At 48.5% G+C, this 183,294-nt stretch carries 166 protein-coding genes, 1 tRNA gene, 1 pseudogene and 1 riboswitch; of the genes and pseudogenes, 113 read left to right on the top strand and 55 right to left on the bottom strand.

The window, feature by feature from the left end; translation table 11 throughout:
* Positions 1-227 precede the first annotated feature (227 nt).
* Both NE619_RS08255 and NE619_RS08250 read right to left on the bottom strand, forming a co-directional pair.
* Positions 228-830, bottom strand: coding sequence for a helix-turn-helix transcriptional regulator (locus NE619_RS08255; RefSeq protein ID WP_256131936.1), 603 nt, complete (start codon positions 828-830; stop codon positions 228-230).
* 132 nt (positions 831-962) lie between these two features.
* The gene (locus tag NE619_RS08250; protein WP_256131935.1) at positions 963-1,766 is read right to left on the bottom strand and encodes an arylamine N-acetyltransferase family protein; all 804 of its coding nucleotides are present in this window, start codon (positions 1,764-1,766) and stop codon (positions 963-965) included.
* Positions 1,767-2,005: 239 nt separating this feature from the next.
* Here NE619_RS08250 and prfA point away from each other — a divergent pair, with 239 nt between their 5' ends.
* The 6 genes from prfA (at position 2,006) to NE619_RS08220 (ending at position 7,175) form a co-directional block, all read left to right on the top strand.
* Positions 2,006-3,067, top strand: a complete 1,062-nt coding sequence (gene prfA / locus NE619_RS08245; protein ID WP_256131934.1) for a peptide chain release factor 1 — start codon at positions 2,006-2,008, stop codon at positions 3,065-3,067.
* On the top strand, positions 3,067-4,071 hold the full coding sequence (locus tag NE619_RS08240) for an L-threonylcarbamoyladenylate synthase (RefSeq protein ID WP_256131933.1): 1,005 nt from the start codon (positions 3,067-3,069) through the stop codon (positions 4,069-4,071). Before prfA ends, NE619_RS08240 begins: the two co-directional genes overlap by 1 nt.
* 18 nt (positions 4,072-4,089) lie before the next feature.
* Positions 4,090-4,521, top strand: coding sequence for a ribose 5-phosphate isomerase B (gene rpiB, locus NE619_RS08235; RefSeq protein WP_256131932.1), 432 nt, complete (start codon positions 4,090-4,092; stop codon positions 4,519-4,521).
* Between the two features lie 140 nt (positions 4,522-4,661).
* Entirely contained in the window at positions 4,662-5,291 is a 630-nt protein-coding gene (upp, locus tag NE619_RS08230) for a uracil phosphoribosyltransferase (protein WP_256131931.1), read from the top strand.
* Between the two features lie 13 nt (positions 5,292-5,304).
* Positions 5,305-6,627, top strand: coding sequence for a tyrosine--tRNA ligase (tyrS, locus tag NE619_RS08225; protein WP_256131930.1), 1,323 nt, complete (start codon positions 5,305-5,307; stop codon positions 6,625-6,627).
* A 77-nt stretch (positions 6,628-6,704) separates the two neighbouring features.
* Entirely contained in the window at positions 6,705-7,175 is a 471-nt protein-coding gene (locus tag NE619_RS08220; protein ID WP_256131929.1) for a DUF523 domain-containing protein, read from the top strand.
* A gap of 104 nt (positions 7,176-7,279) precedes the next feature.
* On the opposite strand, the gene NE619_RS08215 is transcribed toward NE619_RS08220, so the two are convergent.
* The 4 genes from NE619_RS08215 to NE619_RS08200 form a co-directional block, all read right to left on the bottom strand.
* Positions 7,280-8,551 carry a cysteine desulfurase-like protein gene (locus NE619_RS08215; RefSeq protein WP_256131928.1) on the bottom strand — a complete coding sequence of 424 codons (1,272 nt, stop codon included), beginning with the start codon at positions 8,549-8,551 and terminating at the stop codon, positions 7,280-7,282.
* A gap of 10 nt (positions 8,552-8,561) precedes the next feature.
* The gene (locus tag NE619_RS08210) at positions 8,562-9,749 is read right to left on the bottom strand and encodes a PucR family transcriptional regulator (RefSeq protein ID WP_256131927.1); all 1,188 of its coding nucleotides are present in this window, start codon (positions 9,747-9,749) and stop codon (positions 8,562-8,564) included.
* Positions 9,750-9,764: 15 nt separating this feature from the next.
* Positions 9,765-11,237 (bottom strand): Na+/H+ antiporter NhaC family protein, encoded by a 1,473-nt coding sequence (locus NE619_RS08205; RefSeq protein ID WP_256131926.1) that lies wholly within the window; start codon positions 11,235-11,237, stop codon positions 9,765-9,767.
* A 164-nt stretch (positions 11,238-11,401) separates the two neighbouring features.
* Positions 11,402-12,511 (bottom strand): alanine/ornithine racemase family PLP-dependent enzyme, encoded by a 1,110-nt coding sequence (locus NE619_RS08200; protein ID WP_256131925.1) that lies wholly within the window; start codon positions 12,509-12,511, stop codon positions 11,402-11,404.
* Positions 12,512-13,025: 514 nt separating this feature from the next.
* Between NE619_RS08200 and rplM the strand changes: the two genes are divergently transcribed.
* Positions 13,026-13,454, top strand: coding sequence for a 50S ribosomal protein L13 (rplM, locus tag NE619_RS08195; protein ID WP_256131924.1), 429 nt, complete (start codon positions 13,026-13,028; stop codon positions 13,452-13,454).
* A 19-nt stretch (positions 13,455-13,473) separates the two neighbouring features.
* Positions 13,474-13,869 carry a 30S ribosomal protein S9 gene (gene rpsI, locus NE619_RS08190; RefSeq protein ID WP_256131923.1) on the top strand — a complete coding sequence of 132 codons (396 nt, stop codon included), beginning with the start codon at positions 13,474-13,476 and terminating at the stop codon, positions 13,867-13,869.
* A gap of 515 nt (positions 13,870-14,384) precedes the next feature.
* Here the strand turns inward: rpsI and NE619_RS08185 are convergent.
* Complete coding sequence (locus NE619_RS08185; RefSeq protein ID WP_256131922.1) at positions 14,385-15,350, bottom strand: AraC family transcriptional regulator; 966 nt, start codon at positions 15,348-15,350, stop codon at positions 14,385-14,387.
* A gap of 172 nt (positions 15,351-15,522) precedes the next feature.
* On the opposite strand from NE619_RS08185, the gene NE619_RS08180 reads away from it, so the two are divergent.
* The 6 genes from NE619_RS08180 (at position 15,523) to NE619_RS08155 (ending at position 25,782) form a co-directional block, all read left to right on the top strand.
* On the top strand, positions 15,523-16,791 hold the full coding sequence (locus NE619_RS08180; protein ID WP_256131921.1) for an MFS transporter: 1,269 nt from the start codon (positions 15,523-15,525) through the stop codon (positions 16,789-16,791).
* Between the two features lie 38 nt (positions 16,792-16,829).
* Positions 16,830-18,497: an amidohydrolase gene (locus NE619_RS08175; protein ID WP_256131920.1), complete on the top strand. Its 1,668-nt coding sequence runs from the start codon at positions 16,830-16,832 to the stop codon at positions 18,495-18,497.
* A 1-nt stretch (position 18,498) separates the two neighbouring features.
* Entirely contained in the window at positions 18,499-18,969 is a 471-nt protein-coding gene (locus NE619_RS08170; protein WP_256131919.1) for a DUF3237 domain-containing protein, read from the top strand.
* An 11-nt stretch (positions 18,970-18,980) separates the two neighbouring features.
* Complete coding sequence (locus tag NE619_RS08165; RefSeq protein WP_256131918.1) at positions 18,981-20,687, top strand: amidohydrolase; 1,707 nt, start codon at positions 18,981-18,983, stop codon at positions 20,685-20,687.
* A 469-nt stretch (positions 20,688-21,156) separates the two neighbouring features.
* The gene (locus NE619_RS08160; RefSeq protein WP_256131917.1) at positions 21,157-24,144 is read left to right on the top strand and encodes an Eco57I restriction-modification methylase domain-containing protein; all 2,988 of its coding nucleotides are present in this window, start codon (positions 21,157-21,159) and stop codon (positions 24,142-24,144) included.
* Positions 24,145-24,153: 9 nt separating this feature from the next.
* Entirely contained in the window at positions 24,154-25,782 is a 1,629-nt protein-coding gene (locus NE619_RS08155; RefSeq protein ID WP_256131916.1) for a class I SAM-dependent methyltransferase, read from the top strand.
* 82 nt (positions 25,783-25,864) lie between these two features.
* Here NE619_RS08155 and NE619_RS08150 read toward each other — a convergent pair whose 3' ends face one another.
* Entirely contained in the window at positions 25,865-26,140 is a 276-nt protein-coding gene (locus tag NE619_RS08150; protein ID WP_256131915.1) for a hypothetical protein, read from the bottom strand.
* Positions 26,141-26,405: 265 nt separating this feature from the next.
* Here NE619_RS08150 and NE619_RS08145 point away from each other — a divergent pair, with 265 nt between their 5' ends.
* Both NE619_RS08145 and NE619_RS08140 read left to right on the top strand, forming a co-directional pair.
* Positions 26,406-26,780, top strand: coding sequence for a BlaI/MecI/CopY family transcriptional regulator (locus tag NE619_RS08145; RefSeq protein ID WP_256131914.1), 375 nt, complete (start codon positions 26,406-26,408; stop codon positions 26,778-26,780).
* Positions 26,777-28,240 (top strand): M56 family metallopeptidase, encoded by a 1,464-nt coding sequence (locus NE619_RS08140; protein WP_256131913.1) that lies wholly within the window; start codon positions 26,777-26,779, stop codon positions 28,238-28,240. The genes NE619_RS08145 and NE619_RS08140 overlap by 4 nt, the downstream gene beginning before the upstream one ends.
* A gap of 8 nt (positions 28,241-28,248) precedes the next feature.
* Here the strand turns inward: NE619_RS08140 and NE619_RS08135 are convergent, their stop codons facing one another.
* Positions 28,249-28,662 carry a DUF3830 family protein gene (locus tag NE619_RS08135; protein WP_256131912.1) on the bottom strand — a complete coding sequence of 138 codons (414 nt, stop codon included), beginning with the start codon at positions 28,660-28,662 and terminating at the stop codon, positions 28,249-28,251.
* Between the two features lie 208 nt (positions 28,663-28,870).
* Here NE619_RS08135 and NE619_RS08130 point away from each other — a divergent pair, with 208 nt between their 5' ends.
* From NE619_RS08130 to NE619_RS08070, 13 genes are all read left to right on the top strand, one after another.
* Positions 28,871-29,383 carry a pyridoxamine 5'-phosphate oxidase family protein gene (locus tag NE619_RS08130; RefSeq protein WP_256131911.1) on the top strand — a complete coding sequence of 171 codons (513 nt, stop codon included), beginning with the start codon at positions 28,871-28,873 and terminating at the stop codon, positions 29,381-29,383.
* A 110-nt stretch (positions 29,384-29,493) separates the two neighbouring features.
* Positions 29,494-30,162: a manganese catalase family protein gene (locus NE619_RS08125; protein WP_256131910.1), complete on the top strand. Its 669-nt coding sequence runs from the start codon at positions 29,494-29,496 to the stop codon at positions 30,160-30,162.
* 692 nt (positions 30,163-30,854) lie between these two features.
* Positions 30,855-31,385 (top strand): RNA polymerase sigma factor, encoded by a 531-nt coding sequence (locus NE619_RS08120; protein WP_256131909.1) that lies wholly within the window; start codon positions 30,855-30,857, stop codon positions 31,383-31,385.
* Positions 31,372-32,139: a hypothetical protein gene (locus NE619_RS08115; RefSeq protein ID WP_256131908.1), complete on the top strand. Its 768-nt coding sequence runs from the start codon at positions 31,372-31,374 to the stop codon at positions 32,137-32,139. The genes NE619_RS08120 and NE619_RS08115 overlap by 14 nt, the downstream gene beginning before the upstream one ends.
* Positions 32,140-32,156: 17 nt before the next feature.
* The gene (locus tag NE619_RS08110) at positions 32,157-33,032 is read left to right on the top strand and encodes an ABC transporter ATP-binding protein (protein WP_256131907.1); all 876 of its coding nucleotides are present in this window, start codon (positions 32,157-32,159) and stop codon (positions 33,030-33,032) included.
* Positions 33,029-34,255, top strand: coding sequence for an ABC transporter permease subunit (locus tag NE619_RS08105; protein WP_256131906.1), 1,227 nt, complete (start codon positions 33,029-33,031; stop codon positions 34,253-34,255). Before NE619_RS08110 ends, NE619_RS08105 begins: the two co-directional genes overlap by 4 nt.
* A 141-nt stretch (positions 34,256-34,396) precedes the next feature.
* Positions 34,397-35,359 (top strand): helix-turn-helix domain-containing protein, encoded by a 963-nt coding sequence (locus NE619_RS08100; RefSeq protein WP_256131905.1) that lies wholly within the window; start codon positions 34,397-34,399, stop codon positions 35,357-35,359.
* Between the two features lie 144 nt (positions 35,360-35,503).
* Positions 35,504-37,180 (top strand): APC family permease, encoded by a 1,677-nt coding sequence (locus NE619_RS08095; protein WP_256131904.1) that lies wholly within the window; start codon positions 35,504-35,506, stop codon positions 37,178-37,180.
* 5 nt (positions 37,181-37,185) lie between these two features.
* On the top strand, positions 37,186-38,406 hold the full coding sequence (locus tag NE619_RS08090; protein ID WP_256131903.1) for a saccharopine dehydrogenase family protein: 1,221 nt from the start codon (positions 37,186-37,188) through the stop codon (positions 38,404-38,406).
* A 139-nt stretch (positions 38,407-38,545) separates the two neighbouring features.
* Positions 38,546-39,457, top strand: a complete 912-nt coding sequence (locus NE619_RS08085; protein ID WP_256131902.1) for a LytTR family transcriptional regulator DNA-binding domain-containing protein — start codon at positions 38,546-38,548, stop codon at positions 39,455-39,457.
* A gap of 126 nt (positions 39,458-39,583) precedes the next feature.
* A complete protein-coding gene (locus NE619_RS08080; RefSeq protein WP_256131901.1) occupies positions 39,584-40,426 on the top strand; it encodes an ABC transporter ATP-binding protein in 843 nt (280 codons plus the stop codon).
* Positions 40,426-41,145 carry an ABC transporter permease gene (locus NE619_RS08075; RefSeq protein ID WP_256131900.1) on the top strand — a complete coding sequence of 240 codons (720 nt, stop codon included), beginning with the start codon at positions 40,426-40,428 and terminating at the stop codon, positions 41,143-41,145. Before NE619_RS08080 ends, NE619_RS08075 begins: the two co-directional genes overlap by 1 nt.
* A gap of 56 nt (positions 41,146-41,201) precedes the next feature.
* Positions 41,202-41,978: an EFR1 family ferrodoxin gene (locus tag NE619_RS08070; protein ID WP_256131899.1), complete on the top strand. Its 777-nt coding sequence runs from the start codon at positions 41,202-41,204 to the stop codon at positions 41,976-41,978.
* A gap of 679 nt (positions 41,979-42,657) precedes the next feature.
* Here the strand turns inward: NE619_RS08070 and NE619_RS08065 are convergent.
* Positions 42,658-44,061 carry a PLP-dependent aminotransferase family protein gene (locus tag NE619_RS08065; RefSeq protein ID WP_256131898.1) on the bottom strand — a complete coding sequence of 468 codons (1,404 nt, stop codon included), beginning with the start codon at positions 44,059-44,061 and terminating at the stop codon, positions 42,658-42,660.
* Positions 44,062-44,175: 114 nt separating this feature from the next.
* Here NE619_RS08065 and NE619_RS08060 point away from each other — a divergent pair, with 114 nt between their 5' ends.
* From NE619_RS08060 to NE619_RS08030, 7 genes are all read left to right on the top strand, one after another.
* Complete coding sequence (locus NE619_RS08060) at positions 44,176-44,646, top strand: pyridoxamine 5'-phosphate oxidase family protein (RefSeq protein WP_256131897.1); 471 nt, start codon at positions 44,176-44,178, stop codon at positions 44,644-44,646.
* A 135-nt stretch (positions 44,647-44,781) separates the two neighbouring features.
* The gene (locus NE619_RS08055) at positions 44,782-47,898 is read left to right on the top strand and encodes a UvrD-helicase domain-containing protein (RefSeq protein ID WP_256131896.1); all 3,117 of its coding nucleotides are present in this window, start codon (positions 44,782-44,784) and stop codon (positions 47,896-47,898) included.
* A gap of 76 nt (positions 47,899-47,974) precedes the next feature.
* The gene (locus NE619_RS08050) at positions 47,975-49,354 is read left to right on the top strand and encodes an MFS transporter (RefSeq protein ID WP_256131895.1); all 1,380 of its coding nucleotides are present in this window, start codon (positions 47,975-47,977) and stop codon (positions 49,352-49,354) included.
* Positions 49,355-49,525: 171 nt separating this feature from the next.
* Positions 49,526-49,966: a LytTR family DNA-binding domain-containing protein gene (locus tag NE619_RS08045; RefSeq protein ID WP_256131894.1), complete on the top strand. Its 441-nt coding sequence runs from the start codon at positions 49,526-49,528 to the stop codon at positions 49,964-49,966.
* 12 nt (positions 49,967-49,978) lie between these two features.
* Complete coding sequence (locus NE619_RS08040; RefSeq protein WP_256131893.1) at positions 49,979-50,425, top strand: hypothetical protein; 447 nt, start codon at positions 49,979-49,981, stop codon at positions 50,423-50,425.
* A 149-nt stretch (positions 50,426-50,574) separates the two neighbouring features.
* Positions 50,575-51,444, top strand: coding sequence for an anthrax toxin lethal factor-related metalloendopeptidase (locus tag NE619_RS08035; RefSeq protein WP_256131892.1), 870 nt, complete (start codon positions 50,575-50,577; stop codon positions 51,442-51,444).
* Between the two features lie 119 nt (positions 51,445-51,563).
* Positions 51,564-52,319: an exodeoxyribonuclease III gene (locus NE619_RS08030; RefSeq protein ID WP_256131891.1), complete on the top strand. Its 756-nt coding sequence runs from the start codon at positions 51,564-51,566 to the stop codon at positions 52,317-52,319.
* A gap of 72 nt (positions 52,320-52,391) precedes the next feature.
* On the opposite strand, the gene NE619_RS08025 is transcribed toward NE619_RS08030, so the two are convergent.
* Together NE619_RS08025 and NE619_RS08020 are read right to left on the bottom strand one after the other, a co-directional pair.
* Positions 52,392-53,063, bottom strand: coding sequence for an NAD(P)H-hydrate epimerase (locus NE619_RS08025; RefSeq protein WP_256131890.1), 672 nt, complete (start codon positions 53,061-53,063; stop codon positions 52,392-52,394).
* A 15-nt stretch (positions 53,064-53,078) separates the two neighbouring features.
* Entirely contained in the window at positions 53,079-54,635 is a 1,557-nt protein-coding gene (locus NE619_RS08020) for a phosphomannomutase/phosphoglucomutase (protein WP_256131889.1), read from the bottom strand.
* Positions 54,636-54,824: 189 nt separating this feature from the next.
* Between NE619_RS08020 and NE619_RS08015 the strand changes: the two genes are divergently transcribed.
* The gene (locus NE619_RS08015; RefSeq protein WP_256131888.1) at positions 54,825-56,225 is read left to right on the top strand and encodes an alanine/glycine:cation symporter family protein; all 1,401 of its coding nucleotides are present in this window, start codon (positions 54,825-54,827) and stop codon (positions 56,223-56,225) included.
* Here NE619_RS08015 and NE619_RS08010 read toward each other — a convergent pair.
* Complete coding sequence (locus NE619_RS08010; protein WP_256131887.1) at positions 56,179-56,559, bottom strand: putative ABC transporter permease; 381 nt, start codon at positions 56,557-56,559, stop codon at positions 56,179-56,181. The genes NE619_RS08015 and NE619_RS08010 overlap by 47 nt on opposite strands.
* Positions 56,560-56,742: 183 nt before the next feature.
* Between NE619_RS08010 and NE619_RS08005 the strand changes: the two genes are divergently transcribed.
* The 11 genes from NE619_RS08005 to NE619_RS07955 all read left to right on the top strand — a co-directional run bounded on the left by NE619_RS08005 (position 56,743) and on the right by NE619_RS07955 (position 64,480).
* Entirely contained in the window at positions 56,743-57,798 is a 1,056-nt protein-coding gene (locus NE619_RS08005) for a VanZ family protein (protein ID WP_256131886.1), read from the top strand.
* Between the two features lie 1,037 nt (positions 57,799-58,835).
* Entirely contained in the window at positions 58,836-59,441 is a 606-nt protein-coding gene (locus NE619_RS08000) for a hypothetical protein (protein WP_256131885.1), read from the top strand.
* 637 nt (positions 59,442-60,078) lie between these two features.
* Positions 60,079-60,318 (top strand): hypothetical protein, encoded by a 240-nt coding sequence (locus NE619_RS07995; protein WP_256131884.1) that lies wholly within the window; start codon positions 60,079-60,081, stop codon positions 60,316-60,318.
* Positions 60,266-60,574 carry a hypothetical protein gene (locus NE619_RS07990; protein WP_256131883.1) on the top strand — a complete coding sequence of 103 codons (309 nt, stop codon included), beginning with the start codon at positions 60,266-60,268 and terminating at the stop codon, positions 60,572-60,574. The genes NE619_RS07995 and NE619_RS07990 overlap by 53 nt, the downstream gene beginning before the upstream one ends.
* Before the next feature lie 288 nt (positions 60,575-60,862).
* Positions 60,863-61,369, top strand: a complete 507-nt coding sequence (locus NE619_RS07985) for a hypothetical protein (RefSeq protein ID WP_256131882.1) — start codon at positions 60,863-60,865, stop codon at positions 61,367-61,369.
* Between the two features lie 100 nt (positions 61,370-61,469).
* Positions 61,470-62,258 carry a hypothetical protein gene (locus NE619_RS07980; RefSeq protein WP_256131881.1) on the top strand — a complete coding sequence of 263 codons (789 nt, stop codon included), beginning with the start codon at positions 61,470-61,472 and terminating at the stop codon, positions 62,256-62,258.
* A gap of 23 nt (positions 62,259-62,281) precedes the next feature.
* Positions 62,282-62,431, top strand: a complete 150-nt coding sequence (locus tag NE619_RS07975; RefSeq protein WP_256131880.1) for a hypothetical protein — start codon at positions 62,282-62,284, stop codon at positions 62,429-62,431.
* A 461-nt stretch (positions 62,432-62,892) separates the two neighbouring features.
* The gene (locus NE619_RS07970; RefSeq protein WP_256131879.1) at positions 62,893-63,357 is read left to right on the top strand and encodes a hypothetical protein; all 465 of its coding nucleotides are present in this window, start codon (positions 62,893-62,895) and stop codon (positions 63,355-63,357) included.
* 20 nt (positions 63,358-63,377) lie between these two features.
* A complete protein-coding gene (locus tag NE619_RS07965) occupies positions 63,378-63,620 on the top strand; it encodes a hypothetical protein (protein WP_256131878.1) in 243 nt (80 codons plus the stop codon).
* A gap of 38 nt (positions 63,621-63,658) precedes the next feature.
* Positions 63,659-63,922, top strand: a complete 264-nt coding sequence (locus NE619_RS07960) for a hypothetical protein (RefSeq protein WP_256131877.1) — start codon at positions 63,659-63,661, stop codon at positions 63,920-63,922.
* A 189-nt stretch (positions 63,923-64,111) separates the two neighbouring features.
* Entirely contained in the window at positions 64,112-64,480 is a 369-nt protein-coding gene (locus NE619_RS07955; protein ID WP_256131876.1) for a VOC family protein, read from the top strand.
* Between the two features lie 117 nt (positions 64,481-64,597).
* Here NE619_RS07955 and NE619_RS07950 read toward each other — a convergent pair whose 3' ends face one another.
* The 4 genes from NE619_RS07950 to NE619_RS07935 are packed head-to-tail and all read right to left on the bottom strand — an operon-like array spanning position 64,598 to position 67,300.
* Positions 64,598-64,975: a MazG family protein gene (locus NE619_RS07950; protein ID WP_256131875.1), complete on the bottom strand. Its 378-nt coding sequence runs from the start codon at positions 64,973-64,975 to the stop codon at positions 64,598-64,600.
* 12 nt (positions 64,976-64,987) lie between these two features.
* Positions 64,988-65,800, bottom strand: a complete 813-nt coding sequence (gene larE, locus NE619_RS07945; protein ID WP_256131874.1) for an ATP-dependent sacrificial sulfur transferase LarE — start codon at positions 65,798-65,800, stop codon at positions 64,988-64,990.
* 9 nt (positions 65,801-65,809) lie between these two features.
* On the bottom strand, positions 65,810-66,352 hold the full coding sequence (locus NE619_RS07940) for an HDIG domain-containing metalloprotein (RefSeq protein WP_256131873.1): 543 nt from the start codon (positions 66,350-66,352) through the stop codon (positions 65,810-65,812).
* Between the two features lie 12 nt (positions 66,353-66,364).
* Positions 66,365-67,300 carry a DMT family transporter gene (locus tag NE619_RS07935; protein ID WP_256131872.1) on the bottom strand — a complete coding sequence of 312 codons (936 nt, stop codon included), beginning with the start codon at positions 67,298-67,300 and terminating at the stop codon, positions 66,365-66,367.
* Between the two features lie 1,364 nt (positions 67,301-68,664).
* On the opposite strand from NE619_RS07935, the gene cobT reads away from it, so the two are divergent.
* From cobT to cysK, 6 genes are read left to right on the top strand one after another with little or no spacing between them, the layout of a single operon-like run.
* Entirely contained in the window at positions 68,665-69,780 is a 1,116-nt protein-coding gene (cobT, locus tag NE619_RS07930) for a nicotinate-nucleotide--dimethylbenzimidazole phosphoribosyltransferase (protein ID WP_256131871.1), read from the top strand.
* Complete coding sequence (locus NE619_RS07925; protein ID WP_256131870.1) at positions 69,780-70,325, top strand: bifunctional adenosylcobinamide kinase/adenosylcobinamide-phosphate guanylyltransferase; 546 nt, start codon at positions 69,780-69,782, stop codon at positions 70,323-70,325. The genes cobT and NE619_RS07925 overlap by 1 nt, the downstream gene beginning before the upstream one ends.
* On the top strand, positions 70,322-71,122 hold the full coding sequence (locus NE619_RS07920; RefSeq protein WP_256131869.1) for an adenosylcobinamide-GDP ribazoletransferase: 801 nt from the start codon (positions 70,322-70,324) through the stop codon (positions 71,120-71,122). The genes NE619_RS07925 and NE619_RS07920 overlap by 4 nt, the downstream gene beginning before the upstream one ends.
* A gap of 1 nt (position 71,123) precedes the next feature.
* Positions 71,124-71,498, top strand: a complete 375-nt coding sequence (locus NE619_RS07915; protein WP_256131868.1) for a bifunctional adenosylcobinamide kinase/adenosylcobinamide-phosphate guanylyltransferase — start codon at positions 71,124-71,126, stop codon at positions 71,496-71,498.
* Between the two features lie 11 nt (positions 71,499-71,509).
* Positions 71,510-72,130, top strand: coding sequence for a histidine phosphatase family protein (locus NE619_RS07910; protein ID WP_256131867.1), 621 nt, complete (start codon positions 71,510-71,512; stop codon positions 72,128-72,130).
* 9 nt (positions 72,131-72,139) lie between these two features.
* On the top strand, positions 72,140-73,060 hold the full coding sequence (gene cysK / locus NE619_RS07905; RefSeq protein WP_256131866.1) for a cysteine synthase A: 921 nt from the start codon (positions 72,140-72,142) through the stop codon (positions 73,058-73,060).
* A gap of 42 nt (positions 73,061-73,102) precedes the next feature.
* On the opposite strand, the gene NE619_RS07900 is transcribed toward cysK, so the two are convergent.
* The 4 genes from NE619_RS07900 to NE619_RS07885 are packed head-to-tail and all read right to left on the bottom strand — an operon-like array spanning position 73,103 to position 75,964.
* A complete protein-coding gene (locus tag NE619_RS07900) occupies positions 73,103-73,249 on the bottom strand; it encodes a hypothetical protein (RefSeq protein WP_256131865.1) in 147 nt (48 codons plus the stop codon).
* Positions 73,250-73,269: 20 nt separating this feature from the next.
* Positions 73,270-74,397, bottom strand: a complete 1,128-nt coding sequence (locus NE619_RS07895) for a glycoside hydrolase family 3 protein (protein ID WP_256131864.1) — start codon at positions 74,395-74,397, stop codon at positions 73,270-73,272.
* Between the two features lie 45 nt (positions 74,398-74,442).
* A complete protein-coding gene (locus NE619_RS07890; protein WP_256131863.1) occupies positions 74,443-74,982 on the bottom strand; it encodes a biotin transporter BioY in 540 nt (179 codons plus the stop codon).
* 10 nt (positions 74,983-74,992) lie between these two features.
* Positions 74,993-75,964, bottom strand: coding sequence for a biotin--[acetyl-CoA-carboxylase] ligase (locus NE619_RS07885; protein WP_256131862.1), 972 nt, complete (start codon positions 75,962-75,964; stop codon positions 74,993-74,995).
* Between the two features lie 683 nt (positions 75,965-76,647).
* Between NE619_RS07885 and hutH the strand changes: the two genes are divergently transcribed.
* The 14 genes from hutH (at position 76,648) to NE619_RS07815 (ending at position 89,284) form a co-directional block, all read left to right on the top strand.
* Complete coding sequence (gene hutH / locus NE619_RS07880; RefSeq protein WP_256131861.1) at positions 76,648-78,183, top strand: histidine ammonia-lyase; 1,536 nt, start codon at positions 76,648-76,650, stop codon at positions 78,181-78,183.
* 12 nt (positions 78,184-78,195) lie between these two features.
* Positions 78,196-80,220, top strand: a complete 2,025-nt coding sequence (locus NE619_RS07875; RefSeq protein WP_256131860.1) for a urocanate hydratase — start codon at positions 78,196-78,198, stop codon at positions 80,218-80,220.
* Between the two features lie 9 nt (positions 80,221-80,229).
* Entirely contained in the window at positions 80,230-81,462 is a 1,233-nt protein-coding gene (gene hutI / locus NE619_RS07870; RefSeq protein ID WP_256131859.1) for an imidazolonepropionase, read from the top strand.
* Complete coding sequence (locus NE619_RS07865) at positions 81,459-82,085, top strand: cyclodeaminase/cyclohydrolase family protein (RefSeq protein ID WP_256131858.1); 627 nt, start codon at positions 81,459-81,461, stop codon at positions 82,083-82,085. The genes hutI and NE619_RS07865 overlap by 4 nt, the downstream gene beginning before the upstream one ends.
* Before the next feature lie 15 nt (positions 82,086-82,100).
* Positions 82,101-82,997 carry a glutamate formimidoyltransferase gene (gene ftcD, locus NE619_RS07860; RefSeq protein WP_256131857.1) on the top strand — a complete coding sequence of 299 codons (897 nt, stop codon included), beginning with the start codon at positions 82,101-82,103 and terminating at the stop codon, positions 82,995-82,997.
* A gap of 86 nt (positions 82,998-83,083) precedes the next feature.
* Positions 83,084-84,286, top strand: coding sequence for a 2-oxoacid:acceptor oxidoreductase subunit alpha (locus NE619_RS07855; RefSeq protein ID WP_256131856.1), 1,203 nt, complete (start codon positions 83,084-83,086; stop codon positions 84,284-84,286).
* On the top strand, positions 84,279-85,091 hold the full coding sequence (locus NE619_RS07850) for a thiamine pyrophosphate-dependent enzyme (RefSeq protein WP_256131855.1): 813 nt from the start codon (positions 84,279-84,281) through the stop codon (positions 85,089-85,091). Before NE619_RS07855 ends, NE619_RS07850 begins: the two co-directional genes overlap by 8 nt.
* 4 nt (positions 85,092-85,095) lie before the next feature.
* A complete protein-coding gene (locus NE619_RS07845; protein ID WP_256131854.1) occupies positions 85,096-85,311 on the top strand; it encodes a 4Fe-4S dicluster domain-containing protein in 216 nt (71 codons plus the stop codon).
* Positions 85,308-85,850 carry a 2-oxoacid:acceptor oxidoreductase family protein gene (locus tag NE619_RS07840; protein WP_256131853.1) on the top strand — a complete coding sequence of 181 codons (543 nt, stop codon included), beginning with the start codon at positions 85,308-85,310 and terminating at the stop codon, positions 85,848-85,850. Before NE619_RS07845 ends, NE619_RS07840 begins: the two co-directional genes overlap by 4 nt.
* 39 nt (positions 85,851-85,889) lie before the next feature.
* Positions 85,890-86,843 (top strand): P1 family peptidase, encoded by a 954-nt coding sequence (locus NE619_RS07835; protein ID WP_256131852.1) that lies wholly within the window; start codon positions 85,890-85,892, stop codon positions 86,841-86,843.
* Between the two features lie 190 nt (positions 86,844-87,033).
* On the top strand, positions 87,034-87,444 hold the full coding sequence (locus tag NE619_RS07830) for a hypothetical protein (RefSeq protein ID WP_256131851.1): 411 nt from the start codon (positions 87,034-87,036) through the stop codon (positions 87,442-87,444).
* Between the two features lie 156 nt (positions 87,445-87,600).
* On the top strand, positions 87,601-88,164 hold the full coding sequence (locus NE619_RS07825) for a TetR/AcrR family transcriptional regulator (protein WP_256131850.1): 564 nt from the start codon (positions 87,601-87,603) through the stop codon (positions 88,162-88,164).
* Positions 88,161-88,661: a flavodoxin family protein gene (locus NE619_RS07820; protein ID WP_256131849.1), complete on the top strand. Its 501-nt coding sequence runs from the start codon at positions 88,161-88,163 to the stop codon at positions 88,659-88,661. Before NE619_RS07825 ends, NE619_RS07820 begins: the two co-directional genes overlap by 4 nt.
* The gene (locus NE619_RS07815) at positions 88,658-89,284 is read left to right on the top strand and encodes an NAD(P)H-dependent oxidoreductase (protein WP_256131848.1); all 627 of its coding nucleotides are present in this window, start codon (positions 88,658-88,660) and stop codon (positions 89,282-89,284) included. Before NE619_RS07820 ends, NE619_RS07815 begins: the two co-directional genes overlap by 4 nt.
* Positions 89,285-89,363: 79 nt before the next feature.
* Here the strand turns inward: NE619_RS07815 and NE619_RS07810 are convergent, their stop codons facing one another.
* The 7 genes and pseudogenes from NE619_RS07810 to nrdD all read right to left on the bottom strand — a co-directional run.
* Complete coding sequence (locus tag NE619_RS07810; protein ID WP_256131847.1) at positions 89,364-91,988, bottom strand: cation-translocating P-type ATPase; 2,625 nt, start codon at positions 91,986-91,988, stop codon at positions 89,364-89,366.
* 465 nt (positions 91,989-92,453) lie between these two features.
* Positions 92,454-92,876, bottom strand: a complete 423-nt coding sequence (locus NE619_RS07805) for a DUF4430 domain-containing protein (RefSeq protein ID WP_256131846.1) — start codon at positions 92,874-92,876, stop codon at positions 92,454-92,456.
* A gap of 16 nt (positions 92,877-92,892) precedes the next feature.
* Positions 92,893-93,546, bottom strand: a complete 654-nt coding sequence (locus NE619_RS07800; RefSeq protein WP_256131845.1) for a TetR/AcrR family transcriptional regulator — start codon at positions 93,544-93,546, stop codon at positions 92,893-92,895.
* A gap of 26 nt (positions 93,547-93,572) precedes the next feature.
* Positions 93,573-94,709, bottom strand: a complete 1,137-nt coding sequence (gene alr / locus NE619_RS07795) for an alanine racemase (protein WP_256131844.1) — start codon at positions 94,707-94,709, stop codon at positions 93,573-93,575.
* A 29-nt stretch (positions 94,710-94,738) separates the two neighbouring features.
* Positions 94,739-96,034: an adenylosuccinate synthase gene (locus NE619_RS07790; protein ID WP_256131843.1), complete on the bottom strand. Its 1,296-nt coding sequence runs from the start codon at positions 96,032-96,034 to the stop codon at positions 94,739-94,741.
* A gap of 86 nt (positions 96,035-96,120) precedes the next feature.
* Positions 96,121-97,548 (bottom strand): adenylosuccinate lyase, encoded by a 1,428-nt coding sequence (purB, locus tag NE619_RS07785; RefSeq protein WP_256131842.1) that lies wholly within the window; start codon positions 97,546-97,548, stop codon positions 96,121-96,123.
* Positions 97,549-97,817: 269 nt separating this feature from the next.
* Positions 97,818-97,961: pseudogene (gene nrdD / locus NE619_RS19290) on the bottom strand (anaerobic ribonucleoside-triphosphate reductase); the annotation flags it as partial.
* A gap of 511 nt (positions 97,962-98,472) precedes the next feature.
* On the opposite strand from nrdD, the gene NE619_RS07775 reads away from it, so the two are divergent.
* From NE619_RS07775 to NE619_RS07760, 4 genes are all read left to right on the top strand, one after another.
* On the top strand, positions 98,473-99,402 hold the full coding sequence (locus NE619_RS07775) for an AEC family transporter (RefSeq protein WP_256131840.1): 930 nt from the start codon (positions 98,473-98,475) through the stop codon (positions 99,400-99,402).
* A gap of 120 nt (positions 99,403-99,522) precedes the next feature.
* Positions 99,523-99,598: transfer RNA gene (locus NE619_RS07770), tRNA-Arg, on the top strand.
* Between the two features lie 368 nt (positions 99,599-99,966).
* Entirely contained in the window at positions 99,967-101,004 is a 1,038-nt protein-coding gene (locus NE619_RS07765; protein ID WP_256131839.1) for a GGDEF domain-containing protein, read from the top strand.
* A 5-nt stretch (positions 101,005-101,009) separates the two neighbouring features.
* On the top strand, positions 101,010-102,227 hold the full coding sequence (locus tag NE619_RS07760; protein WP_256131938.1) for a GGDEF domain-containing protein: 1,218 nt from the start codon (positions 101,010-101,012) through the stop codon (positions 102,225-102,227).
* 120 nt (positions 102,228-102,347) lie between these two features.
* On the opposite strand, the gene NE619_RS07755 is transcribed toward NE619_RS07760, so the two are convergent.
* The 8 genes from NE619_RS07755 to NE619_RS07720 all read right to left on the bottom strand — a co-directional run bounded on the left by NE619_RS07755 (position 102,348) and on the right by NE619_RS07720 (position 111,978).
* On the bottom strand, positions 102,348-103,865 hold the full coding sequence (locus NE619_RS07755) for an amino acid permease (RefSeq protein ID WP_256131838.1): 1,518 nt from the start codon (positions 103,863-103,865) through the stop codon (positions 102,348-102,350).
* A 181-nt stretch (positions 103,866-104,046) separates the two neighbouring features.
* Positions 104,047-104,814, bottom strand: coding sequence for a Na-translocating system protein MpsC family protein (locus tag NE619_RS07750; RefSeq protein ID WP_256131837.1), 768 nt, complete (start codon positions 104,812-104,814; stop codon positions 104,047-104,049).
* A 2-nt stretch (positions 104,815-104,816) separates the two neighbouring features.
* Positions 104,817-106,580, bottom strand: a complete 1,764-nt coding sequence (locus NE619_RS07745) for an ATP-binding protein (protein ID WP_256131836.1) — start codon at positions 106,578-106,580, stop codon at positions 104,817-104,819.
* A gap of 97 nt (positions 106,581-106,677) precedes the next feature.
* The gene (locus NE619_RS07740; protein ID WP_256131835.1) at positions 106,678-106,824 is read right to left on the bottom strand and encodes a hypothetical protein; all 147 of its coding nucleotides are present in this window, start codon (positions 106,822-106,824) and stop codon (positions 106,678-106,680) included.
* Positions 106,825-106,874: 50 nt separating this feature from the next.
* Positions 106,875-107,891, bottom strand: coding sequence for a sensor histidine kinase (locus NE619_RS07735; protein ID WP_256131834.1), 1,017 nt, complete (start codon positions 107,889-107,891; stop codon positions 106,875-106,877).
* Between the two features lie 14 nt (positions 107,892-107,905).
* Positions 107,906-108,586, bottom strand: coding sequence for a response regulator transcription factor (locus tag NE619_RS07730; protein WP_256131833.1), 681 nt, complete (start codon positions 108,584-108,586; stop codon positions 107,906-107,908).
* 189 nt (positions 108,587-108,775) lie between these two features.
* Positions 108,776-111,310, bottom strand: a complete 2,535-nt coding sequence (locus tag NE619_RS07725) for an ABC transporter permease (RefSeq protein WP_256131832.1) — start codon at positions 111,308-111,310, stop codon at positions 108,776-108,778.
* Entirely contained in the window at positions 111,310-111,978 is a 669-nt protein-coding gene (locus NE619_RS07720; RefSeq protein WP_256131831.1) for an ABC transporter ATP-binding protein, read from the bottom strand. Before NE619_RS07720 ends, NE619_RS07725 begins: the two co-directional genes overlap by 1 nt.
* 257 nt (positions 111,979-112,235) lie before the next feature.
* Here NE619_RS07720 and NE619_RS07715 point away from each other — a divergent pair, with 257 nt between their 5' ends.
* The 7 genes from NE619_RS07715 (at position 112,236) to NE619_RS07685 (ending at position 123,137) form a co-directional block, all read left to right on the top strand.
* Positions 112,236-116,657, top strand: a complete 4,422-nt coding sequence (locus tag NE619_RS07715) for an MSCRAMM family protein (protein WP_256131830.1) — start codon at positions 112,236-112,238, stop codon at positions 116,655-116,657.
* Positions 116,658-117,090: 433 nt separating this feature from the next.
* A complete protein-coding gene (locus NE619_RS07710) occupies positions 117,091-117,678 on the top strand; it encodes a 2-oxoacid:acceptor oxidoreductase family protein (RefSeq protein ID WP_256131829.1) in 588 nt (195 codons plus the stop codon).
* A complete protein-coding gene (locus NE619_RS07705) occupies positions 117,678-117,983 on the top strand; it encodes a 4Fe-4S binding protein (RefSeq protein ID WP_256131828.1) in 306 nt (101 codons plus the stop codon). Before NE619_RS07710 ends, NE619_RS07705 begins: the two co-directional genes overlap by 1 nt.
* Complete coding sequence (porA, locus tag NE619_RS07700) at positions 117,983-119,170, top strand: pyruvate ferredoxin oxidoreductase (protein ID WP_256131827.1); 1,188 nt, start codon at positions 117,983-117,985, stop codon at positions 119,168-119,170. Before NE619_RS07705 ends, porA begins: the two co-directional genes overlap by 1 nt.
* Entirely contained in the window at positions 119,170-120,099 is a 930-nt protein-coding gene (locus tag NE619_RS07695; RefSeq protein WP_256131826.1) for a thiamine pyrophosphate-dependent enzyme, read from the top strand. The genes porA and NE619_RS07695 overlap by 1 nt, the downstream gene beginning before the upstream one ends.
* Before the next feature lie 1,072 nt (positions 120,100-121,171).
* Positions 121,172-122,014 (top strand): Rpn family recombination-promoting nuclease/putative transposase, encoded by an 843-nt coding sequence (locus NE619_RS07690; RefSeq protein WP_256131825.1) that lies wholly within the window; start codon positions 121,172-121,174, stop codon positions 122,012-122,014.
* 130 nt (positions 122,015-122,144) lie between these two features.
* Complete coding sequence (locus NE619_RS07685; protein ID WP_256131824.1) at positions 122,145-123,137, top strand: NADH:flavin oxidoreductase; 993 nt, start codon at positions 122,145-122,147, stop codon at positions 123,135-123,137.
* Positions 123,138-123,241: 104 nt separating this feature from the next.
* On the opposite strand, the gene NE619_RS07680 is transcribed toward NE619_RS07685, so the two are convergent.
* The 3 genes from NE619_RS07680 to NE619_RS07670 form a co-directional block, all read right to left on the bottom strand.
* On the bottom strand, positions 123,242-124,585 hold the full coding sequence (locus NE619_RS07680) for an APC family permease (protein WP_256131823.1): 1,344 nt from the start codon (positions 124,583-124,585) through the stop codon (positions 123,242-123,244).
* A 98-nt stretch (positions 124,586-124,683) separates the two neighbouring features.
* A complete protein-coding gene (locus NE619_RS07675) occupies positions 124,684-125,967 on the bottom strand; it encodes a saccharopine dehydrogenase family protein (protein WP_256131822.1) in 1,284 nt (427 codons plus the stop codon).
* Positions 125,968-126,229: 262 nt separating this feature from the next.
* Positions 126,230-127,225 (bottom strand): helix-turn-helix domain-containing protein, encoded by a 996-nt coding sequence (locus tag NE619_RS07670; RefSeq protein ID WP_256131821.1) that lies wholly within the window; start codon positions 127,223-127,225, stop codon positions 126,230-126,232.
* 863 nt (positions 127,226-128,088) lie between these two features.
* On the opposite strand from NE619_RS07670, the gene NE619_RS07665 reads away from it, so the two are divergent.
* The 13 genes from NE619_RS07665 to srtB all read left to right on the top strand — a co-directional run bounded on the left by NE619_RS07665 (position 128,089) and on the right by srtB (position 145,898).
* A complete protein-coding gene (locus tag NE619_RS07665) occupies positions 128,089-129,969 on the top strand; it encodes an aldehyde ferredoxin oxidoreductase family protein (RefSeq protein WP_256131820.1) in 1,881 nt (626 codons plus the stop codon).
* Entirely contained in the window at positions 129,970-130,182 is a 213-nt protein-coding gene (gene thiS / locus NE619_RS07660; protein ID WP_256131819.1) for a sulfur carrier protein ThiS, read from the top strand.
* A gap of 260 nt (positions 130,183-130,442) precedes the next feature.
* Entirely contained in the window at positions 130,443-130,892 is a 450-nt protein-coding gene (locus tag NE619_RS07655; RefSeq protein WP_256131818.1) for a hypothetical protein, read from the top strand.
* 215 nt (positions 130,893-131,107) lie between these two features.
* Complete coding sequence (locus NE619_RS07650) at positions 131,108-134,182, top strand: hypothetical protein (RefSeq protein WP_256131817.1); 3,075 nt, start codon at positions 131,108-131,110, stop codon at positions 134,180-134,182.
* A gap of 206 nt (positions 134,183-134,388) precedes the next feature.
* Positions 134,389-136,140: a hypothetical protein gene (locus tag NE619_RS07645; RefSeq protein WP_256131816.1), complete on the top strand. Its 1,752-nt coding sequence runs from the start codon at positions 134,389-134,391 to the stop codon at positions 136,138-136,140.
* 1,036 nt (positions 136,141-137,176) lie between these two features.
* Positions 137,177-138,487, top strand: a complete 1,311-nt coding sequence (locus NE619_RS07640) for a phenylacetate--CoA ligase family protein (RefSeq protein WP_305146603.1) — start codon at positions 137,177-137,179, stop codon at positions 138,485-138,487.
* A gap of 16 nt (positions 138,488-138,503) precedes the next feature.
* Complete coding sequence (iorA, locus tag NE619_RS07635; protein WP_256131815.1) at positions 138,504-140,234, top strand: indolepyruvate ferredoxin oxidoreductase subunit alpha; 1,731 nt, start codon at positions 138,504-138,506, stop codon at positions 140,232-140,234.
* A gap of 2 nt (positions 140,235-140,236) precedes the next feature.
* Positions 140,237-140,812, top strand: a complete 576-nt coding sequence (locus NE619_RS07630; protein WP_256131814.1) for an indolepyruvate oxidoreductase subunit beta — start codon at positions 140,237-140,239, stop codon at positions 140,810-140,812.
* A 31-nt stretch (positions 140,813-140,843) separates the two neighbouring features.
* Positions 140,844-142,145, top strand: coding sequence for a phenylacetate--CoA ligase family protein (locus NE619_RS07625; protein ID WP_256131813.1), 1,302 nt, complete (start codon positions 140,844-140,846; stop codon positions 142,143-142,145).
* Between the two features lie 23 nt (positions 142,146-142,168).
* Complete coding sequence (locus NE619_RS07620; protein ID WP_256131812.1) at positions 142,169-142,612, top strand: acetolactate synthase; 444 nt, start codon at positions 142,169-142,171, stop codon at positions 142,610-142,612.
* 535 nt (positions 142,613-143,147) lie between these two features.
* The gene (locus tag NE619_RS07615) at positions 143,148-143,936 is read left to right on the top strand and encodes a hypothetical protein (protein ID WP_256131811.1); all 789 of its coding nucleotides are present in this window, start codon (positions 143,148-143,150) and stop codon (positions 143,934-143,936) included.
* Positions 143,937-143,957: 21 nt separating this feature from the next.
* Positions 143,958-144,734 carry a hypothetical protein gene (locus NE619_RS07610; RefSeq protein ID WP_256131810.1) on the top strand — a complete coding sequence of 259 codons (777 nt, stop codon included), beginning with the start codon at positions 143,958-143,960 and terminating at the stop codon, positions 144,732-144,734.
* A 402-nt stretch (positions 144,735-145,136) separates the two neighbouring features.
* Positions 145,137-145,898: a class B sortase gene (gene srtB / locus NE619_RS07605; protein WP_256131809.1), complete on the top strand. Its 762-nt coding sequence runs from the start codon at positions 145,137-145,139 to the stop codon at positions 145,896-145,898.
* 64 nt (positions 145,899-145,962) lie between these two features.
* Here srtB and NE619_RS07600 read toward each other — a convergent pair whose 3' ends face one another.
* On the bottom strand, positions 145,963-146,604 hold the full coding sequence (locus NE619_RS07600) for a CvpA family protein (protein ID WP_256131808.1): 642 nt from the start codon (positions 146,602-146,604) through the stop codon (positions 145,963-145,965).
* 87 nt (positions 146,605-146,691) lie between these two features.
* Between NE619_RS07600 and NE619_RS07595 the strand changes: the two genes are divergently transcribed.
* The 6 genes from NE619_RS07595 to NE619_RS07570 all read left to right on the top strand — a co-directional run bounded on the left by NE619_RS07595 (position 146,692) and on the right by NE619_RS07570 (position 152,465).
* On the top strand, positions 146,692-147,555 hold the full coding sequence (locus NE619_RS07595; protein WP_256131807.1) for a hypothetical protein: 864 nt from the start codon (positions 146,692-146,694) through the stop codon (positions 147,553-147,555).
* A 170-nt stretch (positions 147,556-147,725) separates the two neighbouring features.
* A complete protein-coding gene (locus tag NE619_RS07590; RefSeq protein ID WP_256131806.1) occupies positions 147,726-149,291 on the top strand; it encodes a fibronectin type III domain-containing protein in 1,566 nt (521 codons plus the stop codon).
* Positions 149,292-149,450: 159 nt separating this feature from the next.
* Entirely contained in the window at positions 149,451-149,906 is a 456-nt protein-coding gene (gene tadA, locus NE619_RS07585) for a tRNA adenosine(34) deaminase TadA (RefSeq protein ID WP_256131805.1), read from the top strand.
* Positions 149,903-150,787, top strand: coding sequence for an Ig-like domain-containing protein (locus NE619_RS07580; RefSeq protein WP_256131804.1), 885 nt, complete (start codon positions 149,903-149,905; stop codon positions 150,785-150,787). The genes tadA and NE619_RS07580 overlap by 4 nt, the downstream gene beginning before the upstream one ends.
* A 45-nt stretch (positions 150,788-150,832) precedes the next feature.
* On the top strand, positions 150,833-151,777 hold the full coding sequence (ispE, locus tag NE619_RS07575; protein WP_256131803.1) for a 4-(cytidine 5'-diphospho)-2-C-methyl-D-erythritol kinase: 945 nt from the start codon (positions 150,833-150,835) through the stop codon (positions 151,775-151,777).
* A gap of 16 nt (positions 151,778-151,793) precedes the next feature.
* On the top strand, positions 151,794-152,465 hold the full coding sequence (locus NE619_RS07570; RefSeq protein WP_256131802.1) for a GntR family transcriptional regulator: 672 nt from the start codon (positions 151,794-151,796) through the stop codon (positions 152,463-152,465).
* A 41-nt stretch (positions 152,466-152,506) separates the two neighbouring features.
* Here NE619_RS07570 and NE619_RS07565 read toward each other — a convergent pair whose 3' ends face one another.
* The gene (locus tag NE619_RS07565) at positions 152,507-154,087 is read right to left on the bottom strand and encodes a helix-turn-helix domain-containing protein (RefSeq protein WP_256131801.1); all 1,581 of its coding nucleotides are present in this window, start codon (positions 154,085-154,087) and stop codon (positions 152,507-152,509) included.
* Positions 154,088-154,278: 191 nt separating this feature from the next.
* Here NE619_RS07565 and aguB point away from each other — a divergent pair, with 191 nt between their 5' ends.
* Genes aguB through NE619_RS07550 form a run of 3 tightly spaced genes read left to right on the top strand, consistent with a single transcriptional unit; the run spans position 154,279 to position 158,525 of the window.
* The gene (aguB, locus tag NE619_RS07560; RefSeq protein WP_256131800.1) at positions 154,279-155,172 is read left to right on the top strand and encodes an N-carbamoylputrescine amidase; all 894 of its coding nucleotides are present in this window, start codon (positions 154,279-154,281) and stop codon (positions 155,170-155,172) included.
* An 18-nt stretch (positions 155,173-155,190) separates the two neighbouring features.
* Positions 155,191-156,831, top strand: a complete 1,641-nt coding sequence (locus NE619_RS07555; RefSeq protein WP_256131799.1) for an amidohydrolase — start codon at positions 155,191-155,193, stop codon at positions 156,829-156,831.
* Between the two features lie 56 nt (positions 156,832-156,887).
* Positions 156,888-158,525 (top strand): amidohydrolase, encoded by a 1,638-nt coding sequence (locus tag NE619_RS07550; RefSeq protein WP_256131798.1) that lies wholly within the window; start codon positions 156,888-156,890, stop codon positions 158,523-158,525.
* Between the two features lie 73 nt (positions 158,526-158,598).
* On the opposite strand, the gene NE619_RS07545 is transcribed toward NE619_RS07550, so the two are convergent.
* The 8 genes from NE619_RS07545 to NE619_RS07510 form a co-directional block, all read right to left on the bottom strand.
* A complete protein-coding gene (locus NE619_RS07545; RefSeq protein ID WP_256131797.1) occupies positions 158,599-159,837 on the bottom strand; it encodes a shikimate kinase in 1,239 nt (412 codons plus the stop codon).
* Positions 159,838-159,848: 11 nt separating this feature from the next.
* Positions 159,849-160,991: a bifunctional chorismate mutase/prephenate dehydratase gene (locus tag NE619_RS07540; protein ID WP_256131796.1), complete on the bottom strand. Its 1,143-nt coding sequence runs from the start codon at positions 160,989-160,991 to the stop codon at positions 159,849-159,851.
* The gene (aroC, locus tag NE619_RS07535; RefSeq protein WP_256131795.1) at positions 160,991-162,070 is read right to left on the bottom strand and encodes a chorismate synthase; all 1,080 of its coding nucleotides are present in this window, start codon (positions 162,068-162,070) and stop codon (positions 160,991-160,993) included. Before aroC ends, NE619_RS07540 begins: the two co-directional genes overlap by 1 nt.
* Entirely contained in the window at positions 162,060-163,301 is a 1,242-nt protein-coding gene (gene aroA, locus NE619_RS07530; protein WP_256131794.1) for a 3-phosphoshikimate 1-carboxyvinyltransferase, read from the bottom strand. The genes aroC and aroA overlap by 11 nt, the downstream gene beginning before the upstream one ends.
* On the bottom strand, positions 163,298-164,368 hold the full coding sequence (gene aroB / locus NE619_RS07525) for a 3-dehydroquinate synthase (RefSeq protein WP_256131793.1): 1,071 nt from the start codon (positions 164,366-164,368) through the stop codon (positions 163,298-163,300). The genes aroA and aroB overlap by 4 nt, the downstream gene beginning before the upstream one ends.
* Complete coding sequence (locus NE619_RS07520) at positions 164,368-165,207, bottom strand: prephenate dehydrogenase (protein ID WP_256131792.1); 840 nt, start codon at positions 165,205-165,207, stop codon at positions 164,368-164,370. The genes aroB and NE619_RS07520 overlap by 1 nt, the downstream gene beginning before the upstream one ends.
* A gap of 11 nt (positions 165,208-165,218) precedes the next feature.
* On the bottom strand, positions 165,219-166,226 hold the full coding sequence (aroF, locus tag NE619_RS07515) for a 3-deoxy-7-phosphoheptulonate synthase (protein ID WP_256131791.1): 1,008 nt from the start codon (positions 166,224-166,226) through the stop codon (positions 165,219-165,221).
* 337 nt (positions 166,227-166,563) lie between these two features.
* Positions 166,564-167,085, bottom strand: a complete 522-nt coding sequence (locus tag NE619_RS07510) for a nitroreductase family protein (protein ID WP_256131790.1) — start codon at positions 167,083-167,085, stop codon at positions 166,564-166,566.
* A 151-nt stretch (positions 167,086-167,236) separates the two neighbouring features.
* Here NE619_RS07510 and NE619_RS07505 point away from each other — a divergent pair, with 151 nt between their 5' ends.
* From NE619_RS07505 to NE619_RS07450, 12 genes are all read left to right on the top strand, one after another.
* Positions 167,237-167,671, top strand: coding sequence for a MarR family winged helix-turn-helix transcriptional regulator (locus NE619_RS07505; protein WP_256131789.1), 435 nt, complete (start codon positions 167,237-167,239; stop codon positions 167,669-167,671).
* A complete protein-coding gene (locus NE619_RS07500; protein ID WP_256131788.1) occupies positions 167,664-168,995 on the top strand; it encodes an MATE family efflux transporter in 1,332 nt (443 codons plus the stop codon). Before NE619_RS07505 ends, NE619_RS07500 begins: the two co-directional genes overlap by 8 nt.
* Positions 168,996-169,077: 82 nt before the next feature.
* A complete protein-coding gene (locus NE619_RS07495; RefSeq protein ID WP_256131787.1) occupies positions 169,078-169,737 on the top strand; it encodes a hypothetical protein in 660 nt (219 codons plus the stop codon).
* 14 nt (positions 169,738-169,751) lie between these two features.
* Positions 169,752-170,051, top strand: a complete 300-nt coding sequence (locus tag NE619_RS07490) for a DUF2089 family protein (protein ID WP_256131786.1) — start codon at positions 169,752-169,754, stop codon at positions 170,049-170,051.
* On the top strand, positions 170,044-170,661 hold the full coding sequence (locus NE619_RS07485; protein ID WP_256131785.1) for a hypothetical protein: 618 nt from the start codon (positions 170,044-170,046) through the stop codon (positions 170,659-170,661). Before NE619_RS07490 ends, NE619_RS07485 begins: the two co-directional genes overlap by 8 nt.
* Positions 170,662-170,681: 20 nt before the next feature.
* Positions 170,682-171,506, top strand: coding sequence for a zinc finger domain-containing protein (locus NE619_RS07480; protein ID WP_256131784.1), 825 nt, complete (start codon positions 170,682-170,684; stop codon positions 171,504-171,506).
* Between the two features lie 17 nt (positions 171,507-171,523).
* Entirely contained in the window at positions 171,524-172,099 is a 576-nt protein-coding gene (locus NE619_RS07475; RefSeq protein WP_256131783.1) for a pentapeptide repeat-containing protein, read from the top strand.
* A gap of 72 nt (positions 172,100-172,171) precedes the next feature.
* A riboswitch (guanidine-I (ykkC/yxkD leader) is annotated at positions 172,172-172,264 on the top strand.
* A 52-nt stretch (positions 172,265-172,316) separates the two neighbouring features.
* Complete coding sequence (locus tag NE619_RS07470) at positions 172,317-172,688, top strand: DMT family transporter (protein ID WP_256131782.1); 372 nt, start codon at positions 172,317-172,319, stop codon at positions 172,686-172,688.
* Positions 172,685-172,999, top strand: a complete 315-nt coding sequence (locus tag NE619_RS07465; RefSeq protein WP_256131781.1) for a DMT family transporter — start codon at positions 172,685-172,687, stop codon at positions 172,997-172,999. The genes NE619_RS07470 and NE619_RS07465 overlap by 4 nt, the downstream gene beginning before the upstream one ends.
* 40 nt (positions 173,000-173,039) lie before the next feature.
* Complete coding sequence (locus NE619_RS07460) at positions 173,040-174,008, top strand: alpha/beta hydrolase (RefSeq protein WP_256131780.1); 969 nt, start codon at positions 173,040-173,042, stop codon at positions 174,006-174,008.
* A 62-nt stretch (positions 174,009-174,070) separates the two neighbouring features.
* Entirely contained in the window at positions 174,071-174,487 is a 417-nt protein-coding gene (locus tag NE619_RS07455) for a secondary thiamine-phosphate synthase enzyme YjbQ (RefSeq protein ID WP_256131779.1), read from the top strand.
* Between the two features lie 2 nt (positions 174,488-174,489).
* Positions 174,490-174,942 (top strand): GNAT family N-acetyltransferase, encoded by a 453-nt coding sequence (locus NE619_RS07450; RefSeq protein WP_256131778.1) that lies wholly within the window; start codon positions 174,490-174,492, stop codon positions 174,940-174,942.
* 289 nt (positions 174,943-175,231) lie between these two features.
* On the opposite strand, the gene NE619_RS07445 is transcribed toward NE619_RS07450, so the two are convergent.
* From NE619_RS07445 to NE619_RS07420, 6 genes are all read right to left on the bottom strand, one after another.
* Entirely contained in the window at positions 175,232-176,122 is an 891-nt protein-coding gene (locus NE619_RS07445; RefSeq protein ID WP_256131777.1) for a DMT family transporter, read from the bottom strand.
* A 237-nt stretch (positions 176,123-176,359) separates the two neighbouring features.
* Positions 176,360-177,430: a 3-isopropylmalate dehydrogenase gene (leuB, locus tag NE619_RS07440; protein ID WP_256131776.1), complete on the bottom strand. Its 1,071-nt coding sequence runs from the start codon at positions 177,428-177,430 to the stop codon at positions 176,360-176,362.
* Positions 177,431-178,325: 895 nt separating this feature from the next.
* On the bottom strand, positions 178,326-178,811 hold the full coding sequence (leuD, locus tag NE619_RS07435; RefSeq protein ID WP_256131775.1) for a 3-isopropylmalate dehydratase small subunit: 486 nt from the start codon (positions 178,809-178,811) through the stop codon (positions 178,326-178,328).
* 1 nt (position 178,812) lies between these two features.
* On the bottom strand, positions 178,813-180,075 hold the full coding sequence (gene leuC, locus NE619_RS07430; protein ID WP_256131774.1) for a 3-isopropylmalate dehydratase large subunit: 1,263 nt from the start codon (positions 180,073-180,075) through the stop codon (positions 178,813-178,815).
* Between the two features lie 15 nt (positions 180,076-180,090).
* A complete protein-coding gene (leuA, locus tag NE619_RS07425; protein WP_256131773.1) occupies positions 180,091-181,791 on the bottom strand; it encodes a 2-isopropylmalate synthase in 1,701 nt (566 codons plus the stop codon).
* 1,312 nt (positions 181,792-183,103) lie between these two features.
* Positions 183,104-183,294 (bottom strand): hypothetical protein (locus tag NE619_RS07420; RefSeq protein ID WP_256131772.1); only part of this gene is annotated, 191 nt, incomplete at its 5' end.

Below are 183,294 nucleotides of genomic sequence, written 5' to 3'. Positions count from 1 at the left end.
AATTCTAACGCTTGTTCGAAAACAAGGCGATAACTCCGACTACAACGAGTGCCCATGTGCCAAAAGCAATCAAAGCATCATATGTAACCATCGTACCACCTCCCTTGCAGGGGGCGAACCGTCCACCGTGTCTCTGGTAACTCTTGATGGAAGTATAACTGATAGGAGATAGAATGTAAACTATAAGTAAGCATAATAGAACACTTTATAGATAAATACTTCTGGCCCTAAACAAAATCCCATCCTGCCAGATAAGGTCCTACAAATTCAGGCATATGCTCATCACAGAGTGAGCAAGAGGCGATGGCTTGTCCGCCAAAGATGTAGAAAAGGCCGATTTCGCTGATTTTATTTAGTATAATAGGTGGCTCCTTTATCTGGGTACACAGCTCAATAGCAGCAGGAACATCGGAGTGAATAAACCGTCTGGCCTCGCGGATCTCCTGCGGAGGACTGTCCTCAGTAAAGCCAGCCCAACAGCTATAACAACCGGGTATGTACGTTCCATCGTCGGCTATTTCCAGGGAAATCCAATAGTAATCTTCATTTTCAAGAATTTCATTAGTAAAAAGAGATTTATACCGCTTATAGAATTGATGGACTTTTACATAATCAAGGTCGCCGTCCTGCTCCTTTCCGATCAAATAATTTATCGACACGTTGAACGCTTTAGACATCCTATCTAAATTTATATAGGTGGGCTCATAAACATCGTTTTCATATCTTTGAATGGTTTTTCTGGAGCACCCAATCATGTCGGCTAAATCCTGTGACGTGATATTATGCTTTTCTCTTAAGCTCTTTATCCTTGCACCGATAGAATCATTCATGGATTAAATCTCCTCCTTTCTAATATAACTTTAACCTAATTTCCTCATATTGAAAAGAGACAATAGTGTCTGTCGCACCGGGCATTGGGACACCCTAGGACATTATACCCTGGGTGATAACTTAAAACCCCATCAATCCCCCGCAGATAACCCAAAGATATCCTTCAAAATCTCCCCCTCCCGTTCCTTTGATAAAGCAGGTTCAATGATTTCTTCCACGCCGCCGTGTTCCCTTAAAAAAGAGCCGGAGCGAATGGCGTAAAACTGATTGTCAATGTAAAGAGATACTTTTGTGCATTTGTTGATCCGTGAGTCGGGATGCGAGGATGCATAAAAAGTAGCCGGGACAAAGTCCAGATCAATATGCGGCTCTTCAGTGAACCCCAGCTTTCTGCGCCATCCCTCACCCGGGCGGTTCTGCCACATGACCCATCCCCAGAACTCATCACGGACAAGCTTATATTCACATTCGCCGTCCGGCTGGATCAAATTTTCTTCCAGCAGCAAAGGAATCCTATGGTGTTCAAAATTAAAACCTACGTCCGTGAGATACGTTTTTCCATCCAGCTGAACGCCCATGACCCGATGGCTCTGAGTCTGGATTGGAAGGGTTTTGGCAATGATGCGCGAACTGTAGCTGACCACTTCAAAACCCAGGGACTCCAGCAGCCAGTTATACAGCGTATTGAGTTCCGAACAGACGCCTCCCCGGCTGCGTTCGATAACCTTGCAATAAAGATCTTCCCGGTTCAACGACAGCGGCAGGCCGGCCATGATGTCCAGATTTTCAAAAGGAATGTGACACATATGTGACCACTGCAGGCGTGACAGATAAGCAAGATCTAAATTTTCAGGGAAAGGCATGTCGATTCGCTTCAGATAAGCGTCTATTTTTTCCTGCGACATGGGAGCGCCGTTTATTTCATTATATATCATTTGCTTGGCCTCACTTTCATAAATGATAGGCTTATTGTATAAAAGCCTGTACGGACTGTCAACTGGCAAGGCTTGCAGCGGGGCGGGCAGAGGCCGATCCGGGGGTAAATGACAAAAAAACCGGGAATCGCAGAGGGAAATCAAATTTATAGTTTTTTTTTTTCTTACTTGGTGCTATAATATTAAGTTGAAGTAGTGGGCGTAAAAGCCCAAAAAATACAGAGTAGCGGGAGTTAAACATGTTTGATAAATTAGACTTCATTTTGGAAAAATATGAAGAGCTTTCACACAAGGTTTCTGATCCGGAGATTATCAACAATCAGCCGGTATGGCAGAAGTATGTGAAAGAGATGGGCGAGATGGAACCCATCGTGAAGAAATACAAAGAATACAAGAAGGCGAAGGGTGAGCTGGCCGACGCCAAGGAAATGCTGGATGAGAGCGACGAGGAGATGCGGGAGCTGGCCAAGATGGAAATCTCCGAATTAGAGGAGACCATCGGACAGCAGGAGGAAGATCTGAGAGTCCTGCTTCTTCCGAAGGACCCTAACGATGAGAAAAACGTAATTCTGGAAGTCCGTGCGGGAACCGGCGGAGAAGAAGCCGCCCTCTTCGGCAGCGACCTCCTGCGCATGTACAGCAGATATGCGGAAAGAAAAGGCTGGAAGACCGAGCTGATGGAGATAAACGACACGGGGCTGGGCGGCATCAAAGAAGCCGTTATGCTCATCAAGGGAAAAGGCGCTTATTCCAGGCTCAAATATGAGAGCGGAGCGCATCGGGTACAGAGAGTGCCGGAGACAGAATCCAGCGGCAGGGTTCATACGTCTGCTGCCACCGTGGCTGTGCTGCCGGAGGTGGACGATGTAGAGGTTGACCTGAACCCCAACGATGTGCGTGTAGATGTGTACCGTGCGTCAGGAAACGGCGGACAGTGTGTAAACACCACCGACTCAGCTGTTCGGCTGACCCATGAGCCGACCGGACTGGTGGTAACCTGCCAGGATGAAAAATCCCAGATCAAGAATAAAGATAAGGCGTTTAAAGTCCTCAAATCGAGATTATACGATTTGAAGATGCAGGAGCAGAATGATGAAATTTCCGCTCAGAGAAAGAGCCAGGTAGGGACAGGCGACCGGAGCGAACGTATTCGGACCTACAATTTCCCTCAGGGCAGGGTTTCGGAACACAGAACTGGCGTGACCCTTTACAAACTGGACTACATTCTGGACGGCGATTTGGATGAGATTATTGATGGCCTGATTACAAACGACCAGGCGGAAAAGATGAAGAATTTCTAATGGATACGAAAATATTAACAGAAAAAGATATAAAGCTGGCGGCGCAGATCATTAAAGACGGGGGTCTGGTCGCTTTCCCGACAGAAACAGTTTACGGACTGGGGGCGGACGCCCTCAATGAAGAGGCTGTCGGCAGGGTTTACGAGGCGAAGGGACGGCCCAGCGACAATCCGATGATTGTTCATGTGGGAAGGGCCAGCGATATCGGTCAGCTGACGCCGCGGCTCAGCCCGGATATCGTGGCGCTGATTGAAAATTTCTGGCCGGGACCTCTGACGCTGGTAGTAAAACGCAAAGAAAACGTTCCTGACAGAACAACAGGGGGGCTTGATACGGTAGGTGTGCGTATGCCCGACAGCAAGATCGCTTTGGATCTGATTACCTGGGCCGGCTGCCCGATCGCAGCGCCCAGCGCCAATATATCGGGAAAGCCAAGTCCTACGAAAGCCGAACATGTGATTGAAGACCTGAACGGCAAAGTAGACGCCATTATAAAAGGCCCTGATTGCAGAGTAGGAATTGAATCCACAGTTCTGGATGTGAGCGGGGATACGCCGACGATCCTCAGACCGGGCGTGATAACGGCGGAGAATATCGAAGCTGCTATTGGTAAAAAAGTGGCTGTAGATCCGGCGCTGTACGTCAACCGGCCCAGGGATGTCAGCAGCGAGGAATTCAAACCCAAGTCCCCGGGAATGAAGTACAAGCATTATGCGCCGAAGGCGGATATGACGATAATTGAAGGCAGCCGAGAAAAGGTACAATCAGAGATCGAACGGCTGCGTGTGCTCAACGAAAAAATGGGCAATAAAGTCGGCGTCATTCTCTTTGAAGAGAGAGCTTTTATTGAAGCTGCGCACGATTTTTTCGCAAAGCTGCGGGAGATGGACAAGCAGAACGTGGATCTCATACTGGCGGGAGCTTTGAGCGATACCGACGGAGTGGGGTTTGCCGTAATGAACCGGATGCTCAAATCGGCGGGATACAATATTGTAAGAGTATAGATATAAAGGAGAAGGCCAATGAAAATAGCCATTGCCAGCGACCACGGCGGGTATCAGTTAAAAGAAGAAGTAAAAAAATATTTGCAGAGCAGAGAAATCGAAGTGCTGGATCTGGGAACGAATTCGGAAGAATCTGTGGATTATCCGCAGTTCGGACGTGCCTGTGGTGAGGCTGTGGCCGGCGGCAAGGCCGACCGCGGCATCGTATGCTGCGGCACCGGCATCGGAATTTCCATCGCAGCCAATAAGGTAAAGGGAATCCGCTGCTCACTCTGTACGGATGTCAATATGGCGGAAATGACGAGAAGACACAATGACTCCAACATTTTAGCTATGGGCGGAAGAATCACGGATACTGAGACTGCGCTGGCAATTACCGCAGCGTGGCTGGATACGGAATTCGAAGGCGGCCGCCATCAGCGCCGCGTCGATATGCTCAACAGTTACTAATGCGAATGGCCGCATTAATATAGGCGCACGGTTCCGACAGACCGCGCTGAAAGAGCAGCCTGCCGGAATGTGCTAAACGCAATTCACACTAAAAAATGAAGCACAAGAGGACTTTAACAGGTCTGCGAGGGAGGTAAACTATGGGTAATGTATATGTATTTGATCATCCGTTAATTCAGCACAAGACAGCAATGCTCAGAATGGCTGAAACCAGCGTAAAGGATTTTCGCGAACTGGTGAAAGAGATTGCCATGCTGATGGGCTATGAGGCGACGAGAAAACTTCCGCTGGAAGAAGTAAAGATCACAACGCCTATCTGCGATACAAGCGTTAATATGCTGAAAGGTGAGGACATTGCGATCGTTCCGATTCTGAGAGCAGGGCTGGGTATGGTAGACGGTATGCTGGCGCTGGTACCCAATGCTAAGGTCGGACATGTCGGGCTTTACAGAGATCCCGATACCCACGAGCCTGTTGAATATTACTGCAAACTCCCCAATGACATTGAAAAGAGAGAAATCTTTGTAGTAGACCCAATGCTGGCGACCGGCGGAAGCGCATCCGCAGCCATCGACTTTATCAAAGCAAGAGGCGGAAAACGGATTATTTTCATGTGCCTCATCGCTGCCCCGGAAGGTATCGAGGTGCTTCAGAAAGACCATCCTGACGTAGATATCTTTATCGCTGCCAAGGATGAGAAATTAAATGAAAACGCATACATTGTTCCAGGTCTGGGGGACGCAGGGGACCGGCTGTACGGAACAAAGTAATTGGAGGAAAATAATGAATTTTATACCTGATAATGTTAGCGAACATACCAACGTATATGATGTATTAAAGGAAAGAGGGTTTATCGAGCAGACTACCGATGATGAAGCTATTCGTGAGCTGTTGGGAAAAGAAAAGATAAAATTTTATATCGGGTTCGACCCGACGGCCGACTGCCTGCACGTAGGCCATTTCATGCAGGTCATCATTATGATGTACATGCAGAAATACGGTCATACGCCGGTGGTTCTCATCGGTGGCGGTACGGGAATGATCGGCGACCCGTCCGGCAGGACCGATATGCGCCAGATGATGACGCCGGATACCATTCAGGATAACTGCAACTGCTTTAAAAAACTTTTCGATAAATTCATCGACTTTGATGAGGAATGGCAGTACAGCGGAAACAACGGCGTATATAGCCCGGGAAAAGAGAACAAAACTCCCGAACCGGGGAAAGCGGTCTGCGTCAACAACGCTTCCTGGCTGCTGCCCCTCAACTATATTGAATTCATTCGGGAGATCGGAAAGCATTTCAGCGTCAACAATATGCTGCGCGCCGAGTGTTTTAAACAGAGAATGGAAAAAGGTCTTTCATTCCTGGAATTCAACTATATGCTGATGCAGAGCTACGACTTCATGGTTATGGCCAGAGACTTCGACTGCAAGATGCAGTTCGGCGGAAACGACCAGTGGTCCAACGTTCTGGGAGGAATCGAACTGACCAGAAAAGCCTGTGACAAGCAGGTTTACGGCATGACCTTCTCCCTGCTCACCACCAGCGAAGGAAAGAAGATGGGCAAGACCCAGAAAGGCGCGCTGTGGCTCAATGCGGAAAAAACTTCCCCGTATGAGTTCTACCAGTACTGGAGAAATGTGGCCGACGCTGACGTTGAAAAATGTCTGCGCATGCTGACCTTCCTGCCTATGGATGAAGTGAAGCGGTTGGCTTCCCTCAAAGACGCGGAACTGAATAAGGCAAAAGAAATCCTGGCCTTTGAGGTTACCAAGCTGGTTCATGGCGAGGAAGAGGCGAAGAAGGCCCAGGAGGGCGCCCGTGCGGCCTTTGGCGGCGGCGGATCTATGGACAATATGCCGACTACCAAAATGGACCGCGCTCAGTTTGAGGGCGAGGGAATGGGCGTTGTTACGCTGATCAAGACTTTAGGTCTGGTTCCCAGCAATGCGGAGGGTTTCCGTACCATCGAGCAGGGCGGCCTGACGGTTGCCGGTGAAAAGGTAACGGACAGAAAGATGAATATCACTGCCGATATGTTTGAAGATGGCAAGCTGCTCATCAAAAAGGGAAAGAAAAAGTTCCACGTAGTAGAAATATAGGATGCTTAGGGGTTGCTGCGCTGTTGCGCAGCAGCTTCTTTTGTTTAATCGGCCCAAAACCGGGAAAGGAGTCCAACATGAAAAAGATTTTAGTGAGCGAATGCCTTTACGGCGGAAAGATCGTCCGCTACGATGGCGGGGATACTACCGAAACGGACCCAAGGTTCGTGAAGTGGAAGGAGGAAGGGCGGCTGGTGCCTGTCTGCCCGGAAGTATTCGGCGGACTGCCGACTCCGAGACCGGATTCCCAGAGGGTTGGGGACAAAGTTATGGCCCAGACCGGAGAAGACGTAACCAGAGAATATACCCTGGGCGCTGAGGAAGCACTTCGGAGGGCAGAGGAAAACCAGGTTGCCTTTGCCATCATGAAACAGGACAGCCCGTCCTGCGGCAGCAAGTTTATCTACGACGGTACTTTTACGGATACCAAGATCGAAGGCCAGGGACTGGCTGCAGAATACCTGAGAAAGGCGGGTTATACGGTCTTTGCTGAGGAAGATTTGGACGAAGCGGAAAAATTGCTGGAAAAGTTGGAGCAGAACGAGTAAATTAACGGGTATAGAATTGAATGACAATCAGCCGCCCGGCGAAGGAAGTTCCTGCCGGACGGCTGATCTTATAGTTGTGGGATTACCTGTCTGAAGCTTTCCTGCTATTTCGCAAATTCTTTTACTGCTTCGTACACTCGGTCAACTTCTGACAAAAGGTTATAGGGTGCGAATCCAACCCGAACCAGTCCGCCGACCGGCTCAAGGCCCAGGACGTCCCTTATGGTTGCGATCGCATAATAGTCTCCATCCCAAACATTAAGTCCCTTGTCAGCGAGGGCAGCAGCAATGTCATGCGCATGGACTCCTTCGATCCTGAATGAAACGGTCGGCGTTCTTGGAGCCCCTTCTCCCGGGCCGTAAATTTTAAGCCCTGGGATATTCTGCAGCTTTGCTCTAAGGGCATCCGCCAGCTCATCCTCGTAGTATTCGAAGGCTTTCATTCCTGCTGCGATTTCTTTTCTCAGGCCCGAATAATCCTTAACTTCGTCTTCCAGCTGCTCCATATGGTGCTTTCCTGCGTCCGCGATAAACTTAACCGCTTCTGCCGCGCCGTTCACAAGCTCCATTGCCAGCGTACCGGTTTCCAGCTTAAGAGGCATTTGCGTGTTATCATATGCCTGGACTCTTGTAGAATTCAACTTATCGCCGATTTCCTTTTTGCAGTATGTAACACCAAGATGGGGCCCGAAGAACTTGTATGCGGAGCACTGCAAAATATCGGTGTCGATCTCTTTAACATCAATCATCTTGTGAGGTGCGTAGTGCACGGAGTCCACGATTGTAATTGCCCCATATTTATGTGCTTCCGCAATAAATTTTTTAACATCCGTAATGGTTCCGCATGAGTTTGCGGCCCAGTTGATTGCAAATATTTTAGTCTTATGGGAAAGCTTTGACTGAAAGTCTTCAAAGTCAAGTGTAATTGTATCAGGGTCAATATCTACGACCTTAACAACAAACCCCAGCTGTTCCAAAAGCCTCCATGGCGACCGGTTTGCCTCGTGATCAATGTTTGTAATTAAAATTTCATCTCCGGGCTCAAACATTCTTGCAAAACAAAAAGCCATTTTAAAATTATTGGAAGAGGTGTTTTCGCCAAAAGCAACTTCTTCAGGATCGCAGTTAAAGAACTCAGAAAAAACCTTCCGGCAGTTCACAACCAGTTCGTCACTGCTGATGGATGTTCTGAATGCGCCTTCTTCATTGGCGTTGTAGTAAAAGAGGTAGTCGCATACAGCCTTTGCCACTCTGATCGGCACCTGTGTCCCGCCGGGTCCGTCCAGAAAGGCTTCCTGATATCCGTTTACCGTTTTTGCTAACGCCGGAAACTGCTGTCTGATGTAATCCACGTCAAATTTAAAATTTTTTTTCATTCGTTCCTCCTTATAGATTTATCATAACCTGTAATATTTTATAGAGCCTTGCCAAGAGATACATATGTACATAAGCATCCTCCGGTTTATCTGTTCCGATGATTGTTCTTATTCTCTCCAACCTGCGCCGGATCGTATTTTCGTGCTGGAGCATCTTTGTCGCAGTCAGGGAGATGCTTCCCTCGCTTTCGGCATAGGTCATCAAAGTTTCAAACAGCCTAGCATTATGTTTTCTGTCGTACTCGTTCAGTTTATCTACCTCCCTTTCATAAACTGTTCTGATCCAGCTGTGGTTGCAAATTGGAATAAGAAGCGAATCCATCCCAAGATCACAGTATTTAAGCGTTGCCTCTCTGTCCACGGAAGCCGATATGTTGGCGTACATGCTTTCTTTCAGCGCAAAGCTAAACTCGTTATGTTTATGATGGACATTGCTAAAACCAATAAATAGTTTTTTTCTCATGTCCAACGCCAGGACAATTTTTTCTGCGGACTGAAAAACCGACTGCTCATCTGCTGCTTTCATAGAAAATATAATGATAAAGGAATCTCTAAGCCTGATTGCAACAGAAAAGCTGTTTTCAAAATTTGAACACTGTGTTTGGAAATATTCTCTGGCTTTTTCACATTGCTCGACTACCAGAGTACCAATCCTTTGGTCTTTGTGATATCTTGGCGTCGCGTACATGCAAAGATAGTGTTCATAAAGAAAAGGGCTCGCCCTTTTCATAGCCTTCGCGGATTCTTCACGGGATGGTTCTTCGCTCAAAAGAAGGTCTTCGATCTTCTCCGCCGCGACATCTCTTGTTACATCCTCTTGAAGGGCGTTTCTAACAACAAATATAATGTCATCCGTATAGGTATCTTCAAATAAAAATATGGGGACGTTTTTTTCGTTTGCTAAGCGGATGATTTCTTTGGGTACTGACTTGTAAAAAAGTGTTTTTATACATACGACAGATGCGTGTTTCTCCAAAAGCGCTTTGAATCTTCGCAGCAAGTCATCAGGTCTGTATTTGGCTTCACTTAATGTAGTGATTATGAATTCTCTCCTCGAAAAGGTCCTTGCCATATCTTCCGGCTCTTCCCAATCAAAGATTCCTGTCCCCAGGACCTCATTATATAGACCCTTATGACCTGCCACGATCCGAAATCCTTTGAATAAGGGATCTGCCATTATATCCTGAACCGTTATCATATCAACTCCTTTAAGCTACTTTTCTTCGATTGTATATTTCTTAAGCCTTACCGCAGGTTCTTTGGGAAGACCAAACTTCGGGAAAAACCGGTCTAACCCTGTAAGGGTAAGAACGAGCAGTGAAAGCACGGAAATCCATGCGAAGAAGTTAAGAGGGATAAGATCAAAGGCTCCGAATTTAACCAGGGGATATACAGCGCCGGTCAGCCCTACATAATAGATGTTGCATACATGCCAGGGAATCAGCTCTCCTGCAAGGACTCCGATGGCATCGCCGTACATAGCGTTTCTGCATCTGAGATCGTACAGATCCTCTTCACTTCCCTCAACACCTTCGTCAACAATGTTCTTAATAACAGGGCCCATGGTTGCCATCTGCGCCTGGTCATCGGACAAAAGCATATTGCCGATAATACAGAGAATCGCATTCCAAAACATCAAATGCTTGACCTTCCTTGAAAGCATCATGCAAAGCTTGGCTAACGGTTCGAAGGCGCCCATCTCCCGCATAACTCCGCCGAAGAAAATGACCCACATAACCATTATGAGGATCCAGCTTCCCGCATCGGCGAATGAGTCGTACATCATCTGCGTAAATTCCGTGAAAGAGGTAATTGTTCCGATGAAGGCTCCCATAACTGCCGCGCTTATAATACCGGATGCCAGACAAACAAGGGTAGGAAAATGCATAACTGCCATGGCAATAATTATGACGATGGGAATAATCATCCAAATAGGAATATTGCCACCTTCTACTTGATGAAGAAGTTCAACCGCCGCGGGCCTTTCTTCTTCCAGCGTACTCCATGCGTTTGCGGGAATATCTGAAATTGCATTGGAAGCTTCGGCAGCTTCCGTGGCCAGTCCTTTTACGATTCCGACTATGTAGAACAGGACAGATGCAAGGGCAACGTTTGTAAGGGACCATGCCAATTGCTTGTTAAACCGGTCAACGACTTCAACCTTCTGGATGGCACAGGTCATAATTGTTGTATCGGAAATAAGCGCTACATTATCGCCAAACGCAGCTCCGCCCGCACATGCGCACATTGTCATTACAGGATCTCCTCCTACAATATGTCCAAGCCACATAAAAATTGGGATGGTTGCCGCAAATGTTCCCCAGGAAGTTCCTGTTGCCATTGATAGAACGCAGCTCACCAGAAATGCTACAACAGCAATGCTTCTGCCGCTTACGCCCAGCTTAATTGCCGCTAAAATAACGCTGGCGCCAACGCCTGTCGTCATGAAGAATGTCGCTACCGCATAGGCTAACATAAAAATAAAAAAGACCATCATTGCATCTTTTACACCGCCCAAGGCGCTCTCCAAGATATCCATTACTTTTCTTTTTGTGGTAAGCCAGCATATGACTGCCGCGTAAAGCAGAGCGATTGGGGCAGCCATTAAGGTATCAAACCCTTTCATTACCAGACCGCAGAGAAGAAATATTGGTGAAAGTTTCACAATTATTAAAAGTGGTTTCATTTTCTGCCTCCTTTTACTTATACGATGTGAGCCAGGTCGAGCATCTTTCACGATTCTGCACCTTACGGCAAGGCCGTACAAATTGGCAGAATCGTATAACATATTGACCAATTGAAACGGCTTCGCCGCAAGGTACAAAATAGTTGAAACTTGTTCGACGTGGCTCACAAGTTATAAATTACATTCACATACTTATCATTGCTCAAATACATCATTGAGGGATAGCTTACATGAAATGTGACTATGTCTCCAACTTTGACTTCTTCTTTGCTGTCTTCAATGTCGAGAATCATGTGGTCGCTGCTGGACCCAATTACCGTTGCGCCTTCCATCTGGGGAAATATTTTGTCATTAAGGGCAAAGTCAAGCTTGCCGGCTGCCAGAAGCGCTCTCCTTCGAATTCCTCTGTCCGTGTATTCGGGCTTTCTGCCGAAAGAATCGATGCAGATCTCCCCAACCGGGTGGGACGGTTTATCCCTTACCTCAATTACTTCGGCCTCGAACGTAAAAACATCCTGATACATGTTCTCTATATCAAGGCCCCATATTTCCGGCAAATCGTAATTGTTCAGGATTCCTTCCCCGATTCTCAGATGGTTGATTCTCTCCGGCATGGATTGGTTCAGAACAAGTACGTAGGAACTGGTTGCTCCTCCCGAAATGATTTCCAGCCTTCGTCCGATTCGTTTTTCCACAAGCTCTGCGATTGATATCAGTTCATTCATTTTTGTGACAGTGGGCTTAATCGAGCCATAGCATCCCAGGTTTGTGCCCACGCCTTTGAGAACGATATTGTCCAGCTCTTTTTCGACAACTTCGGCACAATCAAGCAGCTCTTCCTGGTCCCAGAAGCCCTCGCGTAAATCGCCCAGGTCTGACATAAGAATCACCTCATGGGACGTTCCCGCTTTAGCGGCCGCATCATTCAGTGCCCTGATTACCTGGATATCGCTGTTCAGGCTGACATTCGCATATTTCACGACATCGTCTGCTTCACTGAGCATCGGTACTCTGAGGAGCAGATACTTAGCCTGGATGCCAAGCATAGTAAGCTCTTTTATCGTCCGCATGCGGGATGTTCCCAGCTGGCTGAAACCGGCTTCGGCAAATTCTTCAACGGCTTTTGGAAGGCCATTGAAGCCTTTGATCGCTCCGCAGACACTTATATTTGCCTGACTGCAATTGTCTAAAACGACATCGATATTGTGCCTGAGTTTTTTTAGGTCAACCACCAGTCTCGGGTATGGCGCATTTGTGATACTGTTTGAATTCATCGCTGTTTCACCTCCTTTTTGTTCCTATAATTCTAGTCCTGGAAAAAAGCTTTTACAATTGTCGGATAATTCACGTTATTGCTTTTTCCGGTGTAGGTTTCTACATAGCTATGGCTTTAAAGCTGTATTTTTCATGATTGAAAGAGGGCAGGATTTTATACGAAATATGGTCGTTTTTTACACGTTTTGAGAAATTAAACGTTCCGGCAACTGTCGCTGCGGAAGTTGTAAGCATGATAACCATTTTGGGCTGATTTGCGGAAACTTGACCTGAAATCAAAAGAAAATGCCTAAAAGCTGCAAAAACCTTTGACTTTCAGGGCCAGGAAGTGTAAAATATCCTCGTGTCACAAACGCTGGCACAATTTTCGTGTGAGCAGGATGGGAAATCCGTCCGGAGCGAGCGCGGCTAAAAAGAAGTTTTAGTTCGTCGAACCAGATTCGCCAGAATCCCAGTAGACAGGGCCGAACCAGATTCATCAGAATCCCAGTAGGTAGAAAGGAAAGAGGAAAAATGAGTTCATTTATCGCAAAGCCTCATGAAGTTGAACGTAAATGGTACGTTGTAGACGCAGAAGGCAAGAACCTCGGTAGAATGGCTTCACAGGTTGCAGCTATCTTAAGAGGAAAGAACAAACCGACTTACACACCTCACGTTGACTGCGGTGATTACGTTATCATCATCAATGCTGACAAAGTGGAAGTGACAGGCAAGAAGAGAAAAGAAAAGATCTATAAGAGACACACCGGATATCCGGGCGGTCTCCGGGAGGTCACTTTCGAGCAGTTAATGGAAAAACATCCGACTGAAGTTGTAAGACATGCAATCAAAGGCATGATGCCAAACGGCAAACTCGGCAGACAGATGTATAAAAAGCTGAAGGTTTACGCAGGACCGGAACACGATCATGCGGCTCAGAAACCAGAAGTTTTGGATATTTAGAGAAGGGAGGAATTGAACAATGGCAAAAACGCAATATTACGGAACAGGAAGAAGAAAGTCTTCAGTTGCTAGAGTGAGATTAATCCCTGGTACTGGAAACGTGACAGTAAACGGAAAACCTCTGGACGATTACCTGGCAATGGAAATCGTAAAAAGAGAGGTTAAGAGACCTTTTGAGATCGCAGGATGCGAAGGCAAGTTTGATGTAATCGCCACAGTAACAGGCGGCGGATACACAGGCCAGGCCGGAGCCCTGAGACACGGTATCTCAAGAGCCCTTTGTGAAGTAGACAGAGACGCTTACAGAGCTCCTCTGAAAGCTGCCGGATTCTTGACAAGAGACTCCAGAATGAAGGAAAGAAAGAAATACGGTCTCAAAAAAGCCAGAAGAGCAAGCCAGTTCTCAAAGAGATAATCACGGCGAGGATGTACTGCTCAAATCACATTCGTGTGGAAACCCCCGAATTCCAACCCTTGGAATCGGGGGTATTTTGTTGAAAAAATCTTGAAAAAATCAGTTGATAAAACCTGAATGCCGCCATTTGTTTGGATGCGGGTCAGAAGTTCAGGACTGGATGTAGCTCTCCATATTTGGGGTTTCGTATCCATTTTAAGCAGAAAAAACGCCTTTATGGATAAAAGTTGTGGCCTGGGAAAGCCTGTTTTAGACCATTTCCCGCTAAATGGCCTGATTTTAAAAAATGAAGAGCCAAGACCGTTGCAAAGTTATCCATATTTTTCTTAAAAGAAGCGAATCTGGATAACTTTTGTTATACGATATTCAACCTTACGGCAACGCCGATACAATCCGGTCAGAATAGTATTATACGAGCAGGATCAGCCAGGTTTCTCGCTTACCCGCAGCCCATTAAGAAGTTTTATTTTTTAATGGGACAGTCCCATCTTTTCTCTTACGCTTCAAATATGCGCCTACTCCAATAAAATATGCGCTGCGAAATATTCAGCCGCGTAGGGCTCGAGGATTTTATAGGCCTGGGATTTGGAAATCGCAGTGATCCGGTCTTCCGCCTGTATATAATCCTTATACCATTGCCGATGCTCTTTCGGCGTCTTTCCCCAGGCAAGCTTAAAGTGCTTATAAAAATATTTGTCGTCTGAAAACCCGCAGCGGTTGGAAATATCTATGACAGACAGCTCCGTAGTGAGAAGTAATGTCTGGGCGGCAAAACAGCGGATGTACCCGATCATGTTGCTGAAACTGCCAAATGGCGATTTGCGGATGAATTGGGACAGATAGTTTTCGTTGATATGAACCTTTTCCGCCAGCTCCGCGATGGTAATTTTCCGCGTATGGTTATTTTGGCAGTATGCGGAAACGGCCTGGAACCTTTCCCTCAGCTCATCGTTTTTGTTGGGATAAATGTTGATATAATTAAACCAGTCGAAATAGTCCAGCAGAATATTTACGATTCGATTGGAGACCGTCCGCATTTCGGCATCGGTGAGGGTGCCCCTTTTCGTATAAAGGTAGGCGGCAGCGAGAACCATATTTTTTATTTGCTGGAGGGGCGCTTTTTGATAGGGTTCGCAGCTGTTATCTTCACATGCCAGATACACATACTGAAGAAAGCTCCAGGGTTTTTCAAGCTTGTGCAGGTCGATATGGAAGATGATAAGCAAGTTGCTGATATCCGAATAGAGGCAATGGATATCCTCAAAATCCACAGTGAAGATCTGCCCCTTTTTCAGGGTGACAAACTCATGATTGCAATGGATCGAGACTTCTCCTTCCAGACAATATATCAATTCCACGGCAGACTCATGAAAATGCACGGAGCTATGGCGAATATCGCATATCTCTATGGAAACGGCCGAATCATTTATGTAATCGATAGGCTGGTCCGCGATATCCATGATCTTGTTGATTTTACGCATAAAAGGCCTCCTCAATATAAGGGCATTATATCCAAAAGTCTAAATGACGTCAAATCTTATTAAAATCTAATGAATAAAAACAAAAAATGACGGTTGTTACCAAATCAGTGTAAGAGTACGATTAAGCTATAAATTAAGAGCGGCTCGAAAATCTTTATAGGAGGAAATTGTTATGACGAACAAAATGAAGTTAAGGGACGAAAACGGCAAAATTTATTTTGGCTGGTACATCCTCATCGTATCGGCATTGATCGGAACACTGATTTATAACGGAATCATTTCCACATCTGGAGTATTTATGCTTCCTGTAACAACCGAATTGGGAATTCCTGTGGGAGCATTTTCATTCTACATTTCCATTTTATCGGTAGCAAATATTATTACGTTATACATTATTTCAAGAAAGCTCAACAAAAACAATATTAAGAAGATCATGATTATCACAGGGACCCTGGGTGTACTATCCTTCGTGGGTTTCTCGTTCAGCACGCAGATATGGCATTTCTATGCGTTAGCTGTTTTACAGGGTATCTGCTTTGGAGCGTGTACGATGACGCCATGTACGATTCTGGTAAGCAACTGGTTCGGACCGAAAGTCAGAGGTAAAGCGATGAGCTTCTACATTGCGGGAATTTCGCTGATTGGCATGGGCGTCATAAATATCCTGAATATGATAATCATGCGCAGCGGATGGAGAGGGGGCTACCTCTTTTGCGCGGCCGGTATTCTGATCTGTCTGCCGCTGATGGCTAAATTTGCTGTGTGGAGTCCTGCGGATAAAGGTGTTGCCCGGATGGGCGACGCTGAGGAAGCTGTTGAAGCGGGCCCTGTAGACCCCAATGCCATTCCCGGATATACGGCGAAGGAAGGTCTGAGAAAACCGGCTGTTTGGGTGGCGCTGATTTCCTGCGTACTGCTGGTGCTGGCATCCAGCTCCATGCTGCAGCACGGTATTCCAACCTTCATCATGGCCGGTAAATCACCGACAATCGCAACCTTTATTTCCTCTTTGATTTCCGTAATCATGATTGGAACGAACCTCATAGTAGGATGGGCCATAGACAAATTTGGCGTACGGTTCGGAGCAGTGGCTACATGCGCGTTCTTTGCGCTGGGGACTTTGGGATACGCGATGGTAGCGGATATGCCGGGACTGATGTATCCTTCCATCATCTTATACGCCTTTGGAGTTCCTGCGGTTAACACAGTATCTCCGCTGATTATGGCCTACATTTGCGGCGAAAAAGAAATCCACAAGTTTATCAGCTACATGAACATGCTGATTGCTGTTGGCGGAATTTTCGGAGCGGCCATCGTCGGAACAATGTTTGACGTAACGGGCGGATACAAGGTTCCGTGGCTGGTAATGGCCGGCATACTGGTAATTGCAAGTATTATGAGAGCAGTTGCCACTTCCAGGAAAAACAAATATGCAGCCTAAAGGAATGAAATATATGCTAGTTTCGGGGGAGAAGAGAAATGAAAAATTATTTAATAAAAAACGCAAAAGTCTGGACCGCCGATGAGCAGCGGCCCTGGGCGGACTGCATTGTCATAAAAGGAAAACGCATCGATTATGTCGGTCCATACAATGAGAAGCTTGCTGAGGATGACGTGGACGAAGTGGATGCCGGAGGAAAGCTCATTATACCCGCCTTTCTGGACAGCCATACCCATATCGTATCGGCAGCCAAGACCTTATGGTGCCTGCTGCTGGAACAGCGGGAATACCAGTCCATCGATGAGATCATGGAAATCGTTAAAGAATACGCATTGGAGTATCCAAAGGAGGAAGTCCCTTACATATATGCGTATTCATGCCCGACCCATTTGATGGATGCGGAGTACGCGGACCGGTATTTTATGGATAAATATGTATCGGACAGACCGGTATTGTTATGCGACATGAATTTCCACCGCTGTCTTTTGAACAGCAAAATGCTGGAGCTGATGGAGATTGATGAAACTGTGCCCTACGACCCTTCAACCTCCTGCAATTATGAGCGCTTTGAAGGAAATGTGCCCAATGGCATCGTAGAGGAACGAGCATTTGAATTCCGGCACGATATTGACAAAATGTACGAAAAGCTCAACTGGGAACCGCCTTCAGAGGCGGATCCCGAGACGCTGGCCCCCATACTCGAGCGGTTTACCGATTACGGGGTATGCGGAATCCTCGATGGCTTTACGGAATCGGAGGACGTCTTTGCAGGGCTGCGGGAGTTGAAAAATCAGGGTCGGCTCAATCATTACTATCACGGTATGCCCTTGATGAACAATTTCAGCGACCTGGAAGAAACCATTCGAACCGCAAAAGAGTGGCATGATAAATATGCCGATGACTATATTTACGTTGATACAATCAAATACTTTTTAGACGGGACCAATGAACTGGGTACAGGCGCCGTGATCGAACCATTTGTTCATGACCCGCACAACTATGGTAAAATGAATATGTCGGAGGACCAGCTGACCATTGTTTTTGAACGGCTTAACCAGGAAAATATCAATATACAGATCCATTTAGTGGGAGATCGGGCCTTCCGTGCTTCGCTCAATGCCGTAGAACACGCCCGCAAAAATGAAAACGAAAAAGGCAGAGCTTTCAGCATCAGGGTCACGCTTCTCCACTGTGAGCTGACCCATCCCGATGACCGCAGACGTGCGGCGGAGCTGGGTGTATACATCAACTTTACACCTGCGTGGGCAGGCGGTTTCTTTGGAGACGGTGCAAAGCAATATCTGGGAGAGAAGCGATATAACTCCATGTATGCATTTAATGAAATGATTGAGTCGGGCGCTGTGGTGAACTATTCTTCGGACATTGTGGATGAAGAAGGACTTCCTTTAGCAAATCCGGTTTTAGGCATTCAAATCGGACATACGAGAACCGATCCCCAGAGGCCCGGGCAAATCAGAGAACCTGCGTCAGAATGCATCTCAGTAGAAAATCTGATGCGTGGATATACGATCAACAATGCCCTGGGAATGGGCTTCGCTGACAAAACAGGCAGCCTGACACCAGGGAAAATGGCAAATCTCTGCATACTGAGCGATAACATATTTGAATGTAAACCCGAAGATATTTCTAAAATTAAAGCGGACATCGTAATATTTGAGGGGAAAACGGTAAAAGGAGCGTTGTAGAATGAGACTGGAAGATTACGAATTACCGACACCTGATTTTGAAAAACTTTTCAGAGCCGAAGTGTTATTGAGCGACCCATTTCCTTTGGGAGAAGCCGGAGGCGGCTACCGGGAAATCGTGGCAGTCACAGGCGGCAGCTTTGAAGGCGCGATCAATGGGGAAATACTGGATTTTGGCGGAGATTGGGGGTTGCTTCACAGTGATACCATCAACGAGCTGAACACAAAATACTTGCTGAAAACCGATGACGGTGCCTATATTTCCGTTGAATGCAGCGGGAAATTGATTATGGACTATGAAGATATGACAGGGTCCGGTGATGGAGATAACGCCGATTATTATTTCCGGCAGACGATCCGATTTACGGCAGGCGAAAAAAAGTATAGCTGGCTCAATGAAATCGTGGCAGTAGCAGTATCCGTTATAACTCCCGACGGCAATGTCTGTCTGGACGCTTACAAACTGGTTTAAGGAGATTGCAAATGAAAGCAGATTTAGTTGTAAAAAACGGAAGAATATTTGATGGGGGTAAAAGCCTCGGCAACACCGCAGCCGCAGTAAAGGATGGGAAATTTGTTTTCGTCGGAAAAGATGCGGCTGTGGAAACCTACATAGGGGAGGATACAAAAATAATAGACGCGGCAGAGTGCAGCATTCTTCCGGGCTTTGTGGACGCGCACCTCCACGCGACCATGTGTACGGAGCTTTATGCGACAAAGCTTATTTACGGCATTGATCGTCAGGAAGGTGAAAGCCGCCGGGCCTATATTGAAAGGAACCTGGAGCCTGTCAGAGAATATGCGGAGGAGAATCCTGACCTTCCTATCATAAGGGCTACTGGCTGGACGCCCGCCGCCTTCCAGCTGGATCCGGAAGGGACGCCTACCTGCCATGAAATCGATGAATTGGTGTGCGCCGACAGGCCGGTGATGCTCAGGTCATTCGATCACCACAGCGTACTGGTCAATTCCAAAGCTCTGGAGATGGCGGGAATCACCAAGGATACCCCTACTCCCAGGAATGGCATGATGAGCCGGGACGCGGACGGAAACCCTACCGGCTTATTCCAGGAGCTTTCCGCAATTTGCATGCTGATAGACAAGCTTCCTTTAATTGACTTTTCCGTAGAAGAATACAAAGCCGGGATCCTAAATTTCCAGAAGGAACAGGCCTTTCCCCATGGGCTGATGGGAATCTTTGACGCCTATGCGACGGAAAACGCTTTGGCCGCATACAAGGAGCTGGCGGAATCGGGAGAACTAAAGATTCGGGTAAGAACGGCGCTTTTGGCGGATCTGTCCCGGCCCTTCGATCAGTTTGAGCAGATGGTAAAGGATAAGGGGAAATACGATGTTGGCGACGACTTCAAAATTGAAACCGTTAAATTTTTCTGCGATGGCGGCGGCTTTACTTTCTACATGAACGAGCCCTTTGAAGCGCAGGTTCTCAAGGAAATGGGATATCCGCCGGAATACAGAGGTTTTCCCCAATGGACCGAGGAGGAAATGAAGCAGGCTTTTCTGCTGCTGGCAAAAGGCGGCTACCAGATCCACGTTCACGCCATGGGAGACGCGGCTGTAAAGCAGACCCTCAATGCCTATGAATACATAGAAGAAAACGGCGTAAGGGGCAGGAGAAATTCCATTGCTCACATTATGAACATTGATGACGGCGACATTGAAAGAATGGCGAGGCTCAATGTGGTCGGATCCATTCAGCCCACATGGCCGATCATCGATTATTTTTCCATGATGTTTGTGCTTCCGCTGCTGGGAAGAGAGCGGATGTACAACCAGTATCCCATCGGCAGAATGAAGAAAGCCGGGGCTGTCATGGCCTCGGGAACCGATTTTCCCATTACAGTGGAAATCGACCCGCTGAAAGGCATCCAGGTCGGCATGACGAGGACAACGCCGAAGGAATCGGAGCACTATGAGGAATATAAGGGCATTATTTCCGGGCCAGAGGACGATCCCACAGCGGACCTCATGTCTCTCAACGATATGATAGAAAGCTATACCCTTTCGGGAGCGTATCAGATGTTCACCGAAGATGTTACCGGGACCATTGAGGCCGGCAAATCCGCCGATTTTGTAATTCTAAGCGGCGCCATCGAGGACGCAGAGCCAATGGACATCGGTGAAATGAAAGTTGATAAATTTATCCTTAAGGGTGAACAGGTTAAATAAGATTCTTAGGAAAAGAGCGGCAGATTTTCGATAGAAACTATCAAAAGGATGTAATTAGATAGTTTCTATTGATATTTAGCCGCTTTTTTAGATTAATGGGCACATTGGTAAAATTTAACAATATGCCCATTTCTTCAACAACGGGTTCATTTTGGCTTTGTTGTTGAGGTATTTCCAAGGTTTATAGCATCTTCTCCTGTTCAAAGTCGCATATGGATTGAGTTTTTGTGCGGTCATGCTCTGTATCCTTGGAAAAAGTCCAACAAGAACCTGATTTTTCGCTGCATGTTGATAAAAATAGCAATTTGCATTTTGGAGAGCTTTTCATGGGAGCCGATTCCCTAATGACAGAGTATTTACAGATATGATAAAATGGGTTGAATGATTAAAGGAGAGAACGCTTGTTCTGGAGGGCGGAGAATGGTATAATAATAAGAAATTCAGAACGATCGCAGGGGGCGCCGCAGGGATGAAATCTATGGATGATAAAGAGCTGAAACGATTAGTAGAGCAATATGAAAAAAGCCGTGCATATTATAAAGACTCCGCCAGCTACAACGAGCAGAATTGCAGGGATGAGTTTATCAGCCCGCTGCTGGAGTGCTTTGGCTGGGACGTACATAATAAAAATGGAACAGCGCCGCAGTACAGAGAGGTTGTGGTAGAAAAGTTTTCCAATGAAAATGAACGGCCGGATTACACATTGACCTTAAACGGCGTTTCGAAAATGTTTATGGAGGCGAAAAAGCCTGCCGTGGATATAACGGCAGATCCGTCGCCGGCCGCTCAGGCAAGGCGCTATGGCTGGAACGCAAAGCATAAATTATCCATATTGACCAACTTTGAATATATGCTGATTTATGACACCACCAACAGGCCTCAAGGGGGAGACACCGCCAGCACATCCCTGTTTCGAAAATACCATTATCTCGAATATCCCGAAAAGTTTTCAGAGATAGCGGCATTAATTTCCAGGGATGCGGTCTATTCGGGAGAATTCGATCAATTCACCGGCGAGAACTTTCAAAACGCGGAACGATTTTCCGCGGAGGTGGACGAAACCTTTTTGCGGCAGATCAATGAATGGAGACTGGCAATCGGCAAATATTTGTATGAAAAATATGAAACCTACAGAGACATTGATGTATTAAACGATGCGGTTCAGGAGTTTATCAACCAGATTATCTTCCTGCGGATCTGCGAAGACCGGAACCTGCCTCTGTATAGGAGCCTGAAGGATGCCGCCCGCAATAAGGAGGAACTGCAGGACTCCCTGACGAGACTATTCAGGGAAGTGGATAAGCGGTATAATTCCGGACTGTTTTCCGGAGAAACGATTATCTTTGATCTGAGCAATGAAATTACCTTCGGGATGATTCTCTCCCTGTATTATCCGCAGTCGCCATATTTGTTCAATATTATTGAGCCGGAAATCCTGGGTAAAATATATGAAGCTTTTTTGGCGGAGAGCCTCATTTTGGAAGACGGGCAGATTGCCCTGTCCGCTAAAAAGGAATACAAGTACCGTTCCGTCGTATCAACACCTGTTGAAATCGTCAAGTACATGGTGAAGAATACCTTGCAGCCGGTCTGTCAGGGAAAAACGCCGGAAGAGGTTAAAGAACTTCAAATCGCGGATATTGCCTGCGGTTCAGGAGTTTTTCTGGAAGAAACTTATCAATTTCTGATCGACTATTGTGCTGCGTGGTACGCGGAGCATAAGCCGGAATATTTAATCGAGCTGAGCAATGGCAGGCGAAAGCTGCCGCTGACCGATAAAAAGGATATTTTGACCAGCTGCGTTTATGGGGTTGATATCGACATGCATGCAGTGGAGGTCTGCAAGTTTTCCCTGCTCATCAAACTCATTGAAGATGAAACTCCTGCCTCAGTCAGCCAGTGCGTTCCCATACTGCCGGATCTGACCCGGAACATTAAAAATGGAAATTCTCTGGTTGCGCGGGCTGACATAGGCGAGGAAGACGCTTCTATTGAGATGCTTCGTGAAATAAAGCCTTTTGAATGGGAATCGGTTAACGAAGGCCGGGGATTTGATATTATCCTGGGAAATCCACCCTATGTCAAGACGGAGGATATTCACGGCCTGGAAACGGGATGTGAGTTCGGGATTTATAAGAGAAAATATAAGAGCGCTTACAAACAATTCGATAAATACTATCTGTTTATTGAAAAAGCTTTCAGTCTGCTGAAAGAAGATGGCAGGCTTTGCTACATTGTGCCCAATAAATTTTATAAAATCGGCGCAGGCAGGGAATTGAGAAAGCTGCTGTCCGCGCATATTGCAGAGATCGATGATTTTGGCGATATGCAGCTTTTCCCGGATAAAACGATTTACAGCTCGATCATTTTGGCGCACAGGGAGCCGGCTGCGAAGCTCAAATATGCACGGGTGGATTCTGTGACAGAGCTTTGGGCCGGGGAAACGCAGGAAAGCATCACCATAGAGAATAAAACGCTGGATTCCTTTCCCTGGCGTCTGTCAACGGATCTGGAATTTATGAAGATGATTGCCCGGGTGGAAGGGCAGGGGCGGCCGCTGGGCGAGGTGGCGGATATTTTTAACGGAATTCAGACGAGCGCCGAACGCCCTGAGCCGGTGTACTGGTTCGGCAGGGATGAGATCCTTTCGGAAACAGACGAGGAATTAATTGTTGGGAAGTTCCAAGGGGAATACCATATTGAAAAGGACATTTTAAAACCTTACTTTAAACCGACAAAAGCAGATGAAAAGGGAATGGATACCTATTCCCTCTTAAAAACAGACAAGCATATTATCTTTCCATATAACACAGACGGCAGCCTGATCGATCTCGATACGATGAAGAGCAAATATCCGGGGACATATGAATATTTACTGGATTGCTACGAGCTGCTGGTGCCAAAGTGTCTCAACGGAGGTGTGGGCAGGGATATTAAAAATGCTGCCCCGGATACCTGGCATCAGTACGGAAGGACACAGGCGCTGACTGCCTTTATCAATACGCCCAAGCTGATTGTGCGGGTTTTAAGCAAAGCGCCCATGTATGCTTATGATAAAAACGATATGCTTATCGCATCCGGCGGCACGGCAGGCTACTGCGCAATAGCAACTCCGCCGGACTGCAAATATGATCTGGCCTATATTCAGGCGTGGCTGAATCATCCGTATACGGAAAAGCTTTTTCAGATTATGGGAAGCGATTTCGAGGGCGGCTTTACTGCCAGAGGAACGTATCTCTTAAAGCGGATTCCCTTTGTGGATCTGGATTTTAATGATGAGAGCCAGAGAGACCGGTACGAAGCCGTAGTAAAGGCTTCAAAACGAATTTATCAACTGAACGAAGCCTTGGAATTAAAGCAGGACAAAGCGACAACGGAAGTAATACGAAACGAGAAAGAAAATTTGATGAAGCAGATTGAAGAGAATATCACGAAGATCTACAAATTTCAATTTTAGGGGCGGAGCATGATATTAAAAGAAGACAGTTCAGAACAGAAATTAAGGGGTGCATACTATACTCCCCTTAAACTGGCCGAGAAAATGGTGGGCTTTTTTAAAGAGGACCGATCAATAAAAACCATCTTAGAACCCAGCTGCGGAGATGGTGTTTTTGTCGATGCGTTAATTGCCGCCGGTTTCCTGGATGAACGGCATGCGGTGACTGCCGTTGAAATTGAAAAGAAGGAAACCGAAAAACTGAAGAAAAAGCTGCCCGGGGACTTGAAGGTAAAAGTGCTGAATCAGGATTTTTTTGAGTTTTATCATAAAAATAAGAAGAAAAAGAAATATGATTTTATCCTGGGAAATCCGCCGTACATTCGCTATCAGTATCTGGAAGAAAAACAGAGAGAAGAGATGTCAAGCATCCTCACGGCCCATGGCATGAAATCCAATAAGCTGATTAATACCTGGGTCGGTTTTATGGTGGCCTGCGTCCGTATGCTTGCGGAAAACGGGAAAATTGCCTTTGTCATTCCTGCGGAAATCCTGCAAGTGGCATATGCGGAGGATCTGAGGCTGTTTTTATCCAACGAATTGTCCAAGATCACTTTGCTGACCTTCGAAGAACTGGTTTTCCCGGGAATTGAACAGGAGGTTATCGTCTTTATCGGCGAAAAAGGCGGGCAGGAAAGGGGAATAAAAATTGTCGAGCTCAACAATTTAGACGACCTGGACAGCCTGGATCTCAATGCCAATGGCTTTCAAAAGCTGAGCCATGTGCATGAAAAGTGGACCAAATATTTTACGACAGTGAAGGAAAACCGCTTAATCGCGCAGCTGAAAGAAGACGACCGGTTTCAGAAATTATCTGATACCGGGATCATTAACGTGGGCATTACCACGGGAAACAACAAATATTTTTCCGTAGACCGGGAAACTGTGGATCAGTATGGATTGGCAGATGTGGTGCGCCCGTTGATCGGACGGAGCTCTCACGCCCATAGCGTTTATTTTTACAAAAGAGACTGGGAAGTAAACGCAAATCAGGGCAAAGCGGCCTATCTCATCGACTTTCCTGACAAACCCCTTGCGGAATATCCGCAGAAACAGAGAAAATATATCGCTCTCGGTGAAAAGACCGGAGCCAACCAGGGCTATAAGTGCGGGATCAGAGATCGTTGGTATCAGATTCCTTCCATCTGGGTGCCCGACGCCTTTTTCCTGCGCAGAAATAATTTTTATCCAAAATTCGTACTCAACTGCTGCGATGCGGTTTCTACCGATACCATGCACAGAGTCAAATTTAAGGAAGGGGTTGAGCCGGAAAGAATCGTCCTGTCGTACTACAACAGCATTTCCTTTGCCTTTACGGAAATCTGCGGCCGAAGCTACGGCGGCGGGGTGCTGGAAATTTTGCCGGGCGAGGTGGGAAACATTCTGGTGCCTGTTTTGGACTGCGTTCCCATAGAGCAAGTTCGTGAAGTATTGAAAGAAGTTGATCGAATTGTAAGGGAGGGAGAAGATATAGAACAGGCTTTAAATCTGGTGGATAAAGAGATTCTTGTGGAATCTCTGCAAATTGATGAAGCTATGTGCGCGGCGGCGAGAAACATTTGGAAAAAGCTGCAGCGCAGAAGATTGAAGAGGAGCTAGATGATTTTTGGACTCCGGAAACATTGGAAGATCCGCGGCAGCGCGTTTTGCGTTTTCGCGGATCTCTTTGATTTCTTTAATGCTAAATGAGAAAGCCCAGGGTCAGATAAACCACTGCGGGTTTGCGACCGGATTCTGATTTCACCGGCAAATCCCGCGACCATTGCTCCCGAAAGGGCTGCTTGGTCGCAAGGAGGGGCCTCGTTACAAGAACAGCGGGCTGCGCTGCGGGAATCGGCGCATATAAAAACCTGCTTAAAAGGTAAATTGCTATTTTCATCAACACGCAGCGAAAAAACGAGCTTTTGTTGAACTTTTTCCAAGGATACAGGGCATGAGAGCGTAAAACTTTGATCAATATGAGGCCTCAGCCGATCGCAGGGGCCGTAAACCTTGGAAATACTTCAACAACTGAGGCAAAATGAATCCATTGTTGAACAAATAGGTACATCGCCTAAAAAGGCTTCTGTCTCCTCCAAAATCTTTGAATTTTGCGTCCATTGATATTTGCTCGGTGAGAACCGATGCAATCTTGACATCTTCTACATCTGTAGTATATAATTACTACAGATGTAGAAGATGTTTTCCTATCAAGCAAATTCAAATCGAAGGGAGGGATATGGATGGACAAGATAAGACGGCTGCCGGAAAGCGAGCTGGAAGTCATGCAGATCGTGTGGGACAATACGCCTCCGGTATCGCGGGCAACAGTTGAAAAGGCGCTTAACAGATCGCACCGATTGGCGCCGACGACCATTCTCACGCTTTTGACCCGTTTGTGCGATAAAGGCTTTCTTTCCATTGAGAAAAAAGGGCGCGCCAATTATTATACGCCGCGAATCAGCAGACGGGAATATCGTGCCTCTGAAAGCCGAAACATTCTGGACCGGCTTTACGGCGGTTCCCTGGCTGCGTTTACTGCCGCACTGTGCGACAGCGGAATCAGTGAAGAAGAACTGGAGCAGCTTCATGATCTTCTGGAAAGGAACAAATTATGATGACGGTTGGCATTCGGTTTCTGTGGGCGGTGTTTCTGGCCGTAATTCTTAGCGTTAGCTTCCGCCGTTCATGGAAAATAGAGCATGGAAAAACAGAGAAGCTGATTGGAGATACCGAACAAGCATATGTGTGGATATCCCCGCTGATGTTTCCGTTTATGATACTCGTTTTTTTTACGATGGAGATCGCAGGGGAAGAAGGGGCTTCCAATTTTATGGGGATGGCGCTGGATATTTTTATCAGCACCAGCGCATATTTCATTGCGCTGTTGATTTTTTTGCCGTTGCTGCGAAAACTTATCAGCGCCAGAGCCTGCGCTACGCTCTGGCTGATGCCGGTGTTTCTTTTCTTTCAGCCGACTATGTTGTTGGAGAACGCTTATCTGCCGCTGCAGGTCCTTTATATTCCGGAAATCGTTTTGCGCCTTTTCATCTATATCTGGCTGGCAGGTTTTGTGATCTTATTTGCGGGAGAAATTATTTCCGGAATGCTTTTCCAGCGCAAGCTGCTCAAAGGAGCCCGACCCATTGAAGAGGAAAGGATTCTGCAGCTATGGGAGCAGGAGAAAAAAGCCCTTCGTTATAAACGACCGGTGCGGCTTTTATGCAGTCCGGAGCTTACAACACCTTTGAGCATGGGCATATTTAAAAAAACGCAGGCCACACTTTTGCCTGATCGCTATTATACGATGGACGAATTGCGCCTGATTTTCCGCCACGAGCTCCATCATATCCAGCGGCGCGATGTGGATACCAAAATTTTTCTGAGCTTTTGCCGGGCAATGTGCTGGTTTAATCCGCTCGTATGGATCGCCATCCGCAGAGCCAGCGATGATCTGGAACTTTCCTGCGATGAAATCGTTCTGGAAAATTCCGGTGACTCTGAACGCCGCCAATATGCGGAACTTCTGCTGCGTACCGCAGGCAATTCCCGGGGATTTACCACCTGTCTATCCGCGGCAGCCAGCTCCCTGCGGTATCGCCTGAAATCCGTTGTACAGCCGCACGCACGGCGGACCGGTATTGCGCTTTTGGCTGCCATGATGCTTGTCTGCTGTATGAGCTACGGCAGTGTGTCGATTGTCAGTGACCGTGGGACTGTGGGATCACTGGTTCTCTCCAACATTGCCGCAGAAGATGTTTCTGCGCTGTATTATTATGATGACCCGAATACGGACGACAGTGACGACGGATACACCCTTACCTCATGCAGCGAAGAGCTGATGGCTTATCTGGAAAGCCTGAAAGCAGACAAACTTCTGAACAGGAGCTTGTCATCCTTTTACGACGATGCCCCGACACTCAGCCTTGAAGTGGAGACAGAGCAGGGAGAGCGGGACATTTCCTTTAATGGAAGATGCCTCAGTGTCGAGGATGAGGATACAGGACAGATGGAGTATTACCTGATTTCCCCGGAAATGAATGCAGCCTATGTCAAAAGCTTTTTTGATGCAGACTGATCGGGCCGTTATATCAGCCTGATCTCAATCTCCTGGGCGCCCTCCCAGAGAACCTTGCGTCCAAATTCGTACAGGTCCTCAAGGCCTTCGGTGATGGTCAGGAAATGATTCCCGGACAGCTGTCCGTGCTGGCTGGCAAAGCAGCATCTGCCATAGGACATGATGATTTCCATTTCGCTGATTCCGCCTGGATAGAGGAGCATTTCTCCCTTCGCCGGATGGGAAGTATGGTTTTCATAATCAAGGCCAGTCCTGGTGTCTCCGTAAGGGATCCAGATGCCTTCCCCGCTCCAGCGGACGTGGATAAACTGACTTTTTAAAGGCAGCATTTTTTCAAAGACCGCGCAGGTTTTCGGGGCTTCTTCTTCCAAAAGGCGGCCGACAAAGCGAAACTTTCCGGACTTGATTTCTACGTTTTTCATAATGGGACTCCTCTCTCACTTCTGGGCAGTAGTTAGTGGATAAACGGCTTTCGCCGCATATGCAGTAATGTTAAAATAATCATATAGCGTTCACAGATAAATTTCAATCCATTTTTTCATTCCGTTTGGCTCGTGAAGGAGTGGATAACAAGTGTTTTTTGATAGGAATAAAGCAGATTGTCGTTTGAAGAAAGGATGAGGTGATGATATGTTCAGAGAAATGAGACGAGGAAAACAGGAATTATCATTGGAAGAGAGTGTGAAAATTTTGAAACGGGGAACTTCCGGCGTGCTGGCTGCTGCCGGGGATGACGACTACCCGTATGCGGTGCCTCTCAGCTATGTATATGCGGATTCGAAAATTTTTTTCCACTGTGCGGGAGAAGGGCATAAGCTGGATGCCATTGCGAGGAACAGCAAAGTTTCCTTCTGCGTGATTGACAAAGACCAGATTGTCCCCGAGAAATACACCACTTATTTTCGAAGCGTGATTGCTTTCGGAAAGGCGCGGATGCTGTCGGATGAAGAGGAGAAAAGAGCGGCGCTGGAGCTTTTGGCTGAAAAGTATTCGCCGGAGTTTGAAGAGGGCCGCAGAAAAGAGATCGACAGCCAGTTCAGGCAGGTTCGCATGGTGGAAATAAAGATTGAGCATATGACGGGAAAGGAAGCCATCGAGCTGGTGAAAGAGGGCCGCAGCCCCGCAAAGGATTTCAAGTTTTAAAATAACAAAAAAAGGAAAACTTCATGAGAAATCCTGTAAATATACTGCGCCGGAGTTTTTTTGATTTTTCAGGGAAAGCTAAGAGTGAATCAAAAAATGGAGGTATATGTATGTTTAAACATGAAAAACAAATGTTTCATCCGGTAGCCGTAGAAAAGCCAAACCCGCAGTACGCGGCTCTTCTGCAGGAGCAGCTGGGCGGAGCAAACGGCGAAATGAAATCGGCAATGCAGTATATGTCACAGAGTTTTCGAATCAAAGATCCTGAAATCAAAGACCTGTTCATGGACATTGCGGCGGAAGAACTGGGCCATATGGAAATGGTAGCGGAGACCATCAATCTGCTCAACGGGCATGAGGTGGATTACACAAAGACCGGGGCCGGCGAGATCCAGACTCACGTGCTTTTGGGACTGAATCCGGGACTTATTAACGCTTCGGGATATTCCTGGACCGCGGATTACGTGACTGTAACCGGCGATCTTTGCGCGGATCTGCTTTCCAACATCGCTTCCGAACAGCGGGCAAAAGTTGTTTACGAATACCTTTATCGTCAGATCGATGATAAAAAGGTAAAAGAAACCATTGACTTCCTGCTCAACCGGGAAGAAGCGCATAACGCAATGTTCAGGGAAGCCTTTAACAAGGTTCAGAATACCGGATCAAACCGCGATTTCGGAACCACCCAGGCAGCAAAGATGTACTTTAGTATGTCCGAACCTTCCCCGCAGAATACAACGCTGAATAACATCGCGGGAAAACCGCCTGCGTTCCAGTAGGTGTTTTTAACGAAATAACCTTATCGAGCTGTCGTATTAGATAAAAAATTTAATGCGGCAGTTTTTTTGTGGAATTTGTTGCGCCGGGAGTCGGGGTGTCCTGCGGAACTGCCGCGGATGCGGCAGCCTCGGGCGGTTAAAGCGGGTTAACTATGTGGATAACATAAAGTTGATATCCTGAAAAAGCAAGTAATTTCAATGGGTTTGCTCTGCTTTTTATCCACATGTGGTCTTTGGATAAAAAGCAGGGATAACTGTGCTGCAATGGGATATGATGAGGCCGGGAAACCTTGATTTTGCTTTAATTTAGAAAAAACAGCCCAGATCTGTGGAAAAGTCCCGCTGTCAGCTATATATGGGAAGTATCGAAAGAACGTTAATTTACGATAAGAAAAAAATTGTGGATAATGAAAATGGAATTTACATAGAAAGCTTGAAATTTAAACAAATAACGGGGATATTTTATCCACATAGGCCTTTGGATAAAGGTGTGCGAAAGCCAAAAAGAATGTGGATAAGAGCGGTAAAATTTTTTTATGACTTTTTTTATGAGATTAAATCATTTTTGTTGTGGGCATGAGTTATATTATATGATAAGTGCTTAAAGAACGGTGCTTATCCGGCAGCGGCAACGCAGCCGGCGCGCAACTATAGGCCCATAGTAAGCTTACTGTTTTCAGGAGGAATCCGTTTTGACAAGAGAAGCGAATCTGCTAAAAAAAATTGAACAGGGGGATCTGACATATCTGGATGAGCTGATCGCTTGCTATTACCCGGACATTTTCCGCTATTGCCTGTGGCATACGGAGAACCGGCAGACCGCAGAAGACGCGGCGCAGGAAACGTTTCTCCGATTTGTCCGTTACTTTGACCGCATGGCTTATCGAAATAAAGTAAAAGCCTACCTATATAAAATCGCGGCCAATGTGTGCATTGACATGAGGACAAAACGGCGGTCCGAGGAACTGCCGGAAAACCTTTCCATGCGGGAACGGGGATATGAGGAAGCGGAAGATGAAGCAGATTTTCTTCGGCTGGTGCGGAATCTGCCTCAGCACCAACAGGAGCTGGTGATACTGAGATTCGGTCAGGACCTTACACTTCGTGAATGTGCCCAGGTCACGGGCCTTCCTCTGAGAACCGTCCAATCCAGACTGCGCAGCGCTCTGAAAAAAATTGAACGGCAGCTCCGAAAAGGAGGCAAAGAAAATGAATATGAATAAAAAACTTAAACAAGAACTGAGCCATTACGGTCGCGGAGAATGGTCACAGGACTCTCTGCAAAAAACCTGTGCCGCCGCCCGGGCCGCCTATGGAGAGCAGGATAGAAAGGAAAGAATCGGGTTTTGGAAATTTGTTATCAGGCAGATCCGGTTCGCCGGCGGAAGTCTGTGGATTCTTCAGGCTGCCGTGCTGATCGTAACCTGCCTGACCCTGGATATTCACTTGCATGCAGGAGCGTCTGGTTATGGCCCGTTGGGATTCGTACTGAGTCTGGCTTCTGTGGCAACGGCCATGACCGGCATCCCTTATCTGTGCAGATCTGTCCGCCATGGAATGTACGAAACGGAGACGGCGTCCAGAGTATCCTTTGCGGGACTTTTATTGGCAAGGCTGCTCATTACAGGCATCGGCAATCTAATTATGCTGGCGGCATTCTTTGCTCTTGCCAGTTTAAAGATGCCGCTTTCCATCAATGCCATAGGCTACATGCTGCTGCCCTTTTCTGTGATTTGGCTGGGAATTATGGTATTGATGCGGCTGGCCTGCGATCAATTGCTGCCTGCCCTTTGCGCGGCTTACAGCATTATCATAATGGCGGCGCTCTTTGCCCTGTATCAAATAGTGCCGCAAGTCTTCGGGCAGAGCAGCGTCCTTATTTGGAACATTGTGTGTATTGTTATAATAGCAGGACTTGCCTGGCAGATTAGAACAATGGCAAAAAAGCCTGCGTATATGGACGGAGTTTCCATGTAAAAACATAGGAGTCAATTATGAAACTGGAAATAAAAAATTTGAAAAAAACCTACAAAGACAAAACAGCGGTTGACGGGGTCAATTTGGAGATAACGCCAGGGGTATGGGGGCTTTTGGGTGCCAACGGAGCCGGAAAAACCACGCTCATGCGCATGGTCGCCGGAATCCTTACCCCCACGGAGGGCGAGATCCTTTACGACGGTATTCCAATAAAGGAAATGGGGGAAGCCTACCGTGATATCTTCGGCTATCTGCCTCAAACCTTTGGCTTTTATCCTGAATTTCGGGTCAGGGATTATCTGGAGTACATGGCTGCCTTAAAAGGACTGACCAGAAAGGATACTGCCCGAAAAATTGAGGAGCTGATGGAAAAACTGACCTTGAAAGAGGTACGAAACAAGCAGATCCGCAAGCTTTCCGGCGGGATGCAGCGCAGGGTGGGAATCGCCCAGGCGCTGCTCAATAATCCGGAAATCCTGATTTTGGATGAACCCACCAGCGGGCTGGACCCGGGGGAACGAATCCGCTTTCGCAACCTGTTGTCGGAGTTTGCTAAGGACCGCATTGTGGTAATCTCCACCCATATTGTCCCTGATGTGGAATACATCGCCACCTGCAACATTCTTATGAAGGATGGGGCAATCATTGATATCGGGACCACCGAGGAATTGGTAAAAATGGTAAAAGGAAAGGTTTGGGAAGTCAGCCTTACGCAGGAAAAGCTGGGGCCTTATGAAGCTCGCTTGAAGATTATTAATGTACGCAACGAGGATACAGGCAATGTCAGAATGCGATACTTATCGGATATACCCGTTCTGCCGGGTTCCCAGTCTGTTCCGCCGCGGCTGGAAGACTTGTATCTGTGGCTGTTTTCCGGAAAGGAGGAAGCATGATGATCCGTTTAATTGGACTTGAGATAAAAAAGGTGTTCGCAAGCCGTATGACTAAAATCCTTTTGGCCCTTGCTCTCGTGCTTTCCATTGTCATGGCCCTCACTGTGATCCATTATACCACCTGGTCCTACACGGATAAACAGGGGAAGGAGGTCAAGATCACGGGATTTAAAGCGATCGAAGCAAACAAGGAGCGGATGAAACCCTATGAAGGGCCGCTGACAGAGGAACGGATTGAAGAGGTGTTCCGCATAAACCGGGGAGACAATAAAGAGGATGTGGAAGACATTTATGAGAAAGGAGGCCACCCCACCAAGATGCTGCTGGCGTCCCTATGGCAGGTATATCAGGATGATGAAGGGCTGCCCAGGCCTCTGAGCAAAATTGATGACCGGGACGCCAGAAATTTCTACGGGCAGCGGGATGCCGCGGTGGCTGCGTCCATTGCCGCTAAATATCCCCACAGCCCTGAAATTCAGGAAAAAGCGATTGCTATCAATGAGCAAGTGGAGAAGCCGTTTACCTTTGTCTATGGCTATGCCAACAGCGATGCCGCTGACTATGTACTGCTTTTGAATATCCTGCTGGTGATGCTCTGCAGCATTCTGGCCGCGCCGTTTTTCTCCTCCGATTATCAGACCGGGGCCGATGATATTCTTCGGTGTACCAGAAACGGACGGACAAAACTGGCCTGCGTGAAGATCTTTTCCGCCCTTATTCTTTCAACGGCCTGCTTTACCGTCTGCATGGCGATTTTTCTTGTGATCGTCAATACGGTTTACGGATGGGACAGCCTGGATGCTTCGATTCAGTTTACTTACAGCGTTACGGTCCTGGCACCTCTGACGGCCGGCGGCGTTCAAAAGCTGACGGTAGCAGTCGGATTCGTGGCATTCCTGTCCATGATCAGTTTTATTCTGATGATTTCCTCCAAGACCAGGACCGCGGTAGTATCCATGATTCTGGCGCTGGTTTTCTGCCTTCTGCCGTCGCTGATTTCCAGTATCGGCAGCGGCAATATCATTGAATGGATCAGCTGCCTTCTGCCGGCAGGGGGCGTGGGACTCACCCACAGTTTCCTGTTCGAACTGACAGGCACCACCTTCCTGCAAGCTGGCGATACGGGGTTCTGGTCGCCTTACGTAATCTTTATCGCGGCTGCCATCGAGCTGCCTCTGTTTTTGATTTTAACCGTCCGCTTTTACTGCAAACATGAAGCTTAATCCCATAGGAATGAAATTATAAATGCTGTGAGGAGCTGACCGCCCGGATAAAAATCCGCAGGAGGCAGCTCCTTTTTTCTGCTGGTTTGGGCCGGTTCTGTGGTACAATAAAACCAGTATGCAGGAAAGGATAGGCAGGGAATGTCAAACAATGTTTTTAATTTCATATACATAGCAGTCATTATTTTAGGCGGTATGGGGCTCACGCTCAGCGCTCTTTTGCGTATACGGGAAAGGGACAAACAGAACCTGGCAATTTTGCTTTTTGTCGCAGCCATGTTCCTTTACATGGTGGTGGATTTTATCACTTACTATTTTCTCAATGAAAATGTGGCGGGAGGGGTAGCCTTTGCGCTGATTACGGTTTCTGACATTTTATTCAGCCTGCTGATTGTTGCCTGGCTCAATCTGATTATCGTTATGCTCCAACTGCAGGACAAAGTGAAGATTAAATGGTGCTTTTGGGTTTCTGTTCTGTATCAAATCGGTTCGCAGGCTCTGTCCATTTCACTGGGGAGGTATGATTCCTATCTGATGGTGGAAACAGGATTGGGAAAAATCGTGCTGCAGACGCTCAATGCCGCATACGTTGTTTTTGTGATCGGCGTGTGCCTGTTTTGTTTCTGGCAGCTTCGTAAAAAGGATTCTCTCAGCAGAAGTAAAAATTTGTATGTTTTTTTGCTGGCGCCGTTGATTTTATATATGCTGTGGATTGCTTACTGGGATTACAGCACCTGGTACAGAACGGAGAGCAATCTGAACCAAATCTACGGGCTGGATCCGTTACTGCTGCTCTATGCGTTACTGAGCCTTTTTCTCATTTATTATTTTGTCAAGAAAGATCCGCTCAAGCTGGGAAGCCGCCAGGTGGCTCCGGAAGATGCTGTGGCGGTCATCGCGCGGCAGTATGGCTTGTCGGCCAGAGAAGAGGAAGTGCTCAATCTGCTCAATTGTGGACAGAGCAATCCGCAGATTGCCGGGGAATTGTCCATATCGGAGAATACCGTAAAGCGTCATATCAATCATATCTTTCGAAAAACAGAAACCCAGAGCAGACATGAAATCATTTATAAGATTTCCAATGTCAGCAAAATTGATCTGTAAAGTAACTTTCTTGTTACAAAAATCTAACATATTTGCACGAAACCCCCGCTAACACCTTTGTGCTATTGCGAAATATTGCGAAAATACAGTAAACTCCCAATTAACAAAACAAACTGACAATGCTTGAAAGGGAGGTGGAACAGCATGGAACAAAAGGTGGCCAATACCGGAGCAGACGCTCAAGGTGTGGCGGGGTTAAAGAAATATGATGTGAAAGCAGCGGGTATCGTATTTATGCTCTACTGTTTGGTAGGAGCGGGAGCATTCGGTATTGAAGAAATGATACCGGAAGCAGGACCAGGCATGACGCTGCTGCTGTTAGTAATTTTTCCAATTATATGGGCGCTGCCGATCAGCAACATGGTTGCGGAGTGCGGATCAATGCTTCCGTCGGAAGGCGGCGTATATGTATGGGTAAAAGAAGCCTTTGGAGAATTTTGGGGATTTCAGACAGGCTGGTGGGCAACGGTTTCAACATATATTGTAAATGGAACCTATGTTGCGCTGGTAGCCAGTTATGTGAGCCAAATGATTCCAATATCTGAGTTTGCGGTACATATTCTGAAAATCGGAATGATTTTAATTTTTACCATTATTAATTTGATGGGAGTCAAGGAAGTCGAAAAAGTAAGTACGATTCTTTCCATTTTAATTCTATTAGCATTTATGCTGGTTGCGATTGTAGGACTGGTTAACTGGCAGACCAACCCAGTCGAACCGTTTGTGCCGGAAGGTTATAATCTGGTGGACGGTTTAGGCGGCGGAATCTGTGTGTGCATTTGGATGTACTGTGGATATGAGTGCATTTCCAATATGGCCGGTGAAGTAAAAAATCCGCAGGTGATCCCCAAAGGGCTGCTGATTGCAATGCCACTAATCGCAATTTCTTATGTACTGCCGACGCTGGGCGGACTGGCGTGCCTGCCGGAAGGGTCCTGGGAGAACTGGGCGACCGACGGCGGATATGGAAACGGCAGCATCGGTTACGCAACGATTCTGACTACTTATTTAGGTCAGGCGTGGGGTTACGTTTTCCTGGTGATCGCGATTATCGCGCAGTGTGCAATTTTTAATACCTATTTGGCATCGGGTTCCAGAGGCTTCTTCGTATTGGCGGATGACAACCTGAGCCCGAAATTCCTGGTAAAAGTCAGTAAAAAGCGCGGCGTACCTTATGTCGGCATCATCTCTTTGGCAATCGTCACATTGATTCTGGCCCAGTCGGATTTTGCTACTCTGGTCAACATTGAGGTCGTGTTCATTCTGGCCATGTACATCGTGTTATCTTTGGCAGTTATTAAACTGAGAAAGAAATATCCGGCAGAAGAGCGAAAAAAACAGGGACTTTACGTAATGCCGGGAGGAAATGCGGGATTGGCATTTTTCACAGGTTTTCCAATGGTGATTTCTGTGATAGCGCTGTTGGTCAACGGAACGGATTACTTTTTCCTGGGATTGACGGCAACGGCTTCCGGTCCGATCGCATACCTGATTTTCAAATGGCTCTACGGCGGACTGTACAAGCTGGACCCGGCGGCCAATCCGATCAACAGCAAGACAAGGCTGGCCTTTGGAGACATAAAGCGCCTGGGCATCTATATGCTGGTAGTGGGAGTGTTTGCCTTTATCGGGCAGATATGGCTCAAGTGGTATGAAGTGGATTACAGCGGCTGGGGGCCGGACGATTACGATATGTTCAGCAATGCGATTCCCCAGATTCTGACAGGCCTGAAGTGGGGCGGAATCATCCTGGCTGTGGCAGGCATTCTGTTTATATGGTTTAGTAAAAATATTGAGATAGAAAAAAATAAAAGGAGCTGACAGATATGAAAAAGATTTTAGTATTAGGAACAGGCGCGCAGGGTTCAACCGTGGCACAGAGAATGGACGAAGAGCCAAATGTGGGAGAAATCATCTGTGCGGACTACGACAAAAAAGCCGTTGACGAATTGGTTAAAATTCTGAAGAAAGCAAAGGGCACAATCGTAGACGCCAACGATGTGGACAGCATCATTAAGGCGGCGGAAGGGGTCGATCTGATCGTAAACGCTCTGCCAATCGCCTTTGCGCCGAAGGTGCTGGACGCGGCGCTGGCCGTAAAAGCTAACTATCAGGACTTCGCGGCTACCGATATCCTGGACCCCTGGTGGCCCACTTGCGTACAGATGCTCTATGACAATTATGGCGCGAAGTTTAAGGAAATCGGAAAGATGGCCATTATCGGCACAGGCTCGGCGCCGGGAATGATGTGCGTCGCCACCAAGAGCTGCATGCGGGAACTGGATACTTGCGATGACATTTTGATGATGGTTTATGAAGGCGTGGAAGCAAAGCGTTTCCTGCCGTTCTGGTGGTCTCCGTTTACGGCATTGTCCGATATGACCGACCCGACCTTTGCCCTGAAAGATGGCGTGCTGGTAGAAACAGAGCCCCATTCACTGCCTGTGGTTCGTCACTTCAAGGGCTGTGAACGTCCTGTTACTCTGGTGGAGCATGCCCACGATGAGACGGTTTACATGGGATTAAACAAAGATACGCATTTCAAGGGCGCCAAGAATATCAACTTTAAATACGGCGGAGTCGGCATTGACTTTTCCACACCGCTTTACAGAGCGGGACTGCTGTCCAGAGAAGAGGAAACCTATAAGGGCCACACCTTTATTCCGTTTGATACAATTGTGTCTCATTTGCCGCCGGCACCGAAGTATTACGATGAGATCAAAGAGATCCTGGAAGAAGGGCTGGTAAAGGACGAAGGCGCGTTTGTCATTGAAGCCACCGGAACAAAGGATGGCAAGAAGGTGATGGTAGAGACGTACCTGTACGCGCCCGGCTGTCAGGAATCCTTTGAACGGGCCGGTATCACGGGCGAAATGTATCTGACCGGGCAGTGTGGATCCCTGTTTACAAAAATGTTTGTAAACGATGATTACGACCAGACCGGACTGATCTCCTCGGATATGCTGACCTATGAAGAATGCGACAAGTATCTGGCTTATGCGGAGAAACTGGATATCACGCTGGAAGTAGAAGTAAAACCACTGTAAACATTACATGAAAAATGTACTCCTAAATATAATATAGAATTGGCAGAGGCCCGAATTGTTTTCGGGTCTTTGTTCTGGTTTTTGCCAGGCGGGTTCTGTGGTACAATAAAGCCAGCATGCAGGAAAGGATTAAGGGCAGATGGAAAGAGAATACAAAACCACAGAGGAATTATTAGGGGAGCTTGCTCGATACGGAAGCATTCATATCGAATGCAGCCAGGAAGAGGAGGAAGAAATCCGCAAAGCGTTTTTACAGATATACGGGCAGCGGGAGACATCCTGGATCCTGCGGACAGACGGCGGCTATGAGCGGCAGACGGTGCGGGAGTATCTGCGTTTTTTTGAGCAGCTGTCGGGAAGCCGGAGGGACTGTGCGGAAGCCATGGAGGAATTTGAGCTGGGCGGAATCAAAACAAAAAAACTGAGGTTCTGCACGGTCAGCGAGCATATGCGCGTCAATTTCGCCCGAATCAGTCTTGCGGAAAACAAATTGTGCTTTCTAGAAAATCCCCTTTCAAATATTGACGGAGAAAGCCAGAAAACGATTCTCAAATGGGTCGGAAAGCAAGCGGAGGCAGGAACGAAGTTTGTGACTACCACGCCGTCTCTGCGCCATGCGCTGCTGATGCCAGGAACGGCTTTTTATAAGGAAGACGGGAGATACATAGAAGCCGTTTCTGAGGAAGACGGCCCGCAGGCAGATCCCGGCGAAATGCTTCCCCAGAAGATCGCTGCTAAATCGGGTTCAAAGACGCTGCTCTTTGAGCCTAAGGACATCGACTACATCGAGAGCCTGAACAAGGCCAATTTTCTGTCAGTGAGAAATTCCACTTATCAGGTTTCCCATACCATGGACGAACTGGAGGAAATGCTCAAGAAGTTTGGCTTCTTCCGCTGTCACAGATCTTATATCGTGAACGTGCAGAAAGTGGAAGAAATCGAAAAATGGACGAAGAACAGCTACAGCCTGCGTCTCAACAATTCGCAGCACAGCCAGATTCCCCTTGCCAAGGGCAGAGTCGCGGAGATGAAGGAAACCTACAACTGGTAGGGGCGGCTCCGTTTATCCTTCTATAGCTCCGCTGGTCGCTTTTTTGGCTCCCATGGCTCCAAAACCATTGCGTCCAATGGTCCTTCGGGGCATAATCAAAGCCACAAGACAAAAGGAGGCATATAAATGGAAAATTTGATTGAACTGAAAAAGGTATGTCTGCGGTTTGACCTGGGCTTTGCCATCGACAACCTGACCTTCGGGGTAAGGGAGCGGGAGATCTTTGGATTTCTGGGGCCCAGCGGCGCAGGAAAGACCACGACCATCAAACTTCTGACAAAACAGCTGAAGAGAAAGTCGGGAGCAATCTCTCTGCTTGGCAAGGACATCGACAAGGTGACCCGGTCCGACTACGATGAAATCGGAATTCTTTCGGATACCAGCAATCTGTACGAACGGATGAGCATACAGGATAATTTGAACTTTTTTGCTGACCTCAGGGGAATCAGCCGCAGCCAGGTGAGCGAGGTGCTGGATAGAGTATCCCTGGGCGAGCAGAGGAAACAGCTGTTTAAAAAATGTTCCCGGGGCATGAAGCAGAGGGCGATTTTAGCGTCGGCCGTGCTGCATCACCCAAAGCTGCTGTTTCTGGATGAACCCACCAGCGGCCTGGACCCGGCTACCAGCCAGGAAATCCACAGTCTGCTTTTGGACCTGAATAGAGAAGGAACCACCATATTCCTGACCACCCATAATATGGAGGAGGCGGATAAGCTCTGCCACCGTGTAGGAATTATCAACCAGGGAAAGCTGATTGCCTGCGGTACTCCCCGCGATCTGAAACTGGAATTTGCCAGAGACGAGATCCGTGTTATGACAAAAGACAGACAGTATGTTACCGTGCAAAAGAACGAGGCGGGCGCGGAACGGATCGCAGAATTGATTAAAAACGGCGACTGCATGACGATTCACAGCAGTGAGCCGAATCTGGAAGAAATATTTTTACAGCTGACGGGGAGGGAATTCTAATGGAGCTTTCAATGAGAAAAATAAGGATTTTGTTTAAAAAGGACTTTATCGACTTTTTTAAGAATATGGCGGTGTTTGTCAGCTGCATTATACCCATCGCCTTTGCCGTTATCTATAAATATATACTGGCTGACTTTGGTATTGGGGCCCTGTACCTGATAAATATGATCCTGGGATTAAACCTGGCGATGATTTCCGTCATGATTCCGGCCACGACCATTGCAGAGGAAAAAGAAAAATTTACCATGCGCACGCTGATGCTTTCCAATGTAAGCGGAGTCGAGATTTTTACCGCTAAAATACTGGTTACCAGTGTCATTATGCTAATCAGCAATACGGTCATCTTCTTCATTTCAGGCGTGGACGCAAAGCTATTGCCGATGTTCATTGTGATTACTGTGATCGGCGGAATTCCCTTAATTCTGCTGGGCGGTTCTGTGGGAATTCTGGCCAGAGACCAGATGAACGCCGGTGTCTATGAGGTACCGGTCATGATGCTTTTCCTGCTGCCGTCAGTTTTTAACGGCCTTAATAAAACCGTGGACGCAGTCGCGGCTTTCACCCCTTGCCAGCCGACCCTGGATCTGGTGTACGCGCTGCAGAAGGGTACGCTTCTTTCCTCCGATTCGCTGATTCGGGCCGCAACGGTTCTTGGATGGATCGTCATTGCCTCAATAATTTTGATGGTGCTGTACCGGAAGCGGGGCACGGACAATTAATTGACAAACTCTCCTCCCATAACTATAATAAGCGAATAAGTAAAGGAGAGGAAATCATGAAAAGAGTAATTGTAATGTATTTCAGTCCGACAGGCACCAGCGGGAAAATTGCCGGAGCCATAGCCGGGGGCATCAGTCAGGCGATGGACTGCCAATTGGAAACAATAGATCTTACCGAACCGGAGGTCAGAGACAGGGAGTATTCCTTTAGCGACCAGGACATATTGGTATTAGGCTATCCGGTATACGCAGGCAGGGTGCCGGAGGTGCTGCAGGCCCCTCTGCGCCGGGTAAAAGGAAACGGTACCTCGGCAGTTTTGGCAGCTGTTTACGGAAATCGGGACTATGAGGATGCCCTCATTGAGGGACAGGATATTCTGACAGAGGGCGGTTTTTCCGTCATCGGAGCAGGAGCCTTCATCGGGGAGCATTCCTATTCGAAAAAGGTCGCTGCCGGACGGCCCGACGGCGAAGATCTTGCCTGCGCAAAGCGTTTTGGCGAACAAATTTCAGATAAATTGAAGAACAGCCAGCTGGCAGCCATCGAGGTCAAAGGCAACAGGCCGTATAAAGATCCCATGCCGGATATGCCCTTCCTGCCCAAAACCACGGATGCCTGCACCGACTGCGGGATCTGCGCGGACAAATGTCCGATGCAAGTCATACATAGAGATGATCCTCGCATCGTGGATCAGGGCTGCATTCTGTGCAGCGCCTGTGTAAAAAGCTGCCCCGTGGACGCAAAATACATCGCCGCCGAGCCGATCGTAAAGATCAGGGGCATGCTGGAAACCAAGTTCATGGACAGGAAAGAGCCGGAGCTGTTTTTGTAAGATAGTGGGGCTGTGTCGGACAGGGATGAGTTGGGCGAGGCTGTGTCGGGCAAGCTTGCGCCGGGCGGGGGCAGGGTTGCGATCTCCTGCGGCCTGACCCGGGCCGGAGGTGTCCAGGTGGGCAGAAAGCGCATCCATTTTTTAGGAATATGCATAATTTCTCAACACCGGGAGCGTTTTGGCATAGTTGTTGAGGTATTTCCAAGGCTTGCGGCCTCTGCGCTGGTCCAAAACCGCAGATTGGTCAAGTTTTTGAGCTTGCAGGCGCTGTATCCTTGAAAAAAGGTCAACAAAAGCCCGATTTCTTGTTGCGTGTTGATGAAAATCGCAAATTGCCGTATGAGTAGGGTTTCATACATGTGCCCAACGGCTGCGGCCCGGGCCGCAGCCTATCCGCACCCAGGCCGCGGTAACCTTTTCCTCAAATCCGCACCACAAAGTTGTAGGTTTGACGGAGCATGGAGCCGCCTAGAAGTGAAAATTTGTGCTGCCGATTGCCTCGCAGGCCGCAGGCTTATTGAAAAGCGTGTAACTTTTCGCAGTCTCTTCAAAACGTGTACAAAACACGCGATTTTATTGTTTTGTACACGTTTTACCAATAATTTACACATATTTGCCGGCCTTGAGTCTGCAGACGCCTCATACTGAGAGACCGCCAACGCCGGTCTCTTCAAACCTTTCACCCTTCGATTTCCCAGGCATCCCGCAGATCCTCCAGGATCCCCATAAAGGCTTCCTCGGGTATAGTGGGAAAACCCAGCAGCAGCTGGGAACGGGGACAGTTTTGCGGCTCGATATAGAGGACCTCCGTGGAATAAAAGCGAATACCAATGCGCTCAGCCCTTTCAATCAGCTCCTCTTGAGAGAAAGGGCTTTTTACATTCAGCAGAAGATGTATCCCGGCACCGCCGCCGGAAACCGATATGGTATCGCCAAAGACTTTTTCCAGACCGGCCAGCAGGGCCGCCTGCTTTTTCCGATAAACAGTCCTCAGCCGGTTGATATGCCGTTCATAGCCCCCGCAGCCGATAAAATCCGCCAGAGCCAGCTGGTGCAGCGGCGACACCTGAGAATTATACCGATGATAATAAGACCGGTACGCCGGCAGCAGGGATTTGGGGAAAACAATATAGGCCGTGCGCATGGATGGAGCCAGGGATTTGGAAAAGGTCCCCGTATAAATGGTCCGGTCATGAATATCCAGAGACTGGAGGGAAGGAATGGGATTGGTGTAATAGCGAAGCTCACTGTCATAATCATCCTCAATCAGATACGTCTCCGTTTCCTGAGCCCATGAAAGCAGCTGCCTGCGCTTTGCGATGGGAAGGACAGCACCGGTGGGAAACTGGTGGGAAGGGGTGACATATAAAAGATCCGCGTTCAATTTTTTCACAGCCGGTATGGAGATACCGTCAGACTCCACCGCTACAGGATGCAGCTGAAAATGATGGTTGGCAAAGATCGCCCGAATTCCATCATAGCCCGGCTCCTCCATGGCAAAGTTTTTGCTGCTGTTTTCAAAGATATTGGCGATAATCTCCATGGAATGCTGCTGACCGCAGGTTATCACCATCTGATCGGGGTCACAGACAACGCCCCGGGAGCGCTGCAGATAGCGGGCAATTTCCTGACGGAGAACCAGCTCCCCCTGGCGGCAGGGATATTGAATCGTCTGCTCCAGCTCCATTGCGCTGAGGGCATTGTTTACGCTTTTCCGCCATTGATCGTGAGGAAAGACCGAATTGTCCACGGAACCGTAAGCAAAATCGTAACGGGCCGGCGGCCGGGACGGAGGGGCATCCTGCTCACGGGGAGAATAAGAGGGTGCGCCTGATGACAGCTGCAGCGGAATTTCATTTACCGTAAATCCGCTGCCGATCCGCGGTTCGATGTAGCCTTCGGCAGCCAATTGCTGATAAGCCTTGTCCACCGTATTCCTCCCCACGGAAAGCTCTTCCGCCAGCTTTCGTGTAGCAGGCAGACGATCCCCGGCGGCCAGGGACCCTGAAAGAATTTCACGGACAAAAGAAGTGTAAATTTGTTCATAGAGCGGCAGCCCGCTTTCCCGGTCAATGTATAACATAATTTCTCCTTTTTAATTGGCTCCTGTCAAAATGTAATGATTGGTACTTATGTAAAAACCAATTTCATTGTATACTCATTGCAAGAAGAAAACAAGAAAAACAGGAGGTGCCAAATGGATAAAGAAATGAGAAGAAAAGAAAAAGCCATATCTCAGGAGGAAGCGCTGGAGGCTCTGGAGAAAGCGGAATACGGCGTACTTTCCACAATCAGCACGGATAACACTCCGTATGGAACACCGATGAACTTTGTTTATGTGGACGGAGCGATTTACTTTCACTGCGCAAAGGAAGGCCACAGACTGGAAAATCTGGCAGCCAACAGCAGCGCCTGCCTGAACGTGGTGGACTCTGTAAAGCTGATGCCTGAAAAATTCAATACTCAGTACCGCTCCGTTACCGTGTTTGGAAACGTGCGGGTAGTGGAGGACAAGGACGAAAAGAGAAAGGGCATCACAGCAATTCTGAAAAAACTATCCCCGGATCACCTGGAAGCAGGAGAAGAGTACATAAACTCGGCTTTTGATAAGATGCACGTTCTCAGAATGGACATCGAAAAGATCAGCGGAAAGGCAACGAGAGGATAAAGACGGAGAGAAAGACGGATAAGAATAAGAAAAGGCGAGACTGTTTCTGCAATACGCAAAAGCAGTCTTTTTTCTTTGCTATTTTGGGCGGGCGATTTATAATAGAAACATCTTATGAAAAGCAGGTGAAACAAAATGTATATTGCGGATTTACATATCCATTCCAAATATTCCAGGGCTACCAGCAGAGAATGCGTGCCGGAGCATCTGGACCTCTGGGCCAGAAGAAAGGGAATCGACATTCTGGGAACCGGAGATTTTACCCATCCGGCATGGCGGCAGGAGCTGAAGGAAAAGCTGTCCCCGGCGGAAGAAGGGCTGTACGTCCTCAAGGACGAGTATCGGATCAGGGACGCCATTACCTCCGATGAGAAGCGGCCGCGCTTTATTTTGTCCGGCGAGATCAGCTCCATCTACAAGCAGGGGGAAAAGACGAGAAAGGTCCACAACCTGATTTTGTTGCCCAGTCTTGAAGATGCGGAGCATTTGTCGCGAAGGCTGGAAGCCATCGGCAACATCCATTCCGACGGCAGGCCCATTCTTGGCCTTTCCAGCAGGGACCTTTTGGAGATCGCACTGGAGGTCTGCCCCAGAACCGTCTTTATTCCTGCGCACATCTGGACGCCGCATTTTTCTCTCTTCGGCGCTTTTTCGGGCTTTGACACCATCGAAGAATGCTTTGGCGATCTGACCGGACACATCCATGCTTTGGAAACCGGCCTGTCATCAGACCCACCGATGAACTGGCGTTTGTCGGCGCTGGACGGTTACAATCTGGTTTCCAATTCCGACGCCCATTCACCGGCCAAGCTGGGAAGAGAAGCCAATCTGCTGGACATCCCCCTTTCCTATGAAGGCATATCAAATGCCATTCAGAAAGGCGAGGGTCTTTCAGGGACCATTGAATTTTTCCCAGAGGAGGGCAAATACCACATGGACGGCCACCGCAAGTGCGATCTGTGCCTGAGCCCTGTGGAAACCAGCGAGTATGGAGGAAAATGTCCGGTATGCGGCAAGAAGATTACCATTGGCGTACTCCATAGAGTCGAGCAGCTGGCGGACCGGGGAGAGGATTATCGAAAGTCCCAGGGCGGCTATTTTGAAAGCCTGGTCCCCCTTCCGGAGGTTATCGCTGCCTCTACGGACAAATCGCCTGCCAGCGTTAAGGTACAGCGGCAATATGAGGCCATGCTGAAGGACTTGGGCACGGAATTCTCCATTTTGAGAGAGCTGCCCCTTGAGGATATCGGAAAGAGCGCCGGGCCTTGTATTGAAGAGGGGATTCGAAGGCTTCGCCAGGGAAAGGTGGAGCGAATACCGGGCTACGACGGCGAGTACGGAAAAATAAAGATTATCGGGAAGGAAGAAATCGAGGAGCTGTGCGGCCAGATGAGTCTCTTTGGCAGCTGCCCTCTTCCGGCGGGGGAAAAGCCGAAAAAGAAGCGTGCCGCCCGCCCGCTGCCGCAGGAAGCCCCGGAACCGAAAACAGAACCGGCTCCGGAAGCGCAGGAAACAAATCCGCAGCAGAAAGCCGCCGCGGAAGCAGAGGAAAGCAAAGTAGCTGTAATCGCAGGACCGGGAACAGGAAAAACCTATACCCTGGTGGAACGGATCGCCTTTCTCATTGATAGAAAAGAGCAAAATCCTTCTGATATAACGGCTGTAACCTTTACCAATAAGGCCGCGGGCGAGATGCGGCTGCGGCTGATGGAAAGGCTGGGTCCCGATAAGGGGCGGGGAGTGAGAGTTGGGACTTTCCACGCCATCTGTCTGGATATGCTGAAAAAAGCAGGAAAGCCGGTATCTCTGGCGGAGGAACAGCTGCAGCTGCAGCTGGCCGCACAGACTGCGGAGGCCTGTTCCCTTACCCTGTCTCCGGCAAAGCTGCTGCGAAAGGTATCCCAACATAAGGCGGGGATCGGCATTGATGATAAAAAGCTTTTGGATGCGTGTGAGGATTACAGCAGCAGGCTTAAAAACGCAGGGTTTCTCGACTTCGACGACCTGCTTTTGGAGGTGCTGCGCCTGACGGGAGAAAGTCCTCAGCTGCCGGATTTTTTCCCGGGCAAACATCTTCTGGTCGATGAACTGCAGGATATTAACGATATCCAGTTTCAGCTGATTTTAGCCTGGTCCCGCCGGGCGGAAAGCCTCTTTGTAATCGGCGACCCCGACCAGTCTATCTACGGCTTTAGGGGTGCCGACCCCGGCGTTTTTCAGCGAATCAGCCAGGCGTATCCCGAAACAAAGCGCATCCGTCTGGACCGAAACTACCGCAGTACCCCGCAGATCATCGACTGTGCGCTGCCGGTTATCGAAAACAACAGCGGAGAGCGGCGGATCCTGACCGCATGTGCGGCAGATGGAGAAAAGCCACGCATCATAACGGCGGAGAGCCGTATGTCGGAGGCCATCTGCATTGCCAGGGAAATCAACCGTATGACCGGCGGAATGGATATGATGGATGCCCAGAACTTCGCCGGCAGCCGGGAAACCCACAGAAGCTTTGGCGACATCGCCGTCCTTTACAGAACGCATCATCAGGCCAAGCTGCTGGAAAAATGCTTGAAAAAAGAGAGCATTCCCTGCGTCATTACAGGAAGGGAGCCGTTTCTCCAGGATCCGGCAGTGCGGGCCGCCATCCTCTTTTTCCGCTGCCTGCCGGAGCCGGAAGTTTATGAGGAGCAGATGCAGACCGCCTGCAGGGAAATTTTCAAGACGGATCTCAAAGAAACGTGCCAGTACCTAAAGGAGCTGTTTCTGCCGGAAATGAAGAGGGAAAAGCCCCAGTCCCTTCTGAGAAAATGGGCAGAGAAAACAGGTCTTTCCAACCACGAACCCCTGTCCCGTCTGGCGGACATGGCTGTGTTCTACAATGAAATGGGACCTTTTTTAGACGAGCTGCTGTTGGGTGAAGAACAGGACCTGAGACGCAGCGCATCGGGAAAGCGATATGATTCGGGAGCGGTTACCCTCATGACCCTCCATGCGGCGAAGGGGCTGGAATTTCCGGTAGTCTTTCTATGCGGCGTCAATGAGGACTGTATTCCCATGAAACATGCGGATATGGAGGAAGAACGGCGGCTGTTTTACGTGGGTCTGACCAGGGCCAGGGAAGAGCTGATATTGCTGACCTCAGAAGAGCCGTCGCCCTTCATTGATGAAATGCCGAAGGGCTGCCTGAGGCGGGAAGAAGCCTTTAAAAAGAAAAGCGCTCCCCAGGCGGAACAACTGAAGCTGTTTGACTTTTAAAAGGTGCAAAAAAACAACAAAAAAATATTACAAAACCCATTGACTATCCGGTAGGACGATAGAGTATGATAGGGATATGGAAAAGTTAAGATTTAAAAACAAAATTGAATATGCCTCCGCTGCTTATGGGGATGCCGCTTCTTACGGTTTTATCTGTACGTTTCTGCTTTTCTTCCTTACTACGGTCGCCGGTGTTGAGCCGGCGTTTGCCGGAACGATCACCGTGGTGGGAGCCTTGTGGAATACGCTGATTAACCCCATTATCGGATACCTCAGCGACCATGCCATGACCAAGTGGGGAAGGAGAAGACCCTTCATGGCAATTATGGCCCTGCCCATAGCGGCCTCTACCTATCTGCTTTTTACGGCAGTAGACCTGATCCCGCAGATTAAGCCCTTTTATTACGGGGCGATCCTGATTATCTTCTGGACCTCCTATACGGGTTTCTTTGTCCCGTATCTTGCCCTGGGGGCGGAGTACACCAGGGACTATAACGAACGGACAGAGCTGCGGTCATACGCCTCGATTTTTAACATGATGGGAAATGTGGTCGCCATGGTTATGCCGACTATTCTGGTGGCATTTCTTACAGACAGAGGCCTGTCGGTGAACGGAGCATGGTCTGCCACAGGCGCCATTGTGGGCATCACCTCCATGCTTTCGATTTTTATTACGGCCCGTGCGGCAAAGTCAAAGGATCAGCCTGCGCCGGAAGGAGAACAGACCGGACTGCCCAAACCCAATCTGATTGAAATCTTTCGCGAATACTGGCAGGTCCTCAAATTAAAACCTGTCAAGTATCTGCTTTTTACCAGCCTCTTCGCGCTGGTGAGCTATGCGATGTTTACTTCGGACCTGGTCTATTACTTTACCTATAACCATGGGCTTTCCGCGGAGCAGATCTCCGGGATGTTCCTGTACCGGACCGCTGTCTGCGTCATTCTCATTATGATTATGCGCAGGATCAGCGCGGCAACGGACAAACGGACGGCCCTGATGTGGGTGTTCGGTATTGGTGCGGTTTCCGTCACAGCGGCGAGAGTTATCGGAGTAGAAGGCATGTGGCAGCTGTACGTCTTTGTGTTTTTCGTAGCGGTTTCCACCTCCATTTACTGGCAGCTCATGCCGTCGATCATCTATGACGTGTGCGAATACGATGAGCTGGAAACCGGGAAAAAGCGTCAGGGAACCATCGTTTCCCTGCAGGGGCTGGTGGAAGCGCTGGCTTCCGGTATAGGTTCGCAGCTTTTGGGCATTGTTCTGCAGCTGGCGGGCTTTGACGGCAGCGCGCAGGTGCAGACCGAGACAGCTCTCACCTGGGTGCAGAACTCCGTGACCGTCATACCGGCCTGTTTCCTGGTGCTGGCCATGATTTCCCTTTCCAGGTACCCCATCACCAAAAAGAAGTTCGAAGAGATCCAGCGAAAGCTGGCGGAAAGAAATAAAGAGAATTGATCTTTTATCAGCGATAAACTTGGACGGCGTGCGCGGCAGAACTGCTCGCACGCTGTTTTTTTCATCTTAGGAAGCAAATCGCGCACCATAGTCAAAACCCCTTGCGAAGCAGCGGCAGTTTGAATAAGATAAAGCCAGAGAAGAGAGATGGCCATCTCGAAAGGAGGGCTTATGAAAATACAGATTAACGAAAATCAGGAGCTTTGTGAGACAGAAGTGATTATTAACTGCCGGGAGACGACACCTCAAATTCTAAAGGTGATCGCTTTGCTGCGGGCTTCAGAAAAGAAAATTACAGGGATGAAGGATGGCAGGACCTATATTTTGGAGGCCGCAAAGATCCTCTATATTGATACGGTCGATAAGAAAACCTTTTTCTATACGACAAAGGATGTTTACGAGACGCCGCTGAGACTGTACGAGCTGGAGGAGCAATTGGGCGGCAGTGATTTTTTCAGAGCTTCCAAGTCCACAATTATCAATTTCAATCAGATCCAGTCCCTGCGGCCTGATTTTGGGGGCCGCATGCTGGTGCAGATGTCCAATGGGGAGAATCTCAGTGTTTCGCGGCAATACGTTTCGACGATCAAAGAAAAACTGGGATTGCTGTAAGGGGGTAAGATAATGAATAGATTTATAAATGGTATGATAAAGTGGAAAAATTATGCGTGCATGATGTTCACAGGCTGCGTGTGCGTATACGGAGCCATTGCGCTGGTCTACGGAGAAGAGGAACTCAGTATTTGGGTTATCCTTCAGCTGCTGATTCTTTCGGCATTGGGCACGCTTATTCAGGGAATCGCCTTTGTGCCGGATTGGATCATCAAAAAGGCTAAGTACACCACAAGAATGATTATTTTCGTAATACCCTTCCTGGTGCTCCTGACCGCGTTTGCTTTAATTTTTCGCTGGTTTCCGGCGGACAACATGATAAGCTGGCTTATTTTTATCGGTATCTTTCTGGTCATATTCGTTGTTATGACACTAAGCTTTGAACTGGCCTTCCGCGTTACGGGAAAGCGGTATGACGGCCTGCTGGGTCAATATAAAAAAAATCGGAAAGAATCGTAAAATCCCACAACTGACCGAATGGAAGGAGATCGGCAAAAAAGTTACAGTGAAACCTCTGAAACCGTTGAAATTTCTTGATTTTAGGTGTTGACAGACAGGCTCGGGGCAGTATAAAATAAAGTTACATCCAAAGGGAAAGGGGTGTAATTATGAGTGCGATAAAAAAAGAGGCCTTGACGAAAGTCTGTATCGGCTTGATCATGGTTGCCATGATTGGCCTTTGCATTGCGAATCCCAATGAAGACGCGGGGACCGATTGTATTATTTCCGGTCAGGTCGTAATGATAGAGGATGACGCGCCGCCTTTGGCAGCTACTGTTTCCAAAACCACCACAAAGACAACAGTAAAGAAAAAGACAAAGGTTAAGAAGTTAAAGAAAAAGGCCAAGAAGAGCAAGACTGTCACTAAGAAGAAGACAAAGAAGAGTACCAGCACGAAAAAATACAGTGCAAAAACAGTCAAAACACAGAAAACAGTCGTAACGACTACCAAGACGATTACCAAAAAGAAATCGAAAAAGCAAACAATAAAGACGACGATAAAGACAACGATTAAAACAACGACTACCACAAAGACCAATACGGCGGCTGCGGCATCAAGCGGCACCAGCGGCGAGGTGAAGATCAGAAGCATCGCACCTAACGCGGACCCGGGCGTTCTGAATGCATTTGAAAGCGGCGGCTATAAAGTTGTTGTCAATCCGAAAGTAAGCTACTCGGGTGTTTTCCGTTCAGCGACAAAGACGATTGAGCTGAAAGCGGCCAATTCCGTTGTATATCATGAGCTGGGACATTTCGTTTCCTATCGGACAGGAAGGGCTGACAGCACCAGCGAATTCAAAGATATCTATAACGATGAAAAGGGAAAATACAATTACAGCAACAAGGCTTACGTAACGCAGAGCTCCGGTGAATATTTTGCGGAATCCTTCAAAAACTATACGGAGAATCCAAGCAAGCTTAAGAGCGAACGGCCGAGAACATACAGCTATGTGAAATCAAAGGTAGATCAGTTCTAATAAAAATTGAATCAAAACCGCTTGCAGAGAATGCAGGCGGTTTTAAATTGCGGGAATATTTGATTCTTATGCGTACATTCTTTATAATAGAGTGGAAAAACAATTTAGGAGAAAAAATTATGAAATTAATATCTTGGAATGTAAACGGAATCCGCGCCTGTATGGGAAAGGGATTTCTGGACGTTATAAAAGAGCAGGACGCGGATATTTTCTGCGTTCAGGAGACAAAGATGCAGGAAGGGCAGGCAGAGGTCCCTGCGGAAGGGTATCATCAGTACTGGTGTTCGGCTGAGAAGAAGGGCTATTCAGGAACAGCTGTCTTTACAAAGGAAGAACCGCTTTCCGCAGCCTATGGAATCGGTATTGATGTTCACGATCACGAGGGCAGGGTAATCACATTGGAATACGAACATTTCTATCTGGTTAACGTGTACGTGCCCAATTCCCAGAATGAGCTGAAACGTCTGGATTACCGTATGCAGTGGGAAGATGATTTCCGTGATTACGTCTGTCGGCTGGATCGGGAAAAGCCCGTCATTATCTGCGGTGATATGAATGTGGCTCATAAAGAGATCGACTTGAAAAACCCCAAGACCAACGTAAAGAACGCAGGCTTCACCCCGGAGGAACGGGAAAAAATGACCTCTCTGCAGGATGCGGGTTTTGTCGATAGCTTCCGCTATTTTTATCCGCAGACCGAGGGCATCTACTCCTGGTGGAGCTATCGCTTTAACGCCAGAAAGAACAATGCGGGATGGCGTATTGATTACTTCCTGGTATCTCAGCGCCTGAAAGAAAAGATGAAGGATGCGTCAATTCTGACCGACATCATGGGCAGCGACCACTGCCCGGTGGTGCTGGAACTGGATGTATAGAGCAAAGCCTCAGAGAAATTAAAAAAGGTTTATGGCCAGCTGTTTTCAGCGACCGTAAACCTTTTTATATCTTTACCAAAGGGCGTCTTCATCGATGCCGATATCGGCGATAAAGATTTTACCGCAGTACTTTTTAGCAAAAGCCTTTAAATGAACAGGCTTTTTATTATGAAAGGTTACTGTCAGATGGGCGTTCACCGCATTGGAATCGATCTGGGATTTACGAATCGCATCGCCTCCCAGCCCGGAAGGAATATCCAGGGCGCAGATCAATGCCTTGTCCGCGAACTGATTGATAAAGGCGGCGGCTTTCAGCGCGTTGGGCCTCAGCTGCCCGTGAAACCCCGTACCGTAGATGGCATCCACAAGGATATCCTGTCTGCCGCGGATCTCCATAAAAGGCGATTCGGTCTTTGCCATATCGATGATCTGAACGCGGTCTTTAATCAGCTCAAAATTGGTAATGGCGTCCTTCGCAATCGGTTCGCCGTCCACAAGGACGATGGTCACCGCTGCGCTCTTTTCCACAAATTTTCTGGCCACTACAAAGCCGTCTCCGCCGTTATTTCCCTTTCCGCAGAAGAGTATGATCTTGGCTTTGGAGAGGGGCTGCTTATATTCGGAAGCAATGATATTGGCTGCCGCGCAGCCAGCGTTTTCCATCATTTGATAATAGGAAAGGCCTGCCGCGTCAGCGCGCTTTTCCAGGATTTTCATTTGTCCGCAAGTAACGAAATCTCTCATAATTTTCCCTCCCTGCTATTTTTTCATAGGGGATAAGTCCAAGCCTTCATAAGGGGATAAAAAGGATTTTATCTTGTCCAATATTTCAGCGCATCCTCCGTTTTTTTCGGACTCCACGTTCAGCGGAAGGATCGGATCATGAAGCGATTTTCTCAGCAGGCACCAGCCGTCGGCAAAGGCAATGCGCACACCTTCATAGTTGGGCGTAACCACGGTCATCTCCGGGTCTTTCTGGGCAAAATCCTGCAGGTCTTTGAGAATTCGATCGCCATATGCGCCAAAGTCTAAAGCAGTTATAGGAATACGGACTTCTGTCGCCTCCGCAGGCTGGCGAAGGGTTTCGATCAGGCTGTCCAGCGTTTTTCCTTCGAGATGCAGCTTAGCCGTTTTAATGACAATCTTTGTGGCCAGATACGCACCGTCGTCGAGGAAATAATTCTCTTTAAGCGCCGCGTGGCCGGAAGTTTCGATGGCCAGCTGGCAGTCGATTCCCTGCTCATTCAACTCAATAGCTTTGTTGATTACATTTTTGTAGCCGCGCTTAAAACGCAGATGCTTGAGCCCCAGGCTCTCTTCCAGGAATACGGTCAGGGGATCGCTGGTTATACTATCGGTAACAACTGTGCTGCCGGGATGATCCTCCGCGATCAGCGCCGCAGCCAGCGCAACGATGCCGTTTCTGGCAATTTCCCGGCCGCGGTGATCCACAGCAGCCGAACGGTCCACGTCCGTATCAAAGATAAGACCCAGATCAGCGCCGTTTGAAATTGTTTTCAGCGCCACCGATTCCATAGCGTCCCGGTCCTCGGGATTTGGAGGATGGTTGGGGAAAGTTCCATCCGGTGAAAGATACTGGCTGGCGCTGGTATCGGCGCCCAAAGGCGCCAGAACTTTCTTTGCGTAAAAGCCGCCGCTGCCGTTTCCGGCATCCACTACGATTTTCAGACCTGTGAGGGGCCTGTCGTAATGATCGGGGTGGTTAACTCCCTCCTGGATCATGGTGCGCAGGTGAGCGCAGTAGGTTTCCATCAGATCCGCTTCCTCCGAAGGATATCCCTTTTTCCCGAAAATGAGGATGCGCCTGTCAAGATCGGGTTCCCCCAACGCGGATAGTTTTTCGTCAGACTGGGCAAACTCAATGATCTGAGTAATATCGCTCTTATTGAGGCCGCCATCCTTGTCAAAGAACTTGAAGCCATTGCGGTTGTAAGGCAGATGGCTGGCTGTGATCATGATCGCGCCGTCGCAGTTATACTGTGGAAAGACGGTGGACATGAACATCGCCGGTGTGGAGGCCAGCCCGCAGTCGAGGATGCGGACTCCATAAGGTCCCAGGCCCATGAACAGTCCGCCTTTCAGGTGCTGTCCCGAAACCCTTGGATCGCGGCCAACGGAGATGGTTATCGTTTGAGGCGCTTTGCCCGTTTTATTGCACAGCCAGAGCAGATACCCTTTGGCCAGCCTTTCGGCCTCCGTATCCGTCAGGTTAGGCAGCTCTCCGGGAATACCGGTCAGAGCGATTCCTCTGATATCGCTGCCGTTTTGCAGCTTTTTAAAGTCAAATTCAGTCATACGTGTTCTCCTTATACATAAATGCTTGTACATATTCCAGTTTGCGGGTTTACCGATTCTGATATTGAATATGCTATGTATTTATGGTACATTTAAAAAGTGTGTGGATACGATTATCCATAGAACCATTATAAAAGAAAAAGTCTGGTTGTAAAAGGTGTTTTTACCAGAATTTAAAGGAGTGAGAAAATGGAGCAATTTACAGAGGTCCTCGGAGTAGCAAATGAATTTCTGTACAGCAAGTTTCTGATTATTTTGCTGATTATAGTCGGTCTGTATTTTACCATACGGACAGGCTTTGTTCAAATTCGCCTGTTTCCGGAATCCCTGAGAGTCGTTCGGGAAAAAAGCGATGAGGAAGGGAGCTTATCGTCCTTCCAGGCGCTGATGATCGCCACAGCTTCCCGCGTGGGAACGGGAAACATCGCGGGCGTATCAACGGCCATCGTCATGGGTGGTCCGGGAGCGCTGCTCTGGATGTGGATCATGGCGGTTATTGGCGGAGCGTCTGCCTTTATCGAAAGTACGCTGGCGCAGGTCTATAAGGAAAAGGACGGAAAGATTTTCAAAGGCGGTCCGGCCTACTATATCCAGCGGGCGCTGGGGGCCAGATGGCTGGGAATTATCTTTTCAATACTTTTAATCCTGACCTTTGCCTTTGGTTTTAACGGGCTGCAGTCCTACAATATCAGTTCGGCATTCGAATACTATGTGCCCAATTTCAGCCAGTCCAACGTACCAATGGTTATCGGCATTATTTTGGCGGTAGGGGCGGCGGTGCTGTTCTTCGGCGGAACACAGAAGATCGGAAGAGTTTCCTCCGTGCTGGTGCCGATCATGGCAGTTCTCTATATTATTATCGGATTGATTATCTTTTTTGCAAATATTTCGTATCTGCCCCATGCCATGAAGGAAGTCGTTGCCGCGGCCTTTGACTGGGAGTCGATTTTCGGCGGATTTGCCGGCTCCTGCGTAGTGCTGGGAATCAAGAGAGGTCTCTTTTCCAACGAAGCCGGTATGGGTTCGGCGCCCAATGCGGCCGCTGCTGCCAATGTTTCCCATCCGGCAAAGCAGGGTCTGGTGCAGGTGCTGTCCGTGTTTATCGACACGCTGCTTTTATGTTCCACAACTGCGTTCATTGTGTTGCTCACCGATCAGTATACGGTCGGCGGTGAGCTCAACGGTATTCCACTGGTACAGCAGTCGGTGGCTTCCGTATTCGGTACGGCAGGCATCCACTTCGTAACGGTCGCCATCTGCCTCTTTGCTTTTACTTCCCTGATCGGAAACTATTTTTACGCAGAGGCCAATATTAAATTTATCAGTGAAAACAAAGGGTTTATGTTAATTTTCCGCATCCTGGCAATTCTGATGATTTTTGTCGGCGCGCAGAATGACCTGGAAACTGCCTGGGGCCTGGCGGATGTAATCATGGGCTGCATGGCAACCGTGAACATCATCGCGATTATGCTGCTGGGCGGCATTGCCCTGAAAGTTTTAAAGGATTACCAGGAGCAGAAAGCACAGGGATTGGACCCTGTATTTAAGGCCGAAAAAATCGGTATCCATAATACAGACCTTTGGAAATAAGCAAAATACCCAGACAGAGAAAAAACCAGAGCAGGGTGAACAGCGGGCATATCTGGCCGAGAATATTTCCCGGCATCAGAGAGTAGTCCCAAATGTTCCAGTGATACCAAAGGTTGACGATCAATCCCACAGCAAATTCATAGAGTGTAATCACCAGGGCTCCTCCGGCTGCTTTCAGCAGCAGAGGAGCCTTATGAAATTGCTGGTTTAGATAGTATAGAGTAAGCAGGCAGGCTCCGCCGGTGAGCATCATCGTCCAGTGGGTGAATCCCCGAAAAAGGACTTCCATTGCTCCGTAGCCAAGAGCGCCGACAGTAAAAATAAAAATACTCATGTTTTTATTATCTGTGTCCGGAGGACAAATAGTCGTGGTTTATTTTTGAAATCATCCGGTAAATATAAGAATCAAAGCCAACTTACAAAAATGTAAGATGCGCACCCTCAAATGTAAGCCTATGTTATGGCAGGAAACTCACGCGTTTGATAGGATAATACCAGGAGAAGGAGGTGTTATTCTATGGATACGTATCTTACAACAATTAAAACGGCAATGGTTATATTCCCATTTTTGGCAATTTTAATGACCTTTCCTTATTTGGTATATCAATATCGCAAATATGGATCGATTCCGATTCTGCGGTCCGTGATTATGTATTCCTTGGCACTGTACCTTTTATGCATGTATCTTTTGGTTATTCTGCCGCTGCCGCCCATCAGCGAAGTGGCAAGCTATACAGGACCGACAAAACAGTTGATTCCTTTCCAGTTCATCGCGGATTTTATACATGGGACATGCTTTCAGATTACAGAACCATCCACATGGCTAAAAGCTTTGACCGAGAAATATGTACTGCAAGTGGTTTTCAATGTGCTGCTTTTTGTGCCGCTGGGAATTTACTTGAACTATTACTTTCAATGCGGATGGAAAAAAGTTTTGCTCATTGCCTTTTCTGTAAGCCTGTTTTTCGAACTTACTCAGTTAAGCGGGCTTTATGGCATCTACCCTCGCGGTTATCGTCTCTTTGACGTGGACGACCTTCTGCTGAATACTGCCGGCGGCCTTTTGGGCTACATGGCTGCTCGCTTTGTGCGGAAAATTCTCCCCAGCAGACAACAGTTAGATGAAAAGGCATATGAAAAAGGGCAGCAAGTGACTTTGGGAAGAAGAGCCGTTGCCTTTTGCCTGGACTGGATGCTGCTCGGTACGGCTGCAATTCTTCTGGCGCCGATTATGTTTCCGGGGTTGTTGTTCTACTTAATGCCGATCGTCTATTTTTCGCTGATGCTGTATGGGACAAAGGGCTATACACCCGGCAAACGGCTGCTCCACATTCGGGTAGTGGATAAGGAAGGTTCCGCGCCCGCACTTTCCCAGTGCGTTATACGAAGCAGCCTGTTCTACTTCGCCTTTGTTCCGCTCCTGCTTGTGTGGGCGTGCTATTACGGGATCACGCGGATAGATGGACATAAAAAACCGCTGTTCTATGAGGCCATTAGCAGAACCGGCTGTATCAGTACAATGGGCAAACCGCTGTGCGCAGGCTGGAAAGTAAAGCCGTTGCATACGCATTAACCATATTTTGCTTGCGGAGCAGCCGCGTGCGCAATTCATTGCGGTAACTTTTTTCTAAAATTGCTCTCTGTTTACGCAAAGTTGTGGGTTTGACGGTGAAGAGGTTAAAAAATAGGACAGAAGAATTTGAGCTTTAAGAAAGGATGTTCCAAATGGAACTGAGTTTAAGTTCAGAAAAAATAACAGACATGGCATAACCCACGTTTTAAACGAGACCTAGTCCCATAACGTAAGCGCCACATCTGTCTATAATAGTATACATGGTCTGAAAAAAATAACAATAGAAAAAAGATGCGAACCCACAGTTCCAGAAAAATAATTTCTATCGCCGTAGCAATGCCGCACCTTTTAGCATTAGTATATCCAATTTAAATAAAAAAGGCAATATTTAATAAATAAAACAGAGCCTACCGGTGCTGGCATGTCTGCCAAAACTGACAAACAGCGGTCAGCCATCAGCTCTGTTTATAGAAGTATACTAAATTTAGATACAAAGGACAATAAAAAATAACCCGACTTTAAAAATTGTATTGCACTAGCAGTTGCGTCAAAGGTATACAGAGCAGCTTGATAGGCAGAGATTGTGGGAGTTGTTGTAAAAAATCTATTAAAGTAACAGGAGAAGGTGACATAGGGTTGTCGTAGCTACGCTGCCCCATAATTGTCATCTTTTCTATTTTATCGGAACCGTATTGTCTACTACATCATCAAAACAGGGAAGTATTTTTGCGAAAATCTCAAATTTGCTAGTTTTCGCAGACTGCTTGTAGATATTTTCTTTTTTCTTTGATATATTATTCGTTAACAGAAGTGATGGTCGGTCCCTCACCGTTCTTAGTATCGGTCATACCGTCGGTGGTAGCTTCTGTTTCCTTTTGTTCTTGAACAAACATCAACACCTTTGCCACCAATTTTCAAATAAAAAAGTCAAGTACTGCAAGTGGCGATAGGTCCCAATGACCTACTAGCATTAAACAGCACTGACTTTCATAAGAATATAGCAAAGTTTGAAAATAATGTCAAGAATAAGTTCCCGGTTGAGAAAGAAAATTTGGGACAAATCAAAGATTAAGAAAATACTCAATAACCATAATGAAATGACAATAGATGCGATTAAACAAGTCCCCAATATTTTAGAGGATTCAATTACTGTAATACAATCAAAAACAAGATTGAACAGTATTACTTTGTTCGGGGAAGTCTTTACAAATGATATGCCCATATTAACAGCATTACAACTAAATCCAAAATCCCAAAAAGGAAAGGTATTAAATTTAAGCAAGATAGCAAGTGCATATGCAAGGAGGAATGCCCAGGTTCGGTATACAGAAAACCAACATGGTGGATCAATTATAAAAAGTCTCTTGCTCAGCAAATGTTACTCTGATGGGACTATACGAAGTTACGTCATGACTTCTGATAGGAAAGGAACTTTGACTGCTAAGACAAGCTGTATGGAAAAAGAGGATTATATGAAAAAGAAGCCTTCGCTTCTGCAAGATGTGCAAAGCACCCCTAGCAATACGTCCAAAACGAAAAGTTCTTTGGCTTCTACTAATAATATAGACAATGGCAGTGAAAAAAGCAATAAGAAAAAGTATTCTTTAAAGGACCACCCTGACGAACCGGCCATGATCGGCTAGGAAAGCCTAACGGAAAGGCCAGATATGTATTGACCAAGGCTGATCTAAGGCATTTGACAAGGAAGGACATTGTTAATACAGGAAGAAAAAATGCAGAGAAGTGTGGGGATAAAGACTAGCTTATTGAGTTTAATTCACTTTATTCTTTTAATGGTAAAAAAATAGTAGAAGCTGTTGGCAGCGCCAACCAGGAGGGCAATCCCTAACCTCTACTACTATTAGTATAAAAGTACTTCTTGACATTGTCAACGGAATGTATTCCGGTATTCTTTTTGGACCTGTTGTACAGTATGTGGAAATCACGGACAAGGTAGTAAGCTGAGCAGAAGTATGGCTAAAGCCCCGGAAAAATAAGTTCCCATTGCCTATGTAAAACAAAGGCATTAAAAGCAGGTTCAATAGTATGAAACGTAAGAACTTTAGATTTGACTTCAATAAAAAACAGAGCCTACCGGTGCTGGCATGTTTGCCAAAACTGACAAACAGCGGTCAGCCATCAACTCTGTTTCTAATAATAGTATACTCAACTCAAATAAAAAAGGCAATCAGAATGAACTGATCCATCAATGACTACTTATTAAGATAACTGTCTACTTTTTGTTGACTAGTGCAATATGCAAGGAAGAATGCCCAGAGGATGATAGATACTAGTGAGATTTTGTTTGTTAACCCAAATAAAAATAGAACCGATGCTTGGTTACGAGCCTCAGGGCTACAATTGCCGGTAGGATTAACCAAGTATGATTCTATTAGCAAAGTAACATATTATGACGATGTTGTCAATAATATGAATGACAAAAAAACCAACCGCTATGGAATTAGCAATGGAAAAAGCAAAGAGCAAGAAACGGTTCTCTTTCAAAGATTCCCAATATAAGCAAGTAAAAAACTTTGAAATCACTAAGGAGCAGGTTTTTAATAATATGAAAGCCGTAGCTACAATGGACAATGTTGCCTCATTAGAGATACATGATGATAAATATCGTGGTACTGTAAGGAGTACAGGTAATTTACAACGGGTGTATGTACTTGTTAGCTGTTTTTATGATGAGGGGTTAATTCCTGTTCAACTTGAAGTAAAAGAATTTTATGGACAGAATAACAAATTGTATGTAACAATTATTTATAAATAAAATAGAAAAGATGACAATTATGGGGCAGCGCTCTACTCCAAAAGTAGCTACGACAACCCTATGTCACCTTCTTCTATTACTTTAACAGATTTGTTTGCAAACATCAACGCCTCTGACCTTGATGTTCTGAAATATGTACCAGACCAATTCCTTAACAAAGAGCAGATTTAAGGAAAGCATGAGGGATTAAGAAAGGAACAGGAAAAACTTGAATCCTTAAGACAAGGTGTCCGATATGCCCTTAAGGGTCACCCTGATGAACAGGCCCTAATCGACTATGAAAGCTTGGTGAAAAAGCCAGATATGAAGGTATCAAAAGTTGCAACAACGCTTGAAGATGTAAGAAGTATGACCCGTAATCAAATGGTTGCTAATGCACGAGAAATTCTAAGTAAGCTAACCAGAAAGGATAAGCAAGGGCGGGTTGTAGTGCATAATGATGACATAGAAAAAGATATTGTCATAGGTAAACGAGGGATAGAACATGGTCTTGATAGAAATTACGAGTATACTGCTATTGTTTTTATGCATTTGGACAGCTATTTAAAACATGCAATAAAAATAAATGAAGCAGTAGCTGATGGAAAGAGGAACTTCGATAGTGACATTTTATTAGGGTATGGAGAAAATCAAGCAGGTGAGAAAATTTCTGCGTACTTTGTAGTTTCTAGGCTTTTAACTGGTCAAGATGAGTTGATAGAGTTTGGCTCCTTATATTCGGTAAGAGCAAAAAATAGTAGAAGATTCTGCACAAGGCAGCCCGGGGGTTCAATCCCGTACTTCTACTACTATTAGTATAGCCGATTTATTGGATATCATCAACGAGACATATTCCGATATTCTGTCAAAATTCCATAACAGTTCACTACGAATAAAATTACCTTAGCCGGTTTGTATGCAAATATCAGAGGATTCTATACTAGATAGACAGGGTTTACAAGCCCCTACCTCTGATACTATTAGTATAAACGCACTCCTTGACATTCTCAACGAGATGTATTCTGATATTCTTCCGAAATCCGTAGCAGATCATTATGGACATACCCGCAAGGAGAGCAAATTAGGTAACTCCGTGAGGTATTCGCTGAAAGAGGATGAAACGCTTAACCCCTTTGGTATCAAGAAATTAAATGACTACATCCATGTCCAAAAGCAGGTCTTGACAACTCTTACGAATGATGGTTTCTTTGGTGATACGGGAAGTTTACAGGTAAAAGTAGAATCAACAGGGGCCATTATAGATATTGGGCGAAAGGGGATTAGAGAAACTTTAGGAACTGGAAAACGGTTTGCAACGTTACCACGAGAATTAAAACTCTATAAGCTAGCAACGATTAGAAAGCTACCTGAAATAATTAAATCTTTAGAGATTGTGTCCAGTGATGTGAAAAATTTTCATGGTGAAGAAAAGAAATCGACGTTCGATTATTTTCAAGCGAATGTTGTAATAGGTGAAATTCCATGCAATGTAAGGGTTACAGCTAAAAAAAGCGATATAAAAAATAAATTTTGGATGCATTATGTTGAAATATTAAACGAGCAGGGTCTCAACCTCCCTCACAATAGTGAGGGCATTAACGAGTTCCCTGCTCGCAAAGCTAGTTTAACACAGGAAGTTGATATGCGCAATAAGAAAAAATACTCTCTCAAAGACCATCCTGACGAACCGGCCCTGATCGGCTAGGAAGCCTAACGGAAAGGCCAGATATGAAAATTGTATTATTGACCAAGGCTGATGTAAGGCATTTGACAAGGAAGGACATTGTTAATGCAGGAAGAAAAAATGCAGAGAAGTGTGGGGATAAAGACGAGCTTATTGAGCTTGATTCATTATATTTTTTTAATGGTAAAAAATAGTAGAAGCTGTTGGCAACGCCAACCAAGGGGGTTAATCCCTAACTTCTACGACTATTAGCATATACGATTTATTGAATGGCGTCAATGAAACATATTCCGATATTCTGTCAAAATTCCATAGCAGATCATTACAAATAAAATTACCTTAGCCGGTTTGTATGCAAATATCAATGCTTCTGACATTAGTTTTGATTCATTGTATCTGGTTAATAGAAAAAATATCAGAGGATTCTATACTGGATAGACAGGGTTTACAAGCCCCTACCTCTGATACTATTAGTATAAAAGCACTTCTTGACATTGTCAACGGAATGTATTTCGATATTCTTTCTGGACCTGTTGTACAGTATGTGGAAATCACGGACAAGGTAGTAAGCTGAGCAGAAGTATGGCTAAAGCCCCGGAAAAATAAGTTCCCATTGCCTATGTAAAACAAAGGCATTAAAATCAGGTTCAATAGTATGAAACGTAAGAACTTTAGATTTGACTTCAATAAAAAACAGAGCCTAGCGGTTTTGGCATGTTTGTCAAAACTGACAAACAGCGGTCAGCTATCAGCTCTGTTTCTAATAATAGTATCCCCAACTCAAATAAAAAAGGCAATCAGAAAAAAGAAGGAACGTTTAAATGACCATCATGAGATGACGATTGACGTTCTTAAAAACGTTCCGCAGATTCTTGAAGACCCTATCATTGTAATGCAATCCAAGACAAGGCTTAATAGTATTGCATTATTAGGTGAGGTTTACCCAGATAATATGCCGGTATTAGTGGCAATGCAGTTGAATCCTAAGAATAAGAGGGGAAGAGTATTAAACTTTGCTAAAATAGCAAGTGCTTATGGAGATTCAAAGGTCCAGGGGTTGATAAATACGAGTGACATTTTATATATAAATCCTGATAAAGAAAAAACCATACTTGGTTAAGCGCCATTAATGGGCTGCAATTGCCCGTAGGATTAATCAAGTATGATTTTATCAGTAAAGTAACATACTATGACGATGTTGTCAATAATATGAATGACAAAAAAGAACCAACCGCTATGGAACTAGCAATGGAAAAAGCAAAGAACAAGAAATGGTTCTCTTTCAAAGGCCATCCAAACGAACAGGCTCTAATCGACTATGAAAGCTTAACAGAAAAGCCGGATATGAAAGATATTTACATAAAGATCAGCAAAAAGATATAGAGATTGGGATAGATGGGTTAGAGCATGGGATCACTAAAATGGATGAAACCAATTTGGTTGTATCGCTTTATGTTGATGAGTATTTGAAAAATGCTATAAAAATTAATGAAACAAAACCAGAGAACAATCATTCATGGTCGGTAGATATTATGCTTGAATATGGTAAAACATTTGATGATAATAGTATTCCCGTATATTTCGTAGTAAAGAACAACAAAAGAAACAAGGATGAAACCGTTGATTTTGGTTCACTGTATTCAGTTAAAGTACAAACAGAAAAACAAGCAGGCCCTTTGCAATAACTACGGAGTCCAATAAATTGGAAACTAGTAGCAGGCCTGCTGTTACTGCCAGTATAAATGTCAGGTTAGTGGAAGTCAAGTGGTTGAACGGCTCTATATTTAATGGATTCAGCTTATTTGCTGTGTGGGTATTTTGCAGCCGCCCCAATCGTGATATAATTCTACTAGTTTAACAAGGAGGAAATGAATATGAAATTTGAAATGTATCATAGCTGCATCACCGTTTTGGACCTGGAAAAATCTTTGGCCTTTTATGAAAAGGCGTTGGGGCTGAAGCCTGTTCGCACAATTGAGGCAGAGGATGGTTCCAGTAAGATCGTGTTTTTAGGGACAGAAGGAAATCCATGCCAGCTGGAGCTGACATGGATCAGAGACAGAAAAGAACCGTATAATCTGGGCGATAATGAAATCCATATCGGTTTTCGCGTTGACGATTACGACGCAGCGCTGGCTTATCACAAAGAAATGGATTGTGTCTGCTTTGAAAATCCTAAGTTTGGCGTATACTTCATCGAAGATCCAGATGGGTACTGGATGGAAGTGGTGCCGACGAGATAGGTTTTTAAGCTTTTTAAAAGATAAAGATCGATACAATTTATACATTGCATCGATCTTTTATTTTTTAAATATTGAAATAGAAACTTGAAAATGGCTTTTTCAAACCGCGGCCTCTCTTTACTTCCCTTCTTTCTCCTGCTTCTTGATCTGCTCCCAAAGGCTCAGACCTTCTTCCACCGACTCCACCTTGGCGTCGCCAAAGACATGCGGATGGCGGCGTATCATTTTTTCGTTCACGCCGCGGATAACATCTTCAATGGTAAAGCGCCCTTCCTCGGCTGCGATCTGAGCGTGCATGACAACCTGCAGCAGCACATCGCCCAGCTCTTCGCACAGATTTTCATCATCTTTTTTGTCGATGGCCTCGATAACCTCGCCGGTTTCTTCCACAAGGCATTCCTTCAGGCTTTCGTGGGTCTGCTTGATATCCCAGGGACAGCCGTTTTCGCCTCGCAGCATTGCGATGGTTTTCACAAATTCATCGAAAATTTCCATGTTTTTTACCTCTTATTCCTCTATTTCTTCGTTGAGACTGCCCATACGGTAACCGGTCAGATCCAGGGTAACGTACAGGAACCCGGCGTCCTTTACCAGAGCGCTTACCCGGTCCATAAAACCTGAATCAAAAAATTCCTCCCGATCCTCCGGCGGCACCTCAATGCGAGCCAGATTTCCGTGATGGCGCACCCGGACCTGCCGGAAACCCAGATCGTGCAGCGCAGATTCCGCTTTGTACACGGCGGCCAGCTTTTCCGGAGTAATGGTTTCTCCGTAAGGGATTCTGGAAGCAAGACAGGCAAAGGCCGGTTTGTCCCAGATGTCGCCTCCCAGATCCTTTAGGGTCCGGCGGATTTCCGATTTTGTCAGGCCTGCTTCCTTGAGAGGACTGGCAATGGAAAGCTCCGCAAGAGCCTTGTGCCCGGGGCGGTAATCCTTCATGTCGTCCAGATTGGTACCGTCAGCGATGACTGCCTCCGGATACTGCGACAGGACCTGTTCCTTTACCCGACTGAAAATCGCTTTCTTGCAGAGATAGCAGCGATCAGGCGGATTGTGGGCGAAGCTGGAGAGAATTTCATCGCCCAGGTCCACAACCATATGGCGGATGCCCTTTTTCAGACAAAGTTCGCGGGCATAAGAGATTTCATCCGGGGCAAAGTTGGGAGCCACAGCAGTGACGGCTATCAGGTTATCACCCAGGACTTTTTGCGCGAACAGGAGCAGGCAGGTGCTGTCCACACCGCCCGACAGCGCCAGCGCCATCTGTTTATAACCTTTAAGGTTTGACTCCAATAGAGCCAGCTTTTCTTCATATTTCATAATTATTCCTTACTGCTCGCAGGTGCGCATGGCTAAAATGGTTTCCTGGAAGAGTTCATCCAGCTCCCATCCCAGCATTTCTGCTCCCTGACGGATTACATCCCGGGAACAGCCCGCGGCAAACTTTTTATCCTTAAACTTTTTCTTAACCGACTTTACTTCCATATCCTGAACGCTCTTGGACGGACGCATCAGGGCGCAGGCTCCGATCAGACCCGTCAGCTCATCGGTGGCGAAGAGAACCTTTTCCATCTCATGGGTCGGTTCTATGTCACAACACAGCCCATAACCGTGGGAACATACGGAACGGATAAAGTCATCCTCAAGGCCGCCTTCCTTCAAAAGCTCCGGCGCTTTTTTGCAGTGCTCCTCAGGATACATTTCAAAATCAATATCGTGGAGCAGGCCCACAAGGCCCCAGTATTCCGGATCATGACCCAGCTTTTCCGCGAAATAGCGCATGGTTCCTTCCACAGTCAGGGCATGCTTGATGTGAAATTCCTCTTTATTGTATTTTTTCAGTAAGTCAAAAGCTTCATCTCTTGTAATCATAAAAACACCTCTCTATTCATAATTTTTAGCTGCCAGCCGTTCTTCCCTGGAAGGCAGCTGAGCGATAATAATAGCAGCGAACATTATAACGCAGCCGAGCAATTCTCTGGGTGCCATCTGCTCGTGGAGAAGCACCACCCCGGAAATCGCGGCCAGCACCGATTCCAAACTCAGCAGCAGCGACGCGATGGTCGGGTCCGTGTCCTTCTGAGCTACGATCTGCAGGGTATAAGCCACGCCGCAGGAAATGGCCCCAGCGTATAGGATCGGGAACCAGCAGTCGAGAATCGCAGACCAGGAAGGCGTTTCGAAAACAGCCATCGGCAGCAGGGAAATGGCCCCGCAGACAAAGAATTGAATGCAGGACATTTTCACACCGTCGGTCTTGGGCGAAAAATGGTCGATTACCAAAATATGCACGGAAAAAGCGAAGGCGCACAGCAGGATTAAGAAATCGCCTTTACTGAAAGAAAACCTGCCGTCCATGCATAAAAGGTAAAGCCCCACCACGGAAAGCGCGACGCAGAGCCAGACGATGGGCCGGACCTTTTTGCCAATGGACACGCCCAGAATCGGAACAATAACGATATACAGGGCTGTAATAAAGCCTGCTTTTCCGGCTGTCGTATAGACGAGTCCAATCTGCTGAAGCGAGCTGGCGATAAAAAGAATGACTCCGCAGGAAATTCCGCCCAGGAGTAAAGTTTTTTGTCCGGCCTTCTTTTCCTCCGTAAAAAGCTCAGCTTCCGCATTTTCAGAGCCGGACGCGTCCGCCTTTGAAAGCAGCAGAATGACAGGAATTAAAACCAGTCCGCCTATAATGGAGCGGATTCCGTTGAATGTGAAGGGGCCTATGTATTCCATTCCGGCCCTTTGCGCTACAAAGGAAGATCCCCAGATCAGCGCGGTCAAAAGCAGCATCAGATTGCCTCGTAATTTTTTGTTCATAAAAACCTACCTTTACAAATGAGTCTACATATTACATGCATGATTATTCTATCGGGTTTGGCGGTAAGTTGCAAGTGTTTTAAAGGCGGGTTTACCCATGAAAATTCAGGGTTTCCAAAACGCATCCAATTCATTGGAAAGGTTGTCTTTAAGGGGCAGATCGTATCGGAAACCATGAAGTATCAAACAGGATCCGAAAAAAATAAAAAATGATAGTTTTGCCGGGGTTGCGATTGGGAAACAAGGAGGAATGTCGCAATGTGTAATTTTTTTAAGGCCAAGCGATACTGTTAGGAAAAAATGCGGTGAGATTTTCGTGAAACTATCAAAGTGGTGAAATAAAAAAATCTCTATTGATAGTTACCCGCTTTTCCTTTCCTGAATCGCCTTGAAACTATCAAAATCGGGGGACTAATGTGAAAATGTTGATATTTCGGGGGAGATGAGGGATGAGATCCAAGGCCGCTTCGATTGCCGCCCCGCGGCCGGGGCGGCTTCCGCCGGTTTCGCCGGCTCTGCTGGGATGCCGGCCCAGCACTTTGTGGGCCACGGGCCGCGGTAACTTTTCGCAAAAATCGGTCAAAGTTACGCAAAGTTGTGGGTTTGCGGGCGCACGAGATCGTAAAAGGCGAAAATTTGTGCTGGCGACCGTTTTGGAGGCCGCAGGATCGTTGAAAAGTGCGTAACTTCCTGAAAAAATTAGAAAAAGTTACCGCCATGTAGTGGTAAACTAAAAGTAGACACCCACCCACTTTTTGGAGAAATAAAGTTGCAGGATTTTTAAGTGATATGCGTATTTATTCAACAACGGGTGTATTTTAGCTTTGTTGTTGAAGTGTTTCCAAGGGTTATGGCCTCTGTCTCTGCGAAAAGCGGCATATTGATCGAGTTTCTGGGAGCCCATGCTCTGCTACCCTTGAAAAAAGTTCAACAAAAGCCCGATTTTTCGCTGCATGTTGATGAAAATAGCGATTTAACCTTTGGGCGAGGTTTCACATGAGCCGGATACTGCAGTACAGCCCGCTGTTTCTGCAGCAAGGCAGAGAGTTTGCGACCAAGGTGTCTTTTGGAAGCCAATGGTCGCGGGATTTGCCGGGAAAGCCAGGACTTGGCCGCAAACCCCAAACCCAGAGCCCCAACAACCAACCCCCAAACCACAATGCATTTTTCACGACCAGCCCCTGCTTTTCAAGGCCGAAAACCTGTACTTAACCTGCCGGCTGTGATAAAATCATTCCATATGGAGCTTGCCGGCAGACCCGATTACACACCGCCCGGCCTTTTCAGGAATTCCTGAAAAGGCCGGGCGGATAGAAACAGATCGGGCGAGGCTGCTGAGGCAGGCTAAAGGAGGACAATGGGAAATGACGCGGGAAGAATTGCAAGAGGTGATCGCCGGGATCAAAGGCCCGGATCAGCAGGCGGCTGAGGCGGCCAGAAAGCGCCAGGAAGTTCTGGCAAAGCCTCCGGGAAGCCTGGGGCTGCTGGAGGATATCTCAATTCAGATGGCCGGAATCACGGGGAAAGTTAAAAATCAAATCAGGAAGACCTGCGTGGTTGTGATGTGCGCCGACAACGGAGTGGTAGAAGAAAATGTTTCTTCCGCGCCCCAGAGCGTTACGCTGGCGCAGACCGTCAATTTTACCAGGAGGCTGACCGGCGTGGGCGCTTTGGCCGAGAGCTTTGGCAGCGAACTGCTGATTGTCGATGTGGGTATAAACGGGGCGATTCCTCAGGGGCTATACACCAAAACGCCGTTTTCCGATACCCACAAAATCGTAGACCGGAGAATTGCCGCCGGTACGGCTAATCTGGCTAGAGAGAATGCCATGACCGAAGAGCAGGCCCTGCGCGCGGTTGAGATCGGGCTGGAAATGGCGGAAGCCGTCAAAACAAACGGGTATGATATTTTCGGCATCGGTGAAATGGGGATCGGCAACACGACCACCAGCGCAGCTGTCCTTTCGGTGCTGACCGGAGAACCTGCGTCCAGAACCGTGGGCAAGGGCGGCGGCATTATGGACAGCAGTTTTGCGCATAAGAAGGAAATCGTAGACGGGGCACTGCGCCGCTGCAGCGCAGAGGACCCAATTTCCGTTCTTGCACAGGTGGGCGGATTTGATATTGCGGCAATGGCAGGCGCTTTTATCGGCGCGGCGGTAAATCGGATTCCGGTGGTCATTGACGGTTACATTTCCGCTGTGGCAGCGCTGGCGGCAGCCCGGATCGCTCCGGCCTGCGTACCGTACATGTTTGCCTCCCACAGCTCCTATGAGAGAGGCTACAGCCTGGCTGTGGAACACCTGGGGCTGCAGGCCTATTTGGATCTGCGGATGCGCCTGGGCGAAGGGAGCGGCTGCCCGTTGGCCTTTAAAATCATAGAAGGCGCCTGCGGAGTGATGAACCGTATGGCTACTTTTGAAGAGGCTGAAATCAACGACGACTACCTGGAAGAAATCCGCAAGGGAGACTGCTTCTAATGAATATTTTCATAAGCGGAGGCTGTAAGAACGGCAAATCCTTTTTCGCCCAGCAAAAGGCCAGAGAGCAGGCAGAGCTCCTGGGCAGGCCTCTGTATTATCTGGCGACCATGATTCCGGTTGATGAAGAAGATCAGAGCCGGATCAGCCGCCATGTCGAGGAACGGGCCGGCTGGGGTTTCCGCACAGTAGAGCAGGGACGCAATATTCTGGGAGCCCTGGAAAGGACAGACCCCGGCGGTGTTTTCCTGCTGGACAGCGTTACGGCGCTTTTGTCCAATGAAATGTTCGATGAGAAGGGAAACGTTGACCTGACCGCGCCTGAGCGGCTAAAAAACGATCTGGCTGAATTTGCTGAGCGGACCGGCAATACCATTTTCGTATCGGACTTCATCTACGGGGACGCCATGGGCTATGAGGCCCTGACCGAGCGCTACCGGGCGGGACTGGCCCTGTGCGACCGGACGCTGGCAAAGGTCTGTCAGCAGGTGATCGAGGTATCCTATGGGAGCCTGAACTATTTTAAGAGGCAGGATGAGCAATGAAAGCAGTAACTGGATTCTTTATGGCATGGGGAAATTTTTGCGCGATCCCATGTCCGTGTAAAAAGTGGGATGAGGACGCGAGAAAGCATATGCTGGTCATGTTTCCGGTAATCGGCCTCATGATGGGACTTTTGTGGTACGGTTTGTTTATCGTGCTGCAGGCGTCGCATATTGCCCATCCATTGGCGGCAGCACTACTGACCGCGTATCCGTTTCTCGTCAGCGGGTTTATTCACTTGGACGGATTTATGGACTGCAACGATGCCATTCTGTCAAGAAGGCCCCTGGAGGAACGGCGCCGGATTTTGAAGGATTCCCATGTGGGAGCTTTTGCGGTCATAACTGCGATTTTGCTGTTTCTGGTGTTCTTTGCCGCAATTTGGTCTGCTTTGGAGCGGGAAGCACCCTGGGTCATGGTGAGCCTGATCGCAATTCCGGTCCTTTCCAGAGCGGCGTCGGCAAGGGCGGTGCTGGCCCATGAGCCGCTTTCCACCAGTCAGTACGAAAAAACCTTTGATTCGGAGAAAAACAAGGGCGCTAAGTGGATTGTCACCATGATCTGGATCGCGGCAGCGCTGCTTTTAATCGCCGGCGGCAGCGCATTAGGGGCTGATGCCGGACTGCGGTGGACGGCGTCTTTGCGAACCTTCGCGGTTTTGGCGGCAGTGGAGCTGGCGGCGTCTGTCATCAGCAGCGCATATGGAAGAAAACAGTTGGGAGGAATGAGCGGCGACATTGCCGGGTTCATCCTGGTATGGAGTGAACTGGCGGCAGTGGTTTCGCTGGCGGTGATTTGATATGAATGTCGTATTCGGAGGCGCTTATCAGGGAAAACTTGATTATGCGAAAGAACAGTTTCATACGAGAGAAGTCTTTGTCTGCAGCGATGATCTGGCGGAACTGGACTTTTCCAAAGATACGATTTACAGGCTGGAAGATTTTGTGCTGGCCTGTGTGAAAGAAGGAAAAGAGGCTGCCGACTATCTGCGGGATCACCGGCGGCAGCTGCAGGGGAAAACGGTGATCTGCACCGACATCTCTCAGGGAATTGTGCCCATGGAAGCAGAAATGCGGGCGCTGCGGGAGATGACCGGAAGAGCGATGCTCTACCTGACAAAGGAAGCGGAAAGCGTGACCCGCGTCTTTTGCGGGCTGGGACAGAAAATAAAGTGAAGGAAGGCATTATGAAATCACAGATACATTTGATCAGACATGGCATTACTGAAGGAAATCAGAGACGCCTCTATTACGGGGCGGCGGACATCCCTCTGGCGGAAGAGGGGGTACAAAGGCTGAAAGAGCTGGTGAAAGAAGGCATTTATCCCCAGGCGGAAGAGGGCGATTTTTATACGAGCGGGCTAAGAAGAACCGAGCAGACGTTGGCGCTCATATACGGAGAACGGGAGCATGAAACGATTCCCCAGCTGAGAGAAATGGAATTCGGCGATTTTGAGATGAAGAGCTATGAGGACCTAAAGGAGGTCCCGGAATACGTGGAGTGGATCAGCGATAAGAGCGGAAATGCCGCCAGTCCCGGAGGGGAAAGTATCGCGGGGTTCTCTACCAGGATCAGTGAAGGCCTGCGGATTCTTCGCGGAAAACATCAGCTCAAAGAATTGTCCGTGCGGCACAGCGGAAAAGAGGCCGTATCGGTGGTTGTCTGCCACGGAGGAACCATCGCTTCCATTATGGAGGAATGTTTCCCCGGGAGGCGGGAGCATTTTTTCAAATGGATTCCCGATCCGGGGCACGGATACACCCTGAACCTGGAAAAGAGCGATATCGTTACCTATGAAATATTTTAGGAGGCTGTTATGGAGATAAAAAACAATATTACGGAATTGATCGGAAAGACACCGCTGCTGCGGCTGAACCGCTGCGAAGAAAAAGCGGGCGCAAGCTGCGCGCTGATCGCAAAGCTGGAATACTTCAACCCCGGCGGAAGCGCGAAAGACCGGGTTGGATATAATATGATCGCGGAAGCGGAGAAGGACGGGAGACTCACGCCGGGCGGAACGATCATTGAACCCACCAGCGGCAATACCGGAGTGGGCATCGCTATGGTAGCGGCCGCCAGAGGATATCAGGCGATCATGACCATGCCGGAAAGTATGAGCGTAGAACGTCGGAATCTGCTCAAGGCGTACGGCGCCAGACTGGTGCTGACCGATGCGGCGGCCGGTATGCAGGGGGCTGTGGAAAAGGCAGAAGAGCTGGCAAAGGAAATCCCCGGCAGCATCATCGCCGGCCAGTTCGTCAATCCGGCCAACTGGCAGATCCATTACAGAACCACAGGACCTGAAATCTGGAACGATACCGATGGAAAGGTGGATGTTTTCGTGGCAACGGTGGGCACGGGCGGAACCATCACCGGAACGGGAAAATACCTCAAGGAGCAGAATCCCCAGGTAAAAGTCGTCGCGGTAGAGCCTGCGGCATCACCCCTGTTGTCCCAGGGCAAAGCGGGTCCCCACAAGATTCAGGGAATCGGCGCCAACTTTGTGCCCGAGGTTTTGGATACCTCGATTTACGATGAAATCATCACAGTGACCGATGAGGACGCTTTCGAAACAATGAAGGATCTGGCGCTGACCGAGGGCCTCTTTGTGGGAATTTCCTCCGGTGCGGCGCTGAAGGCCGGTCTGGTTCTGGCCCAAAGGCCGGAAAACGCAGGAAAAAATATTGTGATCCTGCTGCCGGACACGGGAGAACGCTATCTGAGCCTGTTCGTATAACAAAAGGGGCTGACGTATACAATCGTCAGCCCCTTCGTTCATTCAGGCCCGTATTTCATTCATTAGCAATTCTAGCATTTCCTCCGACTCATCGTCGGTAAAAGGATCCTCTAGCTTGGTTCCGCACTGGGGGCAGACGGTTTCTTCCGTCTCAAATTCCGTGTAGCATGAAGAACAATATTTTATCATTTCAATCAACTCCTTTTTCCTTATTGTTTATCCAGCAAGCCCAGGGCCTCTTTCCATTTGAGGACCCGCAGGGCTGATCCATCAATTTGTTCCATCGGGATTTTTCCGCTTTCTACCGCCTGACAGACAGCGGAGATCTGATCCTTATAATTGGACGTACAGAGAAGATCGTTTCCGGCCAGAACAGCGGCGACTGCGATATTCTCGTCTTGACTGTAGTCCGCGGCGCCGTCCATACTCAGATCATCGGTGACGATCACCCCGCTGAAACCCAGCTCTGTTCGCAGAATCTCGTGAACCCTTTTAGACAGGGAGGCAGGCTTGTCTTTATCCATACATTTTACGATGTTGTGACTGACCAGCACGCAGGGCGCGCCTGCGTCGATTCCGGCCTTAAAAGGAAGAAAATCCTCAGAGACAAAAGTCTCGTAGGGCCGGTCATCTGTGACAATATCAGTATGAGTATCCGCGTTTCCCCCATATCCCGGGAAATGTTTCAGTGCCGAACCGATTTGCTTTTCATTCATAACCCCAATGACAGCTGAAATGTAATCCGCCGTTTTTTCTTTGTCCTGCCCCAGGGTGCGGGAATAGATAAAGGAATTTTTATCCTCCGTCATATCGCAGACCGGCGCCAGATTTACGTTGATTCCCAGCGACAACAGCAGATCGGACTTTTTTGCGGTATCCTCGCGGATCCGGTCCAAACCGCCCTTTTTATAAAGCTCCTGAGGCGAAGCAAAAGGCGACTGCCTGTATGCGGGAAACTTGCTGACCCTTACAACGGTTCCGCCTTCTTCGTCCGCTGCCATGAGCATGGGAACGGCGGCGGCCTCCTGATAAGAGATAATGGCTGCTTTCGCGGTTTCCTTATCCCGTTCTTTGAAAAAGTCGGCGAAAAAGAGATACCCGCCCAAATGATAAGAGGCTATATCCTCCCGGTTTATCGTACTGTTGGAAACGCAGACCAGAAACATCTGGCCCACCTTTTCTTCCAGCGTCATTGATTTTAAAATTTTTTCCGCACGGCTTGTCCTCGCTGCCGGAGCGGAGGTCCCGACAGAAGCCTTATGCGCCTGAGGAACCAGAAAAAGCACCGCTCCTGCCAGAATGACAAAAGCGGCAATTGCCATAATCCATTTTTTCACCCTAATACCCCACCTTTCTGACAGGGTCTATTTTACCACAATTTTTCAGGTGAGAACAGGCCTTAGCTTTTTTATCAAGAGACAGGCTGCGACAATTTTCAGCGCGTCTCCCGGAAGGAACGGCAGCACGCAGGCCGCAAGAGAGACGTAAAGCCCTGCTCCGCTGGAAATCATAAACCAGATGGTTCCGAGAAAATAGCAGGCTGCCAGCCCCAGGAGCATAGCCACGGCTAAAGCAGGAAGAAAATCCTTTTTCTTCGACAGCTGAATTGCCGCGCCGATGATTAAGGCCGCCGCCGCATAGCCGATAATATAGCCGCCCGTGGGGCCGGCCAGAATTCCGATTCCGCCGGTAAAGTTATGAAAAACCGGCGCTCCCACTGCGCCGAGGACAATATACACCAACTGACTGATAGTTCCGTATTTATATCCCAAAAGCCCTCCGGCCAGAAAAACAGCCAGCGTCGCCAGGTTCACCGGCACCGGTGTAAAGGGCAGTGGAATCGATATAAAGGAACAGACGGCTGTCAGAGCGGCAAAGAGCGCGCACAGCATCAAACGGGTTGTTTTCGAGTATTTTTCCATAGCCCGGTCCTCAAAGACGAATGGATATTTCGCCGGTGGACAGCGTTTCCCGTTCGCCGGTGGAATAAAGGACTTCCAGCCCGCCGTTTTCATCAATATCAAGAACACGCGCCTGCCTGCCGGGAGTCTCCGTCGAGTATCCTCCTTTATGCACCTGCACGGTCTTTCCGATAACCATGGAATGGCTTTTGTAATCGCTGATAAAGGTGCGATCCTCAATGTGATCCATTAGAGGAAGCAGCTGATTGAGAACCTCTGCCGCCAGCTGATTTTTGGAAAATTCTCCTTCCAGAGCGCCCGCGACCTGCAGCAAGTCTTCGGGAAACTCCCGGGTGCTGCAATTAATGCCGATGCCTACGATCAAGTATTCGATCTGGCCGGTTTCAAAGCTGGTAATGGCTTCCGTAAGGATTCCGCATATTTTTTTGCCATTGACATAGATATCGTTCACCCACTTGATCTGAGGAGTGAGGCCGCAGATCTTTTCGATAGCCCGGGTCACAGCCACAGAAGCCGCTGTGGTAATCAGCACAGACTGACTCATGTCAAAAAGAGGCTTTAAAAGAACGCTCATATAGATGCCTGTATTGGCGGGAGATATGAAGGTTCGTCCCAGCCGTCCTTTGCCGTGGCTCTGGTGAAAGGCCAGAACGGCAGTGCCGTGTTCTGATCCTTCAAGGGCCAGCTTTTTCGCCACGTTATTGGTGGAATCCACGGTTTTATATACGTGAAGAGGCAAATTCGCGTACTGCCGGTCCAGATGGGCAGCGATGCCCTGAGCGGATAACATGTCGCTGTCCGGAGCCAGACTGTAGCCCTTGTTGGTTACGGCTTCGATCTGATAACCTTCCTCCCGCAGCGCTTTAATCGCCTTGTGCACCGCGGCCCTTGACACTCCCATCTGTTCCGCCAGGGCTTCCCCCGACAGAGAAGTGCCCTTATTTTCTTCCAGTGCTTTCAGCACATATTCTTTTACGGCCATAAATGACTCCCTCCAATACAGAGATGACGCTCCGTCTGTAAAGACCGCAAGCGTGTTGATTTCAACGTATAGTTTAATGGAAGGAGGGCGGGATGTCAACTGCTCCCCGGGGCAGCCGGGCCTCGCTCCAGGCCTGGAATTCACCCGGGCGGCCCCGGGCTCCATCCCGGGACTGCGGTAACTTTTTTTAAAAATCGGCCCCTGGTTACGCAAAGTTGTGGGTTTGGAGGGGTATGCAGCCGGCAAAAATGAAGAAATACGCTGTCATCCGTTTTGGAGGCCGCGGAATCGTTGAAAAACGCGTAACTTTTCGCAAAAAAAGCCTTCCGGTTACCGCCTGAACCCTTCCATTTCTATTCCGCCCGGCTGCGCACGCTATAAAAACAAAATCCTGAATTATCTGACTTTAATAATTATTCACAGTAAAGCGGTAACTGGATAAAGCAACTCCTAAAAAAATAACAAATTTGCTTATGATTTTCCGCCTTTGAAGAAATTAATGAAAATTTTGGAAAAACTTAAAAATAGCCGTGAATTTGCCAAAAACTGAAAAAGGTATAGCAAAAAGGGCCGATTTTTATTATAATGGATTATAGGAAAAACAGTACAAATTGTATATGAATAAATATTAATTAAATAATTAATTATGCAACGGAGAGAATCGAAAAGAATGGAGAAAAGCTATGGCAATCGTAATTAATGGGCAGAGCTTAACGGTTGAGGAAGTAATCCGTGTGGCGAGAGGCTGTGAACAGGCAGAGATTTCTGAAGAATCCTGGGCCGCCGTAAAAAAGGCCAGAGACTATGTGGATAAAAAACTGGAGGAGGGCGCGATTATCTATGGCCTGACCACCGGTTTCGGCAAGTTCTCCGATACGTTAATCTCAAAGGAAGAAGCCGCTGATATGCAGAGAAATCTGATCGTCAGCCATACCTGCGCTATGGGCGATATGCTGCCGAGGGAAGTGGTGCGGGCTGTTATACTGCTGCGCTGCAATGCTCTGGCCAGAGGAAACTCGGGAATCCGGCCCCAAACCCTCAAAACCCTTCTGGGAATGCTCAATAAAGGCGTTCATCCACAGATCCCGGAAAAGGGTTCTTTAGGGGCCAGCGGTGACTTAGCGCCCCTTTCCCATATGGTTCTCACGCTCATCGGAGAAGGAGAAGCCGAATATCAGGGCAGGATCATGCCCAGCCGGGAGGCGATGGAGCGGGCAGGTCTGCAGCCGGTGCGGCTGGCCGCCAAGGAAGGACTGGCGCTGATCAACGGCACGCAGGTCATGACAGCTATCGGAATCAATGTTCTCTGGGATGCGATGCGCCTCGCCAAGACTGCCGACATTGCGGCGGCCATGACGGCGGAAGCACTCAATGGAATTAAAAAAGCCTACGATCCCAAAGTGCATCTTGTAAGAGGCCACCGGGGACAGCAGGATACGGCCGCCAATCTGCTGACGCTCCTCGACGGCAGCAGGAACGCCAGAGATGTGAACCCCAACAAAGTGCAGGACCCGTACTCTTTGAGGTGCGTGCCCCAGATCCACGGCGCTTCCAGAGACGCCATAAAATACGTTTACGACGCAGTGACCAGGGAAATCAACGCGGTTACAGACAATCCTCTGATTTTCCCCGATGAGGATGAAGTGATCTCAGGAGGAAATTTCCACGGTCAGCCCATGGCGTTGGCCTTCGACTTTCTGAAAATGGCCATTTCGGAGCTTGCCGATGTATCGGAACGGCGCAGTGAGCGCCTGATTAACCCGCAGCTGTCGGAAGGCCTGGCGCCGTTTCTGACCCGGCACGGCGGCGTATGCTCCGGCTTCATGATCGCCCAGTACGCAGCGGCGTCCATGGTATCGGAGAACAAGATCTACGCGCATCCGGCTTGTGTGGACTCCATTCCCTCCTCGGGGAACCAGGAAGACCATGTGAGCATGGGAACCACAGCGGCGAGAACGGCGGCAATGATACTGGACAACGCGGAGAAGGTGCTGGGAATCGAATTATACGCGGCTTCCCAGGGAATCTGGCTGCGGGGCGAACGGGGCCTGCGGGGACTGGCGCCGGCGACAAGAAGCGTTTATGAACATATTCGAAAAAACGTAGAGCCTGTGGACGAGGATGTAATCATGCATTACGAACTGAAAAAGTTTGACGCAATGGTTAAAAATAATGAGATCGCAGACGCGGCGGAGCATGTAACAGGACCGCTGCGATAAAGGAGGAGAAAGATGTTGGATAATAAGAACATTGCGGGAGCAATGACGATTAAACTGGACAATACGCTTCCCCAATATCCTGAGTTTGAAGAGGGAAAAAGGAGAGCGCCGGACAGAGGATTCAGGCTCACTGAGGAACAGGCGAAGCTGGCCCTGAAAAACGCGCTCCGTTATGTGCCGGAGGAGCTTCACGAAACTCTGGCCCCGGAATTTATGGAAGAACTGGTTACCCGGGGAAGGATTTACGCATACCGTTATCGTCCCCAGGGCAGGATCTACGGAAAACCAATTGACCAATACAAAGGAAAGTGTTTGGAAGGAAAGGCGTTCCAGGTGATGATCGACAACAATCTGGACTTTGAGATCGCCCTCTATCCCTACGAGCTGGTCACTTACGGCGAGACCGGCCAGCCATGTCAGAACTGGCTCCAATATCGTCTGATTAAAAAATACCTGGAGGAACTGACCGAGGAGCAGACCCTGGTAGTGGAATCCGGTCATCCCCTGGGGCTGTTTCCGTCGAAGCCAACGGCTCCCAGAGTTATCATTACCAACTCCATAATGGTGGGCATGTTCGATAACCTGGACGACTGGGAGATCGCGGAGGAGATGGGCGTAGCCAATTACGGGCAGATGACGGCAGGAGGCTGGATGTACATCGGCCCCCAGGGAATCGTCCACGGTACTTTTAACACGATCCTCAACGCAGGGAGAAAATATCTGGGCGTACCGGAACAGGGAGACCTCACCGGCCATTCCTTTGTTTCCTCGGGCCTGGGCGGTATGAGCGGCGCTCAGCCCAAGGCTGCCAATATAGCCAGAGCCGTGGGAATCTTCGCGGAGGTGGACCGCTCCAGAATCCAGACCCGTTACGATCAGGGCTGGGTGGATATCATCATGGATGATCTGGATGCCGTTTTTCAACTGGCAAATGAAAAGCTGACAGCCGGAGAGAGCATTTCCATCGCCTATCACGGCAACATCGTCGATCTTTTGGAAGCGGCTGTTGAAAAGAATTTTAAAATAGACCTTCTCTCAGACCAGACTTCCTGTCATAATGTGTATAACGGAGGATACTGTCCGGCGGGACTGACCTTTGACCAAAGGACCGAGCTGCTTCATCAGGACAGAGAAACCTTCCGCGAAAAAGTGGATGAATCCCTCCACAGGCATTTCCGGGCGATTAAGGCGCTGACTGAAAAGGGAACCTACTTCTTCGATTACGGAAATTCCTTTATGAAGGCCATTTACGATTCGGGCGTAAAAGAAATATCCAAAAACGGATACGATGAAAAGGACGGATTTATCTGGCCGTCCTATGTGGAAGACATTATGGGCCCGATGCTGTTCGATTACGGATACGGGCCGTTCCGGTGGGTGTGCCTGTCAGGAAGACCTGAAGATCTGGATGCTACCGATCAGGCCGCCATGGACTGCATCGACCCCAAGAGACGGTTTCAGGACAGGGACAATTGGGTCTGGATCCGCGATGCCAAGGCCAACAGGCTGGTGGTGGGAACTCAGGCGAGGATTCTCTACCAGGACGCGGAAGGTAGAACAAGGATCGCCCTGCGGTTCAACGGGCTGGTCCGGGAAGGCAAGATTGGCCCCGTTATGCTGGGCAGAGACCACCACGATGTCAGCGGAACGGATTCACCATTCAGGGAAACGGCCAACATTAAGGATGGAAGTAATGTAATGGCGGATATGGCCGTACAGTGTTTTGCCGGAAACGCGGCCAGAGGCATGAGCCTGTGCGCGCTGCATAACGGAGGCGGCGTGGGCATCGGGAAAGCGATCAACGGAGGCTTTGGCCTGGTACTTGACGGCAGCGAGCGGGTCGATGAGATCATCCGCTCCGCTATGATGTGGGATGTTATGGGCGGCGTTGCCAGGAGAAACTGGGCCAGAAATGAACATGCTCTGGAAACTGCCGCGGCCTACAACCAGAATTACGCCGGCAGCGGACACATTACTATTCCGTACACGGCGGACGATGAGCTGGTAGCGGCGACTGTGGAAAAATACGTGAAATAGGAGAAGCGCATGAGCAAATTACTGATTAAGAACATCGGCTGCCTGCAGACACCGGTGGGCAGCATCAGCCACTGGGGTCCCCGGCAGGGCGAGAACCGGAAGCTGTTTCAGGCGGCGGTCCTCATTGAAGACGGCAGGATTGAAGCCATTACATCAGACGGGGTACTGCCCGGGGAGGCGGCGGATACGATCATCGATGCCCAGGGCAACCTGGTGACTCCGGGCCTTGTAGAAGGCCACACCCATCTGGTGTTCGGCGGATACCGCCAGGGAGAAATCCCCCTCAAGCTGAAAGGCGCCGGATATCTGGACATTCTTAAAAACGGCGGCGGTATTCTCGATACGGTAAGAAAGACGAGGCAAGCTGACGCAGAAGAATTGTATCAAAAGAGCCGGGGCTTTCTCGATGAGATGATGGCCCTGGGAGTTACGACCTGCGAAGCTAAAAGCGGTTATGGGCTGGATCTGGATACGGAAGTCAAGATGCTGGAAGTGATCCGCAGGCTCGATGAAACTCACCCGATGGACCTGGTGGCCACCTTCATGGGTGCCCATGCGGTGCCGCCGGAATACGAAGGTAAAGGCGACGAATATATTGAACTTCTGTGCAGGGAAATGATTCCTTATGTAAAAGAGCACGGTTTGGCTCAATTCAGCGATGTTTTCTGTGAGGACTCGGTATTCAGCGCCGAGCAGAGCGAGAAGTATCTACAATGCGCCAAAGATCACGGACTGGGCTTGAAAATCCACGCCGATGAAATCGAAGAGATCGGCGGCTCCCAACTGGCCGGCCGGCTGGGCGCTGTTTCGGCGGAGCATTTGATCGCCATCGGGGAAAAGGGGCTGAATGCCATGGCAGAGGCAAAGACCACGGCAATGCTTCTTCCGGCAACCTCCTTCTATCTGGGCAAGGACTTTGCTCCGGCAAGGACCATGATCGAGAAGGGGATACCGGTAGCCATTGCTTCTGATTTCAACCCGGGTTCCTGTCCGTCCCTCAATCTTCAGTTTGCGATCAATTTAGGGTATTTGAAATATAAAATGACGCCGGAAGAGATTCTGACGGCGGTTACCATCAATCCGGCCTGCGCCATCGGACGGGGCAGCCAGGTCGGCACGCTGGAAGTGGGAAAACAGGCGGATCTGGTCATCTGGGACGCGCCGGATATGGAGATGCTCTGTTACCGCTTTGGTTCCAACCTGGCCCTGCAAGTAATTAAAAAAGGAGAATTGGTATTATGAAATTAAACGACTTGAAAGTCAGTGAATATCTGGACATACTCAAATCCGACGCGCCCGCGCCTGGCGGCGGTTCGGTCAGCGCCCTGGCAGGAGCGCAGGCCGTCAGCCTGTTTATCATGGTGGCTGATTTGACCCTGGGAAAAGAGAAATATGCCGAGTATCAGGACGTTTGTCAGACAGCGAAGCGCAGAGGCGAGGACTTGTACCGGGTATTATCCCAGGCTGTCAGCCGTGATACGGAGGCCTTTAATCTGGTTTCCGAGGCATTTAAAATGCCAAAGACAACCCCGGAGGAAAAGGCTGCCCGCAGCAAGGCCATCGCCGACGCTACCCTGACTGCCACAGAGGTGCCCTACAGTGTTATGCAGTATGCTTATGAGGGCATGATGCTGGCTGAAACCATGGTCGGCAGATCCAATCCCAACGCAGCCAGCGATCTGGGCGTTGCCATTCTCAATCTCATGGCCGCCATCAAGGGAGCCTGGCTCAACGTAAAGATCAATCTGCCGGGAATCAAGGATGAGGAAAAAGCCAGAGCCTTTGAAAAGGGCGGACAGAAAATGCATGATGATGCTCAGACCATAGCCAGAGAGCTGTACGATGAAATCTTAAAACACTTATAAAAGGAGAAAGAAAAAATGGCAAAAATAATCGAAAGCGTACCCAATATCAGTGAAGGAAGAGATCAGGCAATCATCGAGGCCTGCGTGGACCAGATCCGCAGCACGCCGGGATGCACCCTGCTGGATTATTCATCGGACCCCAGCCACAACCGCAGCGTGATTACCTATATGGGAAGCCCTGAGGCCTGTGAAGAGGCCAGCGTCAAGCTGGCGAAAAAAGCCGTGGAGCTGATTGATCTGACGAAACATACCGGGGAGCATCCAAGGATGGGATGCGTGGATGTCATGCCCTTTATCCCCATTAAAGAGGCGACTATGGATGAATGCATGGAGCTTTCCAAGAGAGTAGGCAGGAGGATCGCGGAGGAAGCGGATCTTCCGGTGTTCCTCTATGAACGTTCCGCTTCGGCGCCCCACAGAGAAAATCTGGCGAAGGTGCGCAAAGGCCAGTTCGAAGGCATGGCCGAGAAGGTGAAGGACCCGGACTGGATTCCCGATTTTGGCGGACAGAGGATTCATCCGACAGGCGGAGCAGTCTGCGTGGGCGCCCGTCCTCCCCTCATCGCATATAATATCAATTTAGGAACCGACAACCTGCAGATCGCCAGCAATATCGCCAAGATTATCCGCCAGTCGGGAGGTGGACTGGACTGCGTGAAGGCCATGGGCGTTATGCTGGAAGAGAGAAATATCGCGCAGGTTTCGATCAATATGACGGACTTCACAGTGACGCCGCTGTACCGGGTAAACGAGCTTGTCAAAGCCGAAGCCGCCCGTTACGGCGTTCCGGTTATCGGCACGGAGCTGATCGGCCTGACGCCGATGCAGGCGCTGTTCGACGCAGCGGAATATTATCTGCAGATCGAGGACTTTAAGCCGGCGGTGCAGGTTATCGAAAATCATTTGTTATAAAAAGAATGACGGAGCCTGCTTTGTCGTAAGATAAAACAGGATACAGTCCAATGGTCTTTCCGTCCGCAGGTGAAAAGAGGTTTGATATGGAACTAAATGCCAGTGATCCGAAAAAAGTTGTATTGCAGGGAAACGAGGCCTGCGCCAAAGGCGCCCTCTATGCGGGATGCCGGTTTTTTGCCGGCTACCCCATCACCCCTTCGACGGAAATCATAGAGCTGATGTCCTCTGAGATGCAGAAAGCGGGCGGAGCGTTTATTCAGATGGAAGATGAGATCGGTTCCGCCTGTGCCATCATCGGCGCCAGGTGGGGAGGGAAAAAGGCCATGACAGCCACCTCCGGTCCGGGCTATACGCTGATGCAGGAGGCCATCGGCTACGCGGCAGTGACCGAGACCCCGATCGTGATCGTCAACGTACAGCGGGGAGGTCCCTCCACCGGTCAGCCTACCCTATCTTCACAGGAAGATGTTTACCAGGCCAGATACGGCAGCCACGGCGACTACGGCATCATTGTTCTGTCGCCGTCCTCCGTGCAGGAGATGTACGATTTTACCGTGCGGGCCTTTGAGCTGTCCGAACAGTTTCGGACGCCGGTAATCCTGCTTTCCGATGAGGTGGTGGGGCATATGAGGGAGAAGATAACCATCCACGACGGCTCTAAAAACATTAAGTCGGGCACACAGAAATTTGTCGTTTCGCCCCATGCTGATTTCTTCCAGGGTGAAAATTCCCTGGTGGAAGGACAGCTCCACGATGAGTGGGGGCGCAGGATCGGCCATGTCGCTGAGCAGAGCGGCAGATTCATTCAGAATATCAATAAAAAGATCCAGGACAATGCCGACCGGATTGCCGATATACGAACCTATTGTATGGAGGACGCGGACATCGCTATCGTAGCCTACGGTTCCGTAGCCAGACCGGCGGCCAATGCGGTTAAGCTGGCCAGAGGAATCAGGGACGAGCGGATTCTGCCCAAGCTGAAGGTGTTCCGGGACCTGGTTAAACGGGGCGTTCCGGCGACTATGCACACCGACTACAGCCATCTCAAGGTCGGGCTGGTTAAAATCAACTCCCTGTGGCCCTTTCCCGAGGAAGAACTGAAGCGGTCAACCCAGAACACAGAACTGATTATTGTTCCGGAAATGAACGTAGGAAAATACTGCCGGGAAGTGGAACGGGTTCTTAAAGATAAAAAGGTGATTTCCATGCCCAAGAGCGGAGGCGATATTCATACGCCTCATGAGATATTGGATGAGATCCTAAAGGAGGCGGGAGTCAATGAATAAACTGTATAAAAAGTATATAAAAACAGAATTGCTTCCGACTCTGTTCTGCCCCGGCTGCGGAAACGGAATCATTCAATACGCGGCTATCGATGCTATCGACAGCCTGGGAATTAAGGACCAGGTAGCCTGCGTAAGTGGGATCGGGTGTTCGTCCTGGATTCCCTGCTATTATAAAATGGACGTTATGCACACCATGCACGGAAGGGCGCTGGCCTTTGCTCAGGGGTTAAAGCTGGCCCAGCCGGACAAAAAGATTCTGGTCTTTACCGGTGACGGCGACTGTCTTGCCATCGGGGGAAACCACCTGCTCCACGCCTCTGCCAGAAATATAGACTTGACGGTTGTCATGGCCAACAATTATATTTACGGCATGACCGGCGGACAGAAATCTCCTTCTACGCCAAAAGGTTCCATCACCAAGACGACACCTTTTGGAAGCATCGATGAACCGATCGACGGTTGCAGGCTGGCCATGACTATGGGGGCCAGTTACGTGGCCAGGTGGACCACGGCCCATCCGGTGCAGCTTGCCAAAGCCATTCGCGAAGGCATGGAGCACAGGGGTTTTTCCTTTATCGAAGTTCTTTGTCAGTGCCCGGTGCAGGCGGGAAAAGGCGTGTACGGAGAAAAAGAGCCGGCAAACATCCTGAAATATTATAAGGAACATACCTACCAGTACAGGGAAGGGATGGAGATCCCTGAGGGGAAAGTGCGGATTGGGACATTGAAGCACGATCCGGCGGCTGAGGAATACATACAGAAGGTGGAAAAAAAGCTGATTTCACAGGGGATAAAGAGAGGATAGAGAGATGGCTAGGATTACAGTGGATAAGGCCTGCTGCAAAGGATGCGATATCTGTCTGACAGTATGCCCAAAGAAAATTTTTGTCCATTCGAAGAAGAGAAACAACTACGGCACCAATATGCCCGATGTGTCCGGAGCTGACGGCTGTATCGTATGCAGAACGTGCGAAAGACTCTGTCCGGATGGCGCTATCAATGTGGAAGAGGAGGATCAGACATGAGGATTAACGTGCGTTTCGCGGGAGCGGGCGGGCAGGGCGTCATTCTTTCGTCCGTACTTTTGGCAAAGGCCTACGGGCTGGGAGAGGATTACAACATTTCCCAGACCCAGAGCTACGGACCCGAAGCCCGGGGCGGCGCCTGCAAAGCAGAAGTCGTCATATCGGATGAAAACATCGACTATATGAAGGTGGACCAGGCCGATGTGTTTATCGCTTTCAACCAGATGGGATATGATAAATACATAGGTACCGTCAAAAAAGATGCGATGGTGCTGATTAACAGTACCCTGGTGGATGCCGATGATCCGGCCTATTACCGGGTTCCCGCCACACAGATCGCAGAGGAAATGGGAAAGCCCTTTGTCGTCAACATGGTTATGCTGGGCGCTCTGACGAAGCTGATGCCAAAGCTCCACTATCCGACCGTGGAGGAAGAAATTATGCAGAACTTTGCCGCCAGTATCGCGGGTATGAACCTGGTAGCCTATGGGCGCGGCTATCAGGAGATGGAGATTGAACTGGAACAGCGGGGAGAATAAAGCGGGCAGCTGTGGTATACTAAGGCAGGAGGTGCTTTCATGAAAGAAATAGCCATTACAGACATTGAACATATAAAGATTGGAAATGCCGAAGATCGGGAAAACGCCACGGGCTGTACGGTGATTCTGTGCGAAAGGGGAGCTGCCGCCGGGATCGATGTCCGGGGCGGAGGTCCTGCCAGCAGGGAATCGGAGCTTCTCAATCCGGTTGCTGCCGCCGATAAGATCCATGCCGTGCTGCTCAGCGGCGGCAGTGCTTTCGGGCTGGACGCGGCGGGCGGCGTTATGGAATATCTGGAGCAGAGGAACGTGGGCGTGGACACAGGAGTTGCTAAGGTTCCCCTGGTCTGCTGCTCCTGCCTCTTCGACCTGCAGCTGGTAAACAAGCAGGTAAGGCCGGATAAAGCCATGGGATATCAGGCCTGCAGCGGCACGTACACAGACGGCAACCACGGGGCGGGAACCGGCGCCACTGTAGGAAAATACCGGGGTACGGAATATATGATGAAGACCGGAATCGGCAGCTATGCCGTACAGATTGGAGACTTAAAGGTAGGAGCCGTTGTCGCGGTAAACGCGTTGGGAGATATCTTTGATTATCGAACCGGAACGCAGATTGCGGGTCTGCTCAATGAAGAGAAGAACGGATACCTCTCCACAGAAGAAGAGATGTACAGGCAGTGCGAAACAGTAACGGACCTGTTTACAGGAAATACCACCATCGGAGCGGTCATAACCAACGGCAGCTTTAACAAAGCCCAGATGAACAAGATCGCGGCCATGGCCCAGAACGGATATGCCAGAGCCGTAAGACCGGTTCACACGGAAGCCGACGGAGATACCATATACGCATTGTCAGTAGGCGATGTGACTGCGGATATCAATGGTGTGGGAACCCTGGCCGCACAGGTTACGGCGGAAGCAATTAAAAAAGCCGTATACGCAGCTGACCCGGCGTATGGACTGCCCAGCGCCAAAAGTTTGCTTAAATGAGCCGCATTTGAGGATGTATCCCTACGGATTGATACTTCATGGAGGCTGGGACTGATCAAGTTAGACGCTGCAAGTCCCAGCTCCTTTGTTTTATGAGAAGCAGGGCCCTTTTTTCAATCTGCGTTTAGAAATTCTGTTACACTTTGCGGAACTTTGGCATCTAACTAATAAAGAAAGAAGGTGAGTGTTTATGAAAAAGATCAGCAATGCCATATATATTCTTGTATTAATTGTTTTTCCGATGGTCTACTTTGAAATTTACGCAGGGGCAAAAACGCATCTGATGGATCTGGCAAACAATTTTGCTTTTGACAATCCAATAACCCCGCCGCTACTCTGCTCATTAATGGTAGGTGTTTTCACCGTAATTTTATTGGAAGTGGCGCGGAGCTTTGGCAGGGATTCTTACTTAAAAAAGGCTGTTGCCATGGTAATTCTTTTAGCGCACCTTCTTTTCAGTTATTTTGCGCCGAATATCATTATGTATTATGTGTATATAGAGGTGATGTCCAGTTTGATCTTCGTAACAGCAGCCCTGCCTGTTGAAGCCCTTTTGGATCTTTATAGAAACAGAAAAAGGGCTGACGAATCGGAGAAATAAATAGGAAAGCGATAAAATTTTCTGCCGGTGGATGGGATATCTGCCGGCAGTTTTGTTGTCCGCAAAATATATAGCGGGGTTAAGCGGCTTGACAAAATGAATTTCATGATATAACATACGTTATATAACAATTGTAATAATTAACGGGAGGAAGCTATGCCAAAGCAAAAAATCACAAAAGAGGAGATTTTATCAGCGGCCTTTCAACTGCTGCGAAAAAAGGGACTGGAAGCGGTTAACGCCAGGAGTGTCGCTAAGGAAGCGGGCTGCTCCGTCCAGCCGATTTACAGCAGCTATACCAATATGGACGAACTTTTAAAGGAGCTTTTTGAATATTGCCGGAGCTATCAGTTGGATTATGTAAGAAACCAGCTGGATGAAGAGAACTATTTCGGCTCAGCGGGGCGAGGCCATATTCTCTTCGCGCGCGAGGAGAAAAATCTGTTTCGCTTTCTCTTCCTGTCCAGATTTGTCCGGGGCAGGAGTCTGGAGGATATATACAAGCAGTACGGCATTCCGGAAGTAACCGGTAGTATAGAGAAGATGCTGGGACTGACCTTTGATGAAGCGCGGCAGCTGTATTTGGACCTGATGATCTATACCCACGGTATTGCGGCCATGCTTGCGACGGACGCCCTGGACACGGCGGACGAGGATATTCATCGAAACGTGGATCACGCATACCATGCCTTTCTGGAAGAAGCGAGGAGAAAGAAATGAAGATGATTATACATGATCTGAAACCGGAGCAGGAGGAGCGCTTGTTTTCTGCGAAAGAGGACCTGCTGACGGTTTCCGCAAAGGAAACGATTAAGACCTGCATCGGGTGTTTTGGCTGCTGGCTGAAAACACCGGGACGCTGCGTACTGAAAGACCAGTACCAGGAGATGGGCAGGGATCTGTCTCTCTGCGGGGAGCTTATCATCATAAGCCGGTGCGTGTACGGAAGCTTCAGCCCGATGGTCAAGAGCGTCATGGACCGCTGTATTCCGTATCTGCACCCCTGCTTTACAATACGAGGCGGTGAGATGCATCATCGCCGCAGATATGATAACCGTCTTAAGATCAGTGCGTTTTTCTACGGTGAGGATCTGACAGAAAAGGAGCGGGAGACTGCCGAACACATTGTACGGGCCAACTGCGTTAACCTGGACGGCGACATGGGCCGCATTGCTTTCCTGAAAAAAGGGGAAGCCCTGGAAGGAGAATGGATATGAAGATTGGGTTTATCAACGGGAGTCCGAAAAAAGAAGGAAGCGCATCCGGCTGCCTGCTGGCTGAGCTGAAAGAGATTTTGAAGCAGCCTGTCAGCGAATATTGTATCCGCAGCCGCAGAGATACCCTGCCGGACGAGCTGGCGGAGCAGGACGTTCTGGTAATGGCAATGCCTCTTTACGTTGACGGAGTTCCGTCTCATATGCTCAGCTGTCTGACTGAGCTTGAAACTCTCCTCAAAGGCAGGAAAATCACGGTTTATGCTATTATTAACTGCGGCTTCTTTGAGGCTGCCCAAAACCGGTGGGCCATCGCCATCCTGCAGAACTGGTGCCAACGGACAGGGCTAAAGTGGGGCCAGGCCATAGGGGTAGGGGGCGGAGGCATGATGCCTATGCTCAAGGACATCCCGCCGGGAAAAGGTCCGAAAAAGAACCTGAGCCGGGCGCTGGAGACTCTGGCAAAAAATATCCTCAATGAACAGAGTGGAGAAACTCTGCTGGTATCACCCAATTTTCCGCGTTTTCTGTACCGGAAAGCAGCAGAGATGGGATGGCGGAGACAAATAAAAGAAAACGGGCTGAAAGCAAAAGACCTTTCCGCCCGTCCATCCGGTTCGTGCTGACGTAGCGCCTGCAAAAAAGACAAAAGAGATCCGGCTCTTAGCTGCCGGATCTCTTTGCGAAACTTATATTTAAAACCCCTCAGTTTTTGATTTTAATCAGCTTGAAAAGCTGAATCACAGGAATATTGATAAAGGCCAGCCCGTATACCGTGAACAGCTGGGTCAGTTCCAGCGTCTGAACCTTGAATATTTCATGCAGACCGGGAATCATCAGCACTGCGGTAATGAGGATCAGCCCGGTGAAAAAGGCCGCGATCAGGTAAACGTTGTTGAATACCCTGGAGGTAAACACCACAGGCTTGTTGGACTTACAGTTGAAGCCGTGAAACAGTCTGGCTGTACACAGGGTTCCGAAGGCCATTGTGCTGCCCAGCAGAGCGCTGCCCTGACCGGCTGCGGTGAATATGCCGTGGTACCCGATGAGAAATGCCGCCATGGTAGTGATACCGATGGAAAGTCCTCCGGCGCCGATTCTCGTAAGGAAGGACCTGGTGAGAATCGACTCATTGGCCGGGCGCGGTTTTTCCTTCATCAAATCCTTGGTATGCGGTTCCAGGCCCAAAGCGATGGCCGGAAGACTGTCTGTCAGCAGATTGATAAACAGCAGATGAACCGGAGCAAAGGGCACGGGGAGCGCCGCGATGGAAGCGTATAAGACCGCCAGAATAGCCCCGAAGTTACCGGACAGCAGGAACTGGATGGAATGCTTGATATTCTGATAGATGTTCCGGCCGTTTTCCACCGCCTTAACGATGGTAGCGAAATTATCGTCTGTGAGGACCATGGAAGCGGCATCCTTGGATACCTCGCTGCCGGTTATTCCCATCGCCACCCCGATATCCGCCTGTTTTAGGGCAGGGGCGTCGTTGACTCCGTCTCCGGTCATCGCTACGATATTGCCCTTTTCCTGCCAGGCGCGGACGATGCGGATTTTGTGCTCCGGAGAAACCCGGGCATAGACGGAAATCTTTTCCACAAAGCTTTTCAGCTCTTCATCGGACATATGATCAATGGCAGCGCCTTCGCAGGCTTCGGAATCGTCCTTCAAAATTCCAATCCGTTTGGCAATGGCCGCCGCGGTAATCTTGTGATCCCCCGTAATCATCACTGGTTTGACACCGGCGCTGATACATTCCGCAACCGCTGCCATGGATTCCTCTCGGGGAGGATCCATCATAGCGATCAGGCCTAAAAAGGTCAGATCGTTTTCGTCTTCCGCCTGCGGCTGGAAATCCGAGGCCACATCTTTATAGGCAAAGGCCAGCACCCGAAGGCCGTCCCGCGAAAATTCCATATTCTGTTCTTCTATTTTTTTGCGGTCGGAATCTGTAATGGAGCGAATCCCGTCCTCCGCCTGAATGTGGGAAACCCGGTTCAGAAGAACATCTACGGCACCCTTTGTTACCATGAGGGGCTGGCCGTCTATCTGGTGACAGGTAGACATCAGCTTTCGGTCACTGTCAAAAGGAAGCTCGCTGAAACGGGGGAACTGAGAACGCAGGGAAGCGTAATCCTCTCCCAACTTCAGGGCGATGTTGATAAGGGCTGTTTCCGTAGGGTCGCCGATTTCCTTTCCTTCCGCAATGGCTGAATCGTTGCAGAGCACGCTGTGGGTAAGAAGCGCTCTTTGCGCGGGATCCTCCGTATTAATCTCCTCGGCCGTAATTCGCCGGCCATGGACATAGTAATCTTCTACTGTCATTTTGTTCTGCGTCAGGGTTCCGGTCTTATCGGAACAGATGACTGAGACGCTGCCCAGTCCTTCCACAGCCTGCAGCTTTCGTATAATGGCGTGCTCTTTGGCCATTTTCTGTGTGCCGAAGGAGAGCACGATGGTGACGATGGAACTGAGCGCTTCCGGTATGGCGGCTACGGCCAGCGCCACAGCAAAGAGAAAAGCGTTGCCCGCCGATTCTCCCCGGTATACGCTGAGACCGAACAGGATTCCGCAGAAGATCAGAATTAAAATAGACAGCTTTTTCCCAAAATTGTCCAGGTTGATCTGCAGAGGCGTCTTTTTTTCGGAAGTTGTTTTGAGCAGGGTGGCAATTTTCCCCACTTCAGTATCCATTCCTATAGAAGTGACAAGGAAGGAGCCGCGGCCGTAGGTGACAAAGCTGCCGGAATAGACCATATTGAGTCGGTCTCCCAGCGCTGCCTCTTTCTCGATTGGCGCGAGATCTTTTTCTACACCCAGGCTCTCCCCTGTCAGGGCACTTTCATCAATTTTCAGTCCGGCGTTTTCCAGCAGTCTGCCGTCGGCGGGTACGAAGTCGCCGGCCTCCAAAAACACCTGATCACCTACGGTGACGTCCTTAGACGGAATTTGGATGACCTGACCGTTTCGCAGAACCTTTGCTTCGGGCGCCGACATAGCTTTCAGGGCGCTGAGGGACTGCTCGGCCTTAACGGTCTGAACCGTTCCCAGGATCGCATTTATGGTGATTACGACTAAAATTACCACAGCGCTCTCCAGATCCTTTAAAGCCCCGGAAATAATTGCGGCTGCGATGAGAATAATGACCAGAAAATCTTTAAATTGCTCTAAAAAAATACGTAACGTGGACTTTTTCTTTTCTTCCGCCAGTTCATTGGGGCCGAATTTCTCAAGGTTTGCCTGAACCTGACTCTCCGACAGAGGTTCTGCTGTTCCGTTGATTTTTTCCCGGACCTGCTGGACTGTCATTTGATAATAGTTTTGCATATAGATTCCTCTCTTAATGTTATTTTGTAAAGATCACAGGTATTATATACAATTAAAAAAGACTTTTACTGCATATAAACCATGCAATAAAAGTCTTGCTGTTTCATTACGACCCGGATGAAACATAAGTCCCATCGAGATTGACGATATCGTAAACGCCTGTCGGCGCCGGCTACTCCCTTTTATTCATATAATTATATTATAGGGCATATGTATTTTTGTCAACCAATATTTAAAAACAAAAACACAAAAAAGTAAAACACCCTGGGGGGACCAAGGTGTTTTACAAGTGTGTATTGTGTGTATTCAATAAAAGAAGGAAAGTTCGCATAGAAACAATGTTTCTATGTCCCTATCTACAATTCACATTATAGCCATGTTTTGTGAAGGGATTATGAAGAAATTCAAAAAAAATTAATTTTATTTAAGAATTTCTTACGAACCCGTTACAAAAAGGAACAAAATTTACAGTGCGGTATACTGCCAGACGATCTTATCACCGTCTTTGACCTCATATTCCGAAACCTTTTTGGTGATCTTTTTTTTGTCGTTGATTTCGCAGCTCCATTCCGATCCGCTGTCGGTATTGACATCGTTGATGGAAGTGACATAAGGCTCTGCTGAGGTGTTTACCTCCACGGAAACCCCTTCCTGATTGGAATAAGACTCCAGAATCTGCATAACGGTAGCGTCCTCCTGAATCTGCATATTGTAGTCCACAAGATTTTCCTTGTTGGCATTGTCCGGATAAAGAATGCTCATGGTTACACGAATCGTTTTGACATCGCTGCCGTCATCGGAAGGGTCGCCGCTGCATGCGGAGAAGGCCAGAACCAGCAGCAAAACGAGAGTGAGCGCCGTTAATTTTTTCATATAAGCGTGTTTCATAAATCTCTCCTTATCTTTACTGCGCGTATTTGTGCAGGTCTAAATTGTTTTCCGTAAAGAGCTGTCGCATTTTAGCCTGGCTTTCATCCGTAAAATACGGATGCAGCAATGCGTAAAGATGCTGAATGATATTGTCACAGGCTTCCTTTGCGGAGATGCTGAAATTCAGGAGCGTCACATAGGTGATGCTGGTCTGAGACAGAGTCCAGCAATTCTGTATCAGCAAATTCCTGGAAACGGGCGTGATCGGCCGCATGATTCCATGGTCTGTCCAGGCTGTTATGATTTCGTCAATCCGCCCCATCAGCCTGTCTGCGCGTTCCCGGTAAAGGCGGCGGAGTTCCGGATCGTTAATCAGCATTGCGGAAAGCTCCAGATAAAAGAAGCGATAGTCATAAATCGTTCGCGAAAGCTGAAGAAAAAAATTCATCAATCCCTCTTCCTTCGCTTCCAAATCCTCACTGTAAAAAAGGTCTTCGGACTTTGGCGTCAGCATTTCCAGCCAGATACTGCGAATCAGGTGCTCCTTATTATCGAAATAGTAATAAAGATTACCCGGACTGATGTGCATTTCATTGGAAAGCTGCACAGTGCTCACATTGGTGGCGCCCTTTTTATTGAACATTTCAATTGCCGTGTCCATTATTTTTTCTCTGGTTCCCCTACCCATTTTAATTTTACCTCCATTAATTCTTTTTATTCTATATAGATTTTAGGCAGACGCTGGCCAAAGGCACAAACGATCTCATAATTGATCGTCCCTGTGGCATCGCCGATATCGTCCGCCAAAATTGTATTTTCCCCATCAGAACCCATAATGATTACTTCGTCTCCAGGCTTTACACCGGGAACATCCGTCACATCAATCATGCACTGGTCCATGCATATATTCCCCGCAATAGGAGCGAACACTCCATTGACAATGACCTTCCCCACTGAGGAATAGGGCCGCGGATACCCGTCCGCATAGCCCAACGCTAAAGTTGCGATCAGACTCTCGCGGGAAGCCGTAAATTTTCTTCCATAGCTGATGGTCGTGCCTTTCGGTACTCTTTTTAAGTGCACGATATTTGCCTTCACAGACATCACCGGCTTGATGGAAAGCTGCGACCGATCTACTTCCGCGCTGGGATAGCAGCCATAGAGGATGATTCCCGGACGAACCGCATCAAAGTATACGGAAGGCAGCTCCATGACTGAGGCGCTGTTGGCAAAGGTGCGCATGGGCACCGATACTCCGGCCTCCGTCAGTTTTTCATAAAAGACATTATATCTCTTTTCCTGCTCCTTTGCATAGGTCTTATCGGCAGCATCCGCTGTTGCAAAGTGGGAAAAGAGCCCCTTGATTTTGAAATTAGGGAGCGCGTCAATTTTTTTTATGTCCTCGATCGCACCCGGGTCTTCGGGCAAGTAACCGATCCTGCCCATACCGGTGTCGATGGCAATCAGACCCGCTACTGTTTTCCCGGCGTCTGCGGCTGCCTGAGAGATGGCCAGGGCGTTGGACGCGCTGCAGACAACGGGTGTGATATCGTAGGCGGCAATGGTGTCCGCGTACATGCCAGGCGTCAGCCCCAGCATGATGATCTCTTCCTGTACACCGTTTTCCCGCAGCCTGATTGCTTCCGAAAGCGCGGCTACGGCGAAAGTCCTGACTCCGTTTTTTCGAAGAACTTCCGCCACCCGAACACTGCCGTGACCATAGCCGTCAGCCTTGATTACGCCGATGATATCTACATGATCTCCTACCTTCGCTTTGATATTTTTAATATTATAGTCCAGATTGGACAGATTGATTTCAACCCAGGCCGGCCGGATGGCTTTTTTGTACATCTTCAATCTCCTAAAATCAATTTGATAAATTAAAGCTCGATCAGCGGTATGCGTCTGATGATGTCATCTCTTCCCGGGCCGTTGGAAACATAAGTAATTGGGAAGCCGATTTCCTTTTCGATTTCATTGACATAGTTCTGGCATGCCAAAGGCAGCTGATCGAATTCCCGGATTCCACGGATATCGCTCTTCCAGCCTGGAAGCTTTTTGAGAATCGGCTTTGCCCGGTACAAATCCGTCGTATGGGGGAATTCCTTCGTCACTTCGCCGTCAACCTCGTAGCCGACGCAGATGGGAACTTCATCCAGATAGCCGAGGGGATCGAGCACGGTCAGAGCGATTTCCGTCGCGCCCTGCATGCGGCAGCCGTAACGGGTAGCAATGGCATCAAACCAGCCGACTCTTCTCGGACGGCCCGTAGTCGCGCCGTACTCACCGCCGTCTCCTCCGCGTTTTCTCAGTTCCTCCGCTTCTTCTCCGAACAATTCGCTGACAAAGGCGCCTGCGCCCACTGCGCTGGAGTAAGCTTTGACTACCGTCATCACTTCCTTGATTTCATAAGGAGGAATGCCGGCGCCGATGGCTCCGTATCCGGCCAGGGTGGAGGAGGAGGTTACCATTGGATAGATACCGTGGTCAGTGTCCTTGAGTGCTCCCAGCTGGCCTTCCAGAAGAATTTTCTTTCCTTCTTTAATGGCGTTGTACAGGTATGCGGAAACATTGCATACATAAGGTCTTACCATTTCCCGGTATTCAAGAAGGGTTTGGAAAAGCTCATCCACATTCAGTGCAGGTTTGTGATACAGATGCTCCAGGATCACGTTTTTCTGCTGACAGATTCCGTCCAGCTTTTCCCTCAGATCGGTTTCATCCATAAAGAGTTCGTTGACCTGAAACCCGATTTTGGCGTATTTATCGGAATAACACGGTGCGATTCCGGATTTTGTAGAACCGAAGGATTTGCCGCCCAGCCGTTCTTCTTCGTACTGATCGAACAGGATGTGATAGGGCATCAGGATCTGCGCGCGATCCGAAACCAGCACCTTTGGCGCCGGAACACCCCGGTCTACGATTTCCTTAATTTCATTGAAAAGATAAGGAATGTTCAGGGCGACGCCATTGCCAAGGATGCAGGTGGTGTGATTGTAAAAAACACCTGACGGCAGCATGTGGAGCGCAAACTTTCCATAATCATTGACGATTGTATGGCCTGCGTTGCTTCCTCCCTGAAAGCGGACAATGATATCCGACTCCTTTGCGAGCATATCTGTGATTTTCCCTTTTCCTTCGTCGCCCCAATTGGCGCCAACTATTGCTTTTACCATTTAAAACTTTCTCCTTTATTTAATCTAAGAGCAGCACGATGAATCGCTTGCTTATACTATGTGAACCTTTTAAGGAAAGCTGCGGTTTACACGCTGATCTCTGCGGTTATGCCAAGCAGTTCTTTGTTTTTCGCTAAAACAGGCCGCACGATCTGTTCCAGAAATTCCTCGGTCTGAGCGGGTGCGCAGCCTACGAAATTCTCCGGCTTCATCAGGCTTTCAAGCTGCTGTCTGCTCATATTGAAAGCAGGGTCCGCAGCAATACGGTCCAGCAGATCGTTATCTTTGCCCTCTTCTTTTACGACCTTTCCCGCAGCCATGGAATGGGTACGGATTCTTTCGTGAAGCTCCTGTCTGTCGCCGCCGGCCTTCACTGCGTCCATGAGGATATTCTCCGTTGCCATGAACGGCAGCTCACTCATGAGGCGGGCTTCGATGACTTTCGGATAAACCACCAGTCCGGAAGCTACATTTATATAAAGTTCTAAGATACCGTCAACAGCCAGGAAACCTTCGGACATGCTCAGGCGCTTGTTGGCGGAATCGTCCAGTGTCCGTTCGAACCACTGGGTAGCGGCTGTAAGTGCCGGATTCATGGCGTCGGACATGACGTAATTGGCAAGGGCCGCGATACGCTCACTGCGCATCGGGTTGCGCTTGTAGGCCATTGCCGATGAACCGATCTGATTCTTTTCAAAAGGTTCTTCCACTTCTTTCAGATGCTGCAGAAGGCGGATGTCGTTGGAAAATTTATGCGCGCTCTGGGCGATGCCGCTGAGCACATTGAGGACGCGGCTGTCCACTTTTCTTGAATAGGTCTGGCCGGAAACCGGATAGCATCCTTCGTAGCCCATCTTTTCAGCGATGAGCTGGTCCAGCCGCTTCACTTTTTCTCTGTCACCGTCGAACAGTTCTAAAAAGCTGGCCTGCGTGCCGGTAGTTCCTTTGGAACCCAGGAGGCGCAGTGTGCTCAGCAGGTATTCCACATCGGACAGATCCATGATAAGATCCTGAATCCAAAGAGTGGCTCGCTTTCCTACCGTAGTCGGCTGTGCCGGCTGGAAATGGGTGAAGCCCAGGGTCGGCAGGGCCTTATATTTATCTGCGAACTGTGAAAGCTGCGAAATGACATTGATTAATTTTGCCCGAATCAGTCTGAGTCCTTCGGTCATGATAATTAAATCCGTGTTGTCTCCCACATAACAGGAAGTAGCTCCAAGATGGATAATTCCCTTGGCCTTCGGGCACTGAACGCCGTAGGCGTAAACATGGGACATAACGTCGTGTCTCACGATCGCTTCGCGTTCCCGGGCAACATCGTAGTTGATGTCGTCCGCATGGGCCTTTAATTCATCTATTTGTTCCTGTGTGATATCGAGCCCCAGCTCTTTTTCAGCTTCGGCAAGGGCGATCCACAATTTTCTCCAGGTTCTGAACTTCATTTCCGGGGAAAACAGGTATTTCATTTCCTTGCTGGGATACCGTTCGGATAAAGGGCTGTTATAGTTTTTCATATATTAAAATCTCCTCCCTGTTTTATTCGCTAAAACACCGAATACAGTATAGCATTTTTAGCGCACAAACACAAGAAAATACGGTGTTTGACAAAGAAAGGGCCTGCCGCTTTTTCTGTGGAAAAGCCGGCGGGAAAAGGCAGGTCGTTTTTTCCGCCGACGGACGCAATGGCAAATAAAAGGAACTGCCGGCGCTGGTATGCCGCTTCGGCAGTTCCTCTTTATAATGATGAATAAAGCTTGAAGTAAAATTGCTGTTTCATAGCGCTTTACAGCTGTTCCATGGCGCAGTCCGGTCCCGCGTCTCCCAGGGAGTGCTTTACGCGATCCCTTTCCTCAGCTGTTTTGGCATCGTTCCAATTATCCATTGTGCCAACCAGATATCCGGTAATTCGTCTGATTCTTTCGAAGGGCACGTGGGAAAATTTATAGTTTAAATCCACATATTCGCCGTCCACCCGGATGTCCAGGCTCTCCAGTTTCCTTCCATGTTTTTCCTGCAAATAATCAACATAGGCCTGCGCCTCTCTCGGTTCGGCATTTCCTGTAATCGCTACGTTCAAAGTTAGTCCACCTCCTGATTTTAATAATCTATATATGCCCGCAATCGCGGGTGTTGAAACAATAAATCGGATATATTATACACCTGAACACTACATTTTGTATAGGGGTTTCTTAAAAAAGTGCATATATGGTAGATGGAAGGTGCAAAGAGGGATACGGGAGATTTTAAGGAAATCAAAGGATTGCGCGGAATTGGGGGTGGGGACAAAAAAACATAAAAAAACAATAAAAGGATAATTGAAAAAACAAAAGAAGACGGGTATTATTAAGACAGTAATTGCCAAAGTGCTATAAATTTTCTTGTTTTTGATTCATAAACAAGAGCGTTTATAGCGCTTTTTTGTAGACGGAGGTGCGAAAATGCTTGTTGGAGAGATTTTAAGCTCACTGATTATGATTTTTATTCTGATCCTTCCCGGAATCTTCTTTCGAAAAAAGGAGGTTATCAGCGATAACCAGAGCGAGGCGGTTTCGGCGCTTGTGGTGAATCTGACTTGGCCTTGTCTGGTCATCGATGCCATGCAGATGGAGTTCAGCCTGCGGATCCTGAAGGACAGCGGGTATATGATGGCCGTAGCGCTGATTGTGTTTGCCATACTCATTGCCATTAGTTTTCCTTTGGCGAAGGTCCTGCGGATGTCCAAGACAAAGCAGTATATGGCTGTATTCATGCTGATCTTCGGAAACACCGGATTTCTGGGAATCCCTGTCATTAAAGCGCTGTACGGTACGGAAGCGGTTTTCTTCGCGGCGATCCTGGAAATGATTAACGATATCCTGATGTTCACCGTCGGAATTGTCCTGATCCAGCTTTCGGCGGGAGCGGATCTCAAGATCCGGGCAAAACAGTTTCTCAATCCGGGACTGATCGGCGTTATCATCGGGCTGGTGCTGTTCCTGCTCAACTGCCGGCTGCCGGAGCTTTTAGGCGGCTCCATTGAGATGATCGGAGCGGCCACTACGCCGCTGACGATGTTCGCCATCGGTTATCAGCTGGGAGGGTTGAAGCTGAAAGAAATCGTGGGAGACTGGCAGGTCTATGTGATTTCTTTTGTGAAGCTTCTGATCGTTCCGGTCATCACCCTCCTGATCGTGAAATTTTGGGCGGGGGAATTTACGCTGCTGGAAAAGGTGCTGATTATCAGCTTTGCCATGCCGGTGGCTTCCGCATCGACGATTTTCAGCCAGCAATATAAGGGGGAGGTTGTCTTTGCAACGAAAACCGTGCTGCTGTCAACCGTCCTTTCGATCATCACCATTCCCATTTTTGCGATCATTACTGAGATGTGAGTTCAGGAGAAGATTTTATCTTTGCAATTCAGAATGGGAATTTAGCTTGCGTTTCGTCACTGAAAGGTGTTGAAATATCCCTGAGGTTTGTGGTATTATAGTTAAGCAGTAATTTTGTGTGCCCCCGTAGCTCAGGGGATAGAGCGTCGGTTTCCTAAACCGTGCGTCGGATGTTCGAATCATCTCGGGGGTGCCATGAAAAAACCCGCTAAAATGCTATGTTTCAGGCGTTTGGCGGGTTTTTGTCATGCAGGAAATATCAACAAGGACTACCGCCGCTGCAAATTTTGCGCAGTTTTGAGCCGTTCCGCCGGTTGTATTTTTTGAAAGGATATACTATAATTCTTTAAGGGTTGCATATAACTATATGCACATGTAACCGTATATAATGGAAAAGGTCGGTACGATATGGGATATATGACAGTATTGCCGATAAGTTTATTAATTGCGGCATCCGTAGCGTGGGAATATTTATGCGTTAGGGTGCGGCGAAGTTCTGAACGGAACGGGAAGCCTGACCATGGGATATGGAGGCTGATATTTTCATGCGCCAGAGTTGCCTGGATGGCCGCAATAGCGTTGTTGGGTCCGCCGCTGCCAATCTCTTTATTTGTGCTGGGATGCCTTTACTATTTGTCCGCCGTTTTATCGGGAAGGGGCCGGATTTATGAGGCAAAGCTAATCGGGTTGATTTCTTTTCTGCTTTTTTCATCACTGCTGCTCATGCTGATTGGCGCGGTGTCCCTGGTCGGACAAATCACTATCAGGGAAATCTGTGAAAGTTTTAATATTCGTACGGGTCTGCTTCTATGTATAAATTGTATCATGTCGGGGGCGGTTCTTATTGGCCGCCCTCTGCTGCAGCTGGAATTTCTTGAACTGGAACACGACAGAAAACAGGATAATTTATTTTTTGGATTCCTGTGGTGCGGCCTTATATATGTATTGACCGATTCCGTATTCTGCCTGTTGGATATAGGCCCGGTGGTGGCCATTTTGCTCATAGCCGGGAACGTGCTCTTAAACTGCCTGATTTTTTTGTTCTTCCGGCAGAAGTGGATGATTGCCAGAGCGCGGAAACTGGAGGAAGAACGCATAGAGCTGGCTGCGGAAAGGGCAAGGGAAAAAATTCGCAAAGAACGCCTGAGAAAGACACTCGAACGCGATTCCCTGACCGGATGTTTTTCGAGACGGTACGCGGTTAACTATCTTCAGAAACTGCAGAAAAAGCAGCAGCTGTTTTCTGTTGTGTTCATTGATCTGGATGGATTGAAAAAGGTCAACGATGAACAGGGCCACCAGGAAGGAGACCGGATGCTGCTGCGCTTTGCCGAAGAAATGCGGGCGCGTTTAAACAAAGAAGAGCTGTTGGCAAGGATCGGGGGAGATGAATTCCTTTTAATTCAGCCGGATATCGGATTGCAGGCATCGGAGAAGAGGATGGCGGACCTGCGGGCTGCCATATCGGAGCTTGAGCAGCCCATTTTTTTCAGCTATGGAGCTGCCTGCGGCGGAGAGGATATTGAGACTTTGATTGAAGAAGCTGATCTGGCCATGTACCGGGATAAGGGCCGGATGAAGGAAGGCGGTGACGATAAGTGAATTTAATGTTTTCCGTACTTCTTGTGCTGGTCGTCGGCGTGGCGTATTTTTATTTTAACTGGCAGTTCATGGCTTTTGTGGATGACTGTTTTGGGCGGGAAAGGAAAGCCGGACAGATTGTATGTACGTTTGTCATTAATTATGCCGTGTTCTATATCTGTTCCTCGCTGCAGCTTCACTTGATTGCCAACTGGACGATTTTTTTCATCTTTTTGGTGGTAGAGGTATTCATCATTTATCGAAGTACCTGGGTGGTGAGTGCTTACATGGCCTTGCTGGGAGTGGTACAGGGGCTTGCGATTAATATCATTTTACGATGTGGATTTTCCCTGATCCTCGTCAAACCCCTGACGCTGTTCGATAATCAGGTGACAGAAGGGGGAAACCTGAAACGGTATCCCGTGCTTCTGGGATTCCTCCTGGCAGGGATGCTTTTCCAGCTGGCGCGAAGGAAAGGGGTTTATACAAGGGTAAAAAGGCTTGCGGAAGACCGGGCCAGCCTGTCCTTTTTAGTACGAATTGTATTAATTCTGTACGTGTATCTGGTTTTAAACCTGCTGACTTATTACACGGGCGGAAATGAACTGGTCATGAAGCTATGGGGTATCAAGTCGGCGCTCTTTGCGATGCTGGGGTTGTACTTTGCATCTTCCTACAGCATGCGAATGAGTCGGCTTAAGACATACGCGGATGCCAATAAGAGGGAACGGGAAGCTCTTTTTCTGGAAAAACAGGAAGAAGAACAGCTGCGGACCCTTGCCTATACGGATCTTTTGACCGGGTGCGGCAATCGTCAGTACGCGGATGCGGTCCTGGCGGAGGAGTGGCAAAATGAGACCGCTTTTAGCATCTGCTTTGTGGATCTCAACGGGTTAAAGGAGATCAACGACCGCTATGGACATCTGGACGGAGATCAATACCTGCTTACGGTTGCCAGGACCATAAAACAATATATCCGCATGGAAGACCTGCTGTTTCGATACGGAGGCGACGAGTTTTTAATTCTTTTCTTAGACACGAAAGGAGAGGTGCCCCTGCAGAGAATGAAGAGCGTCAATCAGGAACTGGCCGGATTCTGTAAGGAACGGGGCAGCAAAATCACCATGTCTGTAAGCTGGGGTCTGGCGGACCGCAAAGAGGCGGAAAGTGTGCAGGAGATGCTGGGCCTGGCGGACGAGAGAATGTATCGGAATAAACAGGAAACCCACAGACAGAGACGCTAAGATAATTGAAACAGCAAAACAGCAGGCCATTGGTCTGCTGTTTTACTATGTTATTGATGAAAGGGCAGAGCTTCCAACCGGTAAGGTATACAGGAAGCACATTCCTATATCGCAAATTTCTTATGCCGGACCCTGCTTATCGCTGGACTTTGTGAGATCCGGGAAGGTTTCGTCAAAGGATTTTTCACCCTTGCTTACCAGGACAACGTCTCTTGCCGTGCCTCTCTTAACATTGATCCATCTTACCAGCATCGGAACGACTACTGCCGCCAGTGCGATTCCAAATACCAGCTGATCCTCGATAACCAGCATTACTAAGGCGATTACCTGTACACAGGCTCCTGCGAACGGCAGCCATTCCAGCTTATCGCTGACCTTAGCTTTGAGGCAGACTCTCGGGTCATATCCTCTGGCCCGGAGGCGCCTTCTCATAACGACCTGCGACATGCAGATACCAATCCAGGCGAGGGTTCCGGTAAATCCTGAGATGGAAAGCAGGCTTCCGTATAAGGTTTCCAGCGCTCCCGTAAGTTCAGATACGAGTCCGAGAACGAGAACCACCCACATGCAGGCCAGTGTGAACCATACACAGTTTCTTGGGTTTCCGGTTTTCGTAAGCTTTGTGAGGAACTTTGGAGCAAGTCCTTCACATGCCAGACCGTACATAGCGCGGACTGTTCCGTAGAAACCGGTATTGGCGCAGGAGAACGCGGCGACGAATACGACTGCTGACATTACGGTTCCGAAGAATCCCATGTCATAGCGTTCCATGATGTCTGCGAATACAGGGTTTGAATCGTTTGCCAGATCCCAAGGATAAATGAGCAGTACAAGGATAATCGGGACAATGTAGAGGCCCAACAGTCTCCACGTTACGCTTCTGCATGCTTTCGGAACCGAATGCTCCGGATCCTGGGATTCAGCAGCAGCAAGTCCTACGATTTCCGTTCCCTGACAGGTTACCAGAACCAGGGTCATCTGTGTAAATACGATCAGAGCGCCCTTCGGGAACAGGGATTCCGCAAAGCTTGCGTCTCCGCCGAAGTTAATCGATCCGCCGAGGAATTGATCGCTTCCCCAGAGTCCTACCCAGATACCAAAGGCTAATATTACGAATAAAATAATTACGACTACTTTTGTTATTGCCAGCCCTGATTCGATCTTGGCGAAAATATTAACTGCGCATAAATTGATAACGGTTATGGCTGCCATGGCTCCCACGGCTGTGGCTATATAGAAGGTGGCACTCGTTGAACCGGTCAGGTATTGGAGCACGGTTGCCATTGCCACCGCTTCTGACGGAACGTATGCTACCCAGTTGCACCAGAATGCCCAGCCCATACCAATGGACCACTGCGGCCCAAGGAATTCCTTGGTATAGGATACAAAAGAACCCTTCCTCGGCAGGTTTACCAGCAGTTCCGCATAAGCGACCATTACTGCGTAGATAATAACACCTACGATGCCAAAGCCAATGATTACGGCAGGACCCATCGTTTGAATACTGAGGCCAAGTCCCAGAAAATAGCAGGACCCGATAACTCCTCCCAGGCCGATAAAGGTTACCTGCCAGCCCTTGATTCCGCGCTGCAGTTCCGGCGCGTCGTTTTCTGCGGCAACTTTCTTCTCTTCTAACATTAATAAAACCTCCTTCGTCATGTTCAAATTTCAAGTAACAAAAAAGGCCAATGCAAATAAATCTTTGCATTGGCCTCAGACAGCGAACATTTCGTTTTCTTTCCGAGCTTCCAACTTTAAGGAATAACGGCCATGGACCGGGACGCTTCTCTTTGTACTCTCTTTGAGATTGCAAAGAGCTTCAGACATCCTGACTCATGGTGAATATTAATTTGTTTCTGTCCTTTTCCGCGTTTATTGAGACTTCCTTCAGCCGAACCTCCTGGCCTAAAACCGATTGAATCAGCTGACAGACATCCGCTTCTTTAACGGAGTAGAACAGCTCTCTGATGTGTTTAATTATAGCAATATTCTGATAATTGTCAAGCAAATTCTTTTCGAAAATTGTGAAAACTTCGGAGGCAAGAATTTCGATCTGCCCGTCATGGATGAAAACATCAATGTCCCGGGGTCCTTTTCCGGTGGTGGTTTTTATAAAGGCGGCAAACTGCTTTTTGATTTCCCCCTCCAGCTGTTTTTTGTTTTCCGGCAGAGAGGCGGAGACGGCGTGACGCCTGGCTTGAATCACCTGGGCCATTTCTGTCAGCGCCTGCAGCAGGTCCTTGAGATTGACAGGCTTGAGCAGGTATTTGTCAATTCCTGCGTCCACGGCGCTGAGTACCGTATCCACATCGTTGACAGCAGAGATAACGATCACTGCTGGATTGCCTTTTTTCAGACTGCGGATACGGCGGATCATTTCGATTCCGTCCATTTCCGGCATGTACAGATCCGCGAGAATGATATCTGGCTGAAAATCCTGATAAAGCTCCAGTCCCTGCTTTCCATTTTCCGCGGCTATAACCTTTCCCGCCCGGCGTTTCAGAACGTCGTGAAGCTCCTCACGGGCCTGTTCGTCGTCCTCTGCGTACAAAATTTTAATGCTTTTCAACAATTCGACTGTATCCACTGCTATTCCTCCTTGATTGTCCCTGCGCATGGTATCCGAATGAGACAGCAAACTCCGTGGGGCACGTTTTTCAGCTGAAGGCTGCCGCCCATCCTTTGCTCGATGATCTGTCTGGAGATATACAGGCCCAGGCCTGTCCCTCCGGAAGCTTCTTTTGTTGTAAAATAAGGCTCAAAAAGGCGGGGAGCGTTTTCCGGACTGATCTGCCCGCCGGTATTGGTAATTGTGATTTCCAGAAAACCGGTGTCCTCAGAGACCTGAATGGCGATTTCACGCTGGGCGGGCACCGCCTCGACAATGGCATCCCGGGCATTATTGAGAAGGTTGAAAATAACGTGAGTCAACTCATTGGGATATCCGAAAGTCGTTGTATCGCCATCGTAGGAAACGGATACTGTGATCCGATGATAATTGATACTCTCCTCCATAAGGGAAAGGGCCGTTTTGACGCAGTCCCTTACATCAAAGGGTATTTTTTCCTTTGACGGCTTGAGAAAATCAGAAAAGTCCGTAATGGTTTCGGACATCCTCTCTACGATGTTTTCAACCTTGGAAACGCTTTTCTGCAGCCGGGCCTCGTCCAGATCTCCAAAGCGGTAGCTGTCCAGAAGATTGGCCAGGATCAGATTGATGGTGTTGAGCGGCTGCTTCCACTGATGGGTGATGTTTCCCATCATTTCTCCGGTTTTCGCCTGACGGGACTGATAGATCAGCATGATATCCTTTTCCCGGTTTTCCTCTTCCAGGGAATGCTGCTTTTTAAGAAAGGGCATGGAAAAAACAATGAGAAAGGCGATCAGCACAATGGCGAGGATAACGCCCAGGGTAATTAAAACCCCGGTCAGAGAGTCTATGGGCGCAAAGGCCTCCGATTCAGGCTGAACGACCATAAAGGTCCAGACATTGTCCAGCCGGGAAAACCCAAGGAGCTTATCGGTCCCGTCCAGCGTGTATTCAATGATTCCGGATTTTTTGTCCCTGGTTTTCTCCAGCTTTTTTTTCAGTGACGGAGAAAGCAGATCCTCTTCGCTTCTTCCATCGGCCTCAGGATGCACCACAACCTGAAAGTTTTCATCCAAAAGAATCGAATATCCGCTGTCGTAGAGCTTCATCCGGCTGATAATATTCACCGTATCGTCAGCGGAAATATCAGCGCCGGCTACGCCGACGAACATATCGCCCACGTAGATCGCCCGGGAATAGGAAAATACCTCCTGTTTGATGTCTTTATCGAAGTAAGGTCCGATCCAGATGCCGGTGTCCTTGTTCTGAGGTTCGAAAAAATAAGCCATATCCTCTTTATAGGGCAGCTGAAAGTCCCGTTTGTTATTTTTAAAATCCGCTGAAATCTCCTTGATTTTGCCGTCCATAACCGCGTACCAGACCTCATCGTTGTCCGAAGTAAGCTCCGGGTTGAAGGTGACATAGAGGCTGTGGGCCGTACTGGTGGTGGAAAGGGTTTCCCGCACCATCTGCGACAGCTGTTTTTTGTACTGGCGCAGATAGCCTTTGGGGTCAGCCTCGAAGCGGTTTCGGTCAAAGGATGTGGTGACATGAGCGGCCAGGGAGTCGGTGAGGCCTTCCATGTGGTTGAAGCTGGCGCTGAAATTGTGGGCATAGTTTTCGGCGGTGCTGACGATTTTTCCCTTAATTTCGGCAGTCAAATAATCGGTGCTGCGGATCAGAACGATGGAGCCGATCACGAAAGCAACGGTCATGGAAAAGAGCGTAATAAGTCCGATGATTTTTAATACTGGTTTACTCATATTCCTTATTATACCATAGAACCGGCGGACTTGAAAACGGAGGAAATATGTAGAGGCCGCCCTCCGCGGCAAGCGGCAGGCAGCCCGCGTTTTTCCATCAGGCCCAGCGCCCCGGCTCCCGTACAATGAGCTTTACCTTTTTCCCGGTCATTTTTTCAATTTGTTTTTCCGTTTCTCCGACCATGTGCTCAATCACCAGCCACGGGTTGGCCCGATTATCGTTCTTAAATCTGTTTAAATCCATATTTGTTCACCTCCTGCTTAGGTTGCCGCGGGAACGAAAAAAAATACGGATTACATGGGCAGAAATACGGAGAAGGTGCTGCCGCTTTCCGAAGATCGCAGCTTGATGTAGCCGCCCTGGTCGGTGATGATTTTTCTGCTAAGATACAGCCCGATTCCCAGCCCTTCCTGATCTCCGCTGCCTTTTCCCCGGTAGAACCGCCGGAACACTTTTTCCTGTTCATCGGCGGGAATGCCCGGGCCCGTATCGCAAATGTTCAGCCTGCAGAACATTTCATAGCGCAGGATCGCTATGCGTATGGATCCGTGAGGCGGGGTGTATTTTACAGCATTGTCCAGCAGGTTATAGATTGCTTCTGCCGTCCACCTGCGGTCATGGGCAAGGAGGAGGTCGTCCTCCGGTTCTTCAAAAGAGATGTCGATTCTTTTCTTTTTTGCCTGAATGTGACACTGCATAACGGCTTCCAGCACGGTCTGGCTGAGGCTGGCTTTGCAGGGATTCAGCCGAATGATATGGCTTTCCAGCCGGGACATTTTAATCAGGCTGTCCATGAGAAATTCCAGCTTTGAAAGGGAGGACATCAGAGTAGACAAATACTCCTTTCGTTCATCAGCGGTAATGGTATCGTCCTCCAGCAGTTCTCCGTACATTTTCAGCGCGGCTATCGGGGTTTTTAGCTGATGAGAAATATCGGAGACCAGGGACTTGATCTCCCTTTCTTTTTTCAAAGCTTCATCCCGGTGGGCCTGAAGGATATCGGTAAATCTCAGGATCTGACTCTGCAGCTTGGACAGCAAGGTATCCTCTGTTACCGAAAGGGCCGGGTCCCCCCGGAGATCTCCTATGGAAGCAAGCAGATCCGACAGGGCGATGACGGTTTTGCGGATATAAGTCTGACTGTTCCAAAGACTCAGCAGCGCCAGCAGCAGAAAGGCTGCGGAAAATCCGGCTGCGATTCCGGTAAGGCCAGGGTCTTCTGAGCATATCCAAAAGACCAGAGGCATGGCGCAGCCGGTCAGTGCGATCCCTGCGAGCAGCAGGATTTTTACAGGGTTGTAATATTTCATGGCAGTTTCTCCAACTATTCTCCGAAGGTGTAACCAATGCCAAAAACCGTAATGATGTATTGCGGATTTTTCGGGTCTGTTTCCAGCTTTCTGCGCAGCCGGCCCACATGGACGCTGAGGGTATTTTCATCAATAAAGTTCCCGTCCATATCCCACAACCGGGACAAAAGCATGGAGCGGGTCAGAACTTTTCCCCGATTTTTAGCCATGTACTCCAGCAGACGATATTCCGTAGCGGTCAGACGACAGTCCCGACCGTTTTTTTGAACGTTCATGCGGTCAAAATCAATGATAAGATCCTTGTAACAAAAGCGGTTCGAAGGCACGTTTTCCGCGGAGGACCTGCGCAGCATAGCTTCGATTTTGTGCCGCAGGACTTTGATGGAAAAGGGCTTGGCGATATAGTCGTCGCAGCCGGCGGAAAAGCCCTCCAGCATATCGGCTTCCGTATCGTTGGCCGTGAGAAACAGGATGGGGTTGTCCGAAGAGGTTCGAAGCTTTCGACAGAAATCCATTCCATTGCCGTCGGGAAGGCCGATGTCCAGAAGGAAGAGATCGAAGGTTTGCGTAGCGCAGGCCGCGGCACCGTCAAAAAAGGTAAATGCCGGAATCACCGTATGCCCGCTTTTTTCCAGCGTGATCTGAATTCCTTTGCTGAGAACTTTATCATCCTCCAGTAATAAAATTTTGGCCATAATAACCTCCTCATGATGTACCGGCGGCAGCTTTTGGAGAATCGCCCTCCGGCTGCCGGAAAGGCTGTTTCTAACAGAATGCACCAATTCCTCCGATTTGTCAAAAAAACAAAAGAACCGCGGGAACAAGGCGCCTGAAAATCAGGCGCCGCCCGTGGAAGGATCGCAGCGCTGTCGGTCAGCTGCCAATCAGCTGTCGATTTGATGAAGCCTCTCTGTTACGCTCTCTTTGGACGTGGCCCGAAAGACGATACGCGGAACGAGAAGGCAGATGATGAAGAGTAGCTGTACCAGCAGAATCAGCAGCAAAATCGGATAATGATAGACCGCGTAGTCGGCGATACCGGTTACCGATCGGGACATAAGCCAGAGCAGTCCATTGCCGACCGTCAGAATCAGCCCGGTGGTGATGAGCGCGTAGTAACCGCCCTCCCAGGTAAGCATATTTTTGATCTGCCGTTTGGTCATGCCTACGCTTTCCATGACTGCCAGCTCCTGCCTGCGGGTATAGACGCTGGTCAGCATCACGTTAATGAAATTCAGGACCCCGATAATCAGCAGCATGATAGAAATTCCGCCGCCCAGTATGCGCATGGATGTCATGCCGGAGAGGAACGATTCCCGTATATCCGATTTGAAGTGAAATTCAAAGGACGTGTCCACCAGGGTGCTGTTCAGCTTTTGAATTTGCTGCTCAACATATGGCTCTCTGCCGGAGTCGGCGTTGATCGTAATGTTGTAAATGACCGGGTCAGGGGACATCTTTTTCATAAAGGCATCGCTGACAAAAACCAGATCCATCAGTCCGGCCATTTGTCCGTAACCGGAGGGGATCAAACAGTCTTCGTGGTCAAAGATGCCGCCTACTTTCACTGTCCGGTATTTTCCCTGACCTTTTGGCGAAAGCTTTATACTGCGCCCCAGCATATCGCCATAGCCGGAGCCGTCATCGTAGCCGAGAATCGCAAGCTTGCCCTGCCGAAAAGCCGCAAGATCGATTTTGTTTTCATGGGACTTGTTATAGTCTTCAACATAATGATCATCGATGGAAAAAATCCAAACGCCCATTTGGCCTTCAGCCAGCGCCAGCTTTAAGTTCTCCGCCATATCCTCATAGGAAGTGCCGTCGTCGGACTTGATGGTCTCTGAGCGAAATAGCGGCTCCAGGGTTTTTTCATCGGGATCAATATCGCAGTTCAACGTGGATATTGTTTCCATGGAGTCCACTCCGTCAATCTTGGAAAGGGATGCTATATACTGCTCGTCGAATTTATGGTTGATGGGCGGAATGCTGGTGATTCTAAAATCGTTGGGCATATACCGCTCCAGATATTGATCGACGCCCAGGCTGTCAATAAAGCTGGTAACTCCCAAAAACGTGATCGTTCCCATGAATAGAGAGGCGAAGACCAGCGCGCTTCTCTTTTTCCCGCGGAAGACATTGTGAAAAGCCATCCTGCGGACGTTCCCTCCTGAGGTTGATTTACGCTTTGCGGATTTCCTGCCGGAGGAAAGACCGGTGTATTTCAGGGCCTCTACCGGGGAAACATTTCCGGCAATTTTGGCCGGCTTTCGGCAGCTGATAATAACGGTCAGCAGAGAAAAGAGCATGGTCGCGATAAAAATCCACGGATTGAAGGAAACATCTCCCGGCATGATCTCCGCGCTGCTCCCGGAATCGGAAAACAGCGTTAAGGCAAAGGGCACAACGATAAAGGAGGCCGCGGCTGCCAGAAGAATACCGATGGGAATTCCGATCGCCGACAGACGGAAGATTTGACTGCGTACCAGTTTTTTGATCTGTTTGGGCGCGGCGCCGATGGTTTTCAGCATACCGTAAAAGCGGATATCCTTTGTAACGGAAATGTACAGAACGTTATAAATCAGAAGATAGCCGCTGAGGACGATGAAGAGTGCGATTCCGATTAATGTGGCCGCGATATACAGGGTATCCGTCGAGTTGCCTTCCCGCGGGTCGTAGGAGGATTGGAAGGTTTGGCCTTTTTGCAAAGAAACATTCCGATTGAGCTGTTCCTGACAGTCCAATCGATCGCCCGGCGCGCAGGAAATCGACAGGCGGCCGTCCTTCTGTCCCGTAAATCCTTCGCTCAGACAATAGTCCTTTGAAAGCAGCGCCATGCCCGTGTCCGCGGGAGTATAATTCCGGTACCAGCCCGACAAGCGAAAGTCGGAGGTTTTTGTTCCGAGTCTGGTGACATAAGTGAGGCGGATGGTCTGATTTATTTTCGGAGCCTGAATATCCAATTGCTTTAAGGCCCTCTCGGAGAGCATGATTTTATCATAAGTCCGGGGATATTCCCCGTTGATATGGCTGATAGCGGGCTGATAATGCTCCCGCCACTGGGTGTCATCGTAATAGGCCATGGCGATCTGCGCGTCTTTTTCGGAGGCTGTCTTGGCCTTGATTGACCCCACAGCGATCTCCATGCCTGCCGCCTGGACCAGATCCTGCTTTTTTACTTGCTCAATCTGAGATTCGGAAGGATTTTTAAGAAAAACGCTGGCCGTAGTTCCCATTGCCCGTATCTGCATGGTTTTCATGTTCTGCAGCAGACTGCTGCCGATGCTGAATACGGAAGAGAGCATAAAGGTGGTCAGAATGATGGCGCAGATGGCGAAAATGTTGCGGGTGCGATTGGCCGCAAGGGACCGTTTTGCGATCCGCTTTATCACCGGGCTGTTGTTGTTTCTCATTGGGTCCATTACCGGTTCACCACCTTTCCGTCCTCAATGCGGATGATACGGTCAGCCATCTGGGCGATCTCTTCGTTATGGGTGATCATGACAATGGTCTGATGAAATTTTTTGCTGGTGGCCCGAAGCAGCAGGAGCACCTCCTGGGTCGTTTTACTGTCCAGGTTTCCCGTTGGCTCGTCGGCCAGAATAATGGCCGGTTTTGTAGACAGGGCTCTGGCGATGGCGACTCTCTGCTGCTGTCCGCCGGATAGATTGCCGGGCATGCTGTGTTTTTTGTCAGTCAGCTTCAGCATATCCATGATAATACGGATGTAAGTATCGTCTGGTTTGATTCCGTCCAACTCAATGGGCAGAACGATGTTTTCGTAAACATTCAATACCGGTACCAGATTATAATTTTGGAAAACAAAGCCGATGTTCCGCCTGCGAAAGATCGTCAGGGAATCGTCCTTCATTTTAAATAAACGTTTGCCCCGGACCGTGACGCTGCCCGAAGTGGGCCGGTCCAGTCCGCCCAGCATGTTGAGCAAAGTGGATTTTCCGCTGCCCGAGGTTCCGACCACGGCCAGAAATTCTCCCTCCTCGATTGCCAGGGATACGCCGTCCAGTGCCCGGACTTCGCTTTCACCTTTCCCATATATTTTGTATAGATTCTCTGCTGTTAAAATACGCATAAGTTTTCCCCCTCTGTCCTTTTGGTTTCCATGATATTTAGTATAACAGCAGGTTCTTACTATTTCGTGACAAAAGTTCTTACGATAACCTTACCGCGGGCCCCCTTTTCAAAGCAGCGGGAAACGGAAAAGACTTCCGGAAACATACAGCTTTTGTAAGATTATGTGGAATTAGGTAAGAAACGAACATGCCAATAAAGTTTGATTATAATGGAATGGCGAGCTAAAAAACATGGGAATGACAAGAGGTGTAACGGATGAAAAAAGGAAAAAGGATACTTGCAATAATACTGAGCGTCTTAATCGCAGGGGCCGCGTTCAACAGCGGCGCGATTGCTGCCAGCGCAGAAGGCGGGACGGGTTATGATGTAAAAAATCTGGTGAATAAAATAGTAATTTATAAAGACGGGAAGCTGGTAGAGGGTGGAGCCAGCGTCGCCTTTAATGACGAACTGAAAGTCAGATACTATTTTGACGCGCTGTATCCGCATGACATGGGAAATGTAAAGCAGAACTTTGAAACAGGCGTTGTATACGATCTGCCCGGTATCCCGGAGAAACTGATGCCATATGAAGGGGCAAAGCTGGAGTTTGAGGCAAAGCTGCAGGATGGAGAGACGGTTCTGGGGCAGGCGACCTTCACTCCGGAAGAGGGAAAGGACGGATCGGTAACCATAAAATTTGATGATGGGTTAAAGAATCATGACGAAATAAAGAATGTCTGGCTGGAATTCGGGGTGAAGCTGGATAAAGATAAATGCGGCGATGGACAGGGGACGGATCTCAACTTTGAGGTAAATGGAGCGACTACGACGATCCATCTTACGCTGGCGGATAATGTGCCTACGCCGGCCGGGATGGAAAAGACGGGAACCTATGATGACAAAACAAACCTAATCTCCTGGAACATTAAAGTGACGGAAGGGTCGCAGGAGTATGAAGGCGATCTGCGCATCGACGACGTGATCAGCGACAATCAGGAATACGTGGCAGACAGTTTTAAAGTAAAGGAACCGAAAGCAACCAGTCCGCAAACGAAACCGCTGACCGTTGAAAAAAATCAATTCAGCTATGTCTTTAAACCAACGAAAACAAAGGGCGCGGTCTGGGAATTCAGCTATCAGACAGCCCTCAAGCCGACGGCCATTGTAAAAGATAACCAGGTGACAAATGGAGAAATTACAGTATCGGCGCAAAATACAGCCAAGCTGGTCGATGTAACGAACGAAGATAAAATTACGGAAGACACTAAGAACGTAGACTGCAAGAAAACCTATACGTGGCTGAGCAAGGAAGGCCAAGTTACTGATGCGAAAAACGGGGAAGTCACCTGGACATTAAAGGTAAACGCAAACGGCTATAAATTTAATAATGTGACAGTTTACGATAAGGTTATAGGAACGCCGGTTAATACACCTACATCGGATATTTATTGGGGAACGGGAAACGCAGTAAGCGGAAGCGGCAGCCATACCAAGGGAGTCTTTGCCTTTGCGGATGCCGATATTGCAACCAAGACAAAGACAGAAGACGAACAGACCTATTCCATGAAGGTGGATCTGGGTACCATCAGCGGAAACGAGGATATCGTAATCACATATGTTACCTATGTATCTAACTATGACGAATATATCAAATATAACCAGCCAAATGTTAGCAATGAAGCGTGGATGTCCTTTGACTGGCCGGACTATGACGGGCCGGGAGTAGACCGTAGGGTCGGCGTGCCAACACTGAATAAGGGACTGCCGATCGCACAGGCAGTAATCTCAAAATCCAATGGCACATACAATGAATCCACCCATGAAATTACGTGGGAGGTAACGGTCAACAAGAACAAGGCTGCCTTGGACAACGCACAGGTAGTGGATATTCTTGGGGCACATGGCAATGATACAACGGGAGATAACAGCCAGACCTATGTATCCTACAGCAACCTGAAGATAGGCGGGACTGCGGTTAAGGATGAAATTCCAAACTTCGTGGATAAAAGTGAACCGGGAAAGGTGAAATTCAACTTTGGCGACAGACTCAATGGAAAAACCGCGACGTTTACCTTAACGACAAAGCTGGCAGATCCAAACTATTATGAGGCCAATACTACAGCGACAGGGGCCAAGACTTTTTATAATAAGGTGGAGCTTTATGACGGTGAGGACTATCTGGACTACGATGACGGGAATGTGACACCCACCAATACGGTCCTGCAAAAAGAGGACCCGACATACGATTACGCCAGCAAGACGCTGTCGTGGAGGATCGAGGTAAATCACGATAAAATGGCACTGGCCGGCCCAGTGGTAAGCGACCGGATTGCGCAGGGCCTCCTTCTGGAAAAGGATACCATTCGTTTTGCAGATAAAACGCCGATTCCAGCGGGTGAAGACGGAGATGCCAAGCCATATTACACCTATTCCTCCGGGGAGCTGAGGGTATACCTTGAAGATTTCAAGACCGGTGACGAAGCGAAAACGATCTGCTTCGATACGAAAATCGATGTGGAGAACGCCGTTTTCGATGGGAAAGCATTTAAAAGCTATAATGGGGATATCCCTGTATCCAACCAGGCTACGCTGACCAAGACCTCCAGCTCAAATCCCGTTTCGGACAGCGGAAATACTAACATAAAAAATCAGTTCCTGGACAAAACAGGGAAAATAGATACGACCGCAGGACTGCGGATCGACTATAACGTGGTTATCAACCAGCCAGGAATTTCTCTGCCAAAGGATACGTATGTGACGGATATTCTTTCGCCGGGGCTGGCGCTGAACCTGCCTTCCATTGAGCTTCGGGAGGCGGAGGTTTTGTCCGATGGAACCGTTAAACCTAAGGAAGACAGCATACCGTTTTCCTACGAAACGGAGATCCTGCAGGAGGGGAATACCTATAAAAAAGAGGCGGGCTCCTATCTGCTGAAAATTCACCTGGATAATCCTGGAACCAAAACCTATGTGCTGACCTATAACGCAGCTGTCTCAGATACGAACAAAGAGTCCTATTCCAACGAAATCAGCATGACAGGAATGGATCCTGAAAGTAAGGACACTTCTGTTCAGATGAGCCAAGGAGAGCTGGTTGGCAGCGGCGGCGGAACGGTCAGCAACGCCAGCCGTGTGGAAATCACCAAGCTGGATGTGGATCATAAGGATGAAAAGCTGAAAGGCGCAGTATTTGCGCTGCTCTATGACGACCATTTAATTGAAAAGAAGACCACGGATAATGACGGGAAGGTTTCCTTCAGCGGAATGGAACCGAATTTCGAATACACGATCCGCGAAATCGAGCCGGCAGCCGGTTATAAGGGGAAACTCATCTCTGTTGAAAAGGCTGCCGGGCAGGGCAAAGAGGACGTGACGCTGGGAAGCGACCAACAATCCTTTTCCTTCACCGCGCCGTCGCCGGGCTATACAACGCGCCTGCAGTTTTATGCTTACAACGAGAAATATAAAATACAGTTCAAGAAAGCCGGTCTGATCCATGAAACCTGCTCCAACCCGGCCCTCAATGCGCCGGATGGCAAGGAAACAAAGCTTCTCGCCGGCGCCCGGTTTACCTTCTATGAATTGGATGAGCAGGGCAAGCGCACGGGGAACAGCAAAGCCTTTGACAGCAATGAAGACGGCATCGTCACAGCAGAGGGAATCGGCTGGGGACAGTATGAAATCGAGGAAACGAAAGCGCCTGCCGGTTATCTGCAGGATAAGACGATTTACTATGCCAAAGTGGAACCCACCGGGACCTCAGGCCTTACGAAAAAGGACGGTACTCCGGTGGCCAATAACGCATGGATCAACGATGTTCCCCGCACGGACATTATCCTTCATAAGGTAAATGAAAAGAATACAAATGAGCCGGTGGCCGGATCCACTTATGGCCTGTACAAAGAAGTGAAGGCCGAGCAGTCCGCAAAAAAATCCAAAGCTGCCAAGGCACAGGAGCAGTCCTCCCAGCTGCAGCTGGTTGCCACTGCAGTGACGGATAAGGATGGTTTGATCAAATTCGAAGGCGTATTGATGGATACCAACTATATAATACGGGAGCTGAAAGCGCCCGACGGCAGCTACGTCTCAAAGAATCCGATTACAATTCAATTTAAAACGGACGCCCAGGGAAAGGTATCGGTCTCCTCTTATGACGATGGAGACGGCACTACTGTGATCGACCCCGCGACAGGAGAAATTGTCTGGAAAGAGCCGCCCGTTGAAGTGGAATTTTATAAAAAGGATGAAAGCGGAAAACTTCTGGCCGGCGCCCATCTCCAGGTGGAGGACAAAGACGGAAACGTTGTGGAAAAATGGATATCGGACGGCAAGGCTCCCCATTTGATCAGCGGTCTTTTGACAGCGGACACCCAGTATTATCTGGTGGAGACAGAGGCGCCAAAGGGCTATCGGATAGCGAAAAAGGTACCCTTTACCGTGAAAGCGGTCGAAGTCGGGCCGGGCGAAAACCGGATTATAAAGGTTGAAATGACAAACTTAAAGGAAACGGCCAAGGGCGGTAAGAGCGAAAAGGGCGGCTCAAAGGGCGATGCTTCTTCGGTAGAAACCGGCGATCCGTCCATGGAAAAGGGCCTGTGGAAAGTGCTGCTGGCAGCGGCCTTAAGTCTGGCGGCTATGGCACTCCTGACGGCCGGCTATTTCAGAAAGAGGAAATCGGTCCGCGATAAACGTTGAAAACAAGAGGCAGAATACTGCGGCAGCGAAGAAAATCGTCTAAAATCATAGTGACGGAACACAAGAAAAAATAAAATTTTTTGTGTAAAATATATAAAAAATATTGACATCTGATAGGGCATACGTTAGAATACACAAAGACAATAAAAATGAAATAGGAACAAAGGCGCTGACGAAGAGAGTAGGCACTTTTGAATGGAAAGCGAATCGGGGATGGTGCGAGCCCGAGCCAGGAGAGAGCAGACCGAAAATCACTTCCGAGCCGCAGGGCCGAACAGCAAAGTAAGCTCTGACGGGTATTCCTCCGTTATCAGGAACGCGTATGTTAGTATGTTGTATTAGGTGGTATAGCGGAAGCTAATGGTTTTCGTCCTTATACAAGGGCGAAAACCTTTTTTAATACAACGACACCAGGAAAGGAAGGATGTTAAACATGACAAAGAAAAACGAAGCTGTGGAGATCAGATGGCATGGAAGAGGCGGGCAGGGAGCCAAGACGGCGTGCCTTCTTTTGGCAGACGTAGCTTTCAACTCAGGAAAACATGTTCAGGGATTTCCGGAATACGGCCCTGAGAGAATGGGAGCGCCCATTACAGCCTACAACCGAATTACAGACGAGCCATGTAAGGTTCATTCCAATATTTATCACCCGGACTATGTAGTTGTAGTAGATGAGACTCTTCTGGGAACCGTGGACGTTACGGCGGGACTCAAAGACGGCGGCGCGCTGATCATCAACAGCAAAAAGGAGCCGGAAGAAATCCGCGGCCTGCTGGGCGACTATGACGGCAAGATCTGCGCGGTGGACGCGGAGAAAATTTCCATGGAAACTCTGGGAAAGAATTATCCCAATACGCCTATGCTGGCGGCGGCCGTAAAGGTGAGCCATGTGATCGATCAGGAACAGTTCATTAAGGACATGGAAGAATCCTTCCGCAATAAGTTCTCCCACAAGCCCGACGTGATCGAAGGAAATATGAAAGCGCTGAAAAAATCAATGGAAGAGGTAAAGGTAAGCTAATGAAGAGAAGAGCACAGGATATAAACGAGCAGTCCACATGGCAGGATGTGACCATTGGGGCTGAGATTTTCGAGCCGGCCACGTCAAAGCTGGTCAACACCGGCGACTGGCGGATCATGAAACCGGTATTCAAAGAAGATAAGTGCAAGCACTGTATGCTTTGCATTCCTTATTGCCCGGACAGTTCTATTCCAGTAAAGGACGGAAAGCGGCTTGACTTTGACTACATGCACTGCAAGGGCTGCGGGATCTGCGTTAAGGTCTGCCCGTTCGATGCGATTGATTTCGTAAAGGAGGTAAAATAATGGCAATCAGAGACAGAATGTCCGGTAACGAAGCTGTTGCGGTAGCGATGAAACAGATTAACCCGGATGTGATGGGGGCGTTTCCCATCACTCCTTCCACGGAGATTCCCCAGTATTTTTCCGAATACATAGCAAACGGGCTGGTAGATACGGAATTTATTGCCGTAGAATCCGAGCACAGCGCCATGTCCACCTGTATGGGCGCTTCCGCTGCCGGGGCCAGAGCGGTGACAGCCACCTCGTCCGCAGGGCTGGCCTTCATGTGGGAGCTTTTATACGTGGCGGCGTCTTCCAGACTGCCCATTACCATGGCAGTTGTAAACAGAGCGCTGACAGGTCCGATCAATATTAACAACGACCATTCGGACTCCATGGGAGCCAGGGATTCGGGATGGCTGCAGATGTACGCTGAAACCAATCAGGAGGTCTATGATAACTTTATTCAGGGCGTGCTGATCTCCGAAGCGTGCAGGCTGCCGATCATGATCTGTCAGGACGGCTTTATCACCAGCCACGGTGTGTCCAACATCGAGCTGATCGAGGATGAAAAAGTGAAAGACTTCGTCGGCGAATACAAGCCGGAGAATTATCTGCTCAAGCATGAGAACCCGCTGGCAGTAGGCCCTTACGGAACATCACCGTACTACATGGAAGTCAAGAGACAGCAGGCGCAGGCCATGAAGGACGCCATGCCGGTAATCAAGGATGTGGCTGAGAAGTTTGAAGATCTGACCGGAAGAAGCTACGGTTTCTTTGAAGAATATATGATGGATGACGCGGAAGTGGCGCTGGTAATCATCGGATCCAGCGCGGGAACCGGCAAAGAGGCGGTGGACCGTCTCCGCGCTGAGGGGAAAAAGGTCGGTCTGATCAAGCTGAGAGTTTTCCGCCCGTTCCCAAGAATCCCATTGGCCGAGGCCATGTGCAAGGTGAAAGCCGTAGCCATCATGGATAAAGCGGAGAGCTTTTCCAACAGCGGCGGTCCGCTGTTCAACGAGGCCAGAAACTCACTGTACGACTTGGAAAACAAGCCTTATGCCGTCAATTATATTTACGGCCTGGGCGGCAGAGATATCACGGTTGAGGACTTCTATGATATCTATCAGGATCTGTTCGTTATCTTTGACAACGACGATCCGGGAGACGTTTATCGTTACATAGGTGTAAGAGATTCGAGGTTTATATAATGGCATATAATTTAAAGAAAGAAGTTGAGAAAAAAGAACGGCTTGCCGGCGGCCACAGACTTTGCGCCGGGTGCGGAGCGGGAGTAGCGGTCAGAGGCGTCCTGCGCGCGCTGGATGAAGAGGACAAAGCCGTAGTCGCCAACGCTACCAGCTGTCTGGAGGTTTCCACATTCATGTATCCGTATACGGCCTATGAGGACAGCTATATCCATACGGCCTTTGAAAATGCCGCCGCCACCATCAGCGGCGTGGAGGCAGCTTACCGGGTTATGAAAAAGAAAGGTAAGGTTTCCGATAACTTTAAGTTTATCGCCTTCGGCGGAGACGGCGGAACCTATGATATCGGGCTGCAGTCCCTGTCCGGAGCAATGGAGCGGAATCACGATATGGTCTATGTCTGCTACGATAATGAGGCGTACATGAACACCGGTATCCAAAGATCCTCCTCCACGCCCCGTTACGCCGATGCCACCACCTCTCCGGTGGGAAGCGTCAGCCCGGGAAAGATTCAAAACAAAAAAAATCTGACGGAGATCATCGCGGCCCACAACATTCCATATGCGGCCCAGACGACCTTCACCGGAAATTTTAAGGATCTCCACGAAAAAGCCCATAAAGCGATCTATACCAAGGGAGCCTGTTTCCTTAACGTGCTGTCGCCGTGCCCAAGAGGATGGCGATACGAGGCGGAGGACCTGGCGGAAATCTGTCAGCTGGCTGTGGATACCTGCGTATGGCCGCTGTACGAGATCGAAAACGGCAGATGGCGCATCACTTACGAGCCCAAGCGGAAAAAGCCGGTAGAAGAATTCCTGGCAAAACAGGGAAGATTCAAGCATATGTTCCGCCCGGGAAACGAGTGGATGATTGAGAACACACAAGAGTATGTAGACGAGCAGTGGGAAAAGCTGCTGAAAAGATGTAAATAGAAAAGGCATGGCGGTCAAAGCTACGGGTTCGCGGTTTTGACCGTTTTTTCTTTGGGGCAGCCCGCTTTGAAAGCAGGGAATTGAAGCCTCGTTGTAGCCTGCGGGCGCGGTAACTTTTCAAAAAAATCATGCAAAGTTACGCAAAGTTGTGGGTTTGCGGGCGCTCGAAATCGCGAAAAGTGAAAATTTGCGCTGGCAGCCGTTCTGAAGGCCGTAGGATCGTTGAAAAATGCGTAACTTTTTGAAAAAATTAGGGAAAGTTACCGGAACTGCCCCTTCGGTGAGGGGTTCACATCTTATAATTTTTTGAGAAGGCCGAAGCATTTTAAGCACTATGGGTATTTGCTCAACAACGGACTCATTTCGACTTTGTTGTTGAAGTGTTTCCAAGGCTTGCAGCCCCTGCTCTCTTCATTTTCCAACAACAACTTCGACAGGGCCGTATGTGAAAAAATCGTCTTCCTGAAATGGTTGACAGGGCGCCAGGTTAATGGTAAAATATTACATGTAAATATATGGAATGTTTAAGTCTGTACGATGCGAGCTGTCTGGTGAGAAGACGGCCTGCCTGCCTGGCGCTTTTTGCTTTGAAATTGGACCAGAGCGGATAAAATCTGTGGGTTTGCGGGTGTTACGGGTTTGGTTTTGTGAAATTTCCACTTAAAATTGCCCCTCAACGGCAAGAAACGTTGAAAAAAGATCCGCTTTTGCCTGTTCTTTTGGATAAAAGATCCGGAAACAATTTAGTGCGTTATAAGGCGAAATCAAATAGGCGTCCCTTCCTAGCTGAGCGCAGTCCGTATGCAGCAGAGAGCAGAGACTGGTTTTAGGTTTGCGACCAAATTCCAATTTTACCGGCAAGTCCCGCAGCCATTGCCCCCAAAGAAACGCCTTGGTCGCAGAACAAATTGGAAAAAAGCCGATTCTGCGACAAGATCATAACCTGCTGCGACCTGGCTCGTATGCCATAACTTGCAAGCCACGTCACAGCAAGTTTCACTATTTTCATGTACGGCATAGAAGATTTCCTTGCCTTCATCAAGCAAACTGATATACTAAAAGGAGAAAGAAATTGGAGAAAAAGAAAGAACTAAAGGATTTAAATTTACTGGATCGATTTTTGTTTGCCGAAGCCGTAGAGGACCCGGAGATTCTACAGGATATGCTGGAAATTATCCTGGGAAAAGATATCGTATTGAAACATCTGCCCCAGACCGAGAAGGAAGGCCGCCGGGCGGCCTGGAGCCGTCAGATCCGCATGGACGTGTGGGCCATGGATGAAAGCGAAGCCATCTACGACACGGAGGTACAGAAGAAAAACACCCACAACCTGCCCAGACGGACCCGTCTGTATAACGGACTCATCGACAGCAAGCTATTAGAGTCAGGGGACATCGAATACAACAAGATGAATGACGTGTATATCATCATGATTATGCCTTTTGACTTATTTGGCAAGGGGTTATACCGTTACACCTTCCGTATGGCCTGCGAGGAGGTGCCTGGGTTGGAACTGGACGATGGGGCCACCAGGATTTTTCTAAACACCAGAGGAACCGACCCCGCGGGCGTCAGCCAAGAACTGATCGCCCTGCTGCGATATTTTGAAAAGACGTCCAAAGAAGTGGCGGAGCATTCTTCCAGCAGCAGGATTCTGAAGATGCAGAAAAAAATCGAACAAATCCGATCCAGCGAGGAGATTGGAGTGAAATACATGAACGCGTATGAGGAAAGACTGCTGGAGTTGCAGGAGGCCAGAGAGGAAGGACTACAGGAAGGCCGGAAAGAAGGACGTCAGACGGGACGGGAAGAAGAACGCAAAGCCATGGCTGCTGAACTAAAGAAACTGGGCCTGTCCCTGGAAGAAATTTCGTCGGTTACAAAGCTGAGCCTCGAGGAGCTTCGCAGATTGTAACTGGAAAGATATTCTGTGGGAAGCCATGGGAACAGATGCTTGTTCGGATTAAAAAAATACAAAAAGAAATAAACGGACATTGCGGTGCGTGATATAATAAAGCCATATTGATAAAAGGAAGTGATGGAAAATGGCAATTATCAACACACCGCTGGCAGCAGGGAAAATTACTTTTAAGAATAGGCTCGTCTACCCGCCGATTACAATCGCCAAGGCGTCACCGGATGGAAAGGTCACGGAGGACAGCCTGGAGTACTATCAGGACAAGATGCGGGGCGGGCATTTCTCCCTGGCGATCGTGGAGCACTGCTACATTACGCAGCAGGGGAAAGCTTCGGCAGGACAGGTGTCCATAGCGGATGACAGCAAAATACAGGGTCTGGCTAAGCTGGCAAGAGTCATCAAGGGAAGCGGTACAAAAGCAGTAGTGCAGATGAATCATGCGGGAAGCTGCACCACGCAGGAGGTTACCGGCATGAAGCTGGCAGGGCCTTCCCCGGTCAAAAACCCCAGACAGGGCGGTGTGCCGGAAGAGATGACAAAGGCTGATATCAGTCGGGTGGTTTCAGCTTTCGCAGCGGCAGCGGCAAGGGGAAAAGCGGCGGGATATGATGGCGTAGAAATCCACTCGGCCCATTCATATCTGCTTAATCAGTTTTATTCACCGCTGACAAATCTGAGAAACGATCAATACGGCGGCAAGCTGGAAAACCGCATCAGCATCCATCTGGAGATCATCGATGCTGTAAGAAAGGCCGTAGGCCGCGATTATCCGGTATTTCTCAGACTGGGTGCCTGCGATTATCTGCCGGGAGGAAACAAAACCCAGGATGCAGTGAAAGCGGCAAGGATTTTCGAGGACGCAGGAATCGACGTGCTGGATATTTCCGGCGGTATGTGCGGTTATGTAAATCCTGAAAACAAGGCGCCGGGCTACTTCGGAGCAGAATCAAAAGCGATCAGGGAAGCAGTTTCCATACCGGTAATCTCCACAGGCGGCGTAAAAGAGGCGGAAGACGTGGAAGCTCTGCTGGAAGCAGGTGTTGCCGATCTCATCGGCGTAGGGCGTACCGTCATGAAGGACTCTGCATGGGCGGGCCGTACGATTGCCTTTTACCGGTAACGGACCGCGGATATTTGCGCAATGAAAAGGGAGGATGACGTCATAGCCATCCTCCCTTTCCGTATATGTCAGAAGAATTTATTGCGAAATATAGTAAGTAATTTCTATGCTGAGAGTTTATCCTCTTTCTCATGGCATTCTTTCCAATAGCGTCCGCCTCTGTAGAGCTTTTTGAAGAAGAGGTACGCTGGAATGGAAGTAGCTGCCAGGCCCAGTCCTACGATCCAGTTGTCTGTAAAGACGCTGGCTCCGTAAATTACTATTGGAAAACACAGATACACAATATAGGCCTTATTTGGAAGCGGTACTTTGAAATCCAGGCGTAAGTCCGGATTCTGTACTCTCAGTTTGATATTTGCGATAAACATCATGATTACCGGAACGGCATATAAAATAGAAGCGATTCCGACAAACTCGATGAAGCTTCCGGAAGAACACAAAACGATGCTGACACCGGACAGGATAATGATTGCCATGTAAGGTGTCTTGAACTTTTTATGTTCTTTGGAGAAAATCTTAAAGAACTGTCCCTTTTCACTGAAGGACTTCATTACATATGCGTAAGCCAGAATGTATTCGCAGAGAATCATCATGCTGGCAAGGCTTCCTGCGGCAACGAATGCCCATCTCAGCGGAGCTCCGCCTACGATGTTTCCGATCTCCACGAAGGAAAGAGGGCCTTCGGAGGACCAGTCCTGCCAGTGACCAACAGAGGCCAGCGCAGGTACTACCCACAGGATATACATAACGGAAATAAACGGAATAGCCAGGACAATGGCTTTGGGAACTTTCTTAGATCCGTTTTCAATATCTCCGGACATGGTGGAGATTGTTTCAAACCCGGTGTTGAACCAGATACCGATCAGAAGTCCGTTGCCGGCGGCTTCCAGGAAGGACATGTTTTCAGGAAGCATAGGTTCTACCGGGCTGTAGTTGATGTCCATCAGGGACATAACGACCAGGACAATGAACGGGATGATGCACAGGAGCGTAACAACCGTCGCCATGTTACTAACAAGCTTGATGCCGATGATATTAATAATTGCGAAAATAACAATGAGCGCCGCGCACAGGCACCAGTAAACAAAATCATTGACCTTGATGGGCAGCAGCATTTTCATATAGTTGGCGCTCAGTACGGCGAAGGTGGCTGGTTCAACAAAACCCGCGATGGTATAGCACCAGCCGCTTACAAACCCTGCTTTTTCGCCGAGACCTTTTTTTGCCCATGTATACATTCCGCCGTCTTCAGGATACGCAGAAGACAGTTCGGCGGAAGAGAGTCCAAAAGGAAGGGACCAAACGAATGGAATCAGGATAAATACCAGAAGTGTCATCCCAGGTCCGACAGAACCAACCAGGTCCTCGATACCAAATCCACCGCCCGCAACGGTAACGCAGATCATCATTACCAGCGCAAAGGTGGAAATCTTCTTTTTCTGTGACATAACAGCAATTTTCCTTTCAATAACGTAATCAAATAGAAGAGCAGGACCGGGTCTGTATTTCCGGCCCTGCAATTATCCGTAACTTGCGAAAAAGTGTCTTATTTTAACTGTTCCAGCATTTTCTGCTCGTTAATCATATCCGCATATTCGGAATCCATTTCTCTGATTCCAGCCGGGAATTCGTACTTAGCCAGTCTTTCTACGAATGGATCTGGATCGAAGTGCTCCGGTCCCCATGCGCCTGCGTCGCTCCAGATTCCCTTTGCGATCAGTTCCATCATGATTACTGGACCTACTGCTGTCTGTGCTACTACGGAGTTGGTGGTGTACTTCTTGATGCAGTCCTGATTGTCCGCGATCTGATACAGGTAGATGGATCTGTATTTTCCGTCTTTCCATCCTGTTACCCATGTTCCCGCGCAGCCTTTTCCTGTCATAGTCAGAGTTGCGTCTACCGGGCTCGGGATTACTTTACAGATAAAGTCTCTCGGTGTAATTTCGCTGTCGCCAACCTTGATCTTAGTCTTCTTGTCGGACAGGCCGTATTCGAAGAGAACCATCAGTTTCTTTCTGAAGTCAGCCGGAACACCGTATTTGAACGTACATCTGTTACAATCGATTTCTCTCGGTACCAGCAGTACTTCTTCGTGCTCTACGTTGATTACTTCCACGTCGCCGATTCCGCCAGGGAAGTTGAAGATTTCAGGTTCGGAGAACTGTTCTGTACAGAACCAGTGCCCTTCAGGATGCTCTTCGTTCTTTTCCCAGATTACTGGCGGCTGCAGACATTCTTCGATGGTCGTCCATACGGAGAATCCGAAGTCAGAGTCTGTGTTTCCATAGTTGTCTCCGTCTCTTACGTTTACTTCGTCGATCTTGTCAAACAGGTGCTTTTCCGCGTATTTCGCGAATACGTCAGCCATACCTGGCTCAACACCGGAACCGCATACCGCGATCTGGCCGGAAGCTTCCCATTCCTTCTGCTTTGCGAACTGATAGTCACCCAGCTTGATGTTAGCCAGCTCGTAAGGCTTTTCCGGATGCTCGGTACCCAGAGTCATAGCGCAGTCCAGATATCCGATTCCTGCTTCCAGACAAGTATCGAAAATGGTTTCGTTCATTCTTGGATCACAGGCGTTCATTGCGAACGTAATTCCGTGTTCTTTTACTACAGATTTAATGCTTTCAGGATCCATAGCATTGATCTGTGCAGGAACGAATTTGCCGCCGCCGCAGATTTCATTGGCAACTTTCTTAGCTCTTTCGAAATCGTAGTCAGCCACTACTACTTTTTCTGCCCAGTCGCCTTCCGCACCTCTGCGTTCAATAATTTTTGCTGCAGATGTTCCTACGCCGCCTGCTCCAATAATAAGTAATTTCATGTTCATCTTCCTCCAATTCACATAATAGCTTCGTGCCGCAGTTGCCTGCGTGCACATTTAAGTGTAACTGTATTTTATGGCAAAACAAAACCTTCTGACAATTAGCCAGGTGGGTTATTTACCCTTTTTTATATATGGACCAGGTGGGTTATAGTGTTGAATTTTCAAGGAATCTGCTAAATTAGGCAAATTTATGACGAAAAAGAAAGAATAGAAATAAAATTCGAAATATAACAACTTGCCATAAAAATCAAAAAACAGCCTACCGTGAGGCTGTTTTGGATTGAATCAGATGAATGAGTTCCATTCGCGTGGAAACGTCCAGCTTTTCGAAGATATTGTGCATATGCCGTTTCACTGTGTGCTTGGATATAAACAGCTTTTCGGCTATGTCCGGATTGGTCAGTCCCTGATAGGCGAGGATCATCACATCCCGCTCCCGCTCGGTGAGCCGATGTGTCTGTGCGACCAGATTCAGGGCGTCTTCTTCGGAAAGAATTTTGCTCTTTTCGTGTTCTCCGCTAAAATAGACGGGAGAAAAATCCTTTTTATAAATGTACAACATGGTCAGCAGATTGACGATCAGAAGCAGTATGGAGGTGACGCCGTAGAGCTTGGACAGGCTGATATTCACCACAGCTTCTTTGACAAAGACGGAAATGACGACCGTGTTGTTCCACAGATTGTTGAAGTTGACCAGAATCGTAATGATGATAATGTATTGTCTGCTGGCTTTATCCATTAAATCCCGATAGCCGATCATGACATAGGCCAGGGTAAAAACCATCACCGTCAGGCCCAAAACAATTTCCGACATGATGACGACCGCTTCCGCCCACATATGGCTGGTGGTGTAATATTCGTCCAGCAGGAAAATGTAGATGAGCGCCGACAGGATCATCAGGCCGATAAGCACTTTGTCCGTATATTTGCGCCACCAGTCCATCCGGGGATTCGGGGAGGCGATGATGGCATCCATCAGTTTTACCCAGCAGTAACCGATCGCATAGAAGATGCTCCCGTCCAGCCCTCGCAGCAAAAAGCCCGCTGCGAACTGCCCGAGGACCAGCTCGCGGTAAAAGGTGATATAGTAAAACAGCCCCAGAATTACGGAGATGACGACAAAGTTCCGTGTGGCTTTCAGAAGTCTGGTGTTTCCCGACGTGTTATGCTTTAGAATGATTCCGACCAGTGTGATGGCCTGGAGACCGAGAAAGCACATGATGGTGTATGTAATAAAGATCGTGTTTGAAATCATTTTTGGTACCTCTGGCGGTTATTATAGGCTGAACATTGGAGTATATTCGACGCAGCTCGTATATTATAGCACTATTGGGTGGGTTTCACCAGAGGGAATCTGGGGCAGATGGGGCTTTGGAATGAAAAAGCGGCGGGAGGAATTGTGAGTATGGGTTTAACCTTTGATTTATGTTCCATATAGGGACTTTTTCGGCGGAGTTGAATATAAATCCGGCTTGTTTACAGCTTGAAAGTTTCTGAAAATTATTATATTGCTTTTAAATCGATGAATGTGAAAATTTGTTTGCGCTCCTTGATCCGAGAGCACCCAAAATTGTGTAGATATATCAAACAATTCAAGAAAAGTATGTTCAAAAAACTGCCCCAGGGGTATTTTTAGAACATAAAACGGCAATTAACCTTGTTTTGCCAGAAACTAGAACAAGAAAGTTTGAAACCGAAGAGTCGGAAGTCCATAAGCCCGGAAGCCCGGAAAAAAGGCCGCATATGCACATATGCGGGAACCACCCTGCACGCCCCGCAGCAAAATGGGCAAAGGCGCAAAAAAACGACAGCAAAGCGAAAATAAAACAGTAAATTTTTGCATATACATAAATTTCAGTTGACAAAGACTGAATTTTCAAAGTAATATTAAAGTATAATAAAAAATATACTCCGATTTTCGTGCGACACCCTGTGCCGGCGAAAACGTTAGGGTAATAAGAGCGATCCTATTGCCTGCCATTGTGCGAAGGAGGACCAGAGGTTATGACAGGGCCTGCCTTCCGCACTTTTTTTGTGTAATTTTAGAAAGCGGATTGGCCGGACTTCTGACAATCATGATCAAAGTGCATTTACATAATGAAAGGTGGAGGATATCAAATGATTACCGATGCACGAATTCTATATGTTGACCTAAAGGAAAAGAAGACCGAAATAAAGAGCCTGGACGCTCAGACCTACAAAAAGTATCCGGGAGGTTCCGCTCTGGGACTGTATTTGATGCTCAAAGAGATGGATCCAAAGGTAGACCCGCTGTCTCCGGAAAATATGATGATTTTTTCCGTATCGCCGCTTACCGGAATTCCTATCAGCGGCCAGAGCCGTATGTGCGTGACAACCAAGAGTCCGCTGACCGGCACTGTGGGAGACTCCCAGGTGGGTGGATTTATTCCGGCCGCAGTAAAAGGCAACGGATGGGATGCCATTGTGATAAAAGGCAAGGCGGAAGCTCCGGTATATCTGTATATTGATAAAGATAAAGTAGAGATCCGTGATGCGAAAAATATTTGGGGAAAGACCACTGGAGATTCGGAAATCGCCATTGCTGAGGATCTGGGACACGATAAATTTGAGGCTTCTGTCATCGGGCCCGGCGGTGAAAACGGAGTTCCATATGCGGCGATTATGCACAGAAGAAGCAGAGCCAACGGAAGAAACGGCGTAGGAGCGGTAATGGGTTCCAAGAACCTGAAGGCTCTGGTTGTAAAGAAAGCACCGCCAAGAATGCCGGAAAACATGGATGAACTTAAAAAACTCACCTTGGATGTAAAGGAACGAATGGCAGCCAATGAGACGATTGTGGACACTTCGCTCAACGGTTCCGCAGGATGCGTGGACGGTATTGCCGCCGAAGGCTTCCTGCCATCCTACAACTGGGAAAAGGGTACCATGGACGACTGGATCAAGACGGCCGGAACGACCATCACCAATACGGTCCTGAAAAAACGGGAAACCTGCTTTGGCTGCGCCATTCGCTGTAAGGGCGTTGTAGAGATTCCTGGAAAAGCTGATCCTGAGTACGGCGGACCTGAATATGAAACTTGCGCGACGTTCGGTTCATATTGCGGAAACACGGATCTGGGAGAAATCTGTCATGCCAATCAGCTGTGCAACATGTACGGTATTGATACCATCACCTGCGGCGCAACGATCGCCTGGGCCATGGAGTGTTTTGAAAAGGGAATTCTCACAGAAAAGGATACCGACGGATTGGAATTGAAGTTTGGAAACGGAGCTGTTTTCGAGGAGCTGATTGAAAAGATCGTCCGCAAGGAAGATGGAATCGGAGCTCTGCTGGCTAAAGGAAGCGCGGCGGCTGCAAAAGAACTGGGTCCGGAAGCGGAAGACCTGGTTGTTGCCTGCAAAGGACAGGAATGGCCGGCACATATGGTACAGTATAAGACGAACCTGGCGCTCAACTATGCGGCAAATCCATTCGGCGCTGACCATCAGTCTGCTGAACACGACCCTGCTCTGATGGCTCCGGCCGACGATCAGAACTGGCTCTGGCCAAATCTGCTGGAAGACTTTGAAAAATGTGACCGCTACGGCGTCCTTGATGATAACAAAGCAAAATTTGCTTATGCGACTCAGAAGTTTTACTCCATGATGGAGACTCTGTGTCTCTGTCAGTTTGCATGGGGACCAGCATGGCAGCTTTACGGACCGGAAGAACTGGTGCAGTTCTGCAAGGCGGCCGTAGACTGGGATATTACCATTGACGAACTGCAGGAGATCGGAGAACGTCGTATCAATATGATGCGTCTCTTCAACCAGAAGCTGGGATTATCCAGAAAGGATGATGTCTTGCCGAAGAAAGCGTTCCTGCCGATTGAATATACGGAAGGCGAGATTGCCCAGATAACTCCGGAGCAGTTTGAACACACGCTGGATACTTACTACAAGTACGCAGGATGGGACGTGGAGACCGGAAACCCGACGGAAGAAACCATAAAACGATTGGGGTTGGAGTGGATATAAATGGATAGCAAGGATTGCATCACAGTAAAAATCAATAATAAAGAGATGCAGTTCCCTGAAACTTTGACGGTCAAGGAACTACTGAAACTGCGAAAGCTGAGGAAAGCCGCCGTCTGGATCAACGGACAGCAGCTGCTTTCGGCTGAGTACGAGGACTACAGGCTGCAGGAGGGCGATGAAATCAGACTCCTGAGAATCATGGCCGGCGGCTGATTGCCCCATCTTCATCTTGCAAACTTTTAAAATGTTTTAGCACATGGGCTGTTGCAATAAGGAATAAAATTCTTATTGTAGCAGCCTTTTTTTGTACTCAGTATCCGGAAACCGTCGAAAAAAAGAGTTATTTGTGCGGTGACATTGCCGGGCCAGATCTACTACAATGAAGACGAGCACAATTTTATTCAGAAAGAAATTTGCATGAAATATACCTGCTATGGCTGCCGATTGTGTAACTTTTACTAAGGAGAAGAAACATGAAGAGGAAAGTAGCGGGTATTTTATTTGCCCTTTTGACATTGGTGGTAGCTTCCAGTCTGGTATTTGCGGATACGGCGGAGGAAACAGTCGAGAAAAAGGCATCGGGTGCCGGGGAGGTCAACTTTACCGCTCGGCTTAACTTTGAATCGGAGATGGACAACCATGTGGAACTGGAGCTGTCCAACCATGGCACGTCGGACATGCTGATCTCACGACAGGCGCATTACATAGATGAAATCGGTTCGGCCGGGTCGTGGGATTGTCGCGGCACGGAGGACGTACCGGTGGGGCCGGGCAAATCCCAGCACATAAAGTTTGAGATCGCTGCCCCGGTATCCCATGGAAAAAACTCCATCCTCGCCTTTTTCTTTCAATATGACGGGAAATGGTATTTGGGTAAGGTGGGGGAAAATAACGGCGTCGAATATTTTTTACAGCACAATTGAGGCCGCAGATTACCCATGATGGCGACAACGCTTGTAGCTGAAAGTACAAAAACCTTATCCGGCGAAGCGGTCAGGGGTCGGAATAAAAATGGTATTTTAGCAGTGTTTTTGGTAAAAACATGAGAAAGGGGAGGGTAAGTAACTAGAATGTAACCTCTAAAGGATATCCTAGTGACATAAAGCAGAGTAAAGAAGTTGGAAAGGAAGCTGGGCAGATGAAAAATAAGAGGTTAATAAAGATAATAAGCCTGCTGGCGCTGGCTACACTGATGATTTCGCAAATAACGGTAAACACCTTTGCGGAGTCAAAAGATGGCGTGAATGATATTGCTAATGTTACTGCAGAGCAGACAAATGGAGCTACTGTAGAAACGAAGGAAAAGAGCGATTCGGTTTCTGAGGAAACGTCTAATATAGCGACAGCCTCCGAAACGAAGCAGGCTCCGTCCGCACAGACAGGAAGTCCGGCAGCGCCCGCTCAAAAGGCGGCAAAGGGCAGTGCGGTGTTTGCTAAGAAAGCTGCGGCTAAGGCAAAGGATGTTCCGGAAACAGCCAACACGGTTAAGCCGGGGATGACACAGGCGGAAATTCAGAAGATCGTTGATACCAATGATACGGTTGTTTTTGAGGGTGGCGATTATAAAGATCTAAAACTTTTTCTGAACGGAAGTAAAACGATTATTCCAAAAGGAGTAGTTACTTTAAAAAGTACAACTGGAAATGAGAGTGCTTTTACAGCAGCAGATAATGCTTCCCTGACTATAGATGGAGATAAAAATTCCAGCTTAACCATAGACGGTTATAACGATGGCATTTTTCTGAAAGATCAAGTCTTTACGCTCAATATTAATGAAAACAACACTTTAAAATTAATAAATGGCAAGATGATAGGCGATGTAAATCATGGCAATGGCATTTGGACGCAGGGCCATACAACATTTACAATCAATGCTAAAAAAGGCGCCACATTCGTAGCCAGCGGTAATGCAGGCAGTGGAATCAATGCCTACGGTAATGAGCCGTGGACAGAAACGGAACAGATTTCACAGCTGAACTTTAATTTTAATGGTTGTAAACTAGTTGATATGAGTGGTAATAAAGGCGGAAGCGGCTATAACAGTGGAGCTGGTTGGTATGTGGGGGCATCTTTCGATTTTAAGGAATGCCAAGAGGTGCATATTGACAACAATAAGGTGGATGGTGTTATGTTCTGTTCTGGATATAAAGCAGATAAAGCGGCGCCTTCTGGATATGTAACCTTGTCGATGAAATCTGAACTGAACATTGAAGACTGTCCTGACTTTACTATGAACGGTAATGGAAGCTGGGGAACAAACGGCGGAGCTGTAACGATTAAAAAATCAAAGTTAGAATGCAGCAATAATGCAAAAGAACCATGGGCAGACGTTACGATTACCTCATCAAATCTATATTGCTATAGCCTGAAGGCCATTGATTCAACGATAGAAGCGAATAATTGCCATACATATTGCGGTATTTGGGTAGCGGGAAAAGCAGATATAGAAAATTCGATAATCACAGCGAATCAAAATGGTATTGATAATTATGGAAAAACAAACAATAAGGGCAACAAGAATACCGGTGGGCATGGTATATACTTTGGAAATACAGCGGTAATCTCCGGCTCACAAATCACAGCAAAAGAGAATGGTAAAGCGGGAATCGTCTTTACAAACGCCTCCTTGTCAGAGAATCAATCGGTAATTTCCAATGGATCGGCGGTTCAGACGGAACAGAATGGGAACAATCCAAAATGTGCGGAAACAGGTTTGATGTACAAATCAGGGATTGTGTTGATTACTGGGAAACTGGACTGCAAGAACAGTGCAATGCTAGTTCGTGAAAAATCTGGAAACAGTGTGTCCTATAATAATATAAAGGAAAAAGGATCCTTTGTTTTGGATGAAAATATGATTGCTGCATGGAAGGCGAGCAATTCATATAAAGAGGGGCTTGCTTCTGATGATCCGAGAGATACGAAAGTGTTCGGCGGCTCACTCCAGGCCAGCCTGCCCAACATGACCGGAACCTATGGCAACGCATGGAATTTGCAAAAGGGCGCAGATGAAGTTTATGCGGCACCGATCAATCAGTTCAAAACAAAGCTGGTAAGATTTGATCTTCACAAAGATATCAATAAAGAGTGCGTAAAAGACACCAATACCTTTAAAACTTACGATCCAAATAAAAAAGAAGCTTACGACTACTCCTTCCGCTACAACAAAAAAGGCGAGGACCTGAACGCCGACGCATCCAGAAACGCATATGTCTGGACCCCGGCCTCCATACTCAACTACGATGCCACGGAAGGAACCATCGACCAGACAGGAACTGCCGGAGAAGTGACCTACGGTTCATCCGCAACATCCAAAGGCGATGCGGCAAAAGGCAAAAGGTTTACATCCGATATAACGATTTTCGGAAATTCCCTTGATCTGGCGGAAAAAACCATGCCGACAGCTGGAAAGGACGGATTGGTATTCCTTGGCTGGTACTATGCCGATGATGAAGAGAAGGCTGCGGAATACGCGGCGAAAGAAGACTTTATAAACCTTTACGATCTGCTTAATACAGAGTTTACAAGCGCATCCAAAGTGACGGAAGGGAAGTCGGATGACCCGGCAAAGGGCGTGGAGAAAAAGACGATTTACGCCAAGTGGATGTCGGAAGAACAGTATTACCGTACCGGACAGATTGCGATTGAGAAAAAGGTAACAGAAAACGGGCAGCCTTATCAGGTGAATGCTACCTTCTATGCAGGCTTGTTTGAGGATGCCGGCTGTACAGTGCCGACAACGGATGCTGACGGTAAAGCGATTGTGATTCCTCTGAATCTCGGCGGTGGGGATACAGTAACCGTTACACAGGATGATATTCCGCTGGGAACTCATTACGTAGCGGAAACGGATAAGGATGGAAAGGTAGTCCGTTCATCAGAAGGCCACTCCGTTAAGGTCGATAATGCCGAAGTCAAGATAGAGGGCAGTCAGACAGATGCGCCGACTGTGAAGGTTACTATCATAAATGACTATGGCGACTATGAAGGCTATTACAAAGAGGAAGGCGGAGATCCCGGAACTACAGTGACTTCATCCAATACGACCACCACAACAACGGAAGAGGATGGAGCAGGGGAGGCTGTAAACGGAAATGCGACTCAGACGGGCGATGACAGCAGTATGGCCCCATATATCGCGATTCTCATTCTGGCCGCGGCAATTGCAGCAGCAATTGTCGTAACAGGAAGAAGAAAAAAGAACAAGAAATAAACGGAAAATAAAACTCTAAAATCATGGCTGCGTGCCTGAATTAGTTTTCACCATTCAGCGCGCAGCCTTTATAATTCATTGCTAGAATTATCACTATTTTAGTAATATTCTTTCAACTTAATTTTACAATGTAACCGGAATGTAACAGACGATTAGTATAATAACGTTAAAATGATGTGAATACAAAGAGGAAGGAACGAAAAACCATGAAAAGGAAAAGAGCGGTAAGAGTATTTTGTATTCTGGCAGTAATGATGCTGGTCGGGTCACAGCTGGCGGTCAGTGCGTTTGCCGGGACAGCTAAGGTTAAAAAGGTTGATTATAAAGAGCCGTCAAAAGATGTGAAGGCTACCGTAGAGGTTATTCCAACAGAAGGCTACTTTAAGGGAATTAAAAAAATTATTGCGAAGTATAATATTGGAAATAATGCAGAGGGCGACCAGGTAATTGAACTTAGTAATATTGTGAAGGCAATTGATGAGTTTATTGCTGAAAAAGGAGCTAATTATGCAACGCAGCCAGGGGATAAATATCCTGTTGAAGTTGTAATTACAAACAGCTCAGGCCACGATTATCAGTACAAAGACGGTAGTTTTTTATTGTCAACTGCGGATACGTCTCAGCGTGACAACTTAACGGCAGTAACAGGGTTTGATGGCCAGCAGATTCCATTTGATTTTACGGGGGCTTTATCACCGACCAAACCGTTGCAGGACCTCTTTGGCGTAACGAGAGATCTCGATATAACCATAAACATGGTTTGCAATATTTATGATGTGCTTAAAGCAAAAGGGTTTACAGGGGATCAGGCGTTGACCGATTATATAAAGGACTATTATTCCAAAGAGAACAGTTATAAAATAGAAAGTCTGGACCAGTTGACATTAGCTCAGAAATTAGACTTGCAGAAAACTATGAGAAACTCACAATCTACGGTAACCAAGACGCAACTGGACGAATTACAAAAGCAATATCCAAAGATTATGGATCATGCTTTAGCTAAACAAAAGAGCGATGGAACATATGAAGTTCAAATTAAATGGCCTGAAAATGAATTAGCGGCAATGAGCTATAATTTCTTTTATGATTCTCTGCTTAGCCTTGCTTTTGGCAAGGATGCTGAGACTTTAAAAGGAACGCCTAAAACTACATCCCTGGAGATGGCAGTGGCAGACTATATGAGCAATAAAGGAGGAATTTGGAGCTCAGCAAACGAGTATTTTAAATCCATAGCAAGCGGAGAAAAACAGCTGTCAGCAGGGCAAGATTCCGAATTGACGTTTAATTACTTGACAGCACTTGATGGAGAGAATACACCTAACACATATCAACTCTATGCTTTCTCTTGGTACAATACAATCACCCTCGAACAAACCGACGTAGAACAATACTACTACGATGGTGACATATCCATCACCAAAAACGTGACCGAAAACGGCAAGCCGTACCAGGTGAACACCACCTTCTACGCAGCGTTATTTGACGATGAAGCCTGCACCACCCTGACAAAGGACTCCGACGGCAAGCCGATCATCATTCCACTGGAATTAAAAGGGCAGGATTCCGTAACCGTTACTACAGACAAAACGATCCCGCGGGGCACCTTCTATGTTGCCGAAACCGATAAAGACGGTAATGTGGTTAAATCGACAGACCAGCTCACCGTTACCATAAGCAGCCCGTCGATTACCGTGACCGAAGAGGCGACAGCAGCCGTTACCATAACCAACGACTACAAGGATTATGAAGGCTACTATAGAGAAAACGGCGATAACCCGGTGACAACCACTACTGAGACATCGTCGACGACCACAGATGTGACCGCTGAAAAACCGGAAGCAGTTCAGACCGGTGATGACAGCACCATGGCACCGTATATTGCAGCCCTGATCTTAGCAGCCGCAGCCGCGGCCGCAGTGGCAGTGACAGGCAAAAGAAAAAGGATCACGAAAAAATAAATTAAAATAACGCAACAGAGTCTAAAGCGCTATGGAAGTTCTCACCAGAGGAACACCCTAGCGCTTTTTCTATAACAAGCTTGACATGGTTCACATCTTCCATTATTCGGCGCCTTGCGGCAACTCCGACCCAACTGGTCAGAGTCGTATAGCTTGCGGGCTGTGGTAACTTTTCGAAAAAATGATGTAAAGTTACGCAAAGTTGGGGGTTTGCGGGTACTCGAAATCGTAAAAAATGAAAATTTGTGTTGCCAGCCGTTCTGAAAGCCGCAGGATCATTGAAAAATGCGTAACTTCTCGAAAAAATTAGGAAAAGTTACCGGTCTGGTCCTTTTGGTGAGCGGCTCGCATCTTATGCTGTTTTCTACCTTACGGCAACGCCGTTTTTAAGCAAATCGCATATTTGTTCAACAACCGATTCAATTTTGCTCCGCTGTTGAGGGATTTCCAAGGCTTATGGCCTCTGCTCTCATTCAAAGCTACATATTGAGCGAGATTTTGCACTTACAACCGCTGTATCCCTGAAAAAAGTTCAACAAAAATCCAGATTCCCGCTGCATGTTGATAAAAATAGCAATCTGCCTTTTGAGCAAATGGGGCGGCCGGACAGTACAGCACCAGACAGCACCGAATCGGACAAGACTGAGACTGCTGGCTGATAGCATTCTATTGATAAGCGCGATGCGCCCCCCCTTCCCCAAAAAGCACCCGGTAAAAAGCAGTGCCAAACACAGCAGCGGCGTGTGTTTCCAGCCGGAGCAAGCCCGAAGCCTGCTGCGGCCCATGTGGTCTGCTGCGGCAGCGACGGTACGTTTTTAACCGGAGCCGGCCCGAAATCCGATGCAGGGCAATAAAACCACAGGCAGGAAAATCAGGCTGATTTTTGCGAAAAAGCGCCCCTGATCCCACGAAATCTGACAAGGTGCCTGTAAAAGTTTGATTTTTGCCCGAATTTGTTATAAAATATTTCTATTAGCGAATTGGGCCCGGAGGCCTGAAATTTGAGGAAAAAAGAAAGAAAAAGATGAGAGAAAACATGGAACACATTATTTGGAACAGAGAGATGGAGTGCGCTGACAGAGACACCATCCGCAGCATCCAGCTGGACCGGCTGAAAAAAATTGTGGATGTTTGTTACAACAGAGTACCCCTGTACAAACGCAAATTTGATGAGATCGGATTAAAGCCGGAGCACATCAAGACCTTAGACGATGTGCAGCATCTGCCGTTTACCACAGCGGATGATCTAAAGGAAAACTATCCGTTCGGAATGTTTGCTGTTGATAAAAAGGAAGTCGTTCGGATTCACGGATCTTCCGGGACCACAGGAAAGCCAAAGATCGTAGGATATACAAAACAGGACCTGGACAATTGGTCCGAGATCATGGCCAGAGTCATCTGCGCCGCAGGCGGCACGCCCGAGGACATCGTGCAGATCGCTTTCGGATACGGACTCTTTACCGGAGGTTTCGGCCTGCATTACGGCATGGAAAAGCTGGGCGCCATGGTCGTGCCGCTTTCCAGCGGAAATACGGAGCGTCAGCTGATGATTATGCAGGACTTCGGTTCCACCATTCTCATTGCGACACCGTCTTACGCCTTGTACCTGGCCGACGAAATTGAGAAAAAAGGCATTGATAAAGACAAGATCAAGCTGCGCCTTGCCCTCTTCGGCGGAGAAGGCCACACGGAGGAAATGCGTGCGAAGATCGAAAAACAGCTGGGAATCCTGGCCACCGAAAACTACGGCCTTTCCGAGGTGGGAGGTCCTGGATATTCCGGAGAATGTTACTTAAAACAGGGGATGCACATCGCGGAGGATCAATATTTCTCAGAGATCATTGATCCAAATACGCTAAAACCGCTTCCTGTCGGGGACAAGGGCGAAGTTGTCATTACCACTCTGACAAAACAGGCCTTCCCGGTACTTAGATACAGAACCAGGGATATCAGCTGGTTCAACGATGAGCCGTGCCAGTGCGGCCGGACATCCATGCGGATGGCCAAGGTTCAGGGAAGAACCGACGATATGATGGTTATTCGCGGCGTCAACGTATTCCCATCCCAGATCGAATCTGTTATCATGAGTATGAAGGAAGTAGAACCGTTCTACGAGATCGTACTAACAACAGAAGGCTATATGGACCGGATCGAAGTCAAAGTCGAATTTTCCGACGCATCGCTGTTAGACGATTATCCGAAGCTGGAAGAACTGCGGAGCAAGATCAAGCACAACCTGCGGGTTATTTTGAACATTGACGCCAAGGTTTCGCTGGTATCCCCGGGCACCCTGCCGAGATTTGAGGGAAAAGCCAAGAGAGTTATCGATCACAGAAAAAATAAATAGAGTAAAGAGGTTGGACATGGAAAAGAAAATAATGTTAGGAAACGAGGCCTTTGCCAGAGGGGCCTTTGAAGCGGGAGTAAAGGTGATCTCATCCTACCCCGGAACGCCCAGCACCGAAGTAACGGAAGCCGCGGCGCAGTATGACCAGATACATGTGGAATGGGCACCCAACGAAAAAGTAGGGACCGAAGTGGCCGTAGGCGCTTCCATCGGAGGGGCCAGGGCGCTGTCCTGCATGAAACACGTAGGACTGAACGTGGCTGCGGATCCGTTTTTCACAGCCGCCTACACAGGCGTGACCGGAGGACTGGTTCTTCTGGTGGCGGACGACAACGGATGCCATTCCAGTCAGAACGAGCAGGATTCCCGTTACCACGGAAGAGGAGCCGGCGTTCCTGTGCTGGAGCCCTCCAACGCCCAGGAGTGCAAAGACTTTATGAAGTACGCTTATGACCTGAGCGAAAAATATGATACTCCGGTTCTCATGCGCTCCAACACCAGAATTTCTCATTCCAGAGGAATCGTAACCGTGGAGGAACGTCAGGAGAGAGAACTGAAGCCTTACGAAAAGAATATCCAGAAGTATGTGGCAATGCCGGCTATGGCGAAAAAGCTTCACGTAGCACAGGAAAAGCGGCTGAACCAGATCGAGGAAGATTCCAAAGACTTCCCGATCAACAGAATGGAAATCAACGATAAAAAAATCGGTATCATTACCAGCGGCATCTGCTACCAGTATGTAAAGGAAGCGCTTCCCAACGCCAGCGTACTGAAAATGGGAATCATCAATCCTCTGCCAAAAGCTTTGATTAAAGAGTTTGCGGAGCAGGTAGAAGAAGTTTATGTGATTGAAGAAGGAAACCCGTTCTTCGAAGAACAGATCCGCGCAATGGGAATACCGGCAAAAGGCAAGGGCATGTTTACCATTCAGGGCGAGTATTCCGCCAACATGATCCGCAAAGCGTTTACTGGGGAAGCTCCGGAATGCGTACCGGCTCAGGAAGACGCGCCGGGCAGACCTCCGCTCCTTTGCGCTGGATGCCCGCACAGAGGCCTGTTCTACATATTAGGAAAGCTCAAGAAAACCGTTATGGGCGATATCGGATGCTATACGTTAGGCGCGCTTCCTCCCACATCCGCTATGGACGCCTGTCTCTGCATGGGCGCTTCCATCACCATGGCCCACGGCTTTGAGAAGGCAAAGGGGAAAGAAGCGGCCAGAGATACAGTAGCGGTACTGGGAGATTCTACATTCTTCCATTCCGGCATCACGGGCCTGATTAACATGAACTACAACCAGGCTACCGGAACCGTAATCATTTTGGATAACCGGATTACCGGAATGACCGGACACCAGGACAACCCTTCCACCGGAAAGAACGCCAAGGGTCAGGAGGCTCCGGCTATTGATATCGCTCAGCTCTGCAGAGCCTGCGGCGTGGAGCATATCGTGGAAGTGGATCCGTTCGACCTGCCGGCCGTTGAAAAAGCAATCAAAGAAGAGACTGCCAGAGAAGAGCTGTCGGTGATTATTACAAAGCGGCCTTGCGCGCTGATCGTAAAACAGCCGGATATACCTCACGTGATTACAGACAAGTGTAAGAACTGCAAAATGTGCATGGATATCGGATGCCCTGCCATTGAGCTGGAAAACGGAAAGCCTGTGATCGCGGCTGAACGCTGCGTTGGCTGCGGACTGTGCAAGCGCGTATGTCCGTTTGATGCCATCGAAGAGGAGGTAAAATAGACATGAAAGACATTAATATACTGATCGTGGGAGTCGGTGGACAGGGAACGCTCCTGGCCAGCGTGCTCCTCGGAAATATCGCTCTTGAAGAGGGGTTCGACGTAAAGCTTGCGGAAGTGCACGGCATGGCGCAGAGAGGCGGCAGCGTAGTGACCCACGTGAGAATCAGTGAAAACGAAGTCCGTTCTCCGCTGATCGAAGAGGGAGGAGCCGATGTAATCGTTGCCTTTGAAGAGCTGGAAGCCTACAGATGGATTTCTTACCTGAAAAAGGACGGAGCGATCTTCGTCAATACCCAGCAGATCAAGCCCATGCCTGTAATCATGGGAACCGCTGAATATCCTGCTGAGATCGTAAAGTTCCTCAACGACAATGCGGAAAAGGTAACCTGTCTGGATGCCCTGGGAATCGCCACGGAATGCGGAAGCATCAAAGCCGTGAATACCGTCCTCCTGGGCGCAATGGCTAAAGAGCTGCCTTTCTCAAAAGAAACCTGGATCAGGCAGATCGAAAAGACCGTAAAACCAAAATTTGTTGAACTGAATAAAGAAGCCTTTGAAAAGGGCTATCAGGCATAAAAGAAAAATAAGATCGAGAGGTGAAAGAAATATGATTTGGAATGAAGCAATCGAATGTGCCGATCGGGAGACCATGCAGGGCATTCAACTGGAAAGACTGAAAAAGACGGTGGCGCATGTATATAAAAACGTGGAGCCGTACAGAGCAAAGATGGATGAGAAGGGCGTTAAGCCGGAAGACATCCAGCAGCTGTCCGACATTACAAAACTGCCGTTTATCACAAAGGAAGATCTGGCGGACAACTATCCCAACGGACTGTTTGCCGCGGACATGGATGATATCGTGCGTATCCACGCGTCCTCCGGAACCACAGGAAAGCCAAAGATCGCCGGATACACCAGAAGCGACCTGGACATGTGGGGAGAATGCGTAGCCAGATGTCTGTCCATGGCAGGGGCAACGAAAAGCTCCGTCGTGCAGGTAGCTTACGGATACGGACTGTTCACCGGAGGCCTGGGAGCGCATATCGGTGCTGAGACCATGGGTGCGACGGTTATCCCTATGAGCAGCGGAAACACCCAGAAACAGCTGATGTTCATGATGGACATGAAGAGTACCCATCTGTGCTGTACACCATCCTATGCCCTGACCATCGCTGAGGCTGCGGAAAAGGCCGGGCTGAAGCCGGATGAAATTCCCCTTCAAGGCGGAGTTTTCGGAGCAGAGCCGTGGACAGAAGGCATGAGAAATGAAATTGAAAAGCGTCTGGGCATTCACGCTCACGACATTTACGGACTTTCCGAAATCATGGGTCCTGGAGTTTCCACAAGCTGCAGCGAAAACGACGGCATGCACATCATGGAAGACTACTTCTACCCTGAAATCATCGATCCGGATACACTGGAACCGCTTCCTGACGGTGAAAAGGGCGAGCTGGTCATCACTACGATCGGAAAAGAAGGTATGCCGCTGGTTCGTTACAGAACGAGAGATATCTGCTATCTGAACCATGAGAAATGTAAATGCGGCAGAACGCTGGTTAGAATGAGCCGTGTATTCGGACGTACCGACGACATGCTGATCATCCGAGGCGTCAACGTATTCCCATCTCAGGTAGAAACTGTCATCGCCAAGTTCTCCGACACCCTGACCATGAACTACAAGCTGTACGTGGGCAGAGAAGACAACAAGGATACCTTCGAGCTGGCTGTCGAACTGGCGGACGGTCTGGCTATCGACGATATCAAGTTTGTTGAAAACCTCAGAAGCCGCGTGGATCACGAACTGAGAGGAATTTTGGGCATTGGATGTAAGATCCGCTTCCTCAATGCGGGAACGCTGCCGAGAAGTGAAGGTAAAGCTGTTAGAGTTGAAGATACAAGAACACTGTAGTGTGAAGTTAGGAGGAGACAAAGATGTTAATTAAACAGATGTCCGTATTCGTGGAGAATACCACTGGAAGGCTGGCGGAGCTGACGAGGGTTCTGGCCAATGATGGAATCGATATTAAAGCGTCCTGTATCGCCGATACAGTGGATTTTGGAATCCTCAGATGTATTGTGGACGATCCGGAGGAAGCGACGAAGGTGCTGAAAGAAAACGGGTTCACCGCAAGCATTACAGAAGTTATCGCAGTGGAGCTGGAAGACCGCCCGGGAGGATTCGCTGACGTGCTGGAGATTCTGGCCAAAGAGAAGATTGGCGTGGATTATATCTATTCCACTATCCGTTCCAAAGAAGGGGCTGCCATCATCGTATTGAAGGTCGAAGATCCGAAAAAAGCCATCGACATTCTGCTGGCCCACGACGTAAAGCTGTACAAGATGGAAGAAATCAGCAACATGAGTCACGTTAAATAAACAGATTTGAACTTAAAAGGCGTATCTCCGGGCAGGGGACGCGCCTTTTCTTTTTGCTCTTTCGCTTGCTTATGGCCTGCCGGGAAGCAGCTTGCGCCCTCAATAAAGAAATGTCAAAAGGACCAAGAAAAGTGCCCAAAGTTGATAGTCCCGAGCGGAAGTTCTTTGAACAAGAGGGGCCAATATCATAATATGCAATTTTTTAAACATGAAATGATATTTTATAGAAACGAAAGCGGAAGAATCCCCACAAAACTGTCAAAATGGAGCAATCCAGTACCACCTATTGATAATTCACCGCTTTTATCCTTCTGAAAAACTATGGAACTATCAATGACATATCACCTTTTCATTAATATTGATATTATCCGGCTTGTGACCGCCCAAAGGCGTAAATAAAAGGTAGAATTTTCTAAAAATAGCAATTGAACAATTATGCAAATCTCGGTATAATTAAAGTGCCTTTACGATGCGAACCGCGGTTCACATCGCATACGTAATTGTTCAGTGTTATTTATTTAGGAGGGAAAGTAAAATGAGCAGAACCAAAAAGCATGCTGCGCTGATCATCGCTATGATCATGGCGTTCACAGTGATTCCCGGGGCGATTATGGCCGACACGGCATCCGCTGCCACGAAACTGTCCAAGCCAAAGCTGACCAACCACGCAGCCAGCAGCACCAGCATCAAAAATACCTGGAACAAGGTAAAGGGAGCCAAGGGCTACGAGGTCTATCGCTCTACCAAAGCCAAAGGCAAATACAAGAAAGTTAAGACCATTAAGAAAGGCAAAACCGTATCCTGGACCAACAAAAAACTCAAGAAAAACAAAAAATATTACTACAAAGTCCGTGCGTACAAAATGGTCAAAGGTAAGAAAAAATACAGCAAGTTCAGTTCCGCGCAGTGGGCAAAGACAACCAACAAACCGAATCCGGTATTCTCTATGAGCTCCAAGGCAGCGACCACAAGCACCATTTCCGTAAAAATCACCAACAAAGGCAGATACAAGATGGTGGTTAACCCGGAAGAGATGGGAATATTCTTTAAAAACCCGGGAGCCGCCGAGGCTGCCAGCGGTTTGTCAGATAAAGAACTGGAAGACATTAACATGCTGAGTTCAAAGGGTGTGTACATTGCTTTCGGGGAAAAGATCACCATTAATCCTGGAAAAGCTGCCACAGTAAAATATACCCCGATAGATGTCAATGGTAATGCCATAAAGGTAAGCTATTCTTCATCGGGAATCTTGTATGGAACTTTTACCTTCAATAAGAAAACATATGAATTTACAGCCAGCAAAAAGTATGGATACCACTGGTAGTAATCCGATTAGGAGGCAAAAATGAGCAGAACTAAAAAACATGCTGCGCTGATCATCGCTATGATCATGGCGTTTACAGTGATTCCGGGAGCGATTATGGTCGATACGGCATCCGCTGATACGAAACTGTCCAAGCCGAAGCTGACCAACCACGCGGCCAGCAGCACCAGCATCAAAAATACTTGGAAAAAGGTAAAGGACGCCAAAGGCTACGAGGTCTACCGGGCAACCAAAGAAAAAGGTAAGTTCAAGAAGGTTAAGACCATCAAAAGCGGCAAAACCGTGTCCTGGGCCAACAAGAAACTGAAAAAGAACAAGAATTATTTTTATAAAGTAAGAGCGTATCAGACGATAAACGGCAAGAAGGAATACAGCAAGTTCAGCAATGTGGAATGGGCAGTACCCACCAATGCGCCCAATTGGGAATATTCCATGAGCAGCAAGAAGAAAACCACCAATAAATTCAAGCTGCAGATTACGAATAAGAGCAGATATAAAATGGCCTTTACCAAAGACGGTGCGGTTTTCAAAGATGAAAATGCTTTATACGCAATGGAATCGCTGACGCCCGAACAATTGACGAACATTGATGAACTGGCCGCAATCGGCAGCTATAAGGCTATCGCAGCCAAAAAGACCGTCAAACCGGGTAAGACCGTTACCCTGACCTATAAGACCAGCCGCAAGGTCAGCTACTCGTCCAAGAGCCTGGTTTCAGGGGAATTCAAATATAACAAGAAGGCCTATGCGCTGTATGCAGGTTGGGATTTCGGTTCCTTCTGTGAAAGAATACAATAAGCCGGAACGGAAGTTCCGATAAATAAGACATAAAACAATATGCCCTCTTCTAAATAGCAAAAATTTGTTGCTTAGGAGGGGCATTTTTCTGCCTGAAAAGGCAAGTGGGTTGCCCCCCCCGGAAAAAATTCGGTGGGTACGGGAGAATGCTGTCTGGCAGAGACTGATCGTATAACAAAGGTTACCCAGATTCGCTTGTTTTAAGAAGAATCCGGATAATTTTGCAACGGTTCCAGAGGTTCCTTTTTTAAATCAGACCATTTGGCGGGAAATGAGCCAAACCAAAGCCCCGACTTTCGGCCCGTATCCAAACAAAAGGAACAGATGCGGTTAAAAGCAAAAAAACGATGCGGGTGCCATCGCTTTATGATAGAATAAGGGTATGGTAAAAAAGGGGGAATTATGAGTACAGGAAGAAAGATTGTCTTTGTGATCGCCCTGATGGTATTCGTGGGTGCTTTGGGAGCGATTCTCAACCACTATGTCACAGGATGGCGGGCGGAAAAAGCGCTTACCGATCTGGCAGAACTGAAGACGGACGAGCAGGAAGATTTGGTAACGGATAAGGGAATCGTTATCGGAAAATACGTTGATCTCTACAAAAAGAACTCGGACATCATCGGCTGGCTCACGGTAGACGGGACCAGAATGGACTACCCCATCATGCAGACGCAGAACGATCCGGAGTTCTATCTGAGGCGAAACTTTGACAAAGAATACAGCATTTCCGGCGTACCTTTTATGGATGCCCAGAGCGATATTTTCAAACCCACCGCAAACTGGATGCTCTACGGACATAATATGAAGGACGGGACCATGTTCCACGATCTCCTGGAGTTCGCGGAAGAGGATTTTTATCAGCAGCATAAAACCATCAAGTTCGACACCATATATAAAGGCGGACAGGGAGAGTACCAGATCGTAGCGGCTTTTTACTCACAGATCTATCCGGAAGATAAGAAAGTTTTCAAATACTATAACTATGCCGGAATGACAAGCAAACAGCAGTTTAACGGGTTTGTTAAAGGCGTGAAAGGTCTATCCCAATACGATACCGGTGTAGATGCCAAGTACGGAGATCAGCTGATTACGCTATCCACCTGCAGCTATCATGTGCCAGACAAACTGGGCCGGTTCGCAGTAGTTGCCAAAAGAATAAAATAATCAGAAGGCCTGCCACTTTAAGTTTCAAATCATGTGGCAGGCCTTTTCGATTGCAATAAAAGGATTACGCCAGCAAGTCCCCGATGACCAGCACGATGAAGTTGCTGTCATAGAGGGTCCGGCTGAAATAGGATGCGTCCAGGCTGTCGAGGATCAGTTGGGTGCTGGCCGGCGACACCAGATTTACCACCGGCAGCAGCAGGGCCAGGAAAATGAAAACGAAGATGATTCCGCGAATCATCCCGGCGACCAGTCCCAGGAGCCCGTCCAGAAATCCTGTAAACCCCTTGTTCTGCCTTTTGGAAAGCGCTATGGTCAGGAAAAACAGGATCACCTTGACTGCCAGCAAAATAGCCAGAAAACAGAGGACCGTCATAGTCAGCTCCGTCAGACGGGCGGCGATGGCATCCGCAGCCTCTGTGGCAGCGGTGTCGATCCCTTTCCCCAGAATCAGCGGGAACGTATCTGTCGAAGCGCTGAGCGAATCGGAGGACAGGGACAGTTTGTCGTAAAAGGCCCTGTAGATCTGCTCGTCGATCTGCGTACGCTCCGACGCCAGCTGGCGCAGGGGAGAAGAAAAGATAAACGCTGCGACCATAGCCCCCAGCCATCCCAGGGTATGGGTGAACGTATAGATGAAACCTTTGCGGAAACCGGATACCATGGTCAATATCAAAATTACGGCTACAATAATATCTAAAAACAAAATATACCTCCACTTTATTCGAATAGGCAGTAAAACCTGTTCATATATTACTAGAAAAGCAGTGAAAAATCAAGGAGGTCGCAGACCATGGAGTATATGAGCCATAAAAAGAGTTTTATTATGCTGGAGGAACAGAACCGAAACTTTGCCTTGGATAAGCACAAAAAAATCCGCGGATATATCAAACTGGAGACTGGAGGAAACAGGGGCTCCCTGCGGGTGGGAGCGGAAAACCTCAGATGCTTTGAGCGGGGAAGCTATGTTTACAAGCTGATTCTCTTCGGAAAGAAGAACGAAAAGACCATTTACAAGATCGTAGGAAATCTGATGATCAGCAGCAGAGGCCGGGGAGAAACCTACCTGCAGATCAATCCCGCAGACACTGACGGAAACGGCAACAGCCTGGATTGCTTTACAATCGCCATCGTGGTGGCGGTTTCAGCGACGGACAGCAGAGAACCGCTCCATCCCATTCTCCGGGGCTTTCTGGAAACAAAGATAGAAACGGCGGGGAAGAAAGCGCCGGAAAATTATAACGACTACTATAACCAATATGTGCTTCAGTGCTGTGAGGCCATTGAAAATAAAAAGGAGCTTTATGACAGACTGATCCCTTTTAAAGAGGACAGGACCGGCGCTGACTGGCGAAGAGTCGTCAACCTGGGGAAATTCCCCGTAGTGTCGCCGGGAGCCCAGTACACCATGTCCAGATACCGGCATTTTATCTTTGGCCTGAGCGAGGACTACTATTTCGTCGGTGTTCCGGGCCGTTACCTGGAAAAAGAACAGCCGGACGGCGGACGTTCCGGATTCATTCTCTGGCAGCCAATCATGGGCGCAGAGGGGTATCGTGCCGATGAAGAGGGCGCCTCCTTGAAAAGCAGACAGGTCGCCTACGGCTATTGGATCGCGGCGGTCAACCGCTCTACGGGAAGTATCGAAAAATTTTAAGGCGGGCCAACTCTTAGTATTCCAAGTATTCCAACAAATTTTCTAAGATACCTGTATCTTAGAATATAATATCAATAAAAGTACTGGTATCTGTTGAAAAGCAGAGGGTAAATAGTATAAAATAATAACGGACGGTATTTTAGAAACAGCAAAGAGGAGGAACCGTTATTATGAGGAGCAGAAGAAAAAAATGGGCGTGGATTTTGGTTGTTGTTATGGTGTTTTCTGTCTTGGGAACTCCGGTATATGCGGCAAGCGCAAACCCAAAAGGTTCTGGCTATGATACAACAGCGCCACTATTGAATTCAGTTACATTGGACAGAAGTTCTGTTATAAAACCTTCAGTAGTGAGGGTTACTTTGGATGTAACAGAAGACGGGACAGGGATTAAAAATATAGGAATTTATTTCTGCAAATCTCAAGGACAAGGATGGGAGATGACGCATTATTACCAGGATGACTATGCGCCTGTATTTACTGGAAAAATTAGTTTTGATATTCCGGTAACAACAGCAAGGCTAGCAGATGAGTATTACGTTGCATGTGTTACATTGATAGATAAACAGGGGAATTACAGTTCTTTTAGTTCAAATAATCATATGGAAGGCTGGCCATTGAAGCTCTTCAACGAAAGCAATGGTAACAAAGAGTCCTGTTTGGTAAATACTACCTTACAAGTTAAAGATGAATTTGATGTAGCATTTCAAAAGTATATAACAAACCCAAACATTACCAAAGATTTGAAAAACATGCAAGATGAACAAACCGCAATGATTGATTATGATGAGCGAAATTGCACGGCGAAAAAAGAATGGTTTGATGCGATCAAAGGGACGAAGAAAAAAATTGTATTTTCAAATAATTCCCAGCAGTGGATTTTTGATGGAAAAGATATTAAAGATGAAACAAAAGATATCAATTTACTTGTCAAGTTAAACAGAATTGACGGAGAGGACTACGGAACTACAAAGGATCTCTTGAAATTAGAGTTTGCCTCGAATGGAGCTTTGCCGGGGGTAGCAACAGTAAAGCTAAAATCTGATTACATTTATACTATGTATAATTTAAATAATCACCTGCAACTGTATTTTTTAAATGGAGAAGACTTACATTTAGAAGATGATCAGGTAACACACATATTAGATGGAACGGACCATTGGTGCAAATTTAATGTTGCGCATAACTCAACATTTCTGTTAAGCGGAGCGAAATTAGCCAGCAAAGTACAACGGAATCTTGTAAATGCCAGTATTGCTAAGATTAGCAATAAAACCTACACAGGAAAAGCGGTGAAACCGAAACCTACAGTATCTTTGAATGGGCATAAGCTAAAACAAAATACAGACTATGAATTGCAATATGGAAAAAATGTTAACCCGGGGAAAGCTAAAATTACTCTTACAGGAAAAGGTTTGTATAAAGGCAAAAAGACGGTATATTTTTACATTGCCCCACAAAAAACAGTATTTAAGAAAGCAGTTCGTTCTCATAAGAACATGAAGCTAACTTGGAAGAGAGACAAGAAGGCAACAGGATATCAGATTACAATAGCAACGAAAAAGAATTTTAAAAAAGGTAAAAAAACTTATTTGGTTACTAAAAATAAGGTGACAACAAAAACAATAAAAAAATTAAAGCCAAAAAGAAAATACTACATTAAAATACGTTCATACAAGACAGTGGATAAAAAGAAAATTTATGGTCCATACAGCAAAATAAAAACTTTAAAACTGTAGCGTTATGTAAATAAGGAGATATCTGTTTTTAGGTATCTCCTTTAACATCTATCAATAGGGCTGTTGTTCAGAATAATTTAGTTGTTCCCGTTAAAGCACGAATTTTGCTTGATAGAAAACAGAAAATATGGTAACATTGTAGGGTATATGAGGAAGTACATGTCAGAAGCCTTAAAAGAGGCGAAGATCGCTTATGATCTTGGGGAAGTCCCCATCGGAGCCGTCGTGGAAAAAGACGGCGTGATCATAGGACGCGGACACAATTTAACAGAGCAATTAAAGGACCCCACAGCCCATGCGGAAATGCTGGCTTTAAGACAGGCGGCAAGACAGCTGGGCGGATGGAGACTTTTGGGCTGTAATCTGTACGTTACGGCCGAGCCATGTGCTATGTGTGCGGGAGCCATTGTTTGGGCCCGCATTAAAAAACTTTACATTGGGACCATGGACCCCAAAGGCGGCGCGTGCGGCTCTGTTTTCAATATACCGCAGGAGCCCCGGCTCAATCATCATGTAGAGATAGAGACCGGAATCATGCAGCAGGAATGTCAGGACATACTCAAAGCATTCTTTAAAGAATTGAGAAAGAAGAAGTCGGAGGAAATACAATTATGAAAAGAATAGGCGCTATTTTATGCCTTTCCGTTATGCTGGTATTCATGTCAGCATCCGTTTGTTTTGCAGGACAAGGCGACCTGGCGATAAAAGATCAGTATCCAAAAGACGGAGCCACGGGAACAGCCGTAGAAAATGCAAGTATCAAGATCTGGTTCAATCAGGATGTAAGGCCGAAGACAAAAGACATTCGCAAGGCCAACAAAAAAGCAGTCAAGCTGGTGGACGAAAAGGGCAAGAACGTGCCTATTTACGTAGCCTACAGTCCGGACGAAGACGGCCTGATGATGGTACTCAGCAGCAGTGACGCCAAGATCCAGGGAGATACGGAATACACCCTAACGATTGATCCTGCTTTCCAGGCTACCAACGGTGATACCCTCGCCAAGGGAGATCAGGTTACCTTTAAAACACTGGACCAGTCTAAGAACATGACCGTAAACATGGTTATGATGGGCGTTATGATGGTCGGCATGATCTTCTTCTCAACCAGAAGCATGAAAAAGCAGCAGGAAAAGGAAAAGGCCGCTAAGGGTAAGCATGACACCGTAAATCCATATAAAGAAGCGAAACGCACAGGAAAATCTGTGGAAGAAATCGTAGAAAAAGATAAAAAGGCAAAAGAAAAGGAAGCTGCTGCGGCGGCCAAGCGGGAAGCAAAACGGGCAAAAGAAGAGAAAGAACGTATAGAAAGAGAAAAGGCCAATAAAAAACGAGTGACTGGTCCAAGACCGATCTCTGCCGGCGGCGGAAAATATAAAGCGCCGAAGAAAAAGGCTTCATCGAAAAAAACGCAGCAGAATAAAGGCACCACCAGACCAAAGAACCAGACCGGCAAACAGAAAAACAGCAAGAATAAAAACAATACTAAGAAAAAATAAACAAAAGAGCGGGGGATTCCCGCTCTTTTCTTAGAGGAGGAAGCGATGCAGAGGATTCAAATAAAAGCCTGCGCAAAGATCAACCTTTCCCTGGATGTGCTGCGGAGACTGGAAAACAGATATCACGAAGTAGAAATGGTCATGCAGCAGATCCTGCTTCACGATGACGTGGCAGTACGCTGGTTTGCCGGGGAACACGGACAAAACGCTCAAAAGGAGAAGGTTGAGATCGAGCTGTCAACCAACAGGCCATACCTGCCCAGAGATGAGAGGAATCTGGCGTACAAAGCCGCGATGGTGATGACGGATAGATACGGCGGCGGACGCAGCGGAAAGATCCGCATTGATATAAAAAAGAGAATCCCGGTAGCTGCCGGACTGGCCGGCGGCAGCAGCAACGGCGCCGCTGTGATTCACGCTCTGAACTATCTGTGGCAGCTGGGGCTGGGGGTAAAAGAGCTGTGTGAAGTCGGCAGTGAGCTGGGATCGGACGTGCCCTTTTCGATCATGGGGCAGGCCAAAGAAAATACGGAGCTGGGACTGGCGGGCGACCCTCTGGCGACCCACTGCGCTGTGGCCCGGGGAACAGGAACTGACCTGGAACCGGTCATCGGTCTCAAGAGCCATCTGGTCCTGACAAAACCACCGATGGGAGTATCGACGGCAGAGGTATATCAGGGATTGGAGATCGGCAAGATCGAAAGGCACCCCAATACCCGGGAACTGGTGACGGCTCTTGCCAAAAAAAATTATAAAATAATTCAAAAAAATATGATCAATGTACTTGAAAATTTCACGCTTACAAGGTATCCTAATGTTATGTATACAAAGAACAAAGTCGAAAGACTGTTTGACGAAGAGGCAGTTTTGATGAGCGGAAGTGGTCCCACTATCTTTGCCCTCTGCAGGAACAGGAGCGAAGCACAGCGCGCTTGTGAGGAACTGAAAACGTATAATAAAGAAACGTTCTGGACCAGAACTACCTATTGATGTGAGAGGAAAAAAGATGCTTAATTTTGATATCCAAAACCATAGGCCCCTTAGGGAGATCGTGTATGAAGAGCTGAAGATGCAGATACTGACCGGAAAAATCGTACCGGGAACCAGAATGATGGAGGTAGAATTGGCGGAGGACATGGGTGTCAGCAGAACTCCGATCCGCGAAGCAATCCGCAAGCTGGAAAAAGAAGGTCTGGTGACAATTGAACCCAGAAGAGGAGCGTATGCTTCTCAGATATCCACAAAGGATATGGTAGACATTTTAGAGGTGCGGCAGGATATGGAAGGGTTGGCTGCTTTTTTCGCCGCTTCCCGTATGACAGAAGAACAGATGGCGGAACTCAAAAAATCGTCAGACTCTTATAATCAGGCAGTTGCCGAAGGCAATACCGCAAACATGATTGCCTACGATACCAGGTTCCATAGAATCATTGTCGAATCCTGCAATAATAATATTCTTGTTCAGATGATCGAACAGCTGCAGGAGCTGGTGCTGAGATTTCGTTATATCTATTATGACAATTTCAAGCGTGCGGAGAACATGCCGGAGGAACACCGGCAGATCATGGAGGCGATTCGCGATGGTCGCGCCGCCGATGCCAGAGCTGCCGCCGATGTACATATTGATCGATTAAAGGACATGGTTATCCGCGACGGAATCGCGCAGGGCCGCAAATAACAGATTTTGAACGTATTAATAAGAACCTCCCCTTTGGCTTTTTAGGCTGAAGGGGATTTTTTCAAGTCCACAAAAACGATTTCACCGGCGGAAAGGTTAGCGGAATATGTATAGCTCCCCCGGGCGGAAGTGATCTGATAAGCGGTTTTGGGAATGGACATTGCCTGTATGCTTTCAAATTCCTGATCGGTCAGCACTTCCTTAAAATTAAGTTGTTTCCAGCCGCTGATGCAGGATTCGCCGGGCGGCAGCCGTCTTTCCGTAATCTGATAGCTGCCGGATAATTTGAAGAAGTTAAACTCATAGTTTTGAGATTCTTCTTTGCTGTCATTAAAAAATAAAAGCTGGTAGTCTTCCCGGAATTTGGTCAGCAGATAAGTATCTTCCGCGCAGACAATCGTTTCGTACAGGGTGCTTAGCAGCTGGTACAGGTAATATTGGGGCTTTCGCATACCATTGAGCGTAAGCAGGCCGTTGCTTTCCTGAGGCGAATCGTACAGAGATGGCTGCGGCAGCCGGTAAGGCGGATCCAGCATCTCCCTGACCATGGAGAGACACTGGGGGTACGGATCGTAGCAGTCGTAAAGTTTTTTTGGCACTAACCGGTGTCGGATGGGCGAAAGGGTTCCCATGGGTTCTTTTTTCAGATCGATCTTTGCCGAGCGAATGACGGAGCTTGCCCCGATAAAGACCGGGAATTCGGAATAGGAATCGATGACATCGTTGATGCTTTCCAGCGGCAGCTCCTCGATGGATACCGGCGCCTGCCCCAGTATCTGGCCTTTATAGAGCTGTCGGTACTCCTTGGGGTGGCAGCCGAACCACTCTCTGAAATTTTCCACGTAGTACTTGGCATTGGAGAATCCTACGTTTTCAGAGATCTGAGAGATGGAGGTGTCTGTTGTCAAAAGCTGGGCTTCCGACATTTCAACGCGGACCATGCTGACAAAATTCCGAAAGCTGTCTCCGATCTGCTTCCGGAAAAGATGGGACAGATAATAGGTATTGATGTTTTCCTTTTCCGCAATGGCCGCCAGACTCAGCTTGTAGGGATAGTTCTTGTACACCAGACTGACTACGCGGCTGACCCGGTCGATCTGCAGGATATCGTGAGAGACCATATGCTCAAAGCTTCGGGTGACCCGATCCACAGTGAATCCCCGGAAGTCTTTGTATAAAGCGTCCATCAGATCCAAAGACAGATCCTTGACCCGGTTTTTATATCCCCTTTTTTTGCCGTACAATTCGGAAATGATGGCAAAAATATGAGCCTTCATAGCCAGCTGACGTTTGTAAGTGGCGACGTCCTCACTGTCCTTGGTGGTAAAAACCTGTGTATCCAGTTCCGGATAGAACTGCGAAAAATAGTCCATATTGAGACTCATAACAACAACTAAGTTATTTTCCGTAAGACCTTTCATACCATGCACATCGTCGCTGTGGATAAAGTGCATGTGGTTTTTCGAAAGATAATAGCGCGTATACGTCATTTTCAGGTCGATTTCGCCCTCTAAAACGTAAATGATCTGAATGTCATTGTGCATATGCCATGGGTATTCCCGGATTTTCAGAACCTGCACCTTTACAGGCAGTCCGTCGTCGTATTGGATCTTTTCTAACATAATTCTTCCTTTCTTAACAAAAACGGGTCTTAGTTGCTATTTTGATTATAGCATATGAGGCAGGTAAGATAAAATGAGAAGTGAAACAGTCAGAATATTTAAAGAAAGGCAACAAACATCGCAAAAGAATTATATAATTTCAGTCCTGTTTCAGCTACACTTTGGTTAAAGGAAGGTTAAGGAGGGAACCTATGAAAAAGGTAACAGTTGCCGCAACACAGATGGTGTGCGAAAAAGATCCGAAAACAAACGCGGATAACGCGGAAAAATTAATTCGTCAGGCAGCCGCCAGGGGAGCGAATATCATTCAAATTCAGGAGCTGTTCGAGACCCAGTATTTTGCCCAGGTTGTAGATTACGAGAATCTGAAGCTCGCCAGGCCGGCGGAGGGTCATCCGCTGATCCGGCGTTTTTCCCAGCTTGCAAAAGAATTGAACGTAGTTCTGCCCATCAGCTTTTATGAGGAGAGCGGATGCTGCAGATTTAACTCCGTCATGGTCATCGACGCCGACGGCACCAATTTGGGCATATACAGAAAGACCCACATTCCCGATGATCCCGGGTATTACGAAAAGTTCTATTTCAGTCCCGGAAATACGGGATTTAAAGTCTGGGACACCAAATTCGCCAAAATCGGAATCGGAATATGCTGGGACCAGTGGTTCCCGGAGACAGCCAGGAGCATGGCTCTCATGGGAGCTGAAATTCTGCTGTACCCCACGGCCATCGGAACCTTTGCGGTACCGGAGCCGGAGCTTGCGGATCAGCCGGATGACTACGATCACTGGCAGAACACCATGCTGGGCCACGCTGCCGCCAATATGGTGCCAGTAGTCGCGTCCAACAGGATCGGAGTGGAAAAGATGGGAACAACAGCAATCCGTTTCTGGGGCGCTTCCTTTATTTCCGATAACCGGGGCAATAAGATCGCAGAGGCCGACACAAAGACAGAAACGGTTCTGACGGCTTCATTTGATCTGGATGAGCTGGCGGCCTACAGAAGAGAGGTCTGCGTGTTCAGAGACCGGCGCCCCGAGTGTTACGGTACACTGCTGACTTTAGACGGAAAAACGAAAAATTTTTAAATGAAAGAGGTGATTTTTATGAGAGATAAAATTATTGCGGATATGATTCTTGAAGGAGCTTCTATCTTCTGCGGTGAGAAACTCCCGAAAGACTACGATTTTGTGGCGGTAAAGGGAAACCGAATTATTGCCACCGGGTATGAGGCTCAAAAGGCGAACTACATAGGAGAGGACACCCGGGTCCTGAAGCTGGATAAGGAAAACCTGATTGTTCCGGGGCTTCACGACAACCACATTCACCTGATACAGGCGGGAATGCTGGATAAATACGCGGACCTTTCCACGGCGCCGTCCCAGGAGGAAGCCGCCAAAACCATTGCGGAATTTGCCAAAACGATCCCCGATGAAACATGGGTTATGGGATTTGGATGGAGCAGGATGAGCTGGGAGGATAAGAGTCTGCCTACCAAAGAAAGTCTGGACCGGTACATTGCGGACCGCCCGGTATTCCTGCTGGATTCGGAGCTGCACGGAGCCTGGGTCAACACGAAAGCCCTGGAAATCTGCGGGATTGATGAGAACACGCAGGACCCTCCTTTCGGTGAGATTGCTAAAGATGATCAGGGCAAACCGTCCGGCTATCTCTATGAAACGGCGCTCTGTCTGGTCGGTGAGAAAGCTCTGGACTTTGACGACAGGCTGGTAGAGGACCTGATCGACCGTTACAGCAGAAATGCGATCAAGTGGGGCATTACCTCCATCAGTGATATGACGCCTTATCTGGGGCTGGACCTAGCCTATGAAGAGACCTATTACCGGATGGACCGGGAGGGCAAGCTGAAAATCCGTATCAACGCAGCCCGGAATTTATTTGAGGACATCGACAAGTTCAACGCTGTCCGTGCGAAAGCGGAAGCCAGCGGGACCGGAATGTACCGCGTGCCCTACATGAAACAGTTCGTAGACGGTGTTATCGCCAATTACACGGCTCTGCTGCTTGATGATTACTGCGACCGGCCGGGGGATAAGGGAAGCTCTCTGTTGGACCTCGACAAACTGAAAGAGGCCGTGGAGATCGCCCATGAAAACAATGTATCCGTCCGGCTGCACGGCTGCGGAGAAGGAGCGGTGCAGGCTGCCCTGGATGCCTACGAGCACGCCATTCTTAAAGCGGGCAGAACCGAAGCCCGTCATCAGATCGAGCATATCGAAAGTATCGATCCTTCCGACATCGTGCGCTTTGGAGCGATGGACGTGATTGCTTCCGTTCAGCCGGAGCATATCATTTCCGGTATCCCCAGCTTTGCGGATAATTGCTATCCTGAGCTTTTGGGCGAAGAGCGGTGCAGATACACCTGGCCGTTCAAAACGCTGCGGGAAAGCGGCGCTGTTCTGGCAGGCGGAAGCGATGCCCCTGTAGTGGAAGGCGATCCTTTCTACGGCATTTACTGCGGAATGGTTCGGGAGCATCCGGACGGGACGCCTGAAGGCGGTTGGAATCCGCAGGAAAAACTGACGGCAGAAGAACTTTTGGTATCCTACACCTATGGCGCGGCCTACGCCGAGCGGCGGGAGCGGGAACTGGGTACTCTGGAAATCGGAAAACTGGCGGACATCGCAGTGCTGGACAGAAACATCCTTGCTGCGGATCCTGAAAGTATAAAGGAAACAAAAGTTTTATATACCATCGTAGACGGAAAGATCGTCTATGAGGGATAAGGACTGAACCGGGGCCTGAAAGGGTATCATATGTGAAAGCGAAAGGAGCGGACACAATGAAAATAACAAAGATTTTTTATAACGGAGCAGTTTACACAGTTGACGGGACATGGACAAAGGCCCGGGCGATTGCCCTCGAAGGGCCGGCCATCGCTGCCGTGGGTACCGATGAGCAGATTCTGGCTCTGAAAGAGGAGGGTACGGAAGTCATCGACCTGAAGGGGAAGATGGTCCTGCCGGGATTCGTGGACTCCCATGCCCACCCCTCCTGGGGAGGAACAGAATTGCTGTATAAAGTGGATCTCTTTAATTGCAAGGACGCGGAGGAATATCCGAAACGGATTGCCGCCTTTATAGAAGAAAATCCCAATCTGGAATGTATTCAGGGAGTGGGCTGGGTAAACCCCCACTTCCCTCCGGAAGGACCCTCACGCTTTGTTCTGGACGCCATACGGGATGATATCCCCATGGCCTTCGATTCGGGGGACCATCATTCGGTCTGGGCCAACTCCAAGGCAATCGAAATGGCCGGCATTGATAAGGATACCCCTTGTCCGGAAGGCGGCGTTATTGAAAAGGATCCCCGGACCGGCGAGCTGACCGGCACCTTCCGGGAAGCGGCGCAGGATCTGGTGCGAAAGGTCATACCGGACTACTCCGCAGAAGAGTACATGGCGGGAATTTTAAAATATCAGGAGGTTATGGCATCCTACGGGATCACCATGTCCCACGATGCGATGGTCGATGGAGACGGGCCTGCCTATGAGGCGCTGCTTCGTCTGGAAAAAGAGGATAAAATGCTCTTTAAAATGAACGCTTCCTTTACGACTTACCCGGAGGACCCCTTTAAGGACGCTGAGCAATACGGCCGCTATCTGGCCGAAACGGACGGCACCATGCTAAAGGGAAAGCATCTGAAGATTTTCGTAGATGGCGTTGTGGAAGCCTGCACCGCATGGCTGAAGGAGCCCTACGCCAACCGGCCCGATTACTGCGGGGAACCGGTCTGGGATGAAGAGGAGCTGAAAAAGGTGCTGGTCCTGGCGGATAAGCAGGGAATGATTCCGCATTTTCATGTCATAGGCGACCGGGCCGTGCAGCAGATGCTGGATGTGCTGGAATATGTGGAGCGGGTGAACGGCCCCAAGGAGAGGATGCCTCTGGCCGCCCATGTGCAGCTGCTGGACCCGGCGGATCTGCCGAGGATGAAAAAACTGGGTGTCGCCGTATCCGCGGATCCCTACTGGTATGTCAAAGATCCGGGCTACTACTGCAAGCTGGAACTTCCTTTCCTGGGAGAAGAAAGAGTGTCAAAGGAATATCCCATGAAAACGTTTTTTGACGCCGGTCTCACGGTAGCGTCTGCCAGCGACTACAGTGTGACACCGGTGCCAAAGCCCCTGCGGGGCATACAGATGGGCATGAACCGGTGTTACCCGGAGATGGACATCGAAGATCCCGAGTGCGTACTGGGAAAAGAAGAGCGGGTCTCTCTGCGGCAGATGATCGAATCCTTTACCATCAATGGAGCAAAGGTGCTGGGTCGGGCCGGGGAAACCGGGTCCATTGAGCCTGGCAAGGACGCGGATCTGGTGATCCTGGAAAAAGATCTGTTTGAACTGCCCATTACGGAGATTGCCTTTACAAAGGTTTGCGAAACCATATGCAGAGGCAAGACAATCTATAGAGGGTAAGTCAGACAAACAATTTACAGAATTAAAAAAGGCACACCGCAATTCGTGTCCCATGCGGGGTGCCTTTTTTCAATTAGTCATGCGTCTCCAGCAGAGACAGCAGTTTGGCGGCGCTCTTTTCGATTCCCTCTTCGGAGTCAAAGGCGAGCCGGCCGTAGCGTTCATATAAAGGAAGCCGGTCTGCGTACATATTTTTTAAGGCTTCAAGATCCTTGGACAGAGGACGGCCATCCATGGCCAGTTTTCCAAGGGGCCTGCGGATAAAGACGATTCGTCCGTTCTGACCGAGAGCTTTCATATTTTCAGGCCGCAGGACAGCACCGCCTCCGGTGGCGATGACCTGTTCCTTTTCTTTGCCCAGCTTTTGGGCGATTTCTGTTTCCAGATTTCGAAAGCGGGTTTCTCCGGATTCCGCAAAGATTTCGGGAATGGATTTCCCGGCTGTTTTTTCAATTTCCACATCCATATCAACGAACTGTTTGCCCAGCTTCTCTGCCAGCTGTTTTCCCAAAGACGTTTTTCCGCATCCGGGCATACCGATGAGAACGATGTTTTCGATCTGCCGGCGGAGCTTTTGGATGATAGCTTCGTTCTGCTGCTGAAAATCTCCTTCGCCGAGAAAATATTCGGCGGCGGCAGTAGCCTGAGCCACCAGCATGGGAAGGCCGTTGGTATGAGCGATGCCCAGCTCTTTGGCCTGCTGCAGCAGAGCGGTGGCAAAGGGGTTATAGATCACATCGATCACTCCCCGGCAGGCCGGAAAGTCCGTAAGCTCAATGAGCTTTCCTCCGTTATTGGGATAGGTGCCCACGGGAGTGGTATTGATAATGATTTCAATATCCTTGTGCTGCGGCAGTTCCTCATAGGGAACGCAGCCTGTTTCACCGCGCCTGGTGGTGATGAGGACCTGACGGGCACCATGGTCCTTTGCCGCTCTGCGCGCCATAAGACTGGTGCCGCCGTTCCCCAGGATCAATACTTTTTTATTTTCAAAGGAGATCCCCGCTGCCTGAGCAGCGTAGAGAAATCCCTGATAATCGGTGTTGGTGCCCCAAAGCTTTCCATCCCGGAAATAGAGGGTATTGACCGCTCCAATCTCTTTCGCCAGATCCGATACCCGGTCACAGAAGGGAATAACGGCTTTTTTATAAGGAATGGTAATGTTAAGGCCATGGTAATTCCGCTCTGCGACAAAGGCTTCAAACTCGGCTTTGTCGAGGCTGAAAAGCTGATATTCATATTTGCCCAGGCTTTCATGGATCATTTTGGAATAACTGTGACCCAGTTTTTCGCCGATGAGTCCGTATGTCATAGTCCGCTCCTTTAGATGGTTTCGGAATAGCTGCCCAGGAATACGAAGATTTCAGGCTGATTTTCCAACTGGCCCAACAGGTTCACCAGCTCCGGTGAATATACGGAAGCTTCCATATCGAAGTAAAACATGAACTCGAAATCGCTTCCCGGAACCGGTCTGGATTCCAGCTTAGTCAGATTTACTCCCAGGGCGGAGAACTTGGCGATCATGTGATACAGTGCGCTCGGCTTGTGCGGCAGGGAAAGCATCAGGCTGATCTTGTTGGCGCCCGGGTAGATTTCCAGATTCTTGGAAATGCAGATAAAGCGGGTGTAGTTGTTGTCGCTCACCTGAATATTGTTGTTGAGGGACTCCAGTCCGTACAGCTCGATGCAGTCGCTGGAACAGATGGCCGCAACATCGTTTCTGTCGGATTCCGCCACCATCTTGGCCGCCCTGGCTGTGTTTTCGCAGACTGTGATCTCCACGTCCTTCAGTGTTTTGAGGAACTCTCCGCACTGGCCGATGGCCTGCTCGTGGGAGAAGATCTCCTTAACGTCTTTCATCTGAGTCCCCGGCTTTGCCAGAAGGTTGTGACTGACTCTCAGACGGATGCTCTTGACGATATGGAAGTTATAGTTTTTCATCAGATCGTACACCGTGCCCACAGAGCCGTAGGAGCTGTTTTCGATCGGCAGGATACCGTACTGGCACAGACCTTTTTCCACAGCGTTGAATACGCCTTCGAAGCTGTTGAAATACATGGTGCTGGGAACCTCAAAGAGCTTTTCGCAGGCAGCCTGAGAATAGGAGCCGGCAACGCCCTGGCAGGCAACGACTGCTTTTTTCGGGAACAGCTTCGGTGTCTCGTTCAGCGCTTTTTCAATGCGCTCTCCGATATCGGAAATACGGGACAGATAGTTGTTCTGATAAGAACGGCTCAGATCAAAGAGCGTGTTGAAAAGAATTCTCGCGTAGCCGTCCAGCGGTTCGCCGATTTCTTCGGAAATTCGGTGCAGGATTTCCTTTTCTCTGGAAGCGCTGACAACGGGAAGACCGTTTGCCTTCTTTTCTTTTGCCACCTCCAGCGCCAGATCCATTCTTTCCTTGAACAGCTGGGCGATCTGTGAGTCTACCTTGTCGATGTCTTTTCTGATTTCTTCTAATTTCATTATTTTTCCTCCATAATCATATCTAAAAGTCCAATAGCCAGGGCCGCCTGACAAACGGGTACGGCCCGAACGACCACGCAGGGGTCGTGTCTGCCTTTGATGGACAGCTTTTCGTTAATTTTTTTGCTGAGACTGACGGAACGCTGCTCCTTGGCGATGGAGGGCGTCGGCTTGAAGGCCAGTCTGGCGATGATGGGCATTCCGGAAGTGATGCCGCCCAGTATGCCGCCGTGATGGTTGGACGCGGTTCGGATGGTGCCCTTTTCGGCATAAAAGGGATCGTTGTTCTCCGAACCCCGAAGCCTGGTACTGCCAAAGCCTGCTCCGAATTCAATGCCCTTGACCGCAGGGATACCAAAGAAGATTGGAGCCAGAACGCTTTCTACGCCGTCGTACATGGGGCCGCCCAAACCGGCGGGGCAGTTTTTGGCGTATACCTCTATAATTCCGCCTACGGAATCTCCATCCCTTTTCGCCTGCAGAATCAGCTCCTGCATCCCTTTTCCCGCATCCCGGGAAATGACAGGGAAATCATCGTTTTCGGGAACATCCGGATCCAGAGGGTCCATCGGCGCATCGCAGATCGAGCCGATAGAATAAATATGAGCGCCCGTTTGGATGTCGTATTTGCGCAGCAGCTGCAGGGCAATTCCGCCCGCAATGCACAGGGGAGCCGTCATCCTGGCGGAGAACGGGCCGCCGCCGGCCATGTTGAGGCTACCGCCGTATTTTACGCGTGCCGTGTAATCCGCATGCCCCGGCCTTGGTATATCCCTCAGGTTTTTGTAATCTCCGGAGCGGGTGTTGGTATTGGCGATGGTCAGGGTAATGGAACGATCCATGGTCACTGCCATATTGTCGGCTACGTGCAGTCCTTCCGCGGGCCGTACCAGATCAGGTTCTTTGCGGGCGGTGGCAAAAGGGCTGTTGCCCGGCGCTCTGCGGTCGAGGAACCGCTGCAGCTCCGTAAGGTCAAAGGATGTACGGCGGGGCAGCCCGGTGATCGTCACCCCGATTTCAGGCTCATGTGAGCCGCCGAAAACGGTCACTTTTATATTTTTTCCAAAACTAGAGAACACGGTATTCACCTCCCAGTGCTTCAAAATCTTCAAAGAAAGTTGGGTATGATTTGTTTACTGCTTCCGCGCCTTCGATGATGATCGGACTGTCGGAAACGATGGACGCTACGGTCATGGCCATTACAATGCGATGGTCGTTATAGCCGCTGACGGTTCCGCCTTTCAGCTGCGGCACGCCCTCTATGAGAAGGCCGCCCGGTTCCTCCTTGATGTTGGCTCCAACCCGGGAAAGGCAGTCGTACATGGCGGCCAGCCGGTCGGACTCCTTGATCCGCAGACGGTGGGCGTTATGGATATGGGTCACGCCTTTGGCGGTAGAAGCGGCTACTGCCAGAATCGGTACCAGGTCAGGAATGGCCGAGGCATCAATATGGGTGCTGCGAAGGGAATCCGACATAACCAGAATGCTGTGCCCCTTTTCGGTTACTTTACCGCCCATCCGGCGAGCCAGATTGAGGATCGCACGGTCGCCCTGTATGGACTGGGGATCGATTCCATTGCAGATGATTCCCGAGTCCCTGGAAAGGATTCCGGCGATGACCCAGAAGGCAATGTTGGACCAGTCGCCCTCCGCTTCCATATCTCCCGGCGGCAGATACTGCTGGCGGCCCTCAATCATATAGGTCGGACAGCCTTCCTTTTCCGCTGTATAAATCTGAATGCGAAACTTTTTCAGTACGTCCAGTGTCAGATCCACGTATCCCCGGGATTCCAGCGGGGTCGTGATTTGGATCCGGCTGTTCTCTTTCAGCAGGGGCAGAGCATAGAGAAGTCCGGTAATGTACTGGGAACTGATATTGCCGGGAAGGGTAAAAATTCCTCCCTGCAGCCGTCCCCGTATCTCGCATATTTCACGGGCTTCTCCTTTTTTCCGGTGCTTGTTGATGAAGGTGCATCCGTGAGCTTCCATCTCTTCTTTCAGAGGGGAAATGGGGCGCTGCGGCAGCCTGCCGGAACCCAGGAAAACAGCCCGTTCTTTCAATGCCATGGCTACCGGAAGCAGGAAACGCAGCGTAGAGCCGCTTTCGCCGCAGTCCAGGACCGGAATCTCTTTTCGCAGCTGCTGCAGACAAGTCCGGGTGGCCTCAATGTCCCGGGACGTGGTGCCGATGGATATGGCCGGCGGCCGCTTGGAAAGCGCGGCGGCGATCAGCAGCCGGTGGGCGTGGGATTTGGAGGCTACGGCGTTTACGCTGCCGACCAGAGTATGTGGAATGATTTCTATATTCATGAAAGTCCTGCCTTTATAAATTCGTTCAACTGAGATATGGGGATTTTTTTCAGCCGGCAGTCCCCCAGAGCGGCGGGAATGACCAGCGTGATCGTATCACCCATGCGCTTTTTATCTTTCAGTGCCGCATTGCAAAGCTCCTCCGCCGAATAGGGGCATGCCAGAGGAAAAGAAAACTTTTCAAGACTGGCAAGGAGCGGTGACAGACAGTCTTCCTGAGACCAGCCCAGGGCAAGCGCCGCACGGGCGCAGATTACCATTCCCATGGCAACCGCATGGCCGTGGCTGATGGAAAAATCGCTGCATTTCTCGATCGCGTGACCTACCGTGTGGCCGAAGTTGAGCAGCTGCCTTACGCCGGTGTCCCTTTCATCGGCCTCGACCACCTGCCGCTTGATCTCAATGGCCCTGCTGCTGAGATACCGGATCGTTTCAGGAGCATCCAGCCGGTCCACTCTGTCGATGTAGGAAAACAGCTCCCTGTCCGCGATGGCTCCGGCCTTGATAGCTTCCGCGGCCCCGTCCAGCAGCAGATCGTAGGAAAGGGTTTTCATGGTGTCGATGTCAAAGAGGACCAGGGACGGCTGCCAGAAAGCTCCGGCGAGATTTTTTCCTGCCTTTAGGTTTATCCCTGTCTTGCCGCCCACCGAAGAATCCACGGCTGCCAGCAGCGTTGTGGGAACCTGCACGAAATCAATGCCCCGCAAGTAAGAAGCCGCGGCGAATCCGGTGAGGTCGCCGACAATCCCGCCGCCCAGAGCTATCAGAGCATCGGAACGGGTCAGCTGGTGATCCGCCAGAAACTCCAAAAGCTCCGATAAGGTGTCGAGACTTTTGGAGGCTTCTCCCGGAGGAAAGACAAACTTTACAGTCTCATATCCCGCATCGGTCAGGGAGTCGGAAAGAACTCCACTGTAAAGCCGGTCAACGGTATCGTCGGTAACGATACAGAGCTTTTGGGCTTTTTCCGAAAGCACCGGGCGTATCAGCCGGCCTGCCCGGGGCAGAAGGCCTTCACCAGTAAGAACCTCGTAGGTCTTTGAAGCTGTTATAAGAATCTTTTCCATTAGAATACTTCTCCGTCTATAATTGCTTTCTTTTCCCGACCGTCTTTCAGCAGAGTGCGCAGGGTCTGAGCATCTTTCTCTCTGATGGCCCGGCTGTACTCCTTTAAGCGGTCGGCAATACCGTCGATTTCTTCTGCGAGGAAATCGGGGTTATCGAGGAACAGCTCGGTCCACATATTTTCATTGAGCTTTGCCACCCGGGTCAGATCCCGGTAGCTGCCTGCGGAAAAGCCTTTGTGCTTCATGGCAGCCGGGCTTTTGATGTAAGCGCTGGATACCACGTGGGCCAGCTGGGAGGTAAAGGCGATCATCTGATCGTGCTCCCGGGGCGTGGCAATCTGCAGGTTGGTAAAGCCGATGGATGTAAACAAATCCTTGACTTTCTCCACATCCTGAATGTTTCCCTTTGTCGGGGTCAGAATCATGGAAGCGTTCTTGAAGAGCGCCTTTTCCGCATGGTCAAATCCGGAATGTTCCAGCCCGGCCATGGGATGACCGCCGATAAAGACGAAACCCTGCTTCAGCGCAATGGGTTCAGCCTGGCTGCATACGGCCTGCTTTACACCGCAGCAGTCCAGAACAATGGAACCTTTTTTGAAGAGCTCCTGCTTGTCGCGAATGTAATCTATGGCCGCCTGCGGATAGAGGGCGACAATAGTCAAATCGCAGTCCCTGAGCAGTTCATCGGTCAGAGGTTCATCGATGGCGTTGATGAGCTTGGCTTTCTTCTGTACCGTATCGCTGAGGTCATAGCCGTAGACTGTGTGATCGGTGTTTTCTTTTATGGCCTTGGCCATGGAGCCGCCGATGAGCCCCAGGCCGATAATTGCGATTTTCATGGTTTTACCCCTTAACCCTTGTATGCGTGAGGCAGAATGGCATTGACTGCTTTTACCACATCGGTGAACGCTTCCGGTGTCAGAGACTGAGCGCCGTCGCAGAGAGCGTGAGGCGGATCGTTATGAACTTCGATCATCAGTCCGTCGGCGCCTGCCGCTGCCGCTGCCATAGCCATCGGTTTTACCAGGTGAGCGATTCCGGTAGCGTGGCTGGGGTCTACGACGATGGGAAGGTGGGTCATAGTTTTCAAAAGCGGTACGGCCGCCAGATCCAGCGTATTTCTGGTGGCTGTCTCGAAGGTACGGATTCCTCTCTCACAGAGAATTACGTTTTCATTGCCTCCGGCCATGATGTATTCGGCACTCATGAGTAGCTCCTGCAGAGTGCTGGAGAGCCCCCGCTTGAGCAGGATCGGCTTGTTGAGATGGCCCAGCTCCTTGAGAAGCTCGAAGTTCTGCATGTTTCTTGCGCCAACCTGGATAACGTCCACATCTTCGAAAAGGGGCAGATGGGAGAGGTCCATAACTTCTGTTACAATGGGAAGTCCGGATTCTTTCTTCGCTTCCAGCAGCAGATTGATTCCCTCTGAACGCATCCCCTGGAACGCGTAAGGGGAGGTTCTCGGTTTGAAAGCGCCGCCGCGGTAGAGGTTTGCGCCCGCTGCTTTCACATCTTTGGCGATCTGGCAAACCTGATCTCTGGATTCCACGGAGCAGGGGCCGGCGATGATCTGGAAATTGCCTCCGCCGATTTTAACGCCGGCTACGTCTACGATGGTATCCTGCGGGTGGAACTTGCGGTTTACGTTCTTGTAAGGCTCCTGGACCCGTTTTACAGTATCTACGATATCAAGGGCATTGATCAGATCGATGTCCACTGCCGAGGTGTCGCCGATCAGTCCCAGGATCGTAGTGTTTTCACCCTGGCTGAAGTGGATGTCCAGATCCATGCTCTTGAGCCAGGCGATTAGATTTTCGAGTTGTTTTTCTTCCGGATTGTCTTTCAAAATAATAATCATAATATTCTCCTCTTTTCCTTAAACGAAAAAACTCCGCAAGTGAATTTCACTTGCGGAGATGATCTCGTGGCTATGATTGGTTTTACACTAGTTAAACGAGTTATCCCATTGCAGCAAAATTCACTTTACTCTTAAAAAAGAAAGTAAAGTAAAAATAAAAGTATTCAGCTGCAAATGTGTTGAATTTGTTTAACATCGCTTTTATCCTCTCTCAGTAATATGTCTGCATTTTACCACAGCAGGCACGGAAATGTAAAGAAGTTTTTGTGAAAAAACATAAAAAACTTTGTAAAATTTGTGTTAAGGGAATAATCAGTCAATTCTTCCTGATACGTCCTTACACACGGATGATGCGTCCGGGTTTTCTTTCCGGCGGCTGCGGCAGTTCGCAGTCCGCATAGCCCAGAGCCAGTGAGCCGATTCCCGCGTACCCCTCGGGGATTCCCCATTTTGCCATCAAAGCCCTGCCTTCCTCCGTTTCAAACATCTCCCGTTCTCTGTGAATCCAACAGGAAGCCAGGCCGATGGAATGGGCGGCCAGCATCATGGTATCCAGCACGCAGCTGGCGTCTTCAATATAAGTCAGACGGTCTGTCGGGGCAAAGACCAGCACCACGGCGGGCGCGCCGTAATAGGGGTTCTTGTCGGTACCCATGACCGCGGCGTTCATCTTTACGATCTGAGCCATCGTTTCCTGATCCTGCACGGCCACCAGAATGGGGCACTGGATTCCTCTGCCAGAAGGCGCATAGGTTCCGGCTTCCAGCACGGTCTGAAGCTCCTCCTCTGTAATCTGCATCTGCTTGTATTTGCGAATCGACCTTCTTGTCTTTATGTTTTTCAATACGTCGTTTTCCATAAAAGTGATCTCCTTTCTCAATTGATTACTCCCATTTTAGTCCCTTTATAAAAAAGTGTCAAACAGGGATGCGAGCGGAAAAGCGGACATTGACAACAGTACGAAATCGTACTATTATAAAGGTACGATTTCGTACTAAAAGGAGGCCGATATGAAAATACGAGAACAAATTAAACTTGTAAATACTGCTTTGAGCGGTACGCTGGATTTATACAGGATATGGGCGAAGAAGCATCAGTTGAGCTATAACGCTTTGGTTATTTTGTATACTTTGGATGATTATAAAACCTGTACGCAGAAACAGATCTGTGACTGGTGGGCTTTGCCGAAACAGACGGTTCATGGAATTTTGTTGGATTTTGAAAAAAAGGGATACATTACAATTGCTGCCAATACAAGAAATAAAAGAGAGAAGTTTATTAAATTTACAAAAACTGGGGAAGCGTTCGCCTCTTCTGTACTGGGGGAGCTTTACAAAATGGAGGAGAGTGCTATGGAAAAGCTAGGCGATGAACAAAGAAGTCAGCTGCTTGCCAGCAATACAAAATATTACGAACTATTGAAGGAGGAAATGCAGAATGGATAACCCATTAGCCAGAAAATTTACCTTTGCTTCACTGCTGTCCTTTGCGATTCCCAATATCATTATGATGATCAGTCTGTCGATGTATATTATCGTTGACGGTATGTTTATATCCCGTTTGATTGGTACGACAGCGCTGTCGGCGGTGAATATGTTCTATCCGGTCATCTGCTTTGAAATGGCCATAGCGATTATGATCGCAACGGGAGGCAGCGCTATTGTCGCAAGACAACTGGGTGAAGGAAAGCCGAAAGAAGCGCGGAGAAACCTGAGCTTTCTAATTATTGCGGAGATATTGATTGGTATTATAATTGCAGTTTTAGGCAGCGTTTTTATTGAAGAAATTATTTTGTTTTTAGGGGCGAGCCCAATCCAGGCACCTTTATCCATGGCCTATGCCAGGATCATATTCGCCTTCGCACCTGCGTTTTTTCTGCAGACTGCTTTTCAGACTTTTTTTGTCACTGCCGGAAAACCGACACTGGGTCTGATCGTTACACTTCTGGCCGGTATCATAAACATTGTACTCGATTACATTTTTATGGCGCCGCTGAATATGGGGACCGCAGGTGCGGCAATCGCTACCGGAATCAGTTATTGCGTCCCGGCAGTGGCGGGATTGCTCTTTTTCGTTACTGCCAAAAGTAATTCGCTGTACCTCGTCAAGCCCAAATTTGACTGGGCTGTGCTTCGCCGGTCATGCACCAATGGTTCATCAGAAATGGTAACGAATTTAGCAAATGCGGCCACAACATTTTTATTCAACTATACACTGATGCAATTTTATGGAGAAGATGGCGTTGCTTCCATCACAATAATTTTATATTTCCAATATATATTTACCGCACTGTATTTTGGTTATGCCAACGGAATCGCCCCAATTATCAGTTACAAATACGGAAATGAGGATAGAGAGCAATTACGGAGCCTGTTTAAAAACAGCATGATATTTCTGCTGGTAAGCTCCGTACTGGGAAATGGGGCAATTCACCTAATTGTAGAACAGGCGTTGACTATTTTCGCTTCTGCGGACAGTAATGTATATAGTATTACGCTTCATGGCTTCTCGATTTATTCGCTGGCCTTTACGATTATGGGATTGGGGATTTTTTCTTCCGCAATGTTTACTGCGTTTTCTGATGGAAAAATATCTGCGATTATCTCTTTTTCCAGAACGTTTATTTTTATCGCAGGCGCCATTCTCATTCTTCCCAATATACTGGGAGAATCGGGCGTGTGGATAGCAGTTCCGGTGGCGGAAGGACTGGGTCTTATTGTAGCGGTTTCATTCCTTATCACAAAAAGAAAAAAATACTCGTATGCCTGAGCAAAAAAATGAAAATAAAATATAGTATTGACTTTAATAAAATTAAATGTTATTTTAAGATTATTAAAGGAGGAAAGTGTGTATGACAGAATTTATATGGATCGGGTATGTATCGGCTCTGGCAGTGCTCGCAGTTTTATGTCTGATTGCCGCCGCGGTTACGGCAGAAGTGCAGCTGGTCAGGCGAAAAAAGAAGAAAGCGGCGCTGGCAGTGATCGCGGCCGCTTTGCTTCTGGGAATCGGAAGCGCTGTGTTTTTCAGTGTAGTCAGAGAGACCTGGTGCGATGGGTCTGTCGAGGAGATCGACCTGTACAAGGATAAAAGCATCATTGGCAGACTGAATGTGGTGACGGATGACAAGAGGCAGGTTCAGGGATTCGGCAGCCTGATGGTCAAAGAAGGGGACTCGCTGAAATATATGGATCTGGAATTCGACCGGCAGCACCGGATGACAGGGGGGACGGAAGCGCTGGCCTATGAAAAGGTTCTGGCGGCTTCGATGAAGGAACAGTGGGTCAAAAACACCATGACCGGCCAGTCCGTCAGCCGACAGGAGCTGGAAAAGCTTGCAAAGGGTTTTGAACGGGAAAGGACGTATTTCGATAAGGAGCGTTTTCCGGAGGCGCTGTTTTTCAGCAATATTCTCACACTGGTGCTGGCGGCCATTTATATAGCCGGGAAAATCAAAGAGCGGCGCAAGAAAACCAGCGGCTTGGACAGTACCAAAATACAGGATCTATGAGGAGGGAATGAACGATGACAATTGAACTTGTGCCGGAATGGATGGCGGGCCTGGAGGAAGAGGATGTGACTTTTATCAAGCGGTTTATCCTGGCCTCCGGTTCCCTGAAGGATATTGCCCGGCAGTACGAAGTAACCTACCCGACCGTGCGGCTGCGACTGGATCGGTTGATTCAGAAAATAGAGATGGAAGAAGAGAAGGGGCCGGAGCCTTACGTGGACTTCATTAAAAAGCTGGCGCTCGACGATAAGCTGGATTTCGAGACGGCAAAGCTGATTATCAATGAATACAGGAAGGAGCAGGAAAATGGGTGACAGTATAGCAATTCCGTTCGTCATTTCCCTTGTGGTGGTCGCGGCGCTTGTGGCGCTGGAGCTTCGGCTTTCCACCCGCAAAAGCAGGTGGGCGGGCCTGATTCCCATTGCGGTAGTGGCGGCGGTTGTGGTTTTCGCCAATCTGGCTCTCAATATGACTGCGGGCGCCTATAAGACCGTAACCCGAACGGTTGAGGACGATAACGGCAATCAGTATGAAATCGCGTTCCGCTATCATAAAGACGGGGAGCTAATGGATTTTTCCGATCTGCGGATAAAGGATCAAAATGGGGAATTGATGGATAAGGTCTATCTGTCCTTTGAGCAGGACGGCAGGCTGGAAATCGACAGCGACAGAATACTCTATCAGCAAATCGTAGATCGGCTGCTGGACGGCGAAAAGCTCACGGGCTCATCCAGCGAGGAGGAGATTGAGAAAAATATGGTTCCCCTGGGAGGAGGACTGTTCGTAAGTGCCGGTAGCTTCTGGTTTAGAGAGATCCTTTGGGCTATCGTGCCGATGATACCGGTGTACGTGATCGGACGCCTGATCGTCCACTCCAAACGGCGTAAGGACGAGATGAAAAAGCTGCGGTTGGAAAGCCTGTAAAATGAAAGGAGGCTATACGAATGATCGAGATTCCGGAAAGCCATACGCTGGCAAGACAGCTGAATGAAACCGTTAAAGGAAAAACCATTGAGACGGTATTGGCGGGAAAATCGCCCCATAAATTTGCCTTTTTCACCGGAGAGCCGGAGTGTTATCCGCCCCTGCTGGAAGGTAAAAGGGTCGATGGAGCCGAGGCTCTTTCGGGCTGGATACAGCTGCGCATCGGCGAGCTGCGGCTGACCTTTAACGATGGGACCAATCTGAGGTTCTTTGAAGCGGGGGAGAAAGTTTCGGAGAAGCATCAGCTGTACATGGAATTTAAAGATGGAACGGTGCTGACATGCAGTATTCAGATGTACGGCGGAATACATCTGTTCAGGGAACGAGAAAACGATAATATCTACTATATGTCTGCAAAATCCGCACCGTCGCCCCTGACAGAAGCCTTTGATTTTGATCACTTTGCCTCTCTGTGGGATGCCGCAAAAGAGACGCTCAGCGCCAAAGGGCTCCTGGCGACGGAGCAGCGTATACCGGGACTGGGCAACGGTGTTCTTCAGGACATTCTCTTCCGGGCGGGGGTGAATCCCAAAAGTAAGTTAAAGGATTTAGAGGATAAACGAAGGGCCATCTTTGAGAGCATCAGGGAAACGCTGGCGGAAATGACGGAAAAGGGCGGCAGAGATACGGAAAAAGATCTGCGGGGCAATCCCGGGGGCTATAGAACAATCCTTTCCAGCAAAACATGGAAGGGGCCGTGCCCGGTCTGCGGAGGAGTAATCGAAAGAAAGGCGTATCTGGGCGGAAATGTGTATTATTGCCCCAATTGCCAGCCGTTAAAATGAAAGGACAGAATGGAAATATGCTTTATGAATATGAAAACTTTGAAAACCTGCAGTATGAAAACGATTGTATAGAGGATTTGATCTTTGCCGACTGCGTTTTTAAAAACTGCAGGTTCATGGAGATGGAAATAAGACACTGTTCTTTCAAGAGCTGCACCTTCCGCGGGTGTACGATCCTCAACAATAATTTTAAATTTACGGACGCTACGGACAACCGATTTGAAGGCTGCTCCGTGATTGGCATGGCCTGGAACGAAGTGGAACAGGAGAGCAATATCATGCTCCCATTCTCTGCTTTCAGCGACTGTACACTGAAACACAACCTGTTCGTCGGATTCAAAATGAAAAAGTTTCAGTTCCAGGACTGCGATTTGATCGGCAGTTCCTTCCAGCAGTGTGATCTCAGGGAGAGTTCTTTTCGCAGAGCGGGTCTGACAGACGTCAGCTTTCAACAGAACAATCTGATGGGCGCTGATTTTCGCGATGCGCGGGATTATGCCATTTCGCTGGAAAATAACAAGCTGAAAAAGGCGAAGTTCACTTTCCCTGACGCAGTGAGGCTGCTGTCTGCGACCGGGATCATTGTTGAATAAAAGTGCCCGGCCGGTAGGTACGAAAGATGCTGTTGACAGAGCAGTACCGGCGCCTATATAATAAAATAAGTGTTTAAAGTTTTCTAGGGTTCCGCTGCACGACGCAGGCAGGTCCGAGAGAAAACGGCCGCAAGGCTGCCACGGAGGGATAAAAGCCCGGGAGAAGTAAGTGATTTACTTTTCCCGGCTTTTTTTTGCGCGAAGGAGGTTTACTTATATGGAAAAGAAAAAGAACGCCGCCTGGGTGTGCCTTTTGATAGCGGGCGCAGTTGAGCTGGTGTGGGGATATTTTATGAAGGAATCCCATGGATTCACAAAGCTGATGCCGTCACTGATCGCACTGGTTTTTATTATCATCAGTTTTTTGCTGCTGGAGCGGGCCGTGCGGGTATTCGGAATCGGCATGTCCTATGCGGTGTTTACAGGAATCGGTATCGCAGGAACTACGCTGGTGGGGATACTGGCTTTGGGGGAAGGCGTCAGCTGGATCAAGCTGGTATCTTTGGCTGCGCTGATCGCAGGAATTATCGGTCTGAAGCTGTGCGAGGACAGTGAAGAAGAACAGGAAGAGGAGGAAATGGCAGAATGATGTGGATTGTTTTGGTGCTGGCCTCTTTCTGTGAGCTGGGCTTTACCGTGTTTATGAAATTATCCGAAGGCTTTACCAGAAAAAACTATACCGTACTGACCGTGCTTACGGTTTCCTTGAGCATCTATCTTTTGTCCCTGGCGACAAAGACACTGCCCCTTGGAATTTCCTATGCGGTCTGGACGGGACTGGGAACCGTATTTAACGTGATCTTTGGTATCCTTGTTTTCGGCGAGAGCCGAAATCGCAAAAAGATTTTTTTCATAGCGCTGGCCCTGGTCGGCGTTGTTGGCCTGCGTCTCAGCGCATAGGCCATTTGACAGCAGCCGGCAAGACGTATACCATATAGGTATGAAAAGGAAAAAAGCTTTAAAAATCACAGGAATTGTGATCATATGCGCAGTGGTCCTGGCGGTATCCGTCTGCGGGGCCACCGGCATTTACGTTTACAACGCCTCGGTCCATGCGGTCAATCAGGAGAGGCGGCCTTTGGCGTGCAAAAAAGAGTCGCTGGCAAAGTACGGTTTTGACGTGGATAAATTTGAAGCTCAATATCAGGTAGAACAGGTGGAGATCCCGTCCACCTTTGGCGATCATAAAATTCCGGCCAACTACCTGACCGCGGACGGCCGCAAAGACCGAAAAACGGTCGTCATGGCCCACGGCCTCAATGGAAATCGACTCACCGGTTATCCGGTGGCTGCTATTCTCATGCGCTATGGATACAACATCCTTACCTACGACCAGCGGGATTCCGGCGAAAGCGAAGCCCAGTATATGACCTGCGGTTACTGGGAAAGCAGGGATTTTAAGGATTGCGTCGATTATGTGAGAAAGCGGACAGGCGACGACATACAGGTAGGTGGATGGGGCTCCTCCATTGGCGGAGCTACCATTGGATTTTATCTGGGAACCGAGGCTGCGCAGAAGGATCTGGATTTTGCCGTGCTCGACTGCCCGGTCAGCGATATGCGGGAAATTATCGGTTTTCTGGTAAGGAATACAAAATGGATTCCTATGGATTTCAAGCTGGACATGGGAGATCTGGCGACGCGGCTGCGGCTGGGATACAGCTACGGGGATGGTGACGTGCGTAAGTACGTTGCGGATACCCGGGTTCCGGTGCTGATTTTCAACAGCAGGGCCGATGGCGTGACCCCTTATCATATGGGTGTGGATCTGTACAGGGTTATGAAACATAATGAAAAGCAGATCTGCAGCGTGGATGACAGCAGGCATACGGACATCTATATCGATTATCCGCAGCTCTATGAAGAGACAATGATGAGCTTTATTGAGAAATACGGCGGCCACCGGTAAGGTAACAGTAGAAATTTCCAGACAGACTATATATAATGTAAGAAAATGGGGAGGATAAAAAGATGAAATCATTTAGAAAAGTATTGCATTTTAATTTACCATCCAGAAGAGGCCTGGTTAATATCACAAAGGACGTGCAGAAAGCTGTGGAAGAGAGCGGGATCTGCGAGGGAATGGTACTGGTCAACGCCATGAACATTACTGCTTCGGTTTTCATCAATGACGATGAGAGCGGGCTGCATCAGGATTATGAGGAATGGCTGGAAGGGCTGGCGCCGGAAAAACCCTACAGCAGGTATCGGCACAATGGTTTTGAGGACAACGGCGACGCGCATTTGAAGAGGACGATCATGGGAAGGGAAACGGTAGTGGCCATCACGGACGGCCAGCTGGATTTTGGAACTTGGGAACAGATCTTCTATTACGAATTCGACGGCAAGCGTGACAAACGGGTGCTGATTAAAATAATCGGGGAGTAGAGATGAAGATCATTATCAAACAGTTCCATGAGCTGAATACAGAAGAACTCTACCAGATTTTAAAGCTCCGATCGGATATCTTTGTTGTGGAGCAGAACTGCGTCTACCCTGACTGCGACGGCAGGGACAGATATGCGCATCATTTGTTTGTGGAACAGAACAACCATGTTGTCGGATACCTGAGAATACTGGAAAAGGGTCAGACCTTCGATCAGATCGCGATCGGCAGATTGGTGGTGCGGGCAGACTACCGGGGCATCGGACTCGCAAGGCACATGATGAATAAGGCTCTTTTATTCATTGATGAATACCTTCACGAAAAGGTTGTCAGGCTGTCGGCGCAGCAATATCTGGTGGGATTTTATGAGTCATTGGGATTCCGCAGCATATCCGAAGGCTATGTTGAGGATGGAATCCCCCATATTGATATGGAATATAGCTCGGTTATCGAATGAAAAAAAGGAGCTTGTCAGTCTGATGTGACAGCTCCTTTTTTAATTGGCGATGGGCCTTTTCCCCATATTCGGCAAAAAAACCTTCTTTATGGATAAAAGTTGTGGGCTGGAGGGGCCTGTTTTGGCGCATTTTCCACCCAATAGCCGGATTTTAAAAAATGAACTGCCAAAGCCGTTGCAAAGTTATCCATATTCTCTTGTTTTAAGGAAAATATGGATAACTTTGCTGTATGGACAGGCTTGGGCAGCCCCCTGTCTCCCCTCGGGGCCTTTCTCAAGGCTCATTTAATTAAGAATTTTTATCCCCTATTGCAGCAGCCTCCGCCTGCTGGCTTCGGTTCTCTGTAATGCACCAGACCGTAACTGCCGCAATGACGATAACGCCGCCGATAAAGGCAAAGAACCCCGGTTTTTCCCCGTCAAAGAGGAACACCCAGACCGGATTCAGCAGCGGCTCCAGCATACCGATCAGCGAGCAGGCCAGAGGGGAACAGTCCTTTGCCGCGATTGCGTACAAAACATAAGGAATTCCCAGCTGAAAGACACCCAGAATCACCACGAACCAGATCTCCGATGAGGCGATGGACTGCGTGAAGCAGGCGCCTATGGGGATGCCGGCGGCAGCGGTGAGGATGTGGGCAAACAGAATTCCGCTCATGCGGATGGAATCATCGTCTCCGCCCTGACCCACCAGAACGAACATAATCGATAAAAATAGTCCTGCCAGAATTCCCAGAATGTTCCCGGCAATGTTGCCCGGTGAAAGCTGATCTAGGAAAAAGAGGACAATACCGGCGGCAGTGACGGTCACTACGACGATTTCACGCCGTTTAATTTTTTGGTGTAAAAACAATACGGAGATAATCAGTATGAAGATCGGCGCCGTATATTGCAGGACAATGGCGTTGGCGGCGGTAGTCAGCTTGTTAGCTGAAACAAAGCACATAAAAGATACCGCCAGACTGATGCCTGCGCCTGCGGAAAAGTTGCAAACCTTTACCGGTATTTTAGTTATGTACATGTAGAGACCGAGAACCATCGCAGAGATCAGACTGCGCCCGCCTGCGATGAGGAAAGGACTCCAGGATATCCATTTGATAAAAATACCGCTGATGCTCCACAGGCATGCGCACAATGCCATAAGGAACATCGCTTTTTTTTGTGCGTTTTGTGTTTCCATAATTCCTCCATAAACTTATGTAGTTTGCGGGCTGTGACCGCTCCCAGCTCAAAACCGCACCCGAGCCGTCTGATTCTATAAAGCTCACAAAAGCCGCACCCTTTCGGATGCAGCTTTTTTTCTATACGATATTCACCAATTGAACCGGCGTTGCCGAGAGGTTGAATATACGTAAAGTATACTCGACGTGGCTCGTATACTATACTATTCGGACTGCGTGGGATATGCTATTTATCCTTATAAGGCCGCCAGAATCAGGTCGCCGGCTTCCTTGGTTCCCATCTCTTTACCCCCGTTTGCCATCAGGTCCGGGGTGCGGTAACCGTCTGCCAAGACTTTCTTAACCGCGGCTTCGATGGCATCCGCTTCGTTGGAAAGTCCGAAGGTGTAACGGAGCATCATGGCTGCGGAAAGAATCGTAGCCATGGGGTTTGCCTTGTTTTGCCCCGCGATATCAGGGGCGGAGCCGTGAACCGGTTCGTACATGCCGAAGTTTCCCTGAGCCAGGCTGGCTGACGGCAGCATGCCGATGGAGCCTGTGATCTGGCTGGCTTCGTCGGAAAGGATATCGCCGAAGATGTTGCTGGTTACGATCACATCGAACTGCTTGGGGTTGAGGATCATCTGCATAGCAGTATTATCAACGTACAGGTTGTTCAGCTCCACTTCCGGGTAATCCTTTGCCACTTCGGCAACCACCCGTCTCCACAGGCGGGAGCTTTCCAGCACGTTGGCTTTATCTACGCTGGTGACCTTCTTATTTCTCTTCATAGCCATATCAAAGGCTACGATGGCGATTCTGCGTACCTCCTCCTCTGCGTACTGTTCCACATCGTAAGCGGCAGGGCCGAGGTCCGTATCTTTAAAGCCTTTTTCGCCAAAGTAGATGCCGCCGGTAAGCTCACGGACAACGACAATATCAAGTCCGCCCGCTGTAATTTCCGGCTTGAGTGGGCAGGCCTCGCTCAACTCGTCAAAGAGAATTGCCGGGCGGAGATTGGCAAAAAGACCCAGCTCTTTTCTAAGACCTAACAGCGCCCGCTCCGGCCGCTCGTCTCCGGGGAGCGTGTCCCACTTCCATCCGCCCACTGCGCCCAGCAGAACAGCGTCGCTGGCTTTACAGATGTCGATGGTCTCCTGCGGCAAACATCCGCCGGTGGCATCGATGGCGGCTCCTCCGGCCAGAACCTTCGTGTATTCAAAATTGTGGTTATATTTTTCTCCAATTCGATCCAGAACCCTCAGGGCCTGATCGATGACTTCGGGGCCGATCCCATCTCCGGGAACGACAGCTATCTTGTAATTCATATTCGCATCTCCTATCTATTATATGTACATGCCTAATTATAAACGGTGAAGGGGATTTTTGCAATGCCTTGCCAGTCTTACAGAAATGTAAGAAATTCGTAAGACAAATCAATGGATTCATTAATAATTTGAAGGTATACTTAAACCATAAAGTGATTCAGGAAAAAGAAAGGATGGGACCTATGAAAAAGTTTTTAATCGGGGCGGTTGCAGTGGCGATTATTGCAGTGGGGTTCTGCGGCGCGGCTATCAGAGATAAGATTCCAAGAGCATAACGGGGAAATTGTGTGTAACAGGTATTCAATGAAAGGAGATCAGATATGAAGCTTATGTTAGGACTTATGGTTGTGACGGTTATCGGAATTGGGTTCTGCGCGGCTGCGCTGAAAAATAAGTTTTCTTCCAAGAGAAACGCTGCGTAATTATATATTATGCTGGCTGGAGTTGGAGCGGTGCTGCCGGGGAATTGAAGCTGTGTGAAGGATGCTAGACGCATCTTATAAAATGTAAAAGTGTGAATTGTAATTATATAAGAGATGAAGCTGGTTCAGAACTGTTTGGCTTAAAAGGGCGGTTTTGAAGCGGCTTTTTATTTGTCTGGTCCGGGCCTGCGGCCTGAGCGGGCTGGGGGTTTGGGGGTTGGGAGCTGGGGTCGGGCTTGCGGCCGGCGGCCGGCGGTAACTTTTTTGAAAATTTATAAAAAGTTACGCAAAGTTGTGGGTTTGGAGGGGGTCAAAGCCGTGAAAAATGAAAATTTGTGTTTTCGGCTGTCCGGAAGCCGGTGGAAAGGTTGAAAAATGCGTAACTTTTCGTAAAAAATAAGAAAAGTTACCGGCCTTCCCTTCGCGGGGAAACATAAAAAACACCGCCGGTGAAATCCACCGGCGGCACAACTTTATTTTTCTTTTAAACTGTTCATCAGTCCGCCTTTTGCCATGATATCCTTGATAAAGTCAGGGAAGGGCAGGGCCTGATAGGTTTCGTTCTTGGTTATGTTAGTGATTACTCCCGTGTTGAAGTCTACACTGACTTCATCGCCATCTTCGATCTTCTGGCTGGCCTCGGCACATTCCAGGATCGGAAGTCCGATGTTGATGGAGTTCCGGTAGAAGATGCGGGCGAAGGTATTGGCGATGACGCAGCTGATGCCGCTGGCCTTGATGGCGATGGGAGCATGCTCCCTGGAAGAACCGCATCCAAAGTTGTCGCCGGCCACCATGATGTCACCTTCCTTTACCTTGTTTACAAACTCCTTGTCGATATCCTCCATGCAGTGGGACGCCAGCTCCTTGTGGTCCTGAGTATTAAGGTGTCTCGCAGGGATGATAACGTCCGTGTCTACATTGTTTCCGTATTTATGTACTCTGCCTTTTGCATCCATCCTATTTGCCTCCTTTCGGTCCGCTGATCTTTCCGGCAATGGCTGATGCCGCGGCTACGGCAGGGCTTGCCAGATATACTTCGCTTTCGGTGTGGCCCATTCTGCCGACAAAGTTTCGGTTGGTGGTAGCCACGCACCGTTCTCCCGCTGCCAGGATTCCCATATGTCCTCCCAGGCACGGTCCGCAGGTCGGTGTGGAAACCACGCAGCCTGCATCGATAAAGGTATCCAGATATCCCAGCTTGATGCAGTCCTTGTAGATCTGCTGGGTAGCAGGGATGATGATGGCCCTCACATCAGGATGAATCTGCTGTCCTTTTAAAATCTCCGCGGCGATACGCATATCGCTCAATCTGCCGTTGGTGCAGGAGCCGATGACTACCTGCTGGATCGGTACATCGCCGACCTCGTCGATGGTCTTGGTATTTTCCGGAAGGTGAGGGAAAGATACCGTCGGTTTGAGCTGTGACAGGTCGATGGTATAGGTTTCGTCATACTGGGCATCCGCATCTGCTTCGTACTTGGTCCAGTCTCTGTTTACGCGGCCTTTCATATAAGCCTCGGTCACTTCGTCTACCGGGAAGATTCCGTTCTTCGCCCCGGCCTCGATGGCCATGTTGGCGATGCAGAGGCGGTCATCCATGGACAGGCTGGCAACGCCTTCGCCGGTGAATTCCATAGATTTATAGAGAGCGCCGTCAACACCGATCATGCCGATGATATGCAAAATAACGTCCTTGCCGCTTACATTCTCAGGAAGAGAGCCCTTCAGCTCAAATCTTAATGCCGGCGGAATCTTGAACCAGGCCTGGCCCGTAGCCATTCCTGCCGCCAGATCCGTGCTGCCCACGCCTGTGGAGAAAGCTCCCAGCGCGCCGTAGGTGCAAGTGTGGGAGTCAGCGCCAATGATCGCGTCGCCGGCGGCAACCAGCCCTTTTTCCGGCAGCAGCGCATGCTCGATTCCCATATTTCCTACATCGTAGAAGTTATCAATATCAAAGCGTCTGGCGAAGGTTCGGCACTGCATGCACTGCTCCGCTGACTTGATATCCTTATTGGGCGTAAAGTGGTCCATGACCAGAGAAACCTTGCTCTTGTCGAACACTTCCCCGAATTCCGCTTTTTCAAATTCATTGATGGCAACCGGCCCGGTGATATCATTGGCCAGAACCATATCCAGATTGGCCCGGATCAATTGACCGGGTACCACATGATCCAGACCTGCGTGAGCTGCCAGGATCTTTTGCGTCATAGTCATTCCCATATCTGTTTCCTCCTTCTATTTTACAAACTTTCTTATCTTGTTTTCACGGTTAAGCGCGCTGACCAGAGCGTTGACCGAGGCCAGAATAATGTCCTCGTGGGTTCCTACGCCCCAATACTGACCGCCCTCGCTGTCCTCGATGCAGATGTAAGCCGCCGCTCGGGAGCTGGAGCTGGTTTCCAGCGCGTGTTCGGAGTAGGTGACCAGCGTGTAGTCAAAGTGATACGGCGTCTTTTTCAGCGCATTGTTGATTGCGTTGAGACGGCCGTTTCCTTCCGCGGTGATCTCATAGACATCTCCGCCTATATCCACGCGCATATCTACGATCATACCGTCATCTGATTTATAAGTGGATATCTTCTTAAAGGTAGCATCGGTAATGTCGATGGGATCGAAGTAATTGATGTATTCCTTGCGGAAGGCCTCGAAGATCTCTTCCGAAGAAAGCTCTTTGTGGGAGCGGTCGGAAATATCCTTCATCATATAGCCCACTTCTTCCCGCATCTGCTTTGGCAGGTCGAATCCGTAATCCCGTTCCAGGATATAAGCGATACCGCCTTTTCCCGACTGGCTGTTGATACGGATTACATCGCCTTCGTACTCTCTGCCCACGTCCTTTGGATCGATGGGAAGATATGGCACTGTCCACTGGTGCAGTTTCTTGTGTTTTCTCCACTTCATTCCCTTGGCAATGGCGTCCTGATGGGAGCCGGAGAAGGCTGCGAATACTAGCTGGCCGCCGTAAGGCTGACGAGGGTGCACCTTGAGGTCTGTAAACTTTTCGTACATTTCTACGACTTCCGGCATGTTGGAGAAATCCAGGTTGGGATCGATTCCGTGGGAGAACATGTTCATCGCCAAAGTAACCACGTCCACGTTGCCGGTTCTTTCTCCGTTTCCGAACAGTGTGCCCTCGATACGGTCGCCTCCCGCCAAAAGCCCTAGCTCTGCGTCTGCCACACCGGTTCCCCGGTCGTTGTGCGGATGCAGGGAAACGATGACGTTTTCGCGATCATGCAGATTCTTGCACATGTATTCGATCTGGCTGGCGTAAACGTGCGGCATGGACATGGAAACAGTAGCCGGCAGGTTGATAATCACCTTGTTTTCCGGTGTCGGTTCCCAGATGTCAATGACTGCGTTACAGATGTCGCGGGCAAAATCCATCTCTGTGCCGGTAAAGCTTTCCGGCGAATATTCAAACTGGAATTCCGTATCCGGGTATTTGGCGGCGTATTTCTTAATCAGCTTGGCGCCGCTGGCGGCGATGTCGATGATTTCGTCTTTTTCAGCCTTGAATACCTGCTCCCTTTGGGCCAGGGAAGTGGAATTATATAAATGTACAATTGCTTTCTTGATACCCACCAGGGACTCAAAAGTCTTCTTTATTATATGTTTTCTGGACTGGGTCAGCACTTGGATAGTCACATCGTCAGGAATCAGATCGTCGTCGATCAGTCTCCTGAGAAACTCATATTCTGTTTCCGAAGCGGCAGGAAAGCCAACTTCAATCTCTTTGAAACCCAGTTTGACAAGGAACTGGAAAAACTCCAGCTTCTCCTCCAGACTCATGGGAACGATCAGCGCCTGATTTCCGTCTCTTAGATCGACGCTGCACCAGATCGGCGCTTTTTCAATATGATCTTTTTTGATCCATTCCACTTCTGTCTGCGGCGGCGGGAAGTACCCCACCTGATACTTGTCGTAATTTTTCATTTCCAGTCTCTTCCTTCCTTTCTTTTGATTCGTGAACGTATTGCTCCTGTTTCCTGTTTCTGCTTGCTGTTTTCTGGTTCTGCCTCCTGCCGGCACTGCCGTGGGAAACGGGAATGCTCAAATATGCTCCAGCAAGCCAGCGGTAAAAGTCATAACAAAGCCGGATCCACCGATTTTTTTAGTGGCAGACTTTGTTGATATTTCCGGAATAATAAAAAACTCCGTCTCCTATACAGCCTGCTGCACAAGAGACGAAGGTTCACATTCAAACTTCCGCGGTACCACTCTTATTGGCCCCGGCTAACACCAGGTCCCACTCATAAGATTTTGCTCCGGGGTGAGACACCAGCTTTCGTATCTGCAGCCTTTCCACCGACCGGCTGCTCTCTGTAAGATCCACATATGCTGATTTATTCCCTTCAACGCAACAATATGAAATTCAAAAGTTACTATTTAGTATAATCGGAGACGGAGGCGTTTGTCAATAGAAAATTTTGCGTTGGTGCTGTTTGGGCTGCCGATGCAGATATTATATTCAATCTGCGACCAAGGCGCTTTTTAAGGGACAATGGTCGCGGGATTTGCCGGGTAAATCAGAATATGGTGGCAAACCCGCAGCCGTTTTTTGTCCCAGCCGGGCTGCGGTAACTTTTTCTTAAAATCGACGTTGGGTTACGCAAAGCTGTGGGTTTGCGGGCGTTCGAAACAGGTGAACGTGAACATTTGTGCTATCGGCTCATTCGGGGACCGCAGGATCCTTGAAAAACGCGTAACTTTTTGAAAAAATCAGGCGGTAGTTATCGCCTGGGCACGGCTTTGCGGCAAGCGCGGCAAACTGAGGCGTTGCGAAAGACCGCTCAAAAGGCAAATCGCTATTTTTATCAACACGCAGCGAAAAAACGAGTTCTTGTTGATCTTTTTTCAAGGATAGCAGGGCATGGGAGCATAGAAACTCGATCTATATGCGACTTTGAACAGGAGCAGAGGCCGCAAACCTTGAAAAATCCTCAACAACAAAGCTGAAACGGAGCGGTTGTTGAACAAAATATGCAAATTGCCGAAAAGGCGGCTGTCTGCCAATTTGTAACTTACTCCATGTGGCCCGCAGCAAATTTTAGACATATTTAATCTCCCGGCAAAGCCGGCTCAATTGGTGAATATTGCATACGATACATCCAATCTGCGACCAAGGCACTTTTTAAGGGACAATGGTTGCGGGATTTGCCGGGTAAATCAGAATATGGTGGCAAACCCGCAGCCGTTTTTTGTCCCAGCCGGGCTGCGGTAACTTTTTCTTAAAATCGACGTCGGGTTACGCAAAGCTGTGGGTTTGCGGGCTGTTGAAACCATAAAAGATGAAGGTTTGTGCTATCGGCCTATTCGGGGGCCGCAGGATCCTTGAAAAACGCGTAACTTTTTGAAAAAATCGGGCGGTAGTTATCGCCTGGGCACGGCTTTGCGGCAAGCGCGGCAAACTGAGGCGTTGCGAAAGACCGCTCAAAA

It is taken from the genome of Anaerovorax odorimutans, assembly GCF_024459955.1.
Taxonomy (GTDB): Bacteria; Bacillota; Clostridia; order Peptostreptococcales; family Anaerovoracaceae; genus Hominibacterium; species Hominibacterium odorimutans_A.
This window is presented reverse-complemented; position numbering and strand designations above follow the sequence as displayed.

Coding starts and splice junctions, on each gene's coding strand:
- NE619_RS08255 (WP_256131936.1), bottom strand. CDS start 830: ATGAATGATTCTATCGGTGCAAGGATAAAGAGCTTAAGAGAAAAGCAT.
- NE619_RS08250 (WP_256131935.1), bottom strand. CDS start 1,766: ATGATATATAATGAAATAAACGGCGCTCCCATGTCGCAGGAAAAAATA.
- prfA (WP_256131934.1), top strand. CDS start 2,006: ATGTTTGATAAATTAGACTTCATTTTGGAAAAATATGAAGAGCTTTCA.
- NE619_RS08240 (WP_256131933.1), top strand. CDS start 3,067: ATGGATACGAAAATATTAACAGAAAAAGATATAAAGCTGGCGGCGCAG.
- rpiB (WP_256131932.1), top strand. CDS start 4,090: ATGAAAATAGCCATTGCCAGCGACCACGGCGGGTATCAGTTAAAAGAA.
- upp (WP_256131931.1), top strand. CDS start 4,662: ATGGGTAATGTATATGTATTTGATCATCCGTTAATTCAGCACAAGACA.
- tyrS (WP_256131930.1), top strand. CDS start 5,305: ATGAATTTTATACCTGATAATGTTAGCGAACATACCAACGTATATGAT.
- NE619_RS08220 (WP_256131929.1), top strand. CDS start 6,705: ATGAAAAAGATTTTAGTGAGCGAATGCCTTTACGGCGGAAAGATCGTC.
- NE619_RS08215 (WP_256131928.1), bottom strand. CDS start 8,551: ATGAAAAAAAATTTTAAATTTGACGTGGATTACATCAGACAGCAGTTT.
- NE619_RS08210 (WP_256131927.1), bottom strand. CDS start 9,749: ATGATAACGGTTCAGGATATAATGGCAGATCCCTTATTCAAAGGATTT.
- NE619_RS08205 (WP_256131926.1), bottom strand. CDS start 11,237: ATGAAACCACTTTTAATAATTGTGAAACTTTCACCAATATTTCTTCTC.
- NE619_RS08200 (WP_256131925.1), bottom strand. CDS start 12,511: ATGAATTCAAACAGTATCACAAATGCGCCATACCCGAGACTGGTGGTT.
- rplM (WP_256131924.1), top strand. CDS start 13,026: ATGAGTTCATTTATCGCAAAGCCTCATGAAGTTGAACGTAAATGGTAC.
- rpsI (WP_256131923.1), top strand. CDS start 13,474: ATGGCAAAAACGCAATATTACGGAACAGGAAGAAGAAAGTCTTCAGTT.
- NE619_RS08185 (WP_256131922.1), bottom strand. CDS start 15,350: ATGCGTAAAATCAACAAGATCATGGATATCGCGGACCAGCCTATCGAT.
- NE619_RS08180 (WP_256131921.1), top strand. CDS start 15,523: ATGACGAACAAAATGAAGTTAAGGGACGAAAACGGCAAAATTTATTTT.
- NE619_RS08175 (WP_256131920.1), top strand. CDS start 16,830: ATGAAAAATTATTTAATAAAAAACGCAAAAGTCTGGACCGCCGATGAG.
- NE619_RS08170 (WP_256131919.1), top strand. CDS start 18,499: ATGAGACTGGAAGATTACGAATTACCGACACCTGATTTTGAAAAACTT.
- NE619_RS08165 (WP_256131918.1), top strand. CDS start 18,981: ATGAAAGCAGATTTAGTTGTAAAAAACGGAAGAATATTTGATGGGGGT.
- NE619_RS08160 (WP_256131917.1), top strand. CDS start 21,157: ATGAAATCTATGGATGATAAAGAGCTGAAACGATTAGTAGAGCAATAT.
- NE619_RS08155 (WP_256131916.1), top strand. CDS start 24,154: ATGATATTAAAAGAAGACAGTTCAGAACAGAAATTAAGGGGTGCATAC.
- NE619_RS08145 (WP_256131914.1), top strand. CDS start 26,406: ATGGACAAGATAAGACGGCTGCCGGAAAGCGAGCTGGAAGTCATGCAG.
- NE619_RS08140 (WP_256131913.1), top strand. CDS start 26,777: ATGATGACGGTTGGCATTCGGTTTCTGTGGGCGGTGTTTCTGGCCGTA.
- NE619_RS08135 (WP_256131912.1), bottom strand. CDS start 28,662: ATGAAAAACGTAGAAATCAAGTCCGGAAAGTTTCGCTTTGTCGGCCGC.
- NE619_RS08130 (WP_256131911.1), top strand. CDS start 28,871: ATGTTCAGAGAAATGAGACGAGGAAAACAGGAATTATCATTGGAAGAG.
- NE619_RS08125 (WP_256131910.1), top strand. CDS start 29,494: ATGTTTAAACATGAAAAACAAATGTTTCATCCGGTAGCCGTAGAAAAG.
- NE619_RS08115 (WP_256131908.1), top strand. CDS start 31,372: ATGAATATGAATAAAAAACTTAAACAAGAACTGAGCCATTACGGTCGC.
- NE619_RS08110 (WP_256131907.1), top strand. CDS start 32,157: ATGAAACTGGAAATAAAAAATTTGAAAAAAACCTACAAAGACAAAACA.
- NE619_RS08105 (WP_256131906.1), top strand. CDS start 33,029: ATGATGATCCGTTTAATTGGACTTGAGATAAAAAAGGTGTTCGCAAGC.
- NE619_RS08100 (WP_256131905.1), top strand. CDS start 34,397: ATGTCAAACAATGTTTTTAATTTCATATACATAGCAGTCATTATTTTA.
- NE619_RS08095 (WP_256131904.1), top strand. CDS start 35,504: ATGGAACAAAAGGTGGCCAATACCGGAGCAGACGCTCAAGGTGTGGCG.
- NE619_RS08090 (WP_256131903.1), top strand. CDS start 37,186: ATGAAAAAGATTTTAGTATTAGGAACAGGCGCGCAGGGTTCAACCGTG.
- NE619_RS08085 (WP_256131902.1), top strand. CDS start 38,546: ATGGAAAGAGAATACAAAACCACAGAGGAATTATTAGGGGAGCTTGCT.
- NE619_RS08080 (WP_256131901.1), top strand. CDS start 39,584: ATGGAAAATTTGATTGAACTGAAAAAGGTATGTCTGCGGTTTGACCTG.
- NE619_RS08075 (WP_256131900.1), top strand. CDS start 40,426: ATGGAGCTTTCAATGAGAAAAATAAGGATTTTGTTTAAAAAGGACTTT.
- NE619_RS08070 (WP_256131899.1), top strand. CDS start 41,202: ATGAAAAGAGTAATTGTAATGTATTTCAGTCCGACAGGCACCAGCGGG.
- NE619_RS08065 (WP_256131898.1), bottom strand. CDS start 44,061: ATGTTATACATTGACCGGGAAAGCGGGCTGCCGCTCTATGAACAAATT.
- NE619_RS08060 (WP_256131897.1), top strand. CDS start 44,176: ATGGATAAAGAAATGAGAAGAAAAGAAAAAGCCATATCTCAGGAGGAA.
- NE619_RS08055 (WP_256131896.1), top strand. CDS start 44,782: ATGTATATTGCGGATTTACATATCCATTCCAAATATTCCAGGGCTACC.
- NE619_RS08050 (WP_256131895.1), top strand. CDS start 47,975: ATGGAAAAGTTAAGATTTAAAAACAAAATTGAATATGCCTCCGCTGCT.
- NE619_RS08045 (WP_256131894.1), top strand. CDS start 49,526: ATGAAAATACAGATTAACGAAAATCAGGAGCTTTGTGAGACAGAAGTG.
- NE619_RS08040 (WP_256131893.1), top strand. CDS start 49,979: ATGAATAGATTTATAAATGGTATGATAAAGTGGAAAAATTATGCGTGC.
- NE619_RS08035 (WP_256131892.1), top strand. CDS start 50,575: ATGAGTGCGATAAAAAAAGAGGCCTTGACGAAAGTCTGTATCGGCTTG.
- NE619_RS08030 (WP_256131891.1), top strand. CDS start 51,564: ATGAAATTAATATCTTGGAATGTAAACGGAATCCGCGCCTGTATGGGA.
- NE619_RS08025 (WP_256131890.1), bottom strand. CDS start 53,063: ATGAGAGATTTCGTTACTTGCGGACAAATGAAAATCCTGGAAAAGCGC.
- NE619_RS08020 (WP_256131889.1), bottom strand. CDS start 54,635: ATGACTGAATTTGACTTTAAAAAGCTGCAAAACGGCAGCGATATCAGA.
- NE619_RS08015 (WP_256131888.1), top strand. CDS start 54,825: ATGGAGCAATTTACAGAGGTCCTCGGAGTAGCAAATGAATTTCTGTAC.
- NE619_RS08010 (WP_256131887.1), bottom strand. CDS start 56,559: ATGAGTATTTTTATTTTTACTGTCGGCGCTCTTGGCTACGGAGCAATG.
- NE619_RS08005 (WP_256131886.1), top strand. CDS start 56,743: ATGGATACGTATCTTACAACAATTAAAACGGCAATGGTTATATTCCCA.
- NE619_RS07995 (WP_256131884.1), top strand. CDS start 60,079: ATGATAGATACTAGTGAGATTTTGTTTGTTAACCCAAATAAAAATAGA.
- NE619_RS07990 (WP_256131883.1), top strand. CDS start 60,266: ATGGAAAAAGCAAAGAGCAAGAAACGGTTCTCTTTCAAAGATTCCCAA.
- NE619_RS07980 (WP_256131881.1), top strand. CDS start 61,470: ATGCAAATATCAGAGGATTCTATACTAGATAGACAGGGTTTACAAGCC.
- NE619_RS07975 (WP_256131880.1), top strand. CDS start 62,282: ATGAAAATTGTATTATTGACCAAGGCTGATGTAAGGCATTTGACAAGG.
- NE619_RS07970 (WP_256131879.1), top strand. CDS start 62,893: ATGAAACGTAAGAACTTTAGATTTGACTTCAATAAAAAACAGAGCCTA.
- NE619_RS07960 (WP_256131877.1), top strand. CDS start 63,659: ATGGATGAAACCAATTTGGTTGTATCGCTTTATGTTGATGAGTATTTG.
- NE619_RS07955 (WP_256131876.1), top strand. CDS start 64,112: ATGAAATTTGAAATGTATCATAGCTGCATCACCGTTTTGGACCTGGAA.
- NE619_RS07950 (WP_256131875.1), bottom strand. CDS start 64,975: ATGGAAATTTTCGATGAATTTGTGAAAACCATCGCAATGCTGCGAGGC.
- larE (WP_256131874.1), bottom strand. CDS start 65,800: ATGAAATATGAAGAAAAGCTGGCTCTATTGGAGTCAAACCTTAAAGGT.
- NE619_RS07940 (WP_256131873.1), bottom strand. CDS start 66,352: ATGATTACAAGAGATGAAGCTTTTGACTTACTGAAAAAATACAATAAA.
- NE619_RS07935 (WP_256131872.1), bottom strand. CDS start 67,300: ATGAACAAAAAATTACGAGGCAATCTGATGCTGCTTTTGACCGCGCTG.
- cobT (WP_256131871.1), top strand. CDS start 68,665: ATGACGCGGGAAGAATTGCAAGAGGTGATCGCCGGGATCAAAGGCCCG.
- NE619_RS07925 (WP_256131870.1), top strand. CDS start 69,780: ATGAATATTTTCATAAGCGGAGGCTGTAAGAACGGCAAATCCTTTTTC.
- NE619_RS07920 (WP_256131869.1), top strand. CDS start 70,322: ATGAAAGCAGTAACTGGATTCTTTATGGCATGGGGAAATTTTTGCGCG.
- NE619_RS07915 (WP_256131868.1), top strand. CDS start 71,124: ATGAATGTCGTATTCGGAGGCGCTTATCAGGGAAAACTTGATTATGCG.
- NE619_RS07910 (WP_256131867.1), top strand. CDS start 71,510: ATGAAATCACAGATACATTTGATCAGACATGGCATTACTGAAGGAAAT.
- cysK (WP_256131866.1), top strand. CDS start 72,140: ATGGAGATAAAAAACAATATTACGGAATTGATCGGAAAGACACCGCTG.
- NE619_RS07900 (WP_256131865.1), bottom strand. CDS start 73,249: ATGATAAAATATTGTTCTTCATGCTACACGGAATTTGAGACGGAAGAA.
- NE619_RS07890 (WP_256131863.1), bottom strand. CDS start 74,982: ATGGAAAAATACTCGAAAACAACCCGTTTGATGCTGTGCGCGCTCTTT.
- NE619_RS07885 (WP_256131862.1), bottom strand. CDS start 75,964: ATGGCCGTAAAAGAATATGTGCTGAAAGCACTGGAAGAAAATAAGGGC.
- hutH (WP_256131861.1), top strand. CDS start 76,648: ATGGCAATCGTAATTAATGGGCAGAGCTTAACGGTTGAGGAAGTAATC.
- NE619_RS07875 (WP_256131860.1), top strand. CDS start 78,196: ATGTTGGATAATAAGAACATTGCGGGAGCAATGACGATTAAACTGGAC.
- hutI (WP_256131859.1), top strand. CDS start 80,230: ATGAGCAAATTACTGATTAAGAACATCGGCTGCCTGCAGACACCGGTG.
- NE619_RS07865 (WP_256131858.1), top strand. CDS start 81,459: ATGAAATTAAACGACTTGAAAGTCAGTGAATATCTGGACATACTCAAA.
- ftcD (WP_256131857.1), top strand. CDS start 82,101: ATGGCAAAAATAATCGAAAGCGTACCCAATATCAGTGAAGGAAGAGAT.
- NE619_RS07855 (WP_256131856.1), top strand. CDS start 83,084: ATGGAACTAAATGCCAGTGATCCGAAAAAAGTTGTATTGCAGGGAAAC.
- NE619_RS07850 (WP_256131855.1), top strand. CDS start 84,279: ATGAATAAACTGTATAAAAAGTATATAAAAACAGAATTGCTTCCGACT.
- NE619_RS07845 (WP_256131854.1), top strand. CDS start 85,096: ATGGCTAGGATTACAGTGGATAAGGCCTGCTGCAAAGGATGCGATATC.
- NE619_RS07840 (WP_256131853.1), top strand. CDS start 85,308: ATGAGGATTAACGTGCGTTTCGCGGGAGCGGGCGGGCAGGGCGTCATT.
- NE619_RS07835 (WP_256131852.1), top strand. CDS start 85,890: ATGAAAGAAATAGCCATTACAGACATTGAACATATAAAGATTGGAAAT.
- NE619_RS07830 (WP_256131851.1), top strand. CDS start 87,034: ATGAAAAAGATCAGCAATGCCATATATATTCTTGTATTAATTGTTTTT.
- NE619_RS07825 (WP_256131850.1), top strand. CDS start 87,601: ATGCCAAAGCAAAAAATCACAAAAGAGGAGATTTTATCAGCGGCCTTT.
- NE619_RS07820 (WP_256131849.1), top strand. CDS start 88,161: ATGAAGATGATTATACATGATCTGAAACCGGAGCAGGAGGAGCGCTTG.
- NE619_RS07815 (WP_256131848.1), top strand. CDS start 88,658: ATGAAGATTGGGTTTATCAACGGGAGTCCGAAAAAAGAAGGAAGCGCA.
- NE619_RS07810 (WP_256131847.1), bottom strand. CDS start 91,988: ATGCAAAACTATTATCAAATGACAGTCCAGCAGGTCCGGGAAAAAATC.
- NE619_RS07805 (WP_256131846.1), bottom strand. CDS start 92,876: ATGAAACACGCTTATATGAAAAAATTAACGGCGCTCACTCTCGTTTTG.
- NE619_RS07800 (WP_256131845.1), bottom strand. CDS start 93,546: ATGGGTAGGGGAACCAGAGAAAAAATAATGGACACGGCAATTGAAATG.
- alr (WP_256131844.1), bottom strand. CDS start 94,709: ATGTACAAAAAAGCCATCCGGCCGGCCTGGGTTGAAATCAATCTGTCC.
- NE619_RS07790 (WP_256131843.1), bottom strand. CDS start 96,034: ATGGTAAAAGCAATAGTTGGCGCCAATTGGGGCGACGAAGGAAAAGGG.
- purB (WP_256131842.1), bottom strand. CDS start 97,548: ATGAAAAACTATAACAGCCCTTTATCCGAACGGTATCCCAGCAAGGAA.
- NE619_RS07775 (WP_256131840.1), top strand. CDS start 98,473: ATGCTTGTTGGAGAGATTTTAAGCTCACTGATTATGATTTTTATTCTG.
- NE619_RS07765 (WP_256131839.1), top strand. CDS start 99,967: ATGGCCGCAATAGCGTTGTTGGGTCCGCCGCTGCCAATCTCTTTATTT.
- NE619_RS07760 (WP_256131938.1), top strand. CDS start 101,010: ATGTTTTCCGTACTTCTTGTGCTGGTCGTCGGCGTGGCGTATTTTTAT.
- NE619_RS07755 (WP_256131838.1), bottom strand. CDS start 103,865: ATGTTAGAAGAGAAGAAAGTTGCCGCAGAAAACGACGCGCCGGAACTG.
- NE619_RS07745 (WP_256131836.1), bottom strand. CDS start 106,580: ATGAGTAAACCAGTATTAAAAATCATCGGACTTATTACGCTCTTTTCC.
- NE619_RS07740 (WP_256131835.1), bottom strand. CDS start 106,824: ATGGATTTAAACAGATTTAAGAACGATAATCGGGCCAACCCGTGGCTG.
- NE619_RS07735 (WP_256131834.1), bottom strand. CDS start 107,891: ATGAAATATTACAACCCTGTAAAAATCCTGCTGCTCGCAGGGATCGCA.
- NE619_RS07730 (WP_256131833.1), bottom strand. CDS start 108,586: ATGGCCAAAATTTTATTACTGGAGGATGATAAAGTTCTCAGCAAAGGA.
- NE619_RS07725 (WP_256131832.1), bottom strand. CDS start 111,310: ATGGACCCAATGAGAAACAACAACAGCCCGGTGATAAAGCGGATCGCA.
- NE619_RS07720 (WP_256131831.1), bottom strand. CDS start 111,978: ATGCGTATTTTAACAGCAGAGAATCTATACAAAATATATGGGAAAGGT.
- NE619_RS07715 (WP_256131830.1), top strand. CDS start 112,236: ATGAAAAAAGGAAAAAGGATACTTGCAATAATACTGAGCGTCTTAATC.
- NE619_RS07710 (WP_256131829.1), top strand. CDS start 117,091: ATGACAAAGAAAAACGAAGCTGTGGAGATCAGATGGCATGGAAGAGGC.
- NE619_RS07705 (WP_256131828.1), top strand. CDS start 117,678: ATGAAGAGAAGAGCACAGGATATAAACGAGCAGTCCACATGGCAGGAT.
- porA (WP_256131827.1), top strand. CDS start 117,983: ATGGCAATCAGAGACAGAATGTCCGGTAACGAAGCTGTTGCGGTAGCG.
- NE619_RS07695 (WP_256131826.1), top strand. CDS start 119,170: ATGGCATATAATTTAAAGAAAGAAGTTGAGAAAAAAGAACGGCTTGCC.
- NE619_RS07685 (WP_256131824.1), top strand. CDS start 122,145: ATGGCAATTATCAACACACCGCTGGCAGCAGGGAAAATTACTTTTAAG.
- NE619_RS07680 (WP_256131823.1), bottom strand. CDS start 124,585: ATGTCACAGAAAAAGAAGATTTCCACCTTTGCGCTGGTAATGATGATC.
- NE619_RS07675 (WP_256131822.1), bottom strand. CDS start 125,967: ATGAAATTACTTATTATTGGAGCAGGCGGCGTAGGAACATCTGCAGCA.
- NE619_RS07670 (WP_256131821.1), bottom strand. CDS start 127,225: ATGATTTCAAACACGATCTTTATTACATACACCATCATGTGCTTTCTC.
- NE619_RS07665 (WP_256131820.1), top strand. CDS start 128,089: ATGATTACCGATGCACGAATTCTATATGTTGACCTAAAGGAAAAGAAG.
- thiS (WP_256131819.1), top strand. CDS start 129,970: ATGGATAGCAAGGATTGCATCACAGTAAAAATCAATAATAAAGAGATG.
- NE619_RS07655 (WP_256131818.1), top strand. CDS start 130,443: ATGAAGAGGAAAGTAGCGGGTATTTTATTTGCCCTTTTGACATTGGTG.
- NE619_RS07650 (WP_256131817.1), top strand. CDS start 131,108: ATGAAAAATAAGAGGTTAATAAAGATAATAAGCCTGCTGGCGCTGGCT.
- NE619_RS07645 (WP_256131816.1), top strand. CDS start 134,389: ATGAAAAGGAAAAGAGCGGTAAGAGTATTTTGTATTCTGGCAGTAATG.
- NE619_RS07640 (WP_305146603.1), top strand. CDS start 137,177: ATGGAACACATTATTTGGAACAGAGAGATGGAGTGCGCTGACAGAGAC.
- iorA (WP_256131815.1), top strand. CDS start 138,504: ATGGAAAAGAAAATAATGTTAGGAAACGAGGCCTTTGCCAGAGGGGCC.
- NE619_RS07630 (WP_256131814.1), top strand. CDS start 140,237: ATGAAAGACATTAATATACTGATCGTGGGAGTCGGTGGACAGGGAACG.
- NE619_RS07625 (WP_256131813.1), top strand. CDS start 140,844: ATGATTTGGAATGAAGCAATCGAATGTGCCGATCGGGAGACCATGCAG.
- NE619_RS07620 (WP_256131812.1), top strand. CDS start 142,169: ATGTTAATTAAACAGATGTCCGTATTCGTGGAGAATACCACTGGAAGG.
- NE619_RS07615 (WP_256131811.1), top strand. CDS start 143,148: ATGAGCAGAACCAAAAAGCATGCTGCGCTGATCATCGCTATGATCATG.
- NE619_RS07610 (WP_256131810.1), top strand. CDS start 143,958: ATGAGCAGAACTAAAAAACATGCTGCGCTGATCATCGCTATGATCATG.
- srtB (WP_256131809.1), top strand. CDS start 145,137: ATGAGTACAGGAAGAAAGATTGTCTTTGTGATCGCCCTGATGGTATTC.
- NE619_RS07595 (WP_256131807.1), top strand. CDS start 146,692: ATGGAGTATATGAGCCATAAAAAGAGTTTTATTATGCTGGAGGAACAG.
- NE619_RS07590 (WP_256131806.1), top strand. CDS start 147,726: ATGAGGAGCAGAAGAAAAAAATGGGCGTGGATTTTGGTTGTTGTTATG.
- tadA (WP_256131805.1), top strand. CDS start 149,451: ATGTCAGAAGCCTTAAAAGAGGCGAAGATCGCTTATGATCTTGGGGAA.
- NE619_RS07580 (WP_256131804.1), top strand. CDS start 149,903: ATGAAAAGAATAGGCGCTATTTTATGCCTTTCCGTTATGCTGGTATTC.
- ispE (WP_256131803.1), top strand. CDS start 150,833: ATGCAGAGGATTCAAATAAAAGCCTGCGCAAAGATCAACCTTTCCCTG.
- NE619_RS07570 (WP_256131802.1), top strand. CDS start 151,794: ATGCTTAATTTTGATATCCAAAACCATAGGCCCCTTAGGGAGATCGTG.
- NE619_RS07565 (WP_256131801.1), bottom strand. CDS start 154,087: ATGTTAGAAAAGATCCAATACGACGACGGACTGCCTGTAAAGGTGCAG.
- aguB (WP_256131800.1), top strand. CDS start 154,279: ATGAAAAAGGTAACAGTTGCCGCAACACAGATGGTGTGCGAAAAAGAT.
- NE619_RS07555 (WP_256131799.1), top strand. CDS start 155,191: ATGAGAGATAAAATTATTGCGGATATGATTCTTGAAGGAGCTTCTATC.
- NE619_RS07550 (WP_256131798.1), top strand. CDS start 156,888: ATGAAAATAACAAAGATTTTTTATAACGGAGCAGTTTACACAGTTGAC.
- NE619_RS07545 (WP_256131797.1), bottom strand. CDS start 159,837: ATGACATACGGACTCATCGGCGAAAAACTGGGTCACAGTTATTCCAAA.
- NE619_RS07540 (WP_256131796.1), bottom strand. CDS start 160,991: ATGAAATTAGAAGAAATCAGAAAAGACATCGACAAGGTAGACTCACAG.
- aroA (WP_256131794.1), bottom strand. CDS start 163,301: ATGAATATAGAAATCATTCCACATACTCTGGTCGGCAGCGTAAACGCC.
- aroB (WP_256131793.1), bottom strand. CDS start 164,368: ATGGAAAAGATTCTTATAACAGCTTCAAAGACCTACGAGGTTCTTACT.
- NE619_RS07520 (WP_256131792.1), bottom strand. CDS start 165,207: ATGAAAATCGCAATTATCGGCCTGGGGCTCATCGGCGGCTCCATGGCC.
- aroF (WP_256131791.1), bottom strand. CDS start 166,226: ATGATTATTATTTTGAAAGACAATCCGGAAGAAAAACAACTCGAAAAT.
- NE619_RS07510 (WP_256131790.1), bottom strand. CDS start 167,085: ATGGAAAACGACGTATTGAAAAACATAAAGACAAGAAGGTCGATTCGC.
- NE619_RS07505 (WP_256131789.1), top strand. CDS start 167,237: ATGAAAATACGAGAACAAATTAAACTTGTAAATACTGCTTTGAGCGGT.
- NE619_RS07500 (WP_256131788.1), top strand. CDS start 167,664: ATGGATAACCCATTAGCCAGAAAATTTACCTTTGCTTCACTGCTGTCC.
- NE619_RS07495 (WP_256131787.1), top strand. CDS start 169,078: ATGACAGAATTTATATGGATCGGGTATGTATCGGCTCTGGCAGTGCTC.
- NE619_RS07490 (WP_256131786.1), top strand. CDS start 169,752: ATGACAATTGAACTTGTGCCGGAATGGATGGCGGGCCTGGAGGAAGAG.
- NE619_RS07485 (WP_256131785.1), top strand. CDS start 170,044: ATGGGTGACAGTATAGCAATTCCGTTCGTCATTTCCCTTGTGGTGGTC.
- NE619_RS07480 (WP_256131784.1), top strand. CDS start 170,682: ATGATCGAGATTCCGGAAAGCCATACGCTGGCAAGACAGCTGAATGAA.
- NE619_RS07475 (WP_256131783.1), top strand. CDS start 171,524: ATGCTTTATGAATATGAAAACTTTGAAAACCTGCAGTATGAAAACGAT.
- NE619_RS07470 (WP_256131782.1), top strand. CDS start 172,317: ATGGAAAAGAAAAAGAACGCCGCCTGGGTGTGCCTTTTGATAGCGGGC.
- NE619_RS07465 (WP_256131781.1), top strand. CDS start 172,685: ATGATGTGGATTGTTTTGGTGCTGGCCTCTTTCTGTGAGCTGGGCTTT.
- NE619_RS07460 (WP_256131780.1), top strand. CDS start 173,040: ATGAAAAGGAAAAAAGCTTTAAAAATCACAGGAATTGTGATCATATGC.
- NE619_RS07455 (WP_256131779.1), top strand. CDS start 174,071: ATGAAATCATTTAGAAAAGTATTGCATTTTAATTTACCATCCAGAAGA.
- NE619_RS07450 (WP_256131778.1), top strand. CDS start 174,490: ATGAAGATCATTATCAAACAGTTCCATGAGCTGAATACAGAAGAACTC.
- NE619_RS07445 (WP_256131777.1), bottom strand. CDS start 176,122: ATGGAAACACAAAACGCACAAAAAAAAGCGATGTTCCTTATGGCATTG.
- leuB (WP_256131776.1), bottom strand. CDS start 177,430: ATGAATTACAAGATAGCTGTCGTTCCCGGAGATGGGATCGGCCCCGAA.
- leuD (WP_256131775.1), bottom strand. CDS start 178,811: ATGGATGCAAAAGGCAGAGTACATAAATACGGAAACAATGTAGACACG.
- leuC (WP_256131774.1), bottom strand. CDS start 180,075: ATGGGAATGACTATGACGCAAAAGATCCTGGCAGCTCACGCAGGTCTG.
- leuA (WP_256131773.1), bottom strand. CDS start 181,791: ATGAAAAATTACGACAAGTATCAGGTGGGGTACTTCCCGCCGCCGCAG.